The 225,094-nt window shown below is 72.9% G+C and carries 215 protein-coding genes, 3 tRNA genes and 1 pseudogene (1 of these 219 cut by a window edge); 94 read left to right on the top strand and 125 right to left on the bottom strand.

The features are described 5' to 3' along the window. A protein-coding gene (locus ACIBBA_RS08720) for a hypothetical protein (RefSeq protein WP_396695149.1) crosses the window boundary here: on the bottom strand, window positions 1-342 show its 5' portion. It extends 195 nt beyond the left edge of the window; only the first 342 of its 537 coding nucleotides appear in the window; its start codon is at window positions 340-342; its stop codon lies beyond the left edge, outside the window. Window positions 343-473: 131 nt separating this feature from the next. Between ACIBBA_RS08720 and ACIBBA_RS08715 the strand changes: the two genes are divergently transcribed. Continuing rightward, window positions 474-1,184, top strand: a complete 711-nt coding sequence (locus ACIBBA_RS08715) for a hypothetical protein (protein ID WP_396695147.1) — start codon at window positions 474-476, stop codon at window positions 1,182-1,184. Window positions 1,185-1,220: 36 nt separating this feature from the next. On the opposite strand, the gene ACIBBA_RS08710 is transcribed toward ACIBBA_RS08715, so the two are convergent. Further along, on the bottom strand, window positions 1,221-2,408 hold the full coding sequence (locus ACIBBA_RS08710) for an ROK family transcriptional regulator (RefSeq protein WP_396695145.1): 1,188 nt from the start codon (window positions 2,406-2,408) through the stop codon (window positions 1,221-1,223). A 192-nt stretch (window positions 2,409-2,600) separates the two neighbouring features. Here ACIBBA_RS08710 and ACIBBA_RS08705 point away from each other — a divergent pair, with 192 nt between their 5' ends. The 6 genes from ACIBBA_RS08705 to ACIBBA_RS08680 are packed head-to-tail and all read left to right on the top strand — an operon-like array spanning window position 2,601 to window position 7,592. Then, window positions 2,601-3,329 (top strand): amino acid ABC transporter ATP-binding protein, encoded by a 729-nt coding sequence (locus ACIBBA_RS08705; RefSeq protein WP_396695143.1) that lies wholly within the window; start codon window positions 2,601-2,603, stop codon window positions 3,327-3,329. Window positions 3,330-3,346: 17 nt separating this feature from the next. After that, window positions 3,347-4,300 carry a glutamate ABC transporter substrate-binding protein gene (locus tag ACIBBA_RS08700; protein WP_396695141.1) on the top strand — a complete coding sequence of 318 codons (954 nt, stop codon included), beginning with the start codon at window positions 3,347-3,349 and terminating at the stop codon, window positions 4,298-4,300. 16 nt (window positions 4,301-4,316) lie between these two features. Further along, a complete protein-coding gene (locus ACIBBA_RS08695; protein WP_396695139.1) occupies window positions 4,317-4,961 on the top strand; it encodes an amino acid ABC transporter permease in 645 nt (214 codons plus the stop codon). Then, complete coding sequence (locus tag ACIBBA_RS08690) at window positions 4,943-5,830, top strand: amino acid ABC transporter permease (protein WP_396695137.1); 888 nt, start codon at window positions 4,943-4,945, stop codon at window positions 5,828-5,830. Before ACIBBA_RS08695 ends, ACIBBA_RS08690 begins: the two co-directional genes overlap by 19 nt. Next, window positions 5,827-6,849 (top strand): asparaginase, encoded by a 1,023-nt coding sequence (locus ACIBBA_RS08685; protein WP_396695135.1) that lies wholly within the window; start codon window positions 5,827-5,829, stop codon window positions 6,847-6,849. The genes ACIBBA_RS08690 and ACIBBA_RS08685 overlap by 4 nt, the downstream gene beginning before the upstream one ends. Next, window positions 6,849-7,592, top strand: coding sequence for a copper homeostasis protein CutC (locus ACIBBA_RS08680; protein WP_396695133.1), 744 nt, complete (start codon window positions 6,849-6,851; stop codon window positions 7,590-7,592). The genes ACIBBA_RS08685 and ACIBBA_RS08680 overlap by 1 nt, the downstream gene beginning before the upstream one ends. A gap of 35 nt (window positions 7,593-7,627) precedes the next feature. Here ACIBBA_RS08680 and ACIBBA_RS08675 read toward each other — a convergent pair whose 3' ends face one another. Continuing rightward, window positions 7,628-10,000 carry an EAL domain-containing protein gene (locus ACIBBA_RS08675; protein WP_396695131.1) on the bottom strand — a complete coding sequence of 791 codons (2,373 nt, stop codon included), beginning with the start codon at window positions 9,998-10,000 and terminating at the stop codon, window positions 7,628-7,630. A gap of 229 nt (window positions 10,001-10,229) precedes the next feature. On the opposite strand from ACIBBA_RS08675, the gene ACIBBA_RS08670 reads away from it, so the two are divergent. Further along, complete coding sequence (locus ACIBBA_RS08670; RefSeq protein ID WP_396695129.1) at window positions 10,230-10,616, top strand: PH domain-containing protein; 387 nt, start codon at window positions 10,230-10,232, stop codon at window positions 10,614-10,616. On the opposite strand, the gene ACIBBA_RS08665 is transcribed toward ACIBBA_RS08670, so the two are convergent. Next, the gene (locus ACIBBA_RS08665) at window positions 10,610-11,536 is read right to left on the bottom strand and encodes a 2-hydroxyacid dehydrogenase (RefSeq protein WP_396695127.1); all 927 of its coding nucleotides are present in this window, start codon (window positions 11,534-11,536) and stop codon (window positions 10,610-10,612) included. The two genes, ACIBBA_RS08670 and ACIBBA_RS08665, sit on opposite strands and share 7 nt — an antisense overlap. A 169-nt stretch (window positions 11,537-11,705) precedes the next feature. Between ACIBBA_RS08665 and ACIBBA_RS08660 the strand changes: the two genes are divergently transcribed. The 3 genes from ACIBBA_RS08660 (at window position 11,706) to ACIBBA_RS08650 (ending at window position 16,424) form a co-directional block, all read left to right on the top strand. Next, complete coding sequence (locus ACIBBA_RS08660; protein ID WP_396695125.1) at window positions 11,706-13,526, top strand: SpoIIE family protein phosphatase; 1,821 nt, start codon at window positions 11,706-11,708, stop codon at window positions 13,524-13,526. Between the two features lie 69 nt (window positions 13,527-13,595). Continuing rightward, window positions 13,596-14,771 carry a PQQ-dependent sugar dehydrogenase gene (locus ACIBBA_RS08655; RefSeq protein WP_396695123.1) on the top strand — a complete coding sequence of 392 codons (1,176 nt, stop codon included), beginning with the start codon at window positions 13,596-13,598 and terminating at the stop codon, window positions 14,769-14,771. Window positions 14,772-14,846: 75 nt separating this feature from the next. Continuing rightward, window positions 14,847-16,424 carry a metallophosphoesterase gene (locus ACIBBA_RS08650; protein WP_396695121.1) on the top strand — a complete coding sequence of 526 codons (1,578 nt, stop codon included), beginning with the start codon at window positions 14,847-14,849 and terminating at the stop codon, window positions 16,422-16,424. 141 nt (window positions 16,425-16,565) lie between these two features. Here the strand turns inward: ACIBBA_RS08650 and ACIBBA_RS08645 are convergent, their stop codons facing one another. The 6 genes from ACIBBA_RS08645 to ligA all read right to left on the bottom strand — a co-directional run bounded on the left by ACIBBA_RS08645 (window position 16,566) and on the right by ligA (window position 27,674). Continuing rightward, on the bottom strand, window positions 16,566-18,923 hold the full coding sequence (locus ACIBBA_RS08645) for a transketolase-like TK C-terminal-containing protein (protein WP_396695119.1): 2,358 nt from the start codon (window positions 18,921-18,923) through the stop codon (window positions 16,566-16,568). Window positions 18,924-19,064: 141 nt separating this feature from the next. Then, complete coding sequence (gatB, locus tag ACIBBA_RS08640) at window positions 19,065-20,564, bottom strand: Asp-tRNA(Asn)/Glu-tRNA(Gln) amidotransferase subunit GatB (RefSeq protein WP_396695117.1); 1,500 nt, start codon at window positions 20,562-20,564, stop codon at window positions 19,065-19,067. Window positions 20,565-20,577: 13 nt separating this feature from the next. Continuing rightward, window positions 20,578-22,053 (bottom strand): Asp-tRNA(Asn)/Glu-tRNA(Gln) amidotransferase subunit GatA, encoded by a 1,476-nt coding sequence (gatA, locus tag ACIBBA_RS08635; RefSeq protein ID WP_396695115.1) that lies wholly within the window; start codon window positions 22,051-22,053, stop codon window positions 20,578-20,580. Then, on the bottom strand, window positions 22,050-22,355 hold the full coding sequence (gene gatC, locus ACIBBA_RS08630) for an Asp-tRNA(Asn)/Glu-tRNA(Gln) amidotransferase subunit GatC (protein ID WP_350869484.1): 306 nt from the start codon (window positions 22,353-22,355) through the stop codon (window positions 22,050-22,052). Before gatC ends, gatA begins: the two co-directional genes overlap by 4 nt. A 200-nt stretch (window positions 22,356-22,555) precedes the next feature. Further along, window positions 22,556-25,345, bottom strand: coding sequence for an EAL domain-containing protein (locus ACIBBA_RS08625; protein WP_396695113.1), 2,790 nt, complete (start codon window positions 25,343-25,345; stop codon window positions 22,556-22,558). Between the two features lie 193 nt (window positions 25,346-25,538). After that, entirely contained in the window at window positions 25,539-27,674 is a 2,136-nt protein-coding gene (gene ligA, locus ACIBBA_RS08620; RefSeq protein ID WP_396695111.1) for an NAD-dependent DNA ligase LigA, read from the bottom strand. A gap of 319 nt (window positions 27,675-27,993) precedes the next feature. Here ligA and ACIBBA_RS08615 point away from each other — a divergent pair, with 319 nt between their 5' ends. Then, window positions 27,994-28,509 carry a type II toxin-antitoxin system PemK/MazF family toxin gene (locus ACIBBA_RS08615; protein ID WP_396695109.1) on the top strand — a complete coding sequence of 172 codons (516 nt, stop codon included), beginning with the start codon at window positions 27,994-27,996 and terminating at the stop codon, window positions 28,507-28,509. Here the strand turns inward: ACIBBA_RS08615 and ACIBBA_RS08610 are convergent. Next, a complete protein-coding gene (locus tag ACIBBA_RS08610) occupies window positions 28,426-28,869 on the bottom strand; it encodes a helix-turn-helix domain-containing protein (protein ID WP_350869475.1) in 444 nt (147 codons plus the stop codon). The genes ACIBBA_RS08615 and ACIBBA_RS08610 overlap by 84 nt on opposite strands. Window positions 28,870-28,964: 95 nt before the next feature. On the opposite strand from ACIBBA_RS08610, the gene ACIBBA_RS08605 reads away from it, so the two are divergent. Further along, window positions 28,965-29,846, top strand: a complete 882-nt coding sequence (locus ACIBBA_RS08605) for an NAD(P)-dependent oxidoreductase (protein WP_396695106.1) — start codon at window positions 28,965-28,967, stop codon at window positions 29,844-29,846. 90 nt (window positions 29,847-29,936) lie between these two features. Here ACIBBA_RS08605 and ACIBBA_RS08600 read toward each other — a convergent pair whose 3' ends face one another. The 9 genes from ACIBBA_RS08600 to ACIBBA_RS08560 form a co-directional block, all read right to left on the bottom strand. Next, entirely contained in the window at window positions 29,937-30,962 is a 1,026-nt protein-coding gene (locus ACIBBA_RS08600) for an ADP-ribosylglycohydrolase family protein (RefSeq protein WP_396695104.1), read from the bottom strand. A 52-nt stretch (window positions 30,963-31,014) separates the two neighbouring features. Next, window positions 31,015-31,383, bottom strand: coding sequence for a VOC family protein (locus ACIBBA_RS08595; protein WP_396695102.1), 369 nt, complete (start codon window positions 31,381-31,383; stop codon window positions 31,015-31,017). A 36-nt stretch (window positions 31,384-31,419) separates the two neighbouring features. Next, the gene (locus ACIBBA_RS08590; RefSeq protein ID WP_396695100.1) at window positions 31,420-32,424 is read right to left on the bottom strand and encodes a methionine synthase; all 1,005 of its coding nucleotides are present in this window, start codon (window positions 32,422-32,424) and stop codon (window positions 31,420-31,422) included. 67 nt (window positions 32,425-32,491) lie between these two features. Next, window positions 32,492-33,565: a tRNA 2-thiouridine(34) synthase MnmA gene (gene mnmA / locus ACIBBA_RS08585; protein ID WP_396695098.1), complete on the bottom strand. Its 1,074-nt coding sequence runs from the start codon at window positions 33,563-33,565 to the stop codon at window positions 32,492-32,494. 192 nt (window positions 33,566-33,757) lie between these two features. After that, window positions 33,758-34,936 (bottom strand): cysteine desulfurase family protein, encoded by a 1,179-nt coding sequence (locus ACIBBA_RS08580; protein WP_396695096.1) that lies wholly within the window; start codon window positions 34,934-34,936, stop codon window positions 33,758-33,760. Window positions 34,937-35,372: 436 nt separating this feature from the next. Beyond that, the gene (locus ACIBBA_RS08575) at window positions 35,373-36,332 is read right to left on the bottom strand and encodes an electron transfer flavoprotein subunit alpha/FixB family protein (RefSeq protein ID WP_396695094.1); all 960 of its coding nucleotides are present in this window, start codon (window positions 36,330-36,332) and stop codon (window positions 35,373-35,375) included. 11 nt (window positions 36,333-36,343) lie between these two features. Further along, window positions 36,344-37,123 (bottom strand): electron transfer flavoprotein subunit beta/FixA family protein, encoded by a 780-nt coding sequence (locus ACIBBA_RS08570; protein WP_396695092.1) that lies wholly within the window; start codon window positions 37,121-37,123, stop codon window positions 36,344-36,346. Between the two features lie 405 nt (window positions 37,124-37,528). Further along, on the bottom strand, window positions 37,529-37,942 hold the full coding sequence (locus ACIBBA_RS08565) for a hypothetical protein (protein WP_396695090.1): 414 nt from the start codon (window positions 37,940-37,942) through the stop codon (window positions 37,529-37,531). Further along, window positions 37,939-38,736 carry a GNAT family N-acetyltransferase gene (locus ACIBBA_RS08560; protein ID WP_396695088.1) on the bottom strand — a complete coding sequence of 266 codons (798 nt, stop codon included), beginning with the start codon at window positions 38,734-38,736 and terminating at the stop codon, window positions 37,939-37,941. The genes ACIBBA_RS08565 and ACIBBA_RS08560 overlap by 4 nt, the downstream gene beginning before the upstream one ends. Window positions 38,737-38,777: 41 nt before the next feature. Between ACIBBA_RS08560 and ACIBBA_RS08555 the strand changes: the two genes are divergently transcribed. Genes ACIBBA_RS08555 through ACIBBA_RS08540 form a run of 4 tightly spaced genes read left to right on the top strand, consistent with a single transcriptional unit; the run spans window position 38,778 to window position 43,473 of the window. Beyond that, window positions 38,778-39,170: a YidH family protein gene (locus tag ACIBBA_RS08555; protein ID WP_396695086.1), complete on the top strand. Its 393-nt coding sequence runs from the start codon at window positions 38,778-38,780 to the stop codon at window positions 39,168-39,170. Beyond that, window positions 39,167-39,559 (top strand): DUF202 domain-containing protein, encoded by a 393-nt coding sequence (locus ACIBBA_RS08550; RefSeq protein ID WP_396695084.1) that lies wholly within the window; start codon window positions 39,167-39,169, stop codon window positions 39,557-39,559. Before ACIBBA_RS08555 ends, ACIBBA_RS08550 begins: the two co-directional genes overlap by 4 nt. A gap of 27 nt (window positions 39,560-39,586) precedes the next feature. After that, window positions 39,587-40,048 carry a PLDc N-terminal domain-containing protein gene (locus ACIBBA_RS08545; RefSeq protein WP_396695082.1) on the top strand — a complete coding sequence of 154 codons (462 nt, stop codon included), beginning with the start codon at window positions 39,587-39,589 and terminating at the stop codon, window positions 40,046-40,048. A gap of 32 nt (window positions 40,049-40,080) precedes the next feature. Beyond that, on the top strand, window positions 40,081-43,473 hold the full coding sequence (locus ACIBBA_RS08540; protein WP_396695080.1) for an AfsR/SARP family transcriptional regulator: 3,393 nt from the start codon (window positions 40,081-40,083) through the stop codon (window positions 43,471-43,473). On the opposite strand, the gene ACIBBA_RS08535 is transcribed toward ACIBBA_RS08540, so the two are convergent. The 4 genes from ACIBBA_RS08535 to ACIBBA_RS08520 all read right to left on the bottom strand — a co-directional run bounded on the left by ACIBBA_RS08535 (window position 43,457) and on the right by ACIBBA_RS08520 (window position 47,906). Then, on the bottom strand, window positions 43,457-44,266 hold the full coding sequence (locus ACIBBA_RS08535) for an ABC transporter permease (RefSeq protein WP_350869437.1): 810 nt from the start codon (window positions 44,264-44,266) through the stop codon (window positions 43,457-43,459). The two genes, ACIBBA_RS08540 and ACIBBA_RS08535, sit on opposite strands and share 17 nt — an antisense overlap. Further along, window positions 44,263-45,234, bottom strand: coding sequence for an ATP-binding cassette domain-containing protein (locus tag ACIBBA_RS08530; RefSeq protein WP_357052495.1), 972 nt, complete (start codon window positions 45,232-45,234; stop codon window positions 44,263-44,265). The genes ACIBBA_RS08535 and ACIBBA_RS08530 overlap by 4 nt, the downstream gene beginning before the upstream one ends. 170 nt (window positions 45,235-45,404) lie before the next feature. Next, window positions 45,405-47,027 carry an acetolactate synthase gene (locus ACIBBA_RS08525; RefSeq protein WP_396695077.1) on the bottom strand — a complete coding sequence of 541 codons (1,623 nt, stop codon included), beginning with the start codon at window positions 47,025-47,027 and terminating at the stop codon, window positions 45,405-45,407. 105 nt (window positions 47,028-47,132) lie between these two features. Beyond that, window positions 47,133-47,906, bottom strand: coding sequence for an enoyl-CoA hydratase/isomerase family protein (locus ACIBBA_RS08520; protein WP_396695075.1), 774 nt, complete (start codon window positions 47,904-47,906; stop codon window positions 47,133-47,135). A 98-nt stretch (window positions 47,907-48,004) separates the two neighbouring features. Between ACIBBA_RS08520 and ACIBBA_RS08515 the strand changes: the two genes are divergently transcribed. After that, on the top strand, window positions 48,005-48,532 hold the full coding sequence (locus tag ACIBBA_RS08515) for a DUF6232 family protein (RefSeq protein WP_396695074.1): 528 nt from the start codon (window positions 48,005-48,007) through the stop codon (window positions 48,530-48,532). Here ACIBBA_RS08515 and ACIBBA_RS08510 read toward each other — a convergent pair. Next, a complete protein-coding gene (locus ACIBBA_RS08510; protein WP_396695072.1) occupies window positions 48,529-48,930 on the bottom strand; it encodes a nuclear transport factor 2 family protein in 402 nt (133 codons plus the stop codon). The two genes, ACIBBA_RS08515 and ACIBBA_RS08510, sit on opposite strands and share 4 nt — an antisense overlap. Before the next feature lie 304 nt (window positions 48,931-49,234). Between ACIBBA_RS08510 and ACIBBA_RS08505 the strand changes: the two genes are divergently transcribed. Both ACIBBA_RS08505 and ACIBBA_RS08500 read left to right on the top strand, forming a co-directional pair. After that, on the top strand, window positions 49,235-49,717 hold the full coding sequence (locus ACIBBA_RS08505; RefSeq protein ID WP_396695070.1) for a DUF6232 family protein: 483 nt from the start codon (window positions 49,235-49,237) through the stop codon (window positions 49,715-49,717). A 94-nt stretch (window positions 49,718-49,811) separates the two neighbouring features. After that, window positions 49,812-50,567 (top strand): hypothetical protein, encoded by a 756-nt coding sequence (locus ACIBBA_RS08500; RefSeq protein ID WP_396695067.1) that lies wholly within the window; start codon window positions 49,812-49,814, stop codon window positions 50,565-50,567. Here ACIBBA_RS08500 and ACIBBA_RS08495 read toward each other — a convergent pair. Continuing rightward, entirely contained in the window at window positions 50,551-51,009 is a 459-nt protein-coding gene (locus tag ACIBBA_RS08495; RefSeq protein ID WP_396695065.1) for a rhodanese-like domain-containing protein, read from the bottom strand. The two genes, ACIBBA_RS08500 and ACIBBA_RS08495, sit on opposite strands and share 17 nt — an antisense overlap. Before the next feature lie 70 nt (window positions 51,010-51,079). Between ACIBBA_RS08495 and ftrA the strand changes: the two genes are divergently transcribed. After that, window positions 51,080-52,117, top strand: a complete 1,038-nt coding sequence (gene ftrA / locus ACIBBA_RS08490) for a transcriptional regulator FtrA (RefSeq protein WP_396695063.1) — start codon at window positions 51,080-51,082, stop codon at window positions 52,115-52,117. 50 nt (window positions 52,118-52,167) lie between these two features. Here the strand turns inward: ftrA and ACIBBA_RS08485 are convergent, their stop codons facing one another. After that, a complete protein-coding gene (locus ACIBBA_RS08485) occupies window positions 52,168-53,010 on the bottom strand; it encodes an ABC transporter ATP-binding protein (protein ID WP_396695061.1) in 843 nt (280 codons plus the stop codon). Between the two features lie 131 nt (window positions 53,011-53,141). Between ACIBBA_RS08485 and ACIBBA_RS08480 the strand changes: the two genes are divergently transcribed. Then, on the top strand, window positions 53,142-54,170 hold the full coding sequence (locus ACIBBA_RS08480; RefSeq protein WP_396695059.1) for an ABC transporter ATP-binding protein: 1,029 nt from the start codon (window positions 53,142-53,144) through the stop codon (window positions 54,168-54,170). Next, window positions 54,167-55,180 carry an ABC transporter permease subunit gene (locus ACIBBA_RS08475; RefSeq protein ID WP_396695057.1) on the top strand — a complete coding sequence of 338 codons (1,014 nt, stop codon included), beginning with the start codon at window positions 54,167-54,169 and terminating at the stop codon, window positions 55,178-55,180. Before ACIBBA_RS08480 ends, ACIBBA_RS08475 begins: the two co-directional genes overlap by 4 nt. 189 nt (window positions 55,181-55,369) lie before the next feature. On the opposite strand, the gene ACIBBA_RS08470 is transcribed toward ACIBBA_RS08475, so the two are convergent. Beyond that, a complete protein-coding gene (locus ACIBBA_RS08470; protein WP_396695055.1) occupies window positions 55,370-56,545 on the bottom strand; it encodes an ROK family protein in 1,176 nt (391 codons plus the stop codon). Window positions 56,546-56,726: 181 nt separating this feature from the next. Here ACIBBA_RS08470 and ACIBBA_RS08465 point away from each other — a divergent pair, with 181 nt between their 5' ends. Together ACIBBA_RS08465 and ACIBBA_RS08460 are read left to right on the top strand one after the other, a co-directional pair. After that, window positions 56,727-58,181, top strand: a complete 1,455-nt coding sequence (locus tag ACIBBA_RS08465) for a glycoside hydrolase family 3 N-terminal domain-containing protein (RefSeq protein ID WP_396695053.1) — start codon at window positions 56,727-56,729, stop codon at window positions 58,179-58,181. 74 nt (window positions 58,182-58,255) lie between these two features. Next, the gene (locus ACIBBA_RS08460; protein ID WP_396695051.1) at window positions 58,256-59,458 is read left to right on the top strand and encodes a PP2C family protein-serine/threonine phosphatase; all 1,203 of its coding nucleotides are present in this window, start codon (window positions 58,256-58,258) and stop codon (window positions 59,456-59,458) included. Between the two features lie 32 nt (window positions 59,459-59,490). Here ACIBBA_RS08460 and ACIBBA_RS08455 read toward each other — a convergent pair whose 3' ends face one another. From ACIBBA_RS08455 to ACIBBA_RS08445, 3 genes are all read right to left on the bottom strand, one after another. Then, a complete protein-coding gene (locus ACIBBA_RS08455) occupies window positions 59,491-59,850 on the bottom strand; it encodes an STAS domain-containing protein (protein WP_396695049.1) in 360 nt (119 codons plus the stop codon). Between the two features lie 520 nt (window positions 59,851-60,370). Beyond that, entirely contained in the window at window positions 60,371-61,033 is a 663-nt protein-coding gene (locus ACIBBA_RS08450; RefSeq protein ID WP_396695047.1) for a GNAT family N-acetyltransferase, read from the bottom strand. Window positions 61,034-61,208: 175 nt separating this feature from the next. Further along, entirely contained in the window at window positions 61,209-61,784 is a 576-nt protein-coding gene (locus ACIBBA_RS08445) for a DUF4396 domain-containing protein (protein ID WP_396695045.1), read from the bottom strand. A gap of 211 nt (window positions 61,785-61,995) precedes the next feature. On the opposite strand from ACIBBA_RS08445, the gene ACIBBA_RS08440 reads away from it, so the two are divergent. Together ACIBBA_RS08440 and ACIBBA_RS08435 are read left to right on the top strand one after the other, a co-directional pair. Beyond that, the gene (locus ACIBBA_RS08440; protein ID WP_396695043.1) at window positions 61,996-62,187 is read left to right on the top strand and encodes a DNA repair protein; all 192 of its coding nucleotides are present in this window, start codon (window positions 61,996-61,998) and stop codon (window positions 62,185-62,187) included. Window positions 62,188-62,288: 101 nt separating this feature from the next. Next, window positions 62,289-62,807 (top strand): hypothetical protein, encoded by a 519-nt coding sequence (locus ACIBBA_RS08435; protein WP_350869388.1) that lies wholly within the window; start codon window positions 62,289-62,291, stop codon window positions 62,805-62,807. 9 nt (window positions 62,808-62,816) lie between these two features. Here the strand turns inward: ACIBBA_RS08435 and ACIBBA_RS08430 are convergent, their stop codons facing one another. Further along, window positions 62,817-63,539 (bottom strand): Clp protease N-terminal domain-containing protein, encoded by a 723-nt coding sequence (locus ACIBBA_RS08430; RefSeq protein ID WP_396695041.1) that lies wholly within the window; start codon window positions 63,537-63,539, stop codon window positions 62,817-62,819. Between the two features lie 218 nt (window positions 63,540-63,757). Between ACIBBA_RS08430 and ACIBBA_RS08425 the strand changes: the two genes are divergently transcribed. Then, complete coding sequence (locus ACIBBA_RS08425; RefSeq protein ID WP_396695039.1) at window positions 63,758-64,258, top strand: hypothetical protein; 501 nt, start codon at window positions 63,758-63,760, stop codon at window positions 64,256-64,258. A gap of 48 nt (window positions 64,259-64,306) precedes the next feature. Here the strand turns inward: ACIBBA_RS08425 and ACIBBA_RS08420 are convergent, their stop codons facing one another. Next, window positions 64,307-64,696, bottom strand: a complete 390-nt coding sequence (locus ACIBBA_RS08420) for a DUF2267 domain-containing protein (RefSeq protein WP_396695037.1) — start codon at window positions 64,694-64,696, stop codon at window positions 64,307-64,309. A gap of 232 nt (window positions 64,697-64,928) precedes the next feature. On the opposite strand from ACIBBA_RS08420, the gene ACIBBA_RS08415 reads away from it, so the two are divergent. From ACIBBA_RS08415 to ACIBBA_RS08405, 3 genes are all read left to right on the top strand, one after another. Beyond that, window positions 64,929-66,119, top strand: a complete 1,191-nt coding sequence (locus ACIBBA_RS08415) for an MFS transporter (RefSeq protein WP_396695035.1) — start codon at window positions 64,929-64,931, stop codon at window positions 66,117-66,119. Window positions 66,120-66,247: 128 nt separating this feature from the next. Continuing rightward, window positions 66,248-67,654, top strand: a complete 1,407-nt coding sequence (locus ACIBBA_RS08410) for a carboxylesterase family protein (RefSeq protein WP_396695033.1) — start codon at window positions 66,248-66,250, stop codon at window positions 67,652-67,654. A gap of 490 nt (window positions 67,655-68,144) precedes the next feature. After that, window positions 68,145-69,242: an ice-binding family protein gene (locus ACIBBA_RS08405; RefSeq protein WP_396695031.1), complete on the top strand. Its 1,098-nt coding sequence runs from the start codon at window positions 68,145-68,147 to the stop codon at window positions 69,240-69,242. Window positions 69,243-70,115: 873 nt separating this feature from the next. Here the strand turns inward: ACIBBA_RS08405 and ACIBBA_RS08400 are convergent. Continuing rightward, a complete protein-coding gene (locus ACIBBA_RS08400) occupies window positions 70,116-71,522 on the bottom strand; it encodes a hypothetical protein (protein WP_396695029.1) in 1,407 nt (468 codons plus the stop codon). 449 nt (window positions 71,523-71,971) lie between these two features. Here ACIBBA_RS08400 and ACIBBA_RS08395 point away from each other — a divergent pair, with 449 nt between their 5' ends. Next, the gene (locus ACIBBA_RS08395) at window positions 71,972-72,274 is read left to right on the top strand and encodes a hypothetical protein (RefSeq protein WP_357071153.1); all 303 of its coding nucleotides are present in this window, start codon (window positions 71,972-71,974) and stop codon (window positions 72,272-72,274) included. A gap of 376 nt (window positions 72,275-72,650) precedes the next feature. Here ACIBBA_RS08395 and ACIBBA_RS08390 read toward each other — a convergent pair whose 3' ends face one another. Continuing rightward, the gene (locus ACIBBA_RS08390) at window positions 72,651-72,803 is read right to left on the bottom strand and encodes a hypothetical protein (RefSeq protein WP_396695027.1); all 153 of its coding nucleotides are present in this window, start codon (window positions 72,801-72,803) and stop codon (window positions 72,651-72,653) included. Window positions 72,804-72,824: 21 nt separating this feature from the next. Then, on the bottom strand, window positions 72,825-74,552 hold the full coding sequence (locus tag ACIBBA_RS08385) for a helicase-related protein (RefSeq protein WP_396695206.1): 1,728 nt from the start codon (window positions 74,550-74,552) through the stop codon (window positions 72,825-72,827). A 384-nt stretch (window positions 74,553-74,936) separates the two neighbouring features. On the opposite strand from ACIBBA_RS08385, the gene ACIBBA_RS08380 reads away from it, so the two are divergent. Together ACIBBA_RS08380 and ACIBBA_RS08375 are read left to right on the top strand one after the other, a co-directional pair. After that, window positions 74,937-75,059, top strand: a complete 123-nt coding sequence (locus ACIBBA_RS08380; RefSeq protein ID WP_396695025.1) for a hypothetical protein — start codon at window positions 74,937-74,939, stop codon at window positions 75,057-75,059. 93 nt (window positions 75,060-75,152) lie between these two features. After that, entirely contained in the window at window positions 75,153-75,665 is a 513-nt protein-coding gene (locus tag ACIBBA_RS08375) for an HAD domain-containing protein (protein WP_396695023.1), read from the top strand. Window positions 75,666-75,775: 110 nt separating this feature from the next. Here ACIBBA_RS08375 and ACIBBA_RS08370 read toward each other — a convergent pair. From ACIBBA_RS08370 to amcA (ACIBBA_RS08345), 6 genes and pseudogenes are all read right to left on the bottom strand, one after another. Continuing rightward, window positions 75,776-76,346: pseudogene (locus ACIBBA_RS08370) on the bottom strand (kinase). 15 nt (window positions 76,347-76,361) lie between these two features. Continuing rightward, on the bottom strand, window positions 76,362-77,024 hold the full coding sequence (locus tag ACIBBA_RS08365) for a pentapeptide repeat-containing protein (RefSeq protein WP_396695021.1): 663 nt from the start codon (window positions 77,022-77,024) through the stop codon (window positions 76,362-76,364). 60 nt (window positions 77,025-77,084) lie between these two features. Further along, window positions 77,085-77,267 carry a multiple cyclophane-containing RiPP AmcA gene (gene amcA / locus ACIBBA_RS08360; RefSeq protein WP_396695019.1) on the bottom strand — a complete coding sequence of 61 codons (183 nt, stop codon included), beginning with the start codon at window positions 77,265-77,267 and terminating at the stop codon, window positions 77,085-77,087. Then, window positions 77,264-78,400: a cyclophane-forming radical SAM peptide maturase AmcB gene (amcB, locus tag ACIBBA_RS08355; RefSeq protein WP_396695016.1), complete on the bottom strand. Its 1,137-nt coding sequence runs from the start codon at window positions 78,398-78,400 to the stop codon at window positions 77,264-77,266. Before amcB ends, amcA (ACIBBA_RS08360) begins: the two co-directional genes overlap by 4 nt. After that, window positions 78,397-78,744, bottom strand: a complete 348-nt coding sequence (locus tag ACIBBA_RS08350) for a hypothetical protein (protein ID WP_357127532.1) — start codon at window positions 78,742-78,744, stop codon at window positions 78,397-78,399. The genes amcB and ACIBBA_RS08350 overlap by 4 nt, the downstream gene beginning before the upstream one ends. Beyond that, entirely contained in the window at window positions 78,741-78,905 is a 165-nt protein-coding gene (gene amcA / locus ACIBBA_RS08345; protein ID WP_396695014.1) for a multiple cyclophane-containing RiPP AmcA, read from the bottom strand. Before amcA (ACIBBA_RS08345) ends, ACIBBA_RS08350 begins: the two co-directional genes overlap by 4 nt. Window positions 78,906-79,275: 370 nt before the next feature. On the opposite strand from amcA (ACIBBA_RS08345), the gene ACIBBA_RS08340 reads away from it, so the two are divergent. Further along, entirely contained in the window at window positions 79,276-80,502 is a 1,227-nt protein-coding gene (locus tag ACIBBA_RS08340) for a helix-turn-helix domain-containing protein (protein WP_396695012.1), read from the top strand. Window positions 80,503-80,508: 6 nt separating this feature from the next. Here the strand turns inward: ACIBBA_RS08340 and ACIBBA_RS08335 are convergent, their stop codons facing one another. Together ACIBBA_RS08335 and ACIBBA_RS08330 are read right to left on the bottom strand one after the other, a co-directional pair. Then, window positions 80,509-81,189, bottom strand: coding sequence for a YdcF family protein (locus tag ACIBBA_RS08335; protein WP_396695010.1), 681 nt, complete (start codon window positions 81,187-81,189; stop codon window positions 80,509-80,511). A 147-nt stretch (window positions 81,190-81,336) separates the two neighbouring features. Next, window positions 81,337-82,134 carry a DeoR family transcriptional regulator gene (locus ACIBBA_RS08330; protein ID WP_396695008.1) on the bottom strand — a complete coding sequence of 266 codons (798 nt, stop codon included), beginning with the start codon at window positions 82,132-82,134 and terminating at the stop codon, window positions 81,337-81,339. Between the two features lie 513 nt (window positions 82,135-82,647). Between ACIBBA_RS08330 and ACIBBA_RS08325 the strand changes: the two genes are divergently transcribed. Next, entirely contained in the window at window positions 82,648-83,538 is an 891-nt protein-coding gene (locus ACIBBA_RS08325; protein WP_396695204.1) for a hypothetical protein, read from the top strand. On the opposite strand, the gene ACIBBA_RS08320 is transcribed toward ACIBBA_RS08325, so the two are convergent. Both ACIBBA_RS08320 and ACIBBA_RS08315 read right to left on the bottom strand, forming a co-directional pair. Continuing rightward, window positions 83,528-83,800, bottom strand: a complete 273-nt coding sequence (locus tag ACIBBA_RS08320) for a DUF4326 domain-containing protein (protein WP_396695006.1) — start codon at window positions 83,798-83,800, stop codon at window positions 83,528-83,530. The genes ACIBBA_RS08325 and ACIBBA_RS08320 overlap by 11 nt on opposite strands. A 302-nt stretch (window positions 83,801-84,102) precedes the next feature. After that, window positions 84,103-84,178, bottom strand: a tRNA-Lys gene (locus tag ACIBBA_RS08315). A 186-nt stretch (window positions 84,179-84,364) separates the two neighbouring features. Here ACIBBA_RS08315 and ACIBBA_RS08310 point away from each other — a divergent pair. Beyond that, window positions 84,365-85,624 carry an Ig-like domain-containing protein gene (locus tag ACIBBA_RS08310; protein WP_396695202.1) on the top strand — a complete coding sequence of 420 codons (1,260 nt, stop codon included), beginning with the start codon at window positions 84,365-84,367 and terminating at the stop codon, window positions 85,622-85,624. A 263-nt stretch (window positions 85,625-85,887) separates the two neighbouring features. Continuing rightward, window positions 85,888-87,192: an Ig-like domain-containing protein gene (locus ACIBBA_RS08305; RefSeq protein WP_396695004.1), complete on the top strand. Its 1,305-nt coding sequence runs from the start codon at window positions 85,888-85,890 to the stop codon at window positions 87,190-87,192. Window positions 87,193-87,262: 70 nt separating this feature from the next. Here the strand turns inward: ACIBBA_RS08305 and ACIBBA_RS08300 are convergent. Both ACIBBA_RS08300 and orn read right to left on the bottom strand, forming a co-directional pair. Continuing rightward, window positions 87,263-87,335 (bottom strand) — tRNA-His (locus ACIBBA_RS08300). Window positions 87,336-87,440: 105 nt separating this feature from the next. Continuing rightward, window positions 87,441-88,037: an oligoribonuclease gene (gene orn, locus ACIBBA_RS08295; RefSeq protein WP_396695002.1), complete on the bottom strand. Its 597-nt coding sequence runs from the start codon at window positions 88,035-88,037 to the stop codon at window positions 87,441-87,443. Between the two features lie 66 nt (window positions 88,038-88,103). On the opposite strand from orn, the gene ACIBBA_RS08290 reads away from it, so the two are divergent. Beyond that, entirely contained in the window at window positions 88,104-89,408 is a 1,305-nt protein-coding gene (locus ACIBBA_RS08290; RefSeq protein WP_396695000.1) for a glycosyltransferase family 87 protein, read from the top strand. Between the two features lie 125 nt (window positions 89,409-89,533). Here the strand turns inward: ACIBBA_RS08290 and ACIBBA_RS08285 are convergent, their stop codons facing one another. From ACIBBA_RS08285 to ACIBBA_RS08270, 4 genes are all read right to left on the bottom strand, one after another. Further along, complete coding sequence (locus ACIBBA_RS08285) at window positions 89,534-90,667, bottom strand: hypothetical protein (protein WP_396694998.1); 1,134 nt, start codon at window positions 90,665-90,667, stop codon at window positions 89,534-89,536. A 144-nt stretch (window positions 90,668-90,811) separates the two neighbouring features. Continuing rightward, window positions 90,812-91,546 (bottom strand): YcnI family protein, encoded by a 735-nt coding sequence (locus tag ACIBBA_RS08280; RefSeq protein ID WP_396694996.1) that lies wholly within the window; start codon window positions 91,544-91,546, stop codon window positions 90,812-90,814. Window positions 91,547-91,563: 17 nt separating this feature from the next. Continuing rightward, window positions 91,564-93,225, bottom strand: a complete 1,662-nt coding sequence (locus ACIBBA_RS08275) for a copper resistance CopC/CopD family protein (protein ID WP_396694994.1) — start codon at window positions 93,223-93,225, stop codon at window positions 91,564-91,566. 35 nt (window positions 93,226-93,260) lie between these two features. After that, complete coding sequence (locus tag ACIBBA_RS08270) at window positions 93,261-93,890, bottom strand: zf-HC2 domain-containing protein (protein WP_396694992.1); 630 nt, start codon at window positions 93,888-93,890, stop codon at window positions 93,261-93,263. A gap of 122 nt (window positions 93,891-94,012) precedes the next feature. Here ACIBBA_RS08270 and ACIBBA_RS08265 point away from each other — a divergent pair, with 122 nt between their 5' ends. The 4 genes from ACIBBA_RS08265 to ACIBBA_RS08250 are packed head-to-tail and all read left to right on the top strand — an operon-like array spanning window position 94,013 to window position 96,938. Next, complete coding sequence (locus ACIBBA_RS08265; RefSeq protein ID WP_396694990.1) at window positions 94,013-94,600, top strand: sigma-70 family RNA polymerase sigma factor; 588 nt, start codon at window positions 94,013-94,015, stop codon at window positions 94,598-94,600. A 34-nt stretch (window positions 94,601-94,634) separates the two neighbouring features. Continuing rightward, complete coding sequence (locus ACIBBA_RS08260; RefSeq protein ID WP_350869321.1) at window positions 94,635-95,159, top strand: MauE/DoxX family redox-associated membrane protein; 525 nt, start codon at window positions 94,635-94,637, stop codon at window positions 95,157-95,159. Continuing rightward, a complete protein-coding gene (locus ACIBBA_RS08255) occupies window positions 95,152-95,868 on the top strand; it encodes a DsbA family protein (RefSeq protein ID WP_396694988.1) in 717 nt (238 codons plus the stop codon). The genes ACIBBA_RS08260 and ACIBBA_RS08255 overlap by 8 nt, the downstream gene beginning before the upstream one ends. Beyond that, the gene (locus ACIBBA_RS08250; protein WP_396694986.1) at window positions 95,865-96,938 is read left to right on the top strand and encodes a hypothetical protein; all 1,074 of its coding nucleotides are present in this window, start codon (window positions 95,865-95,867) and stop codon (window positions 96,936-96,938) included. The genes ACIBBA_RS08255 and ACIBBA_RS08250 overlap by 4 nt, the downstream gene beginning before the upstream one ends. A 9-nt stretch (window positions 96,939-96,947) precedes the next feature. Here the strand turns inward: ACIBBA_RS08250 and ACIBBA_RS08245 are convergent, their stop codons facing one another. From ACIBBA_RS08245 to ACIBBA_RS08230, 4 genes are read right to left on the bottom strand one after another with little or no spacing between them, the layout of a single operon-like run. After that, window positions 96,948-97,721, bottom strand: coding sequence for an energy-coupling factor ABC transporter ATP-binding protein (locus tag ACIBBA_RS08245; RefSeq protein WP_396694984.1), 774 nt, complete (start codon window positions 97,719-97,721; stop codon window positions 96,948-96,950). Next, complete coding sequence (gene cbiQ / locus ACIBBA_RS08240; RefSeq protein ID WP_396694982.1) at window positions 97,718-98,488, bottom strand: cobalt ECF transporter T component CbiQ; 771 nt, start codon at window positions 98,486-98,488, stop codon at window positions 97,718-97,720. The genes ACIBBA_RS08245 and cbiQ overlap by 4 nt, the downstream gene beginning before the upstream one ends. 5 nt (window positions 98,489-98,493) lie before the next feature. Then, window positions 98,494-98,946 (bottom strand): PDGLE domain-containing protein, encoded by a 453-nt coding sequence (locus tag ACIBBA_RS08235; protein WP_396694980.1) that lies wholly within the window; start codon window positions 98,944-98,946, stop codon window positions 98,494-98,496. After that, the gene (locus ACIBBA_RS08230; RefSeq protein WP_396694978.1) at window positions 98,943-99,659 is read right to left on the bottom strand and encodes an energy-coupling factor ABC transporter permease; all 717 of its coding nucleotides are present in this window, start codon (window positions 99,657-99,659) and stop codon (window positions 98,943-98,945) included. Before ACIBBA_RS08230 ends, ACIBBA_RS08235 begins: the two co-directional genes overlap by 4 nt. Window positions 99,660-99,821: 162 nt before the next feature. Here ACIBBA_RS08230 and bcp point away from each other — a divergent pair, with 162 nt between their 5' ends. From bcp to ACIBBA_RS08215, 3 genes are all read left to right on the top strand, one after another. Next, window positions 99,822-100,298 (top strand): thioredoxin-dependent thiol peroxidase, encoded by a 477-nt coding sequence (bcp, locus tag ACIBBA_RS08225; protein WP_396694976.1) that lies wholly within the window; start codon window positions 99,822-99,824, stop codon window positions 100,296-100,298. 114 nt (window positions 100,299-100,412) lie between these two features. Then, a tRNA-Leu gene (locus ACIBBA_RS08220) sits at window positions 100,413-100,498 on the top strand. A 66-nt stretch (window positions 100,499-100,564) separates the two neighbouring features. Beyond that, window positions 100,565-101,110: a GNAT family N-acetyltransferase gene (locus ACIBBA_RS08215; RefSeq protein ID WP_350869305.1), complete on the top strand. Its 546-nt coding sequence runs from the start codon at window positions 100,565-100,567 to the stop codon at window positions 101,108-101,110. Window positions 101,111-101,185: 75 nt separating this feature from the next. Here the strand turns inward: ACIBBA_RS08215 and ACIBBA_RS08210 are convergent, their stop codons facing one another. The 3 genes from ACIBBA_RS08210 to ACIBBA_RS08200 all read right to left on the bottom strand — a co-directional run bounded on the left by ACIBBA_RS08210 (window position 101,186) and on the right by ACIBBA_RS08200 (window position 103,238). Further along, entirely contained in the window at window positions 101,186-101,512 is a 327-nt protein-coding gene (locus tag ACIBBA_RS08210; protein WP_396694974.1) for a hypothetical protein, read from the bottom strand. A gap of 69 nt (window positions 101,513-101,581) precedes the next feature. After that, on the bottom strand, window positions 101,582-102,400 hold the full coding sequence (locus ACIBBA_RS08205) for an MOSC domain-containing protein (protein ID WP_396694972.1): 819 nt from the start codon (window positions 102,398-102,400) through the stop codon (window positions 101,582-101,584). 4 nt (window positions 102,401-102,404) lie between these two features. Further along, a complete protein-coding gene (locus ACIBBA_RS08200) occupies window positions 102,405-103,238 on the bottom strand; it encodes a class I SAM-dependent methyltransferase (protein ID WP_396694970.1) in 834 nt (277 codons plus the stop codon). A 141-nt stretch (window positions 103,239-103,379) separates the two neighbouring features. On the opposite strand from ACIBBA_RS08200, the gene ACIBBA_RS08195 reads away from it, so the two are divergent. Then, window positions 103,380-104,450, top strand: a complete 1,071-nt coding sequence (locus ACIBBA_RS08195; RefSeq protein ID WP_396694968.1) for an LCP family protein — start codon at window positions 103,380-103,382, stop codon at window positions 104,448-104,450. 99 nt (window positions 104,451-104,549) lie between these two features. Here ACIBBA_RS08195 and ACIBBA_RS08190 read toward each other — a convergent pair whose 3' ends face one another. From ACIBBA_RS08190 to ACIBBA_RS08175, 4 genes are all read right to left on the bottom strand, one after another. Continuing rightward, window positions 104,550-106,007, bottom strand: coding sequence for a sugar transferase (locus ACIBBA_RS08190; RefSeq protein ID WP_396695200.1), 1,458 nt, complete (start codon window positions 106,005-106,007; stop codon window positions 104,550-104,552). Window positions 106,008-106,210: 203 nt separating this feature from the next. After that, window positions 106,211-107,290: an endo-1,4-beta-xylanase gene (locus ACIBBA_RS08185; protein ID WP_396694966.1), complete on the bottom strand. Its 1,080-nt coding sequence runs from the start codon at window positions 107,288-107,290 to the stop codon at window positions 106,211-106,213. A 256-nt stretch (window positions 107,291-107,546) separates the two neighbouring features. Then, the gene (locus ACIBBA_RS08180; protein WP_396694964.1) at window positions 107,547-108,497 is read right to left on the bottom strand and encodes a glycosyltransferase family 2 protein; all 951 of its coding nucleotides are present in this window, start codon (window positions 108,495-108,497) and stop codon (window positions 107,547-107,549) included. A 539-nt stretch (window positions 108,498-109,036) separates the two neighbouring features. Further along, window positions 109,037-111,016 (bottom strand): hypothetical protein, encoded by a 1,980-nt coding sequence (locus tag ACIBBA_RS08175; RefSeq protein WP_396694962.1) that lies wholly within the window; start codon window positions 111,014-111,016, stop codon window positions 109,037-109,039. A gap of 148 nt (window positions 111,017-111,164) precedes the next feature. On the opposite strand from ACIBBA_RS08175, the gene ACIBBA_RS08170 reads away from it, so the two are divergent. From ACIBBA_RS08170 to hutH, 6 genes are all read left to right on the top strand, one after another. Further along, window positions 111,165-112,016, top strand: a complete 852-nt coding sequence (locus ACIBBA_RS08170) for a MurR/RpiR family transcriptional regulator (RefSeq protein WP_396694960.1) — start codon at window positions 111,165-111,167, stop codon at window positions 112,014-112,016. Between the two features lie 13 nt (window positions 112,017-112,029). After that, window positions 112,030-113,685, top strand: coding sequence for a urocanate hydratase (gene hutU, locus ACIBBA_RS08165; RefSeq protein WP_396694958.1), 1,656 nt, complete (start codon window positions 112,030-112,032; stop codon window positions 113,683-113,685). A gap of 55 nt (window positions 113,686-113,740) precedes the next feature. Continuing rightward, window positions 113,741-114,937 (top strand): allantoate amidohydrolase, encoded by a 1,197-nt coding sequence (locus ACIBBA_RS08160; RefSeq protein WP_396694955.1) that lies wholly within the window; start codon window positions 113,741-113,743, stop codon window positions 114,935-114,937. A gap of 82 nt (window positions 114,938-115,019) precedes the next feature. Further along, entirely contained in the window at window positions 115,020-116,378 is a 1,359-nt protein-coding gene (locus ACIBBA_RS08155; protein WP_396694953.1) for a formimidoylglutamate deiminase, read from the top strand. Between the two features lie 74 nt (window positions 116,379-116,452). Next, window positions 116,453-117,652 (top strand): imidazolonepropionase, encoded by a 1,200-nt coding sequence (gene hutI / locus ACIBBA_RS08150; protein ID WP_396695198.1) that lies wholly within the window; start codon window positions 116,453-116,455, stop codon window positions 117,650-117,652. Then, on the top strand, window positions 117,640-119,178 hold the full coding sequence (gene hutH, locus ACIBBA_RS08145; RefSeq protein WP_396694951.1) for a histidine ammonia-lyase: 1,539 nt from the start codon (window positions 117,640-117,642) through the stop codon (window positions 119,176-119,178). The genes hutI and hutH overlap by 13 nt, the downstream gene beginning before the upstream one ends. Window positions 119,179-119,235: 57 nt before the next feature. Here the strand turns inward: hutH and ACIBBA_RS08140 are convergent, their stop codons facing one another. The 15 genes from ACIBBA_RS08140 to ACIBBA_RS08070 form a co-directional block, all read right to left on the bottom strand. Next, entirely contained in the window at window positions 119,236-120,594 is a 1,359-nt protein-coding gene (locus ACIBBA_RS08140; RefSeq protein WP_396694949.1) for a polysaccharide biosynthesis C-terminal domain-containing protein, read from the bottom strand. Next, window positions 120,594-121,550 (bottom strand): glycosyltransferase, encoded by a 957-nt coding sequence (locus ACIBBA_RS08135; RefSeq protein WP_396694947.1) that lies wholly within the window; start codon window positions 121,548-121,550, stop codon window positions 120,594-120,596. Before ACIBBA_RS08135 ends, ACIBBA_RS08140 begins: the two co-directional genes overlap by 1 nt. Further along, window positions 121,547-123,019 carry a hypothetical protein gene (locus ACIBBA_RS08130; protein WP_396694945.1) on the bottom strand — a complete coding sequence of 491 codons (1,473 nt, stop codon included), beginning with the start codon at window positions 123,017-123,019 and terminating at the stop codon, window positions 121,547-121,549. The genes ACIBBA_RS08135 and ACIBBA_RS08130 overlap by 4 nt, the downstream gene beginning before the upstream one ends. Before the next feature lie 388 nt (window positions 123,020-123,407). Continuing rightward, complete coding sequence (locus ACIBBA_RS08125; protein ID WP_396694942.1) at window positions 123,408-125,468, bottom strand: acyltransferase family protein; 2,061 nt, start codon at window positions 125,466-125,468, stop codon at window positions 123,408-123,410. Window positions 125,469-125,675: 207 nt separating this feature from the next. Next, entirely contained in the window at window positions 125,676-126,296 is a 621-nt protein-coding gene (gene rdgB, locus ACIBBA_RS08120; RefSeq protein ID WP_396694940.1) for an RdgB/HAM1 family non-canonical purine NTP pyrophosphatase, read from the bottom strand. Beyond that, the gene (gene rph, locus ACIBBA_RS08115) at window positions 126,293-127,018 is read right to left on the bottom strand and encodes a ribonuclease PH (RefSeq protein ID WP_350869268.1); all 726 of its coding nucleotides are present in this window, start codon (window positions 127,016-127,018) and stop codon (window positions 126,293-126,295) included. The genes rdgB and rph overlap by 4 nt, the downstream gene beginning before the upstream one ends. Before the next feature lie 62 nt (window positions 127,019-127,080). After that, window positions 127,081-128,238: a glycosyltransferase gene (locus ACIBBA_RS08110; RefSeq protein ID WP_396694938.1), complete on the bottom strand. Its 1,158-nt coding sequence runs from the start codon at window positions 128,236-128,238 to the stop codon at window positions 127,081-127,083. Further along, window positions 128,235-129,380, bottom strand: coding sequence for a glycosyltransferase family 4 protein (locus tag ACIBBA_RS08105; RefSeq protein ID WP_396694936.1), 1,146 nt, complete (start codon window positions 129,378-129,380; stop codon window positions 128,235-128,237). The genes ACIBBA_RS08110 and ACIBBA_RS08105 overlap by 4 nt, the downstream gene beginning before the upstream one ends. Window positions 129,381-129,490: 110 nt before the next feature. Beyond that, on the bottom strand, window positions 129,491-130,234 hold the full coding sequence (locus ACIBBA_RS08100; RefSeq protein ID WP_396694934.1) for an MBL fold metallo-hydrolase: 744 nt from the start codon (window positions 130,232-130,234) through the stop codon (window positions 129,491-129,493). 365 nt (window positions 130,235-130,599) lie between these two features. Next, window positions 130,600-131,565 (bottom strand): PLP-dependent cysteine synthase family protein, encoded by a 966-nt coding sequence (locus ACIBBA_RS08095; RefSeq protein WP_396694932.1) that lies wholly within the window; start codon window positions 131,563-131,565, stop codon window positions 130,600-130,602. A gap of 10 nt (window positions 131,566-131,575) precedes the next feature. After that, the gene (locus ACIBBA_RS08090) at window positions 131,576-131,977 is read right to left on the bottom strand and encodes a MoaD family protein (RefSeq protein ID WP_396694930.1); all 402 of its coding nucleotides are present in this window, start codon (window positions 131,975-131,977) and stop codon (window positions 131,576-131,578) included. Between the two features lie 68 nt (window positions 131,978-132,045). After that, window positions 132,046-132,534: a M67 family metallopeptidase gene (locus ACIBBA_RS08085; RefSeq protein WP_350869255.1), complete on the bottom strand. Its 489-nt coding sequence runs from the start codon at window positions 132,532-132,534 to the stop codon at window positions 132,046-132,048. Window positions 132,535-132,581: 47 nt separating this feature from the next. After that, on the bottom strand, window positions 132,582-133,082 hold the full coding sequence (locus ACIBBA_RS08080) for a DUF2017 domain-containing protein (protein ID WP_396694927.1): 501 nt from the start codon (window positions 133,080-133,082) through the stop codon (window positions 132,582-132,584). A 2-nt stretch (window positions 133,083-133,084) separates the two neighbouring features. Next, complete coding sequence (gene clpS, locus ACIBBA_RS08075) at window positions 133,085-133,375, bottom strand: ATP-dependent Clp protease adapter ClpS (protein WP_350869249.1); 291 nt, start codon at window positions 133,373-133,375, stop codon at window positions 133,085-133,087. A 148-nt stretch (window positions 133,376-133,523) separates the two neighbouring features. Continuing rightward, entirely contained in the window at window positions 133,524-135,059 is a 1,536-nt protein-coding gene (locus tag ACIBBA_RS08070) for a hypothetical protein (RefSeq protein ID WP_396694925.1), read from the bottom strand. A 231-nt stretch (window positions 135,060-135,290) separates the two neighbouring features. Here ACIBBA_RS08070 and ACIBBA_RS08065 point away from each other — a divergent pair, with 231 nt between their 5' ends. The 4 genes from ACIBBA_RS08065 to ACIBBA_RS08050 are packed head-to-tail and all read left to right on the top strand — an operon-like array spanning window position 135,291 to window position 141,176. Then, window positions 135,291-137,969: a LuxR C-terminal-related transcriptional regulator gene (locus ACIBBA_RS08065; RefSeq protein WP_396694923.1), complete on the top strand. Its 2,679-nt coding sequence runs from the start codon at window positions 135,291-135,293 to the stop codon at window positions 137,967-137,969. A 16-nt stretch (window positions 137,970-137,985) separates the two neighbouring features. Then, window positions 137,986-139,272 (top strand): nicotinate phosphoribosyltransferase, encoded by a 1,287-nt coding sequence (locus ACIBBA_RS08060; protein ID WP_396694921.1) that lies wholly within the window; start codon window positions 137,986-137,988, stop codon window positions 139,270-139,272. A 43-nt stretch (window positions 139,273-139,315) separates the two neighbouring features. Then, window positions 139,316-139,897, top strand: a complete 582-nt coding sequence (locus tag ACIBBA_RS08055) for an isochorismatase family protein (RefSeq protein ID WP_396694919.1) — start codon at window positions 139,316-139,318, stop codon at window positions 139,895-139,897. A gap of 40 nt (window positions 139,898-139,937) precedes the next feature. Continuing rightward, the gene (locus ACIBBA_RS08050; protein ID WP_396694916.1) at window positions 139,938-141,176 is read left to right on the top strand and encodes an MFS transporter; all 1,239 of its coding nucleotides are present in this window, start codon (window positions 139,938-139,940) and stop codon (window positions 141,174-141,176) included. 649 nt (window positions 141,177-141,825) lie between these two features. Here ACIBBA_RS08050 and ctaD read toward each other — a convergent pair. Together ctaD and ACIBBA_RS08040 are read right to left on the bottom strand one after the other, a co-directional pair. Then, window positions 141,826-143,583, bottom strand: coding sequence for a cytochrome c oxidase subunit I (gene ctaD / locus ACIBBA_RS08045; RefSeq protein ID WP_350869236.1), 1,758 nt, complete (start codon window positions 143,581-143,583; stop codon window positions 141,826-141,828). Window positions 143,584-143,723: 140 nt separating this feature from the next. Continuing rightward, window positions 143,724-144,830, bottom strand: a complete 1,107-nt coding sequence (locus ACIBBA_RS08040) for an FAD-dependent monooxygenase (protein ID WP_396694914.1) — start codon at window positions 144,828-144,830, stop codon at window positions 143,724-143,726. Window positions 144,831-145,175: 345 nt separating this feature from the next. On the opposite strand from ACIBBA_RS08040, the gene ACIBBA_RS08035 reads away from it, so the two are divergent. Then, window positions 145,176-146,303, top strand: a complete 1,128-nt coding sequence (locus tag ACIBBA_RS08035; RefSeq protein ID WP_396694912.1) for a cellulose binding domain-containing protein — start codon at window positions 145,176-145,178, stop codon at window positions 146,301-146,303. 81 nt (window positions 146,304-146,384) lie between these two features. Here the strand turns inward: ACIBBA_RS08035 and ACIBBA_RS08030 are convergent, their stop codons facing one another. From ACIBBA_RS08030 to ACIBBA_RS08020, 3 genes are all read right to left on the bottom strand, one after another. Continuing rightward, complete coding sequence (locus tag ACIBBA_RS08030; RefSeq protein WP_350869227.1) at window positions 146,385-147,350, bottom strand: N-acetylmuramoyl-L-alanine amidase; 966 nt, start codon at window positions 147,348-147,350, stop codon at window positions 146,385-146,387. Next, entirely contained in the window at window positions 147,350-147,505 is a 156-nt protein-coding gene (locus ACIBBA_RS08025) for a hypothetical protein (protein WP_350869225.1), read from the bottom strand. The genes ACIBBA_RS08030 and ACIBBA_RS08025 overlap by 1 nt, the downstream gene beginning before the upstream one ends. Window positions 147,506-147,643: 138 nt before the next feature. After that, window positions 147,644-148,432 (bottom strand): aldo/keto reductase, encoded by a 789-nt coding sequence (locus ACIBBA_RS08020; RefSeq protein WP_396694909.1) that lies wholly within the window; start codon window positions 148,430-148,432, stop codon window positions 147,644-147,646. A gap of 135 nt (window positions 148,433-148,567) precedes the next feature. Between ACIBBA_RS08020 and ACIBBA_RS08015 the strand changes: the two genes are divergently transcribed. Both ACIBBA_RS08015 and ACIBBA_RS08010 read left to right on the top strand, forming a co-directional pair. Continuing rightward, a complete protein-coding gene (locus ACIBBA_RS08015) occupies window positions 148,568-149,626 on the top strand; it encodes a DNA polymerase ligase N-terminal domain-containing protein (protein ID WP_396694907.1) in 1,059 nt (352 codons plus the stop codon). A gap of 14 nt (window positions 149,627-149,640) precedes the next feature. Beyond that, window positions 149,641-150,831, top strand: a complete 1,191-nt coding sequence (locus tag ACIBBA_RS08010; protein WP_396694905.1) for a threonine synthase — start codon at window positions 149,641-149,643, stop codon at window positions 150,829-150,831. Between the two features lie 33 nt (window positions 150,832-150,864). On the opposite strand, the gene ACIBBA_RS08005 is transcribed toward ACIBBA_RS08010, so the two are convergent. The 4 genes from ACIBBA_RS08005 to ACIBBA_RS07990 form a co-directional block, all read right to left on the bottom strand. Continuing rightward, window positions 150,865-152,661, bottom strand: coding sequence for a glycoside hydrolase family 15 protein (locus tag ACIBBA_RS08005; RefSeq protein WP_396694903.1), 1,797 nt, complete (start codon window positions 152,659-152,661; stop codon window positions 150,865-150,867). A gap of 54 nt (window positions 152,662-152,715) precedes the next feature. Then, window positions 152,716-153,105 (bottom strand): cupin domain-containing protein, encoded by a 390-nt coding sequence (locus ACIBBA_RS08000; RefSeq protein WP_357059734.1) that lies wholly within the window; start codon window positions 153,103-153,105, stop codon window positions 152,716-152,718. A 242-nt stretch (window positions 153,106-153,347) separates the two neighbouring features. Further along, window positions 153,348-153,755 carry a hypothetical protein gene (locus tag ACIBBA_RS07995; protein ID WP_357059731.1) on the bottom strand — a complete coding sequence of 136 codons (408 nt, stop codon included), beginning with the start codon at window positions 153,753-153,755 and terminating at the stop codon, window positions 153,348-153,350. A 197-nt stretch (window positions 153,756-153,952) separates the two neighbouring features. Next, the gene (locus ACIBBA_RS07990) at window positions 153,953-154,429 is read right to left on the bottom strand and encodes a septum formation initiator (RefSeq protein WP_396694900.1); all 477 of its coding nucleotides are present in this window, start codon (window positions 154,427-154,429) and stop codon (window positions 153,953-153,955) included. A gap of 103 nt (window positions 154,430-154,532) precedes the next feature. On the opposite strand from ACIBBA_RS07990, the gene ACIBBA_RS07985 reads away from it, so the two are divergent. From ACIBBA_RS07985 to ACIBBA_RS07975, 3 genes are all read left to right on the top strand, one after another. Further along, the gene (locus tag ACIBBA_RS07985; protein ID WP_396694898.1) at window positions 154,533-155,228 is read left to right on the top strand and encodes a response regulator transcription factor; all 696 of its coding nucleotides are present in this window, start codon (window positions 154,533-154,535) and stop codon (window positions 155,226-155,228) included. Further along, window positions 155,225-156,502, top strand: coding sequence for an ATP-binding protein (locus ACIBBA_RS07980; protein WP_396694896.1), 1,278 nt, complete (start codon window positions 155,225-155,227; stop codon window positions 156,500-156,502). The genes ACIBBA_RS07985 and ACIBBA_RS07980 overlap by 4 nt, the downstream gene beginning before the upstream one ends. Before the next feature lie 80 nt (window positions 156,503-156,582). Then, the gene (locus ACIBBA_RS07975) at window positions 156,583-157,152 is read left to right on the top strand and encodes a PepSY domain-containing protein (protein ID WP_396694894.1); all 570 of its coding nucleotides are present in this window, start codon (window positions 156,583-156,585) and stop codon (window positions 157,150-157,152) included. Window positions 157,153-157,293: 141 nt separating this feature from the next. Here the strand turns inward: ACIBBA_RS07975 and ACIBBA_RS07970 are convergent, their stop codons facing one another. Beyond that, a complete protein-coding gene (locus ACIBBA_RS07970) occupies window positions 157,294-158,181 on the bottom strand; it encodes a sulfotransferase domain-containing protein (RefSeq protein ID WP_396694892.1) in 888 nt (295 codons plus the stop codon). A gap of 93 nt (window positions 158,182-158,274) precedes the next feature. On the opposite strand from ACIBBA_RS07970, the gene ACIBBA_RS07965 reads away from it, so the two are divergent. Continuing rightward, complete coding sequence (locus ACIBBA_RS07965) at window positions 158,275-159,378, top strand: hypothetical protein (protein WP_396694890.1); 1,104 nt, start codon at window positions 158,275-158,277, stop codon at window positions 159,376-159,378. 4 nt (window positions 159,379-159,382) lie between these two features. Here ACIBBA_RS07965 and ACIBBA_RS07960 read toward each other — a convergent pair whose 3' ends face one another. Beyond that, complete coding sequence (locus tag ACIBBA_RS07960) at window positions 159,383-159,664, bottom strand: adhesin (protein ID WP_357059712.1); 282 nt, start codon at window positions 159,662-159,664, stop codon at window positions 159,383-159,385. 189 nt (window positions 159,665-159,853) lie between these two features. Continuing rightward, the gene (locus ACIBBA_RS07955) at window positions 159,854-160,927 is read right to left on the bottom strand and encodes an NAD(P)-binding domain-containing protein (RefSeq protein WP_396694888.1); all 1,074 of its coding nucleotides are present in this window, start codon (window positions 160,925-160,927) and stop codon (window positions 159,854-159,856) included. Between the two features lie 118 nt (window positions 160,928-161,045). On the opposite strand from ACIBBA_RS07955, the gene ACIBBA_RS07950 reads away from it, so the two are divergent. The 3 genes from ACIBBA_RS07950 (at window position 161,046) to dacB (ending at window position 163,982) form a co-directional block, all read left to right on the top strand. Beyond that, entirely contained in the window at window positions 161,046-161,771 is a 726-nt protein-coding gene (locus ACIBBA_RS07950; protein ID WP_396694886.1) for an MIP/aquaporin family protein, read from the top strand. Between the two features lie 121 nt (window positions 161,772-161,892). Continuing rightward, window positions 161,893-162,330, top strand: coding sequence for a hypothetical protein (locus ACIBBA_RS07945; RefSeq protein WP_350869192.1), 438 nt, complete (start codon window positions 161,893-161,895; stop codon window positions 162,328-162,330). A gap of 68 nt (window positions 162,331-162,398) precedes the next feature. Further along, window positions 162,399-163,982 carry a D-alanyl-D-alanine carboxypeptidase/D-alanyl-D-alanine-endopeptidase gene (gene dacB / locus ACIBBA_RS07940; protein WP_396694884.1) on the top strand — a complete coding sequence of 528 codons (1,584 nt, stop codon included), beginning with the start codon at window positions 162,399-162,401 and terminating at the stop codon, window positions 163,980-163,982. A 53-nt stretch (window positions 163,983-164,035) separates the two neighbouring features. Here the strand turns inward: dacB and ACIBBA_RS07935 are convergent, their stop codons facing one another. From ACIBBA_RS07935 to ACIBBA_RS07910, 6 genes are all read right to left on the bottom strand, one after another. Continuing rightward, window positions 164,036-164,362: a hypothetical protein gene (locus tag ACIBBA_RS07935; RefSeq protein WP_396694882.1), complete on the bottom strand. Its 327-nt coding sequence runs from the start codon at window positions 164,360-164,362 to the stop codon at window positions 164,036-164,038. Between the two features lie 92 nt (window positions 164,363-164,454). Further along, window positions 164,455-164,799, bottom strand: a complete 345-nt coding sequence (locus tag ACIBBA_RS07930) for a DUF1330 domain-containing protein (RefSeq protein WP_396694880.1) — start codon at window positions 164,797-164,799, stop codon at window positions 164,455-164,457. A 117-nt stretch (window positions 164,800-164,916) separates the two neighbouring features. After that, window positions 164,917-165,354: a nitroreductase family deazaflavin-dependent oxidoreductase gene (locus tag ACIBBA_RS07925; protein WP_396694878.1), complete on the bottom strand. Its 438-nt coding sequence runs from the start codon at window positions 165,352-165,354 to the stop codon at window positions 164,917-164,919. A 119-nt stretch (window positions 165,355-165,473) separates the two neighbouring features. Next, the gene (locus tag ACIBBA_RS07920) at window positions 165,474-166,418 is read right to left on the bottom strand and encodes a hypothetical protein (protein ID WP_396694876.1); all 945 of its coding nucleotides are present in this window, start codon (window positions 166,416-166,418) and stop codon (window positions 165,474-165,476) included. A 223-nt stretch (window positions 166,419-166,641) separates the two neighbouring features. After that, window positions 166,642-167,091 carry a pyridoxamine 5'-phosphate oxidase family protein gene (locus ACIBBA_RS07915; protein WP_396694874.1) on the bottom strand — a complete coding sequence of 150 codons (450 nt, stop codon included), beginning with the start codon at window positions 167,089-167,091 and terminating at the stop codon, window positions 166,642-166,644. 45 nt (window positions 167,092-167,136) lie between these two features. After that, entirely contained in the window at window positions 167,137-167,730 is a 594-nt protein-coding gene (locus tag ACIBBA_RS07910) for a pentapeptide repeat-containing protein (RefSeq protein ID WP_396694872.1), read from the bottom strand. A gap of 74 nt (window positions 167,731-167,804) precedes the next feature. Here ACIBBA_RS07910 and ACIBBA_RS07905 point away from each other — a divergent pair, with 74 nt between their 5' ends. Together ACIBBA_RS07905 and ACIBBA_RS07900 are read left to right on the top strand one after the other, a co-directional pair. Next, window positions 167,805-169,037 (top strand): serine hydrolase domain-containing protein, encoded by a 1,233-nt coding sequence (locus ACIBBA_RS07905; RefSeq protein WP_396694870.1) that lies wholly within the window; start codon window positions 167,805-167,807, stop codon window positions 169,035-169,037. An 84-nt stretch (window positions 169,038-169,121) separates the two neighbouring features. Continuing rightward, entirely contained in the window at window positions 169,122-169,763 is a 642-nt protein-coding gene (locus ACIBBA_RS07900) for an NAD(P)-dependent oxidoreductase (RefSeq protein ID WP_396694868.1), read from the top strand. A 9-nt stretch (window positions 169,764-169,772) separates the two neighbouring features. On the opposite strand, the gene ACIBBA_RS07895 is transcribed toward ACIBBA_RS07900, so the two are convergent. Both ACIBBA_RS07895 and ACIBBA_RS07890 read right to left on the bottom strand, forming a co-directional pair. Then, window positions 169,773-170,237: a PPOX class F420-dependent oxidoreductase gene (locus ACIBBA_RS07895; RefSeq protein WP_396694866.1), complete on the bottom strand. Its 465-nt coding sequence runs from the start codon at window positions 170,235-170,237 to the stop codon at window positions 169,773-169,775. Between the two features lie 50 nt (window positions 170,238-170,287). After that, complete coding sequence (locus tag ACIBBA_RS07890) at window positions 170,288-170,929, bottom strand: DUF6642 family protein (protein WP_396694864.1); 642 nt, start codon at window positions 170,927-170,929, stop codon at window positions 170,288-170,290. A 306-nt stretch (window positions 170,930-171,235) separates the two neighbouring features. Here ACIBBA_RS07890 and ACIBBA_RS07885 point away from each other — a divergent pair, with 306 nt between their 5' ends. Further along, the gene (locus ACIBBA_RS07885; protein WP_396694862.1) at window positions 171,236-172,012 is read left to right on the top strand and encodes a D-Ala-D-Ala carboxypeptidase family metallohydrolase; all 777 of its coding nucleotides are present in this window, start codon (window positions 171,236-171,238) and stop codon (window positions 172,010-172,012) included. A gap of 97 nt (window positions 172,013-172,109) precedes the next feature. Here the strand turns inward: ACIBBA_RS07885 and ACIBBA_RS07880 are convergent, their stop codons facing one another. The 4 genes from ACIBBA_RS07880 to ACIBBA_RS07865 all read right to left on the bottom strand — a co-directional run bounded on the left by ACIBBA_RS07880 (window position 172,110) and on the right by ACIBBA_RS07865 (window position 176,126). Further along, the gene (locus ACIBBA_RS07880; protein WP_396694860.1) at window positions 172,110-172,520 is read right to left on the bottom strand and encodes a hypothetical protein; all 411 of its coding nucleotides are present in this window, start codon (window positions 172,518-172,520) and stop codon (window positions 172,110-172,112) included. A gap of 87 nt (window positions 172,521-172,607) precedes the next feature. Next, a complete protein-coding gene (locus ACIBBA_RS07875; RefSeq protein WP_396694858.1) occupies window positions 172,608-174,032 on the bottom strand; it encodes an ATP-binding protein in 1,425 nt (474 codons plus the stop codon). An 85-nt stretch (window positions 174,033-174,117) separates the two neighbouring features. After that, window positions 174,118-174,897 carry a response regulator gene (locus ACIBBA_RS07870; protein ID WP_396695196.1) on the bottom strand — a complete coding sequence of 260 codons (780 nt, stop codon included), beginning with the start codon at window positions 174,895-174,897 and terminating at the stop codon, window positions 174,118-174,120. Beyond that, window positions 174,876-176,126 carry a sensor histidine kinase gene (locus ACIBBA_RS07865; RefSeq protein ID WP_396694856.1) on the bottom strand — a complete coding sequence of 417 codons (1,251 nt, stop codon included), beginning with the start codon at window positions 176,124-176,126 and terminating at the stop codon, window positions 174,876-174,878. Before ACIBBA_RS07865 ends, ACIBBA_RS07870 begins: the two co-directional genes overlap by 22 nt. 133 nt (window positions 176,127-176,259) lie before the next feature. Between ACIBBA_RS07865 and ACIBBA_RS07860 the strand changes: the two genes are divergently transcribed. Genes ACIBBA_RS07860 through ACIBBA_RS07850 form a run of 3 tightly spaced genes read left to right on the top strand, consistent with a single transcriptional unit; the run spans window position 176,260 to window position 178,690 of the window. After that, window positions 176,260-177,153, top strand: a complete 894-nt coding sequence (locus tag ACIBBA_RS07860) for an ABC transporter ATP-binding protein (RefSeq protein ID WP_396694854.1) — start codon at window positions 176,260-176,262, stop codon at window positions 177,151-177,153. Continuing rightward, complete coding sequence (locus ACIBBA_RS07855) at window positions 177,150-177,944, top strand: ABC transporter permease (RefSeq protein WP_396694851.1); 795 nt, start codon at window positions 177,150-177,152, stop codon at window positions 177,942-177,944. Before ACIBBA_RS07860 ends, ACIBBA_RS07855 begins: the two co-directional genes overlap by 4 nt. A gap of 2 nt (window positions 177,945-177,946) precedes the next feature. Continuing rightward, window positions 177,947-178,690 carry a hypothetical protein gene (locus ACIBBA_RS07850; RefSeq protein WP_396694849.1) on the top strand — a complete coding sequence of 248 codons (744 nt, stop codon included), beginning with the start codon at window positions 177,947-177,949 and terminating at the stop codon, window positions 178,688-178,690. Between the two features lie 145 nt (window positions 178,691-178,835). On the opposite strand, the gene ACIBBA_RS07845 is transcribed toward ACIBBA_RS07850, so the two are convergent. The 4 genes from ACIBBA_RS07845 to ACIBBA_RS07830 all read right to left on the bottom strand — a co-directional run bounded on the left by ACIBBA_RS07845 (window position 178,836) and on the right by ACIBBA_RS07830 (window position 185,520). Next, the gene (locus ACIBBA_RS07845; RefSeq protein WP_396694847.1) at window positions 178,836-179,867 is read right to left on the bottom strand and encodes a hypothetical protein; all 1,032 of its coding nucleotides are present in this window, start codon (window positions 179,865-179,867) and stop codon (window positions 178,836-178,838) included. A 177-nt stretch (window positions 179,868-180,044) separates the two neighbouring features. Continuing rightward, window positions 180,045-182,165: a hypothetical protein gene (locus ACIBBA_RS07840; RefSeq protein ID WP_396695194.1), complete on the bottom strand. Its 2,121-nt coding sequence runs from the start codon at window positions 182,163-182,165 to the stop codon at window positions 180,045-180,047. 185 nt (window positions 182,166-182,350) lie between these two features. Next, window positions 182,351-184,783, bottom strand: coding sequence for an FtsX-like permease family protein (locus tag ACIBBA_RS07835; RefSeq protein WP_396694845.1), 2,433 nt, complete (start codon window positions 184,781-184,783; stop codon window positions 182,351-182,353). Next, a complete protein-coding gene (locus tag ACIBBA_RS07830) occupies window positions 184,777-185,520 on the bottom strand; it encodes an ABC transporter ATP-binding protein (protein ID WP_396694844.1) in 744 nt (247 codons plus the stop codon). The genes ACIBBA_RS07835 and ACIBBA_RS07830 overlap by 7 nt, the downstream gene beginning before the upstream one ends. 169 nt (window positions 185,521-185,689) lie before the next feature. Between ACIBBA_RS07830 and ACIBBA_RS07825 the strand changes: the two genes are divergently transcribed. The 4 genes from ACIBBA_RS07825 to ACIBBA_RS07810 all read left to right on the top strand — a co-directional run bounded on the left by ACIBBA_RS07825 (window position 185,690) and on the right by ACIBBA_RS07810 (window position 189,248). After that, window positions 185,690-186,850, top strand: coding sequence for a sensor histidine kinase (locus ACIBBA_RS07825; protein ID WP_396694842.1), 1,161 nt, complete (start codon window positions 185,690-185,692; stop codon window positions 186,848-186,850). Further along, window positions 186,847-187,575, top strand: a complete 729-nt coding sequence (locus tag ACIBBA_RS07820) for a response regulator (protein ID WP_396694840.1) — start codon at window positions 186,847-186,849, stop codon at window positions 187,573-187,575. The genes ACIBBA_RS07825 and ACIBBA_RS07820 overlap by 4 nt, the downstream gene beginning before the upstream one ends. A gap of 76 nt (window positions 187,576-187,651) precedes the next feature. Further along, window positions 187,652-188,191 carry a DUF1697 domain-containing protein gene (locus tag ACIBBA_RS07815; RefSeq protein WP_396694838.1) on the top strand — a complete coding sequence of 180 codons (540 nt, stop codon included), beginning with the start codon at window positions 187,652-187,654 and terminating at the stop codon, window positions 188,189-188,191. 106 nt (window positions 188,192-188,297) lie between these two features. Beyond that, window positions 188,298-189,248, top strand: coding sequence for an NADP-dependent oxidoreductase (locus ACIBBA_RS07810; RefSeq protein WP_396694836.1), 951 nt, complete (start codon window positions 188,298-188,300; stop codon window positions 189,246-189,248). A gap of 43 nt (window positions 189,249-189,291) precedes the next feature. Here ACIBBA_RS07810 and ACIBBA_RS07805 read toward each other — a convergent pair whose 3' ends face one another. Further along, window positions 189,292-190,272 (bottom strand): MBL fold metallo-hydrolase, encoded by a 981-nt coding sequence (locus ACIBBA_RS07805; RefSeq protein ID WP_396694834.1) that lies wholly within the window; start codon window positions 190,270-190,272, stop codon window positions 189,292-189,294. 156 nt (window positions 190,273-190,428) lie between these two features. After that, on the bottom strand, window positions 190,429-191,364 hold the full coding sequence (locus tag ACIBBA_RS07800) for a serine hydrolase (protein WP_396694832.1): 936 nt from the start codon (window positions 191,362-191,364) through the stop codon (window positions 190,429-190,431). A gap of 62 nt (window positions 191,365-191,426) precedes the next feature. Here ACIBBA_RS07800 and ACIBBA_RS07795 point away from each other — a divergent pair, with 62 nt between their 5' ends. The 3 genes from ACIBBA_RS07795 to ACIBBA_RS07785 all read left to right on the top strand — a co-directional run bounded on the left by ACIBBA_RS07795 (window position 191,427) and on the right by ACIBBA_RS07785 (window position 194,199). Then, window positions 191,427-192,386, top strand: a complete 960-nt coding sequence (locus ACIBBA_RS07795; RefSeq protein ID WP_396694830.1) for a LysR family transcriptional regulator — start codon at window positions 191,427-191,429, stop codon at window positions 192,384-192,386. Window positions 192,387-192,526: 140 nt separating this feature from the next. Then, window positions 192,527-193,378, top strand: coding sequence for an aldo/keto reductase (locus ACIBBA_RS07790; RefSeq protein ID WP_396694828.1), 852 nt, complete (start codon window positions 192,527-192,529; stop codon window positions 193,376-193,378). A 128-nt stretch (window positions 193,379-193,506) separates the two neighbouring features. Next, window positions 193,507-194,199 (top strand): hypothetical protein, encoded by a 693-nt coding sequence (locus ACIBBA_RS07785; protein WP_396694826.1) that lies wholly within the window; start codon window positions 193,507-193,509, stop codon window positions 194,197-194,199. Between the two features lie 68 nt (window positions 194,200-194,267). Here ACIBBA_RS07785 and ACIBBA_RS07780 read toward each other — a convergent pair whose 3' ends face one another. Next, on the bottom strand, window positions 194,268-194,807 hold the full coding sequence (locus ACIBBA_RS07780) for a nuclear transport factor 2 family protein (RefSeq protein ID WP_396694824.1): 540 nt from the start codon (window positions 194,805-194,807) through the stop codon (window positions 194,268-194,270). Between the two features lie 133 nt (window positions 194,808-194,940). On the opposite strand from ACIBBA_RS07780, the gene ACIBBA_RS07775 reads away from it, so the two are divergent. Continuing rightward, window positions 194,941-195,963: a winged helix-turn-helix domain-containing protein gene (locus ACIBBA_RS07775; RefSeq protein ID WP_396695192.1), complete on the top strand. Its 1,023-nt coding sequence runs from the start codon at window positions 194,941-194,943 to the stop codon at window positions 195,961-195,963. On the opposite strand, the gene ACIBBA_RS07770 is transcribed toward ACIBBA_RS07775, so the two are convergent. Then, window positions 195,894-196,841 carry a helix-turn-helix transcriptional regulator gene (locus ACIBBA_RS07770; protein ID WP_396694822.1) on the bottom strand — a complete coding sequence of 316 codons (948 nt, stop codon included), beginning with the start codon at window positions 196,839-196,841 and terminating at the stop codon, window positions 195,894-195,896. The genes ACIBBA_RS07775 and ACIBBA_RS07770 overlap by 70 nt on opposite strands. On the opposite strand from ACIBBA_RS07770, the gene ACIBBA_RS07765 reads away from it, so the two are divergent. From ACIBBA_RS07765 to ACIBBA_RS07755, 3 genes are all read left to right on the top strand, one after another. Then, complete coding sequence (locus tag ACIBBA_RS07765; protein WP_396694820.1) at window positions 196,840-197,592, top strand: SDR family oxidoreductase; 753 nt, start codon at window positions 196,840-196,842, stop codon at window positions 197,590-197,592. The genes ACIBBA_RS07770 and ACIBBA_RS07765 overlap by 2 nt on opposite strands. Window positions 197,593-197,696: 104 nt before the next feature. After that, the gene (locus ACIBBA_RS07760; protein WP_350869112.1) at window positions 197,697-198,164 is read left to right on the top strand and encodes a MarR family transcriptional regulator; all 468 of its coding nucleotides are present in this window, start codon (window positions 197,697-197,699) and stop codon (window positions 198,162-198,164) included. Continuing rightward, complete coding sequence (locus ACIBBA_RS07755) at window positions 198,161-198,793, top strand: PH domain-containing protein (RefSeq protein ID WP_396694818.1); 633 nt, start codon at window positions 198,161-198,163, stop codon at window positions 198,791-198,793. Before ACIBBA_RS07760 ends, ACIBBA_RS07755 begins: the two co-directional genes overlap by 4 nt. Window positions 198,794-198,827: 34 nt before the next feature. On the opposite strand, the gene ACIBBA_RS07750 is transcribed toward ACIBBA_RS07755, so the two are convergent. The 3 genes from ACIBBA_RS07750 to ACIBBA_RS07740 all read right to left on the bottom strand — a co-directional run bounded on the left by ACIBBA_RS07750 (window position 198,828) and on the right by ACIBBA_RS07740 (window position 201,818). Beyond that, the gene (locus tag ACIBBA_RS07750; RefSeq protein ID WP_396695190.1) at window positions 198,828-200,348 is read right to left on the bottom strand and encodes a DUF6297 family protein; all 1,521 of its coding nucleotides are present in this window, start codon (window positions 200,346-200,348) and stop codon (window positions 198,828-198,830) included. Between the two features lie 60 nt (window positions 200,349-200,408). After that, window positions 200,409-201,059 carry an ATP-binding cassette domain-containing protein gene (locus tag ACIBBA_RS07745; RefSeq protein ID WP_396694816.1) on the bottom strand — a complete coding sequence of 217 codons (651 nt, stop codon included), beginning with the start codon at window positions 201,057-201,059 and terminating at the stop codon, window positions 200,409-200,411. Window positions 201,060-201,293: 234 nt separating this feature from the next. Further along, the gene (locus ACIBBA_RS07740) at window positions 201,294-201,818 is read right to left on the bottom strand and encodes a GNAT family N-acetyltransferase (protein ID WP_396694814.1); all 525 of its coding nucleotides are present in this window, start codon (window positions 201,816-201,818) and stop codon (window positions 201,294-201,296) included. A 203-nt stretch (window positions 201,819-202,021) separates the two neighbouring features. On the opposite strand from ACIBBA_RS07740, the gene ACIBBA_RS07735 reads away from it, so the two are divergent. From ACIBBA_RS07735 to ACIBBA_RS07725, 3 genes are read left to right on the top strand one after another with little or no spacing between them, the layout of a single operon-like run. Beyond that, a complete protein-coding gene (locus ACIBBA_RS07735; protein WP_396694813.1) occupies window positions 202,022-202,576 on the top strand; it encodes an NADPH-dependent FMN reductase in 555 nt (184 codons plus the stop codon). Window positions 202,577-202,601: 25 nt separating this feature from the next. Further along, window positions 202,602-203,615, top strand: a complete 1,014-nt coding sequence (locus ACIBBA_RS07730; protein WP_396694811.1) for an ATP-binding cassette domain-containing protein — start codon at window positions 202,602-202,604, stop codon at window positions 203,613-203,615. Continuing rightward, window positions 203,612-204,466: an ABC transporter permease gene (locus ACIBBA_RS07725; protein WP_357059589.1), complete on the top strand. Its 855-nt coding sequence runs from the start codon at window positions 203,612-203,614 to the stop codon at window positions 204,464-204,466. Before ACIBBA_RS07730 ends, ACIBBA_RS07725 begins: the two co-directional genes overlap by 4 nt. Window positions 204,467-204,535: 69 nt before the next feature. Here the strand turns inward: ACIBBA_RS07725 and ACIBBA_RS07720 are convergent, their stop codons facing one another. Then, entirely contained in the window at window positions 204,536-205,171 is a 636-nt protein-coding gene (locus ACIBBA_RS07720; RefSeq protein WP_396694808.1) for an NAD(P)-dependent oxidoreductase, read from the bottom strand. A gap of 99 nt (window positions 205,172-205,270) precedes the next feature. On the opposite strand from ACIBBA_RS07720, the gene ACIBBA_RS07715 reads away from it, so the two are divergent. Next, window positions 205,271-205,648, top strand: coding sequence for a winged helix-turn-helix transcriptional regulator (locus ACIBBA_RS07715; protein WP_396694806.1), 378 nt, complete (start codon window positions 205,271-205,273; stop codon window positions 205,646-205,648). 49 nt (window positions 205,649-205,697) lie between these two features. Here ACIBBA_RS07715 and ACIBBA_RS07710 read toward each other — a convergent pair whose 3' ends face one another. The 7 genes from ACIBBA_RS07710 to ACIBBA_RS07680 form a co-directional block, all read right to left on the bottom strand. Continuing rightward, window positions 205,698-209,255: an AAA family ATPase gene (locus tag ACIBBA_RS07710; RefSeq protein WP_396694804.1), complete on the bottom strand. Its 3,558-nt coding sequence runs from the start codon at window positions 209,253-209,255 to the stop codon at window positions 205,698-205,700. A gap of 285 nt (window positions 209,256-209,540) precedes the next feature. Further along, window positions 209,541-209,996, bottom strand: coding sequence for a SitI3 family protein (locus ACIBBA_RS07705; protein WP_396694802.1), 456 nt, complete (start codon window positions 209,994-209,996; stop codon window positions 209,541-209,543). A gap of 14 nt (window positions 209,997-210,010) precedes the next feature. Continuing rightward, window positions 210,011-210,367 carry a hypothetical protein gene (locus ACIBBA_RS07700; protein ID WP_396695188.1) on the bottom strand — a complete coding sequence of 119 codons (357 nt, stop codon included), beginning with the start codon at window positions 210,365-210,367 and terminating at the stop codon, window positions 210,011-210,013. Between the two features lie 206 nt (window positions 210,368-210,573). Continuing rightward, window positions 210,574-211,101 (bottom strand): DUF6244 family protein, encoded by a 528-nt coding sequence (locus ACIBBA_RS07695; RefSeq protein ID WP_396694800.1) that lies wholly within the window; start codon window positions 211,099-211,101, stop codon window positions 210,574-210,576. 163 nt (window positions 211,102-211,264) lie between these two features. Then, window positions 211,265-212,587 (bottom strand): AAA domain-containing protein, encoded by a 1,323-nt coding sequence (locus ACIBBA_RS07690; protein WP_396695186.1) that lies wholly within the window; start codon window positions 212,585-212,587, stop codon window positions 211,265-211,267. A gap of 143 nt (window positions 212,588-212,730) precedes the next feature. Beyond that, window positions 212,731-215,244 carry a choice-of-anchor D domain-containing protein gene (locus ACIBBA_RS07685; RefSeq protein ID WP_396694798.1) on the bottom strand — a complete coding sequence of 838 codons (2,514 nt, stop codon included), beginning with the start codon at window positions 215,242-215,244 and terminating at the stop codon, window positions 212,731-212,733. Window positions 215,245-215,361: 117 nt separating this feature from the next. Further along, the gene (locus tag ACIBBA_RS07680; RefSeq protein ID WP_396694796.1) at window positions 215,362-216,087 is read right to left on the bottom strand and encodes a MerR family transcriptional regulator; all 726 of its coding nucleotides are present in this window, start codon (window positions 216,085-216,087) and stop codon (window positions 215,362-215,364) included. Window positions 216,088-216,140: 53 nt separating this feature from the next. Here ACIBBA_RS07680 and ACIBBA_RS07675 point away from each other — a divergent pair, with 53 nt between their 5' ends. From ACIBBA_RS07675 to ACIBBA_RS07660, 4 genes are all read left to right on the top strand, one after another. Further along, window positions 216,141-216,662, top strand: coding sequence for a DUF6194 family protein (locus ACIBBA_RS07675; protein WP_396694794.1), 522 nt, complete (start codon window positions 216,141-216,143; stop codon window positions 216,660-216,662). A 237-nt stretch (window positions 216,663-216,899) separates the two neighbouring features. Then, window positions 216,900-218,162 (top strand): phosphodiester glycosidase family protein, encoded by a 1,263-nt coding sequence (locus ACIBBA_RS07670; RefSeq protein WP_396694792.1) that lies wholly within the window; start codon window positions 216,900-216,902, stop codon window positions 218,160-218,162. A 109-nt stretch (window positions 218,163-218,271) separates the two neighbouring features. Beyond that, window positions 218,272-218,526, top strand: coding sequence for a hypothetical protein (locus ACIBBA_RS07665; protein WP_396694790.1), 255 nt, complete (start codon window positions 218,272-218,274; stop codon window positions 218,524-218,526). An 88-nt stretch (window positions 218,527-218,614) separates the two neighbouring features. Continuing rightward, on the top strand, window positions 218,615-218,935 hold the full coding sequence (locus ACIBBA_RS07660; protein ID WP_350869086.1) for a GYD domain-containing protein: 321 nt from the start codon (window positions 218,615-218,617) through the stop codon (window positions 218,933-218,935). Between the two features lie 39 nt (window positions 218,936-218,974). Here the strand turns inward: ACIBBA_RS07660 and ACIBBA_RS07655 are convergent, their stop codons facing one another. The 4 genes from ACIBBA_RS07655 to ACIBBA_RS07640 all read right to left on the bottom strand — a co-directional run bounded on the left by ACIBBA_RS07655 (window position 218,975) and on the right by ACIBBA_RS07640 (window position 223,039). Further along, entirely contained in the window at window positions 218,975-219,376 is a 402-nt protein-coding gene (locus ACIBBA_RS07655; RefSeq protein ID WP_396694788.1) for a hypothetical protein, read from the bottom strand. Next, window positions 219,373-219,633 (bottom strand): hypothetical protein, encoded by a 261-nt coding sequence (locus ACIBBA_RS07650; RefSeq protein WP_396694786.1) that lies wholly within the window; start codon window positions 219,631-219,633, stop codon window positions 219,373-219,375. Before ACIBBA_RS07650 ends, ACIBBA_RS07655 begins: the two co-directional genes overlap by 4 nt. A 19-nt stretch (window positions 219,634-219,652) precedes the next feature. Further along, window positions 219,653-220,303 carry a hypothetical protein gene (locus ACIBBA_RS07645; RefSeq protein ID WP_396694784.1) on the bottom strand — a complete coding sequence of 217 codons (651 nt, stop codon included), beginning with the start codon at window positions 220,301-220,303 and terminating at the stop codon, window positions 219,653-219,655. 1,440 nt (window positions 220,304-221,743) lie between these two features. Further along, window positions 221,744-223,039 (bottom strand): phosphodiester glycosidase family protein, encoded by a 1,296-nt coding sequence (locus tag ACIBBA_RS07640; protein ID WP_396694781.1) that lies wholly within the window; start codon window positions 223,037-223,039, stop codon window positions 221,744-221,746. 160 nt (window positions 223,040-223,199) lie between these two features. Here ACIBBA_RS07640 and ACIBBA_RS07635 point away from each other — a divergent pair, with 160 nt between their 5' ends. Next, window positions 223,200-223,739, top strand: a complete 540-nt coding sequence (locus ACIBBA_RS07635; protein ID WP_396694779.1) for a SigE family RNA polymerase sigma factor — start codon at window positions 223,200-223,202, stop codon at window positions 223,737-223,739. Continuing rightward, window positions 223,726-224,952: a hypothetical protein gene (locus tag ACIBBA_RS07630; RefSeq protein WP_396694777.1), complete on the top strand. Its 1,227-nt coding sequence runs from the start codon at window positions 223,726-223,728 to the stop codon at window positions 224,950-224,952. Before ACIBBA_RS07635 ends, ACIBBA_RS07630 begins: the two co-directional genes overlap by 14 nt. Window positions 224,953-225,094: the final 142 nt, after the last annotated feature.

Raw genomic sequence — 225,094 nt, 5'->3', positions numbered from 1 at the left:
CAGGTGCACCCCCACCACGAACGCGACCCAGACCGGGATCAGGTCCTTGCGGCGGCGCAGGGCGAGCAGGCCGGCCCCGAGCGCGGCGAGACCGAACTCGACGCCCACGACGAGGCCGAAGGTGCGACTGGTGTCGGCGTCGAAGGCGGTGCCGTCCGACCAGTGCCGCCCGGCGAGAACTCCACCGGCCGCCGCCGTGAGCAGCGAGAGAACCGATCCGACGGCGAGCAGCGTCCGCCATCTCCGCGGCGGTGCCTCCTGCGCCCAGCCGAACCAACTGGACGCGAAGAAGCCGAAGACGAAGGCCGTGGCCGACGCGTCACGAATGTGGTCCGCGATCATCGATTCTCCTCCGGTGCTGCGCCGTGCCGGTGTGGTCCGGGGTTTCGGCCGTCGGGGCCTCGGGCGTTGGTCCCGATCTTGGCAGGCCCTCGCTCGGGCACCGGTACCTTTGTCGGCCCAGGGAGGCGATCATGAGCTACGCGGGACTGATCCGGCCGGTCATCGACCGGGTGCAGGTTGGAGCGCGGGCGGCCGCGCGGCCGAGGGTGCAGGCGTACTACGCCGGGCGCGGCCTGCGACCCGGCTTCGAGAGCAGCTTCAACTTCGGGCTGCTCGCCCGACCCATGCCGGCCGACGCGCTCGCCGACGCGCTGGTCTACACCAGCGGCGACATGACCGACGAGCTCGAGCAGGGGGTCGCCGAGGTCGACGCCGACGGCGCGTGGCGGCTGACCGCACTCGGGCGCGAGCTGGCCCTGGCGGTGCAGCGGATGGTCGCCGAGGCGGCCGAGGAGCGGTGGGCCGCCGCGCCGGAGCTGCTGCCCGGCCTCACCGTGGTGCCGCGGCTCGCCGAGCTGGTCGGCCGGCTGCTGGCACCGGGGATCGCCAGCGCGGGGCCCGCGTTCCGGGCCATGGCCCCGGTGTACGAGCCGGCGGACGCCTCACCGGCGCTGCGGCTGACCTCGCGGCTCGGCGCGCTGCGCCATCATCGCGCCGACGCGCACCGGGCCGCGTGGCGGGCGGCCGGGTTGACGGCCGACGGCGTCCGCGCGCTGCCGGACGGGCCCCGGCGGCGCGCCATCGAGGACGAGACGAACCGCCGCGACGAGCCGGTCTACGCGGTGCTCTCGCCGCGGGAGCGGCTGGAGCTGCTGGCCGGGCTGGGCGCCCTGCCCGGCTGATCCGCGCCACCGTCCGGCTTGGACCGACGGTCCCGGTCAGCCGGGGTCGACGATCCGGTCGATGACCAGCTGCGCGGCGCCCATGATGCCGACGTCCGGGCCGGCGACGACCCGCTCGATGAGCAACGCCTGGGTGGCCAGCGGCAGGCAGCGCTCGTAGAGGGTGGCCCGCATGCTGGCCAGCAGGGGCTCACACTCGGCCAGCCGACCGCCGATCGCGACCACCTGCGGGTTGAAGAAGTTGACCACCACGGCGAGGATCTCGCCGATCGATCGGCCGGCCCGGCGGGCCAGCGCGGTGGCGTGCCGGTCGCCGTCGTCGATCAGCCGCATCACGCCACTCAGGTTCTCCACCGGTACGCCCTGCTCGCGCAGCGCCGCGACCAGGGCGGCCCCGCTGGCCACCGCCTCCAGGCAGCCGGTGTTGCCGCAGCTGCACAGCGGCCCCGGATCGGCGACCACCCGACAGTGGCTGATGTCCCCGGCGGAGCCCTGGGCGCCCCGGTGCAGTCGCCGACCCGAGATGACACCGGCGCCGATGCCGGTGCCGGCCTTGACGTAGACGGCGTGGTCGAGTTCGGGATGGGTGGACCGGTGCTCGCCGAGCGCCATCAGGTTGGCGTCGTTGTCGACGACGACCGGCACGTCGGTCCGCTCGGCGCAGAAGGCGCGCACGTCGAAGCCGTTCCAGCCGGGCATCCGGGAGGGGCTGACGATCCGGCCGGTGTCGAAGTGCACCGGGCCGGGGATGCCGATGCCGATGCCGCGCAGCCCGCCGGCGGTGGCGCCGCCCCGCTGGCCGGGTACCGGGGCGGCGGGCCGGGGCGCCAGCGCGGCGACCTCGTCGAGCAGCGCGCCGAGGACGGCCTCCGGCCCGTCTTCGATGCGGATCGGCCGGGACCGGACCTCGACGACCCGCCCGGTGAGGTCGAGGGTGCCGAGGCGGGCGTGGTGCGCGCCCAGGTCGATCGCGCCGACCAGTGCGTCGCCGGTGGGCACCGCGAGCTGGCGGGGACGGCGCCCGCCCCGGGACTTTCCGTCGCCGGTCTCCCGGAGCAGACCTTCGCTGATCAGCGCCTCGACCCGCAGGGAGACGGTGGACGGCGACAGCCCGGAGAGCCGGGCGAGATCCGCCCGGCTGACCGCCGCTCCGCTGGACACCAACCGGAGCAGCTCGCGAGGGCCGCCCCGCGGGCTGTCCCGCGCGGCGTCGTCGATCGTCACGCCAGGTTCTTAGCATCCGAGCTTTGTTCTAGCAAGCGGTTGACTTGGTTTTGACCCTCGCATTAGATGGCACCGTTGATTCGAAAAGAACAGATCTTTGTTCGACGGTTGCAGGAAGTGGGGCGAGCGATGGCACCGACGGCGGCACCCGGTCTCGCGGACCGGGCCGGGCCCACCCGGCCGGATCGGCCGATGGTGGCCGTCCACGGCCTGCAGAAGTGGTTCGGCCCGCTGCACGTGCTCAAGGAGATCGACCTCACGGTCGCCGCCGGCGAGGTGGTGGTCGTCGTCGGCCCGTCCGGATCCGGCAAGTCGACCCTCTGCCGCTGCCTCAACCGGTTGGCCGTCGCCGACGCCGGCAGCGTCGAGATCGACGGTGAGCCGCTGCCGGCCGAGGGGCGGAAGCTGGCCCGGCTCCGTGCCGACGTGGGCATGGTCTTCCAGTCCTTCAACCTGTTCGGCCACCGCACCGTGCTGGAGAACGTCACGCTCGGCCCGGTGCGGGTCCGCCGGACGCCGAAGGCCGCGGCGCGTGAGCGGGCCCTCGCCCTGCTCGACCGGGTCGGCATCGCCGACAAGGCCGACCACTACCCCGCGCAGCTCTCCGGCGGTCAGCAGCAGCGAGCGGCGATCGCCCGCGCCCTCGCCATGCGGCCCAAGGTGCTGCTCTTCGACGAGCCGACGTCGGCCCTCGACCCGGAGATGGTCAACGAGGTCCTCGACGTGATGGTCTCCCTGGCGGCTGAGGGGATGACCATGATCGTGGTGACCCACGAGATGGGCTTCGCCCGCCGCGCCGCGGACCGGGTCGTCTTCATGGACGACGGCCGGATCGTCGAGTCCGGCAGCCCCGACGCGTTCTTCGCCGCCCCACGCACCGAGCGGGCGCGCGACTTCCTTTCCAAGATCCTCCAGCACTGACCCCCGAGGAGGGTGCCATGTCGATTCGCTCCATGAACGTCACACGCCGCCGCGCGTTGACGATCGCCGCCACGGCCGTCACCGTCGCGCTCGCCGCCGCCGGCTGCGGCGACGGCGGATCCGCACCGGCGCTGCCGGGACAGGCCGACGGCCAGAAGGTGGCCCAGTCCGTCTTCGACGCCGCACCGGTGGCGTCGGACGCCGACATCCCGGCCGGCTCCACCATGGACATGATCCGCAAGCGCGGCTACCTGAACGTCGGCGGCTCCCTCGACGCCCCGCTGCTGTCCCAGCAGAACCCGGTCAGCGGCGACATCGAGGGCTTCGACGCCGACATGGCCAAGCTGCTGGCCAAGTACATCATCGGCAAGCCCGAGGTGAAGACGGTGACCATCGGCACCCAGACCCGGGAGGCGATGCTCCAGGCGAAGTCGGTGGACGCGGTCTTCCAGACCTACACGATCACCCCCCAGCGGGCCACCCAGGTCGCCTTCGCCGGGCCGTACCTGACCTCCGGGCTGGCGGTCGCCGTGCGCAAGGACGAGACGAGCATCAAGGGCGTCAAGGACCTGGCCGGCAAGACCGTCATCGTCGGCGCCAACACCCCGGCGGTCACCGCGCTGCCGAGCGCCGCCCCCGGCTCCAAGCAGGTCGCCTTCGCCACCGACCCCCAGGCGGTGCAGGCGCTGCTGCAGAAGCGCGGCGACGCGTACGTGCAGGACTTCACGCTGCTCGCGTCGAACGCCAAGACGAACCCGGGCATGAAGGTGGTCGGCGACCCCTTCACCACCGAGGCGTACGGGATCGGCCTCACCCGGGAGGACACCCAGTTCAAGGAGTTCGTCAACAACTGGCTGCGGAAGATCCAGGCCGACGGCACCTGGTCGAAGGTCTGGCAGAGCACCCTCGGCTCGGTGGTGGAGGGCGGCACGCCCACCCCGCCGGCGATCGGGTCCGTCGAGGGCTCCTGAGGATCACTCCCTCACCATGGAAGCCCTCACCGGTCACCTCGACGAACTCGGCCACGGGCTGGTCACGACGGTCCACCTGACCGTCGTGACCACCATCGGCGCGCTGCTGCTCGGCGTCGTCGTGGCGACCCTGCGGGTCTGCCCGGTGCCGCTGCTGCGCGGCGTCGGCATGGTCTACGTCGAGATCCTCCAGAACCTGCCGCTGCTGGCCCTGCTGGTGCTCTTCGTCTTCGCCCTGCCGACGATCGGCATCACCTTTCCCCTGTTCACCTCGGCGGCCATCGTGATCGCCGCCTACGAGGGGGCGTACCTGGCCGAGGCGATCCGAGCCGGGATCAACACGGTCGGGGTGGGGCAGGCCGAGGCGGCGCGCGCCATCGGGCTCACCTTCAGCCAGTCCCTGCGGCACGTGATCCTGCCGCAGGGACTGCGCGCGGTGATCCAGCCGATGGGCAACATTTACATCGCGCTGCTGATGAACACCTCGCTCGCCGCCGCGGTCGGGGTGGTCGAGCTGACCCAGGCCGCCAACAACGTCAACCTCGTCGAGGCCCAGCCGATCGCCGTCTTCACCGGCGCCGGTCTCGCCTACATGTTGCTGGCGCTGCTGATCGGTCGGGTCACCGCGACGCTGGAGCGAAGGTGGGCGATCGTGCGATGAACCCGAACCAGCAGATCCTCTTCGACGTGCCGGGCCCACGGGCTCAACGCCGCATCCGGATCGCCACCGTGCTGGGCGCGCTCGTCCTGCTCGGCGGGCTCGCCTGGGCGATCCACCGGTTCGCCAGCTACGGCGAACTCGCCGCGGAGCGGTGGCAGCCCTTCACCACCTGGCCGATCTGGCGATACCTGCTCAACGCGCTCTGGTCGACGCTGCTCGCCGCCGCGGCGACCGCCGTCCTCAGCGCTGCGCTGGGGCTGCTGCTCGCGCTCGGCCGGCTGTCGGCACGACGGCCGCTGCGGTGGCTGGCCGGCGCGTACGTGGAGGTCTTCCGGACCGTACCCGTGCTGCTCCTGGTCTACGTGACGCTCTTCGCGCTGCCCAAGTACGGCCTGAACTTCCCGCTGTTCTGGAAGCTCGTGGTGCCGCTCGTCGTCTCCAACTCGGCTGCCTTCGCCGAGATCTTCCGGGCCGGCATCAAGGCGCTGGACCGGGGCCAGACCGAGGCGGGCCTCGCGATCGGGTTGCGCCGGGGGCAGGTGATGCGGCTGGTCGTGCTGCCACAGGCCCTGCTCCGGCTGACCCCGTCCCTGGTCAGTCAGCTGGTCGGGCTGCTCAAGGACACCTCACTCGGCTTCGTGGTCGGCTACACCGAGTTGCTCTACAGCGGTCAGGTGCTCGCCTCCTACACCCACCTGCTGATCCAGACATTCCTGGTGGTGGCGCTGATCTACCTGGTGGTCAACGCCTCGCTGTCGAAGCTCGCCCGCGTACTGCAGGCCCGCAACGGGCGACTGACCACCCGCGGCCGGTCCGCGGCGCCCGGTCCGGCCACGCCACCGCTCACCCAAGGGGGAACCGCCCGATGACCACTGCCCGGTACGCGGAACTGGCGCGGGTGACCCGCAACGGCTTCGTGGAGAGCCGGCACTACGGCAGCGTGGTGGTGCTCGACCCGTCCGGTGCCGTCGCGCTGCGCGCCGGCGTACCCGACGAACCGGTGCTGCCGCGCTCCACCCTCAAGCCGGTGCAGGCGCTGGCCTGTCTGACGGCCGCGACGGCCGCCGACCCCGCGTCGCCGGCCGCAGCGTCGCTCGCCGGCCCCGCACTGGCCATCGCCGCCGGCAGCCACACCGGCGACGACCGGCACGTGGCGGTGGTACGGGAGCTGCTGACCGCCGCCGGGCTGACCGAGGCGGCGCTGGGCTGCCCGGTCGACTGGCCGGAGGACGAGGCGACGCGGGAGCGTCTGATCCGGGCCGGCGAGCAGCGCAGCCGGATCCGGATGAACTGCTCGGGCAAGCACGCCGCCATGCTGGTCGCCGCCGTCGCGCGGGGCTGGTCGACCCGGGACTACCTCGACCCGGCGCACCCGCTGCAACGGGAGATCGCCGCCAGCGTCGCCCGACTGGCCGGCACCCCGGTCACCGCCGTCGCGGTCGACGGCTGCGGCGCGCCGCTGTTCGGCCTGCCGCTCACCGGCCTGGCCCGTACCTTCCAGGCGCTGGCCACGGCGCGGCCCGGCAGCGACGAGGCGCGGGTGGCCGAGGCGATGCGCCAGCACCCGGAACACGTCGGCGGCTGGCACGGCCATCCGAACACCGACCTCATGCGGGCGCTACCCGGGCTGCTCGCCAAGGGCGGCGCCGAGGGCGTGCTGGGCGTCGCGACTCCCGACGGGTACGCGGTCGCGGTGAAGGTGATCGACGGCAGCCCTCGGGCCACCTCCTCGATCGCGCTCGCCGCGTTGACGGCCGCCGGTGCGGCCGTCGACGGCGCCCCGGAGCTGCGCCGGGTGCCGGTGCTCGGCGGCGGTGAGCCGGTGGGCGCGGTCGACGCCGCCATCGATTGGACCGCGGGAACTCCCCGCACGGAGAGGGAAGACTGATGACGAACTTCGAGATCTGCATCGACAGCGTCGAGGGGGCGATCGCCGCGGAGGCGGCCGGCGCCGATCGGGTGGAGCTCTGCTCCGCGCTCTTCGAGGGCGGGCTGACCCCGAGCCTCGGCACCATCGAGGTAGCCCTGCGCAGCGTGGACCGGATCCGGGTGCACGTCATCATCCGGCCGCGGGCCGGTGACTTCATCTTCTCCGAGTTCGAGGTCGAGGCGATGGTGCGCGATGTGCGGGCGGCGGTGGCGGCCGGCGCGCACGGCGTGGTGATCGGCGCACTGACCGCCGAGGGCGACGTCGACGTCGCCACCGCCCGCCGGCTGATCGAGGCCGCCGGCGATGCCAGCATCACCTTCCACCGGGCGTTCGACATGGTCCGTGACCCGTTCCAGGCCCTGGAACAGCTCATCGACCTGGGCGTCAGCCGGGTGCTGACCTCGGGCCAGGAGGTGAGCGTGTTGGAGGGAGCCCCGCTCATCGCCGAGCTGGTCCGCCGCGCCGGTGAGCGCATCATCGTCATGCCGGGTGGTGGCATCACCCCGCGCAACATCGCCCGCATCGTCGAGGCCACCGGCGCGCGGGAGTACCACTTCGCGGCGCTGGTCACCTCGGACAGCCCGGCCGTGCACCGGAACCCGGCGCCGTTGATGGGCGGCAGCCTGAACCGCTCGGAGTACGAGCGCTCCGGCACCTCCGGCGAGCTGATCGGGAAGGTGCTCGCCGCCGCCCGCGCCTGACCGCCCGACCGAACCGACCGTCACCAGCCGAGGGGTCAACGCGAGGCGGAGGGGAACTCCTCGAAGTACGCCTCGACCCGCTCGGCGGTGGCGGGCCGGGCCAGCGCGAAGCCCTGCCCGTACCGGCAGCCCGCCCGGTACGCGCCCTCGACCTGGGCGGGTGACTCCAGCGCCTCCGCCACCACCTCGACGCCGAGCCGGTCGCCCACGCTGACCACCACGTCGATCAGCGGGCGCTGGGCGCCCGGCGTCCCGTCGACCAGGCTGGCGCCGACCTTCAGCAGGTCGATCGGGAGCCGGCGCAGCTGCGCCAGTGAGGCGTGCTCGGCGCGGAAGTCGTCGAGCGCGGTGCGGACGCCGAGCGAACGCAGCCCGGCCAGCCGCGCGACCACGGTGGGCAACTCGTTGCCGACCCGCGGCTCGGCCACCTCCACCACCAGCCGATCGGCCGGCACCCCGTAGGCGGCGAGGATCGCGGCCGTGCGCTGCACGAAGTCGGGCGTGGTCAACTCGCCGGTGGTCACGTTGACCGCCATCCAGAGCTGCCGGCTCTCCGCCGACCACTCGGCCAGTTGGCGGCAGGCCCGGTCCAACACCCACCACTCCAGCTCACCGACGATGTCCAGGTCCTCGGCCACCGGCAGCAGCTCGGCGGGGAGCACCGTGCCGAGCACCGGGCTGCGCCAGCGCAGCAACGCCTCGGTGCCGACCGGCAGCCGGTCGGCCAGCCCGAGCACCGGCTGGTAGACCAGGTCCAGTTCGCCCCGGGCGACCGCTCCGGGCAGTTCCCGCTCCAGGTCGAGCCGGCGGACCAGCTGCTCCTCCAGGAACGCGTCGTACCACTCGACCCGGTCCCGGCCGAGCTGGACGGCCCGCCGCCGGGCCAGGTCGGCCTGGCGCAGCACGTCGTCCGGGCCGCCGCCGGTGATCTCGGCCAGCCCGATGCTCGCCTGCACGCGCAGCACCGCCCCGGCGACCTGGTAGGGCTGGGTCAACGCGGCCAGCAGGCGGGTGCCGAGCGCGTACGCCAGCACCGGCCCGACCGCGGTGACCACCGCGAACCCGGCGCCGCCCAGGGCGGCGAGCAGATCGCCGCGGCCGACCACCGCGCGGGCCCGGTGGACCACCTCGGCCAGCACGTCCTCGCGGAGCGCCGGCGCGACGCCGTCGATGCCGGGGACGTGCAGGTCCACCACCAGCAGCGCCCCGGCCGGCGGTGCGGCCTGGCTCAGCGGGGCGAGGGCGCGCAGCAGCGCCGACCGGCCGGCCAGCCCGGCCGCCGCGGGCGCCGCCGTCGGCTCGGACACGGTGACCGCGGGCGGGGCGGTTTCCCGGCCGGCTGCCGGAAGCCCGGCCGCTGGTCCGGACGCCTCCACCGGCGGTCGTCGGCGCGTGCGCCGACCGTCGGCCGAGTGGGCGCCCCCGCCGGACTCGGCCTCGCGCAGCAGTTCGCGGAGCACCAACGGCGGGACCACCGCCAGGGCGAGCAGGACGGTGACGCGGTCCGGCGGCAGGGCCGAGCCGAGGTGCCAGCCGGCAGCCAGCAGCAGCGCCACCGCCGGGACCACCGCCCGCGGCCAGCGCGGCGCCGGGCGGATCGCCGCCGGCTCGATCACGACGGCACGCCGCGCGCCGGCCGCGGCGAGCAGCATCCCGACCACCAGCGGCGGCAGGGCCAGCAGCGTCCACCGGCCCGCGGCCGGCCCGGCGGGGAGGGCCGCCAGCAGCACCAGTCCGAACAGGATCAGCGCCACGCCACCCCGGCAGGTGGCCGTACCGGGCCGGCGGTGCGGGCCGGTCAGCGCGGTGAGCGCGGCCATGCCGAGCACCCCGAGCAGCAGCACGGCCGCCAGCCGGGCCGGAAGCGGCCCGGCGGAGCTGGGCAGCAGCAGCCAGCCGGCGAGGGCCAGCCCGATGGCCGGACCGGCCGCGTCGGCGAGCCGGCGAACCCGGACCCGGCCGGGCGGTCGCGGTGGACCAGGCAGCCGGCGCAACCCGAGGACGGCGAATCCCGCCATCACGGCCGCTCCGGATCCGGCCGCGGCCGGCCGGCCCCGCTCGATCAGCGGCAACAGGGCGGCGGTGAGCCCGGCGGCGACCACGGCGACATCGAGCAGCAGGGCGGCCGAGCGGGCCGAGGACCACGCGCGCCGGGCGGCCCGGGTGGCAGCTGCCCGGGGCTCGGCCCCGGCGTCGCGGTGAGCGTCGACGGGTGGCCGGGCGGCGAGCCGGGAGAGCCGTACGCCGGCGAGGGTGGCGCCGGCGCCAACCGCGAGCGTGACCACGGCCACGGCCGGGAGCAGGCCGACCGCGGCGGTGAGGACGAGCAGCGTGACCGCCGCGAGCGCGGCGGTCTCCGGCACCATCCGGCGGGGCAGGCGGGCACGGAACGGGGCGGCGAGGGGCACGGCGGTCGCCTTCGTGAGGGGGCACTGGGGCGGTGCGGCGGTGCGCGGGCGTCGGACGGATCGGGTCGGGGGCGGGTCCGGTGCCCAACCATCGTGAACGATCGGCGAGGGGAATGGGTTACGGCGCCGCCTCGCGCCGAACAAGTGACCCTGGCCACTCCGCGGCGCGACCGGACGCCGGACGCCGCCCGACGCGCGGCCGTCCGGGCCGAGGTGGGATCATCGCAGGGTGAGTAAGCCCGACACCGTCCGCTTCCGGTACAACCAGGCGATCCTGGCCGCGGCGATCATCGCCTTCATCGGCGCCCTGCCGCTGGCCAACGCCCGGGCCTACCTGCTGCCGGTGCTGCTCGTCCCGCTCGCCGTCGGGGTCTGGGCCTGGCGGGCGGGCACCGACGCCGACGCCCGCGAACTACGCCTGCGGGCGCTCACCGGCCAGCGCCGGATCGCCTGGGACCGGGTCGTCGAGCTGACCACCGACCCGCGCGGGCGGGCCGTGGCCCGGCTCGACGACGGGCAACAGGTCATCCTGCCGGCGGTACGCGGGACCGACCTGCCCCGGCTCGTCTCGGCCACCGGCCAGACGCTGCCCGGCGCGGCCGAGGCGAGTCAGTAGCCGTCCACCACCGCGTTGATCAGCGGCTGCCCGGCCGCGAACCGCCGCACCTGCTCCCCGACCAGCCGGTAGGCCCGCGGCAGCAGACCGCGCACCGAGCCGGCGACGTGTGGGGTGAGCAGCACGTTGGGCATGTCCCACAACGGGTGGTCGGCGGGCAGCGGCTCCGGATCGGTGACGTCCAGCGCGGCGCAGATCCGCCCGGTGCCGAGTTCGGCGACCAGCGCCTCGGTCCGGGCCACCGGCCCCCGGGCGGCGTTGACCAGCAGCGCGCCGTCCGGCATCGCGGCGAGAAACGCCGCGTCGATCAGCCCACGGGTCTGCTCGGTGAGCGGCACCAGCACCACCACCACGTCCGCCTCCGGCAACAGCCGCGGCAGCTCCTCGACGCCGTGCACGCCCTGCTCCGGCCGGGCCGTCCGGGCGACCAGGGTGAAGCTCACGTCGAACGGCACGAGGCGGTCGCGTACGGCGCTGCCGATCGAGCCGGCGCCGACGATCAGCACCCGCTTGCCGGTCAGCTCGTCGGTCGGGGCCACCGCACCGAACGCCCACTCCCGGCGGGCCTGCGCCCGGGCGAAGGCGGGGAACGCCCGCAGCTGGGCGAGGATCGCCGTGACGACCCACTCCGCGGTGGACGGGTCGTGCACACCGCGGGCGTCGCAGAGCGTGACCCCGTCGGGCATCCGCCCGACCCAGGCGTCCGCGCCCGCGGAGAGCAGCTGCACCACCGCGAGGTCGGGAAGCTCCTTCAGCAGCGCGCCGGCGTCCGAACCGGCGAGGAACGGCGGTACCCAGAAGCGGACGCCGGCCACCTCCGACGGGAGCTTCTCGGGATGCTCGACGACCTCGACAGTGACCTCCGGGGGCAGCTCACCGAGGAGCGCCGACCCGGCCTCATGCGGAATCCATACCTTCACGCCCGACGACGATAGCCCCCGTCGACGGGGGCATGTCAGCGCACGTCCCCGCCGTCAGGTGCCGGGACGAGTGGGGGAGGAATTGGCAGGCATCGGCAGTCGGTCCGGCGGGGTATAACGAGAAGCCGGAGCGCCCACCGGCCTTCGTTGACCCGCAGACAGGTGCACCATGACCGACCGCTCCGCCGCGCACGCCACCCCGCGTGCCGCCGCCCCGCCCTCGGCGCTCGCCGACCCAGCTCGGCTGCGGGCGCTGGCGGACACCGGGCTGGACGCGGCGCCGGACGAGGCGTTCGACCGGTTCGCCCGGCTGGTGAGCGACCTGCTCGACGTGCCGGTGGCGCTGGTCTCACTGGTCTCCACCGACCGCCAGTTCTTTCCCGGGGCGGTCGGGTTGCCGGAGCCGTGGGCCGGCCGGCGGCAGACCCCGCTGAGTCACTCGTTCTGCCAGCACGTGGTCGACATCGAAGTGCCGATGGTGCTGCCGGACGCGCGGCTGCATCCCCGGGTCCGGGACAATCTGGCGATCATCGACCTCGGCGTGGTCGCGTACGCCGGGATGCCGCTGACCGACCTGTCCGGCAACGTCCTCGGCTCGCTCTGCGCGATCGACAGCAAGCCTCGGTCGTGGACGGCGGCGCAGCTGCGTACCCTCGCCGACCTGGCCGCGGCCTGCTCGTCGGAGCTGCGGCTGCGGATCGCGCTCGACGGCGCCGAGGAGGCGCGGCGGCGGGCGGAGGAGGCGCACGAGCGGCTGGAGCTGCTCGCCGGGCTGAGCGAGACGCTGGGCGGCACGCTCGACGTGGGCACGGCCCTGCACCGGCTCGCCGAGACGACGGTGCCGCTGCTGGCCGACTGGTGCCTGGTGTCGGTGGTCGGCCCGGGCGGGGTGCCGCGGGAGGTCGCCGCGGTGCACCGCGACCCGTCGCTGGCGGCGGACGTGAACCGCTTCGCCCAGTTGATGCGCACCGGGCTGGCCCCGGAGTCGATCACCCGGGCGGTGCTGCGCACCGGCCAGCCGGTGCTGGGCAGCGCGGCCACCCTGGCCGACGTGGAGCGGGGCACGACCGGCCCGGAGATGCCGGCGATCGCTTCCCGGCTCGGCTTCGCGTCCCACCTGAGCGTGCCGATCACCACGGCCGGCGGCACCGTGCTCGGCGCGATCACCCTGGTCAACGGCGCGCGCCGACGTCAGTTCGACGACCGGGACATGCTCACCGCGCTGGACGTCGGGCGCCGGGCCGGGCAGGCCATCGGCAACAGCTCGATGTACGGCGAGCAGCGGCACGTCGCCGAGGTGCTGCAGCACAGCATGCTGCCGCGGCTGCCGGAGATTCCGGGCCTCGAGCTGACGGCCCGCTACCAGCCGGCGGCCGACCGGGTCGAGGTGGGCGGCGACTGGTACGACGCGTTCGTCCAGCCCGACGGCGACCTGATCGCGGCGATCGGGGACGTGGCCGGGCACGACATCGAGGCGGCGGCCACCATGGGCCAGCTCCGCAACATGGTCCGGGGCAACGCCTTCGGCCGGCCGGACGAGGTCGGCGAGCTGATGACCCAGCTGGACGACGCGATGCGCGGCTTGCACCTCAACACCGCCGCCACCGCGACCCTGGTCCGGTTCCGCGTCGACCCCACCGGCGGTCGCCTGGTGACCTGGTGCAACGCGGGGCACCCGCCGGCGCTGGTGGTACGCGCCGGCGGGGCGGTGGAGGTGCTCGCCGGGTCGCCCGAACCGCTGCTCGGGCTGGTCCGGCCGGTCCGCCGGACGACGCGGCGGGCCGCTTTGGCCGTCGGTGACACCCTGCTGCTCTACACCGACGGGCTGATCGAGCGGCGGGACCGACCGATCGACGAGGGGTTGGCCGAGCTGACCGGCTGGCTCGCCGGGACGGACCGGCTGCCGCTCGACGAACTCTGCGACCGGCTGCTCGGCACGGCCCACCGCGGCGAGGACGACGTCGCGCTGTTGACCGTCCGGGCACGCTGAGGCGGCGCACCGGCCACTCCTGTCGTCGACCGCCCCGCGCGGGCCGTGCGGCGGGATACCCTGGGCCGGGTGAGCGCCCGTCCCCCGTACCCTCGCATCCGCCGCACCCGGGCGGCCCTGGCGGCGTCGTGCGCGGCGCTGCTGCTGGCCGTGACCGGTTGCAGCTTCGGCGAGCCGGAGCCCGATCCGGCGGGCGAGCCGCCGAACTTCCCCACCCCGTCCACCTCGCCGAGCCAGGGCGGCGCCGGCCAGCAGGTGGTGGCCACGGTGCTGGCCAAGGGGCTGCGGGTGCCGTGGGCGATCGGGTTCCTGCCCGACGGGGCCGCGCTGGTCACCGAACGCGACAGCGGCCGGATCCTGAAGGTGGGCCCGGAGTCGGGGCCGGACGGCCTGCGGGTCAGCGTGGCGCAGACCATCACCGACGTGGCGGCGGCCGGCGAGGGCGGCCTGCTCGGCATCGCCGTCTCCCCCGCCTACCAGCGGGACCGGACGCTCTTCGTCTACTACACCACCGAGCGGGACAACCGGATAGTCCGGCTCCAGCTCGGCGAGGAGCCGACCCCGATCGTCACCGGCATCCCGAAGGCGGGCGTGCATAACGGCGGCGGCCTGGGCTTCGGCCCGGACGGGCAGCTCTACGCGAGCACCGGCGACGCCGGTGACCGCCCGCGCGCCCAGGACGTCAAGAACCTGGGCGGCAAGATCCTGCGGATCACCCCGGACGGCAAGCCGGCAACCGGCAACCCGTTCCCCAACTCGCCGGTCTGGTCGCTGGGACACCGCAACGTGCAGGGCTTCGCCTGGGACGCCGCCAAGCGGATGTACGCGGTGGAGTTCGGCCAGAACACCTGGGACGAGATCAACGAGATCGTCAAGGGTAAGAACTACGGGTGGCCGCAGGTGGAGGGCCGCTCCGACGACAAGCGCTTCGTCAACCCGATCACCCAGTGGCGGACCTCCGACGCCTCCTGCTCCGGTCTGGCCGCGGTGGACCGGCTGCTGGTGACCGGGTGTCTGCGCGGCAAGCGGCTCTGGGCGGTCGAGCTGACCGACACGGGCACCGTGCTCGGCCAGCCGCGCGAGCTGCTGACCAATCGCTACGGGCGGCTGCGGGCGGTGGCCGCCGCGCCGGACGGCTCGCTCTGGGTGACCACCTCCAACCACGACGGACGGGGCGACCCGACGCCGGAGGACGACCGGATCCTCCGACTGGTCTTCGCCAACGGCGGTGCCGGACGGAGCTGACCCGGGGCCGGGACCTTCCGGCCGGCCGTCCTCAGGTTTGCCAAGATCCTTCTACGGGCAGGTCAGGATTTCACCATGGACGGGCAGCAGAACGAGGAGCACGCCACCGGGGACGGCCAGTCCCCGGCGGCCGGCCGTCGCCGCCGCTGGACGGCGCGTCGCGGCGAGCCCCGGTCCGGCTGGTTCCGCGCGCTGCGGCTGGCCGGGATCATGCTGGCGGTGGCAGCGGTCACCGTGACCGGCGTGGTGCTCGGCGTCCTCGGCGGGGGCCGGGTGGACACCGACATCGGACCGTTCCAGGCGACCCTCACCCTCACCCCGACCACCGACGGGGGCACCACCGTCGACGTCCCGCCGCTGGGCGCGCTGCTGCTGAACAGCCATGACGGGCCGACCCGGCTGACCGTCCGGCTCGGCGCGCTCGACCAGGGGCGTACCGAGGCGCTGATCGACGACCCGGCGAGCATCCAGCGGGCCAGCCAGTCCGCCGTGGAGGACGTCCGGTCCGGGGTGATGCGGCTGGGGCTGCGTACCGTCGGCGCCGCGGTGCTGGCCACCCTGCTGCTGGCCGCGTTGGTCTTCCGGGACGTGCGCCGCACCGCCTGGGCGGGCGGGTTGGCGCTGTTGGTCACCGTCGGCAGCCTGGGCGCGGCCGCGGCGAGCGTGCGCCCGCAGGCGATCGAGGAGCCACGGTACGAGGGGCTGCTGGTCAACGCGCCGGCGATCGTCGGCGACGCGCGGCGGATCGCCAACGACTACACCCGCTACGCCGAGCAGCTCCAACGGTTGGTCGGCAACGTCAGCCAGCTCTACACCACCGTGTCGGCGCTGCCGGTGCTCGAGCCCGCGCCGGACACCACCCGGGTGCTGCACGTCTCGGACATGCACCTCAACCCGACCGGTTGGCAGCTGATCCGGACGGTGGTCGAGCAGTTCGACATCGACGTGGTGATCGACACCGGGGACATCACCGACTGGGGCAGTGAGCCGGAGGCGTCGTTCGTCGGCTCGATCGGGCTGCTGCGCAAGCCGTACGTGTTCATCCGGGGTAATCACGACTCGAACCGGACCGCCGCGGCGGTGGCCCGGCAGCCGAACGCGATCGTGCTGGACAACACCACCACCACGGTCGCCGGGCTCACCATCGCCGGCATCGGCGACCCGCGGTTCACCCCGGACAAGAACACCTCCCCGGCCGGCAGCGGGCTCACCAAGCAGGTGGCCGAGCAGGTGATCGGCGTCGGCGAGCAGCTCGCCAGCACCGTACGCAGCTCGCCCCGGCCGGTGAACATCGCGCTGGTGCACGACCCGGCGTCGGCCGGCCCGCTCTCCGGCGCCTGCCCGCTGGTGCTGGCCGGGCACACCCACGCGCGGCAGGTCTCCAAGCTGCCGCAGCAGCCGGGGCAGATGCCGACCCAGCTCATGGTGGAGGGCTCCACCGGCGGCGCCGGGCTGCGCGGCCTGGAGGGCGAGAAGCCGACCCCGCTGTCGATGAGCGTGCTCTACTTCGACAACAAGGACAAACTGCTCCAGGCGTACGACGACATCACCGTGGGCGGCACCGGGCAGGCCCAGGTGAGCCTGGAGCGGCACGTGATCCAGGACCCGAAGGCCGGCGACCCGGTCCCCGTCACCCCAACCCCGACCCGCTGACCCCGCACCCCGCGGATCCGCACCCCCGCGCCCCGCCCCCGCCCCGCGCGATCATGCAGATGTGGTGGGGGACGAAGGGTGCAGATGGTCGCATAACGGGCACCACAACTGCATGATCGGCACCGAGGGGGGTGAGGGGTGTCAGCGTAGGGAGAGGGCGGCCAGGGCGGCGTTGACGATGCTGCCGGGCAACAGGTCGTGCAGCTCGTACAGCTCGGCGACGCTGCCGGACTGGCCGAACTCGTCCACCCCGAGCGGCACCGCGGGCACACCCAGCGCGGAGCCGAGCCAGGCCATCGCGTGCGAGGCCGCGTCGTGCACCGTGACCACCGGCGCCCGGTGGTCGAAGGCCGAGCGGAGCGCGCCCGGCACGCTCGGCACCGTCGCGGTGCGCACGCCCTGGCGCAGGGTGCGCTGCCAGGCCCGGTAGAGCCGGTCCAGCGAGGTGATGTCCACGACGTGCGCGGCAATGCCCTCCTCGGCCAGCTCCGCCGCCGCGGCCAGCACCTCGGGCAGCACGGCGCCCGACGCGGCCAGCTGCACCACCGGCGCGTCGACTAGGTGCGGATACGCCTGGTGGGCGTCGACCAGCCGGTACGCGCCGGCCACCACCTGCCGGCGCAGCACCGCGTCGCCCAGCCGGGCCCGGGCCGCCTCGAACGGGGCCTGGTCCAGCGGCCGGGTGCTGAGCCGGAAGTAGTACGCACCGTCCTCGGCCGGCGCGGCCGTCGCCGGCGGGGCCGCCCCGGCGGCGATCTGGCCGAGGGCGTCGCAGAGCAGCCAGTCCAGGGTGACCGCGTACGCCGGCTCGACGAAGGTCACTCCCGGCAGCTCCAGCCCGACCGAGGCGGTGATGGTCGACTGGTGCGCGCCGCCCTCGGGGGCCAGGGTGATCCCGGACGGGGTGCCGGCGACCACGAACCGCGAGCCGGAGTAGGTGCCGTAGAGGAAGGCGTCCAGCCCGCGCAGCACGAACGGGTCGTAGACCGTGCCGACCGGCAGCAGCGGCTGGCCGGAGAGATCCCAGGCGAGGCCGAGCTGACCCAGCAGCAGGAACAGGTTCATCTCCGAGATGCCCAGCTCGATGTGCTGCCCGGTCGGGCCCTCGGTCCAGCGCAGCATCCGGTCCTCGGTCCAGGAGCGCTGGGCGGTCGGGGCGAACACCCCGGTCTTGTTGATGAACCCTGCGAGGTTGGTGGAGGTGGCCACGTCGGGGGCGGTGGTCACCAGGTGCCGGCCCACCTCGGCGTCGCGGGCCAGCTCCACCAGCACCCGACCGAAGACCTCCTGGGTCGAGACCGGCTTGTTCGCGCGTACCCGGGTGCTCTCCGGGACGGTGACCCCCAGGGCCCGCTCGCGCGGCGCGCGGGCCAGCGCCTCCCGGCGCTCGCCGGCCCGGATGCCGGCCTCCGACGCCGGGTCGAGCCGGTCCCACTCGGTCTCCGGGGTCAACCCGTGCGCCGCCCGCAGCGCCTCGACCTGCTCGCTGGTGAGCAGCGCGGAGTGGTTGCGCGGATTGCCGGCGATCGGCAGTCCCCAGCCCTTCACCGTGTACGCGAACACCACGCTGGGCCGGTCGGTGACCGCGTCGCACTGGGTGTACGCGTCGAGCAGCGCCGCCAGGTCGTGCCCGCCCAGGTCGGTGACGAGCGGGCCCAGCTCGTCATCTGCGATGTCCGCCACGAACGCGCCAACCTCGGCCGGCGCGCCGTCGAGGAACTGCTTGCGCAGCGCGGGCCCGGCCAGCCCGAAGAGCGACTGGTACTGCTCGTTGGGCATCGCGTCGATCCAGTCGCGCAGCGCGGACCCGCCCGGCCGCTCGTACGCCGCGGCGAGCTTGCGGCCGTACTTGACCTCGACCACGTGCCAGCCGGCCGCCTCGAACTGACCCCGCCACTGGTTGATCCGCACCCCGGGGACCACCCGGTCCAGCGACTGGCGGTTGAAGTCGACCAGCCACATGACGTCGCCGAGACCGGTGGTGGCCGGGTCGGCGACGGCCTCCCAGATGTTGCCCTCGTCCAGCTCGGCGTCACCGATCAGCGCGATGAACCGGGACCGCGGCCGGGCGCCGAAATGCGCGTCGACGTAGCGCCGGGTGGCCGCGGCGAAGAGCGGCGCCGCCGCGCCGAGGCCCACCGAGCCGGTGGAGAAGTCGACCTCGTCGGGGTCCTTGGTGCGCGACGGGTAGGACTGCAGGCCGCCGCGGGCCCGTAGCCGGGTGAGGTAGGAGCGGTCCAGGTTGCCCAGCAGGTACTGGATGGCGTGGAACACCGGGGAGGCGTGCGGCTTGACCGCCACCCGGTCGGCGCCGTCCAGGTGCGCGAACCAGAGCGCGGTCATCGCGGTGACCAGCGAGGCGCTGGACGCCTGGTGCCCGCCGACCTTCACACCGTCGCCGGTGCTCCGGTCGTGGTTCGCCGCGTCCACGATCCGGGTGGCGAGCCAGAGCACCCGCCGCTGGATCTCGTCGAGGACGTCGAGGTCGTGCTGGTTCACGGTGGCTCCATCCGGGCGTCGCCGTTGACGCCTTCCGAGGGGGGTGCGGGGTCGCGCCGGCCGGGACGGCGAGCGGCGGAGGTGTCAGAAGGGCCCCCTCCGCCGCCCGGAGGCGTCGGAAAGGGGCCCTTGGCCGCAGGATCAGCTCTGGACGCCGAGGCGGGCCAGGATCAGTTCACGGACGGTCTTGGCGTCGGCCTGGCCACGGGTGGTCTTCATGACCGCCCCGACCAGGGCGCCGGCCGCGGCGACCTTGCCGCTGCGGACCTTCTCGGCGATGGCCGGGTTGGCGGCGATCGCCTCGTCCACCGCGGCGGTGAGCGCGCCGGTGTCCGAGACGACCTCCAGGTTCCGGTTGGTCATGATCTCGGTCGGCGAACCCTCGCCGGCGACCACGCCCTCCAGCACCGTCCGGGCCAGCTTGTCGTTGAGCTTGCCGGCGTCGACCAGGCCCTGCAGCTCGGCCACCTGGGCCGGGGTGGCCCCGATGTCGATCAGCTCCACGCCGGTCTCGTTGGCCCGCCGGGACAGCTCGCCCAGCCACCACTTGCGGGCCGCGGCCGGGCTGGCGCCGGCGGCCACAGTCTGCTCGATCAGCTCGACCGCGCCGGCGTTGAGCACCGACTGCATGTCCAGGTCGGAGAGGCCCCACTGCTCCTGAAGCCGGCGCCGGTGCACCCGGGGCAGCTCCGGCAGGGCCGCCTTCAGCTCGGCCACCCAGGCCGGGTCCGGCGCCAGCGGCACCAGGTCCGGCTCGGGGAAGTACCGGTAGTCGGTCGCGGTCTCCTTGGACCGGCCCGGGGTGGTGTCGCCGGTGTCCTCGTGGAAGTGCCGGGTCTCCTGGGTGATCCGACCGCCCGCGTCGAGCACCGACGCCTGGCGCAGCATCTCCGAACGCACCGCCCGCTCGACGGAGCGCAGCGAGTTGACGTTCTTCGTCTCCGTACGGGTGCCCCACTCCTGCCCGGGCAGGTTCAGCGACGTGTTCACGTCGCAGCGCAGCGAACCCTCCTCCATCCGGACGTCGGAGACGCCCAGCGAGCGGATCACGTCACGCAGCTCGGTGACGTAGGCGCGGGCCACCTCGGGCGCGAGCTCACCGGTGCCGGGGACCGGCTTGGTGACGATCTCGACGAGCGGGATGCCGGCCCGGTTGTAGTCGACCAGCGACTCGGTCGCGCCGTGGATCCGCCCGGTGGCGCCGCCGACGTGCAGCGTCTTGCCGGTGTCCTCCTCCAGGTGCACCCGCTCGATGCCGATCCGCACCAGCTCCCCGTTGACCTCGACGTCCAGGTAGCCGTCGAAGCAGAGCGGCTCGTCGTACTGGCTGATCTGGAAGTCCTTGGGCATGTCCGGGTAGAAGTAGTTCTTCCGGGCGAACCGGCACCACTCGGCGATGGAGCAGTTCAGCGCCAGACCGATCCGGATCGTCGCCTCGATGGCCGCCTTGTTCGCCACCGGCAGCGAGCCCGGCAGGCCCAGGCAGACCGGGCAGGTCCGGGTGTTCGGCTCGCCGCCGAAGTCGGTCGGGCAACCGCAGAACATCTTGGTGCGGGTGCCCAGCTCGACGTGGGTCTCCAGACCGATCACCGGTTCGTAGCGCGCCACGACCTCGTCGTACGCGGGCAGTGTCGTCGTCATCGGTGCTCCTGCCTCACAGTGCCGGTGGGGTGAACGTGCCGACGGCGCTCTCCAACGCGGCGGCGACCCGGTACATCCGGTCGTCGGCCATCGTCGGAGCCATCACCTGCAGACCAACCGGCAGACCGTCGGAGAGCCCGCACGGCACCGAGATGCCCGGACCGCCGTACAGGTTGGTCGGGATGGTGAACAGGTCGGCCAGGTACATCTGGTACGGGTCGGCGGTGCGCGCGCCGATCGGGAACGCCACGAACGGGGTGGTCGGCGAGATCAGCGCGTCCACCTGCTCGAACGCCGCGGTGAAGTCCCGGGTGATCAGGGTGCGGACCTTCTGCGCCTGACCGTAGTAGGCGTCGTAGTAGCCCGAGGAGAGCGCGTACGTGCCGAGCATGATGCGGCGCTTGACCTCGGGACCGAAGCCGGCCTCGCGGGTCAGCGACATGACCTCCTCCAGCGACCGGTTGCCGTCGTCGCCGACCCGCAGGCCGAACCGGACGCCGTCGAACCGGGCCAGGTTGGAGGAGCACTCGCTCGGCGCGATCAGGTAGTACGCCGGCAGCGCGTAGGTGAAGTTGGGGCAGGACACCTCGACGATCTCCGCACCCAGCTTGGTCAGCGCGTCGACCGCCTCGCGGAACGCCGCCATCACGCCCGGCTCGGCGCCCTCGCCGATGAACTCGGTCACGATGCCGAGCTTCACGCCGGTCAGGTCGCCGCTCGCGCCGAGCTTCGCCGCGGCCACCACGTCCGGCACCGGCTGCGGGATGGAGGTCGAGTCGCGCGGGTCGTGCCCGCCGATGACCTGGTGCAGCAGCGCGGCGTCCAGCACGTTGCGCGCGCACGGGCCGGGCGTGTCCAGCGACGAGGAGAACGCCACCAGGCCGTAGCGGGACGTGCCGCCGTAGGTGGGCTTCGCCCCCACGGTGCCGGTGACGGCGCCGGGCTGGCGGATCGAGCCGCCGGTGTCCGAACCGATCGCCAGCGGCGCCTCGTACGCGGCGAGGGCCGCCGCGCTGCCGCCGCCGGAGCCGCCCGGGATCCGGCTCAGGTCCCACGGGTTGTGGGTCACGCCGTACGCGGAGTATTCGGTGGAGGAGCCCATCGCGAACTCGTCCATGTTGGTCTTGCCGAGCATCACCGTGCCGGCCGCGCGCAGCCGCTCGACGATCGTCGCGTCGTACGGCGGGCGCCAGCCCTCGAGGATCTTCGAGCCGACGGTGGTCGGCACGCCCCGGGTGGCGAGCACGTCCTTGACGGCGACCGGCACGCCGGCCAGCGGGCCGAGCGGCTCGCCGGCCGCGCGGCGCTCGTCCACCGCGCGGGCCGAGGCCAGCGCGCCCTCGCCGTCGACGTGCAGGAACGCGTGCACCCGCTCGTCGACCGCGGCGATCCGGTCCAGGTGAGCCTGGGTGACCTCGACGGCGGAGGCTTCGCCGCCGGCCACCAGGCCGGCGAGCTCCGTCGCGGTCATTCTGGTCAGGTCGCTCATGAGGCCACATCCTCGGTCAGGATCCGCGGTACGCGGAACCGCTGCTCCGCCACGTCGGGTGCGCCCGACAGCGCCTCCTCGGGAGTCAGACAGGGCGTCTCGACGTCCTCGCGGAGCACGTTCGTCAGCGGCACCGAGTGCGAGGTCGGCGGGATGTCCGCCGCGGCGACCTTGCCGACCTGGGCGACCGCCTGGAGGATCACGTCGAGCTGGCCGGCGAAGGTGTCCAGCTCCTCCTCGGTGACGGCGAGCCGCGACAGGCGCGCGAGGTGCGCGACCTCCTCGCGGGAGATGGCGGCCATCGGTGCCCCCTTCATGACGGTCCTGGGTCCGGCTGTCTGCCGACCGCGCGGCGATGCGGAGTGACGCGCGGTGACCGGAGCGAGTCTATTGTTCCGCGCCGGGGCCGCGTCCCCGACTCCCCCTCCGCCCGGCAACCGGACGCATCCGGCGCTGCCGGCCGGGGCGCCCAGCGGCTTCGCCGACCACCCGGAGGGGTGGGCTAGCGGGCGTGTCGACGGCGGGCGCCCGGGTCGGGGCCGCCGGTGGGGCGCACCGGGCGGTACCGGGCCAGCCAGGTGACCAGCTCCTCGGCGGGCATCGGCCGGGCGTAGAACCAGCCCTGGGCGGCGTCGCAGCCGGCGGCGTGCAGCATCCGCCAGGTCCGCTCGTCCTCCACCCCCTCGGCGACCACCCGCAGGCCGAGCGCCCCGGCCAGCTCGATCATCGACCGGACGATCGCCGCGTCGTCGGCGTCGTCGGCCATCCCGAGCACGAAGCTGCGGTCCACCTTCACCTCGGAGAGCGGCAGTCGGCGCAGGTGTTGCAGGGACGAGTAGCCGGTGCCGAAGTCGTCCAGTGCGATCGCCACCCCGATGCGGTGCAGCCGGGAGATGGTGGCCAGCACCCGGCGGGGGTCGGCCATCAGCGCCCCCTCGGTGATCTCCAGTTGCAGCCGTCCCGGCGGTACGCCGTACCGGGCCAACCGGTCGGCGATCTGGTCGGCGATCTCGCCGGTGTGCAGGTCCCGGACGCTGACGTTGAGCGCGGCCCGCAGCCCGATGCCGGCAGCCGACCACTTGGCGAGCTGCTCCACCACGTCGTCCACCACCCGGCGGGTGAGCAGCCGCATCACCGCGCTCTGCTCGGCGACCTTGATCAGCTCTTCGGGGTCGACCATCCCGCGCCGCGGGTGCCGCCAGCGCAGCAGCGCCTCGACCCCCACCACCTCGCCGGTGGCGATGGCGATCTGCGGCTGGTAGTACATGGTGATCTCGCCCGCGTCGGCGCCCGGGTCGGTCTCCGCGTCCCGCCCGCCGGAGCGCCCCCGGTGCGGGCGGTCGCCGTTGACCCGGGCCGGCACGCCCGCTCCGGGTCGGTCCTGCCCGGGCCGCACGCCCGCTCGCCCGACCTCGGCGGCGGAGTCGAATCCGGCACCCGCCGGCCCGCCCGAGTCCGTCCCGGCATCCGACTCCGTCGACGGCGCGTCGCCGGTTCGGCGCTCGACGGTTCCGCCCCGGCCGACGGCCGTTCGCCGGTCGATGACCGATCCCCGATCGACCACCGCCGTGACCGGCCGGCCGGCGCGCCGACGGGTCGGGTCGGCCCCGGCCACGATCCGGCTGATCAGCTCGTCGTCGGGTACCACCTCGGGTCGCGGGCCGCGACGGCGCAGCCGCCACCGGGCGAACCGGCTGCCCTCCGGCGTGGCGGCGACGGCCGTCGTGCCGGCGCTGTCGCCGGCGAGCGCGGCGCCAGCGGCACCCGCATCGCCGCCGCCACCGCCGCTGTCCTCGGAAGCGGCGAGCAGAACGGCGGGGGTGTCGTCGTCGGGGGCGGCGAGCGCGGCACCGTCCCCGCCGCGTGCCCCACCCGGTGTCTCGGCGACCGGGCGCGCCGAGCCCGGCCCGGGTGTCTCCGCGACCGCCGACCGGGCCTGGCCCGGAGCATCGGCCTCCGCACCGACGGCGGGGTCGTCGAGGGACGGACCGGCATCGAGTACGCGGCGCAGGTCAGCGAGGAGACCGAGCCGCTCGGCGGAGTTGTGGTCGGACTCCGCGGCGTAGACGGCGACGGTGTCGTTGCGGTGCTTGGCGTCGTACATCGCCACATCGGCGTGGCGCATCAGGGTGGCGAAGTCCTCGCCGTGCTCGGGGAAGAGCGCGATGCCGATCGACCCGCCGACGTCCAGCGGCAACCCGTCCAGCGGCACCGGCTCGGCCAGCGCCCGCACCACCCGGTCGGCCAGGTCGCGGGCCTCGGCGACGTCCAGCAGGCCGGTCATCACGATGGCGAACTCGTCCCCGCCGAGCCGGGCGACCATGTCCCGACCGTCCACCACGGCGGTCAGCCGCTGGCTGACCTCGACCAGCAGCCGGTCGCCCACCGCGTGCCCGAGCGCGTCGTTGACGTTCTTGAACCGGTCCAGGTCGATCAGGAGCAGCGCCAGGTGCCCGTCGGGCTCGCCACGCCCCGATCGTTCGGCGTGCAGGTGCACCTGCTCGGCGACCTCGGCCAGCAGCGCCTTGCGGTTCGGCAGGCCGGTGAGCGGGTCGAGGGAGGCGAGCTGCTGCTGCTCGACGGTGAGCCGGGCCATCCGGTAGACGGCGAAGAGCGGCACCAGCACCAGCGGGATCAGCGCCGCGCTGGTGCGGGCCGCCGCGACCAGCACCGGCGCGAGCAGCAGCAGCGACCCGGTGGAGAGCAGCTCGAACGCCAGCCCCTGGCGGAAGCTCGGCCACCACCGGTCGCCGAAGCGGAGCCGGACGGCCGCGCTGACCAGCCCGTAGTTGACCACGAACCAGGCCACCGTCGCGCCGGCGACCGCCAGCACGTCGGAGGAGTGCAGCGCACCGCCGGCGAAGATGGTGCCCGGCCCGAGCCGGGTGATCGCGTACGCGGCGGCGAGGGCGCAGGCGTACTGGCCGACGTTGAACGCAGTGCGCCAGGCGGCGTGCCGCAGTCGCCAGCCGGAGACGATCACGGCCACCGCCTGCACCGCCACCGCCGGGCCCAGACCCCACCCGAGCAGGATGGCGAAGGTGAAGCAGGTGGACGGGAAGACCGCCGAGGACTGCCGCCGGCCCGGCGGGACGAAGGGCCGGGCGTCACAGACGACGGCCAGGGCCGCCATCGTCCAGAACGCCACCGGCAGGTCGGGCAGCTGATCCGGCAGCGTCGCGAGTGGACCGGCGGAGAAGAGCAGCGCCAGCGCCAGGACCGCGCCGATGAAGGCGGTGAACGGCCCCAGCCGCCCGGGCGGGATGAGGTTGCGCGGATCGGCGACCTCCATCACACCTCCCGGAAAGCGGTCGGCGCGCCCGTTCACGCGCCGTGCACCAATGAAACGCCCTCGGTGCCGGGTTTCCCGGTATGACAGTCACGAATCGGTCGTAGTCGTAATTAAGTTGGTATACGCGGTCAGCCGGCCTGCCGGAGGCCGACAGCCGCGCGGTCAGCCGGCGGCGCCACCCACCGGCCGGCCGTCAGTCCTCGACGCGGGCGACCTCGCGGGCGGCCTCCGGGCCGGCGTCGAGCAGCCTGCGGAAGCCGTCCTCGTCGAGCACCGGCACCTTGAGGCTGGTCGCCTTGTCCGCCTTGGACCCCGGGTTGTCGCCCACCACCACGAAGCCGGTCTTCTTGGAGACCGAACCGCTCACCTTGCCGCCTCGGCTCTGCACCGCCTCGGCTGCCTGGTCGCGGGAGAACCCGGCGAGTGTCCCGGTGACCACCACGGTGATCCCCTCCAGAGGTCGGGGGCCCTCGTCGACCGCCTCCTCCGCCATCCGTACGCCGGCCTCGCCCCACTTGCGGACGACCTCGCGGTGCCAGTCCACCGCGAACCACTCACGGATGCTCGCGGCGATGGTCGGGCCGACCCCGTCGACCGAGGCGAGCTCCTCCTCGCTGGCCTTGTCGATCGCGTCGATGGACCGGAAGTGCCGGGCGAGCGCCTGCGCCGCGGTCGGGCCCACGTGCCGGATGGAGAGCGCCACCAGCACCCGCCACAGGTCCCGCTCCCTGGCCACGGCGAGGTTGTCGAGCAGCTTGGCGGCGTTGCTGCCCAGGCTGCCGTCCTTGTTGACGAAGAACGGGGACCGGCGCAGCTGCTCGGCGTCGAGCAGGAAGAGGTCGCCCTCGTCCTGGATGATCTCGGCGTCGAGCAGCGCCGCGGCGCCCTTGTAGCCGAGCACCTCGATGTCGAATGCGCCACGGCCGGCGAGGTGGAAGACCCGCTCGCGCAGCTGGGCCGGGCAGCTGCGGGTGTTGGGGCAGCGGATGTCGACGTCGCCCTCCTTGGCGGGGGCGAGTGGCGTGCCGCAGGCCGGGCAGTTGGTCGGCATCACGAACGGCCGGGCGTCGGCCGGCCGCAGGTCGACCACCGGGCCGAGCACCTCGGGGATCACGTCGCCGGCCTTGCGCAGCACCACGGTGTCGCCGATCAGCACGCCCTTGCGCTCGACCTCGCGGGCGTTGTGCAGGGTGGCCAGCGCCACCGTGGAACCGGCCACCCGCACCGGTTCGAGCACCGCGAACGGAGTGACCCGCCCGGTACGCCCGACGTTGACGTCGATGTCGAGCAGCTTGGTGGTGACTTCCTCCGGCGGGTATTTGAAGGCGATCGCCCAGCGCGGGGCCCGGCTGGTCGAGCCGAGCCGGCCCTGGATGGAGACCGGGTCGACCTTGACCACCACGCCGTCGATCTCGTGCTCGACGTCGTGCCGGTGCTCGGCGTAGTGGGCGATGTAGTCGGCGACGCCGCCGAGGTCGGGCACCACCCGCCAACGGTCGCTGGTCGGCAGACCCCACGCCTTGAGCGCCGCGTAGGACTCGGACTGGGCCACCGGCTGGAAGCCGCGCCGGGCGCCGATGCCGTGCACCACCAGGCGCAGCGGTCGGGACGCGGTGACCCGCGGATCCTTCTGCCGCAGGCTGCCGGCGGCCGCGTTGCGCGGGTTGGCGAAGGGCGCCTTGCCCTGCTCGACCAGGCCGGCGTTGAGGTCGGCGAAGGCGGCCACCGGGAAGTAGATCTCGCCCCGGACCTCGAGCAGCTCGGGCACGTCGGGGAACTCGGCCGACGGGGCGAGCTGACCCGGCACGTCGCGGATGCTGCGCACGTTGGCGGTGACGTCCTCGCCGGTGCGGCCGTCGCCGCGGGTGGCGGCCCGAACCAGCCGACCCTTCTCGTAGGTGAGGTTGATGGCCAGGCCGTCCACCTTGAGCTCGCACAGGTAGGGCACCGGCCCGCCAGCGTCGCGCTCGACCCGCTCGGCCCAGGCCGCCAGTTCCTCGTCGGCGAATGCGTTGTCGAGGGAGAGCATCCGCTCGGCGTGGGTGACCGGGGTGAAGTCGGTGGAGAAGGTGCCACCGACCCGCTGGGTGGGCGAGTCGGGCGTGCGCAGTGCCGGGAACTCCGCCTCCAGCGCCTCCAGCTCACGCAGCTGGCGGTCGAACTCGGCGTCGGAGATCGTGGGCGCGTCGAGCACGTAGTAGCGGTATTGGTGCTCGGTCAGCTCGCGGCTGAGCGTGGTGTGCCGCTCACGCGCCTGCGGGGTCGGCTCGCCACCCGCCGCCGCCTCCTGCGCCGGGCTGACCTGCTGGCCGATCTGCTCCTCGGACACGCCGCCACCTTCGGACACGCTCTGACCTCCCCTGATCACGCTACTCCGGCACGGTATCGGGCCGGTGGGACAATCCGCCGCCCACCCACCGCACCCGTAGGCCGCATCCCGCCATCCACCGCACCGCTGCATCCGCCGCGCTCGCATCGACCGCACCCGTAGGCCGCATTCCGCCATCCACCGCACCGCTGCATCCGCTGCACCCGGGTATCCGCCGCGCCCCGGCACGCCGCCGCGTAGCGCCAGCCGGGCGGTGGGCCGGGCGGCGTGCGAGGATCGCCGCACCGCGCCGGGCGGCAGGCGAGAGGCAGGGGTACGGATGCCGGAATGGTTGCTCTGGGCGGCCGCGATCGTGCTGGCCGTGGCGGCCGGCTGGGCCTGGCAGGACCGGCGGCAGCGGACCGCCCGCCGGGACGCGACCCGGAACCGGCCGGCCGGGCGCTCCGCCCCGACCCGTGGACCCGGCCGGGCGGGCGCGCCACCCCGGCCTCGCGCCGCCGACCGGGCACCCGCCGGTGCGCCCCGCCCCGGCGAGATCTGGTGGGCCGACGTCCCGTACGCCAACGGCAGCGGCGCGAAGGTGCGCCCGTGCCTGGTGCTACGCGCCGACGCCCGCGGCGCCGACGTCTTCAAGATCACCAGTCAGGACAAGAGCGACCGCGACGACCACGTGCCGATCCCGACCCGCGACTGGAATCCGGACGCCGACCACGACAGCTACCTCGACCTGAGCGACCCGATCCGGGTGGCCCTACCGGCCTTCGAGGACCGCGCCGGTGACTGCGATCCGGCCCTCTGGCGCCGCCTCCGCGCCCTGCCCCACCTCTCCCCCTAGACCGCCCTCTGCTCCCAGCCGTCGAGCGGTCGGCCGCTCGCGTCCCCAGGCGGCCAGCGGCTCGAGTGCGTCGTTGAGGCGCTTGCCGTCCTCGGTCAGCGAGTACTCGACGCGGGGCGGCACCTCGTCGTAGGAGACGCGGTGCACGACGCGGTCCGATTCCAGCTCACGTAGGTGAGAGGCCAGCACCTTCTCGGTGATCCCCGGAAGCAGCCGACGCAGCTCGCCGAAGCGGCGGTAGGGGTGCTCGTGGAGCGCCCAGAGGATCAGCACCTTCCACTTGCCGCCGATCACCTCCATCGCGGCGTCGATCCCGCAGGCGTGTCCGTCTGGCGCGCCCGGCCGGTTCAGCGTCGTCATGCCCCACCTTCCGACGTGCTCGCTCACCCCGGGGTAACCACCCACTCCGAAGTGCGTACTTGATCACCTCCGGGCCGGTGACCAGCCTAATCGGCATGGCACAGAACACCGTTGAGAAGACCTCCGTCACGATGCTGGGCCTCGGCGCGATGGGCGCCGCGCTGGCCCGTACCTGGCTTGCCGCCGGCCACCCGCTCACCGTCTGGAACCGCACCCCGGCCCGCGCCGCGGCGCTCGCCGTCGAGGGAGCGAGGGTGGCGGACAGCGCCGCTGAGGCGGTCGCAGCGAACACCCTGGTCGTCGTATGTCTCTTGGACGACACCTCGGTCGACGAGGTGCTCGCTGACACCGACCTGGCCGGCAGGGACCTGGTCAACCTGACCACCAGCACCCCTGCCCAGGCCCGCGCCCGCGCCGAGTGGGCCGGCGAGCGCGGCGCCCGCTATCTGGACGGCGGGATCATGGCTGTCCCTCCGATGATCGGCGTGCCGGAAGCCGGCGGCTACGTCTTCTACAGCGGCTCGCGGGAGCTGTTCGAGCGGCACCAGGAGACATTGGGCGTCCCGGTCGGCACCACCTACGTCGGCGAGGACGCGGGCTTCGCAGCCCTGCACGACGTGGCCCTGCTCAGCGCCATGTACGGGATGTTCGCCGGAACCTCGCACGCCTTCGCCCTGATCCGCAAGGAGGACATCGACCCCGCGTCGCTCGCCCCGCTGCTCGCCGACTGGCTCGTCGCGATGGCCCCGGCAGTTCACCAGACCGCCGAGCAGTTGCGCAGCGGCGACTACACCAAGGGTGTCGTCTCCAATCTCGCCATGCAGGTGGCCGGCACGCCGACCTTCCTGAGCACCGCCGAGCAGCAAGGGGTCAGCCCGGAACTGCTCAGCCCTTACTTCGAGCTGATGCGCCGCCGCCTGGCCGAGGGCAGTGGCGAGGAGGATCTGACGGGCGTGATCGACCTGCTGGTGCACTGACCGGCCGCTCGCCGCTCGCCCCCCGCTCCGGCCCCGGTGATCAAGAGGTTCGCGTCACCGGGGCGGGCCGATCTGACTCAGATCTCTTGATCACCGCGACGGGTCGCGGGCGGGGGTGGTGAGGGTGGTCAGCTGGTCGGCGTACTCGATCTGGGTGGCCCAGTGGGCGGGCCAGGCGGGCATGCCGGCGGCGGCGCCGACGAACGCGCCGGCGAGGGCGGCGATGGAGTCGGAGTCGCCCCCGGTGGTGGCACCCCGGGCCAGCGCACCGACCGGGTCGTCGGCGTGCCGCAGCGCGCAGTACAGGGCGGTGGCCAGCGCCTCCTCGGCCACCCAGCCCTCGCCGGTCAGCCGGCACGGGTCGCCACCGTCGTCGGGGCGGGCCAGCGCCTCGGCCAGCCGGTCGAGCGCGACGAGGCACTCGTCCCAGCCCGCCGCGATGAACTCCGCCGGGCTCGTCGCCCCGGTGCGCTGCCACAGATCGCCGAGCCAGTCGGCGCGGTAGACGGTCCGCTGCTCCCGGGTCCGGTCGGCGAGCAGCGCCGGCAGCTCGGCGAGCGCGACGCCGTCGAGCAGCACCCGCACCGCGTACGCGGTGAGCTCGCTGGCCGCCAACCCGGTCGGGTGCCCGTGGGTCAGGCCGGCCTGGAGCTGGGCGAGCCCGGCGAGAGTGTCGACGTCGACGTCGAGCAGCCCGACCGGGGTGACCCGCATGTTCGCCCCGCAACCCTTCGAGCCGGCGACGGTGGCCTCCTGCCAGCGCAACCCGCGCCCCAGCTCGCCGCAGGCGCGCAGGCAGGTCACGCCGGGAGCTCGGTTGTTCTCCGGACTGGCCGCCCAGTCCAGGAAGCGTCGCCGCAGCAGCGGCTCGACCGCCTGCGGGGTCAGCGCCGGGGCCTCCCGCAACGCCCAACCGACCGCCAACGCCATCTGGGTGTCGTCGGTGACCAGCGCCGGATCTCCGACGAGCTCGCGCGGGCCGGCCGGGCCGTAGCGGTGGACGATCTCGGCGACGGGAAGGAACTCGGTCTCCTTGCCGAGCGCGTCACCGTAGGCAAGGCCGAAGAGCGAGCCGGCAGCCCGGCAGAGCGACGAGTCGATCACGCCTGTGATCATGCCCGCCGGCCGCCACCCCGGCCAGGCGCGCCGACCCGCCGGCGGCCCGGGCTCAGTCCCAGCAGAGGCAGAACGGGTGGCCGGCGGGGTCGGCGTAGACCCGGAAACCCTCGCCCTCACCGGGGAGCCGCCGGGCACCGAGCGCCAGCGCGGCCTTCTCGGCGGCCTCGATGTCGTCGACCGTGACGTCGAGGTGGAACTGCTGCGGACGCTCCGGATCGGGCCAGGCCGGCGCTCGCAGGTTGAGCGCCTTCTGGAACGCCAGCCGCGGCTGGTGCCCCGGCCGGCCGCCGAGCACCACCCAGTCGTCGCCGTCGGAGTTGTCCTCGATCAGGTCGAGGCCGAGCAGCTCCGCGTAGAACGCGGCGAGGGCCCGCGGATCCGGGCAGTCGATCACCGTTGAACGCAACTGTCCAATCATGGTGGTGACTCTGCCCCGAGGGTACGACGAGAAACCTCAGTCCTCGGCGAGCCGCCGCCCGGCGTCGCGGCACGCGGCGAGCACGGCCCGGGCGTACGCCGGGGTGGCGCCGGCCAGCCCGCACGCCGGGGTCACCACGACCTGCTCCGCGAGGCGCGAGCGCGGGAAGCCGAGCCGGTCCCAGAGCTGGCGTACCCGCTGCGCCACCTCGGCCGAGGTCGGCGCGCGACCGGTCGACGGCGGGCTGGTGGGCGCGGCGCCGGCCAGCAGCCCGAGCCCGGCGTCGATCGCCTCGCCGAGCGGGTCCAGGTCGGTGACGAGCGCCAGGTCGAGGGCGACCCCGACGGCGCCGGTGGAGCGGATCAGCTCGATCGGCACGTCCGACGCGCAGCAGTGCACCACGGTCGGTACCCCGACCCCCTCGACGACCGAGCGCAGCAGCGCCGCGGCGTCCTCCGACTGCACCGCCCGGTAGACGCCGAGGCCGCTCTCGGTGGGCACCCGCCCGGCCAGCACCGTCGGTAGCGACGGCTCGTCGAGCTGGAGCAGCACCGAGGCCCGCGGCAGCCGGCGGGCCACCGCCGCGAGGTGCCCGCGCAGCCCTTCGGTGAGCGACCCGGCGAGGTCACGGACCGCCCCCGGATCGCGCAGGAGCCGGCCGCCGATCGGCAGCTCCACGGCCGCGGCCAGGGTGTACGGCCCGGCGGCCTGCACCTTGATCGGGCCGGCGTACTCCTCGGCCTGCTCGGCGAGCTGGTCGAGGTCGCGCTCCATCAGGTCCCGGGCGCGGCGCAGGTCGCGGCCGGGGCGCGGGGCGATCCGCCAGCGGGCCGCGTACAACTCCACCGGCAGCTCGACCAGCAGGCCGGCACTGCGGCCGATCAGGTCGGCGCCCGGGCCGCGCGCCGGCAGCTCCGGCAGGTGGGGCAGGGCGGGGAGTTCACCGAGGACGATCCGCTGCGCCTCGGCGATGTCGGTGCCGGGAAGCGAGCCGATACCGGTCGCCGCGCCGGCCGGCCACGGCCATGCCTGATCTGTCACTGCCGCAGGGTATCGGGTGGGCGGCCGGCCGGGGCCGGGGCCGGGCCCGCGAGCGCGCCGCCGCGGTTCAGCCGGTGATGGTGGCGGAGCCGAGCACCACGTCACCGGCCGGGTCGGGCCGGTAGGCCACCACGGCCTGGCCGGCGGCGACGCCCCGGACCGGCCGGCGCAGCTCGGCGTGCAGGGTGTCGCCGCCGAGCGCCACGGTGGCGGGCACCACGTCGCCGTGGGCGCGCAGCTGCACCTCGCACTCGACCGGCGCGGCCGGGTGCGGGCCGCCGGTCCAGACCGGGCGCTCGGCGCGGACCTGGGACACCTCCAACGCCTCGGCCGGGCCGACGGTCACCGTGTTGGTCTTCGGCGTGATGGAGAGCACGTAGCGGGGTCGGCCGTCCGGGGCCGGCCGGTCCAGGTGCAGGCCGCGCCGCTGGCCGACGGTGTAGGCGTACGCGCCGGTGTGGCTGCCGACCACCGCGCCGGTGCTCGCGTCGACCACCTCGCCGGGCGCCTCACCCAGCCGCCCGGCGAGGAACGCCCGGGTGTCGCCGTCGGCGATGAAGCAGATGTCGTGCGAGTCCGGCTTGTCGGCGACGGCCAGCCCCCGGCGGGCGGCCTCGGCGCGGACCTCCGCCTTGGTCGAGTCGCCGAGCGGGAAGACCGACCGGTCCAGCTGCGCGCGGGTGAGCACGGCGAGCACGTACGACTGGTCCTTGGCGATGTCGACGCTGCGGCGCAGCAGGCCGTCCGGGCCGAGCCGGGCGTGGTGCCCGGTGACGACGGCGTCGAACCCGAGGGCCACCGCGCGGTCCAGCACCGCCGCGAACTTGATCTTCTCGTTGCACCGCAGGCAGGGATTCGGGGTACGGCCCGCCGCGTACTCGGCGACGAAGTCGTCCACCACGTCGGCGTGGAACCGCTCGGCCATGTCCCAGACGTAGAACGGGATGCCGATCACGTCGGCGGCCCGCCGGGCGTCCCGGGAGTCTTCCAGCGTGCAGCAGCCGCGCGCCCCGGTGCGGTAGGTCTGCGGGTTGCGCGCGAGCGCCAGGTGCACGCCGGTCACGTCGTGCCCGGCCTCGACGGCTCGCGCCGCCGCGACCGCCGAATCCACCCCGCCGGACATCGCCGCCAAGACCCTCACCAGCCACACTCCCTTCCGCCCCACAACCCTATCCGCCCCGCCCGCGACCCCTCATCCACGCGCCACCCGTCCCGCCACCCGGTCCGCCGATCATGCAGTTCTGGTGGCGGACAAGGTGTTCTTACCGGGGCGGAACGGGCACCACAACTGCATGATCGACGCAGTGGTGGGGTGATGCAGCGGTGGGCGGGTTCAGGGGCGGGGGGTGCGGTAGGAGGCGGCGCGGCGGGCCCGGTCGACGGCGGCGGGAAGTGCGGCGATGAGCGCGTCCACGTCCGCCGTGGTGGAGGTGTGGCCGAGGGTGAAGCGCAGGGACGAGCGGGCCCGGTCGTCGTCGGCGCCCATCGCCAGCAGCACGTGCGACGGCTGGGCGACGCCGGCCGAGCAGGCGGACCCGGTGGAGCAGGCGATGCCCTGGGCGTCGAGGAGCAGCAGCAGGGCGTCGCCCTCGCAGCCGGGGAAGGAGAAGTGCGCGTTGCCGGACAGCCGGTCGGCCGGATCGCCGTTGTAGATCACCTCGGGCACCGCCTGGCGGACCCGTTCGATCAGGTCGTCGCGGAGCGCGGCGACCCGGGCCGCGTACTCCTGCTGGCCCTTGACCGCCGTCTCGACGGCGACCGCGAAGGCCACGATGCCGGCCGTGTCGAGCGTGCCCGAGCGGACGTCGCGCTCCTGGCCGCCGCCGTGCAGCAGCGGGGTCGCCGCGACGTCCCGGCCGAGCAGCAGGGCGCCGACACCGATCGGGCCGCCGAGCTTGTGCCCGGTCACGGTCAGCGCGGCCGCGCCGCTGGCGGCGAAGTCCACCGGCACCTGGCCGACCGCCTGGATCGCGTCGGTGTGGAACGGCACGCCGTACTCGGCGGCGACCGCGGCCAGCTCGCTCACCGGCTGGACGGTGCCGACCTCGTTGTTGGCCCACATCGCGGTGACCAGAGCGACCTGGTCGGCGTGCGCCACCAACTCGGCGCGCAGCGCGTCCGGGTCCAGCCGGCCGGCACCGTCCACTGGCAGCCAGCCGACCTCGGCGCCCTCGTGCGCGGCGAGCCAGTCGACCGAATCCAGCACCGCGTGGTGCTCGACGGAGCTGGAGACCACCCGGCGGCGGGCGTCGTCGGCCGTCCGGCGGGCCCAGAAGATGCCCTTGACCGCGAGGTTGTCGCTCTCCGTCCCGCCGCCCGTGAAGATCACTTCGGACGGCCGGGCGCCGAGCGCGGCAGCCACCCGTTCCCGGGACTCCTCGACCCGGCGACGGGCGCGCCGGCCGGCCGCGTGCAGCGACGACGCGTTGCCGACCTCGCGGGCGGTGGCGACGTACGCCTCCAGTGCCTCGTCGAGCATGGGGGTGGTCGCCGCGTGATCCAGGTAAGCCATCACCGTTCAGCCTACGGCCGGGCGGTGGGCGCCCGACGGCCGAGGGCACCGTCGGAGAGCGGGATGGACCGGGCCGAGGATCTCGCCCACCTCGCACGGCCGGCGATGAATGCCCGGGACGTGCCGGGGTACTAGGGGGCGCGGGCGATTCATGTCGGATAGCACGGCCCGCGGTGCCACCGATCGCCGCGGCTAAGGCATACTCGGTTGTCGACGTCTTCCGCCGAGCGACACAGCCTGCCTCCTGCGGCGACCGCACGCCCAGGGGGCACCCTGACGGGCTGATCGGCGGGCCGGCTCAGCTCCCCGGCCCGCCGATCAGCTCCCTCACCGGCCGTTCCCGCAGCACACGCACGACGAGTGGCCACCCGGCATCGGATGGCCACTCGTGGTGTCTGCGGCCCGGGGGCGACGACCGCCGCCCCCGGAAACCGCGTCACTTGCGCTTGCGGATCTCCTCCGCGGCCTGCGGGACGACCTTGAACAGGTCGCCCACCACACCGAAGTCGGCCAGCTCGAAGATCGGCGCCTCGGCGTCCTTGTTCACCGCGACGATGGTCTTCGAGGTCTGCATGCCGGCCCGGTGCTGGATCGCCCCGGAGATGCCGAGCGCGACGTAGAGCTGCGGGGAGACGGTCTTGCCGGTCTGCCCGACCTGGAACTGGTGCGGGTAGAAGCCGGAGTCGACTGCCGCCCGGGACGCGCCGACCGCACCGCCGAGCAGGTCGGCGATCTCCTCGACCAGCTTGAAGTTGTCGGCGTTGCCGACGCCGCGACCGCCGGAGACGACCACCGACGCCTCGGTCAGCTCGGGCCGGGAGCCCTTCTGCTCGGCGACCCGCTCCACCACCTTGGCCAGCTTGTCGGTGTCGGCCACGGTGACGCTGAGCTGCTCGACCGCCGGGGTCGCGGCGGCCGGCACCGGGTTCACCGAGTTCGGCCGGAGGGTGACCAGGGGCAGGCCACGGGTGACCTTGCTCTTGACGATGGTGGAGCCGGCGAAGGCGACCTGGGTGGCGGTGCCGTCGGCGGCCAGGGCCACCACGTCGGTCAGGATGCCGTTGTCCAGCTTGACCGCCAGCCGGGCGGCGATCTCCTTGCCCTCCTGGGAGGAGGCGAGCAGCACGGCCGCGGGCTGGACCCGCTTGACCAGCTCGGCCAGCACGGTGGCCTTCGGCGCCACCAGGTAGCCGTCGATCTCCTCGCCCTCGGCGGCGTAGATCTTCTCCGCGCCGTACTCGCCGAGCTTGCCGCTCAGCGCCTCGGCCGCGCCGGACCCGCCGAGCACCACGGCGCTGGGCGTGCCCAGCTCGCGGGCGAGGGTGAGCATCTCCAGGGTGACCTTCTTGACGCCGAATTCCCGAGTGGCTTCGACGACGACGAGAACCTCAGACATGTCCAGACCTCTCACACGAACTTCTCGGTGGCGAGGAACTCGACCAGCTTGACGCCGCCCTCGCCCTCGTCGGTGACCTTCTCGCCGCCGGAGCGCGGCGGGCGCTTGGCGTGCTCCAGCACGGCGCTGGTCGCGCCGTCGAAGCCGACCTCGCTCGGGGCGACACCGAGGTCACCCAGGGAGAGGGTCTGCACCGGCTTCTTCTTGGCTGCCATGATGCCCTTGAAGGACGGGTAGCGCGGCTCGTTGATGGTGTCCCAGACGGAGACCACGGCGGGAGTCGCGGCGGTGACCACCTCGTAGCCCTCCTCGGTCTGCCGCTCGACGGTGAGCGTGCCGCCGTCGACGGTGAGCTTGCGGGCGCCGGTCAGCGCCGCCACGCCCAGCCGCTCGGCGATCATGTGCGGCAGGACCTGCACCCGACCGTCGGTGGACTCGGCGCCGCAGATGACCAGGTCCGCGTTGAGGGTGCCCAGCGCGGCGGCGAGCACCTTCGAGGTCGTCACGGCGCAGGAGCCGTGCAGGGCGTCGTCCACGACGTGCACGGCCTTGTCCGGGCCCATGGAGAGCGCCTTGCGGATCGACTCGGTCGCCCGGTCCGGACCCATGGTCAGGATGGTGACCTCACCGCCGTGCGCTTCCTTGATCTTCAACGCCTCTTCGATGGCGTACTCGTCCATCTCGTTGATGACGTTGTTCGCCGAACCGCGGTCGACGGTGTTGTCGTCACTGCGCAGGTTGCGGTCCGCGCCCGAATCAGGCACCTGCTTGACGAGTACGACGATGTTCATCGCGCTTCGACGACCCTCCTGTGTGGTGTTGCGATCGCTCGCCCGGTGGGCGCAGCCTCGCCTGTCAGTTGACGCCCGGTCAACCGCGAGCTGCTGTGCAGTTGCCCACGAAGGCCATGTTACCTGCCAGTAGGTTCGGCCTCCCGGGCACTCGGAGTGACACAGCTCACCGCGCCGCCTCCGTCTGGGTAAAGTTGCATATCGGGAGGTATGGGGACATGTTGGATAACGGGCACCGATCGGGGAGGGGCCCTGGCCGGCTGGCCGGTCGCTCCGACGTCTGCCGCCGACCGCCGTCCGACACCTACCGCTGTGCCTGCGGGCGGGTGCGGGACCGCTGCGTCCGGGCCACCGTCCGGGCGCTCTGGTCGCCGGCGCGCCGGGTGCCCGCGCCGGCCGCCGGACTCAGGCCGGCTCGGCCAACGCCGCCCTGATCCGCTCGATCACCGCCGCCTCGGCGGGGGCGACTCCGGCGTGCGCCCGGGCCACCCGGTCGGCCGCGGCCAGCACCACCGACCGGTACGCCGCCACCTCCGCCGGTGACTTCTCGTGCAGGATCCGCAGCGCCCGGGTGAGCGCCGGCAGCACCGTCGACTCGATCTCCAGGGCCGAGTCGCGGGGCAGCTTCGGCAGCGGGCCGGTGGTGAGCGCCTCCTTGACCATGCCGCTCGCGTCGGCGAACGCCCCGGACGCGGCCGCGCTCTCCCTGAGCACCGACAGCATCCCCGGGTCGGCGTTCGAGACCAGGAAGACCGCGCCGAACGCCCCCGTCTTCAGCGTCAGCCGCTCCTCGTCCGTCAACCGCTGCTCCACGATCACGGAGTGTAGACGTACGGGGTGGTCGTGGTGACCGGGACGAACCCAAGCCGCTGAAGGATCGGGCGGCTGTCGTCGGACGCGTCGACCTGCAACAGGGTGTGTCCCCGCTGGTCGGCGAGCCGGGCCCGGTAGGTCACCAGCGCCCGGTAGATCCCCCGGCGCCGCCACTGGGCCAGCGTCGATCCGCCCCAGAGCGAGGCGAAGCCGGTGGCCGGCAGGTAGCGGACCCAGCCGGCACTCACCACCGTCCCCTCCGCCTCGGCCACCACGACGGTGATCGAGTGCGGGTCGGTGGCAATCTCCCGGCCCAGCGCGTCCGCGAGATGGCTCCGGTCGGCCTGCCAGACCGCCTCCTCCATCGCCACGATCCGCTCCAGGTCCGCCCGGGCGGTCACCTCCCGCAGGCGTACCCCCTCCGGCACCACCGGGAGCATGGCGGCCAGCGGCGCGACCGGGCCGATCACCACGGTCTCCCGCTCCTCCGGCACGAACCCGGCGGCCCGCAACCGATCGGGCAGGTCGGCCGGCTCGTCGTGCCCGGCGAGCTTCCACTCCACCGCCTCGCCGCGCTGCCGGAACAGCTCCACCTGCCGCGCGATCAGCTCGTCCAGCGCGGCGCCGGTCAGCCCACCCAGGTCCTGGTAGGTGAGGAAACCACGGCGGTCGAGCCCGAGCACCCGGTGCAGCGGCCCGTCGCGCTCGACGGTCACCCCGGCCGGCAACGGGTCGGGCAGCTCCGGCCGCAGCTGGGTGTCGTACGCGGTGCGCAGGGTGGCCACATCAAGATCCGTCATCGCTTCAGGCTACGACCGGGCGCCAGCGGATAATGGGCGACGTGTGGGAGTCGATCAGGCGCTGGTTCGACCCGCGGGAGCTGCGCTCGGTCGGCAACACCCCGGACTACCGGTTCTCGCTGGCCAACGAGCGGACCTTCCTCGCCTGGCTGCGTACCGCTCTGGCGCTGGTCGCCGGCGGGCTGGCCGCGGCCCAGTTCCTGCCGCCGCTGCCTCTGCGGCACCTGCGTGAGGCGATGGCGATCGCGTTGCTGCTGCTCGGCGGCGCGGTCGCGATCCGCGCGGTCGACCACTGGGCGCGTACCGAACGGGCCATCCGGCTCGGTGAGGAGCTGCCCGCCTCCCGGTTCCCGGCGGTGCTCGCCCTCGCCGTGGGCCTCGGTGCCCTGCTGCTGGTGATCGCGGTGCTGCTGCGAGCCGTCGGCGGACGGTGAGCCGGGCACCCCGGCCGCCGGGCCCGGTGCCCGGCCCGGAGCCACCGTCCGGCCCGACAGGCAGGCCGGGCCGGGGCGCCGCAGGCCGGCCGCTGCCCGACCCCGGGCTGCAACCGGAGCGGACCCGGCTGGCCTGGCGGCGTACCGGGCTCTCGGTGACCGTGGTGACCGTGCTGGCCCTCCGGATAGCCCTCGCCAGCGATTTCGACGGCGCGCTGCTCGCCGCCCTCACCGTGCTGACCTCGGGCGGGCTCCTGCTGCTCTGCTGGCGGCGGGGCACCGGGACCGGACCGGCGCGCAGCGGTGGGCGGACCCTGCCGCTGGCCGGCGTGGGCACGGCGGTGCTGGCCCTGCTGGCCGTGCTGGTGATGCTGCGCGGGGTGTGGTGACCGGACCGGGTGCGCGATGATGGGCGCATGGCCCGGCTCTACGCCCTCCTCTTCCTGGTGCAGATCGTCCTCGCCGTCTGCGCCCTGATCAGCTGTCTCTCCGCCGAGGAGGGCGAGATCCGCGCCCTGCCCCGGATCGCCTGGGTGCTGATCATCCTGTTCTTCCCGCTGATCGGCTCGATCGCCTGGTTCGTCGCCGGTCGGGAACCCGCTCCCGGCCGACCGACCACCTCCGGGCCCAAGCGGTGGACGCCGGCGCGCGAGCGTCCTCGTCCCGTCGCCCCCGACGACGACCCCGAGTTCCTCGGTTCCCTCGCCGACCGGTCCCGCCCCGACGACCAGGAGCTCTTCCGCCGCTGGGAAGAGGACCTGCGCCGCCGCGAGGACGACCTGCGCAGCCGCGAGGGGACACCGCCGGACGGGCCGCAGCCGCCGCTGCGTCCCCGCGACAGCGAACCACCGCGCGAGGAGGACCGCCCGGAGGTGTAGCTGGGCGACGGCGGCACGGCAGAATCGACCACGTGCGGATCAGCCTGCTCGGGCCGCTGGAAGTCCACACCGACTCCGGGGCGCCGGTCGAGGTCGGCGGTGCGCGGCTGCGTCGACTGCTGATCGTGCTCGCCCTCGAGCCGGGCCGGCTGGTCAGCGCCGGGCGGCTGGTGGACGCAATCTGGGACGGCCAACCCCCCGCCGGCGCGGTGAACGCGCTCCAGGCACTGGTCTCCCGGCTACGCCGAGCCGCGCCGGGGCTTCCCGTCGAGGCCGGCCCGGGCGGCTACCGCCTCGCGGTCGAACCGACGGCGGTCGACGTGCACCGGTTCGAGGCGGCACTGACCGCCGGCCGGGCCCTGCTCGCCACCGATCCGTCCGACGCGGCGCGGCGGCTCGACGCGGGGCTCACCCTCTGGCGCGGACCGGCCCTCGCCGACGCCGCGGACGCCGACTTCGCCCGCGCGCCGGTGGCCCGCCTCGACGAGCTGCGGCTGGCCGGCACCGAGGACCTGATCGAGGCGCGCGCCGCGACTGAGGACCCGGCCGCCCTGCTGCCCCGACTCCGCGAGCTGGTCACCACCCATCCGCTGCGCGAACGACTCGCCCACCAGCTCATCCTGACGCTGCACCGCGCCGGCCGGCCAGCCGAGGCGCTGACCGAGTACGACCGGCTGCGGACCACGCTCGCCGAGACGCTGGGCGCGGACCCGGGGCCGGAACTCAACGCCCTGCACCTGGCCGTACTGCGCGGTGAGCCGGCCGCCGGCACCCAGCACCCGAGGTACGCCGAGGCGGCACCGGATCTCGGCGCCCCGACCATGCCGGGCGCCGGGCCGGTGAACGGCACACCCGGGCCCGCTCAGGCCGCTCCTACGGCGCCTGCTGACCGGCACCCCGGCGCCGCCGCGCCGCTGCGGGCCGAACGGGCCGCGCCCACCGACGAGCACCCCGCCGCCGCGCGGTTCCCGGTGCACCCGCCCGGCGGGCTGCCGGCGACGCTGACCAGCTTCGTCGGTCGGGAGGCCGCCGTCGACCGGGTCGGTGACCTGCTCGGCCGCTCCCGCCTGGTCACGTTGACCGGGCCGGGTGGGGCGGGCAAGACCCGGCTGGCCATCGAGTCCGGACGCGCGGTCGCGCACCGCTTCCCGGACGGCGTCTGGCTGGTGGAACTGGCCCCGGTCACCGATCCGGCCGAGGTGCCGCAGGCGGTGCTCGCCCTGCTCGGGCTGCGCGAGCAGGCACTGATCGCCGGTCGACCCCGGGTGCCGCCGGGTGAGGCGGTCGACCCGACGGCGCGGCTGATCGAGGCGCTCGCCCCCCGGTGCGCGCTGCTGGTGCTGGACAACTGCGAGCACCTGCTCGACGCCGCCGCCGAGCTGGCCGACCGGCTGCTCGGCGCCGCCCCCGACCTGCGGGTACTGGCCACAAGCCGGGAGCCGCTCGGCATCACCGGCGAGACGCTGCGCCCGGTGGAGCCGCTCGCCCTGCCACCGCCCGGCGCCGATCCGGCGGCCGCGGCGGCGTACCCCTCGGTGCGGCTCTTCATCGACCGGGCCGGCGCGGTGCGGCCGGACTTCGGGGTGGACACCGGGACGGTGGCCGCGGTGGTCGGCATCTGCCGAGCACTGGACGGCATCCCGCTCGCCATCGAGCTGGCCGCCGCCCGGCTACGGTCGATGACCGCCGACCAGGTGGCGGCCCGGCTGGACGACCGGTTCCGGCTGCTTACCGGGGGCAGCCGGACCGCGCTGCCCCGGCACCAGACGCTGCGCGCGGTGATCGACTGGAGCTGGGACCTGCTCGACCCGGCGGAGCGGGCGCTCTGGCGGCGGCTGGCCGTCTTCACCGGCGGGGCCACCGCGGCGACGGTCGAGCGGGTCTGCGCGGGCGGCGAGCTGCCCCCGGACGACGTGTTCGACCGGCTCAGCGCCCTGGTCGAGAAGTCGCTGGTGCTCGCCGTCGGCGACCGGGAACCGCGCTACCGGATGCTGGAAACGATCCGCGAGTACGGCCTGGCCCGGCTGGCCGAGGCAGGCGAGGGACAGCGGATGCGGCAGGCGCACGCCGCCGAGTTCCTCGCCCTGGCCGAGCGGGCCGATCCGGAGCTACGCGGGCCGGAGCAACTGCGGTGGATCGCACGGCTGCGCGCCGACCACGACAACCTGCACGCCGCGCTGCGCTGGGTGATCGGCGCCGGCGACGCCGGCACGGCGGTCCGTCTCGTCGGCGCGCTCGGCTGGTACTGGTGGCTGCGCGGGCAGCGCGCCGAGGGCGCCGACCTGACCCGCGAGGTCGTCGCACTCGCCGAGCGGACGGCGGCGCCACTGCCGCCCGAGGCGCTGGCCACGGCCTACGCGGTCGGCGGGATGAACCTGCTGGCCGGCCACGCCGACCTGGACGGAACCCGGGCCTGGATGCGGCGGGCCGCCGAGCTGGCCGACGACACGTCGGAGCACATCATGCTGCGCCTGGTCGGGCCCATGTCCGGGATGGTCGACCTGGCCGACCCGCGGGCCGCGCTGCCCGCGCTCCGGAAGCTCTTCACCGACCCGGAGCCCTGGGTGGCCGCGGTGGCCCGGCTGATGCACGGGCACATGGTGCTCAACGGCGGATCGCCGGCCGAGGAGGCCGCCGGGAACTTCCGGGCCGCGCTGGAGCTGTTCGAGACGGCCGGCGACCGGTGGGGGATCTCGACCAGCCGCTTCTCCCTCGCCGACCTGGCCACCCGGAGCGGGGACCACGCCACCGCCATCGCGCACCTGCGCGAGGCCCTGCGGGACGTGGAGTTGCTGGGGGCGGCCGAGGACGTGCCACAGATGCGGGCCCAGCTCGCGCACCTCTGGTGGCAGGCCGGCGACCGGGACCAGGCGCGCGCGCTGCTCGACGAGGCGTACCGGGAGGCCGAGCGGCTCGGCGCCGACGAGCCCCGGGCCGCAGTGGCATTCGCCTACAGCGATCTCCTCCGCGACGCCGGAGACTGGCCGGCGGCGGCGCGCTGGGCCGAGCGCGCCGCGGCGGTGGTCGGCCGGCGGAACGTGGCGCCACAGTGGCGGGCCATGGTGACCACCGCGCTCGGCCACGTGACGGCCGCCGTCGATGACCTGCCCGCCGCCCGGGCCCACCTCGACCGGGCATTGGCGTTGGCGATTGAGTCGACGGACGCCCCGGTGGTCTCGATCGTGCTGGTCGGCTACGCCGACCTGGCGCTGCGGGCGGGGCGCCCCGCTGAAGCGGCCACCCTGCTCGGCGGGGCCGACGGGGTCCGGGGCGGCAGCGACCGCGGTTCCCTGGACGCGGCCCGGGTGACCCGGGCCGCCCACGAGGCACTCGGTGAACCGGAGTTCGCCGAGGCGTACGCGGGCGGCCGGGGCACCCGGCCCGATCAGGCGTGCGAGCTGATCCGGGTCACACTCGACGCTTGAGCCCGCGCACCGCCAGCGGCGCGAAGATCACCGCGATGGCGGCCGCCCAGATCAGCGACTGCACCACCGGGCCGGCCACCGGCCCGTCGACCAGCAGGCCACGCAGCGCGTCGGCCAGCACGGTGACCGGGTTGACCTCGACCCAGCTCTGCAGCCAGCCCGGCATGGTCTCGGTCGGCACGAACGCGTTGCTGGTGAAGGTGAGCGGGAAGATCACCATGAAGCCGAAGATCTGCACCTTGTCGGGCTCGCTCACCAGCACCCCGACCAGCACCGAGATCCACGCCGCGGCGAGGGAGAAGGCGAGCAGCAGGGCGAACGCTCCGAGCAGCCCGAGCGGGCCGTTGCCGAGCCGGAAGCCGAGGATCATGCCGACCCCGATCAGCAGCGCCACCGACCAGGCCTGCTTGACGGTGTCGGCGAGGATCCGCCCGGCCAGAGGGGACCAGCGTGCGATCGGCAGCGCGCGCAGCCGGTCGAAGACGCCCTTGGTGAGGTCGTTGTTCAGCCCGAAGCCGGTGGTCATCGTGGCGAAGAAGGCGTTCTGCACGATGATCCCGGGAAGCGCGAACTTCAGATAGTCGCCCGGCGAGCCGGAGATCGCCCCGCCGAAGACGTACGTGAAGAGCAGCACGAACATCACCGGCTGGATGCTCAGGTCGAGCAGTTCCATCGGGTTGTGTTTGATCTGCACCAGGCTGCGCCAGGCGAGCGTGAGGGTGTGCCGCAGACCGGCGCCGATGCCGAGCCGGCGGGCCGGGACGAGCGGGGCGGTCAGGGTGGCGCTGGTCATGCCACGCTCCCTTCGAGGTTGGCGGCGGCCGGGTCGTCCTCGGCCCGGTGGCCGGTCAGCGACAGGAAGACCTCGTCCAGGCTGGACCCGCGCAACGCCAGCTCGGCCACAATGATCCCGGCCTCGTCGAGGCGACGAACCACGGCGGGCAACACACGCTGATCGTTCACCGGCACGGTGACGGTGTTCTGGGCGACCTCCGGAGCGACGCCGGCCACCGCACCGACGATGCTCACCACGGTGGGCAGGTCGGCGACGTCGGCCGGCCGCACCGCCAGGCTCTGCCCGCCGGTCTTGGCCTTCAGCTCCTCCGGGGTGCCCTGCGCGATCACCCGGCCGTGGTCGACCACCGCGATCTCGCCGGCCAACTGGTCGGCCTCCTCCAGGTACTGGGTGGTGAGCAGCACGGTCACCCCGTCGGCCACCAGCGACCGGACGATGTCCCACAACTCGTTGCGGCTGCGCGGGTCGAGGCCGGTGGTCGGCTCGTCGAGGAAGAGCACCTGGGGCCGGCCCACCAGGCTGGCGGCAAGGTCGAGCCGCCGGCGCATGCCGCCGGAGTAGGTCTTGGCCGCCCGGTCACCCGCGTCGGTGAGCTGGAAGTCGGCGAGCAGCTGACCGGCACGGGCCCGTGAATCGGCCCGGCTCAGGCCGAGCAGCCGGCCGATGAGCAGCAGGTTCTCGGTGCCGGTCAGGGTCTCGTCCACCGAGGCGTACTGACCGGTCAGGCCGATCAGCTGGCGTACCTGGTGGGCGTCGCGGACGACGTCGTAGCCGCCCACGGTGGCCCGCCCCTCGTCGGCGCGCAGCAGGGTGGCGAGCACCCGTACGGCGGTGGTCTTGCCGGCGCCGTTCGGCCCGAGCAGCCCGAAGACGGTCCCGGTCGGGACCGCCAGATCAACTCCGGCGAGGGCCGTGGTGGCGCCGAAGCGTCGCACAAGTCCCTCGGCGCGGATCGCGTAGTCCATCGCAACTCCTGTCGTCCTCGCTGGTGTCACCACCATGAACGACGGCGCTGACACTCCGTCGATCCGGCGCTGACGTTACGGCGACAGGCGCTGACACGCTGCTGATTTTGCTGGTGGCGGAACCGGGCGCCGCCGTCGCCGGGCTTCGGCGACGGCGGCGGCTGGGAGGTTCAGGCGAGGTTGGACGAGCGAGGGTACGCGTCGGCCGGGTCGGTGAGCACGTTCACCAGGTACGGCACCCCGGCGTCGAAGGCGCGCTGCAACGCCGGTCCGAGATCGGCGGCCTTCGCCACCGTCTCGCCGGCCCCACCGAGCGCGCTCACCACGTGGTCGTAGCGCAGCTCCGGCTGCAGGTCAGCGGCCACGTCGTAGCCGTACATGGAACGCATCGGATGCTTCTCCAACCCCCAGATGCCGTTGTTGCCCACCACGATCACCACCGGCAGCTTCTGGCGGGCCAGCGACTCCACGTCCATCAGCGAGAAGCCGGCCGCGCCGTCGCCCATCAGCACACAGATCTGCCGGTCCGGGTGGCTGACCCGGGCCCCCATCGCGTAACCCATGCCGGTGCCGAGGCAGCCGTACGGGCCGGGGTCGAGCCAGGTGCCGGGCTGCGCCGGCTCGAGGTAACGCCCGGCGTACGAGACGAAGTCACCGCCGTCGCCGATGGTGATCGCGTCGCGGGCCAGGACCTTGCGCAGCTCGCCGTAGATCCGAGCCGGCCGGATCGGGTCGGTCTCGGCGGCCATCTCCTCGGCGTCGCGGGCCTTGGCGGCGTCCTCGGCGGCGCGCAGGTCGGCGAGCCAACCGGTGTGGTCGGCCCGGTCGCCGCTGTGGTCGGCCAGCGCGGAGAGGATCAGCCGCAGGTCTCCGGCAGGGGCGGCGGCCGGCTGCACGTGCCCGGCGCGCTGGCTGGGCGCGTCGACGATGTGCACCACCTTGGCGTCGCCGAAGTCGCCGAAGCTGAGCCGGAAGTCCAGCGGGGTGCCGACCACCACGACCACGTCGGCGCCGGAGAGGGCGGCCCGCCGGGCCTTGGCGAAGGCGAGCGGGTGCTCCGGCGGGAGCGAGCCACGGCCCATGCCGTTGGTGAAGACCGGCACCTGCAGCGCCTCGGCCGCCTCGCGCAGCGCGGCCACCGCGTCGCCCGCGTACACGTCCGAGCCGGCGATGATCACCGGCCGCTCGGCGCCGGCGATCAGGCTCGCCGCCCGGGAGACCTCGTCCGGGTCGGGCTCGACCGGGGCGATCCCGGGCATCGTCGGCAGTGCCGCGTCGGAGACGGAGAATACGGTCTCCAGCGGGAAGTCGAGGAAGACCGGGCCACGGTGCGGAGTCAGCGCGGCGGTCAGCGCCGCGCTCACCGCGCGTGGAATGTCGTCAGTGCTGAACACGGTCTCGGCGTGCTTCGTGACCGGGGCGACCAGCGGCAGGTGGTCCATCTCCTGCAGGCTGCCCGAGCCCCACCGGAACGCGGGTGCCCGGCCCCCGAGCACCAGCACCGGGGAGGCGTTGAAGAAGGCGCTGGTCAGGCCGGAGATCCCGTTGGTGACACCCGGACCGGCGGTGAGCACGGCGAGCCCGGGGCGGCGCTGGAGCTTCGCCACCGCCTCGGCCGCGAACACCGCGGACTGCTCGTGCCGGACGTCGTAGATCGGGAAGTCGCTCTTGTGCGCGGCGTCGTAGAGCGGGAAGACGTGCCCGCCGGAGAGGGTGAACATCTCCCGTACGCCGTAGGCGCGTAGTGCCGCGAGGGCCAGCTCGCCGCCGTGACCCTCGATCCGCTCCGTCATCGCTGCTCCCCTTCGTCGCCCGACCGGAGTCACACGCTACTGGCCGGTAGGAAGAATGTGAACACTCTTCGGGTCGGTCGGGCGGGTCCTCGCCCGACCGTACGGTCAGCGGCCGGTGAAGTCCGGCTTGCGCTTCTCGACGAAGGCCGCCATGCCCTCGCGCCGGTCGTCGGTGGCGAAGAGCGCGGCGAAGAGCTGACTCTCCCAGGCCAGGCCGGAGTTCAGGTCCATGTCCAGGCCGCCGTCGACCGCGAGCTTCGCCGCGCGCAGCGCCTGAGCCGGCCCCGAGAGGTACGGGCGGAGCAGCTCGACCGCGGTCGAGTAGACCTCGGCGGCCGGGGCGACCCGGTCGGCCAGGCCGATCCGCAGCGCCTCCTGGGCGTCGACCATCCGGCCGGACATGATGAGATCCTTGGCGCGGGCCGGGCCGACCAGCCGGGCCAGCCGCTGGGTGCCGCCGGCGCCGGGGATGATGCCCAGCTTGATCTCCGGCTGGCCGAGCTTCGCGTCCTCGGCCACCACCCGCCAGTCACAGGCCAGCGCCAGCTCGCAGCCGCCACCGAGGGCGTACCCGGTGATCGCGGCGACCACCGGCTTGGGAATCCGGGCGATCGCGCCGAGCGCGCTGGACAGGTCGGCGGCCCGCTCCGCCATGTCCACGTAGGACATGTCGGCCATCTCCTTGATGTCCGCGCCCGCGGCGAAGACCTTCTCGCCGCCGTACACGATCACGGCGCGGACCTCGGGGTCGGCGGTGGCAGCCGTCGCGGCGGCCCGCAACTCCTCCTGGACCTGGGTGTTGAGCGCGTTCATCGGCGGGCGCTCCAGCCGGATGGTGCCGATACCGTCCTTGGTCTCCAGCCGCACGAACTCGCTCACGCTGCCCTCACTTCCTCGTCGAAGTCGCGTGCCAACCTTACGGCCCGGCTCGTTTGGGTACGTAGTCTGGTATCAGGCCCGGGCCCGGGAGGCCAACGATGATCACCTACTACGACGACAGATCGGTGCAGGTCACCTCCACCGCCGTCCGGGTGGACGGCCGGACGTTCCCGCTGCGCGAACTCAACATGGTCTGGCACCGCCGGGGCAGCCGCTCCTGGCGGGTGCTCGCCGGGCGGGGCGCGATCGGCGCTGCCCTGGCCGGCCCGCTGGTGGCCGCCGCGTTCGGAGTCGCGTTGGCGCTCTGGCTGGACAGCTCGGTCACCGTCACCACCGCGATCATCGGCGCCTCGGTGCTGGTCGGGCTCGCCGTCGGCCCACTCGCCGACTTCCTCTTCGAACACCTGGACCGGTCCTACACCCGGGGCAGCCGGCAGTTGGAGATCTGGGCGCGCTGGCGCGGCCAGCCGGTCCGCCTGCTCTGCACCAGCGACGCGCTGCGGTTCGGCCAGATCTACCGGGCGGTGCAGCGGGCGATGGAACACGGGCAACCCGTGCGGGCGGGCCGCGCCGCCCGTCCGTCGCCGGGCCCGACCGCGGCGCGCGCCCGCGACCGGCGCGGTTAGAACCTGATCGGCTCGTCGGGCAGCAGGCCGAGGCCGCGCAGCAGGCCGTAGAGATCCTGCTCGCCCCAGAACTGCACGATCAGCCCGCCGGCCAGCCGGTACATCTTGCAGGCGCTCTGCACCGCTGTCGCACCGGTGGCGTCCCGCCGGTAGGTCTGCGCCAGCACCACGGTGACCCGGTCGCCGGCCGGAAAGATCTCGAGGATCTGCTGGTCGAGCACGGTCAGCCCGGGCGACGAGACGGCCTGCTCCACGAAGTGCCGCCCGTGCACCGCGCTGCCGGAGCCGTAGATCAGCACATCCTCCGCGACCACCGCGCGCAGCTCGGCCAGGTCCTTGCTGACGAAGGTCCGCAGGTAGCGGCGGACCACCTCCACGTTGCGCTCCAGCTCCGTCACCCGGGCGACGCTACCGGCCGCACAGCGAAGGCTGCCGAACTGCGAAGGCTGCCGAACTGCGGAGCCGGCCGCACAGCGGAGTCTGCCGCACAACGAAGGCCGCGCCACAACGACGGCTGCCGCACAACGGAGGCTGTCGCACAACGGAGGCTGTCGCACAACGGAGGCTGTCGAACTGCTCCAGATATGAACATCGGAGCACAGCGCCCGCCCCGGCGGTTCAGATATGGAGCAGTTCGACAGCGTCGCGGACAAGGCGCCGGCACCGACGGCGCGGTTTGTCGGGGCGTGCTTAAGCTGAGTGATGACGGTCTATTACCGGGACGACGTGGTGCAGGTGACCTCCGAGTCGATCCGGGTGGGCGGGCATCTGGTGGCGCTCGCCGACGTGACGTACGTCTGGCACGCCCGGGGGCGGGCGACCCTCGGTGTGCGCGGCCGGGTGCTCGGCCGCGGCGTCCTGGTCCTGTTGCTGTCGCTGCCGCCGCTGGTGGCGCTGGTCTGCGTCGTCTCGCTGGCCTGGTCGGCGCAGGATCGCGGCGAGTGGCGACTCGCGCTGGTCATCCTGGTCGCCTGCGTGGTCGGCGCGCTCGCCCTGACCCCGTTCCTGGAGCTGCCGCTGGGTTGGCTGGACCGCTCCTACGAGCGCGGCAACCAGGTGCACGAGCTCTGGGTGCAGCACCACGGCCGGGAGGAACTGCTGCTGCGGATCCCGGACGCGTTGCGGTTCGGGCAGATCTACCGGGCGGTGCAGCGCGCTGTCGAGCAGCACACCGACCGGCGCTGAGCGGCGCGCGCCCGGGGCCCGTCACCTCGACGCCGCGGGGTGCGGCGACCCGGCCGACAGGCGGTGCGAGCGTCGGCGACGCACACTGGGTGCCATGGCGATTCCCCTCCCCCGGCCGGCCGCCGTCGTCGGTCTCACCCGTTCCGCCGTCGACCAGGCCCTCGGCACGGCCGCCTCGTTCGCGGCCGTGCCCGCCCGCGCGTTCGCGGTGCTGGACGACGTGGAGGCGTTGCTGGCGCGGATCAACGCGGTGGTGGACCGGATCGAGCAGACCCTGGACCGGACTGACCGGATGCTCACCGACGCCGAGAAGGCCGTGCGCGAGGTCGAGGTGATCAGCGCCGCCGCGACCACCGCGATCGAGACCGCCACCGAGGTCGCGACCGCCGCGGCGGTGGTGGTCGGCGAGGCGGAGCAGGTGTCCCGGCGGGCCGGCACGGTGGTCGCCGAGGCGGATTCGGTGGCCGGTCGGGCGGCGGTCACGGTCGGCACCGCGACGGAGGCCGCGGCCACCGCCGCCGAGCTGCTGACGGCGTACGAGCCGGCGCTTCGCCGGGCGGCGCCGATGGCGGCCCGCTTCGTCGAGCAGCTCAGTCACGAGGAGGTGACCGCGGCGATCCGGCTCATCGACGAGCTGCCGAAGCTGCGCGAGCACCTCACCGCCGACGTCCTGCCGATCCTGGCCACCCTGGACCGGGTCGGCCCCGATCTGCACGACCTGCTCGACGTCACCCGTGACCTGAAGCTCGCCGTCGCCGGCATTCCCGGGCTTGGCATGCTGCGCCGGCGGGGCGAGAAGCTCTCCGACGAGGACGCCGAGCAGAGGGGCTCTGTCAGCAGTCGCAGCTGATCGTCGACCGGGGCGCGGTCAGCTCGTCGACCGGGCGGCGGGTTAGCCCGCTCCCGGTCACCACCGGCAGCCCTTCGCGCACCCAGTACTCGTAGCCGCCGAGCATTTCCTTGACCCGGTGGCCGAGCTGGGCGAACTCCAGGGCCGCCCGGGTGGCGCCGTTGCAACCCGGACCCCAGCAGTAGGTGACCACGGCCGAACCCGGTGGCACCAGCTCGGCCGCCCGGGTGGCGATCTCGGCGGTCGGCAGGTGCACCGCGCCCGGCAGATGGCCTTGCGCCCAGGCGGCGGCGCCCCGGGAGTCGACCACCACCAGGCCGGGCACTGCGGCGTTCAGGTCGGCGTGCACGTCGCTGACGTCGGTCTCGAAGCTGAGCCGTGCGCGGAAGTGGGCGGCGGCGGACGCGGGGTCGGCGGCCGCGACGGCGAAGGTGTTCGTCATGAATCGATCCTGCGCGCCGCCGCCGGCCGGGAGGAGTGGCGGGAACGACGTCCTGCGCTAACATCCCGCCATGCTCCAGTCGATCGCCGCGCCTCGGCCGCGTTCGCGGCCCGGCGCCCGCGCGGCGGTCGAACGGACCGTCGCGGTGCTCGCGTACCCGGGGATGTCGGTCTTCGAGACCGGCATCGTCACCGAGGTCTTCGGGCTGCCCCGGCCCGAGTTCGACGTCGACTGGTACGACCTCACGGTCTGCGCGGAGCGGCCCGGCCCGGTGCCGGTGGTGGGCGGCGCGAGCCTGCACACCCCGTACGGCCTGGACGTGCTGGCCGCCGCGCGGACGGTGATCGTTCCGGGGGTGCCGGATGTGACCGCGGAACCGTCGCCGGAGCTGGTCACCGCGCTGCGGCGGGCGCACCGGCGCGGCGCCCGGATCATGTCCATCTGCTCGGGCGCGTTCGCTCTGGCCGGCGCCGGCCTGCTCGACGGCCGGCGGGCCACCACCCACTGGCAGTACGCGGAGCTGCTGGCCCGCCGGTATCCCCGCGTCGAGGTGGACCCGGACGTGCTCTATCTCGACGACGGTGACCTGCTCACCAGTGCCGGCAGCGCGGCAGGCCTGGACCTGTGCGTGCACCTGGTCCGGCGCGACCACGGCGCGGCCATCGCCAACGCGGTCGCCCGTCGGCTGGTGATCCCGCCGCACCGCGACGGCGGGCAGGCCCAGTTCGTCGAGGCGCCGGTGCCCGCCGACCCGGACGACGACCGGATCGCCGGCAGCATCGCCTGGGCGCTGGCCCGCCTCGCCGAGCCGCTGACCGTGGCCCGGCTGGCCGGGCAGGCACACATGTCGACCCGCACCTACCTGCGGCACTTCGCCCGGGCCACCGGGACCAGCCCGATCCGGTGGCTGATCGGCCAGCGGGTGCGGGCCAGCCTGACCCTGCTGGAGACGACCGACGTGCCGATCGAGGAGATCGCCGGCACGGTGGGCTTCGACTCTCCGGTCACCTACCGGCACCACTTCGGTCGGGCCATGCGCACCTCGCCGTCGGCGTACCGGCGGGCGTTCCGTACCGGCTCGGCGGCCGGGCGTCAGTTCGGGGCGTAGAGCCGGGCCGCCGCCTGTTGGGGTCGGCGGGATGCGGGGGCGGCGCGGCCTCAGGCGGCGCGGGCGGTGTACCGGTCGCCGGAGCGCTCGACCACCAGCGGCAGGCCGAAGGTCTTGGAGAGGTTGTCGCCGGTGAGGGTGTCCCGGAGCAGCCCCTGGGCCACCACGGCCCCCTCGCGCAGCAGCAGCGCGTGGGTGAAGCCGGGCGGGATCTCCTCGACGTGGTGGGTGACCAGCACCAGCGCCGGAGCGTCCGGGTCGTGGGCCAGCTCGGCCAGTCGGGCGACCAGGTCCTCGCGCCCGCCCAGGTCGAGCCCGGCCGCCGGCTCGTCGAGCAGCAGCAGCTCCGGGTCGGTCATCAGGGCCCGGGCGATCTGCACCCGCTTGCGCTCCCCCTCGGAGAGGGTGCCGTACCGGCGGTCGGCGAGCCCGCCGATGCCGAGCTGCCCGAGCAACGCGCGGGCGCGGGCCTCGTCCGAGCGGTCGTAGCTCTCCCGCCAACGGCCCACCACCGACCACGCGGCGGTGACCACCACGTCGGCGACCCGCTCCTCGGCCGGCACCCGCTCGGCCAGCGCGGCCGTGGAGAGCCCGATGCGGGTACGCAGCTCGTTGACGTCCGTCCGGCCGATCCGCTCACCGAGCACGTGCGCGGTGCCGGTGGTCGGGTGCAGCCGGCCGGCGGCGAGGTTGAGCAGGGTCGTCTTGCCGGCCCCGTTCGGCCCGAGCACCACCCAGCGCTCGTCCAGCTCGACCCGCCAGTGCATGTCGTGCAGCAGCGCGGTGCCGGAGCGGCGTACGCCGACACCGTCGAGGCTGACCACCAGATCCGCGTCCACGGGGGTGGCGGCGGGGGCGGCGCCGGCGGCGCCGGGGATCAGGTCACCAGTCACCCGCCCATCCAACCACGCAGCGCGTCGGTGCCCCCCACGGGCGGCACGCCCGCCTTAGGGTGGGGCGCCGTGTCGTTGGTCACCACACCCGGAGGACGGTCCATGCCCGGTCCGAGCAGGGAGCCGCGCGGATGAGCGCGGTCATCGAGATCGAGGGTCTGCGCAAGACCTTCCACAGTGTGCGGCACGGCCGCCGGGTCGCGGTCGACGGCTTCGACCTGCTGGTCGAGGCCGGCCAGGTGCACGGTTTCCTCGGCCCGAACGGGTCGGGCAAGACCACCACCCTGCGTGCGCTGCTCGGGCTGGTCCGTCCGGACAGCGGGCGGATGAGCGTGCTCGGCGCCCCGTCGCCCGCACAGCTGCCCCAGGTCGCCGGCCGGGTCGGGGCGATCGTGGAGAGCCCGCAGTTCTTCGGCAACTTCACCGGCCACCGCACCCTGCGTCTGCTCGCCCGGGCCGGCGGCGTGCCGGTGGGCCGGGTGGACGAGGTGCTGGAGCAGGTTGGCCTGCTCGAACGGGGCGGCGATCGGGTGAAGGGCTACTCGCTCGGCATGAAGCAGCGGCTGGCCGTCGCGTCGGCGCTGCTCAAGGATCCGGAGCTGCTCATCCTCGACGAGCCGGCGAATGGGTTGGACCCGGCCGGTATCCGGGAGATGCGGGACCTGATGCGGTCACTGGCCGCGGCCGGGGTGACCGTGCTGGTCTCCAGCCACATCCTCGGCGAGATCCAGCTGATCTGCGATCACGTCACGATCATCTCCCAGGGTCGTCGGGTGGCGGCGGGTCGGGTGGACGAGGTGCTCGCCGGCTTCGACCAGCACGAGTTCCTGGTCCGGGTGGCCGAGCCGGAGCGGGCGGCGGAGCTGCTGCGCGAGGCTGGGCTGCCGGTCGCCGCGCACCCCGAGCATCTGGTGGTCGGCCAGGTCACCGACCCGAGCGTGCTCAGCCGGGTGCTCGGCGAGCAGGGTCTCTGGGTGACCGAGCTGACTCCGCTGCGGCCCGACCTGGAGAGCGTCTTCCTGGAGTTGACCGGCGAGGGCTCGCATCTGGCGCTGCCCCGCCAGGTCGACGGTTCGGCGCTGCCCGACGCGGCGCCGCCGGCGGACGGGCTGATCGACCTGGACGCCGAGGCCGGCGCGGGCAGAGGAGGCAACGCGTGAACCTGGTCCGTGCCGAGCTGGAGCGGCTGGGCGCCCGCCGCTTCGTGCAGCTGATGATGGTCCTGCTGGTGCTGGCGTTCGGCGTCACCGCGGCGACCACCCTGGCCGGGTCGCACCGGCCCACCGCGAGCGAACTCTCCGAGGCCCGCAGCCAGGCCGCCCAGGCCCGGCAGCAACTGGAACTCAGCTACCAGCGCTGCGTGGACCAGGTGAACGGCACCCTGGCGCCCGGCGTGGAGCGCGAGTACTTCCCGGAGAACTGCAGCGAACTCGACCCGGGGCGGATGGAGCGGTTGCCGGTGGCGACCGACTTCCTCACCGGGGTCTTCACCTTCGACCAGCAGGCCCGGCCGCTGCTCTACTTCCTGATCGCCTTCCTGGTGCTGTTCGGGTTCCTGGTCGGCGCCTCCTACATCGGCGCGGACCTCAACTCGGGCGGGGTGGTCAACCTGCTGCTCTGGCGGCCTCGCCGGTTGACGGTGCTCGGCGCGAAGCTGGGCACGCTGCTCGGTGCGGTGCTGGTGCTGTCGCTGCTCGCCTCGGCGGCCTATCTCGCCACGTTCTGGGTCATCGGGCAGACGGCCGGGTTGCCGGGCCGGCTGGACGGCGAGTTCTGGCGGGGGCTCGGCGCGATCCACGGTCGCGGCATGGTGCTGGTGCTGCTCGCCAGCACGCTCGGCTTCGCGCTCGCCACGCTGGGCCGGCACACCTCCGCCGCGCTCGGCGCGGCCGCGGCGTACGCGGTGGTCTGGGAACTCGGCGCGCGGCTGGTGCTGGAGATCGTCGACGCGGCCCGCCCGGACCAGCTCATGCTCTCCAGCCACATCGGTGCCTGGCTCAGCGGCGAGGCCCGGTTCTGGGACGCCCGGGCCTGCCTCAACAGCGGCACCGGTTTCTGCGACGGTTCGTACACCTTGACCTGGGCCCCGGCCCTGGCCGTGCTGCTCGGGTTGACGGCGGTGCTGGCGGTGGCGGCGTTCACCACGTTCCGCCGCCGAGACCTGATCTGAGCTGCGGCGAAGCCCGGCCCGGGCGCGGCGGCGACACCTTGCAGCGCCCGGGCCGATGGTGAAGAATTCCTTCGCATGACGGATCGCGACGCGACGCCACCCGCAGGGGTGGGGTCGGCGCTCGGGTCCGGCTGGCGGGGGCGCGCCGGGTGGGCCGGGGCCGAGTTCTTCCGGTCCCCCCGGAGCGGGTCAGCCGACGGTGGAGCCGAAGACCTCGTCGCGGACGGCGTTCAGGGCCGTGCGCAGCGCACCCCGCAGGATCGGCTCCTCGGTCAACCCGGTCGGCACCACCCGGGGCCGGACCAGCGTGATCGCCGCGACCTCTCGCTGCACCCGCTCGGCCAGCGCCGCGCCGCCCGCCTGGCCCACCTCGCCGGCGAGCACCACCAGCGGCGGGTCGAGCACCACGCAGGTGCTCGCCACGCCGAGCGCCAACCGGCGGGCCACCTCGTCCAGCATCGGGCCGCCGGTGGCGCCGGCCTCGACCGCCGCCCGTACCGCGTCGGCGGTGTCCCGCTCGCGGAAGCCGTGCTCGCGGGCCACGGAGCGGACCGCGTCCGCACCGGCCAGCTGCTGGAACGCCGGCTTGGCCCGGCGGGAGACGTCGCGCGGGATGGGAGCGCCGGGCACCGGCAGGTAGCCGATCTCGCCTGCCGCGCCGCTGCTGCCGTGATGCAGCCGCCCGCCGAGCATGATCGCCAGACCGACGCCCGCGCCGACCCAGACCAGCACGAAGTCGGACACCCCCTGGGCCGCGCCGGACTGCGCCTCGGCGACCGCGGCGAGGTTCACGTCGTTCTCGAAGACCACCGGGGTGTGCAGGTCCTCGCGCAGCGCGGCGAGCAGGCCGCTGTGCCAGCGCGGCAGGTTGAAGGCGAAGGTGATGTCGCCGGTGCCCGGGTCGACCAGGCCCGGCGTGCCGAGCACGATCCGCCGCACGCTGGACAGCTGCGCCTGAGCGCTGCTCGCCGCCTGGACGACCGCGTTGTGCACGACGCCCACCGGGTCGTCGGTGTCCCGGGTCGACTGCTCCACCCGACCGATCACCGCGCCGGTGATGTCCGCGCAGGCGGCCACCACCCGGTCCGGGCCGACGTCCACCCCGACGACGTGCGCGCTGCCCGGTCGTACGGCGTAGAGCTGGGCGTTCGGCCCCCGACCGCCGGCCTGCTCACCGACCCGGGTGACCAGGCCGCGCTCCTCCAGCCGCTCGACGAGCTGCGAGGCGGTCACCTTGGAGAGCCCAGTCAGCTCGCCGAGCCGGGCCCGGGTCAGCGGCCCCCGCTCGAGCAGCAGTTCGAGCGCTGCTCGGTCGTTGAGCGCCCGCAACAGGCGGGGGGTGCCGGGCAGCCGGGTCGCACTCATGCCACGTCCTCTAGATTTAGTAAACTTTGCTAACTGTAAACCTACCTGCGAACGGGTAGCCGTAGCGTATCGGCCACCCGGACCGGCAGTACTCGGACGACCCGGCAGCGCTGCGCGACCGGGACGGCCGAGACCGGGTACGACATCCGTGCCGATTCGGCACACCGAAAGGGGAGATCACGTGGGGCTGGATCCAGGACTGCGCCGGCTCGCGCTGGGCACGCTGCTGGCCGCGTACCCGGGGCCGGTGCCGCCGGACTGGGCGGTCGACCTGGTCGCCGAGGGTCTCGCCGGGCACACCCTGTTCGGCACCAACGTGCACGATCCGGCGCAGGTGGCGGCGAGCACCGCCGCGCTGCGGGTCGGCCGGGCCGACGTGCTGATCGCCATCGACGAGGAGGGCGGCGACGTCACCCGGTTGGCGCACGCCACCGGCAGCCCCTACCCCGGCAACGCCGCGCTCGGCGCGATCGGCGACGTGGCGCTCACCCGCCGGGTCTACGAGGCGATCGGCACCGAGCTGGCCGGGCTCGGCATCACGGTGAACCTCGCCCCGACGGTCGACGTGAACACCGCCGACGAGAACCCGGTGATCGGCACCCGCTCCTTCGGCGCGGACCCGGTCCGGGTCGCCGCGCACTCCGCCGCCGCGGTCGCCGGGCTCCAGGCGAGCGGCGTCGCGGCCTGCGCCAAGCACTTCCCCGGGCACGGCGCCACGATCGCCGACTCACACCACGAACTGCCCACCGTGGACGTTCCGCTCGACGTGCTGCGCCGACGGGATCTGCCGCCGTTCGCCGCCGTGGTCGCGGCCGGCGCCCAGGCCGTGATGACCGCGCACATCCGGGTGCCGGCGCTGACCGGTACCGGCCCGGCCACCTTCAGCCGGGCGGTCCTGGTCGACCTGCTCCGCACCGAGTACGGCTTCACCGGCGCGGTGATCACCGACGCGCTGGAGATGAAGGGCGCCTCCGTCGCCGCCGGCGGCGTCGGGCCGGCCGCCGTCAGGGCCCTCGCCGCCGGCGCGGACCTGCTCTGCATCGGCGCCGCGGTCGACGCCGAGCTGGTGGAGCACGTCGCCGCCGAGATCGCGGGCGCGCTCGGCGACGGGCGGCTGGACTCCGCCCGCGTCGAGGAGGCGGCCGGGCGCGCCGCCACGCTCGCCGCCTGGACCCGGGCCGCCCGCCGCGAGCCGACCGGCGGCGGCACCGACCTCGGGTACGCGGCGGCGCGGCGCGCCGTGAAGATCGACGGCGTGCTCACCGAGCTGAACCGGCCGCTGGTGGTTCAGCTGCACGCCGCCTCGACCATGGCCGAGGGCCGGGTGCCCTGGGGGCTCGGCCCGCACCTGGCCGACGCGGAGGAGATCCGGGTGGTGGCCGCCGAGACCGACCCGGCGAGCCTGCGCCAGCGCGCCGGGGACCGGCCGATCGTGCTGGTCGGCCGGCACCTGCACCGGCTGCCCGGCGGCCCGGAGCTGGTCGCGGCGCTGGCCGCCGAGCACCCGGTGACGGTCGTGGAGATGGGCTGGCCGGCACGGTGGCGTCCGGCGGGCGTCCGCGCCTTCGTCACCACGTACGGGGCGAGCCACGCCAACGGCCGCGCCGCCGCCGAGGCGCTCGGCCTGGCCGGCTGAGCGCTCACCGACCACACCCCACGGGTCACCCGCTGCGTGGGGCGTGGTCGGCCGGGGCCGGGGTAATGGGCGGCATGACCGCGACCGAACCCTGGCTCCGGGCCCTGGCCGACCTGCAACTGCGGTCGCATCGGCTGCTGCCGGACGACCTGCCGATGGTGGTCGACACCGTGCTCCGGCCGCTGGGGGTCACGTCGACCATCTACCTGGTCGACGCCGAGCAGTGCGACCTGCGCCCGTTGCCGACACCGGGCCGGCCGACGCCGGCTCCGCTGCCGATCGACGTGAGTCTCGCCGGGCGTGCCTTCACCCAGGTCGAGGTGCACGCCGGCCAGGGGCCACCGCCCCGGCTCTGGGTGCCGGTGGTCGACGGCACCGACCGGCTGGGGCTGCTGGAGATCGTCCCGCCGCCGGGAGTGGATCTCGACGACGCGGCGCTGCGGGGTGGCTGCCGACTGGTCGCCGGGCTGATCGGGCATCTGATCACCAGCAAGTCCAGCTACGGCGACGGCCTGCAACGGGCCCGCCGCAGCCAACCGATGGAAGTCTCCGCCGAGCTGCTCTGGCAGCTACTGCCGCCGCTCACCTTCGCCACTGCCGACGCGACGATCAGCGCGCTACTCGAACCCTCCTACGAGGTCGGTGGGGACGCCTTCGACTACGCCCTGAACGCAAACACGGTCACGCTGGCCATCCTCGACGGGGTCGGGCACGGCCTGCCGGCGGTGCTGACCACCTCGGTCGCGCTGGCCGCGATGCGGGCCGCCCGGCGGGCCGGCAGCGACCTGGCCGGGCTGGCCCGGGCGGTGGACGCCGCGATCCTCAGCGAGTGGCGGGACGCCCGGTTCGTCACCGCGGTGCTCGCCGAGTTCGACACCGGCACCGGCCTGCTGCGCTACCTCAACGCCGGGCATCCGCCGCCGCTGGTGCTGCGCCACGGCCGCACGGTGCAGGCACTGACCGGCGGCCGACGGCTCCCGCTCGGCCTGCCGAACGACCGGATCGAGGTGGCCCGGACCCGGTTGGAGCCCGACGACCGGCTGCTGCTGTACACCGACGGGGTGACCGAGGCGCGAAACGACGCGGGCGAGCTGTTCGGCCTCGGCCGGCTCGCCGATCTCGCGGAGCGGCACATCAGCTCCGGTCTGCCCACCCCGGAGACGCTACGTCGGCTCAGCCACGCGGTGATCGAGCACCAGGACGGCCCGCTGCGCGACGACACCACCCTGCTGCTGGTCGAGTGGTCACCGGAAGCGGCGGCGAGAGTGGAGCCGTGACGCCGCGTCCGGCGGTCCGGGTGTCCGACCGGTCACCGGTCGAGGCCCCGGAAACCCTGTTCGGCGGGGCGGGGCGGGCCGTCCGCGCCCAGTCCGAGCAGCGCGCCGACCGAGGTGATGCGAAGCACCCGGGCCACGATGGGCTGCGGGTCGGTCACTCGGAACGCCACGCCGTCGCGGCGCGCGGTCGCGGCGGCGCCGACCAGGACGCGTACGCCGCTGGAGTCGAGGAAACGGACCTCGGTCAGGTCGACGACCAACTCCCGGGTGCCCGGCCGGCTCAGCGCGTCGGCCAGGGCGGCGTCGAGGGTGTCGGCGGTGGCCATGTCGACCTCGCCCACCGGGCGCAGGATCAGCTGCCCCGGGCCCGCGTCGCGCAGGCGCACGTCCATCGGTCGCCCCCGCCGGAAGTCGTCGGTCCGCACGGCCCGACGGCCGGCGCCGTTCGACCATACCGGCAGGTCGCAACCGACGCTCGGCGCGTCGGCCGATCTCTACGGGTCTCCGGCCCACCACGGAGGTCGACGCCGAGCTGCGCCCGCACCCGCCGCAGCTGCTCCGGCCGACGTACCTGAAGGTGGTCCTGCACCGGGTCCACGACCGGTCGCCGGAGCAAGGTCCGGGCCCGGTGGGCGCTCGGCCTCATCCGCACGCTGCGTCACTGGCCCCGCCGGTCACAACGGCAGCTTCCGTTCCAGGTCAAGTCCACTATTCGACACGCCGAACCGACGGGGCGCATCTTGCCCGGAGCCAGTTCGATACGTAGCGTGATCGGCGGGAGTAGCGACCGGGCGCACCCGCCGCCGGTCGCTCGCACGGGGACCTGGGGGGAGGCTGCGGACCGTGGATCCGGCCCGGGATCCACGGTCCGCGCTCTGCGGCACGGCCCGCCCCCGCGGCACCCGCCCGGCGTCAGGCGGGGTAGACCCCGAAGGAGCGCCAACCCCGATCCGGGAAGCCGGCAGCCTCCGCGACCCGGGCCGACGCCCGGTTGTCCCGCTCGTGCAGGTAGGTCGGCACCGCGCCCTCGTCGAGCACCCGACGGGCGGCCTGGGCGACCAGTCGCCGCGCCAGGCCCCGGCCCCGGGCGGCCGGCACGGTGCCGACGGCCAGTTCGTGACCGTGCGCGTCGTGCCGCTTGATGCCCGCTCCGGCCAGGTACTCACCGCCCGACCCGCGGACCACCAGCACGTCCCGGTCGAAGAGCCGCAGCCAGGCGGGCAGCCCGGGCGAGGTGGGCGGGATCCACTCCCCGACGTCCGGCAGCGGCGCCGGGGCCAGGCTCCAGCGGAAGGCGCCGTCGTGGGTGGGCCAGTCGGGCAGGCCGACGGCCGCGGGCAGCGCCGGGATCAGCCGCTCCACCGGGCGTCCGGCGAGCGCGCGGACCGCCACCACCCGGTCCGCCGGCACGGAGAGCACGGTGCTGGACGGATTGCCGACCGCGATCGCGGGCCGCAGCCGGCCGTCCCAGGCCGGTCGGGCACGCCGCTGCGAGCCGACCACGTGCAGTCCCGGGCCGGCCGGCCACTGCCCGAGCCAGGACGCCAGGTGCAGGTGGAGCCGCCGGTCGAGCACGCCGCCACCTCCCCTGATCCGCCTCGTCCGGGTCCACCGTCCCGGCGCGACGCCACTTCCCGATCCGCCGCGCCCGCCCGTCCCGGCGGCGTGGCGCCCGGGCCGGCTCGGCCACGTGGGGCGCCGTCGCCGATCACCGTACGCCGGGCACGGCGGCCGGGACGGGCGGATCCGGTCAGTGCCGGTGGTGAGCGGTGGGTGCCTCGTTCGCCGGCCGCGGCTCACCCAGCGTCGGGCTGCCGGCACCCGGGATCGGCATGCCGGGGTCCGGGACCGGGTGCTCGGCGTCGGCCGGGTGCTCGGCGCCGTGGTGGTAGGCGTGGGTCACCGCATGCCCACGTCCGCGGGCGATCAGGGCGCGGTTGACCGGCACGGTGACCAGGAAGGCCACCGCCAGCGCACCGGCGAGGCTGACCCAGAACAGCGGCTCGGCCAGCCCGGCGGCCATCGCTCCCGGCACGAGCAGCATGACGCCGTTGTCGACCACCTCCATCACCGCGATGCTCACCGTGTCGGCGACGAGCGCCACCCGGATCGCGGTGCGCAGCGGCAGACCCGAGCGGAGCACCGGGCGGACGGTGAGGGCGTAGCCGAAGACGAAGGCCAGCGCGACCGCCAGCGCGACGGTGCCGAGGTCGGGCCAGCCGAGCGCGGTGCCGATGACCATGCCGAGCACCTCGCCGATCGCGCAGCCGGTGAGGCAGTGCAAGGTCGCGGCGATGGCCATCCGGGTGAGGTTCGGGTTCTCCATGTCGCAGACCATATACCCCTGGGGGGTATGGTGCCAGCGACGGCGGTCGCTTTTCCCCGCCGACTCTGGATTGACGAAGACCCCGGACGGGTAGGTGGGCCCTACCGATCGGACCCGGCCGGATTCCTTTCCCCGCAACGGAACCCGACGTTCAGGTCCTGCGTCATATCTATTTCCATACATGTACAACTTTCTTTGGGACGGTATGGTCATGCCGATTCAGCCGAATGACCGGTTCCAGCAGGACACCGACCGACTCTGGAAGGCCTCGGAGAGTGCCGGCCGGTTCCCGGCCCAGCCGCCCTACCGGGGCGCCCGCCAGGCCGGCGAAGGGCAGGGCTGGGCCGAGCTCAACAAACTTCCGGCCGGCGTCTCCGCCCGGCACGGTCTCAACAGCTGCTGACGCCGGCGACACACCCGGGCGTCCACCAAGGGCTTTCGCACACCTGTCGGGTAACGTCTTCTGGTCCGGAATCCCGGCCGACGACAGGAGAAGCTCCGCGCATGGGCAAGAAGACGATCCACGTCTCCGACTTCAGCGGCACGGTCCTGCAGCCCGACGACGAGGTGGTCCGCGTCGTCGTGCTGGAGCACCCTGACCTGGTGGCCGGCCCCGTGCAACTGGACGCGACCCCGACAGAGGTGGAGAACATCGACGACGCCGCGCTCGACGTGGCGGTCGTGGAGATCCACGATCGGCACGGTGGCGGCGAGCCGCGCCGGGTGGTGCTCACCGCGAGCGAGTTCGACGCGATGGCCACCGATGTGCCGATGGCGCAGCTGCTGAAGACCGCCGAGCGGGTCCGCCCGCCGAAGGCCCGCAAGGGCCCCGAGCGGCTCGACTACGCCACCATCGAACACGCCGGGAAGCCGCACCGGGGCCGGGTCACCGAGGAGGAGGCCCGGCTGGTGCGGGAGCAGCTCGACGAGGTCAACAAGCGCCTCGCCGACGCCGGCATCCGTCAGATCGACCCGGACGACCCGGAGCACGCGACCCGCTACGGCTTCCCCACCGCGTCCTGAGCCGCCGGCTCAGTCCTGCTTCCGTACGGCGGCGTCGAGCGCCGCGATGAGCTCGGCCTCGGTGGCGGCCTTGTCGACGCCGAGGCCGGCGAGCACGCCCGTCCCGTCGCCCAACTCCAGCAGGGCGAGCAGGATGTGCTCGGTGCCGATGTAGTTGTGCCCCAGCCGCAGCGCCTCGCGGAACGTCAGCTCCAGCGCCTTCTTCGCCTGCGCGTCGAACGGGATCAGCTCCGGCATGTCACCCGACGTGGGCGGCGGCAGCACGGCCGTCGCGACCTCGCGGACCCGCTCCAGCGATACGCCCTGCGCGACGATCGCCTTGGCCGCGAGCGCCTCCGGCTCGGTGAGCAGCCCCAGCACCAGGTGCTCGGTGCGGATCTCGGTCTGCCCGGTGGCCCGCGCCTTGCTCTGCGCGGCGATCACCACGCTGCGGGCGCGGGGAGTGAAGCGGCTGAAGCCCTCCTGCGGATCCAACGGCGCGTCCGCGGGCCGGGGCACGAAACGCTTCTGCGCCGCCTGCTTGGTCACGCCCATGCTCCGGCCGATGTCGGTCCAGGAGGCGCCGGCCCGGCGCGCCTGGTCCACGAAGTGCCCGATCAGATGGTCGGCAACCTCGCCGAGATGGTCCGCGGCGAGGACCGCGTCGGTGAGCTGGTCGAGGGGCTGGTCATGCGCCTTCTTGATCGCCTGGATCAGGTCGTCGAGCCGAACGGAGTTCGCGGGATTCGTCATGCGTCAACCATAGGTTGACGAAGCTTCGACCGTCAACCCTGAGTTGACGCCGACTCGGCCACCCGTCCCCGCCAGCGATGAGCGGGATCAAAGGCTAGGGAAACACCCGATTCCCGCGTCGCGTCCCGCCCGTAGCGTCGATGGCACGACCCGCCGGGTCCGCCGCCCGGGTGTCAGCCGCCCGGCGGCCGTCCGAACGCAAGAACGGAGCTCGACCCGTGCGCCGACTGATCCTTCCCGCGCTCTGCCTGGCCACCCTCGCGCTGACCGGCTGCGACGGCACCGACGCGCCGGCGTCCGACGCCGGCGTGGAGCTGGACACCCCGGTCGACGTCGCCGACGCGCCCCCGCCCGCCTGCCCGTTCACCGCCGCCCAGGCCTCCGAACTGGTCGGTGAGCCGCTGGTCGACCAGGGCAACTGCCTCTTCGGCGACGGTAAGGGCGTGGCCAGCCTGACCGTGACGACGGCATCCCGGACGGCCGGCGAGATGACCTACGACTACCAGCGCGAGCAGGCCGACCAGATCTACCGGCAGGTGACCGACCTCGACCTGGACGGCAAGGGCTACCTCGCGGTCAAGGACATCGAGGCCCAGGCCGTCCGCATCGACGACGGGGGCACCTACACGATGACGCTGAGCAGCTTCGCCCGCCTCGGGAGCAGCCCCGACGGGTACGAGCAGGCGCTGCGCCGGCTGCTCGACGCCCTGCCCCGCTGACCGCGGGCCGCCACCGCACGCGGGGCGGCCCGTCCGAGGGCGGTCCGGTCAGGGCCCCTGCGGCACCGGCTGAGCCAGCGCCTGGATCTCGGTGGGCAGCTGAGCCAGCGCCCGCTCGAACTCCCGATGCCCGACCACCCGGTGCAGGGTCTGCAGGACGGCCCCCGCCCCCCGCTCGGCCAGCTGCGGCTCCACCCCCGCGCGCTCCGCCACCCGGCGGAGGAACTCGTCGTACGCGAAGACCTCCGGCTCCTCCTGGGCGGCCCGGGCCAGCAGCGGACGCAGCTCGTGCGCCACGTGGCCGGCCAGGTCGGCCGCCTCCCCGCCGCTGATCCGCTCCGCGAGGGTGCGCAGGGTGGCCTCGGTCAGAGCGCGCGCGGTGTCGTCCGGGACGCTCGCCCGGGCGGCCACCTTGTCGAAGAACTTCAGCTCGGCCATGCCCCGTCCTTCCCGATCGGAGAAGCGTGGCTACCCGCAGCCACCGGCGGCAAACGGGTGCCGGTGGCCCGTCAGTGCCTGCTGATCAGTGTCGGCCGTCCCGACGAGGTCGGGGTCGCCCGGGTCGCGTGCGTGCGAGCACATCGGGTACTTCGCTGCGGTTGCCCGTCACCAGAGGGCGCCCAGGTCGACCGCGGCAACCGCCCGCGGCCCAACTTCAGGAGCGGGTGACATGGGTATCGCGCAACGGGGCCGACTCTCACCGAACCTCACCCTGCTGCTGCTCGCCTCCCTCCTCGTGTCGTTCCTGGCCTCGTCGGCCGCGCCGACCCCGCTCTACGGGACCTACCAGACGAACTGGCACTTCTCCCCGATCACGACCACCGTGGTCTTCGCCATCTACGCCGTCGCGGTGCTGGCGACCCTGCTCACGTTCGGCAAGCTCTCCGACCATGTCGGACGGCGACCGATCCTGCTCGTCGCGATCGCGGTCCAGATGATCTCGCTGGTCATCTTCGTCTTCGCCAACGGGGTACCCACCCTGCTGGCCGCCCGCATCGTGCAGGGGCTGGCGGCCGGCGCCGCCACCGGCGCCATCGGCGCCGCCATGCTCGACATCAACCGCGCCCGCGGCACGCTCGCCAACTCCATCGCGCCGGGCATCGGGACCGGTGGCGGCGCGCTGCTCTCTGCGCTGCTCGTGCAGTTCCTGCCCGCGCCGACGCGACTGGTATACGTCGTCCTGCTGGTGATCCTGCTGATCCAGGGCGTCGGGGTCGCGCTGATGCCCGAGACGATCAGCCCGACGAAGGGAGCGCTGCAGAGCCTGCGACCGGACGTCAAACTGCCCCGCAACGTACGCGGACCGATTCTGGTGGTCGCACCGGTGCTCTTCGCCGCCTGGTCGCTGGCCGGCTTCTTCGGCTCGCTCGGTCCCGCGCTGGTCCGCGCCATCGGACCCACCTCGATCGTGTTCGGCGGGGTGGCCCTCTTCGTCCTCGCCGGCATCTCGTCCATCACCGTGCTCGTGATGCGCAACGCCCCCGCCCGAACCCTGATGCTCACCGGGATCGCCGCCCTGATCGTGGGCATGGTCGTCACCATGGTGTCGATCAACACCGACTCCGTCGGCGTCTTCTTCCTCGGCGTCGCGATCAGCGGCATCGGCTTCGGTGGCGGCTTCCAGGGCAGCCTCAAGACGGTCATGCCGCTGGTCGAGGCGCACGAACGCGCCAGCGTCTTCTCCCTGCTCTACATCGTCTGCTACGCCGGCCTCGGGCTGCCGGCCGTCGTCGCGGGCTTCCTGGTGGTCTACGGCGGCGGCCTGCCCCGCACCGCCGACGAGTACACGATCGGCGTCATCGTCCTGGCCGCCATCGCTCTGCTCGGGCTGCGCGGGGCCACCAGGAGGGCGCCCGGATGACCCGGCCGACACCCGATGACCTGCGTCTCCCGGCGCCGACGCCGCCAGTCGCCCAGCTCGCGGCGAGGCTAGGGTGGCGCGCGGTCTCGCCTCCCTAGCAGAGGCGGCGTTGAGGGGCAGGGTCAGCAGTGACGTTCGAGCCGATCACGAGCGACGGCACCACCGTCGTACACCACGTCCCGGCCGGGCACGGTGACGTCGAGGCGGAGGTGCTGGTCACCGTACGCGGTGGCACGCTGCGCGGCCGGCGCGCGGACGGGCTGACGATCCTGCGGGGCGTCCGGTACGCGACCTCGCAGCGGTTCGCTCCACCCGTGCCCGAACGACCGTGGTCCGGGATCCGCGACGCGCTGGAGCACGGTGGCGTCAGCCCGCAACCACCGACCCGATCCGTGGCGACCGCCGGCTGGTCGGAGGTGGGCCGCCAGTCCGAGGACTGCCTCAACCTGACGATCGTGACCCCGGCCGCCGACCGGGCCCGACGGCCGGTGCTGGTCTGGCTGCACGGTGGCTCGTACCGCTCCGGCGCCGGTTCCTGGGACCGGTACCGGACCGACCGGCTCGCCCGCGAGGGCGACGCGGTCGTGGTGAGCGTCAACTACCGGCTCGGGGCGCTCGGCTACCTGCGGGCGCCGGGCATCTCCCCCGGCAACCTGGGCCTGCTGGACCAGATCGAGGCGCTGCGCTGGGTCCGCGCCAACGCCGAGGCGCTGGGCGGCGACCCGGAGAACGTCACCGTGATCGGGCAGTCGTCGGGCGCCCACTCGGTCGCCTGCCTGCTCGGCGTGGCGCAGGCCCGGCCGCTGTTCCGCCGGGCGGTGTTGCAGAGCCCGCCGCTCGGGCTGGGGCTGGTCGGCGAAGCCAGGGCCGGACGGGTGGCGGAGCGCTTCCTCGCCCGGCTCGGACAGGATCCGCGGGACGCGTCGCCGGCGGAGATCGTCACGGCGCAGCAACTCGCCGAGCGGGACCTGGCCGGGCGCCTCGGGCTGGGGTTCGCCCCGGTGTACGGGCCGGTGGCCGGCGTGGATCCGCTACCGGACGAACGGGAGTGGCGGATCGCCTGCCGGACGGACGCTGCGGAACTCGAGGTCGTGCTCGGCACCACCCGCCGCGAGATCGCCTACTTCCTCGCCGGCGGTCCGGTCTCCCAGCGCGTACCGCTGGTCGGGCGCGCGGTCGAGAACGGGCTCATCGGGCTGGCGACCCGGTCGGTCTTCGCCCGGCCGACCCTGCGGTTCGCTCGGTTGCTGGCCCGCGGCGGCGCCCGGGTCTTCGCGTACCGCATCGACGCGACGTGCTCGACCTCGCCGTACCAGGCCTGCCACTGCAGCGACCTGCCCTGGCTCTTCGGTGACGAGGCCGCCTGGGCGCAGGCGCCGATGCTCGCCGGGCAGCTGTGGACGGACGTGGCCGACCGTGGCGGCTCGCTGCGCTCGGCCTGGCTGTCGTTCGCGGCCCGGGGCGCGGAGGCGTTGACCGAGCGCGGCTGGGCGCCGTACGGGAGTCGGGGCGGCCAGATCCACCGCTTCGGCTAGGCGGACCCGGTTCAGCCAGGCTTCCCGTCCGCGGTCAGGGGACGAGCAGAGCAGCAGGACGAGGTCTTCGGCCAGGCGGGGACATGAGGTCTCCTCCGGGTCGGGGTACGGATCGCGGGTCCCACTGCCGCCGGTGTTCGCCCTGTCGCTCCACATCGGCCCGGCCGCGTCCGTCGACCATCGGCGATGGCGGGTCGCCTGACGGCCGGCGACGTGCCCACACGACACAAGTGCCGCACAGTGGGGTGGCGTCCGACCCCGTTCCGTCCCAAAAAAGCGAAACCTTGCGGATTGTCCGGTTTTCGCCACTCGGATGAGCGGGGCGTGGTGTTGTGGTCACCGCACGTTATCTGCGCCGCTTCAGGCAGGACGCGACTTCGAGACGCCTCCTGCGAGTAGTACCCACGGAGGGTGTTCTGTGAAAGTTAGACCCATTCATCGCCTTCGGCGGGCAGTCCTGCCGGCGCTCGCGGCTTCCGCAGCCGCCGCCGTGGCCGCCACCTTGCTGATTCTCAATGCGACCGCTGCCAACGCGCAGGAGGCGCCGGTTGGCCTGGGGACGGCCGCCAACTTCTCCGTACTGGCCGGGGCCGAGCCCACCAACACCGGCGAAAGCTTCTTGGGCCAGAGCCTCGGGAGGTACCCGGGAAACACCGCGTCGGGCTTCGAGACAGCGACCATCGGCGGCGAGGTCCACCTCGGCGATGCGGTCGCGCTACAGGCCCAAGCCGATCTGACCACGGCCTTCAATGACGCCGCCGGCCGGGTCCCGTTCACCATCCTGCCCGCGGAACTTGGCGGCAACACCCTCAATCCGGGGGTCTACCGGATCGGGGCCGCGCAGCTGACCGGGACGTTGACGCTCAACGCCCAGGGTAACCCCCAGGCCGTGTTCATCTTCCAGGTCGACTCCGCGCTGACCACCGCGCCGAACAGCAGCGTCGTCCTCATCAACGGCGCTTCGCCCTGCAACGTGTTCTGGAAGATCGGCAGCTCGGCGACGATCGGCACGGGAACCACCTTCGTGGGCACCATCATGGCTCAGGCGTCGATCACGATGGCCACGGGCGCGACGCTCCAGGGCCGGGCGCTCGCTCGAACCGCCGCCGTCACCCTCGACACCAACACCATCACCGCCCCGCTCTGCGCCGGTCCGACCGGCCCGCCCGGACCGACCGGCCCGCCCGGACCGACCGGCGGGCCCGGACCGACCGGCGGGCCCGGACCAACTGGCGGGCCCGGACCAACTGGCGGGCCCGGACCAACTGGCGGGCCCGGACCAACTGGCCCGCCCGGACCGGGTGGCGCGCCCGGCAGTCCCGGCGCTCCCGGTGCTCCCGGCGCCCCAGGTAGTCCCGGCGCTCCCGGCGCTCCCGGCGCTCCCGGCGCTCCCGGCGCTCCCGGTGCTCCCGGTGCTCCCGGTGCCCCAGGCGCTCCCGGCGGCCCCGGCGGTCGCGGCGACGACTCCGGAGTCCTGCCGGTAACCGGTAGCGGCCTGGTCCCGGCAGTGACGGGCGTAGGAAGTGTCATGGTCGCCCTGGGCGCGCTCATGTTCTTCCTCTCCCGGCGCCGGACACGCAGGTCCTGATGGCCTGATGGGCGGTCCGGCCGGCGATCTGCCGGCCGGGCCGCCCATCCGCTGTCCCCACACGGCAACTGCTCGACCCTCGTCGGCGAGCTCCCCCTGGTGAAGACGCTCCGGCTACCGCCCGCCCACGAACGGGTAGGTGCCGCCGCGCGCCAGTCCATCAGCGCCCCACCAGACCGGCCGTCACCGCGTGCTCTCCCGCCCGCCCGCGCGCTGCGCAGCAGCTCGGGCGGGAAAGCCGACACCGAGATCATCGGGCGCGCCCAGGCGCTCAAGCGAGACGGCGGCGTCAGGAACATGAGCCAACCTCCCCAGTGGGCAGAGGCAGAAGACCGGCGCGGTGTCCATCGCCGCCGGCGGCCGCCGCGTCGAATCACGCAACCTGAGGACGTCACGCGCCGAAACGACATCTGGGCACCCACCCGTGAAGGGTGAATGCCCAGATGATTGCTGGTGCGCCGCCAGGGACTCGAACCCCGAACCCGCGGATTAAGAGTATGATCTTGGCCGAGTCATCTGGTCCAGTGGGGTCGCGTGAGTCCATCTGTTCGCGGTCAGACCCTAGCTCAGCGGGATAGCTTCCGGCTAAGTCCGTCGCCCGCCGGCCCCGTCCATCGCGCCGGAGCACCCGCGGAGCACCCTGTGAGTACTGTGGTCTGGCTGAAACTGGACCACCTCGATTTGGTGGATCTTTAGTCGCAGGTTTGGTGGCCGAGATCACGATCCTCGATTCGGTAGCCGTCGCCCTTTCATTGATGACCTCGGCGTGGTGGACGAGGCGGTCGATCATGGCTGCGGCGACCACGCCGTCGCCGGACTTCGCCTCCGGCGGTCGCGGTCCTGACTGACAGGCGAGCCCGAGGCATTGCATCGTCAGCGGCGACGCTCGTCGTAGGCGACGACCAAGTGCGCGGGTGGCATTGCTCGCAGACCCGGTAGAAACCGGTGAAGGGCATCGCTAGCCTTGCCCGAGGTGCCGATCCAGCAGTCGCGGACCAGCCGGGAGAACGTCTCAGGATCGATGCTGCGCTCCGGTGGGAAGCGCAGCATCTTGCCGCCGCCGCGCCCCTGATCCGGTTCCGCATACATCAGCTGGACCAGCTCTGCGGGAAGATAATGCCCGTCGATCAGCTGATGATCGGCATGCGGCTTGGTCATCGGATGAGCGAACTTGACGAACGCGCTTGTACCTCCCAGCCGGAAGTCACCGGCTTTCGCGGGCGGGACGCCGTCCGGCCGGGTACAGGCCAGCATCGCCTGTAGTTGGCCGAGCAGGCGATCGTTGCCATTGATCCGGTGGATCAGTCCTTGGCTGTCACGGTCCAGCACCTTGTACTGCACGATTACGAAGGCGTCCGGCTCGCTGCGCCAGTAGACCAGGTCCGCGCCGGTCTGCGTCTCAGCCCGCTTGAAGTTGATGTTCTTGACCAGCAGCCGGCGCCCCTCGGACTGAAACTCCACCCAGCCGCCCTGCGACCGATGCTGCTCCCAACCCTTGAAGGGAATGATGTCGTCCTGGATCAGGTCATTCTCGTCCGTCCCAAGCTGCGCGACAAAAGCTGCCACCTCGGCTGACGGCTCGTCGGATAGCGGGACCGGCTCGAGGTCGCGCCAGTCCGGAGAGAACAGACGAGCCGCAGTCATGTTGGCGTCCCGGGCCTCCTGCACGGCAGGCCGCCCTGCCACCTCGGCGCCACCGGCCGTTACGGGTGGGAGCAGCACGGACCGGACTGTCTCGTCGAAGTCGGCGATCCGTTTCCGCAGCTGGCGAAGAGTCGCCTCGTCGGTGCTGGGCGGGATCGGCCTGGCCGAAGCATGTAGATTCCGCCGCCACCAGTGGGCCTCGTTGACCGGCAGCCCGCTGATGATGGCGTCCACCGGGATTGGTGTGGGCAGCACGGTCCAATTCCGGATCTCCAGGTTGCGTACGCCGGTCGTCCCGCTGCCGAGCCTGCCGAGTGCGTGCGCTCGGGCCAGCGCTACTACCGCCCATTCGGCGCCAGGCGAGCCGGGCAGGTCGACGTTGCCGATCAGCAGTGCCAGCTCGATCGTTTGGTGCTTCCAGTACTCGGCGGCGACCTCGCGGTCTAGGGAGTCGATGCGCCGGCGAGGCTCAGCCGCTCTCCGAACCGGTGCACGGCGAGCGCGCCGTGTGCCTTCTCGTGCCGACTCGAACGACTTGACCGCCGCCATCGGCATCGGCCGGAAGGTGGCGTCGGACAGCACGCCGTAGCGGACGAGCTCGACTTGCTCGGCCGTCAGCTGAATCAAGGTCGACAACGGGTCAACCGCCCTTCGCGAGGGTACGCCGTCTTGGTAGGAACCATACGGCTGCCATCACACGGATCATGTTCGCCTTCCGGCTGCTGCGGCAGTCGCGTCCCTCGGCGCGGCATGCGCAGGTTCCGTCGAGATTGAACCGTCGAGCAAACTCGACGTGGTGGTGACCGCAGCCGCCGACACCCGTCGTACACCGCGGCCCTCATCTCGCCGGTACGACGTGTACGCCGGAGGCAATTTCCGCTCGACTCGTTGAGCTGCAACGCCGCTGGTGGCTGAGGGCGTGCGGCGAGCTGCTCCCGCCCAGGGCTGAGGACTCTACTGCCGCAGGAACGTCCGGTCTCGCTTGGGAGACGTAGCTGTCCGGGCCAAATACAACAGTCTCGCGGACTCTTTCCAATCTCGCGGAGATTGGATACCGTCGAGCCCGACAACGAGAGGAAGAGGCAGTGGCGAGTCCCCGAGTTCTAACGATCACGTTCCAGCTGCGGGTACCGGAGGGGCTGCGCGCCAACATTCGCGGCAAGCGCCTGGACACCGCGGTCTCCCGGATCGTCGGCGCAGTACAGGGCGTCGTGCCGGCGGTCTTCCCCTGGGCTGACCGGATCACCGTTCGGTCCAGCTGGGACTACCAGTGGTGGGAGGACCAGGAGGAGATCACGCTGCCGGCCACCGAGGACAACACCGTGACCATCCCGACCACTCCCGCAGAGGAAGCCGCGCTCACCGACGGCGTCGACGCTCAGGAATAGCGCCCGCTGCCGCGAGCCCGCGCCAATCCGGCTCGCGCAGCGCCTTGCGCATCGAACAACCTCGCCACGGCGGGTCGAAGGGACTGCAGCAGGGGCCCGCAAGCAGTCGCCGACCCGCGTGGCCACGCTCTCATAATCACCTGCGTCGCCAGCGGGGCGGTCACGCTGGAAGCGCCGCCGCTGGAAAGCTTGTTCGACGCCAGCGGGGGGGTGCCGTCAAGTGGGCGAGCGGCGAAAAGGTCGTTTCCGCCACTGCACGACCGACTGGGTAGGTCCGCGAAGGGGGCGAACTCTCGGCCATATCAGCGCCCTGTGTCCCCAGCATGAGGGCAGCGGAACTGGCGAGCACCGACAAGCGGGAGTCATGCCGTGACCGTTACGGCGCTTCGACGACCTGCTGCATTTCCGCGTTGAGTGTCCAGCCATGGGTGCCGAGCCGCCCGCGCAGCTCGGCCAGCGCGGTGCGCGCCGGCAAGCCGATCGTCAGGGGCGGGCAGTTACTGTAGCGCCGGACTGGTCGACCAGCCACGCCGACACCTGGTTGGCGACTTCAGACCTGCACAAAGCGGGTCCGTTCCCGGAGCAGGGTTGCGGCGCCGTTGATGTCGGCGAGCCGGGTGGCGAGGGTCGCCATCGCCAGCCGTAGCGGCAACGCGGCGCTGAACTTGAGCCCTTCGACCGCCCTCTCGTCGACCTCTGGCAAGCAGATGCGCTGCCCGGCGTCCGCAGTCAGCTCTCGCCAGGTGGCCGGAGTGAGGTCCTCCCGCAAGCGGATCTGGCAGTCGTCGAACCGTTGGATTGGGTCGACCACCTCGCTGAGGGTTGCCGCCAGGGTGGCGTTGGCGCGGAATCCGGCCCAGGTCCACCAGCGTATGTCACCATGTTCGTCCCGGCTGATGACGTTGCCACCTGGGTGGACCAGGGACGCTCGCTCGTCGCGCTCGGTGGCAAGCCGGTCGGTCGCGCGTTTGGTCAGCCGTACGGGCGGGTCGCTGCCCAGCAGCAGGTCCCGCATGGCTCGGGTCAGCTCGAAGCCGAGGCCGGCCCAACCGCGGTTCGTCCAGCGGGCCTTGCCGCCGCCGTTTGCGGGTTCCACGTAGCAGCGTCGGCGGCGCCAGTCGACGTACACCACGCGCCAGCTCCGCCCGCCGAGGAGCACCCGGCGGTCACCGTGCACCTCCTCGGTCAGTAGGCTTGGATCGATCCGACCAAGGTCCGCGCGGCCGTACAGCACGGTGAATTCCGGTGGACTGGTGAAGACGGTCGTCATCTCCATGAAGTGCCGGTGGCCGAACCGCTTCTCCGCCTCGGGGCCGATGAACAGCATGTCGCCGTCGACGTCCAGGAATCCATGCTCCACCAGGAATCGCACCGTTGGCTCGGCGCTGCGGTCGAACGGGGAGAGCCCGTTCCACCACTGCTTCCACAGGCGGTCGCCAACTCGGCCCTGTTGAAGGCAGAGCGCGAGGATCTGCTGGGCAACGATGTGGCGTGGCTCGGGGGGTGCTGTCACCGGTTCCACCCAGCCGCGCCCCCACAGCAGCAGCAGTGCAGCGGCGGCCACCAGTGAGTCGCCGTCGCGGGCGAGCACGAGACAGTTGCGGACGTTGCCGGTTCGACGCCCGGTGCGGCCGAGCCGCTGGAGGAATGATGCGACTGTCGACGGGGCGTCGATCTGGATGACGCGGTCCAGGTCGCCTACGTCGATGCCGAGTTCGAGGGTGCTGGTGGAGACGATGACGCAGTCACGCGCTTCGGCGAACGCTTGCTCGGATCGGCGTCGCTCGTCGGTGGATAAGGACGCGTGTGACAGGAAGGTGGTGACCCCCCTGGCCCGCAGAAGCTGCCCCAGTTCCTCGACCGTTTGCCGGGACTCGCAGAAAACCAAGCGCTTCTCCCCCGCGTGCAGGGACGCGATGACGGTGGCGGCGTTGGCGAGCGAGCCAACGTAGTCCAGCTCGATGTCTGCTGGCGGTGGCCCGGCCACAGCGTTCGCATCAGTGGCGGGCTCCTCCGGCGCGATGACCCGCCCGGGGCGGGTGCCTTTCCCGGAGCCCTGCAGCCAGCCGAGCAGCTCCTCCGGGTTGCCGACGGTGGCGGACAGTCCGATTCGCTGCACTGGTGTGCCGATGATGCGGGTCAGCCGCTCCAGGACGGCCAGCAGGTGCCAACCACGGTCGTCGCCGGCGAACGCGTGGACCTCGTCGACAACGACGGCGCGCAGGCCGGAGAAGAACGACCGGTGGTCCACATTGGGGCTGACCAGCATGGATTCCAGCGACTCGGGGGTGGTCAGGAGGATGTCGGGCCGGCTGGCCAGGATTGCTCGGCGTTGGGGGGGCGGACACGTCGCCGTGCCAGAGGGCGGTTCGCCGGCCCAGCCACTCGGCGTACCGCCTCTTTCCCGGGTACCGAATGCCAGCCCCAGGGGGAGAGACCCGAGACCAGCAGGGGTCTGTCGCAGGACAAGCCGACGGCGTTGACAGCCGGGCTGACCTGCGTTGTGAGAGGAAACAGGGGGTCGGTTCGGGGGTCCGGCTGAAGACTGACGTCAACGCTGACGCCAAGCCCGACCCCCGAACGGGGATCAAGCCGGAACTCATTACTGCCGATGCCTACGGCAGTTGTTGAAGGTGTCGGCGGAAGCACGAGAACTCCTTGGTTGAGGATGTGGAATGTGGTGCTGGTGGCCTGGTCCGGCACGACAGCCCCGCCGGAGCGGACAGTGCCCGGTGAGATGCTTCCCGGCGCCGCCCCTGTCGTGGTCGCCGCCAGCGGCGCGTGAGTGCCGACCGCCGGGAGCACCGGCGCGACGAATGGCTTTGGGGCAAGCAAACGTAGGTAGCCGTTGGCGGGGTGAGGGCTAGCCTCTTGGGTCATGTCCCACCCTGCGCCGCGTCCCTTGCTGTTCCTCGACGTGGACGGCACCCTCATCCCGCTTGGCACACCCACGGCGGCTCAGCCGGGCATTCCAGATGGCCACCGCGAGGCACCGGTTCTGACGGCCGATACCCATCCCCTGCTGCACAAGGTCGATCCGGGACACGGCCGCCGGCTGGAGGCTCTGCCGTGTGACCTGGTGTGGGCGACGACCTGGATGAGCGACGCGAACGACGTGCTCGCGCCGCTGCTCGGGCTACCGCCACTGCCCGTGGTGGACTGGCCCGACTCCGACGAGGTGGGCGTCCTGCACTGGAAGACCCGTGGGCTGGTCGAGTGGGCACAGGGACGCCCCTTCGTCTGGGTCGACGACGAGATCTCCCACGCCGATCAGCAGTGGGTGTCGACTCATCACCCAAGTCGAGCCCTGCTGCATCGGGTCCATCCCCGTCGCGGGTTGACCGAGCACGACTTCACTGTCATCGAGAGCTGGCTCAGGCGGGCGCGGTAGGGCGAGCTCCATGCCGTCGCAGTCGCCGTGCTTAGCGGGCTGTCTGGCCACTCGGGACCGACGGTGGCGAACGGTGCGCCGGAACGGCACCGGTAGCCGGCTGAGCTGCTCTACGGGGACGGAACGTTCGGCAGTCGGTCGTCGTCGCGTCCGGTCTGGGATAGCCCAGCCACAGCGGCGATGGCCTCGACGGCCTCGTCCAGTCCTGTCGTCTCGGGAAGGACGAGCTCGTCAGACCAGCCCAGGACGTCATGCGCGGCGTACCAGCCGCTCATGTCCTCGGCCGTGAACTCACTGACCTGCGGGCGCGTGAGGTGCCGGCGCAGGGTCTCGGCTAGGGACACGTCGAGGTAGCAGAACAGCGATCGCCCCCGGTGGCCATCCCGCAGAGCCGTCAGCATCGCCCGATAGCGGCTGCTGTGCAGGATGCCCTCCAGCACCACGTGGTACCCGTGGGTCCAGCGCGAACCGAACGGTCTGCCCGATCAACGCCGGTGCCGCGCCGCCGGGCTTGTCCCGCTCGCGCAGCAGGACGCGGCGCAGGTAGTCCTGCTCGACCAGGGCGCAACCCCGGCCGTGCCGGCGTCGTAGCTCGCGGGCGATGCTGCTCTTGCCGGAGCCGGAGTTGCCCCGGATGCAGACGAGGATCGAGTCCGGGCTGCCCGTGGGTCCAGCGAGCACAATCCCTCCTCTGATTCACTCGTTGTGAACGGTGAGGTCGAGAGCGGCGACGGTCAGCCGGGTGAGGTCAGGAAGCTGGTCCTCGCCGAGGATGACGCCGCGCAGGTTATCCAGCGGCGTCTTGAGGCCATGGAGCCGGCTGCCCCGCAGGTCGGCCCCGTCGAGGTGACAGGAGTCCAATTCCAGGCCGGCGAGGTCACAGGACCGCAGTGCAAGGCGAGGTAGTCGGCAGGAAGACCACGCGCCGTGGGTGAGAGTGCAGTCGGTGAACGCGACCGAGCCGGCAGCGGTGACCCGTTGGAGGGTGGCGTAGTCGAAGCGGCAGCCGTCGAACAGAACGTCCTTGAGGCGGACATCGGTGAGTCTGGTGCCGGTGAACCGGGAGCCGGTGATCGCACACCGCTCGATGGTGATGCCGGCCACGGCCGCGCCGGAGAAGTCGGTGCGGGTGATCTCACAGCCGTAGAGGCTGCCGGCCCCCCAGGTGCTCTCGCTCAGGTCCACGCCGGTGATCAAGCTGCTGCGGATGCTGACGTCCTCAAGGTGGGCACCGTGCCACGCTGCGCCCTCCACGAGGGCCTCGGTGAGGCCGTCGGCCAGGTCCGTCGTGGTGTCGAGGTCGTCCGGTTCGAGGTCCGGCAGCAGGACCTTCACGTCGCCGATCGTGGTGGTGCGCATGTGTCCTCAACCTGTGTGGGCGCGGGGTGGGCACGCCACCCCGCACGTCCCGTGGTGGGGCTACTTCTTCTTGTTCCAGTTGTCCCAGCCGGGTCGGCTGTCGAACTTACCCTTGTTATCCCAGGTGGGGCGGTTGTCGAACTTCGCCGCGTCGATCGACGCTACCGCCCGCGCGGGGTCGACGCCGAGGCGGGCGAGTTGCTCGGGTGCGGCGTTGACAAGAGTCGCGAGAGCGTTGGTCATGGTGCTCCTCCTTGAGGGGTGAGGTGGTCCGCGGCGGCGCGGACGAGGGCCTGTCGGGTGGTCCGGCAGTAGGTCGTCTCTCGGGCGGTGAGTGTCGCGTGCTCGAAGTAGCGGTTGCCGGCCTGGGCGCCGCGGCAGAAGTCGTAGAAGGCGCAGTGGTCGGCGCAGTCGTTGAGGGCCGTAACGAACTCGGCGACGTAGTCCAGGTCGCCGGCGCGGGCGAGCATGGCGGTAATCGGCTGATGGAGAACGTTGCCGGCGATGAAGTCGCCGTATCGCGGCTCGGTGATGCCGAGCAGCTCCGGTGACAGCAGCACCACCTGCCCATCCCAAGAGACGGTCGGGATCGGCTCGTACGGCGCGTGGTCGACGTGTCCGGCACGGGTGGCGGCAAGGTAGTCGGCCAACCGGTCCACGTCGCGGATCCGCAGCGGGCTGCCACCCACGCGACGTGCGATGAGATGCTGCCAAAACCGGTACGCGGCATCCTCCGACACCGGTGCCCGGTCGGCGCCCTCCTGCTCTTCGATGTTGAAGCCCACCGACTCGCAGCCGGGCAGGCCGGTGAAGAACTCGACGAGGGCTTCCGCGTGGTCGATGGTTTCCGGGGTGACCACACAGATCACCGTGTACCTCAGCCCCGCGTCGGCCAGGGTCTGCATGCCGCGCAGGGTCCGGGCATCCGTCGACGCGCCGGCCCGGTCGAGGCGGTTCCGGTTCAACGCACCCGGTCCATCGATGCTGACCCCGACCTCGAGCCCGTAAGCGGTGAACAGCTCACACCACTGTCGGTTGATCAGCGTGCCGTTCGTCTGGATCTCATGACGCACCAGCCCCGCGCGCCGCAGCTCCTCGAACGGGGCAAGCAGATCCTGGAACAGCCCGATGGGTGTGGCGGTGGGTTCGCCCCCGTGCCACACGACGCTTACCGGATGCCCGCTGTTCTGCTGGGCGATCGACTCGGCACAGGCTTGCGCGACCGCGCCGCTCATCAGGCGCAGAGATCTCCGGTCGGGCAGGTAGCAGTAGGTGCAGTCGAGGTTGCAGAAGCTCGTCGGCTGCACGACCAGGGTGTGGAAGCTGCCGGCGACCGCCGGCTGGCCGGTGGCGTTGATGCAGCCGATGCCGTTCACGAGGAGGCCTCTTCGATGCTGGCGGCCGTGGTGGTACTGACGCGGTAGGCGTGGGTGTGGCGGGCGGGCCAGCCGAGGAACCGGTCGAACATGTCGGCGGCGCTGCCCGTGACGCTCGGGTTGAGCCGATGCAGGTCGTCGATCGCGTCGTGCAGGCAGCCGGCCAGGTAGAGGAACAGGCTCACCGGCTCTTCCCGGTACTCGGCGAGGAGCGCGAGCTTCGCCGCGCCGCACGGCCACGGCTGCCCGCACCGGCGGCACAGCCACAGCGGGCGCATCGGCAGATGTTCCACCTCGGCTGGCGCGAGCCCGTTCGCCGCCAGACGGCGCTGCTGCCCAGTCACCGGCGACCGCCCTCGCGGGCCTGCTGCTCGAACAGCCGACGCCACACGAAGGTGAGCAGCGGCGGATCAGCGCGCCGCACCTGACCCTGCGAGGACGTCCACCTGGGCTCAGGGCGCCGGGACTGCCCGGCCATCGCGTTACGCGAGACGTACACCGTCATGCCTCCACCCCCACCAGGAACGATGAGCGGCGGGCTCGCCGGGGGAATGGCGAGCCCGCCGCCGCATCACGGCGGCTGGGAGCAGGCCGCCGATCACCCACCCACGCAGCCCTCATGGCGGTACGCAGGCGGGGAGAACACCGAGACAGTTCGTTCCAGGACGGGCCGAGCCAGCGGCCCAAGCCGTGGTGTGGTGCGCCGTCCATCGATCCCTCCATCTGCGTCTCCCTGTTAGTCATCCCCCACACCGGCATCGACACGCGCCGGTGATCTGGGGTGAACTGAACGTAGGGGCGACCCCTTCGGAGGACCGGGAAAATCCGTACCGGGTCCGGCGGCCTTCAGCGGGCAGGGTGATGGTGTGCGAGGGATGACGGAAGACATGACCATCGGCCAGCGCGTCGCCTTCTACCGGCGTCGACGAGGGCTCTCCCAGGAGGTACTGGCCGGTTTGGTCGGCAAGACCCAGGAGTGGTTACGCAAGGTCGAGACGAACCGGGCCGACCTCGACCGACTGTCGGTCATACGCGCGATCGCCAAAGCCCTCGACGTGTCCCTCGGCGACCTGATCGGCACACCGAGCCTGTTCGAGTGGTCGGACGACTCAGGGCGCGAGACCATCCCGGCCTTGCGGGCCGCGCTTCACGACTATCGTCACCTCGCGCCGACGCTGGCCAGCACGGGGGACGTCGAGGCCCCCGCCCTGCGCGAAATCGAGAATGACGTCGCCGAGATCTGGACCGCCTACCAGCACTCGCGTTACGGCACCCTCGCCCGCCGGCTGCCCTACCTCATCCACGACTGCCTCACCGCCACGGAGGCGTACGACGGAGACGACGGCCAGCGCGCGCACGCGATGACCGCCTACGCCCACCAGCTCGCTGCGTTGTTCCTCACCAAGCTCGGCGAAGGCGACCTCGCGTGGACCGCCGCCAGCCGAGGGCTGGCCGCCGCCAACGCCAGCCACGACCACGTCGTCATCGGCTCACTCAGCCGCTCCGCCGCACACTCCCTGGCGTCCATCGGTGAGTACGCCCAAGCCCGCGGCCTCGCCGCCACCGCGGCGCAGTTTCTTGAACCACGGCTCGCCAAACCCACTCCGCAGCTGCTGTCGGTCTACGGCAGCCTGCACCTCGTCTGCGCGCTGGCCGCCGCCCGAGACGACGACCGCGCTTCCGCCGACACCCACATCGCCGAGGCCGATGCCGCCGCACAGCGGCTCGGTGCCGATGGCAACCACGTCTGGACCGCGTTCGGGCCGACCAACGTGTCGATCCACAAGACGACCGTGGCGATGGAACTCGGCGACGTGCAACGCGCCATTGCCATCGGCGCCACACTCGACACCAGCACCGTGCCCGTCGAGCGGCAGGTTCGGCATGCCATCGAAACCGCCCGGGCCCTTGCCCGGTGGAACCGCATCGACGACGCGCTCGCGGCACTCCTGGAGGCCGAGGTCATCGGCCCTGACCAGGTGCGCTACCACCAGCTATCCCGCGACCTCGTCCGCGACATCCTCATCCGCCCCCGGCCACCCCGACTGGCCGTCGAACTCAGCGACCGGATGGGCGTCCGGTCGGGAGGACCGCGCTGGTAGCTGGGCTCAAATTAGCCGGCTCGTGTAGCCAGCCGCGACCAGGCGCCCGAAGGCCTCCCGCACTTCGTCCGGCATCTCCTGCGGGATCGCGAACCCACGCTCCGCGTACACCTCGATCCGCTGCGTGTCGCCTACCAACATGTCCACCACCCGCCGCGGATCGCCGATGCTGCTCACGTAGTCGTCGAGTTCGAGTGGGTTCGACGCGCACACCACATCAACCTCCGGCCACATGAACCTGCAGGTGGCGTAGGCCCGACGCTGTTGGTAGGGCCGCGACATGATCAGCACCGACTTCACCGGGATCCGGTGTTCGGTCAGGAGCTGACGCGAGTACTCCAGGTTCTGGGCGGTGTTCGTGGCACGCGGCTCCACGAGAATCGCTTCCGCGGGTACGCCCTGCTCGATGGCGTACTCGCGGTAGTGCACTGCTTCTCCACGCGGGAACCGCTCGACGGTCGTTGGGGCGTTCGCGCCGGTGAACACGATCCTTGGGAACAGGCCCTCGTCAAACAAGCGCGTCGCGATGACGGCCACGCCGAGGTCATGACTGCCCAACCCGATCCCCACGTCGCACGGGCGCAACTCGTGGCGCATGTCGTGGTAGCGCCACAGCGTCTCCACGTCCGACCGGATTGCGTCAGGGATCGCCTCGGCAGGTGCCGCTGCATGCCGGTTCATCAGCACCTACCAGGTCCGGTCCGCGCTGGTTCCCTCATGCGGCCAGCGTAGGGGTAGCAGGGCAGCAGGAAGCGGCTGACTCCAGCACAACGCCGCTGACCCCGTCAGGACCAGGAGGCTGGCGGCGGCCAAGGCATCGTGACGGGGGTGCGGTCAGGATGCGACCTCGACGAGGCAACGCCTGCCGCTCTTGCCCGGCACCTGCCACACCTGCTCGTCCGGCCAGTGGCGATACAACAGCTGCCGCGTGGTCGTGGCGACAACGTTCCGCAGCGGCCCACGGAGCAGATCGGCCCGCAACCGTTCCTCCCGCTCGGCATCCTGAGCGATCAGAAGAACCGCCCCGACCGGCACCAGCCGGTGAGCACGCCGGTAGCCAGCCAACAGTCCACCCCGACCTGACGCCGGCCGCTCGTACTCGGCGACAACATCGCCGGCCAGGCCCCGGTCGACGTGTACCAGGAACCGCAGACACCGCCCGTCCTGCAGCCATATGCCGTAGCCGTCGGCCCGCAACTGCGCGAGGTCGTGCTGGCGCAACCACGCCGAGGTCTCCATCGTCGCCACCCACTGGAACAGCTCGCACCGCCCCGGGTTGCGCCGCGACACCTCGATCAACGGCAGAAACAGCAGGGCATCCGCCATGCCGGAGGGCCGCTGACCCAACCTCAGCGGCACCGGCCGCCCCGACGCCGTCAGGGCGCGCCGGAGCACGTCGGTCCCCTCGGCCGTGACCCCGTACCACCAGGTGTGGGTCCGGTCCTCCGGCGAGCGCTCGCGGCGCACCAGTCCCGCCTCGTGCAGCCACACCAAGTCCCGGTGAGCGGTCAGCCGCGACACCGCACAAACAAGCGCCACGTCCAGCGTCGACGCAGAACCATGCTGTGCCAGGTACGACAGGATCCGCCACCGCCGCGGGGACAACCGCCGCGCGGCATTCTGGTCACCCATTCGCTGATGATCCCTCCGCGCCCCGGCGGTACGACATCCTGTTTCCCACGGCTGCAACAGAGAGTGGTCGATGCTCTGACCGGGAAATCGGAAGCCAGGGACCGCCGTGACCGGAGACAGCGCCGCCGTGGGCCGTTGGGCCAGGCCGTGCGAGCACCCACGTACCCAAACCGTGGTTTTGGGGCCGATTTTGGAGATCACTGTTCAGTGAATCAGCCGAAGAGCTGAGGACGAAGGAAGCGAAGCGGTCAAACCGGGCCACCAAAAGTTGATCTCCACCGAGCGCCCAGCACCGCGGTACCGATCACCAGAAACGCCTGACACGCGCCTTCCCGGCTCGGCGATGAAGCGCCACACACCGATAGCGGTCTACTGAACGTGACGAATCCAGGCGAACTCTCCGTGCCGGCGTTCGGCAGGGCGGCTGCCCCTCGCCCCTGCCGGCTAGCCCCAGATCCCCTTGACGTGAGATTGTCTATGTAACTGAGTGTGTCTTGGCAGCTGCATCTAGCGATGTGGGTGGTTCCGTTGGAACAGCTTCCGTTGTGGGGACCGAGCACCAACGAAGATCCGAGACCGAAGCCAGTCCTGGCACGACCAGCAAAACTCCGCCTCTTGATCACAGTGAAAGCGGCACCCAACCCCTCGGCGCGGTACGGGGAGACGGTCTGCGTCGGGGCACTGGGCATAGACCCGCCCTGGACGGGTTGGATTCGCCTCTACCCCGTCCACTATCGGGACCTCGACGACGACGGCAAGTTCCACAAGTACGACATCATCCACGTCGAGGCACTGCCAGCCAGGCAAGACCAGCGGCGCGAGAGCTGGAAGCCGATCGTGGACACCATCACCACCGAGCGGCACATTGCCAGCCCGCAGTCGCGTCGAAATCTCCTCGATCCACTCGTCGAAGACTCCATGTGCTGGCTCAACAAACAGGCCCGCGACGACCGGAGCGCACGATCGATCGCGCTGATTCGCGTGGCTGACATCTCGGCTCTTCAAGTGAAGCGACATCCCGGCTGGTCGGCGGAGGATCGCAGGAAGATTGCTGGCTACCTCAACCAGCTCGACCTACTGGAACCGGCCAAGCGCAGCCCGCTTCAAGCACCCCGTTTCACCGGCGCTTACCGCTACCGGTGCGCAGACCGTCATTGCCGCGGTCATCAGCAGACTCTCTGGGACTGGGAGTTCGTCGCCCTACAACGCCGTCTGGGCCAGCTCACCGACGCGGAGGCTGCGGAGCAGTTGAGACACAAGTTCCTCACCCAGCTCTGCGCCGCCGACCGCGACGTCGCCTTCTACGTAGGTAACCAAGCGGCAAGGCCGCAGTCCTTCAGCATCGGCGGGATCTACGCACCGAGACGGCCCACCGCTCGGTACCGGCTGCACGTCAACCGATGATGTCGGCCAGCACGTCGGCATGGCACGCATCCTCGGCGCGGCACCAGCACGCCAACTGCCTCCCCGTCAGTTCCCGACGCGCCCGGTCAACAAGGGCCGGCTGCCCCACAAGCCACTGCCGATAGAGACGTAACGCCTCCGCCCGATCATGCTTTCGCAGGCTGAACGGATTGGCCCAGGGAGAACGCCGCAACCCGAACCCCTGCCGCCCCACATACACGGCACCGGGCGGCACCACCGGGTGATAGAGATCCCCCTGCACACGAACCCGAGGCTGTCCCCCCACGCCGCCAGCGTAATCGCCAACGACCGGCTCCGCGTGGCTGCCCGAAGGAAGCCCGTCGCCCCTGTGCGAGCGGACGGGTCAATGACCCCAAGGGCCCGATGCAGGCCGGCCACCTCAGAAATGACGATAAGCGCAGCCGTCCACGGAACAACGACATGTCCCAGCAACGCCGCCCCGGTCCAACGGCTTCCGAGCACCCACCGAGCGACCATCCACCAGCGGCGTACACGAAAAAGGCTCCGGCCGGGTGGAAACCACCAGGCCAGAGCCCTTATTGCTGGTGCGCCGCCAGGGACTCGAACCCCGAACCCGCGGATTAAGAGTCCGCTGCTCTGCCAGTTGAGCTAGCGGCGCTCGTTGGCAACGGGGAAAACCTTAGCACGGCCCCTGAGTGGGGTTCCAATCCGATACCCGGCTCCACCCTTCGGGCGAGCTTAACGGGCAAATGGTCTAAAGCGCCCCGCTCCGAGAGCCGTGGGTCCTGAGGAACGGCAGGGATACGGCACGATGTCCGCCAGGTACGCGAGAACAGAGGTGGGGATGGGCAGGTTCACGCGAGCCGGGGCGGTGCTGGGCGTCCTGACCCTGGCGGCGTCGCTGGCTCTGACCGGCTGCGGCAACGAGCAGAAGAAGCCGTCCTTCGTCGGCGGGGCCTCGCCGAGCGCGAGCGTCGACGCGGCCAGCGGCACCGCCGATCCGGCGACGCCGAGCGGGCCGCCGCTGACCCTCGCCCCGGCGGACGGGGCGAAGAACAGGCCGGTCAGCACGGAGATCAGCGCCAAGCTGCCGGACGGCAGCAAGGTGTCCCAGGTCACCCTGACCACCGCCGAGGGCGCCAAGGTCGAGGGGAAGCTGCGCACCGACGGCTCGTCGTGGGTGCCGAACAGCCCGCTGAAGTACGGCGTGCGCTACACCGCGACCGTGACCTCGACCGGCACCGACGGGGCGACCAGCCAGGGCACCAGCACCTTCACCACGATGAAGAAGCCGAAGTCCACCATCGGCTCCGGGCTCTACCTCTTCGACGACAAGACCTACGGGGTGGCCATGCCGGTGGTCACCGAGTTCCACCCGGGCATCCCGAAGAAGGACCGGGCGGCGGTGCAGAAGCGGATGTTCGTCCGGACCGACCCGCCGCAGCCGGGGGCGTGGCACTGGGTGTCGAACGGCACCCAGGCCTACTACCGGGCGCCGGAGTACTGGAAGCCGGGCACCACCATCACCGTCCGGATCGCGCTGGCCGGCGTACCGCTGAGCAACGGCCGGTACGGCGACGTGGACCGCAAGGCGACCGGCAAGATCGGCCAGTCCTTCGTGATGAAGGTGGACAACTCCACCAAGCAGATGAGCGTGTACGAGGACGGCAAGCTGGTCCGGACCCTGCCGGTGAGCCTCGGCAAGAAGAGCACCCCTTCCTCCAGCGGCACCATGGTGGTGATGGAGAAGAAGGAGTCCACGGTCTTCGACACCCGCGACGATCCCAATCCCGCGAACCGCTACGTCACCGAGATCGACTTCGCCCAGCGGCTGACCTGGGGTGGCGAGTACATCCACGCCGCGCCCTGGTCCGAGCACGTCCAGGGCCGGCAGAACGTCTCGCACGGCTGCGTCAACGTGTCCATGGCCAACGCCCGGTGGCTCTTCGGGAAGACCAAGATCGGTGACCCGATCACCGTCAAGGGCACCGAACGCAAGCTGGCCGCCGGCAACGGTTGGACCGCGTGGAGCCTGAGCTGGTCGGAGTTCGTGAAGGGCAGCGCCCTGCCGGTGCCCGAGGGCGGCGCCGGCCCGGCCGTCTGACCCCACCGACGGCGCCGGCCCGGGTTCCGGGTCGGCGTTCCGGCCGGCCGACGCCGGGGAGTCGCCCCAGCGGACTGTCCCGGGCCTGGTCAGGCGCCGTACGGTCGCCTCGATCCGAGCCGGCCTCACAAATTGTCGGATTCTATCAATATTCCGGCATCATGCCGTGCAGTGTTTCGTTTCACCCTCTGCAACGGGTACCAGTACTGGTGCGTCTGTGAGAGAAGATGGGCGATGCGGGGGACCACGACTGTGAGGACATCATGCGAGCTGACCAGGACCAGCTGATCGGACGGCGCGGCAGCCGGCCCGGAGGGCGGCGCCGCCTCTTCGCGGCGGGGTTGCTCGCCGTCACGATGGCACTGACCTCCGCCTGCACCGACGGCGACGGCGGGAAGCCGTCCTCGTGGCAGGGCGGCGGGGAGAGTCCCGCACCGAAGGCCGCGGCGACCATCAGCGAGCCGCAGGCCGACGCGAAGGACGTGCCGGCCTCGACCGGCATCACCTTCACCACCAAGGACGCGGTGGAGACCGCCGTCGAGCTGAAGGACTCCGCCGGCACGGCGATCGAGGGCACCCTCGCCGCCGACGGCAAGAGCTGGCTCCCGACGGGTGCGCTGAAGTACGGCGAGGCGTACACCGCCACCGTGACCGCGACCGGTGACGACGGCCGCCCCGCGACGGCGACCAGCAACTTCACCACGATGGCCAAGCCCGGCAACCAGATCCGGGTGAGCAGCTTCCTCGGCGACGGCCAGGTGGTCGGCGTCGGCATGCCGCTGATCGTCAAGTTCAGCCGGGCGGTCCCCGAGGACTACCGCGACGACGTGCAGCGCCGGATGACGGTCACCTCGACCCCCGCCCAGGAGGGCATCTGGCACTGGGTGAGCCCCACCGAGATCCGCTACCGGCCCAAGGCGTTCTGGAAGGCCAACACCAAGGTCTCCTACCGGGTCCAGGCCGGCGGCCTGCCGATGGGCAACGGCTGGTACGGCCGCGCCGACCTCACCGTGGACATCACGATCGGCCCGTCCCTGATCATGACGGTCGACAACAAGACCAAGCGGATGACGGTCACCCGTAACGGCTCGGTGATCAAGACGATCCCGGTCAGCCTCGGCAAGAAGAGCACTCCGTCATCGAGCGGCACCATGGTGGTGATCGAGAAGCTGCGCAAGACGGTCTTCGACACCTTCGAGGAGCTCGGCCCGGAGGACGGCTACCGCACGAAGATCGACTATGCCCAGCGGCTCACCTGGGGCGGCGAGTTCATCCACGCCGCCCCGTGGTCCGAGGGGCAGCAGGGCAGCGTCAACGTCTCGCACGGCTGCGTGAACGTCTCGATGGCCAACGGCGCCTGGCTCTTCAGCAACACCCGGATCGGCGACCCGATCACCGTGAAGGGCACGGAGCGAAAGCTGCAGAACGGCAACGGCTGGACCGACTGGAACATGAGCTGGGACGACTACGTCAAGGGCAGCGCCGTGCCGTACGAGCCGCCGGCCGAGCCGGGTACCGACGCGACCCCGGACCCCGACACCACGCCGAGCACCGGCCCGACCGCCTGAGCGGTCGGGCCGCCCCGGCGGCCCACAACGACGGAAGCCCCCTCCGCGAGGAGGGGGCTTCCGTGTGCCGGGTGACTGATGGGAATTGAACCCACGACAACCGGGACCACAACCCGGTGCTCTGCCAACTGAGCTACAGCCACCATGCCGCCGCACCCGGTCGAACGCCCCGGGCGGGGTGCGGAGAAATAATACCCACATGCGGGGCGGCCACGTCCACCGGGTTGCCCGAGGCGGGCCCGCCCGGCTCAGAGCTGGGCGGCGATCGCCTTGGCGCTCTCCACGTCCGGGCCGGGCAGCGGTACGAAGACGGTCCGCCGGTAGTACTCCAGCTCCCGGATGCTCTCCCGGATGTCGGCCAGCGCCCGGTGCGCCAGCCCCTTGGCGGGCTGGCCGAAGTACACCCGGGGATACCAGCGGCGGCACAGCTCCTTGATCGACGAGACGTCGATCATGCGGTAGTGCAGGTGGTTGTCGAGCCGGGGCATGTCCCGGGCGATGAAGCCCCGATCGGTGGCGATCGAGTTGCCGCAGAGCGGGGCGGAACGCGGGTCCTTCACGAAGGTGCTGACGTAGTCGAGCACCAGGTCCTCGGCCTCGGCCAGGGTCACCGCCGAGCGGCGGACCTCCTCGGTCAGCCCGGACTTGGCGTGCATCGTCTGGACGATCTCCGGCATCGCCGCCAGCGCCGCCTCGTCCGCGTGGATCACCACGTCGACACCGTCACCGAGCACGTTGAGATCCGGGTCGGTGACCAGAGCCGCGACCTCGATCAGCTTGTCCCTGCCGAGGTCCAACCCGGTCATCTCACAGTCGATCCAGACGAGGAGATCAGCCACCGGCACAGACTACGCGCAGCCCACGGTGCGCGGCTGCGCGCTCCTGGCGGAGCAGCCCGCTAGGGTTTCGGAGTGCCAGCCGAACCCGTCCCACCGCCCGCCGTCACCGACGACGATCCCGGTGGCCGTACGGTCCGTCGCCTCGTCACGCTGGTGGCGCTCGCCGCGGTGCTGCCCGCGCTCTACCTGCCTGGCCTGGTGCACGACTTCTTCGACCTGAAGATCTACATGCGGGCGATGCGCTGGTGGGCCGACGGGAACCCGCTCTACGACTACGTCCAACCGGATCGGGTCCAGGGCGAGCTCTACTTCACCTACCCGCCGTTCAGCGCTCTGCTGCTGCGACCGTTCGCCCTGCTCCCGCTCGGCGCCACTGTGGTGATCTTCACGATCCTCACCGGCCTGGGCGTGGTGCTGACCACCCGCTGGCTGCTCGGCCCGGTGATCGCTCGGCACCAGCTGCCCCGGGTGTTCACCGTCACCGTGGCGGTGCTGCTGGTGCTGGCCGTGGAGAGCACCCGGGAGACCATCACCTTCGGCCAGATCAACATGTTCCTGGTCGTGCTGATCCTGGCCGATTTGCTCTTCGCCGTACCGCAGGGGCGGCGCTGGGCCGGGGTCGGCGTCGGCCTGGCGACCGCGCTCAAGCTCTTCCCCGGCATCTTCATCGTCTACCTGCTGGCCTGCCGGCGCTGGTGGGCGGCGGCGGTGGCCAGTGCCACGGCAGCCGCGGCGACGCTGCTGGCGGCGGCGGTCGCGCCCGACGACTCGTGGCGGTTCTGGACGCGCGAGCTCTGGGACAACGACCGGGTCGGGCGCACCGACTACACCGGCAACCAGTCGCTCTTCGGCCTGCTCAGCCGGTTCACCGCGCCCGACAAGCCGGACCGGTTGCCCTGGCTGCTGCTGGTCGCCGTGATCGCCGGGTACGGGCTGTGGCGGGCGGCCCGCGCCGCCCGGGCCGGCGACCACCTCGCCGGCCTGACCCTGACCGGGCTGGTCGGCGGGTTGGTCAGCCCGATCACCTGGACACACCACCTCTACTGGTTCATCCCGGCGGTGGTGGTGCTCGCCGACGCGGCGGCGCGCACCGACCGGTCCACCGCCGAGGGTGCCCGGCGGCGGTACTGGCGGGCGACACTGGCGATCGGCACCGGCGCGTTGATCATCTACGGCGTCGTCTCGTTCTACGACTGGGGCGTGGCGCCCGCCCGCACGGACGATCCCGGCGAGTTCCTGGTCCGCAACACGTATGTCCTGCTCAGCCTGCTGCTGCTGGTGACGTTGCCGACGCGGCGCAACGACGGTCCGGGGGTGCCGCGCCGACCGGCGGCCGAGCCCGAGAAGTTGCACCAAATGGACACACGTCCCGAGTAGCCACGATCAGCGCTAATCTGGCCTCAACTACCTCAAGCGCATCTCGGGTAGCAGCACCGATCCCCCGGTGAAGGGTGGCCCTCCGCGTCGGCAGCGCGGAGGGCCACTCGCCTGTTGCGGCCGGCTCAGCCCGGCTGCCCGCCGTCGACCGGCCGACGCTCGGCCGACCGGGCGTCGTCACCGACCGGGCCGGCGGCGGCCGCGTCGGCGTCGGCGGCCGGGGTGGCCGGCCGGAGCCGACCGGCCGGGACCGGCTGGGGGGTGCCCTCCGCCGCCACCGGCGGCCAGGCCAGCGTGAGGGACAGCTCCGGTGGCGGTGCGGGCAGCGTCGCCGCGCCGCACCCGGGGTCCTTCGCGGTCGGTTCGGCCGCGACGAGGTCGGCCAGGCTGGCCGGCCGGCGGTCGGGCGACGCCCCGAGCGCGGCCCGGGACCGCTCGGTCGGGCCGGAGCCGACCGCGGCGAGCTGCCGCTGGGCCAGCACCACCCGGTCGTCGGAGCCGGTCGGCTGGGCGCCCAACCCGCTGAGCGAGCTGACGCCGAGCCGCCCGGCGAGCACCGGCACCTGGTCCGGCTCGACCACGAAGACCACCTCCCGGGGGCGCGCCGGACGGAGCAGCAGCAGCACGGCCAAGGTCACCAGCAGTACGCCGCCGGCCAGCAGGCCCCAGGTGGCCGGGGCGGTCCACCCGGCCCGCAACTCGGCGCGCATCTCCAGGTCGAAGTCCGGGCGGCCGTCCGGGCGCGTCACCACCAGGCTGAGCGAACGTCCGGTCAGCTCGTCGGGGGTCCACTCCAGCGCGCCGATCCCCTCCCGTACCCAGAAGGGGCGGCCGATCGGCGCGGCCTCGGCGGCCGGAGTCCCGGCGGGCAGGGCGGTCCCGCCTCCGTCCAGACGGATCGGCAGTGGACCGCGGGCCAGCGCCACCCGGCGCACGGCGTCGTGCGGGACGTGCTCCAGCCAGCGCCGCACCTCGTCGGTCGGGGCCAGGCCGACGAACGCCGGGCCGTCGGGCGTGCGGGCCTCCAGCCGGATCCGCTGCTGCCCGAACCGGGCGAACGGCGCCTCCCGCCGCAGCAGCTCGCCGAGGTCGGTGACGACCACCGCGTGCCCGGCGGTGTGCACGGTCTCGAACCGGGCGGTGAACGCGCCGCTGGGGTCGGCGTGCCGGGTGACCACCCCGAGCGCCCCGCCGACGATCAGCGTCGGCAAACCGATGATCAGCAACAGCATTCCGGCGATCGCCCGCACGAACCGCATCCGTTCCGTCCCCCTCCGTGGCCAGGTACCCGGCCGACCTTACCGACGCAGGCCGGCCGATCAGGGGATATCCACGGCACGCGATCGGTGGAAAGCCGCGGGCCCGCCGGTACAGATCCGGCGGGCCCGCTTGGTCGGTTCGGCTCAGGCCTTCGCGGCCGGCTCCCGCCGGGTACGCGCGAACGCCAGCCCGCCGAGCGCCAGGCCGCCGACGCCGGCGACCAGACCGGCGATGCCGAGCCCGGTGGCGAGGCCGTTCCCCTCGGCGTCGTCATCGTCATCATCGTCGGCGACGGGTCCGGCCGCCGCGGCGGGTGCCGTCGTCGGCGCGGCGGCGGTCAGGGTGAGCACCGGCGCCGGGTTCTCCGGCTCCTCACCGCCCGGGGTCGGCTCCTCGATCCACCGCGACACGTTGCCGTCCGAGTAGGTCTGCAGCGTCTTGAAGACCATCCGGTCCACCTGCGGCAGCGGCCCGAGGGAGACCGGGAACTCCTGGAACTGGCCCGGCTTGACCGCCGCGTCACCGGTCGCCGTCCAGGTCAGCTTCGACACCGCCTCGGTGAGCTGGCTGCCGTGCACCTCGATCGGCGGGTCCACCTTCCGCTTCTCCACCGCCACCGTCCAACCCGGCACGGGCATGGTCGAGACCGAGCCCACCGGGGCGTTCTCCGGCAGCACCACCTCCAGCTTGGTGGTCGACGCGGTGTCGCTCTCGTTCGGCACCCGGAACGCGATCCGGCCGTAGCCGCCCTGGGTCGCCTCCTTCGGGTTCACGGTGACGTGGGCCGAGGCGGGCGCGGCGAAGCCGAACACCGCGGTGGCGACGACGCCGAGCGCCAGGCCGGCAGCTGCCGTGGCGGTACGCCGGGTACGGATCATGGAGTCGGGACCTCTCTCTAACGGATCGGCACGGTGGCGGTCACCGTGGCCTGGTCGATGTCGGACGTCCGGGCGGTCAGCCGCAACTGCCAGTCCCCGGACGCGGGCAGGTTGATCTCGCCGGTCACGTGGTTGTCGGTGAGCGGCAGGAGCGGGATGTCGATCGGCTCGATCCCGGCCGAGGGCAGCGCGGCGGTGGCCCGCCACTCGACCACCGGCTGCGGGCGGTTGTCCTTCGTGTACGCGTACAGGTGCATCGAGTTGTTGCCCCGCTCGGCCGGGTCCAACTCGACCTGAATGTTGAGCAGCGGGCTCTCCAGCGTGGTGGTGAAGTAGCCGGCCTCGGAACCGGCCACGTCGACGGCGGTGCGGGCCGGCGGGGTCTGCACCAGGGTGGCGGAGAGGCCGAGCACCACCGCGGTGACCGCCAGCTCGACCCAGACGGCCCGGCGCACCGGCACCGGCCGCTGCGCCGCGACCCGCCGGCGCACCAACTGCCGGGAGTACGCGGCCACCGCGATCACCAGCACGAACAGGCCGATCTTGGCCAGCAGCAGCCGGCCGTAGGTGGTGTTGACCAGGGCGTTCGGGGTGGCCACCTCGATCAACGCCTGGACAGTGCCGGCGAGCAGCAGCGCGGAGACGGCCACCGCGGCCCAGCGGGACCAGATCGGCAGGATCGCGGTCAGCTCCCGCTCGTCGGCCCGGCGCAGCAGGAAGGCGGCGAGCATCAACAGGCCACCGAGCCAGACCGCCATGCTGCCCAGGTGCACCGCGTCGACGACCACGGAGACCGCCGGCGCCGGGGACGCCGCCGGGTGCCCAGCCAGCGGCCAGGTCAGCAGGCCGGCCACGCCGAGCACGGTGAGGATGATGCCGTCGGCGCGGCCGACCGGCCCGGCGAGCAGCGGCCGGAGCAGGAAGGCGGCCGCGGCCAGCAGGCCGAGCCGCACCAGGTGCGCGGCCCCGAAGGTGCTGCCCAGCACGCTGCTCAGGCCGGCGCCGGTGACGTCGAAGAGCCCACCACCGGCGGTGTACGGCACCTGCAACCACAGGTCGGCGAGGGTGGAGAGGGCGACCAGGCCCAGGCCGGCCCAGGCCAGCCGGGCCGGAGCGCGCCGGCTGAGCCGCCGCGGCCAGAGCGCGCCGAGCACCAGCGCCGGCCCGACCAGCAGCACCAGCCCGGCATAGCCGAGGAACTTGGCGACCTTCACCGCGGCGCCGACCACCGGGTCGGCCCGGCTGTCGTCGCCGGTGTCCACCGGAGGCGGCGACGGCGCGCCGACCGAGTAGGTGAACGCGCCGGAGACCGGATGGCTGTCGGCCGAGATGACCCGGTAACTGACCAGGTAGGTGCCACGCTCGCCGGCCGGGTCGACCGGAATGGTCACGACGGCGCCCTCGAAGGACGGCTCACCGCGATCGGCGCGGGAGCCGTCCGGCGCGATGACCCGGACCTTGTCGGGCACCTTCCGGACCGATTCGCTGAAGGTCAGCACCACCTCGGCCGGCCCGCTGGGCAGCACCGCCGACGCGGCGGGGCTGCTGCTGACCAGCACCGCGTGCGCGCTCGCGGGGCCGGCCGGGGCGATCAGGAGGGCGACGACGGTGACCAGCAGGCCGGCGGTGGCGCAGAGCCGGGCGAGCCAGCGACGAGGGGCAGCAGTCATGCCGATCATGCTCGCCGACGGAGACGGTATCCGACCACCCCTGCTCACCCGCGCCCCACGGCAAGCACCGGCGCCAGCGGCCGATCGACGTCCCGGCTGGCCCGGCCGAGCGCCCAGAGCAGGCCGGCCTGGACCACCGCGGCCAGATGACCGACCTCGTGCACCAACGCCGTGGTCGAGTTGGCGATGTCCACCGCGCTGGTGCCGGCGAGGCAGACCGCCAGCACCAGAGCCACCGGCACGAACGCGCGGGCGCGGTCGGGCCGCCAGGCGGCCAGCGCGAAGCCGACCGCCAACGCCACGTCGAACGAGGCCATCTCCCGGCTGGTGTGCGGGTCGACGCTGACGCCGAGGCCGGCGAGCAAGATGGGCAGGGCGATGGCGAGCTGGGCGACGGCAGCCACTCCCACCGCGACCCGGAGCACCTGACGGCGGGCCCGCAGCGTCGCCGCCGGCGTACGACCGGCGGCTTGCGGGTCGGCAGCCACCGCCGCCAGCACCGACGCGGTCAGGTCGGGCACCTGCACCGACTGCACCCGGACCAGCCGGGTCACCTGCTCGGCGCGGGCCAGCCAGGCGCGGCAGCCGGGGCAGCCCGGCAGGTGCCCGTCCAGCACCGCCGGCGCGACCTGCGGATCCTCACCGTCCAGCCGTGCCGACAGCGCCGCACGCACGTCGTCACAGTTCATGAGGGGGTAGTCGGTCCGGGCGCGAGAAAAGTTCCCGGCGTGGCGCAGACCATGGAAGGGTCCAAGGACCCTCCCGGCCCCTTTCGCGCCGCGTAACCTGGACTGTCGTGATCCCCGCACCGCGCCACACCGCCGCCGGCTCGGCCGACCCGGCTGATGGCGCTGCCCGGGATCCGGCCACCGAGTGGGCGCTGACCGCCCGCGACGGCGATCCCGCGGCGCAGGCCGCGTTCGTCCGGCTGACCCAGGTGGAGGTCTGGCGGTTCGCCGCCGCGCTGGTGGATCCGGACAGCGCGGACGACCTGACCCAGGAGACCTACCTGCGGGCGTTCCGGGCGCTGCCGACGTTCGAGGGCCGCTCCAGCGCCCGTACCTGGCTGCTCGGCATCGCCCGGCGGACCTGCGCCGACCACCTGCGGACGGTGGTCCGCCGCCGACGGCTCGACGCGCGGCTCGCCGCGAACGCCCACACCGACCGGCCGCACCCGGACCCGGCCGGGCAGCTCGGCGCGGCCGACCTGGTGCGCCGGCTCTCCGCCGAGCGGCGCGGCGCGTTCGTGCTCACCCAACTGCTCGGTCTCTCCTACGCCGAGGCCGCCGCCGTCGAGGGGGTGCCGGTGGGCACCATCCGCTCCCGGGTCGCCCGGGCCCGCGACGACCTCATCGAAGCCGTCAACGACGCGCTCGCCGGCTGACCGGGCGGAACTTCCGGTGGCGACGGGACGACCAATGACCGTGACAACACCCCGCATCCGGGCCGCGGGCTGGCCCGCCGTCCGCCCCTGGCTCGGCGTCGCCGCCCGGCTGGGCCTGGCCGCCGTCTGGCTGCTCGCCGGGGCGTCGAAGGTCGACGACCTGGCCGCCTCCGGCCGCGCGGTGAACGCCTACCAGCTCCTGCCGTACGACGTGTCGACGGTGGTCGGCGCGGCGCTGCCCTTCGTCGAGCTGGCGCTGGGGGTGCTCCTGCTGCTCGGCCTGGCCACCCGGCTCAGCGCGGGCGTCTCGGCGGCGCTGCTGGTGGTCTTCATCGCCGGCATCGCCTCGGCCTGGGCCCGCGGCCTCGCCATCGACTGCGGCTGCTTCGGCAGCGGCGGGCAGCTCGCCGAGGGGCAGGCGCCGAGCTACCTCCCGGAGATCCTCCGGGACCTGGGATTCCTGGTGTTGGCGGCATTCCTTTTGATCTGGCCCCGCACGCCCGTCTCGGTGGACGGCTGGTTGACGGGCGAACCCGTCGTGGAGGACGAGGATGAGTAGTCGCAAGGGGCAGAAGGGTGCCGCCCAGGTGGTCCGGCAGCAGCTGGCCCGGGAGCGGCGGCGCCGGCGGACGATCTGGGTGTCGGCCGCGGCGGTGGTCGTGCTGGTGATCGCGGGCCTGATCGGCTGGAGCGTCTGGTCCAGCCAGCGGTCGGACGATTTCACCCCGCCCACCGGGTCCGCCGAGAACGGCACCGGGGTGGTGGCCGGCTCCGGGCCGGTGACCGTCGACATCTACGAGGACTTCCTCTGCCCGGTCTGCAAGCAGTTCGACCAGACCAGCGGGGCCACCATCGACCAGCTGATCAGCGAGGGGAAGATCCGGGTGGTCTACCACCCGGTGGCCTACCTCAACCGCTTTTCCAGCACCGAGTACTCCACCCGATCGTCGGCCGCCTCCGGCTGCGCCGCCGAGGGCGGCAAGTTCCGGGAGTACGCGAAGGCCCTCTTCGAGCAGCAACCACCGGAGGGCAGCGCCGGGCTCACCGACGACCAGCTGATCGACATCGGCGCCGGTGTCGGACTGGACCGCGACGGGTTCGGCAACTGCGTACGCGAGGGCACCTTCAAGCCGTGGACCGAGCACGTCACCGAGCAGGCGAGCCGGAACAACATCACCGGCACCCCCACGGTGATCATCGACGGTGAGCAGGTGAGCAACCCCAGCCCGGAGGCGATCAGGGCAGCGGTGGCGGCGGCCGGCAAGTGATCCGCACCCTGCTGACCCGCGCCGGTCTGGTGGCCGCGGGCGTGCTCACCGCCACCCTCGCGACCGCCACCCCGGCCGCCGCGCACGGCGCCGACGCGCCGGACGGCACCGACTACCGCACCACGGTGAGCGGGATCACCCCGGCCCGGGACGGGCTGAGCGTCCGGGTGGTCGAGGCGGGTGCACGGCTGGAGCTGACCAACCGCACCGGGCGGCCGGTCGAGGTGATCGGCTACTCCGGCGAGCCGTACCTGCGGATCGGCCCGGACGGGGTGTTCGAGAACGCGCACTCCCCCGCCACGTACCTCAACCGCACCATCGCCGGGGAGACCACGCTGCCACCGGAGGCCGACCCGGCCGCGGCGCCGTCCTGGCGGCGGGTGGCCGACGGACCGAGCGTGCGCTGGCACGACCAGCGCGCGCTGTACCGGGAGTCCGCCCCGCCCAGCGCGGTCCGGGCCGCCCCCGAGCGGGAGCACCGGATCCGGGACTGGGCGGTCCCGCTGCGCGACGGTGCCGACCCGGTGGAGATCCGCGGCGCCCTGGACTGGGTGCCGCCGCCGGACGCGTACACCTGGTGGGCGATCGCCACGGTCGGCCTGCTCGCCGTCGGCGCGGTCGGGTTGCTGGCCGCCGGGTCGGTGCCCGGCGCCCGGGCGCTCGCCGGACTCGGCGCGCTGCTCGTCGCCGGAGGCGCGGCAGCGGTGGTCTACACGGTGGGCCGGGAGCTGGACGCCGGCGCGCAGGGGGTGGGCGGGGTGCTGCTGGGGCTGCTCGGCGGGCAGATCTGGGCGCTGCTCACCGGCCTCGGCGCGATCGGGGCGGGTGGCTACGCGCTGGCCCGCCGGCCCGCCGCCGATTTCGCCGTGGCGCTGGCCGGCGCCTGCCTGGCGCTCTTCGCCGGGGTGGCGAACGCCGCCGTCTTCGCCCGCTCGGTCGCGCCGGTGCCGTGGCCCGCCACGTCGGCCCGGGTGCTGGTCGCGATCGTCCTCATCGCCGGTGCGGGCGCTACCGCCGCCGGCGTCCTGCGCCTGCACGCCGCCCGCACCCCCACGGCCACCCGGGTCTGAGCGGCGCGGTCAGCGCCCGGCCACCGCCCGGGGATCGAAGCCGTAGGGAAGTTCGAGGCGGTGCCGGGCCAGCAGGTCGGCGTCGGCGAGCAGGTCCACGGTGGGGGCGTCGGCGACGATCCGGCCGCCGTCGAGGATCACCGAGCGGTCGCAGAGCTCCGCCGCGTACGGCAGGTCGTGGGTCACCATCAGCAGGGTCACCGGCAGGTCGCGCAGGATCTCGGCCAGCTCGCGCCGGGCGGCCGGGTCGAGGTTCGACGACGGCTCGTCGAGCACCAGGATCTCCGGGTGCATGGCGAGCACGGTGGCCACCGCCACCCGGCGGCGCTGCCCGAACGAGAGGTGGTGCGGGGCCCGGTCCCGGTGCGCGGACATTCCGACCGCCGCGAGCGCCTCGTCGACCCGGGCGGCCAGCTCCGCGCCGCGCAGCCCGAGGTTCGCCGGGCCGAACGCCACGTCCTCGGCGACCGTGGGCAGGAAGAGCTGGTCGTCCGGGTCCTGGAAGACGATGCCCACCCGGCGCCGAACCTCGGCGAGCGTCGCCCGGTCCGGGGTGACGGTCAGCCCACCGACGCTCACGCTCCCCTCGGTCGGTGTGAGGATGCCGTTGAGGTGCAGCACCAGGGTGGTCTTGCCGGCGCCGTTCGGACCGAGCAGGGCCACCCGCCCGCCGCGCGGCACGGTGAGATCCACCCCGTGCAGGGCGTGGTGACCGTCCGGGTAGGCGTAGCGAACCCCGGTGACGTCCAGGCTGGGAGCTGTCGACTGCACGTCGCCGATCATCCCAGCACGACCGCGGTGGCGGCGATGGCGGTCGCCAGGGCCGGCACGGTGGCTGCGACCAGCCACTGCCCGGTGGTGGCCGCGCCGGCGCCCTGCCAGACCGCGGGCATCCGACCGGAGTAGCCACGGGAGAGCATCGCCAGGTAGACGCGCTCGCCGCGCTCGAAGGCCCGCAGGAAGAGCGCGCCGACGCCGGCCGCGAAGCCGCGCAGCTGCCAGAGGAAACGCGGGTCGTCGCCCCGGGAGATCCGGGCCACCCGCATCCGCCGCGCCTCGCCCACCAGTACGTCGAGGTAGCGCAGCATGAAGGTGGCGATCTGGGTGAGCACCTGGGGGCAGCGCAGCCGGTCCAGGCCGACGATCAGGTCCCGGGTGGTGGTGGTCGCGGCGAGCAGCAGCGAGACGAGCACCCCGAGGGTGCCCTTCGCCACGATGTTCCAGCTGCCGTAGAGGCCGTCCACCGAGAGGTGCAGGCCGGCCACCTCGACCCACTCCCCGGCGCCGAGGAACGGCAGCGCGACCGCGAAGAGCAGGAACGGCAGCTCGATCAGCGCCCGGCTGAGCAGCCAGCGCGGGCCCACCCGGGCCAGCGCCGCGACCGCCGCCACCAGCAGGGCGTACCCGCCGAAGGCCCAGAACACCTCACGCGGGGTGGCCACGACCGCGATGGTGAAGACCACCATCGCCACGATCTTGACCTCGGGTGGGAGCCGGTGCACGGGCGACCGGCTCTCCCGGTACAGCACGTGCCCGTGCCCGGCTCCCATCGCCGTCAGTTCCGGTCGGCGGAGCCGCCGGCCGCGCCGGCCGCCGCCCCGGTGCCCGCCGGCGCCGCCGTCGGGTCGTCGCCGGTGGTCGTCGCGCCGTTGCCGGCCGTCGCGCCGGTGCCCGGGGAACGGCGGCGGAGCAGCCAGAAGGCACCGGCCCCCACCGCGAAGGTGAGCAGCACGCCGAGGACCCCGGAGAGCCCGGTGGAGAGGAAGGCGTTGTCGATGCCGCGTACGCCGTAGTCGGCGAGCGGGCTGTCGGCCAGCTCGTGATCCTTGGCCTGCTGGGCCGGGCAGCTGCCGCCGGTGATGTTGTCGTCGGCGTCGACGGTGCAGCCCTTGAGCAGAGAGGAGTCGAGGCCGTCCGGGTGGGACGAGGCGTAGTTGCTGACCACGCCGGCGAGCAGCAGCGCGACCAGCAGGCCGCCGACGACGAACATCCAGGGACGCTTGCTCACCGGGCACCTCCGACGGCCGGGACGGCGGGCGCGGCGACCGGGCGCAGCCCGCGCAGCGCGTAGACGAGATCGGGGCGGACCTTGGCGACGGTGACCACCGTGGTCGCGGTGATCAGGCCCTCGCCGATGCCGATCAGCAGGTGCGCGCCGGCCATCGTGCCGGCCAGGCCGGCCAGGTTGCCGCCCAGGTCGGTGGTGCCGCCCAGCCAGTACTGCAGGACGAAGCCCTGCGACGCGACCAGCACGCTGAGCACGGCGGAGACGAAGCCGGTCACCGCGAGGCCGCCGGGCGTGCGGGGCAGCACCCGCAGCAGCAGCGCGATCAGCAGGTACGCCGCGGCGGTGCCGATCAGCGCCATGTTGGTGATGTTGAGGCCAACCATCGCCACGCCCCCGTCACCGAAGACCAGCGCCTGCACGACCAGCACCACCGCCACGCAGAGCGCGCCGACCCAGGGGCCGACCAGCATCGCGGCGAGCGCACCGCCGAGCAGGTGACCGCTCACCCCGGCGGTGAAGATCGGGAAGTTGAGCATCTGCACGGCGAAGATGAACGCGGCGACCAGGCCGGCCATCGGGGCGAGCCGATCGTCCAGGTCCCGCCGGCCGCGCAGCACGCAGATGGTCATGGCGGCCAGTGCGAGCGCCGCGAAGACCGCGGCCACGGGACCGTTGATGATCCCGTTCGAGATGTGCATCGCCAGGGTTTCCACGCGACCTCCCACGCGTCGGCGGGGCCCTCCGCGCCGGCGGACTCAGACTATTTCCCGAACCTTTCTCTTGCAAAGAGTTGGCATTAAGCGATGGCGTTGATCACGGGCCCACCGCGTGCCGGGGCCGGCCCGTCGACCCCCAGCGGCGGTAGGGTCGGGGCCATGACCGCTCCCGACCGCCTCTCCCCCGGTGACCCGGCACCCGAGTTCAGCCTCCCGACCGACACCGGCGCCACGCTCTCCCTGGCCGACCTGCGCGGCCGCACGGTCATCCTCTACGCCTACCCAGCGGCGATGACCCCCGGCTGCACCAAGCAGGCCTGCGACTTCCGCGACTCGCTCGCCTCACTCCAGGCCGCCGGCTACGAGGTGGTCGGCATCTCGCCGGACAAGCCCGAGAAGCTGGCCAAGTTCCGCGAGCGGGACGCCATCACCTTCCCGCTCGTCTCGGACCCGGACAAGGCCGTGCTCACCGCCTACGGCGCCTACGGCGAGAAGCAGCTTTACGGCAAGACGGTGACCGGGGTGATCCGCTCGACCTTCGTCATCGACCCGGACGGAAAGGTCGAACGGGCGCTCTACAACGTCAAGGCCACCGGGCACGTCGCCAAGCTCCGCCGCGACCTGGGCCTCGACTGACCCCACCGCACCGGGCGGGCACATCTCGGCGCCCGGCCCGACACCGGTACGCCCCTGACACGGGACGCCGGCCCCGCGACCGCCGCGGGCCGACGCTCTAGACTCAGCGGGTCGGCGGGAGTGGCGTAATGGCAGCCGCGGTAGGTTTAGGTCCTATTGTCCGAAAGGACGTGGGGGTTCGAATCCCCCCTCCCGCACCACAGCGCCCTGTCACGAGGGTCACTATCGCGGGTCAGCACGGCTACCGCCGTAACAGGATGGCGGGCGTGAGTTTGCGTTTCGTCCTCGACCCCGCCCTGACTCCCGAGCTGCGCGAACGGATCGTCGCGCTGTGGACGGACGTCTCCAACGCCGGCGGGGCGGTCGGCTTCGTGCCACCGGTCACCACCGACGACGTCCGTACCCTCGCGGGCCCGGCGTTCGCCGCGATCTCCGACGGGCCGGACCGGTTGCTGCTCGGCTACGCGGGCGATCAGCTCGTCGCCGCGCTGATCCTCACCGACAACCGGTTCAACCTCAAGGCGCACTGGTGCGTGCTCAAGCGGGTGATGGTCCACCCGGACACCCAGGGCAAGGGGTACGGGCTCGCGCTGATGCGCGAGGCCGAGCGCCTGGGCCGGGAGCTGGGTCTGACGGCGCTGCACGTCACCCTGCGGGGCGGGCTAGGGCTGGAGAACTTCTACCAGCGGCTCGGCTACCGGGAGGTCGGCCGGCTGCCCGGCGCGCTGCGGGTCGGCCCCGGCGACGACCGCGACGAGGTCCTCATGTGGCTCGACCTCGTGCCCGCCACGGCCGCCGCCGACCGGCCCTGACCGAAGCCGGGCAACCGGCCGTAGCCGCGGCCGGACCCGGGCCGGCGTCGCGGCCGTAAGCGCTGGGTGGTCAGCTCAAGAGAGCGTCGACCCGGTGGCGCGCTGCCGCAGCCGACCGGCGGCGACCGTGGTCAGCGAGCGCAGCGGCTCCGCCAGCTCGGGACGGCCGCGGAGCTTCTCCTCCAAACGGACCCGCCACAGCCCGGCCTCGACCAGGCCGGGCTGCTGGTCGGTCGCCCAGCGCAGCCGCTCGCGCGTCTGGCCGAGCAGCGCCTGCCAGGCCGGGCCGAACAGTTCGCCGATCTCCGAGCTGAGCACGTTGAACAGGTCATCGTCGTGGACCGAACCGACGAACACCCGGGCGGTGTCCCAGGCCACCCGAGGCTGATGCAGCACGGTCATGTCGCCACCTCCGGCTCGATGTTGAGACCATCATCGATCCGCAGGTCGCGGGACACAAGGCCGACCAGGTCAGCCGTCGACGGTCACCGGATCGCCCACCGCCAGCTGGCCGGTCCGCACCGGCACGAGGTGCAGTCCGAAGAGGAGCTTCTGCCGGACGTTGCGGTACCGGGCCAGCGTGCGCAGCGGCTCCCGGCTCCGTACCCCGGTCTCCTGGTCGGTGGTGGTCACCACGCAGCGGTCGCATGACCCGGCGGCCCGGAACTGGACGCCGCCGATCCGCAGCGACCCGCCCTCCCAACCGTCCTCGGCCCAGGCCGGCGCGCCCTCGACGACCAGGTTGGGGCGGAACCGGCTCATCGGCACCGGTTCCTCGCCGGCCTCGACGAGCCAGTCGTTGAGCGCGGTCAGCGACGCGGCGTTGGCCAGCAGCAGCGGGTAGGCGTCGGCGAAGCTGACCTGGTCGCCGGTGTCGTGCGCGCGCGCGTCGGCGGCGAGGTGCCGAGCGGGGTGCGCCAGCCAGACCAGCCGGACCGGCCGGCCGAGCAGCGCGCTCAACCAGTCGTCCGCCGCCGGACCGGCGGGCAGCGCCGGGACGGGACGCTTGCGGCTGCGGAACGTGCGCGTCAGGACCGGGTCGCCGTCGGCCGGCTCGGGCACGTCGAGGTCGGGTTGTCCGTCGGCGCGCAGCAGCAGACCGCCGTCGCGGGGCGTCGCGTGCAGCCCGACCAGCCGGGTGGTCTCCCGTTGGGTGACGCCGACGCCGTCGGCGTCAACCACCATCCAGCGCCGGTCGCCGGCGAGCCCCCACGGCTGCACGAGCGCGCCGTCGTGGTCGAGCCGGTGGCAACCCTTGACCGGGTACGTGGAAATCGCGTTCAGCCGCACGCGGCTACCATGCCACGCCGATGCCGTCCCCGGGATACCAGTGGTTGGCCGGGGTCTCACGGTAGGCGAGGAACCGCCGGCCGGTCCGCTCGGCGTGCTCGGCGAGGACGTTGGTGGCCGTGACGTTGTCGGTGAGCAGCATCGCGCCCGGGGCGAGCTTCGGCTCCACCGCCTCGAACTCGCGCTTCTCGTGTGCCCGGCTGTGGTCGCTGTCGTGCAGGAAGAGGTCGACCGGCCGGTCGAGCGCCGCGATCGAGGCGATGGAGTCGCCGATCACCAGGTCGACCACCGACGACCAGGGCGTGGCGCGGGCCAGGTAGCCGGCCTCGGGGTTGATGTCCAGCGAGGTGAGCCGCCCGGGATGCCCCTCCTCGGCGTTGCGCAGCAGGGCCGAGGCGAGCACGCAGCTGCCGAGTCCCTTGTCGACTCCGGTCTCCACCACATGCGACGGGCGGGTGGCCCGGACGATGGCGTACCAACCGATCCGGCGGGCGTAGCGGACCTGCCTGTCGGCGAGGCCACGGCGGGCGGCGCCGGCGGTGGCCTGTTCGATGTGCCGGCGCAGCACGTCGTCGGACTCGATCTCGGCGAGGTAGCCGCGGACCTGCTTCACCGGCAGGTCGCAGACGACGCTGACGAACCAGGCCAGGTGGTGGCGGCTGAGCTTGGTCAGCTCGTACGTGTAGTTGTGGTGCTCCCGGGAAGTGACCAGCCAGCGGGCCGAGGTGCGCAGCACCTTGGCGTCGTGGCGGGCGACCCGGGCCAGCCGCTTGGGGAAGGCGGCAACGGGGGCGAGGGGGGTACGGGCGATCGCCCGCCGGAGCTTCGTTGCATCCACGGGTTGGTTCATACCAGGTGAAGCTGGCCGATGGCTGAAAATGCTCATGTTCGATATGCGCGACGACGGCGGCCGACCGGTGCGCGGTCCTGGCCGGACGAGGGTACGCGAGCCGGAATCTGAATCAGTAGCATCGCGCCCATGCCACGTCGAGAGCAGACCGCGGACCCCGGCTCGGACGAGACGAACGGGTTGACCGGTGGACCGGAGCAGGAGCCGACCGGGGCGCAGCCACCCCGGCGTCGGCGGTGGCGGCGAATAGTCCTGATCAGCCTGCTGGTGGTGGTGCTGCTCGGCGCCGGTGGCGCGGTCGCCGGTGGGCTCTACCTGCGTTCGGTGGAGTCGGGCATCGAGCGGGTCGACGCCTTCGAGGACGTGCCCGAGGAGGCCCGCCCGCAGCCGGTCGTCAAGGGCGCGATGAACATCATGATCCTGGGCAGCGACACCCGCGATCCAGAGCGGACGGAGGGTTCCCGGACCGACACCATCATCCTGGCCCACCTGCCCAAGGACCGGTCGAGCGCGCAGCTGATCTCGATCCCCCGCGACACCTGGGTGCCGGTGCCGAAGTCCAAGGACGGCAACCACGGCGGCCGGGACGCGAAGGTCAACGCCGCCTACGCCTGGGGCGGCGTGCCGCTGATGGTGCAGACCGTGGAGAAGTTCACCGACGTCCGGATCGACCACGTCGCGATCATCGACTTCGCCGGCTTCAAGGAGATCATCGACGCCCTCGGCGGGATCGACGTCAACGTGGAGAAGAACTTCACCTCGATCCACCCGCCGTTCCGCGCCTTCAAGCAGGGGGTACAGCGGATGGACGGCGAGGCGGCGCTCGACTACTCGCGCCAGCGCAAGCAGTTCGCCGACGGCGACTTCGCCCGGATCCGGCACCAGCAGCAGGTCATCAAGGCGATCCTGGACAAGGCGTCCTCCGGTGGCCTGCTGACGAACCCCGGCAAGCTGAACTCGTTCCTGCAGGCCACCTCGAACTCGGTCTCGGTCGACAAGAGCATGTCCCTGCTCGACATGGCGAACCAGATGCGCGGGGTGCGCGGCAGCAACCTGACGTTCCTCACCAGCCCCACCAAGGGCACCGGCACGGTCGGTTCGGAGAGCGTGGTCTTCGCCGACACGAAGCGGGTTCCGTCGTTCTACGAGGCGGTGCGGCGGGACGCGGTGCCGGACATCATCGCGCAGGGGAAGAAGTAGCCAACCGGGTCGCCCGACGGGCGGCCCGGACACCGACACGCGAAACGGGCGGCGGCCGCGAGGCCACCGCCCGTTTCGCTTCGCTCGATCGGCGCTCGATCAGTACGCGCCGCGGCGCGCCAGCACCACGCTGGCCGTGCGCCAGAGGATGCCCAGGTCGTAGACAAGCGACCAGTTGTCCACGTAGTGCAGATCCAGGCGGACCGCGTCGTCCCAGGTCAGGTCGGAGCGGCCGGAGATCTGCCAGAGCCCGGTGATGCCGGGGCGCACCAGCAGCCGGCGCCGCACGTCGCCCCGGTAGTCGTCGTCCTCGGTGGGCAGCGGGCGCGGGCCGACCAGCGACATCTGCCCGAACACCACGTTGATCAGCTGGGGCAGCTCGTCCAGCGAGAGCGCCCGCAGGTGCCGGCCGATCGGGGTGACCCGCGGGTCGTCCTTGATCTTGAAGAGCAGGCCGTCGCTCTCGTTCTGCTCCCGCAACGCCTCCAGCCGCTGCTCGGCGTCGGTGTACATGGTCCGGAACTTCCACACCTTGAACGCGCGGCCCTGGTAACCGATCCGGGTCTGCCGGAACATCACCGGACCCGGGTCGCTGACCTTGATGGCGATCGCGATCGCGAGCAGCACCGGGCTGAGCAGCACCATTCCGAGCAGCGCGGCGGCCCGGTCGAGCACGCTCTTGGTCAGCAGCGAGAGGCCGGAGATGGTCGGCTCCTCGACGTTGAGCAGCGGCAGCCCCTCGATCGGGCGGACGTGGATGCGGGGGCCGGTGACGTCGGTGACCTGCGGCACCACCACCAGGTTCAGCCCCGTGCCCTCCATCTGCCAGGCCAGCTTGCGCAGCTCGTACGACTCTAGGCTGGCCGGACCGCAGACGGCGATGGTGTCCGCGCCGAGCTGCTGCACCAGCGGCACCAGGTCCCAGCCGACGTAGACCGGCACCGGGGCTGTCACCCGCTCCCCCGGCCGCGGATGGTTCGGTAGGTGGATGCCGATCGGGCGGAACCCGGCGCCCGGGTTGCGGGTCACCACCTCGTGCAGCGCGAGCGCGTCGGAGAGCCGGCCCACCAGCAGCACCTTCTGCGACGCCCGCCCACTACGCCGGATGCGGCGCAGCACCACCCGGGCCGCGAACCGGGCCACCAGGGCGTAGAGCAGCAAGCAGAGGATGATCGCGGCGACCGTCGCCCGGGACAGGTCCTTCTTGAAGCCGAGGGCCAGGAACGACACGGCGGCGGCCATCGCCACGTTGGCCCGGACCACCCGCTTGAGTTCCTCGGTGCCGCGCCCGAGCGCCTGCCGGTCGTACGCGCCGAGAGCGGCGAGCATCACCAGCCAGCCCAACGGCACACCGACGTTGGCCACCAGCGAGAACGAGCTGATGCCGCCGAGGACCTGCTGGTCCCAGAAGCCGGCGTCGGCCTCGTCGAGCGCGACCACGACCGTCCGGCTGGCCGCCAGCGCGGCGAGGGCGTCGAGCAGGACCAGCCAGGCCACGTAGCGTCGGCGCCAGACCGCTCGCGGGGCCACCGGACGGGCAAACGCCGATCGGGGCATGCCGTTGGATGGCGGTGTGATGACCCCGAAATCGGGGTCGAACCTCGGCGTCGCCTGCGGCGCGACAGCCTGGAGGAACTGAGTGTGCGCGGACACGACCTTCCTTTCCCACATCGCCCCCGACGGGAGATCGCGACGAGCACCCTATGCGCTGGCGCGGTGCCCTGCCTAGTGGCGGTTCGGCCGTACCTGGCCTGGTCTGATCAGTTCGTCGACTGTCGATGGCGTGACCGCAGCTCCTGCATCAGCGCGTCGTGGGCCGGTTTCGGCCTGAATTCCCGGTCGTAGACGCAGGCGGCTCCGTAGCCCGGGAAGTGTGCGCCGATCCAGCTGCTGCCGTCCGAGAACCCCCAGAGCGTGAACGACTCGCAGGTCGACACGGCCAGACAGGTCGTGAGCATGTGCTGGTAGAGCAGCGCCTGCGAAACCAGCTTCTCCGGCGTCGCCGGCAGCTTGACCCGGACGTCGAGTTCGGTGATGGCGACCGACACGCCCAAATCCGCGAAACGCTGAAGGTTCCCGGCAATGCCGGTAGGTGCCTGATCGGCACGCAGGTGGCTCTGGAAGCCGACACCGTGCACCGGCACGCCACGCGCCCGAAGCTCGCGGACCAGGCCCAGCAGGGCGTCCGCCTTCTTGGACCGGCCCTCCGCCCCGTAGTCGTTGATGAAGAGCCGCGCGTCCGGGTCGGCCTCGTACGCCCAGCGGAACGCGTCGGCGATGTAGCCGGGCCCGAGTTTGCGCAGGAAGATGTTGTCCCGCAGGGTCCCGTCCTCGTTCAGCGCCTCGTTCACCACGTCCCAGGCCCAGACCTTGCCCCGGTAGCGGGTGACGACGGTGACGATGTGCTCCCGCATCAGCGCCCGAAGACGCTCGGCTGACCAGTCGTCGGTCACCCAGGACGGAACGCTGGCGTGCCAGACCAGGGTGTGGCCGTAGACGGCCTGACCGTGCGCGTGGGCGAACTCCACGAGCCGGTCGGCCGCGGTCCAGTCGTACTCTCCCCGTCGGGGCTCGAGGCTCGCCCACTTCATCACGTTCTCGGCCGTCACCGCGTTGAAGTTGGCGGCGAGCGTCTCGCGATATTGCTGGTCGGCGGCGAGCCGTCGCCCGTCAACGGCGGAGCCGATCCGCATGTTCGGCGGCGCGAGGCCGCGCAGACCGGACCAGGACGGCGACGGCGAGGGGGAAGCGGACGGCAACGTCTGCGTCTCGCCCCGTTGTGACTGGGCGACGAGCACCCCGCCGACCGCGACGGTGGCCACCACGGTCAGCGCGGCCAACCGGATCAGGCCGCGCTGTCGCCGTCGACGCCGCCGAAGGGCGGCACCTGCGGGATCCGCCGCGTCGTCCGCCGTCCTTGCCGCCTGCCGACCGACGTCCCTGGCGGGATCGGCCGCACGGACGGCGGATCCGGCGGGGACAACTCCAGTCATCACGATCCCCAAGCAGCGAGGCCAGCACGAACGAGCCCGACGGTCGCGGTTGGACAGTCCTACCCGGTGAGTCGCTCCGCCGCCCGGCCCGCCAGCCGACGGATCACCGCCCGACGGCGGTGACCAACCACTTGCCGACCTCACTCGCCGCGCGCACCGCCACGATACACAGGGCGAGGCCCGGAATGCGCGGGCGACTGTATTTCTTGATCATCTTGCGCCAAGCAGCAACGCCGGCAAGGCGCCGTCGGCTGATGTTGCCGCTGTGCCGGTGGAACCGCACAACCGGCTGGTCGAGTCGTTGCAGGTGCACGCCGGTGCTCAGGGCACGCAACACCAGCTCGACATCCACTTTGATCGACATCTGCTCGTCGTATCCGCCGAGTTGAAGCAGCAACTGGCGGTCGATGGACATGCCGGAGTGCTTGAAGGGCAGCCGTGGCCGGGTCAGCACGGACCAGAGCATCCGACGCGAGTCGGGGTAGGACGGGAGCCTGATCACCCTTGCCGAATCGCCGACGAACTCCTCGTAGTCGGTGTAGACCCAGCGCGCGCCGGTGCGAGACAGGAAGTCGTGGATCCGGGCCAGACCGTCGGGGGCCAGTTCGTCGTCCGAGTCGAGCACGGTGACGGTCCTGCCCCGGGCCACCCGCAGGGCCGCGTTGCGCGCGGCGCTGATGCCCGTCGGCTCCTGCCGGACGACGAGAATCCGTCGGTCTGCCAGCAGGCCCGCCTCGGCCAGCCCGTCCCGAGCGGGTACGGCCGATCCGTCGTCCACCACGACGATCTCGAAGTCGCTGAAGCTGTTGGCCAGCACGCTCTGGATGGACTTCACCAGCAGCTGTGGCCGGTCCCGGACGGCGATGCAGACCGAGATCGCCGGGGTGACCCGTTCGGCCGCCCGCACCAGCGACACGGTCGACGCGTCGACGGCCGGCATCATCAGCACCGTGGGTTCGTCGAGCTTTGACAGCTGGGGCTCCTGATCGGACGGGAGCGTGCTGCCGGCGGAGTCACGCAGCGAAGGCGTCGAGTAGGCGGGGTGGCTCGTCACGGACGGAGGCCGTTTCGCAGCCCGGCTGGGCTACCTGCGCCGCCCGGCAGGACGGCTCCACCAATCGACACGGCTCCGCGATCCAACACGTCCATACCTTCGCCACCCCCATGAAAGCCACCATTTGCAGCGACATTTTCAGCGACGCGTTCGTAGGAACGTTCCCTTGATCGACGACAATGAAGATCCATCGCGCAACAACAGGGAGTATAGCCATCGCTACACCCCCGCACCATCACCCAACAGTCACCACGATGCGGGCCGGAAATCGTTGATACAGCCAGGGATTCGCTGGTCAGGGCCCTGTTGCGGCGCCGGTCGGGCATACCGCCGAAGCAGCCGGCCGAACTGGCACCGTCCGGTGGAATCCACATTGACCAAAAATACGATCTTGACGGCGGCACGGGTTGTTCGTGGTGTGCGAATGACGGGCGGAGGCGAACAACCGGGGCATGTCTACGCTTACATTCCCATGTGTCCGATCCGGTGTAATCGTCCGATCACGAGCCGGCGGCCGGCCACTGCGCCCCACCCGGCGATCAGCCGGTCGTCGACCGCCGACGGACGAGTAGCACGGCGAGGATGACGAGCCCGACGAGCAGCACGCCGGATCCGACCAGCAGGGGAACGACCAGGCCCGACCCGTCCCCCTGCGCGCTGTCCAACCGCTCGCGCTCGGCGGCGTTCTGCCGGTAGGCCTGCGCGAGCAGGTTGGCGGGTGCCGCGTTGGCGGCCTTCTCCAACTGCGTGACAGCGACCGACAGGTCGCCGCCGAAGTACGCGTCCAGCCCGCTGCGGTAGATCTTGTCGGTCTCGCCGAGCGTGTTGCCGACCCCGGCCTCGTCGAGAAGCGCGCCGATCGTCGACGCCGGCACGACCGCCCGGTTCGCCTTGTCCGGTAGCGCCTGGTCCTGATCGATCACGCCCGCTACCTGGCCGTTGGGATCAAGGGCGATACCACCGTGCGACACGGTTCCGAGGTCCCCGCTGATCCGGTACATCGAGACCGAGCCGAGCCGGCTCGTGCCGGTGACCGTCACCTTCTTCGACTGGGGACGGTAGACAGCGTTGCGGAAGACGGTGTCGGTGGTCCGGAAGCCGAGGATGAACAGCGAGGCGTCCTGGTCGAAGCTCGCCGACCGGTTGAGTTCCACCGCCGGCAGGTTGTCCTGGGCAAGCTTGATCAGTGCGGTGCTGCCACTCTCCGCGGGCAAGCTCCGGACGACCTCGGCCGCGATGGCCGGCTCCTTCGACACGTTGCCCTTGGCGTTGTTGAGCTGCCCGTACACCTCACTGACCGGCTTGGTGCCCGGTTCGGCGCCGGTGAACCGCACCTTGGGCAGGTTGGTCCGGATGTAGTTGGCGACCTCCCCGCTGGGAAGCTTCTTCTCCTGCACGAGCAACCGGGCGAGCGCGTCGACGGCGATCCACCGGGCGTGATCCTCGTCCGGCGCGACGCAGGAGCCGCTGGTGACGGCGTGGCCGCTCGAACTCACCAGGAAGCCACTGCATCGACGGATGAAGCTGACGGGGGTGGGGCGTACCAGGGCATTCGTGGCGGCGTCGCGGACGTAACCGGTGAAGACCGCCTCGACGAAGACCAGCGACGGCGCGGCCACCGCGAGGGCGTGCTCCTCCGGGCTGTAGAGGGCGGCCTGCGCCCACGGCTTCAGCCCCGGCTCGACCGGTTCGGCGGTGGAGGTCGCCGTGGCGGCGATCGTCGGCAGGGGGTCGGGGTCGGTCTGGTCGTTGCCGGCGATGGCCCAGACGCCGACGCCGCTGCCCACGGCCGCCACCAGCACGAGCGCGGCCACCCCCACCCAGAGCCCGGTACGCCGCCGGGGCGGCTCCGAAGGCTTGATCCGCCGGACGGGGGCGTTGAACGGGTCGTAGGACGGCGGATCCGAAGGAGCGGCGGACACCGGCGCGGGTGAGTGGGGCGCGTCGACAGCGGGCTGCGGGGTCGGCGCGGGCTGCACGGTGGGCAGCGGGCCGGCGTGCAGGGCCCAGGGTGCGAACGATCCACCGGACGTCGGCTGTGGGGCGCCGGAGACGGGCTGCGGTGGCGCGGAGACCTGATGTGGAGCGCCGGACACCGACTGCGGTGGTGCGGAGGCCTGCTGCGGCACCCCGGAAATCGACTGCGGCGGCCCGGAAACCTGCTGTGGCACCCCGGAGACCGGCTCCGTGCCTCCTTGATCGTCCGTCGGCACCAACTGGTACTCCTGCCCCAACGCGCGGAACAGCTTCTCGGCGCCCGGGCCGACCTCCGCCGGATAGGCCACCCACGGCTCCGCCGCGGAGAAGTCGGCGTACGCGAAGGCCTGCCCGCCCGGCGTCTGGGACATGGCGTCGGCGGTGCCGGCGAAGCTTTCCCGCCAGCCCGGTGTGTTCGCGGCCGCGGCGTCCAGCACCGCCACCGTCACGAACCGGCCCTGCCCGTCGATCGCAGCCCAGGCCTTGCCCACAGGGCAGGTGCCCAACAAGTGGGTGAACCGGTACGGGCCAACCGACTGCATGCGCACTCCTCTGCTCGACCGCCGTGCGGATCCTACAGAGGGGACGCTCACGAGTCCGTCCGCCGGTCGGCCGACCGACAGCCACCGAGAGGATGCGCCGGCATGGCGGGGGTTGCTCTCTGAAAGTTTTCATGCATAGAGTCACGGCGTGAATGAAGGAGCTGTCGCCGCGCCCACCGAGCGGGTGCTCGATCTGTTCCACGGGGTGCGGCTCACCCCCACCCAGCGGCGGATCGCGCACTGCCTGGTGCAGCACGCGCCGACCGCGGCGTACCTCTCCGCCGCCGAGGTGGCTGAGCTGGCCGGGGTCAGCCAGCCCTCGGTCACCCGATTCGCGGTCGCGCTCGGCCACGACGGCTACCCCGCGCTGCGCCGCCGGCTCCGCGAGCTGACCGCCGGCGCGCTCGGTGGTCCGACCGACGCCGGCAACGAACTCCAGCAGGCGGTCCGCGCCGAGATCGGCAACCTGGACCGGCTGACCGACCAGCTCGCCGACCGGGACCGGATCGCCGAGACGGGCCGGCAGCTCGCCGCCAGCCGCCCGCTGCCGGTGCTCGGCCTGCGCGCCGCCGCGCCGCTGGCCGCGTACTTCGCCTACTTCGCCGCCAAGGTGCACCCCGACGTCCGAGTACTCGACGACGGCGGCAGCCTGCTCACCGACCGCCTGGAGCAGGCGGCCGAGGCCGGCGCCTCGGCGGTACTGGCCTTCGTGCTGCCCCGCTATCCCCGGGAGACCCTGGACGCGCTGCGCGACGCGCGCGCCGCCGGGTTGACCGTGGTGGCGATCACCGACTCGCCGGTCAGCCCGGCCACCGAACACGCCGACGTGGTGCTGCCCGCCGCGGTCGGCGCCCAACTCGTCTTCGACCTGCACACCGCCCCGATGACCCTGGCCATGGTGCTGCTCCAGGCGATCTGCGACGCCGCCCCCGCCGACACCCAGCGCCGGCTGGAAGCGTTCGAGGCGTCCGCCGCCCGCCGACAGCTGTTCCTCGGCTGAGAGGAGAACTGACATGTCCCACCCGGTCCGCGCCGCCCGCGGCGTCGAGCGCACCGCCCGCGGCTGGCCGCAGGAGGCCGCGCTGCGGATGCTGATGAACAACCTGGACCCGGAGGTCGCCGAGCGCCCCGAGGACCTGGTGGTCTACGGCGGCACCGGCAAGGCGGCGCGGGACTGGCCGTCCTACCACGCGCTGGTACGCACCCTCACCGACCTGCGCGACGACGAGACGATGCTGGTGCAGTCCGGCCGGCCGGTCGGGGTCATGCGTACCCACGAGTGGGCGCCGCGGGTGCTGCTGGCCAACTCCAACCTGGTCGGCGACTGGGCCACCTGGCCGGAGTTCCGCCGGTTGGAGCAGCTCGGCCTGACCATGTACGGGCAGATGACCGCCGGCTCCTGGATCTACATCGGCACCCAGGGCATCCTCCAGGGCACCTACGAGACCTTCGCCGCGGTCGCGGCCAAGAGGTTCAGCGGCACCCTGGCCGGGACGCTGACGCTCACCGCCGGCTGCGGCGGGATGGGCGGGGCGCAGCCGCTCGCGGTCACCATGAACGGCGGCGCCTGCCTGATCGTGGACGTGGACCGCAGCCGGCTGGAACGGCGGGTGCACGACCGCTACCTCGACGAGATCGCGGACAGCCTGGACGACGCGGTGCGGCGCGTCCTCGCCGCGAAACGGGAACGCCGGGCACTGAGCGTCGGCGTGGTGGGCAACGCCGCCGTCGTCTTCCCCGAGCTGCTGGTCCAGGGCGTCGAGATCGACATCGTCACCGACCAGACCAGCGCGCACGACCCGCTGTCGTACCTGCCGGTGGGCGTGGAACTGGCCGACGCCCGGGACTACGCGGCGGCGAAGCCGGCCGAGTTCACCGACCGGGCCCGGGCATCGATGGCCCGGCACGTGGCGGCGATGGTCGGCTTCCTCGACGCCGGCGCGGAGGTCTTCGACTACGGCAACTCGATCCGGGGCGAGGCGCAGCTCGGCGGGTACGAGCGGGCCTTCGACTTCCCCGGCTTCGTGCCGGCCTACATCCGGCCGCTGTTCTGCGAGGGCAAGGGCCCGTTCCGGTGGGCGGCGCTCTCCGGCGACCCGGCCGACATCGCGGCCACCGACCGGGCGATCCTGGAGCTGTTCCCGGAGAACGAGTCCCTCGCCCGGTGGATCCGGCTGGCCGGTGAGCGGGTCGCGTTCCAGGGCCTGCCGGCCCGGATCTGCTGGCTCGGCTACGGCGAGCGGGACAAGGCCGGCGTGCGGTTCAACGAGATGGTCGCCTCTGGCGAGCTCTCCGCCCCGGTGGTGATCGGCCGGGACCACCTGGACACCGGCAGCGTGGCCAGCCCCTACCGGGAGACCGAGGCGATGGCCGACGGCTCCGACGCGATCGCCGACTGGCCGTTGCTCAACGCGCTGGTGAACACGGCCAGCGGGGCGTCCTGGGTCTCGATCCACCACGGTGGCGGGGTGGGCATGGGCCGGTCGATCCACGCCGGCCAGGTCTGCGTCGCCGACGGCAGCGCGCTCGCCGGTCAGAAGATCGAGCGGGTGCTGACCAACGACCCGGCGATGGGCGTGATCCGGCACGTGGACGCCGGCTACGACAGCGCCCGCGAGGTGGCCGAGCGGACCGGCGTACGGGTGCCGATGGCCGAGGGAAACGCGTGAGCGCGCGGAGTGCAGCGCAGCGGAGCCCCGCAGCCGCGAACAAGAGGAGCACCGCGTGAGCGACCTCGCCGCCCGGTTCCGGGCGCTCTGGGACGAGATCGCGCCGATCGGGCGGGACGCCGGCAGCGGCGGCTACCTGCGCTACGCGCTGACCGAGCCGGAGCTGCGACTGCGGGCCTGGTACCGGGAGCAGGCCGACCGGCGCGGACTGCCGGTCACCGAGGACGGCAACGGCAACCTCCTCGCCTGGTGGGGCGAGGCGGACGCCGGGAACGCGGTGCTGACCGGCAGCCACTTCGACTCGGTGCCGCACGGCGGCGCGTACGACGGTCCGCTCGGCATCGTCAGCGCGTTCCTCGCCCTGGACGAGCTGCGCGCCGCGGGCGTCACCCCGGCCCGGCCGGTGGTCGTCGGCGCGTTCGTCGAGGAGGAGGGGGCCCGGTTCGGCGTACCGTGCCTGGGTTCCCGGCTGCTCACCGGCGCGCTGCCGGCGCAGCGGGCGGCGGCGCTGCGGGACGCCGACGGGGTCAGCTTCGCCGACGCGTTGGGCCACCCGCCGGCGGGCGCCCGACCGGAGCTGCTCGGCCGGTTCTCCTCCTTCGTGGAGCTGCACGTCGAGCAGGGCCGCGCGCTGGCCGACACCACCGCGCCGGTGGCGGTGGCCAGCGCCATCTGGCCGCACGGGCGTTGGCGCTTCGACTTCACCGGCGAGGGCAACCACGCCGGCACCACCCGGATGGCCGACCGCCGCGACCCGATGCTGACGTACGCGTTCACCGTGCTGGCGGCGAACAAGGAGGCCCGGCTGCGCGGCGCGCACGCCACTGTGGGCCGGGTGTCGGTGGAGCCGAACGCCACCAACGCGATCCCGTCGAAGGTGACCGGCTGGCTGGACGCCCGCGCGGCCGAGCCGGAGACGCTGGCCGGCCTGGTCGAGGCGGTCCACGGCAAGGCGGTCGAGCGGGCCCGGCGCGACGGCACCGAGATGACGGTGACCGAGGAGTCCGCCACCCCGCTGGTGGCCTTCGACGGCGGGCTGGCCGACCGGCTGGCCCGGCTGCTCGACGCGCCGGTGCTGCCGACCGGAGCCGGACACGACGCCGGCGTCCTCGCCGCGTACCTGCCGACCGCCATGCTCTTCGTCCGCAATCCGACCGGTGTGTCGCACTCCCCGGCCGAGTCGGCGAGCGACGATGACTGCGCCGCCGGGGTGACCGCGCTGGCCCGGGTGCTGGCGGAGCTGGCATGTTGACGGCCGTCGCCGCGGCCCGCCGGGCACCGGCGGGCGACGGCGGATCGCCGCGTTCGCGCTGTTTCGAGAGGGGGCCCGCGGAATGACCGCGACCCGCTGGCTGGCCGAGTACGCCTGGCTGCCCGACCACGACGAGCCGACGGCCGACGTGCTGATCGAGGCGACGGACGGCCGGTTCACCGCGGTGACGCCGCTGACCGGCGGCGACTCACCGACCGCCGGGGTCGACGTGCTGACCGACGCGGTACGGCTGCCCGGGCTGACCCTGCCCGGGCTGGCCAACGCGCACTCGCACGCCTTCCACCGGGCGCTGCGCGGGCGTACCCACGGCGGCCGGGGTGACTTCTGGACCTGGCGTGACCAGATGTACGCGGTGGCCGACCGCCTCGACCCGGACTCCTACCTGGCCCTGGCCCGGGCCGCCTACGCCGAGATGGCGCTGGCCGGGGTGACCTGTGTGGGCGAGTTCCACTACCTGCACCACGGGCCCGGCGGGACGCGCTACGACGACCCGAACGCGATGAGCGCCGCGCTGGTCGAGGCGGCCGCCCAGGCCGGCATCCGGCTCACCCTGCTCGACGCCTGCTACCTAACCGCCTCGGTGGACGGGCAGCCGCTGGTCGGGCCGCAGCTGCGCTTCGGTGACTCCGACGCCGCGCGGTGGGCCGAACGGGTGGCCGCGTTCTCCCCGGCCGGTGGGCACGTCCGGGTCGGCGCGGCGGTGCACTCGGTGCGCGCCGTCCCCGCCGAGCAGCTGAGCACGGTGGCGCGCTGGGCCCGCGAGCGCGACACGCCGCTGCACGTGCACCTCTCCGAGCAGCCCGCGGAGAACGACGCCTGCCGGGCGGTGCACGGCTGCACGCCCACCCGGCTGCTGGCCGACCGCGAGGTGCTCGGCCCGGCCACCACCGCCGTGCACGCCACCCACCCGACCAGCGGCGACCTGACGCTGCTCGGCGAGAGCCGTACCGGTGTCTGCCTCTGCCCCACCACCGAGCGGGACCTGGCGGACGGGATCGGCCCGGCGCGGCGGATGGCCGACGTCGGCATCCCGCTCAGCCTGGGCAGCGACAGCCACGCGGTGATCGACCTCTTCGAGGAGGCCCGGGCGGTGGAGCTGGACGAGCGGCTGCGCACCCGCCGGCGCGGCCACTTCACCGGCTTCGACCTGCTGCGCGCGGCGTCCGCCGCCGGGCACGCCGCGCTCGGGTGGACCGACGCCGGCCGGCTCGCGGTCGGTGACCGGGCCGACCTGGTCACGGTACGGCCGGACAGTGCCCGGACCGCCGGGGTGCCGCCGGTCGGGGTGTTCTTCGCGGCCACCGCCGCCGATGTCACGCACGTCGTGGTCGACGGGCGGACGGTGGTGGCCGAGGCTCGACACGTGGCCGTCGACGTACCGACCGAACTGCGGGCGGCCATCGCGGCGGTGACGTCGTGACCACGGACCTCTTCCCGGAGCGGCCGGCGCGGCCGGGCGACCCGGTACGCCCGGCGGGCCGGAACACCGGCAGCCTGCTGGTCGACAACATCGGCGAGCTGGTCACCAACACCGACGGGGCGGGCGGCCCGTTGGGCATCCGCCGGGACGCCGCCCTGCTGGTCGAGGACGGGCAGGTGGCCTGGATCGGGCCGGCCCGGGACGCCCCGGCCGCCGACCGGCGGATCGACGCCGACGGCGCGGCGGTGCTGCCCGGGTTCGTGGACAGCCACGCCCACCTGGTCTTCGCCGGCGACCGGGCCGCCGAGTTCGCCGCCCGGATGGCCGGGCAGCCGTACACCGGCGGCGGCATCCGGACCACGGTCGGCGCCACCCGCGCGGCCGCCGACGACGAGCTGCGGGCCACCGTACGGCGGTTGCGCGAGGAGGCGCTGCGGCAGGGCACCACCACCATCGAGATCAAGAGCGGCTACGGCCTCACCGTCGCCGACGAGGCCCGCTCGCTGCGGATCGCCGCCGAGTTCAGCGAGGACACCACGTTCCTCGGCGCGCACGTCGTCCCGGCCGAGTACGCCGACCGCCCCGACGACTACGTCGGCATGGTGTGCGGGCCGATGCTGGCCGCCGCCGCCCCGCACGCGCGCTGGATCGACGTCTTCTGCGAGCGGGGCGCCTTCGACGTCGACCACGCCCGGGCCATCCTCGCCTGCGGGCAGGCCGTCGGGCTCGGCGTCCGGGTGCACGCCAACCAGCTCGGCCCCGGCCCGGGCGTTCAGCTCGGCGTGGAGCTCGGCGCGGCGAGCGTGGACCACTGCACCCACCTCAGCGACGCCGACGTCGACGCGCTCGCCTCGACGACGATCGGCTGCATGTGCGCCGACGGGCGGCACACGTCGACCGTGGCCACCCTGCTGCCGGGCGCCGAGTTCTCCACCCGCTCGCCCTACCCCGACGCGCGTCGCCTGCTCGACGCCGGCGTCACCGTGGCGCTGGCCACCGACTGCAACCCCGGCTCGTCGTACACCTCGTCGATGCCGTTCTGTATCGCCCTCGCCGTCCGCGAGATGCGGATGACCCCGGCGGAGGCCGTCTGGGCCGCCACCGCGGGCGGCGCCCGGGCGCTGCGCCGCGACGACGTCGGGGTGCTGCGCCCCGGCGCCCGGGCCGACCTGATCGTCCTCGACGCCCCGTCCCACCTGCACCTGGCCTACCGGCCCGGGGTTCCACTGATCCGCCAGGTCCTGCAAAACGGAGTACCGCAATGTCGATCGTGACCATTCAGCCCACCGGGGTCTCCCCCGCCGACGTGCTCGCCGTGGCCCGCGGCTCCGCCAAGGTCGTGATCGACCCGGCCGCGACGGACGCGATGGCGACCAGCCGGGCGATCGTGGACGGCATCGAAGCCGCCGGCCGCCCCGTCTACGGCGTCTCCACCGGTTTCGGGGCGCTGGCCAACACCTTCGTCGCGCCGGAGCGGCGGGCCGAACTCCAGCACGCGCTGATCCGCTCGCACGCCGCCGGGGTGGGCGCGCCGATGCCGCGCGAGGTGGTCCGGGCGATGATGCTGCTGCGGGTGCGCTCGCTCGCGCTCGGCCGGTCCGGCGTCCGACCGCTGGTCGCCGAGGCCCTGGTCGATTTGCTCAACCACGAGATCACCCCGTGGGTGCCGGAGCACGGCTCGCTCGGCGCCTCCGGCGACCTGGCGCCGCTGGCGCACTGCGCGCTGGTGCTGCTCGGCGAGGGCTGGGTGCTCGGCCCGGCGGGTGAGCGGATCGACGCGGCCGACGCGCTGCGCGGGGCCGGGTTGAAGCCGATCGAGCTGGCCGCCAAGGAGGGCCTGGCGCTGATCAACGGCACCGACGGCATGCTGGGCATGCTGCTGCTCGCCCTGAACGACGCCGCCCACCTGTTCGCCATGGCCGACGTGACCGCCGCGCTGGCGATCGAGGCGATGCTCGGCTCCGAGCGGCCGTTCCTGCCCGAGCTGCACGCCATCCGGCCGCACCCGGGCCAGGCGGCTTCGGCGGCGAACATCCACCGGCTGCTGCAGGACTCCCGGGTGATGGACTCGCACCGGGACGACCTGGCGCACGCGGTGCAGGACGCGTACTCGATGCGCTGCGCGCCGCAGGTGGCCGGTGCGGCCCGGGACACCCTGGAGTTCGCCCGTACGGTGGCGGCCCGCGAGCTGGTCTCGGTGGTGGACAACCCGGTGGTGCTGCCGGACGGCCGGGTCGAGTCGACCGGGAACTTCCACGGCGCGCCGCTCGGCTTCGCCGCCGACTTCCTGGCCATCGCCGCCGCCGAAGTGGGGGCGATCGCCGAACGGCGGGTCGACCGGCTGCTGGACGTCACCCGCAGCCGGGACCTACCGGCGTTCCTCTCCCCCGACGCCGGCGTCAACTCCGGGCTGATGATCGCCCAGTACACCGCGGCCGGGATCGTCGCGGAGAACCGCCGGCTGGCCGCGCCCGCCTCGGTGGACTCGCTGCCCACCAGCGGGATGCAGGAGGACCACGTCTCGATGGGCTGGGCGGCGACCAAGAAGCTGCGTACGGTGCTGGACAACCTGGCCAGCGTGCTCGCCGTCGAGCTGCTGGCCGGGGTGCGCGGCCTGCAGCTGCGCGCGCCACTGGTCCCGTCGCCGGCCGGACAGGCCGCGGTCGCCGCCCTCGGCGGCATCGCCGGTGAGCCGGGGCCGGACACCTTCCTCGCCCCGGTGATGGCCGCCGCCCGCGACGTGCTCGCCGGCCCCGACCTGCGCGCCGCCATCGAACGCGAGATCGGTCCGCTGGCCTGACCAGCGGCCGAACCGGCACAGGGGTGGGGCTCGCTCCACCCCTGTGCCCACGCGGGCTCAACCTCCGGTGACCGTCCGGCGGATCTCGGCCCAGGACGGCAGTTGGGCGCCCGCCACGACATTCCGCTTCACCCGGGACCAGAACAGGACCAGAAGTATCGCCTCGGACAGCACCGTCGCCCAGGCGGCCCCGGCCACGCCGAACATCGGGATCGCGGTGGCCAGCGCGGCCAGGTAGACGAGCGATCCCAGCCCCTGGAGGAGCACCTTCTGCCGCACCAGGCCGCCGCTCATCAGCAGCGATTCGACACTGGCGGAGCCGAAGCGCAGGGGGATCGCAAGCGCGAGAATCGCCATCACCGGGACGGACGGGCGGTACTCGGCGCCGAAGATCAAGGGAATGGCGTAGCGGCCTGCGACGGCGACGACGAGGCCGACCAGCAGCCCGAGACCGATCATCCCGACCGTGCCGGCACGGTAGGCGATGAGGACCGCGCTGCGGTTGGAGCGGGACCACCGGTGCAGCTTCGCCAGGAAGTACTGCTGATAGACGATGCGGGGCAGGAGGTAGATCGCGGTCAGCAGCGTCATCGGCACGGCGAGCACGGCAGCGGCCTCCGGGCTCAGAAACTCGGCGGAGGTGACGATGCCCAGTTGCATGCCCAGTTGATAGAAGAGGCTGCCCAGCAGGAACAGGCTGGTTCCGCTGACCAGGTGGCTCATCCGCGGCGCGCGCGCCGGGCGAGCGAGCACCTGCGTGTGGCCCTCCAACGTCGCCCGGGCGTACCAGAACGGTGCGATCACCAGGACGCTGATGACCACCGTGACGGCGGCCACGAAGGCGTAGCCCAGCGCCACCATGAGCGCCGACAGCCCGAAGAAGCCGGTCACGAGGGCCACCAGGAGCCGGCCGACCTGCGGCGCCAGTTGCAGCGCCGCGAGCTGCCCGTAGGCGCCCTGCAGTTGGAGGGCCGACCCGGACAGCGCCATGGCGACGAGCGACAGGATGATCGGGGCGAGCCCGATGCGTAGGCCGGCGGTGACGGAGTCGTCCCGGTCGAGCAGACCCCACCCGACGAGCGCCAGGACCAGCAGGCCGGACGTGACGACCACCAGCACGATCGACGGCCGCACCCAGCGGAACGCCCTCGGTCCCTCGCGTCCGAACCGCTGCAGCCAGAACTCGGCGACCCCGAAGATGGCCAACGGCCCGGCCAGCGTCACCAGCGAGATGACTGACATGAAGGCGCCGAAGTCCGCCTTGGGCAGGCTACGGGCGAGCAGCACCTGGGTGAGGAACGCGATCAGGGTGACGCCGGCTTGGCTGATCCCGAGCATTCCCAGCTGACGGAGCCGGCGTGCCATGCCGCCGCCGGACCGGCTGGACGTCGGCGTACCGGTCCGCAGCTCCACCATCATCTGGTCGCTTCGGCCGAGACGTGCGACCTCAACATCTCCAGCTCGGCCTCCGTGCGACTCATCCAGGCCTCGCGGGCCGCCGCGATCCGCCCGGCTGCAGCAGGGTCGTCTCCGATCGCCTTGCGGACGCCTGCGGCGAGGGCCTCGGGCTCGTTGGCGACGAGTGTAGCGAAGCTTCCGAACAGGGCCTCGGTGGTGCGGGTGTGCGACAGGACCAGCGGTCGGCCCGCGCTCAGCGCCTCGCACGCGCCGCTGGGCTGCGTGGCGTCCCGGTCGGTCAACACGACGACCGCACGCGCGGCGGCGAGCGCCGCCTCGTAGTCGGGGAGGTCGAGGAAGCCCAGGGTGGTGAAGTTGGGCAGCCGCTCGGCGCGCTCGCGAAGCGGCGGGGGCAGCCGGTGCAGTGGTGCGGTGGTCACGAAGTTGACCTCGGGCAGGGCCTCGATCGCGTCGATGAGGACGTCCATCGGCTCATCCGGGGCGACGGTGGCCACGACGAACACCCAGTCGCGCGGTGCCGCCGGCGGGATCTCCCGGAGCGGGTCGTGCACGACGAGTGTGCGCAGGCCCGGGAAGGCCGCGCGGGCGATGACGTCGGCCTCCTGGGTGTGCGTCAGGACCAGCTTCGCCCCGCGCAGCACCGTTTCGGTGCTCGGAACCCGGCGCCACCACGACTGGAACTGCCCGTTGTGCGCGTCGACCACGTAGGGAACCCGACCGAGGTAGGGCGCCAGGGCTGCCAGGTGGGGCTGCGCCTGCGCCACCACGAACGATGGTCGCCGGGACCGGAGCAGCTTGAGGTCGTTCCAGGTGTGGGCGAGGTAGTCGAAGGGGCGGAGCGCCTTCGGCGTCGCCTTGGCCGGGCGCCATGCCAATTCGGCGCCCAACGCCTGCGCGAGTACGTCCGACCGACGCTGATAACGCTTCCACGAAATGAAGAGGGGGGCGCTCATTCGCGATCACCACTAGTGTCCGTTGCCAGTGCGACCGGCGCGTTCACCCGGGGATAGAACGCGATGATCAGCATCAGGGAGAGGAAGAACATCCACATGAAGTACGAATAGGAGGTCGGCTTCTGCGTCAGCGCCGAGATGACTGTCACGGCGTAGAGGACCGAGAGCATCCAGCGCGCCTCGACCGCGATGGCACGCCTCGTCACCCGCCAGAGGTTGATGAAGATAATCGTCATCAGGATGACCCCGAGCAGCCCCCAGACCACGAAGATCCGCAACGGGTCGCTGTGCGTGTTCCACGGTTCGTAGGCCAGCCCGATGAGCCAGATATCCAGCGGGGCGTCCCCCCACACCTCCGCCAACTTGAACCAGATCTGCCCGCGGCCGTGCAGGAACTCGTCGTTCGTCGGATTCAGCGAGCCGATCTGGGTGGCGAGAAAGACCGCGCGGTCGAAAAGATAGGCGCCCCAACGGACCGCAGCGAGGACCACCAGCACGACGAGAGCGACAGCGCCCCATACGGCGGTGCGGAATCGCAGGTTGGAAACCTGACGGATCAGTTCGGGAAGCCGGCGCAGCTCGAACGCCACGATCACGAAAGCCACGCAGACGATGGTTATCCGGTGGGTGCTCACGACCGCGGTGGCGGTCAGGAACGCGACGGCGGCATAGCGGGCCAGCGGGCTGATCCGCAGCCGGTCACCGGCGGCATAGAGAATGAACACCGCGAAGATCAGGAGCCGCCCGAGTGACGCCGGGTGGAAATAGCCACCCGAGGCACGCCCGACCTTGCCGCTCATCAGGTTGAAGAAGTAGGTGTACGGCACGACGCCGACGACCTGCAGCCAGGCGATCACGGAGTGCACGACGGCGCCGGCGACCACGAGCAGCAGGACCCAGCGCAGCCGGTCGAGCGAGAACCAGCCCGGCCTGACGAACATGACCGCCAACAACACGATCGGCGCGAACCCGACCGCGAGCTGGGCGGCCTGCGTGATGATCCCGCTCTTCGGCGCGATGTACGGCCCGAAGATCTCCCGCACGTTGGCCGTGGTGAAGACCTGGAAGAACTCTTCCCGGGCCGGCAGGGCGATCAGGCCGATAACGGAGAACAGGCCGAGGAGAACCAGCGAGACGATCGCGGGCGTCAGATTGGTCAGGAACCTTCTCGACGCCACGGTCACGGCGACGAAGGCGCCCACCATGAGAACCGCGCCAATCACCGTCGCCACCATGCCGGAATCCACGGTGTCGGCCGCGACCTTCGCACCGAAGACGTCGAAGAATGGCTTCACGCCAACCATCACCAGCGCGAGCACGGTCATTATCCGGGCGGCTGCCCAGAGAAAGCGTGTGATCGGGGTGTCGGCTGGGGAATTGTGCGCGGTGTCGGCGGAGAGCGGCAGGCTCCTGCCCATCAGACGACGGCCACCGCCCACAGTCTGGGTCGCCGCCGGCTTCTGAGGCATTATGTCCATTTCATGATCCTCTCCGCCCTACCTCTCGGGGCACTATACGCGAGGACCATGACCACCAGAGGTCGCCTCTGTCGCCCCGAAACCCGGCGACGAGCACCGCCGTCTGGCGGCATTTTCGCCACTTTCGACCGCATCTCGGTGGGCACCGACAGGACGGGCGTCGGCGACCGCGAGGACCGATCGCCGCTATTAGGCGGAGAACTGCCATAACTGTCGACCACTCCGGCACGTTCAATGGCACCGGCGCCGAGGCTCAAGCGGTAATCTGCGCCGTCCCGCACGTGCCGGCGCCATCCTCGGGACGGAACGCGGCCGGAGCGCCGGGAAGCCTCGGCGCGCCGGTCACCGCGCCCGCTCCCCGTCCGCACCGGGCTTGCCGTCACCGCGCCGTGCTTGCCGCGATGCGGTCGACGAGGTGAGTGCCGAGCGTGCGGGCGTAGGTCGCGGTGATGTGGTGCGTGTCGCGATAGACGATGACGTTGCCGATCACCAGAGGACACTCGGTCGTGGTGCAGAACAGGTCGGTCAGGTCGACCACCTGCACCTTGTCGCCGGCCCGACGCGCGGCGTCCTCGAGGGCGTCCCCGGTGCCGAGCGCGGTCCGACGCTCGACGGAGCACCGGGTCGGATCCCCGCCGTTCGCCGCGTCGTCGACGAGACAGCCGAGATCCTCCTCGCCGAGCGTCGGGTTGTCCGCCACCACGACGATCCTGGTCCCCCGCGCGAGCACCGGCCGCCACGCCTCGACGTACCTGCGCGTCTGGCCGTCGGCCGTGCGGCGGTCGGCGCTCGCGCTACGCCGCCCGCTGATGATGACCAGGTCGTACTTCGGGCCGGCGCCAAGCCGCTGCATCATCGCCTGCCGTCGCGCGTAGCACGGGTCAGCCTGGTCGACGGTGTCCACCCTCGCCCAGATGCAGCCCCGGGCGACATAGGTGTCGAGCACCCAGTTCCGTGCCTCGAGGTGACCCTCGATGGCCGGGATGAGCATCGCCGCGTGCGAGTCCCCGACGATCGCGACCTTCGTCGCGTCGGGCCGCTGCGAGCCGATCCGGCACGAACTGAGCTCGGCACCCGGCTTCTGGTCGTAGCACCGGTACGCGGAGCCGGTGTCCTTGGTGAGCATCGAGACCTCGGGGAACACCTCCCGGCCCAGGGTGCCCCGCGTGCAGCCGTTCGCGGCGATCATCGCACCCGCCCCGAGGCACGGCGCTCCCTCGGCCAACAACTGTTCGAGGCGCGAATCGCTCGCCTGGCTGCTCTGCTCCAGCAGTCGGTTTCCGACCACGACGACGGACATCACCATCGCCATCGACATCGCCGCGGCCGCGTACTGCGGCCACAGCCGACGCCGACCGGCGAACACGCCGAACCGCACCGGATCCTCGACGAGGCGCTTGGTGAGCGCGGCCAGGACCACCACGCCGGCGATGACGACGAGCTTCACCGGCCAGGTCATCTTGTCGCCCGTCGCCAGCGCGAAGATCGCGATCGGCGGCCAGTGCCAGAGGTAGACGGAGTACGACCAGTCGCCGAACTTCTGCACCGGCGCCAGCTTCATCAGTCCGAGCGGAGACCACCGAGGGCCGGGGGCGCCGGCCCAGATGGCGCAGAGCGCACCGACGACCGGCAGCGCCGCCGCGTAGCCCGGGAAGGGGGTCCCGCCGTGCAGCACGAACGCGGCCACGCCGATCAGGAGCAGCCCCAGCCAGGAGACCACCGCCCGGGTGCGGTCGCCGGCGGACCGGCCGAGCCCGGGCAGCGTCGCGAGCAGTGCTCCGGCCCCGAACTCCCATGCCCGGGTGGGGGTGACGAAGTAGGCGGCGGCGCCGTTCGTGAGCGTCGCGTAGACGGAGTAGGCGAAGGACGCCGCGACGATGATGGCGAGCGTGGCCCGGATCGCGCCGGTCGGATCCGTCCGCCGGAGTCGGCCCGCGACCACGATCGCGACCACGATCAACAGCGGCCAGACCAGATAGAACTGCTCCTCCACCGAGAGCGACCAGTAGTGCTGCACCGGCGACTGGACGTTCTCCGCGGCGAGGTAGTCCACGGCGTCGTGCGCCAGCTGCCAGTTCTCGACGTAGATGGTCGCTGCCGCGATCTCACGCAAGATCTGCGGCCAGTAGAGCTGCGGCACCCAGATGAAGACGGCCGCCGCGGTGGCGACGAGCACGAGCAGCGAGGCGGGCAGCAGGCGCCGGATGCGGCGGGCCCAGAAGGAGCCGAGGCGGACCGACCCTGTCTTCTGCACCTCCCGTACCAGGTGCGCGGTGATGAGGAAGCCACTGATCACGAAGAAGAGGTCGACACCGACGTAACCGCCCGGGATCCGGTGTGGCCAGAAATGAAACAGCAACACCAGGAGCACGGCAAGCGCCCGCAGAGCCTGGATCTCCGGCCGCAGCACGCCGCGATCGGTCAGCTTCGAATCACGCACTGTGCCTCGCCACGGCGGTAGGGGTAAGGGTGGCGCTCAGCGGCCACGCCGCCACGGAATGGCGGCGTCGGCGAGGCTATACGGCCGGCGCCCCTTTTCTCTATCCGGTACGGCGCCGGCCACGACGAAGCGGAGTCGGACCAACCGATGCCGGGCCGGCCGCGATCGGCGGCCGGGCGGCATCAGGCGAGGTCAGAGCGGATGCCTTCAGCCGCCGTTCGGCGGGAGCACCTTGGCGACCAGCTTGGCCAGCTCGCGCAGTGCCTTGCCGCGGTGGCTGATCGCGTCCTTCTCCTGCGGGGTCAGCTCGGCGTTGGTCCGGGTCTGTCCGTCGCCCAGGAAGATCGGGTCGTAGCCGAAGCCGCCGTCGCCGCGCGGGGCACGCAGCAGCTGGCCGGACTGCCGGCCGTCCACCAGGTGCTCCTTGCCGCCGGGCAGCACCAGAGCGACCGTGCAGACGAACGAGGCGCCCCGGTTCTCGTCCGGCAGGTCGGCGATCTGGTCCAGCACCAGCTGGAGGTTGGCCTGGTCGTCGCCGTGCCGGCCGGCCCACCGGGCGCTGAACACACCGGGCATGCCGTTCAGCGCGTCGACGGCCAGCCCGGAGTCGTCGGCGATGGTGGGCAGGCCGGTCCGGCGGAACCCTTCCCGCGCCTTGATCAGCGCGTTCTCGCCGAAGGTCAGGCCGGTCTCCGGCAGCTCCGGGTACTCCTCGACGTCGTCGAGGCCGACCAGGGCGATCCGGTGCGCGCCGAGCGCGCCGTCGAGGATCCGCTGGAGTTCCACCAGCTTCTTTTGGTTACGGGTGGCGAGCAGCACCTTGTTCATGAGAGCGCCTTCCGCTGGGCTTCGGCCAGTTCCGCGCAGCCCGCCACGCCGAGGTCGAGCAGCGCGTCGAGCTGGTCGCGGGCGAACACGCCCGCCTCTCCGGTGCCCTGCACCTCGACGAACTCGCCGGTGCCGGTGCAGACCACGTTCATGTCGACCTCGGCGGCCACGTCCTCGTCGTAGCAGAGGTCCAGGCGCGCCTCGCCGGCGATGACGCCGACGCTCACCGCGGCCACCGACCGGTGCATCACCGACGCCGGCTTGCCGGCGAGCGCCTTGCGCTGCGCCAGCCAGGTCACCGCGTCGTGCAGCGCCACGTACGCCCCGGTGATCGCCGCGGTCCGGGTGCCACCGTCGGCCTGGAGCACGTCGCAGTCGAGCACGACCGAGTTCTCACCGAGCGCCTTCAGGTCGACGCAGGCGCGCAGGCTCCGGCCGATCAGCCGGGAGATCTCATGGGTACGCCCACCGACGCGCCCCTTGACGCTCTCCCGGTCGGAGCGGGTGTTGGTGGCCCGGGGCAGCATCGCGTACTCGGCGGTGACCCAGCCGAGGCCGGAGCCCTTGCGCCAGCGGGGCACCCCCTCGGTCACGCTCGCCGTGCAGAGCACCCGGGTCGCGCCGAACTCGACGAGCACGGAGCCCTCGGGATGGGTGCTCCAGCCTCTGGTCAACGTCACCGGTCGGAGTTGGTCGGGCCGTCGCCCGTCGGGTCGCGCCATGCCTGCACCCTATGCGGTGCGGTGATCCAACCACGCCGGGGTGTCCCGACCTGCCCGATCGGTCAGGCCGGAGCGGTGGGCCGGGCCGGCTGCGCGTCGTGCACCCGCAGGAATCCGGCCACTGCCGCCGGCCAGCCGAACTCCTCGGCGCGCGCCCGCGCCGCCCGGCGCCGCTGCGCCTCCGGGCGGGCAATCAACCGGGTCACCGCGGCGGCGATGGCGTCCGGCGAGCCGTACGCGGCCAGTCCGGCCGGGCCGACCACCTCGGGCAGGGCGCTGGCGGCGTTGACCACCACCGGGGTGCCGCTGGCCAATGCCTCCAGCCCGGCCAGGCCGAAGGTCTCCACCGGTCCGGGCGCGAGGACCACGTCCGCGCTGGCCAGCAGCCCGGCCACGGTGAGCCGATCGGGCAGGAAACCGGTGAAGCGCACCGGCAGCCCGGCGGCCCGGCGGATCAGCGCCGATCGCATCGGGCCGTCGCCGGCCATCACCAGCACCGCCGGCACGCCCGCGCGGCGCAGCGCGGCGAGCGCGTCGACGGCCAGTTCGGGGCGTTTCTCGGCCGACAACCGGGCGCAGTGCACGAGCAGCAGCTCGGCGGGGTCGGCGTACCGCGCACGCAGGCCAGGGTCGGCCCGGTCCGGTCCGAAGGTGTCCAGGTCGACGCCGAGCGGCACCTGCTCCACATTGCCCGCCCCGATCCGGGTGAACTCCTCCGCCGCCCACCCGGTGGTGCAGACGATCCGGTCGTACGACCGGGCGGTGCGCCGGTTGAGCCGGTCGGCGATCGGCCGGCGCAGCCCGTCCGGCACGCCCCACTGCCCGAGCAGTCCGGTCAGCGACTCGTGCGAGACCATCACCGCCGGCACCGCGTGCGCCCGGGCCCAGCTCCCGGTCCAGCGCAGGGTGAACCGGTCGGAGACCTCCAGCCGGTCGGGTGCCAGCTCGGCCAGCAGCCGGCTCAGCCGACGCCGGCCGATCAGCAGTCGGTAACCACCGCTGCCCGGCAGCTCCGGGCCGGCGAGGGTGACCACCCGCCCCCACGGGTGCCGCTCGTCGCCGTCGCGCCGGCCGGGGACGACCAGCACCGGCTCGTGCCCGGCGGCGAGGTAGCCCTCGCCGAGGTGGCGCAACGCCGTCCGCAGGCCGCCGGAGCGGGCGGTCACGAAGTTGGCCAGCCGGACGATCCGCAGCCCGCCGTTGGGGACGCGCCCGGTCATGAGGCGGCGGGCAGGTCGACGGCCGCCCGGCCGAAGCGGACCGCCTGGTAGTGCCCGATCAGCTCGTCACCCACCGCGGCCCAGCTGCGGCGGCGCACCGCGGCCCGGGCGGCCAGCCCGTACCCGCGACGGCGTGCCTCGTCCGCGCCGAGCTCACCGACCGCGGCGGCCAGCGCGTCGCCGTCCTCCGGCGGGACCAGCAGCCCGGTCACCCCGGACTCCACCAGATCCAGCGGTCCGCCGGCGGCCGGCGCGACCACCGGCACCCCGCTGGCCAGCGCCTCCTGCACGGTCTGGCCGAAGGTCTCGTGCGGGCCGGTGTGCACGAAGACGTCCAGGCTGGCGTAGAGCCGGGCCAGGTCCTCGCCGTGCTGCACGCCGAGGAAGGTGACCTCGGGCAGCGCCCGGGCCAGCTGCCGACGGGCCGGGCCGTCCCCGGCCACCACCACCCGTACGCCGGGCAGCCGGGAGGTCGCCGCCAGCAGGTCGACCCGCTTCTCCGGGGCGAGCCGGCCGACGTAGCCGACCAGCAGCTCGCCGTCGGGCGCGAGGCGGGCCCGCAGCTCGGCGGAGCGCTTCGCGGGCTGGAAGCGTTCCGCGTCCACTCCGCGCCCCCACAGCCAGATCCGCTGCACCCCGTTGGCGATCAGGTCGGCGGCGGCCCGGGTGGACGGGGCGAGGGTGCGCCCTGCCAAGTTGTGGATCTCGCGCAGCCGCCGCCAGGCGGCCGCCTCGCCCCAGCCGACCCGGTACGCGCGGGCGTACGACGCCACGTCGGTCTGGTAGACGGCCACCGTCGGCAGGCCGTGCCGTGCGGCGAGCGTGGCGGCCCGGCCGCCGAGGATGAACGGGCTGGCCAGGTGAACGACGTCCGGCGCGTGCGCCAGCAGCGCCCCGGCGAGCCGGGTGGTGGTCGGCACGCCCAGCCGGAAACCCTGGTAACGGGGCAGCGGCACACTCGGGATCCGCACCACCGGGTACGGGTACGCGCCGGCGTCGTGCCGGGCGGCGCCCGGCGGGGCCGGGGCGATGACCAACGGCTGGTGCCCGCACGCGACCAGGTGCTCGGCGGTCCGGACGACGGAGTGCGCAACGCCGTTCACGTCCGGCGGGAACGACTCGGTCACGATGGCGATCCGCATGCCCACACCGTGCGGGTGTCACAGGTGCGCCAGACGACCGGCCGCTGACCGGCCGGCGAACAATGCGGCAAGAGCGGTCGCGGCGCGGGGGCACGGGCCGCCGGGGTGGGTCAGACGTCGTAGCTGGCGCCGGGCCGCACGACCTCGAGCGGGCCGGCGTACGCGGCGGCGGCCGACTCGACGGTGTGCGCCTCGCTGCCCCAGGCGGCCACCAGGTGGGTGAGCAGCAGCCGGCGTGCGCCCGCCTTGGTCGCCGCCTCGCCGGCCTCCCGGCCGGTCAGGTGCAGATCCGGCGGGTTCTCCACGCCGTCGAGGTAGCTCGCCTCGCAGAGGAAGGCGTCGGCGTCCTGGGCGAGGCGCAGCAGCGCGTCGCAGGGCGCGGTGTCGGACGAGTAGCAGAGCACCCGTCCGTCGTGCTCCAGCCGCACCCCGTACGTCTCGATGGGGTGGTTGACCCGGTCGACGGTGACGCTGAACGGCCCGATCGGGAAGGTGCCGGGCTGCAAGCCGTAGAACTGGAAGACGTCGTCCATCGTGCCGTCGTCGCCGTAGGCGGCGCTGAGCCGGTCCGGCGCGCCGGACGGGGCGTACACCGGCAGGGCCGGGTAGGGGCCGTCCGGGGCGTACCGGCGGACCACCACGTACGACACGGCGTCGAGGATGTGGTCGCAGTGCAGGTGGCTGAGGAGGATCGCGTCCGGGGCGTGCAGCCCCGCGTAGCGCTGCAGGCTGGACAGCGAGCCGGGGCCGAAGTCGACCAACAGCCGGAAACCGTCGGCTTCGACCAGGTAGGCCGAGCAGGGGGACTCCGGTCCGGGAAAACTTCCCGCACAGCCGAGGACGGTCAGTCGCATCGAGTGGTCTCGCTGCCACGCTGCGTAGTCGCCACGCCGGCCGCTGCTCGGCTCATGATCTTTACCGACGCGTACGCCACGCTGCGCAGCCTACGCCGGAGCACGGGGGCGCAAGAATCATCCGCTGGAAGTTGTCACCAAGGTGACACCGGCTGGCGGGACCGCCGGACCTCCACCACCGGGCGGGCACCCGACACCGGCGCGACCGTTGCGGAGCGTGAGGAGCATCTGGATGCCGGCGCCCGCCCGTGGGGCAGCCGAGGCGCCCGGGACCTGCCGCAGACCGACCGGCGCCGAGGCGGCCGGAACGAGGCGGGGCCGCCGACGCGCGTCGGCGGCCCCGCTTCGTCGGACGGTGGTCGGGCTCAGGCCCAGAGCTGCCCGTCGAGGGCGTCCTCTGCATCGGCCAGTGTGCCGCCGTAGGCCCCGGTGGAGAGGTACTTCCAGCCGCCGTCGGCGACCACGAAGGCCACGTCGGCGCCGCGGCCCTCGCGCACCGCCTCGTGGGCCACCGCCAGCGCGGCGTGCAGGATCGCGCCGGTCGAGAAGCCGGCGAAGATCCCCTCCACCTCGACCAGCTGCCGGGTGCGCAGCACCGCGTCCCGGGTGCCGACGGAGAACCGCCGGGACAGCACGGTGGCGTCGTAGAGCTCCGGTACGTAGCCCTCGTCGATGTTGCGCAGGCCGTAGACCAGCTCGCCGTAGCGCGGCTCCGCCGCGACGATCTGGATGCCGTCGACCTTCTCCCGCAGGTAGCGCCCGGTGCCCATCAGCGTGCCGGTGGTGCCCAGACCGGCCACGAAGTGGGTGATGCTGGGCAGATCGTGCAGCAGCTCCGGGCCGGTGGTCTCGTAGTGCGCCCGGGCGTTGGCCTCGTTGCCGTACTGGAAGAGCATCACCCAGTCGGGGTGCTCGGCCGCGATCTGCTTGGCCGTGGCGACCGCCTGGTTCGAACCACCGGCCGCCGCCGAGAAGATGATCTCCGCGCCGTACATCCGGAGCAGCTGGACCCGCTCGGTCGAGACGTTCTCCGGCATCACACAGACCAGCCGGTAGCCGCGAAGCTTCGCCACCATGGCCAGCGAGATGCCGGTGTTGCCGCTGGTCGGCTCGAGGATCGTGTCGCCCGGCCGGAGCCGGCCGGCCTCCTCGGCCGCCCGGACCATGAACAGGGCCGCCCGGTCCTTGATGCTGCCGGTCGGATTCCGGTCCTCCAGCTTGGCCCAGAGCCGCACCGGCGGCGCCTGATCGGGCACCGTCGGCGAGAGCCGGGGCAGGCCGACCAGGGGTGTGCCGCCGGAGGCGTCGAGCAGACTGTCGTACCGCGCCATGGCGGCCGCCTCAGCGGCCGGCGACGGCCCGACGGCCCGGGGCCGCCGGCGCGGACTCGACCGCCGCGCTGTGCTGCGCGATCGCCGCGGCGGCGGCGCTGTGCTGCGCGATCGCCGCAGCGGCGGCGAAGCCGAACGCGCCGCCGGCTACCGCCGGCAGGATGGTGACGCTGTCACCGTCGTTGAGCTTGGCGTCCAGCGAACCCAGGAACCGGACGTCCTCGTCGTTGACGTAGACGTTGACGAACCGGTGCAGCGCTCCGGCCTCGGTGACCAGGCGGCCCTTCAGGCCGCCGTGCCGCGAGTCCAGGTCGGTGAGCAGGTCGCTCAGGGTGTCGCCGGCGCCCTCGACGAGCTTCGCGCCGCCGGTGTAGCTGCGCAGGATGGTGGGGATGCGAACCTCGATGGCCATGATGTCGTGCTCCTCTTCGAGTGTGCCTCGGTGACGGGACGTGGACGGGTGTTGTGCGCCGCGGGGGATCAGCGGTCGGAACACTCGTAGTCGACCGTCGCCGGGCTCTGCCCGAACATGTAGGACTGGACGGCGTGCGGGTCCACCCCGGCCTCCACGATCCGGACCGGCTCCTCGGTCACCACACCGTCGACGATCCGGAACGAGCGGATCTCCTCGGTGTCCGGCTCCCGGGTGGAGACCAGCACGTAGTGCGCACCCGGCTCACCGGCGAAGGAGACGTCTGTGCGGGACGGGTAGGCCTCGGTCGCGGTGTGCGAGTGGTAGATGACGACGGGCTCCTCGTCCCGGTCGTCCATCTCGCGCCACACCCGCAGCTGCTCCATCGAGTCGAACTCGTAGAAGGTCATCGAGCGGGCCGCGTTGTCCATCGGGATGTGCCGGGTCGGGCTGTCGCTGCCGGCGGCGCCGGCGACGACGCCGCACGCCTCGTCGGGGTGGTCCCGACGAGCGTGGGCCACGATCGCGTCGACGATCGACCGGTCGATGCTCAGCACGCTGCCCAGCCTAACGCCTGGCGGCCGGGGGCCCGAAGTGGTGGCGGTCACGCCCCGTCGATCAGGGCGTTGAGCAGGGACTCCTGCAGATAGCCGAGGTATGCGTATACCGACAGTTGGAACACCCGGCTGGAGGTCGGGTCCTCGGCGACCGCGTCGTCCAGCTCCTCGCCGAGGTCCGTTCCGTCCTTGATCTCCAACCGCACGCCCATCGCGAGCCGGGCGTCGTTCAACGCGCGCAGCCACGCCTCGGCCGCCTCGGCGTCCAGCCGCACCTCGCCGCCGGCCTCGTCGGGCAACGCGGCCAGGATGGCGCCGGCCTGGTCGATCTTCGCGGTCTTGAGGTCGCCCTCGGTGTAGCGGCGGAACTCCTCGGCACCGGCCGCGTCGTCCGGGTAGACCTCGGGAAAGAGCCGGCCGACCACCGGGTCGGAGTGGTCGAAGCCGTCGGTGAGCAGACCGACCACCTCACCGGCGACCTTGCGCAGCACCCGCACCTCGTCGACGGCGAAGCTGGCGACGTAGCGCCCACTCTGCCTGCGGAACATGCTCACGAGCGGTCCACCGTCGCCCACAGCCCGTACGCGTGCAGCTGCGACGCGTCGTGCTCCATCCGCTCCCGGGCGCCGGTGGAGACCACGGCGCGGCCCTTGTGGTGCACGTCCAGCATCAGCTCCTCGGCCTTCTCCCGGCTGTAGCCGAAGAGCTTCTGGAAGACCCAGGTCACGTACGTCATCAGGTTGACCGGGTCGTCCCACACGATCGTCACCCACGGCCGGTCCGAGGCCGGCACCTCTTCGGTGGCCGGCGTCTCGACCGGTGCAACCTGCGGAGCCGCCATGCCCCCCATCGTGCCACCGGTCTCCCGGAACCGAGGAACCGGAACGCCGGCCGGGCGCGGATCGCCGTCGGGGGGCGGCCCGGACCCGCCGGGACCGCGCCCGAGGGGTGGGCGGGCGGGCCCGGCGGGCCGGACGTCTCGGGCGCCCTCAGGCGAGCAGGATGCCGTGGTCAACCGCATCGGAGAGCACCGCGCCCAGGGAGAGACGGATCACCTCGAACCGCCGGGAGATCTCCCGGGCGAGTTCCAGCTCGACCTCCCGCAGCGCCCGCTGGGCCCAGGCCCGCGCGCCGTTCGGATCGTTGTTGCCCGGGCTGCGCCAGTGCTGCCAGCAGCCGCCGGAGAGGGCGACGGCGACCGGCGGAAGCACCTCGGCGCGGGCGGGGCTCGGATAGCCGGCCACCGCGTCGATCGCGCCGTCGCCGGAGAGCCCGGCCACCCCGGCGGTGCTGGTGACCAGTAGCACCCGGTCGAGATCTCGGCCGGCGCGGTCGCGCTCCTCGGTCAGCCCCCAGCTCATCGCGTGGGTGACCCGCTGGTGCACGCCCTCGGGCAGCGGGCCGCCGATAACCCGGGCGGTGATCTCCTCGATGATCCCCCGGACCGCGTGGTCGCACTGAGCGGTGGCCAGCAGCGACAGCGCCTCCATCTCGCGGTCGAGCAGCTCGGGCAGCCCGGCGCAGCCGACCCCGAAGACGATCTCCTGGACCACCCGCAGGTGCGTGTTGGCGAGTTCCAGCGCGAGGTGCTGGCGGATCCGCTGGGTGCAGGAGCGGGTCCGCCGGTCGAGCCGCTCGGACCAGTCACCCGGGTCGGCGGCGACGCTCACCCGGACGTGACCGCCCGTCGGCAGCGGCGGGTCGGAGCTGGCTCGGCGCAGGCCCTCGTCGGCGGCCCAGCCGACCAGCGCCCGGCGCAGGTCGGCCACGGCCGCGGGGTGGTGCGGCGCGAACCAGCGGGCATCGGCGAGGGCGGGGACCGCGGAGAGCAGCGCCGCCCGGTGCGCCTCGACGGTCACGGCGACCGGATCCACGGCGGGGCCGGGTGAGGGGGACCCGGCCCCGGACGGCGGGACGGACGCCCCCGCGTCCTCCGTCGTCGCCGTGCTGTCGGGCCCGGCCCAGCCGGTCGAGCCGGGGGTGACCGCGAAGAAGACCGTGACCGAGGTGCGGGCGACCTCGGCGAGCAGGTTGAGTTCCGCCGCGGTGAACGCCTGGTCGGCGGCGATCACGAAGAGCAGCGACCCGGCCCGACCGGCCGCCTCGATCAGCACCCGGGCGCCGGCGACGCCGAAGGTGCCGGTGTCCAGCGTGTCGACCAGGGTGAAGTGCCGCAGCAGCGGATCGGGCAGGCCGATCTCGACCCGGCGCGGCGGGCGGGCCAGCGCGGGACCGGCCGCCGTGCGGTCCGCGCCGTAGGCGTGCGGCTGGCGATAGCCCGGCACGTACGCCGCGCGGGAGGGCTTCGCAGCGTGCCGGGCCACCAACCAGCTGCCGTCCGGCACGGCGAGCAGGGCGGGGTCGAGATCGAGCAGGGTGGCGAGCACGGCGCGCCGGCCGGCGCCCGCGGGGCCGACGGCGAGCACGCCGAGCGGCTCCTCGGGGCCCGGTTCGGTCACCCCGAGCCGGGTGGGCAGGGGCGCGCAGCGCGGCGGGTCGGCGGAGCCCGGCACGTCGTCAGGCATGTCGACCGAGGGGAGAGGACCCGGCTTCATCAGGGCGACCTCCCGTGGCAGGCGGACCGGCAGCGGCCGGCCGCGTGGATTGTCCGGCGAGTCAACCCGGATGCCGGAAGACTACGAGCGACCCGGGGTCCGGGCGGAACACTTCGGGTACTCACGAGTAATCGCGAGATTACTCAACTTCGGTGCGTGACGGTATGCACGCGGACCGATTTCGATGGATATGCTGCCCGGATGAGTCGGTGGAAATTCGTCGGCCGAACGGATGAGCTCAACCGTCTCCTGTCGGCGGTGACCGGCACCGAGGGTCGAGGGCTCTTCTACAGCGGCAACGCGGGCATCGGCAAGAGCCGCCTGCTGCGCGAGGGCGTGGCTGCGCTGCCCACCGACCGCTACGCGATCTGGTCCATCGCCGCCAGCGCCACCACCGCGGCGCTGCCGTTCGGCGGGCTGGTCCAGGTGCTCCCCGCGGAGCAGCCGCAGGGCCTGTCGCCGGCCGGCATCCTGCGCTGGGCGCTGGACGTGCTCCAGCAGCAGGCGGCCGGGCGGCGCATCGTGCTCGCCATCGACGACGCGCACCTGCTCGACCCGCCGTCGGCCGCGCTCGTGCACCTGGTGGCCCGGGCCGAGAACGCCACCGTGATCGGCACGCTGCGCAACGGCGAGCAGATCCCGCTGCCGATCCGGGCACTCTGGACCGACGACCTGGTGGAGAACGCCGAGCTGAGCCCGATGGCGCCGGCGGAGACCGCCGGGCTGCTCGCCGCGATCCTCGGCGGCCCGGTCGACGCCGGCTCCGCCGACCGGCTGGGTCGGCTCTCCGCCGGCAACCCGCTGCTGCTGCGCGAGCTGGTGCACGCCGCCTCCGGCAGCGAGGAGCTGACCCGCACGTACGGGATCTGGAAGTGGACCGGGCGGCTGGAGCTGGCGCCGAACCTGACCGACCTGATCGACATCCGGATCGGCCAGCTCACCCCCGGCGTCCGGGCGGTCGTCGAGCTGGTCGCGTTCGGTGAACCGCTCGGCCTGCAACTGCTCAACCAGGCCGTCGACCCGACCGACGTGGAGGTCGCCGAGGAGCGGGGCCTGATCTCGGTGATCCAGCACGACCGGCGGACCAACGTCCGGCTCGCGCACCCGCTCTACGGCGAGGTGATGCGCCGCCGCTGCCCGGTCAGCCGGACCCGCCGGTTGCAGGCCCACCTCGCCGAGTTGCTGGAGCGGGTGGGCAAGCGACGCCGCGACGACCTGCTCCGGGTGGCGGTGTGGCGGCTCGACTCGGGCACCGCCCAGGACGCCGCGCTCCTGCTCGACGCGGCCGTGCAGGCGTTCAGCCGCTACGACGTACCGCTGGCGACCCGGCTGGCCCGCGCGGCGCTCGAAGCCGGCGGCGGGTTCGACGCGGCCGAGCTGCTGGCCACCATCCTGATGTTCGCCGACCGGCCGGAGGAGGCGATCGAGGTGCTCGACGCGGTCTCCCCCGGCTCGGCCGACAGTCGCCGGCTGAGCCGCTGGCTGACGGTGCGCGGAATGGTGACCTACTGGGGGTTGAGCCAGGAGTCCACGGTGGAGGAGATCGCGGCACGTGCCGGCGAGCTGACCGACTCGGCCGACCAGGCCCGGGTCCGCGCGTTCGAGGCGATCATGCGGCTGCACCGGCTGGACACCGCCACGGCGCTGCGGCTCAGCCAGGGCGTGCTGGATCGCCCGGCGGCCAGCATCGCCGCGCGCGAGCTGGCCCGGTGCACGATCGCCTACCTGCAGGCCGCGCAGGGGCAGCTGCGCCGCAGCGGCACCGCGGTCAACCAGGTGCACTCCGAGGCGGCCCGGTGGCGGGCCGACATGCCATACCTCCAGCTCGCCCTGGAGCTGGCCCGGGGCACCCGGCTCACCCTCGCCGGCGACCTGGCCGGCATCGACGCGATCGTGGCCGACGAGTTCGCCGACCTCGCCGGCGCCGGGGACTTCCGGCTCGGCACCGGCTACCTGGCCATCCTCCAGGCGTACGCGGCCCGGCTGCGCGGTCAGAGCGACGCCGCGCTGCGGACCAGCCTCGGCGCGTGCGCGGTGCTCGCCACCAGCCGGGTCTACGCGGGGCTGGCCCAGGCCGAGCGGGCCCAGGCCGCCGCCCTGCGGGGCGACGCGGCCCAGGCCGCCGAGGCGATGGCCGAGGCCGACCGCACCCAGGCCCCCGGCATGGCGGTGCTCTATCCGTGGCTGGAGCAGGCCCGCGGTGCGGCGCTCGCCGCGGCCGGCGACCTGCCGGGCGCGGTGAAGCAGCTGACCGAACTGGTCGACCGGCTGCGCGCCGACGACTTCGCCGGCCACGAGGTGCACGTCCTGCACGACCTGGTGCGACTCGACCAGGCAACCGCGCCGGTCGGGCCCACCTGCTCGGACGGCAGCCGGCGCAGCGTCGCCCAGCGCCTCTCCGAACTCTCCGAACGGGTCGACGGGGTGCTGCCGCCGCTGCTGGCCCGACACGCCCGGGCGGCGGTCGCCGGCTCGGCGGCCGACCTGCTCACCGTTGCCGACGACTTCGCCGCGCTCGATCTCAACCTCTACGCCGCCGAGGCGACCGCCACCGCGCTGCACCGGCTGCGCCGGGAGCGGCCCGCCGCCGCCAACGAGGCCCGGGAACGCCTCGCGGCGCTGTTGAACCGCTGCGACCTGATCCGCACGCCGGCGCTGCGGGCCGGGGCTCCGGTGCTGACCGAGCGGGAGTGGCAGGTGGCCCGGCTCGCCGCCGAGGGGGCGACCAGCAAGGCCATCGCCGACCGGCTCTACCTGTCGGCCCGCACCGTGGAGAACCACCTTCAGCGGATCTACGCCAAGCTCGGCGTCACCAGTCGCGCCGAGCTGCGGGCCGCGCTGCGGGCGATCCCGGGCCACGAGGGCGGCGACGCGAGCTGAACTTTAGGCTGGGACGGTGAGCACCCTTCGCCCCGCACTGCTGACCGACCACTACGAGCTGACCATGATCAGCGCGGCGCTGCGCGACGGCACCGCCGACCGCCGCTGCGTCTTCGAGGTCTTCAGCCGTCGGCTGCCGACCGGCCGCCGCTACGGCGTGGTCGCCGGCACCGGGCGCCTGATCGAGCTGATCCGGGACTTCCGGTTCGACGCCGACGACGTCGACCACCTGCTGCGCACCGGCGTGGTCGACGACCAGGCCGCGGCCTGGCTACGGGACTACCGCTTCACCGGCGACATCGACGGGTACGCCGAGGGCGAGCTCTTCTTCCCCAACTCGCCGATCCTCACCGTCTGCGGCGGCTTCGCCGAGTGCGTGGTTCTGGAGACGCTGGTGCTCTCCGTTCTCAACCATGACAGCGCCGTCGCGGCTGCCGCCGCCCGGATGGTGACCGCGGCCCGGGGGCGCACCCTGATCGAGATGGGCTCCCGCCGGGCGCACGAGGGGGCCGCGGTGGCCGCCGCCCGGGCCGCCTACCTGGCCGGCTTCCGGTTCACCTCCAACCTCGAGGCCGGCCGCCGCTACGGCATTCCCACCGCCGGCACCGCGGCGCACGCGTTCACCCTGCTGCACGACGACGAGCGGGCCGCGTTCGCCTCGCAGGTCGCCACCTTGGGCAAGGACACCACGCTGCTGGTCGACACGTACGACATCAGCCAGGGCATCCGCAACGCCATCGCGGTCGCCGGCACCGACCTGCGCGCGGTCCGGATCGACTCCGGCGACCTCGCGGTGATCGCCCAGCAGTCCCGGGAGTTGCTCGACTCGCTCGGCGCCACCGAGACGAAGATCATCGTTTCGGGTGACCTGGACGAGTACGCCATCGCCGCCCTGGCCGCCGAACCGGTGGACATGTACGGCGCGGGCACCGCGGTGGTCACCGGCTCCGGTGCGCCCACCGTCGGGCTGGTCTACAAGCTGGTCGAGGTCGACGGCCGAGCGGTGGTGAAGCGCTCGGAGCACAAGGCGACCATCGGCGGCCGCAAGGTCGCGGTCCGGCGGCACAAGCCGACCGGTACGGCCACCGAGGAGGTCATCGTCCCGCAGGGCGTACCGGACCGGCAGCCCAACGACCGGCTGCTCCAGCGCTCGTTCGTGGCCGGCGGTGAACCGGTCGACCTACCCACGCTGGACGAGTCGCGTGAGCACCTGCGGGAGTGCCTGATCTCCATCCCGTGGGAGGGGCTGAAGCTCTCCGCGGGCGACCCGGCCATCCCGGTCACCGTGGTGCCCGCACAGTGAAGGTTGCCCGGTCCCGGGCCGAGGCGTCAGGAAGGGAGCACCGGTGAGCAACGCGTTGATCATCGTGGACGTGCAGAACGACTTCTGTGAGGGTGGCTCGCTGGCCGTCGGCGGCGGGGCCGCCGTAGCGGCCGGCGTCACCCGGCTGCTCGCGGCCGAACCGGGCCGCTGGGAGCACGTGGTCGCGACCAAGGACTACCACGTCGATCCGGGGGCGCACTTCGCCGACCGGCCGGACTTCGTCGACTCCTGGCCGCGGCATTGCGTGGTCGGCACCCCCGGCTCGGAGTTCCACCCCGATCTGGACACCGGGCGGGTCGAGGAGATCTTCCACAAGGGCGAGCACGCGGCCGCGTACTCCGGTTTCGAGGGGCATGCCGCCGACGGTGAGTGCCTGGCCGACTGGCTGCGCCGGCACGGCGTCGACCGGGTCGAGCTGGTCGGCATCGCCACCGACCACTGCGTCCGGGCCACCGCCCTGGACGCCGCGCGGGAGGGCTTCGCCACCACCGTGCTGCTCGACCTGACCGCCGGCGTCGCCGCGGACACCACCGACGTGGCGCTACGGGCGTTGGAGGGTGCCGGGGTCTCCCTGCAGGGTGAGCCTGTGATCAAGAACGCATGACCCGGTAATTGGTTGGCGGCTGTCGTACCCAGCGTCGAGGATGGCGCCGGAGGTATGGACCGTCGTGAACCTTGAGCCTTACCGGCAGACGCTCGCCCTGCCCGGTCTCCGGTCGCTGCTGCTGGTGGCGGTGCTCGCCCGCATCCCGCTCACCGCGACCGGGGTGACGATGACCCTCCACGTGCTCGACCTCGGCCGCGGCTACGCCGCCGCCGGGCTGGTCGGCGCCGCGATCACCGTCGGCGCGGCGATCGGCGGCCCGCTGCTCGGTCGGCAGATCGACCGCCGAGGCCTGCGGCCGGTGCTGGTGCTCACCGCGATCGTCGAGGCGGTCTACTGGGCCACCGCGCCCTCGCTGCCCTACCTCCTGCTGCTGCCGGCCGCCTTCGTCGCCGGCTCGCTGGCCCTGCCGATCTTCTCGGTGGTCCGCCAGTCCATCGCCGCGCTGGTGCCCGAGGAGCAACGCCGACCGGCCTACGCGCTCGACTCGATGTCGGTGGAGCTGTCGTTCATGGTCGGCCCGGCGCTGGCCGTGGCGCTGGCCACCGCCATCTCGGCGCAGACCACCCTCTACCTGGTCGGCGCCGGCATCGTCGCCGCCGGGGTGGCGTTCTGGCTGCTCAACCCGCCCACCGGCAGCGAACAGCAGCCGGGGACGCCACACCGACGGATACCGCGGCGGGAGTGGGTGACGCCCCGGCTGCTGGCCGTGCTGGCGGTCAGCCTCGCCGCCACGCTGGTGCTCGGCGGCACCGACGTGGCGGTCGTCGCCGTGCTCCGGGAGGGCGGTGAGGTCGGCTGGACCGGCGCGGTCCTCGCCATGTGGGCGGTCGCCTCGCTGGTCGGCGGCTTCGCCTACGGAGCGGTGCACCGCTCCTTCTCCCCGCTGGCGCTGATGGCCGCGCTGAGCCTCTGCACCATCCCGGTCGGGCTGGGCGGCTCACACTGGTGGCTGCTCTGCCTCGCCCTGATCCCGGCCGGCGCGCTCTGCGCCCCGACCATCGCGGCGACCTCCGACGCGGTCAGCCGCCTCGCCCCGGCCGAGGTACGCGGCGAGGCGATGGGCCTGCACGGCTCGGCGGTCACCGTCGGCATCGCGGTCGGCGCCCCGCTCGCCGGCGCGGTGATCGACGCCTCCGCGCCGGCCTGGGGGTTCGCCGTGACCGGCATCATCGGCGCGCTGGTCGCCCTCGCGGTGCTCCCCATCGAACTGCGCCGCCGCCGCACCGCAGCCGCCCCCGTACCCGCCGAACCCGAACTCGCCCCCACCACCCACTGACCCGGCCCCATCCGCGGGCGCGGCACGGTCACCGGGCAGGTTCGACGGCGGGCGCGACCCACGGGCGGCGCCCCACGCCGGGCCTTGATCTCCACCCGGGTGACCTTGATGCCCCACGCGACCCGCGGGCAGGTGCCCGCGGCGGGCGCGACCCGCGGGCGGTGGCCCACAGCGGGCGGTGGCCACCACTTCGTGGAATCGGTCCCCATCCCGCTTCCGCGAGGCCACTGCTTCCCTGAAGCAGCACCGATGCGCGGAACACGGCCCGCCGGCTCCGACGGCCACACGATCAACTCGGGATCAAGGAAGTCGGGGTGTCCGCCCGACCGGACACCCCGACATCCCAGAAGCCGAGTCGATCAGCCCACCCGACCGACCTGATCGACACCGTGTCGCCGACATGGCGGCATCCTGCGCCCCGGGACACCGCCATCTCGGGGATACGGAGTCGATCAACCCTCGACACCCGACCTGATCGACACCAGTTCGGCGACATGGCGGCATCCTGCGCGCCCGGACACCGCCAGGTCGGGGACATGGAGTCGATCAGCCTCCGACAGCCGGGTCGGCGACCAGGTGAGGCTGGAAAGGGCGACGGGCGCCGCCTCCCGGGAAGGGAGGCGGCGCCCGTCGGACGTGGTGCTGGGTATCAGCGGTCGATGTTGCTGGCGGTGTCCTCGGCGTAGCGGGCCCCGCCGTCCGACTCGCTGGTCAGCGGCTTGGAGCCGCCCTCCGGCGGGCCGGCCAGGCTCTGGTGGCCGGCGGCCAGCTCCGGGAACTTCAGGTCGAACGCCGGCCGCTCGGAGCGGATCCGCGGCATCCGGTCGAAGTTGCGCAGCGGCGGCGGGCAGCTGGTCGCCCACTCCAGCGAGTTGCCGTGGCCCCACGGGTCGTCGACCTCGACCACCGGGCCGGTCTTGTACGACTTCCAGCAGTTGTAGATGAACGGCAGCGTCGAGATACCGGTGATGAACGCGCCGATCGTGGAGATCATGTTCAGCGTGGTGAAGCCGTCGCTGGGCAGGTAGTCGGCGTAGCGGCGGGGCATGCCCTCGTTGCCGAGCCAGTGCTGCACCAGGAAGGTGGTGTGGAAGCCGATCATGGTCAGCCAGAAGTGCACCTTGCCGAGCCGCTCGTCGAGCATCCGGCCGAACATCTTCGGGAACCAGAAGTAGATGCCGGCGAAGACGGCGAACACGATGGTGCCGAAGAGCACGTAGTGGAAGTGCGCCACCACGAAGTACGAGTCGGAGACGTGGAAGTCGATCGGCGGGCTGGCCAGCAGCACGCCGGTGAGACCACCGAAGAGGAAGGTCACCAGGAAGCCGACCGACCAGAGCATCGGAGTTTCGAAGCTGACCTGGCCGCGCCACATGGTGCCGATCCAGTTGAAGAACTTCATACCGGTGGGCACGGCGATCAGGAAGCTCAGGAAGCTGAAGAACGGCAGCAGCACCTGGCCGGTGGCGAACATGTGGTGCGCCCAGACGCTCATCGACAGCGCGGCGATGGCGAGGGTCGCGGCCACCAGACCCTTGTAGCCGAAGATCGGCTTGCGGGAGAAGACCGGGATGATCTCGCTGATGATGCCGAAGAACGGCAGCGCGACGATGTAGACCTCGGGGTGTCCGAAGAACCAGAACAGGTGCTGCCAGAGCATCGGCCCACCGGTCGCCGGATCGTACACGTGGGCGCCGAGGATGCGGTCGGCGGCGAGCGCGAAGAGCGCGGCGGCCAGCAGCGGGAAGACCAGGATCACCAGGAGGCTGGTGACCAGGATGTTCCAGGTGAAGATCGGCATCCGGAACATGGTCATGCCGGGGGCCCGCAGGGTGAGGACCGTGGTGATCATGTTGACCGCGCCGAGGATGGTGCCCAGACCGGAGATGGCCAGACCCATGATCCACATGTTGGCGCCGACGCCCGGGGAGTGCTCCACGCTGCTCAGCGGGGCGTACGCGAACCAGCCGAAGTCGGCCGCGCCGCCCGGGGTGAGGAAGCCGGCGGTCGCGATGGTGCCGCCGAACAGGTACAGCCAGTAGGCGAAGCTGTTCAGCCGCGGGAACGACACGTCGGGCGCGCCGATCTGGATCGGCACGATGTAGTTCGCGAAGGCGAACACGATCGGCGTCGCGAAGAACAGCAGCATGATCGTGCCGTGCATGGTGAAGAGCTGGTTGTACTGCTCGGGCGACAGGAACTGCAGCCCCGGCTGGGCCAGCTCGGCCCGCATGATCAGGGCCATCAGGCCGCCGATCATGAAGAACGCGAACGCGGTGACCATGTACATGATCCCGATCTGCTTCGCGTCCGTGGTCCGCAGCAGCCGCGCGATGGCCGACCCCTTGACCGGCTCTCGGACCGGCCAGGGCCGGGTCACGACCGGCTTGGGTGCGACGGTGGTCACGAGTGGCCTCCGGTTCTCGGTTGTCCCGCTCGGCACGCGCTGATTTCTGCGGGCCGTCATCCGCAAGGAGGATAGTCCCCGGCAGGTGGCCCCCCGGCGTGGGGTGGCCAGCTACGATCTTCGGCCCTCGACCCCGAGGGTCAGAGCGGGCCGAGCAGTAGCCGGTAGTGCTCGCCGAAGATCCGGCCGCCACGCCCGCGCAGCAACGGGTCGCGCAGCGCCGGCGGGACGTCCCGGGTCCGGTTGCGGTCGCGGGTCCGGTCGCGCACCCATCGGGTACGCGGACGACGGCGACTCTCGTACGCGACCAGGGCCGCCTCCACGCTGCCGGCCGCCCTCAGCGATTCGGCCAGCACCACGGCGTCCTCCAGTGCCATCGCCGCGCCCTGGGAGAGGGTCGGCGCGGTCGCGTGCGCGGCGTCGCCGACCAGCAGCACCCGTCCCCGGTACCAACGGCCCAGCTCCACCTCGTCGGTGACTCCGACGTGCACCCACTCCAGCGCGTCCAGCACCTCCGGCACCGGGCCGCCGTACGAGCCGAAGAGCTCGCGCAGCCGGCTGACCGGGTCGGCGGGCCGCTCGGTGCCGGCCTCGTCGGCGTAGCAGTGCAGCCGCCCGGCGCCGATCGGCACGATCAGGAAGCCGGCGCGTTGGCCGAGCAGCGCGGTCCACTCGGTGACCGTCGGGCCGTCGCGCAGCACGGTGCGGTAGACGACCTGCCCGGCGGGTCGGGGCGGGCCGCCGAGCGCGGCGAGCGCGCGTACCGAGGAGCGCGGCCCGTCGGCGCCGATGACCAGGTCGTACTCGGCGGTGGTGCCGTCGACGAAGGTCACCCCGACGCCGGCGGGCAGCAGGTCGAGGGTGCGTACCTCGGCGCCGTGGCGGACCGCTCCGCCGGCCCCGGTGAGCAGGACCCGGTGCAGTTCGGCCCGGGGCAGGGCCCGGCACTCGCCGACCCCGGCCCAGAGGACGTCCAGGTCGACCTCGCAGAGCGGGGCGCCGTCGGCGTCGAGGAAGCGCTGCCGGTGCACGACGTGGCCCAGCGGGCGGACCGGGCCGTCGAGGTCCAGCCGGCGCAGCGCCCGGGCGGCGTTGCCGGGCAGGTAGAGGCCGGTCTCGTGGGACTCGCCCGGCGGCAGCTTCTCGGTGACGTCCGGGCGGAAGCCCGCCATGCGCAGCGCCCGGGCCACGGCCAGACCGGCGATGCCCGCGCCGACGACGAGGATGCGCAGGGGAGAGCCACCCATGGTTGCGGTACGCCTCCGGAGGGGTTCGGCACGCGTCGGATGCAAGACATTACTCGGCGCAATCGGCGCACACCAGGGCTGATCGGCCCGCGCGGGCGCGCGCATCGGGGCCCGGCACCGGTCGGCCGGCGGGCGGAAGCTGTCACCTCGGCGGTTCAGCGCTGTCACTCAGGCGGGGCACCCCTCGCCGAAGGCACCGCGCGCGAAGCCGCACATCCCGGCCGGTTTCCTCCGACCGGTTGCGCGTTCGTTTCACACATGTAAATGTGTCACCGAGCGTGGGAGCGCTCCCGCATCCCGTTCACCCGTTCGGCGCCCGGGCAGCGCCACACCGCTAGGAGCAGCATGAAACGTCGACTTCGGGCCCTCGTGGCCGCCGGCCTGCTGGTCAGCGGCACCATCGTCGCCGTGGCCCTGGGCGGAAACGCATCCGCCGACACCCAGATCTGCGAACAGTACGGCTCGACCGTCATCGGCAACCGCTACGTCGTGCAGAACAACCGCTGGGGCACCACCGCCCAGCAGTGCATCAACGTCACCAGCACCGGCTTCGAGATCACCACCCAGAACGGCAGCAACCCGACCAACGGCGCCCCGACCGCGTACCCGTCGGTCTTCCTCGGCTGCCACTACACCAACTGCTCCCCCGGCACCAACCTGCCGATCCAGGTGAGCCAGATCAGCAGCGCGACCAGCAGCATCAGCTACCGGTACGTCAGCGGCGCCGTCTACAACGCCTCGTACGACATCTGGCTGGACCCCAGTCCGAAGACCGACGGGGTGAACCAGATGGAGATCATGATCTGGCTCAACCGGCAGGGCCCGATCCAGCCCATCGGCTCACCGGTCGGCACCGCCAACCTGGCCGGCCGGAGCTGGGAGGTCTGGCGGGGCAGCAACGGCTCCAACAACGTCATCTCCTACGTCGCGCCGTCCCCGATCACCAGCCTCGACTTCAGCGTGCTCGACTTCATCGCCGACGTCCGCAGCCGGGGCGCGATCACCAACTCCTGGTACCTGACCAGCATCCAGGCCGGCTTCGAGCCGTGGCAGGGCGGCGCCGGGCTCGCGGTGACCGCGTTCTCCGCCGCGGTGAACGGTGGCGGCACCCCGCCGCCCACGACGCCCCCGCCGACCACCCCGCCGCCGGGCGGCGCCGGCTGCGCGGTGACGTACACGCCCAACTCCTGGAACAACGGCTTCACCGCCGACGTACGGATCACCAACACCGGGTCCAGCGCGGTCAACGGCTGGACGCTCACCTATCAACTGCCCGCCGGGCAGCAGGTCACCAGCGCGTGGAACGCCACGGTGAGCCAGAGCGGCTCCACGGTGACCGCGCGGAACCTGAGCTGGAACGGCGCCATCGCCCCCGGCGGCAGCGCCAGCTTCGGCTACCAGGGGACGCTGAGCGGCACGTACTCCTCGCCGACCAGCTTCGCCCTCAACGGCGCCGCCTGCACCCGGGCCTGACCCCGACCGGCGGCGGGACGGCTGCGTGGCTGACCACGCAGCCGCCCCGCCGCCGCTTCGGGCGCCGCGGGGCCCGTCGGGTCAGACCCGGGTGAGGCGGACGGCGTCGGCGATGACCAGGCCGCCGGCCGAGCTCCACCGGCTGACCGCCACCCGGTTGGCGTCGCCGGCCGGGAGCGCGAACGTGCCGAGAATGCGCCACTGCCCGCCGGTCGCCCGCTGGTCGACGGTGATCGTCCGGTTGCCGGTGCTGGTGGCGACGATGTACGGCGTCGAGCTGTTGTAACCGGAGTTCGCCGGCCACCAGGCGTCGACCCGGTAGTTGCCGGCCGCCGGGACGTTGAACCTGTACCAGGCGGCGTCGCTGGCGGCGACGGGGTCGGCGTAGCGGTAGTCGGCGCCGTAGCGCTGCCCGGAGTACGACGAGACGCCCCAGCTCGCGCTGGCGGTGAAGCGGCCGGCGGTGGTGTTGTCCACGATGGACGACCAGGCGGTGCCGCCGCCGGACATCTTGGCGGCCACGTCTGCCCGCATCACGTCCAGGTCGATGAAGGACGGGTCGATCTTGCCGGTGGTGCTGGTCTCCCGGTGGCCCCGGGCATAGCTACTGTCCTTGCCGAGCCGGGTGAGCACGGCGGCGGTCGCCGCGATCGACGCGTTGTACTGCGCCGCGGTCATCTCCTGGTTGACCCCGTTGTAGTCGATCTCCCACCCGATCATGAGGGTGTTGCCGTCGCCGGCCGGGATCGGCCCGCTGCCGCGGCTGGCGCCGGCGTGGTTGCACCGGCCGGCGGAGATGACGTGGAAGACCCCGTGATAGTCGACCAGCGCCTGGCAGAGCGGGCCGGGCAGGTCGGAGCGGCCGTTGATGCAGATGTTCAGCGCCGGGTGCGGGTTGGTGGCGCTGGAGGTGGAGGCGGTGTGGTGCCAGAGCACCCCGATCGGGTTGAAGTCGCCGGGGCGCATCCGGTTGAGCCAGTCCCCCTCGACGACGACCTGGACGCCGGCCGCCCGGAGCACGTCCACCAGCCAGGGAACGGTGGCCATCACGAGCCCCCGAGCAGGTCGGCAAGGCACTCGGGCTTCGGCGCGGCGGCCGCCGGGGCGGGTCGGACGGCGACGGCGGTCAGCGCGGCGGCCACCAGGGCCGGGATGCCGAGCAGACCCCGGCGCCGCAGACGGACGGATCGGGACGTGGCCATGGCGCTCCTTCAGCGGGCGGAGGGATCACGACACATCGACGTACGTGATGGCGGGGACGCTACATCCTCACGTACGTCGATGTCGATACCCTTCACCGCCGGCCTCCCGGCTGAAGGAATTTGGCAGCGGGTCCGGCCTCAGGAGCCGCCGAGCGCATCGATGTCGCGCATCTCCTCGGCGGTCAGCGAGAAGCCGAAGACGTCGGCGTTGGCCCGGATCCGCTCCGGGGTGACGCTCTTGGGGATCACCACGATCTCGTGGTCGATGTGCCAGCGGAGCACCACCTGGGCCGGCGAGACGTTGTGCGCGGCGGCGATCCGGGCCAGCACCGGATCGGACAGCTCGCTGGTCTTGAACGGGCTGTACCCCTCCAGCACGATGCCGCGATCGCGGTGCTCGGCGTGCCGCTGCCGGTCGTACAGGAAGGGGCTCCACCGGATCTGGTTGACCGCCGGGTTCTCCTCGGTGGCCTGGATCAGCTCGTCCATCTGCGCGGTGCTGTAGTTGCTGACCCCGACCGCCCGGGTCAGATCCTCGTCCCGGGCGGCCAGCATCTCCCGCCACATGGGGATGCTGTCAGCGGGCGAGGACGGCGGCCAGTGGATCAGCCAGAGGTCCACATGGTCGGTGCCGAGGGCGCTCAGGCTCGCCTCCAGCGTCTCCCGCTCGCGGCCCGCGCGTTCCGGCGGCAGCTTCGTGGTGATGAAGATGTCCTCCCGGCGCAGGCCGCTCTCCTGCACCGCCCGGCCGACCTCCTTCTCGTTGCCGTACATCGTGGCGGTGTCGATGTGCCGGTAGCCGGCGTCGAGCGCCGCCAGCACGGAGTCGTATCCGGCCTTGCCGGTGGCCTGCCAGGTGCCGAATCCGAGCAGGGGCATCCGCACCTCACCGGAGAGCGGGACGGTGGGCTGGTCATCGTGGTCCATGACGACCGTTCTACTCCTCCTCACCCCCGCCGTGCGGCCGAAACCGGACCCCGCGCCGACCGCGACGACCTGACCAGGCAACCCGGACCCCGCGCTCCGCAGCGGCGCGGCCCGGGTTGCCGGAGAATGCGGGGTGTGGCGGACCGCCTGGAGGAGTACCGGCGCCGGCGCGACGCGGCCCGGACGCCGGAGCCGGTGCCGCGCGAGACGCCACGCCGCCGGCAGGCCGAGGGCGGCGGAGCCCGGTTCGTGATCCAGCAGCACCACGCCCGGAGCCTGCACTGGGACCTGCGGCTGGAGCGCGACGGGGTGCTGGCGTCCTGGGCGGTGCCGCGCGGACTGCCCCGGGATCAGGGCCGCAACCACCTCGCCGTGCACACCGAGGACCACCCGATGGAGTACCTCACCTTCCACGGCGAGATCCCGGCCGGCGAGTACGGCGGCGGCACGATGACCGTCCACGACCGGGGCACCTACCGCTGCGAGAAGTGGCGCGACGACGAGGTCATCGTGGTGCTCGACGGGGAGCGGACCGCCGGGCGCTACGTCCTCTTCGCGACCGGCGGCAAGAACGGCCGGGACTGGATGATCCGGCGTACCGACCCGCCACCCGAGGGCTGGACGGCCATGCCCGAACTGGTCCGCCCGATGCACCCCACGCCGGCCGCCCGGCTGCCCCGCGATGAGCAGGAGTGGGGGTACGAGCTGCGCTGGGACGGCGTCCGGGCGCTGGCGTACGTGTCGGGCGGGCGGTTGCGGCTGCTCTCCGAGACCGACGAGGACGTCACCGGGGCGTACGGCTGGCTGCGGGAGCTGGCCGAGGAGTTGGCCCCCACCGAGGTGGTGCTGGACGGCGTGCTCGTCCGGATCGACGACGCCGGCCGGATCCGCCCGGCCAGGCCGAACGCCCGCGGCCGGGTGCCCGCCGGCGCCCAGTACCTGCTCTTCGACCTGCTCTGGCTGGAGGGGGTGAGCTGCGTCGACCTGCCGTACACCCAGCGCCGGGAGCTGCTCGACGGCCTGGCGCTGACCGGCCCGCACTGGCAGACTCCGCCGTGGTTCCCCGGCACCGGCGCCGAGGCCCTGCGCACCGGCCGGGAGCAGGGGCTGCCCGGGGTGGTGGCGAAACGGCTCGACTCGGCCTACGAGCCGGGCCGGCGGAGCCGGCGCTGGTTGAGCATCGACGCGGCCTGACGGCGAGGAGCGACGTGTACCTGACCCACCTGGAGTGCCCGCGCTGCGGCAAGGAGCACCCGGCCGACCGGCCACAGAACCTCTGCGACTGCGGCTCCCCCGTGCTGGCCCGCTACGACCTGGCCGCGGTGGCCCAGGCGGTCACGCCGGAGCGGTTCACCCTGCGCCCGGCGGATCTGTGGCGCTACCGGGAACTGCTGCCGGTAGCCGACCCCCGGTACGTCACGAGCCTGGGCGAGGGCTGGACGCCACTGCTGCGCACCCCGAACTACGGCGCCGAGATCGGCATCGCGGAGCTGATCGTCAAGGACGAGGGGCTCATCCCGACCGGTTCGTTCAAGGCCCGGGGCGCCGCGGTGGGCATCAGCCGGGCCCGCGAGCTGGGCGTCGAGCACATCGCCATGCCGACCAACGGCAACGCCGGGGCGGCCTGGGCGACGTACGCCGCGCGGGCCGGCATGGGCGCCACCATCGTCATGCCGCTGGACGCGCCGAGCATCTGCCGGCGCGAGTGCGTGGCCGCCGGCGCCGACCTGCGTCTGGTCGACGGGCTGATCAGCGACGCCGGCCGGCGGGTGGCCGAGCTGATCGCCGGCTCCGGCGGCGCGATCTTCGACGCGGGCACGCTGCGCGAGCCGTACCGGCTCGAGGGCAAGAAGACCATGGGGTACGAGATCGTCGAGCAGCTCGGCTGGCAGGTCCCCGACGTAATCATCTATCCGACCGGTGGCGGCGTCGGCCTGATCGGCATCCACAAGGCGCTGCAGGAGCTGCGCGAACTCGGCTGGATCGAGGAGAAGCTGCCCCGGCTGGTGGCGGTGCAGTCCACCGGCTGCGCGCCGATCGTCCGGGCGTTCGCGGCCGGGAACGATCGGGCCGAGCCGTGGACGGACGCGCACACCGTCGCGTTCGGCATCACCGTGCCGGCCCCGCTCGGCGACGAGCTGATCCTGGCCGCGCTGCGCGCCAGCGCCGGCACCGCGGTGGCGGTGAGCGACGAGGAGATCCTCACCGACCTGCGCGACTTCGCCGCCCGGGAAGGGCTGCTGCTCTGCCCCGAGGGGGCGGCCTGCCTGACCGCGGCCCGGCAGCTGCGGGCCGGCGGCTGGATCCGGGCCGGGGAGCGCGTGGTGGTGCTCAACACCGGCGCCGGGCTGAAGTACCCGGAGACGGTCGACGTCTCCGGGGTCCCGGTGCTGGCCTGAGGTGGACCTCCGCCGGCGGTCCGTGCCTGGTGGTCAGAACTGCGTCGGGTCCGTGATTCGCCAGGCCGCGTTGATCAGGCCGATGTGCGACAGCGCCTGCGGAAAGTTCCCCAGGTGCAGGCGACCGGCCGGGTCGATCTGCTCGCTGAACAGCCCGAGGTCGTTGGCGTGCCCGACGACCTGCTCGAACAGCGCCTCGGCGCGCTGCTGTTCGCCGGTCAGCACCAGGCACTCCACCAGCCAGAACGAGCAGAGCACGAAGCCGGCGGGGTCGTGGCTGAACCGCCGGACCAGACCCTCGTCGGTGCCCAGTTCGCGCTCGACGACGGCGATGGTGGCGCGCATCCGTGGGTCGGTGGCCGGCAGGAAGTGCACCACCGGCAGGAAGAGCGCCGAGGCGTCCAGCTCGGTCGAACCGAAGGAGGCGGTGAACGCGCCGATCTCGTCGTTCCAGCCCTCGCGCAGCACGGTCGCGCGGATCTCGTCGCGGACCGCCGCCCAGCGTCGCGGGTCGGCCCGGTCACCGAGCCGGTCCGCCAGACCTACCGCCCGGTCCATGGCCACCCAGCAGAGCACCTTCGACGACACGAAGTGCCGCTCGACCGCCCGGGCCTCCCACATGCCCCGGTCGGGCAGCTGCCAGGTGCACGCCACCTGCTCGGTCAGCCCGAGCACCATCTCCCGCAACTCCTCGTCGAAGGTCTGCCCGAGGTAGTCGCGCAGCCGCCAGACCGATGAGATGATCTCGCCGGGCACGTCGAGCTGCCGCTGCTTCCAGGCCTCGTTGCCGATGCGGACGGGCTGACTACCGGCGTAGCCGTCGAGGTGCGGGCAGTAGTGCTCGCTGATGTCCCGCTCCCCCTGCAGCCCGAAGAGCACCGGCACCGGCTCGTCGCCGATCCGGCCGATAGAGCGGGTGACCCAGGCGAAGAGGCGGGACGCCTCGTGCGGGCAGGCCGCCACCCAGAGCGCGCGCATCGTCATGGAGAAGTCGCGCAGCCAGGAGTAGCGGTAGTCGTAGTTGAGCTGGCCGCCGAGCTGTTCGGGCAGCGAGGTGGTGAGCGCCGCGGCCACCGCGCCGCTGCGGCCGTACGTCAGGCCGGTCAGCGCCGTCGAGCTGGCCCGGACCAGCTCCGGGTACCGGCCCGAGTAGGGGTGCACCTCCCGGAACGCCTCCCAGGCCTGGATCGTCTCGTTGAGCCCGGCCACCGGGTCGAGCCGGGCCGGCGGGTCTCCGTAGGCCGGCGCGTACGCCAGGTCGAAGCCGACAGTCTGCCCGGCCGCGACTTCGAACTCCTGGTGGACCCGATCCCGGTCGGCCCGCAACCGCAGCCCGCCGGCGCGCAGCACCAGCACCGCCGGGCCCGCGGCGGCGAGCACCCCACCGTCCGGCTGCTCGTGCACGTACGGGGTGAGTAGGCCGTGCTCCGGGCGTGGTGCGAAATCCAGCGCCATCCGGACCCGCCCGGTCAGCCCCTCGACCACCCGCAGCAGCACCGCGGGCGACTCCATGCCGAGGTCGTGCCCGCGGGCGCCGGCCGCCGCGGCCAGCGCGTCGGTGACCGCCACGCTCCCTTCCGGGGTGTGGTGCACGGTGCGCAGCACCAGGGTGTCCGGGCTGTAGGCCCGCTCCACCCGGTGCCCGGCCCCGCCGACACCCACCGGCGCCAGCCGGTAGTGGCCGGCGCCGGGGTCGAGGAGCCGGGCGAAGACGGACGGGCTGTCGAACCGGTCCGGGCACCACCAGTCGACGGAGCCATCCAGCCCGACCAGCGCGCCGGAGCGGCAGTCGGAGAGGAATCCGTAGTCGGAGATGGCGGGCTGCTCCATCCGCGGCGGGTACCCCGATCGAATCGGATCAGACCAGCGCCGGCGGCGGCCCCGTCAGCTCGGCGGCTCGTCCTGGCCCGCGGCCTCCGCGGCGTCCGCCTCCTGCTTGGTCCGGTGCACCGCCTGGTCGGCGTGCTCCGGCGGACCGTAGACGGTGTAGAGCACCAGCGGGTTGGGGCCGGTGTTGACGAAGTTGTGCTTGGTACCGGCGGGCACCACCACCAGGTCGCCCTGGACGACCTCCCGCTTCTCCCCGGCGATCCGGGCCTCGCCGGTGCCGCTGACGAAGGTCAGGATCTGGTCGATCCCCTCGTGCACCTCCTCGCCGATCTCGCCGCCCGGCGGAATCGTCATGATCACCAGCTGGGTGTGTTCCCCGGTCCACAGCACCCGCCGGAAGTCCGGGCTCTTCTCGGCGACGGTCGCGATCGTGAAATGCTCCATGCCGCGCTCATACCCGTTCCGGCGGCGCGCCACGCCGGGACTCGCAGATGGTGGAATTCGCCACTCGGCGGAGGTTTGGATCCGTACCGACCGGGGATCGACAAGGCTGACGGGCACTTAGCCGGTCGAGCCAGGTCCCCGCTGGCGTACCGCCGAACGGCTGCGATGGTGGGAGACGGCCAGAGCGCGGCGACGTTCCGACCCAGGTCGGGCGGCGCCGTGCGCTCGTCTGCGCGCTCCTTTCAGGCCAGCACCGCGAGGTGGAACCCGCGGTCGGCGGCGGTGCCGTCGCTGGCGAAGGTCTCCACGAAGACGCCGTTCGGGATGCCCGTCCGGCCGGCCACCGAGATCTCCCCCGCCGGCGCGACGCCGGCGCTGCCGGGCAGGCCGAGCGTGCCGACGTACCCGGCGGCCGACACGTCCTGGTCGAAGATCACTTGATACATGCCGGCGGAGAGGCGGTTGGCGGTCGCGACGCCGAGCCCACGGATCAGGGCGCCGTTGGCGTTGACCACGGCGAAGAGCACCCGCGCGGTCGCCGGCAGGCCGACGGGGGTGCAGGTGGTGAGTTCGTCATCGGCACGAACGACATCGCCCTCCTCCGGTGTGGGTTGGGCCATCGACCCCCGCCGGGATCTCGAGCTGGGCATGCGCGGTCCTCCCTGCTGGCCGGCCGAGCCGGGCAGCGATGAGGCAGTTGTGGGGCAAAGCGGGATCAGCGACGATCGCACCCTTTGTCATCGAACGTAGAGCGGAAATCCGCGCGGCAACCAGTCGCAGCGCTGTCCGATCATGGACACTTGTCGATACCGCGAGGTGGCTTCATATCGCCTGACCTGCTGCGGAGTCAGTCGTCCGGCACCGACACCGGCTCACCACCGAGGCAGCGCACCTGTAGCTCGTGCTTGCCGGCGCCCCCCTCGAATCGCACCTCGACGTCGTCGTCCGGCCCCCGGTCGACGTCGCGCACCCGGAAGCCCTGCGCCGGCGCCCAGGAGACCAGACGTACGCCCTCGGGGGTGCACTCGGCGACGGCGGTGCCACCCGGGGTGGCGAAGCTGCGCCGGGCGCCCGTACCGGTCGACGGCGGGGTGGACGACGGCGGGGCGGTGGCCGGCGACACGCTCGCCGTCGGCCCGGCGGGCGACGCCGAGGGCAACGGATCGGCGGAGAGCGCGCGGGCCACCTCCTCCTCGCTGCGCACCCCACCCGGCGTCCCGGTGATGCTCTCCCCGACCAGCCGGATCGCCGCCAGCCCGATCAGGGTGGCGACGGCGGCGGTGGCCAGCCACCCGGCGGCGACGAGAAGCGAACGGCGGGACATCCTCCGAGTGTCCCCGACCGGAGGTTGGCGCCGGCACAGCACGACCCTAAAGGAGGGTTAACGCACCGCCGGATCGATGCCGACAGCGGTTAGCCTGCGAGCTGTGGCCCGCCTGCTGCTCATCGAGGACGACCTGACCATCCGCACGCCGCTGATCCGGGCGCTGCGCGAACGTGGGCACGCGGTGGCCGCCGCCTCGACCGCGATGGCCGGGCTGCGCGACGCGCTCGACGACCGCCCCGATCTGGTCGTACTCGACCTGGGGCTGCCCGACCTGGACGGTCGCGAGCTGCTGCGGATGCTGCGCGCGGTCAGCTCGGTGCCGGTCATCGTGGCCACCGCCCGGGACGACGAGACCGAGATCGTCCGGGTGCTCGACGCGGGCGCCGACGACTACGTGGTCAAGCCGTTCACCGCGGCCCAGCTCGACGCCCGGGCCCGGGCGGTGCTCCGACGTGGGCCGTCGGGTGCCGGGACGTCCGACCCGGCGCTCGTCGTCGGCGGGTTGCGCGTCGACCCCCGGTCCCGGCAGGTCACCCTCGACGGGGCGCCGATCGAGCTGACCCCGCGCGAGTTCGACCTGCTGCACTACCTCGCCGGCCGCCCCGGGCAGGTGATCACCAAACGGGAGCTGCTCACCGAGGTCTGGCAGATCCCCTACGGCGGCGCCGACAAGACCGTCGATGTGCACCTGTCCTGGTTGCGCCGCAAGCTGGGCGAGAGTGCGCAGGAGCCGCGCTACCTGCACACCGTGCGCGGTGTCGGGGTGCGGCTGGAACCGCCGGCGGCCGCCGGATGAGGGCCCGGCTGGCGCTGCTGGTCGCCGCGGTCAGCGTGCTGATCCTGATCGCGTTCCTGGTGCCGCTGGCGCTGCTGGTGCGGACCGTCGCCGAGGACCGGGCCACCGTGCGGGCCACCGCCGACGCGCAGAGCCTCGTCCCGGTGGTGGGCACCGCCGACCCGGCCACCATCCGGCTCACCGTCGAGCAGCTCGCCGCCGACTCCGGCCGGCCCGTGAGCGTCTACCTGCCCGACGGCGCCGTGCTCGGCGCGCCGGTGCCCCGTACCGCGGCGGTGGCGCTGGCCGCCCGTGGCCAGAGCCTGACCGGGGAGTCCGCGGCGGGCCGGGAGGTGGTCATCGCCGTACAGGGCCGGGCGGACGGCACCGGGGTGATCCGCGTCGAGGTGCCCCGGGCCGAGCTGACCGCGGGAGTGACCCGGGCCTGGCTGGTGCTCGCCCTGCTCGGGGTGCTGCTGGTGCTGATCGGGCTGCTGGTCGCGGACCGGCTGGCGCGCACCCTGGTCCGGCCGATCGGCGCGCTCTCCGCGGTGTCGCACCGGCTCGCCAACGCCGAACTGGACGCCCGGGTCACCCCGTCCGGGCCCGCCGAGCTGCGCGAGGTCGCCGGCGCGCTGAACCATCTGGCCAGCCGGATCCAGGTTCTGCTGGTGCAGGAGCGCGAGCAGGTCGCGGACCTGTCCCACCGGCTGCGTACCCCGTTGACCGCGCTTCGGCTGGAGGCGGAGTCGCTGCGCGACCCGGACGACGCCGCTCGGGTCACCGCCGCGGTGGACGGCGTGGAACGGGCGGTCACCGGCCTGATCCAGCAGGCCCGCTGGCGGCGGTCGCCGGGGGCCGGGCCGGCCGGTTCGGACGCGGCCGGCATCGTCGGCGAGCGGGTGGAGTTCTGGTCGGTGCTCGCCGAGGACACCGGCCGAGCGGTGACCCTCGACCTGTCACCCGGTCCACTCCCGGTCGGCGTGCCCGCCGACGAGCTGGCGGCGGCGGTGGACGCCCTGCTCGGCAACGTCTTCGCGCACACGCCGGACGGCACCCCGTTCACCGTCCGGCTGGTTGGCGACGGCGGGCAGGTGGTGCTGACCGTGGCCGACCGGGGGCCGGGCATGCCGGCCGACGCGGTCCGCCGGGGTGCCAGCGCGGCCGGTTCGACCGGCCTCGGGCTGGACATCGCCCGGCGGGCGGCGCAGGCTTCCGGCGGACTGCTGGAGCTGGCCACCGCCCCGGGCGGCGGGGCGGAGGTCCGCCTCCGGCTCGGCCCGCCGACGGCTTAACCGGGCCTTAGCATCCGCACAGCGCGGTGCTATCCGGGCGAAACCGATCCTCGTAACTACAACCGAGGAAAGGTGGAGACATGAAGCGCAGCGCGATGATCCTGACCACGGCCGGAGCGGCCGTGCTCGCGGTGGCGGGGGTGGCGCTCGGCGTCAGCGCCGCCGACGGGCAGCGCTCCCAGGGCACCACCCTGGCCGCCGCCACGACGGCGCCGGGCACGCCGGACGACAGCACCACCAGCGCCACGCCGGACGACAGCACCGCCAGCGCCACGCCGGACGACAGCGCCTCGGCCGGCGCACCGGGCAGCCCGAGCGGCGCCCCGACGACCAGTGCCGCCCCGGGTCAGAGCACCGGCCCGGCCACCGGCGACCGGGTGGACCAGCAGCGGGCCGGCGAGATCGCGCTGGCCCGGGCCGGTGGCGGACGGATCGTCGAGGTCGAGGCGGAGCAGGAGCACGGCCGTCCGGTGTGGAGCGTGGAGATCGTGGCGGGTGGCACCGAGCACGACATCGACGTGGACCGCGACAGCGGCGCGGTCCTCCGGGCCGAGCAGGAGCCGGCGGACGACGACGACGCTGACGACAACGACGACGACAAGCACGATGACGACGACAGCGACGACGACGATCACGGCGACGACGACTGAGCCTCCGCCGCCCCGGCCCACCGCCCTCAGCCGGCGGCGGGCCGGGGCCGCTCGGCGTCTCGGTCGGTCGGCGATGCGCCAGAGCCACCCGCCGCAGCCACCCGTCGGAGCCGCCCGCGGGTGACGCTGGGCCCGGGTCGGTCAGCGGTTCAGCCAGGCGAGCAGGTCCGGCGGGGCCAGCGCGGCGACCCGGTCCTGGTAGCGGGCCCGGCCCGCCGCGTCGAGCAGCTCCCGCCCCTGCCCGGACCGCCCGGCCCGGAAGAAGGCCTTACGGTCCTTGAGTACCCCGGCCGGGTCGGGGGCGAGCCGCTCGGCCCGCTCCCGCATCCGGGTGAAGGTGGCCGCCTCGACCAGCTCCGGCCAACGCTCGTCCGGCACGGTGAGACCGCACCGGTCCGCGAGCCGGCGCATCTGCGCGTCAAGGTCGCTCAAGAGGTCGGCGTAGTGCACCAGCACCACGTTCGGCTCGTGCCGCCGGGCCCAGGCGTCGCGCAGGTGCCACATCACCCCCGGCAGCGAGTCCAGCTCCGCGCGGGGATCGACCTCCTGGTCCACCCAACGGCTCAGCCACTGCTCGACGGGGGCCGGCGGCTTCGGCGGCTGGGTGGGCGCCGGCTGCCCGGTGAGTTCGCGCATCCGGGCCCGGTCCAGGTTGCGGGCCTGGTGGTAGAGGGAGACGGCCATGTCGAGCGGGTGCCGGGCCACCACCACGTAGGTCACCCGGGGATCGATCGGTACCCCGTCCAGCGGGGTGTGGGTCTTGATGAAGCGCCGGTGCGGCTGGGCGGCGAGCCGTCGGAAGACTTCCTCGCGCGGCTCGACCAGCCAGTCCAGCCACGGTGAGAGCACCGGCAGCGGCGCGGGCAGCTCCGGGGTGCCGAGCACCAGCAGCGCGCAGATCATCTGCATCCAGGTGGTGCCGCTCTTGGACCGGGTGCTGATCACGATGTCCCCGTCGCGGAACGGGAAGCCGAGCCACCGGGCGCTGTCCTCGTCGGACGACCGGTAGCGGTACGGGGTCTCGGGCATCCGGCGATCGTAGTAGCGGGGCCGCCGAGCGTCCGGTCAATTACCGGCCCGATCAGCCCTGGGACGCATGGGAATGCCTGGCTACATTGAACTATGGTGCCCGCCCACGGGGGCCGGGCGGCGGAACCGGTCTACCGCCCCATCCTCGCCACCCGGCGGGGCGAGCTGGAGGCGTTGAGTCACCTCGACGCCACCGCCGCCGCGCTGATCGCCCCGATCCTCGACGTCGACCTGGCCGATCGGTCCACATCGGAGGCGCTCACCCGGCTGCCGGCCGGTCTGCTACCCGCCGTCGACGTCACCGCGCTGCCCGACACGTCGCAGAACGAACTGGTCCGCTGGGGCGTACCGCTGGTGCCGGTGATCGGGCTGGCGGAGAGCGACCGCCGGCTGGCCGCGCACGGCGCCGCGGCCCGGGCGTACGCGCAACGATCGGTGATCCGGCTACGCGCGGGCCGTGACCGCACCGGCCCCGACGCGACGACCTCGGCGGTGGAGCGGATCTGGCGGTTCACCCGGCTCGTGCCGGAGCAGTGCGACCTGTTGGTGGACGCGGGCGACGTGTGCTGCCCAGCGGACGTCCGGCTCGCCGAGCCGCGGGTGCGTCGGCTGCTGGACTGGGCCCGGCGGCACTCCTGGCGCTCGGTGACGGTGGCGGCCGGCGGCCTGCCGCCGACCCTCTCCCGGCTGCCCACCGACGAGCCGGTCCGGCTGGACCGGTGGGACTGGCTGCTCTGGCAGCGCCTCGCCGATTCCGGCGTGGGCTACGGCGACTACGGGGTCGGCTCGGCGCTGCCCGGCGCCGGGCAGCCGGGCGACCGCCTGCCCACCATGTGCTACACCGCCGACGGCGCCTGGTGGATCTACCGCTGGTCGCGGCGGGGCGGGCGGGGTGACGACCGGTTCGCGGACCTGTGCCGCACGCTGGTCGGCGCGCCGCACTGGCCGGCCGCCGGAGCGTCGTTCTCCTGGGGCGACCACGAGATCCTCCGCCGCGCCCGTCGAGGGGCCGGCGCCGGCTCGACCAGCAGCTGGACGGCGTGGAGCACCTCGCACCATCTGGCCCAGGTGCTGGCCGGGCTACGACCACCGAGCCGAGACGGCGGGACTGCGCCCTGGCCGGCCGGGCCGGAGGCGGCGGGCCGTGGCCGACCGCCCCGGGCACAGCGCGGCGGCGAGCCCCGCCGGGCCGGCTGAGTGGCTACTGCCGCTCGGTGAAGCCGAACTGGATGATGCCCTCGTCGTCGACGGTCGCGTCGACGGAGGCGTCGCCGAGGATCTCGGCGGCGTCGGCGTCCAGGAAGATCCGGGCACCCTCGGTGTCCACCACGTGGTCGCCCTGGATCGGCTCGGCGACCAGTTCGACGGTGAGCGAGCCCGCCTCGGCGTCGGCGGCGATGCGCACCCCGCCGTCCTCGGCGACGTCCTGCTGATTGGCCAGGTCACGGATGACCAGGACGGCGTTGTCGGTCATGGTGAGCATGGTGGAACTCCTCGTGGATTCTCTCGGATCGCGGTCGGAACGGCGCAGACCGGGATGTCGGCCCGCGTCCGGGGCACACGTGGGAGGCGATCGCGGGGCGACCCAGTCGACCCACCGCATCGGGGCAGGTGAAGGGCCCCTCAGCACCTACGTTGCCCGCTGCCGGGCGATCCGTCAAATAGAGCGCGGTCAGTCGAGAGCGGTGGCCGGCGTGAGGAGCGCGCGGATCTCGCGGACCGCCGCGCGGCCGGCCCGGTTGGCGCCGATCGTGCTCGCGGAGGGGCCGTACCCGATCAGGTGAATCCGGTCGTCGGCCACCACCCGGGTCCCGTCCATGGTGATCCCGCCGCCCGGGGCGCGCAGTTTCAGCGGGGCGAGGTGGTCGAGCGCGGCGCGGAAGCCGGTGCACCAGAGGATCACGTCGGCGGCGACGAAACGGCCGTCGGCCCAGGCGACCCCGTCGGGCGTGATCCGGTCGAACATGGGTAACCGCGTCAACACACCCTGCTCGCGCAGGCGGCGGACCTCGGGGGTGACCGGCAGTCCGGTGACCCCGACCACGCTGGTCGGCGGGCGGCCGGTTCGGACCCGCGCGTCGACCAGTGCGACGGCAGCCCGACCGTGCTCCGGGGTGAACTCGATCTCCCGGAAGTCGGGCGGACGCCGGGTGACCCAGGTGGTGCCGGCGGCGACGGCGGAGACCTCGCCGAGCAGTTGGACGGCGGAGGTGCCGGCGCCGACCACCACGACCCGCCGGCCGGCGAACTCCGCCGGCCCGCGGTAGTCGGCGGTGTGCAACTGCCGACCCCGGAACGAGGAGCGGCCGGGATAGTGCGGCCAGAACGGCCGGCTCCAGGTGCCGGTGGCGTTGATCAGGGCCCGGGCGCTCCACCGCCCCCGGTCGGTGTGCAGGTCCAGCCGCCCGTCCGGCTGCGGGTGCACCACCTGGACGCGGACCGGGCGTCGCACCGGCAGCCCGAACTCCCGCTCGTACGCCTCGAAGTAGTCGCTCACCACCTGGGCCGCCTGCTGGTCCGGCGCGGCGGCGGGGAAGGGCATCGCGGGCAGGTCGTGGAAGCCGTGCACCCGCTCGACGGTGAGGGTGGGCCAGCGGTGCCGCCAGGCTCCGCCCGGGCCGTCGTCGGCGTCCAGGATCACGAAGCCGGCGCCGGGGGCGAAGCCGGCGCGGCGCAGGTGGTACCCGGCGGAGAGGCCGGCCTGACCGGCGCCGATCACCACCACGTCGACCGAGCGGGTTTCCACGCCGGGTACAACAGCGGTGGGTCCGTCGCTGTGCCCGCGCACACCGTCGCTCCGCTCACAGTTCGACGGACCTACCATTTCGCACTGGTAAGCCCCATTAGTCCATACGCTGAGCCTCATGAAGGACATGCACCGTTACTTCGCCGAGCTCATCGGCACTCTGCTGCTGGTCTTCTTCGGCGTCGGAAGCGCGGTCGCCGCCCGGATCGAGGGCGGGGTGGTGGTGGTCGCGCTCGCCTTCGGCTTCGTCATGCTGGCCCTGGTCTACACGATCGGGCCACTCTCGGGCAGCCACGTCAACCCGGCGGTCACCCTCGGCGTGCTGCTCTCCGGCCGGATCTCCCTGATCGGCGCGGTCGCCTACTGGATCGCCCAGTTCGTCGGGGCAACCATCGCCGCGTTCATCCTCTGGGCGCTGACCCGGTGGGGCGACGTGGCGGACCAGACCGGCGCGTTGGGCAGCAACGGGTACGGCGGGCACATCAACCGGGGTGGCGCGGCGGTGCTCGAGATCGTGCTGACCTTCCTGTTCGTGCTGGTCGTGCTGGTGGCGGGCACCCGCGCCGACCAGGCGGCCATCTCCGGCGTCGCGATCGGCCTGGCGCTCGCCGTGACCCAGCTGGTCGGCGTCACCCTCGACGGCGCCTCGGTCAACCCGGCCCGGTCCTTCGGCCCGGCCCTCTTCGAGGGCGGCGTCGCCCTGCGGCAGCTCTGGGTGTTCATCGTCTTCCCGCTGCTCGGTGGGGCGCTGGCCGCGCTGGCGGCACCGCTGATCCTCCGGCCGGACGGGCGCTACTGGGGCGGCTCCGACCAGAACGCGGACCGGGGACCCGGACCGGTCTGACACCCGCCCACCCTCGACGCTGCGCAGGGGCCGACCGACGCGGACCGGTCGACGGGAACCGGATGGCCGCGTGTCGGGTCTGACCCGTGGGACCTGGGACCACGGGCTGGGCGGAGGCGTGATGGTGGGACGACATGGCTGGTCGAGACTGTTGCCGGCAGCGGCGCTGGGGCTGCTGCTCACCGGCTGCACGGGTGTCTCGGTGGCCGACGCGCCGACCGAGGGAAAGGGGTCGTACCAGGTCTGGGGCCTGAACGAGGCGTCCAGCGACCTCGACGGCGACAACCCGACGGTAGTCCTCAACGGCGATCTCGAGCGGGACAGCAAGGCGTTCTTCACCGTGGACGGCCGGTGGGATGCCGACGGGTTCGTGCTCGACGACGCCGCCGCCGAGCAGGTGCGCGCACTCGCCGACCACCTGCCCGAGCGGACCGGCGATCCCGCCTGCGAACGGCTGGTGCTGGTCGACGACGGTCTGGTCGACCGGGCGGTGGCCGTGCTGACACCGGTCAGTGGCGAACTGGAGGGTCCGGTGGTCGCGACCCGGCTCGCCGACTGACACTCCGGCGGCAATAACTTTCGGCCTGGGCCCTTCTCTGGCGATTATCTCCATGACAGCATCGACGCATGCATCGACGTCTCTTCCCCCGGACGCTGGCGCTGGTGGCGCTGGTCGCCGCGGCGGCGACCGCCGGCGCGCCCGGCGCCACCGCCGAGGCCCCGGCACCCGCGGTGACCCGCCTCAACGCGACCATCGACGCGATCCTCGCCGACTCCCGGCTGGCCGGAGCGCAGGCCTCGGTGGTCGTGGTCGACACCAGCACCGGCGAGACCCTCTACGACCGCAACGGCGACCGCCGGCTGGTGCCCGCCTCCAACACGAAGCTGCTCACCTCGACCGCGGCCATGGCGCTGCTCGGATCGGGGCACCGCTTCACCACCGACGTGAGCACCAACGGCAAGCGCGCGGGCGGGCTGCTCTCCGGCAACCTCTACCTGCGTGGCGGCGGCGACCCGACGATGCTCGCCGCCGACTACGACGCGCTCGCCGCGCAGATCGCGGCCAAGGGCGTGCGGGTGGTCGCCGGCAACCTCGTCGCCGACGACACCCGCTACGACCGGACCCGGCTCGGGCCGGACTGGACCTGGGACGACGAGCCCTACTACTACGCCGCGCAGATCTCCGCGCTGACGGTCGCGCCGGACACCGACTACGACGCGGGCACCGTGATCGTCCACGCCGCGCCCGGCAAGGCCGCCGGCGCCCGGCCGGTGATCACCACCACCCCGCCGACCGGTTATCTGCGCATCGACAACCGGGCCGAGACGGTGACCGACGGGGAGACGTCGGTCTCCTTCGAGCGCGAGCACGACGGCAACACCATCGTGGTCACCGGCCAGATCGCGGTGGGCGACGAGCCGGCCAGCGACTGGGTCACGGTCTGGGAGCCGACCGGCTACGCCGCCGACGTCTTCCGAACGGCGCTGCACCGGCACGGCGTACGGGTGCTCGGTCGCACGGTGCTCGGCCAGCCCACCCCGGGCGGGGCGACCCCGGTGGCCCGGCACGACTCGATGCCGCTGGCCGAGCTGCTGGTGCCGTTCCTCAAGCTCTCCAACAACGGGCACGCCGAGGTGCTGACCAAGGAGATCGGCCGGGTGCTCGCCGGCTCGGGCACCTGGTCGGCCGGGCTCACCGAGATCAGCGAGTACGTCGCCGGCGCCGGCATGGACACCGGCACGCTGCGCCAGCGGGACGGCTCCGGACTGTCCCGTCGCAACCTCGTGCCGGCCGGCGAGTTCGTGGATCTGCTCGCCGCGGTCCGGGCCGAGCCCTGGTTCGACACCTGGTACGCGGCGCTGCCGATCGCCGGAGAGGCAGAGCGCTTCGTCGGTGGCACGCTGCGCAGCCGGATGCGGGGCACCGTGGCGGCCGGGAACGTGCACGCCAAGACGGGGAGCCTCACCGGCGTCTCCAGCCTCTCCGGCTACGCCACCGACGCCGACGGGCGGCTGCTGGCCTTCTCCGTCGTGTTGAACAACTACCTGGCCTCGACCGTGAAGCCGCTGGAGGACCAGATCGCCATCGCGCTCGCCGGCCACAGCGAGCAGGGCGCCAGCGCCGCGCGGGTGGCGCCACCGGCGGCGCCCGACATGCCGCGCGCGCCGGAAGGAGTGGAGTGCTCCTGGGTCAAGCCGATCGCCTGCTGACTGGCCGGTCCGGTCCCCGGCCCCTGCGTCTCGCGAGGGCCGGGGGCCGCCGGTCAGGCGCCCGGGCGGGTGGGCACCGGTGCCGTCGGGTCGCCGCGTTCGATGAGCGCGGCGATCTCCGCGTCCCGCAGGCCGCGCAGGGCCAGCACCCGGACTCCCCAGCGGTGCAGCCGGCACGGGTGCGGGCTGGCGTCGTTGCGGCAGACCGTCCCGCCGGACCAGCTGCGCGGGGCGTGCACCACCACCGCCCGCACCGCGAACTGGGCGTCCTCACCGGTCACGTAGGGCGGCAGCGGGATCTCCCGGAGCACGTCGCCGACGGGCTCCGCCGCACGGGTCGGGGTGAGGGTAGGGGCGCGGTGGGCGGTGCTGCTGCTCATCTGCGAGACCTCCACACAGGACGGTCAGACCGGGACAGCAGAAAGGTACGTCCGCGTCGACGCGCGGTGACGGACAAACTGTCCCGTCGATCTCAGCCGGCGACCTGCGCGCGCAGCCGGGCCGCGGTCCGCGTCGGGTCGTAGTCGGGCCCGACCCCGGACACGATGATCGCCGAGCCCTCGATGTGCCGGGTCCGCAGCGGCAGGATCTCCTGGTACGCCGGCGAGGCGTACCAGGCGCGGGCCGCCTCCACGTCGGGGAACTCGATGATCACGACGGTTCCGGGCCACTCACCCTCGAGAACCTCCACCTCGGCGCCGTGCACCCGGAACCGACCACCGAACGGATCCAGGGTGGCCTGGATCCGTTCGATGTAGGTGAGCACGTCCTCGTTGGTGTTCGGGGTACGCAGGTGGGCGAGCGCGAACGCGGGCATGAGGGTCCTCCCAGTCGATGCGGCCCGGCCGGCGAGGCCGGGTCGATGGGAGAAGTCTGCGCGGCCCGCGCCGCGCCGTCGATTACCTGCGGGGTAAGGGGACCGCGCGGGTGCGGGTCAGTCGCGTTCCAGCACCACCACCGGGATCTCCCGGTCGGTCTTGGTCTGGTAGTCGTCGTACGCCGGCCAGATCGCCGCCATCGTCTTCCACATCCGCGGCTTCTCCTCCGGCGTGGCGGTACGCGCCCGGGCGGTGAACGTCTCCGCGCCGACCTGCACCTCCACCACCGGATCCGCCAGCAGGTTGCGGTACCAGGCCGGGTGTTCCGGCGCACCGCCCTGCGAGGCGACCACCAGGTAGTTCTCGCCGTCCCGCCCGTAGATGAGGGCGGTGCGACGCGGCTTGCCGCTGCGCCGACCCCGGGTCGTCAGCAGCAGCGTGAACACCCCGGGCCGCCACTCGTGGCCGTCCGCCCCGCCGGTCTGCACGTAGCGGTGGATGTGGTCGGCAACCCAGCTCGTGGGGCTGTCCACGACCTGCTCGCTGGAGGTCATCGCCGAGGTCCCTTCTGATCGACCAGATTCATCGCGCCCACGCTACTCCCGCCCGCACTTGCCGGCCGGACGAACGACCGCCGCCGACCACCGCCGAGAACGGCCGGACGTGTCGCTGGTCAGCGCAGGGCGACCGCCTGGACCCCGACGTTGCCGCAGTCGCCGGTGAAGACCTTCTCGGTGCTCCAGTTGATCAGCAGCCGGGCTCCCCGTGGAGCCCGGAACCGCAGCGTGAACTCGGCGCTGCGGCTGGTGTGTGGATCCTCCATCCGCAGCGTGGTGGTCGGGCCCCCCGTCGAGAGCCGGGCCTCCAACCGGCCTCGGGCCATCCAGAGGCCGGCGTAGAGCCGCACCGTTCGCAGCTCGCCGCTGCCGGCGACGGCCAGCGCGAAACCGTTGCCCGCCCCGCAGGTGTAGACGCCGTTCGGGGTGCCGCTGGCCGCCCGCACCGCGGCGCCGTCCCGCCAGCTGAACACCTCCTGGTTGCCGTCCCAGCCGCCGCGGGCGCCGCGGCCACCCTCGTCCGCGATCTCCCCGGAGCCGTTCCGCTTGCGGACCGTCGAGTCACCGCCGCGCAGCCCCCAGTGCACCCAGTCCCGGGGCCCGGCGGCGGTCAGGTCGACCTCGGCCGGGATGTCGCCCTGGCTGACGGTGAGCACCGCCGGCGCGGGCGTGGGAGTGGTGACCGACGGGGTGGGCGCGACGCTCGGCGGTCGCTGACGGGGCCGCAGCCCGGGGCTGGCCGGCCCGGCGTCGCTCCCCTTCGCCTCGACCGCGGGGAAGCCGGTCGGCCTTCCCACCCCGGCCGGCACCCCGCCGTGCGGGCCCGGCTCGGGCTCCGGACCGGACCCGACGTACGCGATCAGGGCGGTCAGGCTGGCCAGCGCGGCGAGCCCGGCGACCGCCCATCGACGCTGGCGGACCGGGGCCAGCCACCACCGCAGCGCCGGGTGGGCCGCAAACGGGGCCCGCGACCGGTGCCGCGCCGGTGTGCCGGTCGCCCGATGGCCGGCTCCCCGACCGGACGCACCCGTGCCCGTCCGGGTGAAGTCCTCCTCCGCCACCGGTCCTCCGCTCCGCACCGGACGATTCGGCCCGGTGGCGCGCGGCCGTGCCGCGGCACAGTCGTGCCGCGCCCGGTTCGTCGGATCCACCAGAACCGGACGGTCGCGGCGCCCAGTCTGTTACGGCAAGGTAGCGGACATCGATCGGAAGCGGAATCTCGGTACACCTCTTACGGACGGCGGGCCGGGACGTGGCGGGCGACCGCGACGACCGCCCGGAGGATCAGCGCCGCTCGCGGCGTCGCAGCCCCCGACCCGGGTGCCAGCTCTCGATCACCAGGTGGTCGGGCGGGTCACCCACGCGGGTCAGCACCACCTCCGTCAGCTCGATCCGGAACCGGTGCGACCCGTCGTCCGCCGGGGTCTCCTCGTGGGCGATGCCGCTGATCTTCGCGTCGCCGCCCCACGAGGTCGGGTCGTCGGCCGGAGTGTCCTCGGTCGCGCAGTGCAGCGCCACCCGCGGGTCGCGGCGCAGGTCCATCGCCTTGCGGGCCCCGGTCATGCTGCCCAGGCGCAGGTGATCCGCGCCGAAGTCGAACTCGGTGCCGCTGATCCGCGGCGCGCCGTCGCGGCGCAGCGTCGCCATCGTGCCGTGCTTGCCGACCGCGAAGCGGGCCCGCACCCGCTCGGCGAACTCGGGTTGTTCCTCGACCAGATCCGACCACCACGCCATGTGGCCACCATGACAGTCAAACCTGACAGCCGCCGTTGACTTTTGTCAGCGGATCTCGAAGCCGAGCGCCCGGGCGATCATCATCGCCTGCTCCGGGTCGACGACCGCGCCGGCCCGCTCGACGACCAGCGGGTCGAGCGCGCTCAGGTCGCTGCCGCGCAGGTCGGCCCCGCTCAGCCGGGAGCTGTGCAGCTGCGCGCCGGAGAGGTCGACGCCGGTCACCGTGGCCCCGGTGAGGTTGGCCCCGGTCAGGTCGACCTCGCGCATCCGTACGTCGGTCAGCCGGACGCCGCGCAGGTCGGCGCCGGGCAGCGCGGCGAACGACCAGTCGCCACCGGCGACCGTCAGCGGACGCAGGTCGCACTGGCTGAACGTGCTGCCGACCAGCTTGCAGCCGGTGAACTCGGCCTCGAAGAAGTTGCACCGCTTGAAGACGCAGCGGGTGAAGGCGGAGTCGACGTGTCGAGAGGCGTTGAAGAGCACGTTGCCGAAGGTGCAGCCGGTGAAGACCGCGCCCCGGCTGACCGCCTCGGTCAGGTCCACGTGGAAGAACTCACAGCCCACGAAGTGCCGCTCGGTCAGCTCCTCGCCGTACCAGTCCTCGTGGCGGAAGGTGGTGTCCTCGGTCAGCTCCGGCATCCGGCCAGGCTAGTGGGCACCGCCGACGCGATGGCCCTTCCGGTACCGGCGAACCGGCGAGTAGGTTCGGCGACGTGAGTGTGGCGCGGAGCATCGACCCGGACCAGATCGGCTTCGACCCGGCGCGGCTGGCGCGGATCGACGAGCACTTCGGCAGGTACGTCGACGAGGGCCGGCTCGCCGGCTGGCAGGCGGTGGTCACCCGGCGGGGCGAGGTGGCGCACTCCACGACGTACGGGCTGCGGGACGTCGAGGCCGGCGTCGCGGTGGAGCCGGACACCCTCTGGCGGATCTACTCGATGACCAAGCCGATCACCTCGGTCGCGGCGATGATGCTGTGGGAGGAGGGCCGCTTCGAGCTGACCGACGAGATCAGCCGCTGGTTGCCCGAGTTCGCCGACCTGCGGGTCTACGCCAAGGGTTCGACGCTCAAGCCGTACACCGTGCCGGCGGTCGAGCCGATCCGGGTCTGGCACCTGCTCACCCACACCTCCGGCCTGACCTACGGCTTCATGCAGACCTCGGTGGTCGACGGCCTCTACCGGGCCGCCGGTTACGACCTCTACCCGCCGGCGGACGTCGACCTGGCCACCGCCTCCCGGGCGTTCGGCGAGCTGCCGCTGCTCTTCCAGCCCGGCACCGCCTGGGGCTACTCGGTCGCCACCGACGTGCTGGGCCGGCTGATCGAGGTCGTCTCCGGGCAGAGCCTGGACGCCTTCTTCGCCGACCGGATCTTCCGCCCGCTCGGTATGACCGACACCCACTGGTGGGTCGAGGGTGACGCCGCCGACCGGCTCGCGGCCCTCTACGCGCCCGATCCGCGCACCGGCCGCGCCTTCCGTTACGACAAGCTGGGCGCGCTGGCGTACGAGAAGCCGGTCCTGCACTCCGGCGGCGGTGGCCTGATCTCCAGCGCCGCCGACTACCACCGGTTCACGCAGCTGCTGCTGCGCGGCGGCGAGCTGGACGGGGTGCGGCTGCTCGGGCCGCGCACCGTGCGCTTCATGACCCGCAACCACCTGCCCGGCGGGCAGGACCTGGGCACCCTCTCCACCGGCGGTTTCGCCGAGACCACCCTCGACGGGATCGGCTTCGGGCTGGGCTTCGCGGTGGTCGACGACCCGATCCCCAGCCGGGTGCCGAGCAGCGTCGGCGAGTACTACTGGGGCGGGGTGGCCAGCACCGCGTTCTGGGTCGACCCGGCGGAGGAGATCACCGCGCTCTTCTTCACCCAGCTCATGCCGTCCAGCACCTACCCGATCCGACCGCAGCTGCGCCAGCTGGTCTACTCCGCGCTGGTCGACTGACCGCCCGGTTCTTCGGGTAACGGCACACGCCGGCCGGGCCGGTCAATAGCCTGAGGGCGGGGCTACGTCCGGCGGGAGGCGATCATGAGCAACATCGTCGTGTTCGGCGCGGGTGGCACCGCGGGATCCCGGGTCGCCGCCGAGGCGATCGACCGGGGGCATCGGGTGACCGGGGCGGTGCGCCGTCCGGAGGCCACCTCGTACCTGCCGACCGGTGTCCAGGTCGTCACGGGGGACGCCACCAGCGAGCGGAGCGTACGCGAGCTGGCCCCGGCGGCGGACGTCTTCGTGGTGGCGATCGGCGGGGGCGAGCGGGAGCTGTGGCGCGACGCGGCCGAGACGCTGGTCGGCACGCTGCGCCAGCTGCCCGATCCGCCGCGGATCATCCACCTCGGCGGTGGGTCGACCCTGCTCACCCCGAAGGGGACGCCCTACCTCGACGAGCCGGACTTCCCGGCCGAGTACCGCGCCTCGGCCCAGGGGCAGGCCGACGCCCTCGACTACTACCGCACCTGCGCGGACGGGGTCACCTGGACGTACGTCTCGCCGCCGCCGCTGGAGTTCCATCCGGGCGAGCGGACCGGGCAGTACCGCACCGGCACCGACCAGCCGGTCACCGACGACCAGGGCCGCTCGGTGCTCACCTACGAGGACCTCGCGGTGGCGATCGTCGACGAGATCGAGAACCCGCGGCACGAGAACACCCGTTTCACCGCCGCGTACTGACGGCGGAGGTTAGTCGGCGAGGCGGGCCGGGAAGCCGCCGGTGGCGATCGGCCCCCAGTTGTCGATGGTGACCCGGATCAGCGACTTGCCCTGCCGGCGCATCGCCGCGCGGTACTCGTCCCAGTCCGGGTGCTCGCCGGAGATGCAGCGGAAGTACTCGACCAGCGGTTCGAGCGCCTCCGGCAGGTCGAGCACCTCGGCGGTGCCGTCGATCTGTACCCAGGGCCCGTTCCAGTCGTCGGAGAGCACGCAGGCCGACACCCGCGGGTCGCGGCGGATGTTGGCCACCTTGGCCCGCTCGGGATAGGTGGAGACCACCAGCCGGCCGGCGGTGTCGACCCCGGCGGCTACCGGCGACGACTGCGGTCGCCCGTCCGCCCGGGTGGTCATCAGGAGCACCTTGTGCCGGGGCCGGAGGAACTCGACCAGGGCGTCCCGGTCGACCTTCGTGTTTGTCGCGATGCTGGGGGCCACGGATCGTTTCTACCAGGGCATCCGGCCGGGCCGTGGCGCGGTGCCCCGGGTCAGCGGGGATGGTGGGCGCGACGGTCGGCGGCGGACTGGGCGGGCACCCGGGGTCGGCCGGTCGGGCGCCAGGCACGGCCGTTGGCGTAGATCACCCGGAAGCCGAGGTACGACGCGAGCGGCGCCCAGTGCGCCGAGCCCATCCGCAGTTCGGCCGCGTTGTGCCGATGCCCGTTGGCGAGCACGTCGAGCAGCACGGTTTCGAACGCGGCCGATTCGACCCAGTCGACTTCGCGGGTGAAACCGCAGATCAGGGCCGCTCCGGTGATGTCCAGGAATTCGCGCAACGCGGCGTCGGAGGCGCGCAGCACCGAACAGCTGCCGAAGTAGAGCCGCCGCCCCTCGCAGCGGCCCGCCATCAGTTCGGCGACGTCGGCGAGTTCGACCGAGTGCCAGTCGGTGAGGCGGAGCCGGCTCGGTTCGCCGTGCATGGCGAAGAAGCCGACCCGGTGGTCGGCGTACTGCTTGAGCAGCCAGCGGTCCAGGAAGTAGAAGAGCTCGTCACGGGTGGCCGCGTCCTTGTGGATGAACCGGATCTTGCCGAGTCGTTCGAGCAGTTCGAGCGTGGGCAGCACGGAGCCGCGTTCGTTCAGGTCGCGGTGCCACTGCCCCTCGACGCAGAAGACGCCTCCCCGGGCCACGTCCACCTCCGCCAGTCCATCAACCGGCGCTGACGTTACCGGGTGGCCGAGGCGGGAGAACATCACCCTCGGTGGGGCACGGCGCGACGTTCGGTGCGGTTTTGCGCTTTTCTGCCGCCGTACGACGGGATTGGCTGTTTCGCAAATCAGCCGAATTCACAGTCACTACCCAGGAACCGCGAATCATGAGGACGATTCTCGTTAATCGCCACCAACCCGAACGATGAGTGTCAGGGTGGAAATCACGGGACGCGCGGTCGATGTCCCGAAGCCCACCCCAATCGCTCTCCTATCGGGAGGACTTCTGTGCGCGTAAACACCCTGAAGCGGGCTGCCGTCGCCTTCGCCCTGGCTCTGCCGGGCGCCGCGATCGCCACGGTGGTCGCCGCGCCAGCAGCCCACGCCGACGGCTGCTACACCTGGAATCGCAACCTCTACCAGGGGCGATCCGGCAGCGACGTTCGGCAATTGCAGATCCGGATCGCCGGTTGGGCCGGCTACCGCGACATCGTGGAGAACGACGGCATCTTCGGACCGAAGACCGCCGCCGCGGTCCGGCGCTTCCAGCAGGCCTACGGCCTGCGGGCGGACGGCGTCGCGGGCCCACAGACCTACGGCAAGCTCTACGAACTCCAGGACAACGACTGCACGCCACGGCACTTCAGCTTCACCGAACTCGACGACGGCTGCGGGCGCAGCGGGTGGAGCGGCGGCCCGCGCCCGGCCGCCGAGACTCGGGAGAACGCGCTGCGCAACATGTGGAAACTGGAGGCGCTGCGGCGCAGCCTCGGCGACAAGCCGCTCAACATCAGCAGCGGCTTCCGCAGCGAGACCTGCAACAACCGGGTTGGCGGCGCGTCGGACAGCCAGCACCTCTACGGCAACGCCGCCGACGTGACCTCACGTAACTCGTCGCTCTGCCAGGTGGCCCGGGCGGCGCGCAACCACGGCTTCAGCGGCATCTACGGGCCGGGCTACCCGGACCACGACGACCACGTGCACGTGGACTCGCGGCGGGAGAACAACAGGGACAACAGCTCCAACACGACGAGCTGGTCGGCACCGGACTGCGGGGTCCGCTGAGCGGTCACCGGTACCGACGCCGGCCCGGCGCGGGTGGGGAACCCCGCGTCGGGCCGGCGTCGTCCTGCCCCGGGAAGGCTGGCGGCCGTACCTCCGCTCAGCTCGCCCGGGGCCAGCGCGGCGCGGGGGCGGGGGGAACCACCGGCCGGCCGGTGCCCGCGGCGTGCACCACCGGGCGTACGCCGGGCGGCACCGCCCGGGCGGCCTGACCGGTGGCGGTGAACGGGAAGGGCACGTGCACGAACGGGTTGCCGTGCCGGATCAGCGCCTCGATCTGGCGGTCGTTGAGCCCGTGCGCGCTCAGCACCCGCCGGCCCCAGCGGTGCAGGCGGCACGGATATGTGGCCCCGTCGTTGCGGCACAGCGGCCCGGTCGGCCACTCCTCCGCGGTGTGCACGACCACCGCCCGGACCGCGAGCCGGACGTCCTCGGGGGTCAGCGGCGCCGGCACCGGCACCTCACCCAGTACCTGATCGATGGGATCCGTCGACTGCTCACCAACTCGCACGGCAGACCTCCCGCAACTCGGCAGCGGCGCGGCGGGCCCGCCGCACCACATCCTCGGGCAGTGGTACGGCCGCCGCCGACCAGAGGTTCAATCCGGGTACCCAGCGAGCAGGTCTTCCGGTGACAGCCCCTGGACACCGTCGGTGGCCAGGCCGGCGCGGGACACCGCGATCGGCACGACATCGTCGTCCCCACCTGGCAGGCGCGACCGGTGCTGCAGCAGACGTCCCAGGTCGTGTGCGTCGAAGGGCCGGTTCTCCAACCACTTGATCGAGCCGACAAAGGTGATCCGTTTAGCGACCGGCCCGCGATCCGCACCCACGAGATCGATCTCCGGATCGTTGGTCCGGGTCCAGTAGCCACCCACCTCTGCGGTGCCGTCAGGAAGTCGGCCCGGGGACAGTCGGCGCAGGGCCTCCCGCACCACCGGCTCGATGGCGCGCCCGCGCCAGCTCGTCCAGGCGGACGTGATCCGGGCCAGCGTCACATCGCCACGGCCCCGCTCGACCTCGGGGAGGTAGGGCCCAAGGAAGGAGAGCCAGAACCGCAGATAGGGGTCAGCGACGGAGTATCTGGTCTCCCGGGAGGGCTTGGTCGACAACGGCAGGCTGACCTCGACCATCCGCTTTGCCGCCAGGAGCCGCAGTGCCCGGGTGAGAGACACCGCAGGCAGGTCGCCGGCCGCCCGGGCGATCAGCGAGAAGGTCCGCTCACCGGACCCGATCGCTCTCAGCACCAGCCCCGCCTGGGACTGTGGCGGGAACTCCGCGGCCAACGCCCGCTCGCCGCTGACGATCAGGGCGGAGGTCGGGTCGGCGACGGCACCGCTGAGGTAGTCATGCAGGGTGGCGCCGGAAGGCCACTCGTCGAGGATCAGCGGCAGCCCACCGGAGACCAGGTATGCGTCGAACGCCTCTGCCGCAGAAAGGTCGAGCATGCTTCGGACGTCTGCCGGGCTCAGCGGCGGAACGACCATCTCTGTGGCGCGCTGGTGGAACGGCCGGCCGTAGTCGTTCAACGCCTCCATCATCGCCAGGTCCGACCCGACGCAGATGAGGAGGACCGGACGGCGGGACAACTCCCGGTCGAACACCTTCTGCAGGGTCCCCTCGAACCCCGGATCGGTGCCGATCAGGTACGGCATCTCGTCCAGGACGACGACGCTGGGTCGGTCGGTGGGCAGCGCTGCAGCGAGCAGGGTGAGCGCTGCGTCCCAGGTCTGCGGAGTCTGTCCATGGAAGAGGTGAGCCCCGGGAAGGCTCGACCCGACCGCCGCCTCGACGAACAGCGCGAGGTCGGCGGCAACCGTGGGTTGCGCCGAGGCGGTGAAGAACACGTGCGGAACAGCGGCCCGCTCGACGAACTCCTCGACCAGCCGCGACTTGCCCACCCGGCGTCGTCCACGCATCAGCAGGGCACGGCCCGGACGCCCAGCGCGGCCGCCACGCCGTACCCGCCCCAGCATGGCGTCGAGTTGGGTCAGTTCACGGCCGCGCCCCACGAAACCGTCCATACCGCCATCCTCGACACTACCAAAAATGGAACAACCAAGAATGAGTGTAACCCGTTCGAGGGGGTGACGGCTGAGATGGGACGGGTCAGGCCAGGCCGGCGTCGTGCACCAGCAGGGCCACCTGCACCCGGTTGTTGAGATCGAGCCGGGTCAGCAGCCGGGAGACGTACGCCTTGACGGTCGCCACGCTCATGTACAGCTCGGCGGCGATCTCCGCGTTGGTCCGGCCCTGGCCGAGCGCCACCGCGACCTCCCGCTCGCGCTCGCTCAGCCCGGCCAACCGGCGCAGCGCCCGGTCCCGGCGTGGGTCGGGCCCGGCGGCAGTGGGCGCGGCACCGGTGACGTGCGCGATCAGGGTACGGGTGACCACCGGCGAGAGGGTCGCCTCGCCCGCGGCCACCCGGCGCACCGCCTGCACGATCTCGGCCGGCGGGGTGTCCTTGAGCAGGAAGCCCGCCGCGCCGGCGCGCAACGCCCGCAGTACCTGCTCGTCGGCGTGGAAGGTGGTCAGCACCAGCACCTCGGGTGGCTGCGGCAGCGCGCGGAGCGTCTCGGTCGCGGCCAGACCGTCGAGCCTCGGCATCCGGATGTCCATCAGCACCACGTCCGGTCGGGTGGCGGCGACCGCGGCTGGTACCTCGCCGCCGTCGGCGGCCTCCCCCACCACCCGCAGGTCCGGCACCCCGCCGAGGATCATGGACAGCCCGGCCCGGACCAGCGGGTCGTCGTCGACGATCAGCACCCGTACCGGCTCGCCGCCCGGCGCGGGCTCGTTCGGCGCCCCGCCGCCGGAACCCGCCGGGCCGGCCGCGAACGACTCCGAGCCGGCCACCCCCGGCCCGGTCACGCCGGCCACGGCAGCCAGGCGGCGAGCCGGAAGTCGCCCCGGTCGTCGCGCCCGTGCTCGAGCCGGCCGCCGGCCAGGGTGACCCGCTCGGTGATGCCGACCAGCCCGGTGCCGGCGCCGGGCAGCTCGGGGGCGTTCACCCCGCCCACCGGCCACCGGTTGCGGATCTCCACGGTGAGCCCGTCACTCGGCCCACCGGCCAGGTTGACCGTCACCACCGCGCCGGGGGCGTGCTTGCGGGCGTTGGTCAGCCCCTCCTGCACGATCCGGTACGCGCTGCGCCCGACCGCGGCCGGCACCGACGCCCGCGCGGCCACCAGGTCGCTCGCATTGACCCGGACCCCGGCGGCCCGTGACTCCTCGATCAACGCCGGCAGGTCACCCAGGGTGGGCTGCGGGCGCTGCGGATCCTCCTCGTCGGCGGTCTCCGCGCGCAGCACCCCGATCACCTCGCGCAGGTCCTGCAACGCCGCGTGCGCGCTTCCCCTGATCACCCCGGCGGCCTTCGCCACCTCCTCGGCCGGCGCGTCCGGGCGGAACTCCAGTGCGCCGGCGTGCAGGCTGAGCAGGGAGATCCGGTGCGCCAGCACGTCGTGCATCTCCCGGGCGATCCGGGTGCGCTCCAACTGGCGGGCCTGCGCCACGCGCAACTGCTGCTCCGTTTCGGCCCGCTCGGCGCGCTCGCGCAGCGACACCACCAACTGCCGGCGGGCCCGGACGAACATCCCCCAGGCCAGCACCGTCCCGGCGATCACCACGCCCCAGACCGTGACCGCCCAGTACGACATGTCCGGATCCGGGCGGAGGTAGCCGAAGGCGAAGTTGGTGACGAGCCCGGCCGCGCTGATCGCCAACGCGACCGCCGTGCGCCGGTGCACCACCACCGTGAAGTAGAAGATCAGCAGCGGGATCGCGGCGGCGAGGGAGAACGCGGTCAGCGGCAGGCTGGCCACCGCCAGCCCGAGCGGCCAGCGCCGGCGGAACCAGAGCAGCCCGCAGCAGACCAGCCCGAGCAGCGCGTCCGCCACGATCATCCAGCCGTATGGCAGCCGGGTGGCGAGCGTCGGGTGCGGGGTGAGGGCGTCCGCCGTGCTGTACAGGACCCAGCTGAGGGAGAGCAAGAAGGCGAAGCTGTCCACGATCCAGTCGCGGGTGGTGCGCCGCGGGTGGGCCCGGGACCGGGCGGTCGGCACGACGAGCGCCCCGGGCAGCAGCCACGGGTGTTCCGGCACGACGGCGCTGGTCACCCGCCCATGCTAGGCACCGGCGCCGCCCGGCGACCAGCGACCAAAGTCGAGATCCGGGCGTCGACCAAGGTCGCTGCGGTCACCGACCGCCGGCCGCAGCGGACGGCCGGCCGGCGCGGGCAGGCTCGACGGCATGATCAGCGTGGAGCATCTGAGCAAACGGTACGGCCGGCACTCGGCCGTCGACGACGTGTCGTTCCGCTGTGAGCCGGGCACGGTCACCGGGTTCCTCGGGCCGAACGGCGCCGGCAAGTCCACCACCCTGCGGATGATCTGCGGGCTCACCCCACCCACCGCCGGCGGAGCCACCGTCGACGGGCGGCCCTACCGGCAGTTGGCCAACCCGGGGCGGGAGGTGGGCGTGCTGCTGGACGCCTCGGCCCAGCACGCCGGGCGCACCGGAGGGGAGGCGCTGGCCGTGGCGGCGTACACGATGGGGGTGGACCGGCGGGAGGTCGGCGCGAAGCTCGAGCAGGTCGGGCTGGACGCGGCCGCGGCGAAGCGGCGGGTCCGGGCGTACTCGCTGGGCATGCGGCAGCGCCTCGGTCTGGCGCTGGCGCTGCTGGGCGACCCGCGGGTGCTGATCCTCGACGAGCCGGCCAACGGGCTGGACCCGGAGGGGATCTTCTGGATGCGCGGTCTGCTGCGCGACTTCGCCGACCGGGGCGGCACGGTGCTGCTCTCCTCCCACCTGCTGCGCGAGGTGGAGGCGGTCGCGGACCGGCTGGTGGTCATCGGGGGCGGCCGGATCGTGGCCCAGGGCGACAAGACCGAGCTGCTCGCCGGCGGCGGCACGATGGTGCGCGCCCGGGACGTCGCGGCGCTGCGCCGGGCCCTGGACGCCGCCGGCCTCGCCGTCACCGACGCCGCCGACGGGCTGGTGGTCCGCGCGGACGGCGAGGCCGTCGGGCAGGCCGCCGTGGACGCCGGGGTGGCGTTGACCGAGTTGCGCCCGGCCGGCGGCGGGCTGGAGCAGCTCTTCCTCACCCTCACCGCCGCCGAGTCGACCAGGGAGGCCGACAAGTGACCACCACGACCGCACCCACCGCCAGCGCCGTCGCTCCGCAGCGCCGTCCCGGCCTACGACGACCGTCGCTGCTCCGGCTGACCGGGGTGGAGCTGCGCAAGCTCACCGACACCCGGGCCGGGCTCTGGCTGCTGATCACCATCGGGCTCACCACCGCCGCCATCGTCGTCCTGCAGCTCATCTACGCGAACGAGGCGGACCACACGTTCGTGAACTTCTTCGTGCCGTCGATGCTGCCGGTGGGGGTGCTGCTGCCCGTGCTGGGCATCCTCTCCATCACCAGCGAATGGTCGCAGCGCACCGCGCTCAGCACGTACGCGCTAGTGCCCCGCCGGGAGCGGGTGGTCGCGGCGAAGCTGGCCGCGGTCGTGGTGGCGGCGCTCGCCTCGGTGCTGGCCAGCCTGGCGGTGGCCGCCGCCGGCACGCTGGTCGCCGGCGCCATCGGCGACGGTGGCGGCTGGCGGTTCGACGAGTCGCTGCTGCTCAACGCCGTGGTCTTCCAGGTCGCGAACGTGCTGATGGGCGCCGGTTTCGGGCTGCTGCTGCTCAACACCCCGCTCGCCGTGGTGAGCTACCTGCTGCTGCCCACCGTGTGGTCGATCCTCGGCGAGCTGGTTCCGGGGCTGCGCGGGCCGGCCGGCTGGCTGGACACCGGCCGGACCATGGAGCCGCTCTTCACCGGGGAGCTGACCGCCGGGCAGTGGGGCCGACTGGGGGTGTCGTTGCTGGTCTGGCTGGCCGTGCCGGTGCTCGCCGGGCTGGTCCGGACGCTGCGCCGCGAGGTGGCCTGACCATGCTCGGCGCCCCTGGATCGCGCAGCACCGTCACCGGCGGGGCGGCCGAGCTGGCCGTCATGTGGGGTGGGTTCCCGCTGCTCGGCGCGGGAGCGGGCTGGTTGCTCGCCGCGGCGGCCGGCTGGATCGCCGCGCTGCCCTGGGCGCCGGTGCAGGGGCTGTTCGAGGCGCTGTCCCGGCTGCCGCAGCCGCAGGTGACGATCGGCGCCGCGGCGCTGGGCGCGCTCGCCGGCGGGTTGCTCGCCACGGCCGGCACCGCCGAACGGCTCACCGTCACCGTGCAGAACGAGCGGGTCGGGTTGCGCCGCGACGGCCGGCGGCAGGACGTGGCCCGGCGCGAGGTCCGCGTCGTCTTCGCCGACGACCGGGACCTGGTGCTGCTCGACGCGGACGGCGGCGAGCTGGTCCGGGAGCGTTCGGAGCTGGACCGGGACCGGCTGCGGTCGGCGTTTCGGGCGCACGGCTGGCCGTGGGCGGACGAGGACCCGCACCGGGCGGCGTACCGGCTGTGGGTGACCGGGCTGCCCGGGCTGCCGGTGGGGGCCGACGCGCTGCTGCGCGCCCGGCAGGACGCCCTGACCCGGGACCGCAAGGACGACGTGCGGGAGATTCGCCGGGAGCTGGGTCGGATCGGTGTGGTGGTGCGCGACGAGGGGCACCGGCAGTACTGGCGGCTGACCGGGCGGGCCGTCCTGCCCGGGGCGGAGCCGGCCTCGACCGAGCCGGAGGTCGACCGTCGGTAGCTCGCCGGCCGCGCATGCCTCAGGTCGGACGGACCGTTGGCCGGGGGCGACACTCGACGAGCCAGATACCGCAGAGTCATATCTATGCCGCTGAGGTATCTGGCTCGTGCCGGCCAGAACCGACGGCACCGCCCTGGCCTCGGTGTCAGCTGATGGGCCGGGCCGGTCGAGTCGCCTGGGCGGGAGCGGCAGCCAGCGCCGGCAGCCAGGCCAGCAGCAGCCCCATCCCTAGCCCCACGAGCAGCCCGGCCAGCGAGATCAGGATGTCGGAGTCGGCGGCGTGGATCGGGCTGTTGCCGGCGAGCGCGGTGAACGGCGCCCCGACCCGCAGGATGATCATGAAGATGCCGACGAGGAGCAGCATCGCCATAGGGCCGATCAGCGCCGCGACCGCGGCCAGCGCGTGCCGCCCCCAGGCCGGGCGACCGCCCGGCCAGCCCCAGGCCAGCAGGGTCACCCCGGTGAGCAGCACGGCGCCGAGGGTCACCTCGGGCAGCGACCGCGGACCGGGCGGGACGGCGCGGACCAGCCCGATGCCGAGCACCGTGACCGCGCCCAGCCCGACGGCGAGCCAGCCCCGGGCCCGGGTCACGCCCGGCGCCGCCGCCAGCGCACAGCCGATGGTCAGTGCGGCCAGCAGCGCCGCGGTGGCGAAGGCCGCCGGATGCAACTCCGGCTCCCGGTCGGTCGGCGACTCGATACCGGCGGCCACCATGGTCGACATCCCGGCCACGCAGGCCGCGACGATCAACGCCCGCTGCCACGCGGGATCGGCGGGCTGGCCGACGCCCCCGGGATTCCTGCGCTCCACGAGGGCCAGCAGGGTGGCCAGCGCGGCGAGCAGCCCGCAGCCGGCGGCGGCGAGCAGCACGGTCGATTCGGCGCCGGTCGGATCGCTCCGGTCGAGCGCCAGGTCGGCGGCGACCCACCCGCCGCCGAGCAGCACGGCCGGCGCGCTCCACCGGCGGTCGCCCCGCCCGGCGAGCACCAGACCGAGGACCACCCCGAGGATCGCGACGAAGCGCAGGTCGCGAGCCCAGTAGGTGTTGTTGCCCGGCAGCGTCTCCGACCAGGGTCCGATCGGCTCGGTGAGCGGTTGCAGCACGGTCAGGTTGACCGCCCAGAGCACGGCGGCGGCTGCGGCGAGGAACAGCCCGACCGGGCGCGCGGATCGCATCCGCGCACGGTAGCCGCAGCATGGCCCGGTGGCGACCCCGACGGTGTGAGCGGCCCGACGGGAACCGGCCGCAGCGCCGACGGCCAACCGTCGCGACCGGCCGGTGGCGGGAGCTGATACGGCGGGCGGGCCCGCACCGGTGATCCGGTACGGGCCCGCCGTCGGCCGCCGTGGCGGCTACTTGTTGCCGGTGTTGCTGACCCGGAACGTGTAGTCCGCGTCGAGGAAGGTCAGGTCGCCGGTCGGCAGGTTGGAGATCAGGACGGCGAAGTCGTCCTGGTTGCCGTTGGCGCACCTGGTCTTCAGGTTGCTGGCGGTGAACTGGTCCCCGGTGGACCGGTAGACCCAGTTGCCCGCGCCGTCGGTGGTCTCCCCCGCCGTGGTGGTGCCGGGCGTGAGGTCACAGTGGGCGACCACCTGGACGGTCCAGTTGTTGTCCTGGGTGCCGGTGGTGGTGAACCAGTCACCGGTCGCCGAGGAGAGGGCGGCATCGGCGCCGTTGACCCGCACGTCGTCGACGAACCAGCCGGTGTCCAGGTAGGCGGCGTCGGTGGAGTAGCGGAACCGGACGTCGGTGGCGCCCGCGGGCACGGCGGCGGTGAGGTGCACGTAGACCGGGTCGTCCACGAAGTACGTGCCGCCGGAGGTGCCGGTCAGACCGTTGCCCTCGGTGTTGTTGCCGTGCGGGTTGTCATCGGTGGTGACGGTCCGCCCGGCGTCGTCGCGCAGCGGCACGGTGACCCAGTCGCCGCCGACCAGCGCCTCGACGAAGCCGTAGTCCCAGCCCTCCTCGATGAAGTTCCAGCTCCAGAAGTCCAGCGAGGTGACCGGGCCGGTGGTGTCGGCGTCGAGGATGTTGTCGGACTGGCTCTCGTAGCCGGCGTACCAGTGGGTGGTGCCGGTGTGCGGGGCGATCGTCGTCTCGTCCTCGCCGTCGAAGGCGAGCGCGACGGTCGGGCCCGGGTTGCGGAACCGCTCGACCGACATGCCGAACGGGACAGCGGTGGTGTCCGGCCGGTTCTTCAGCCGGGCCCACTTCGCCTCCGGGGTGGCTCCCTGGTAGCTGCCCCGGCCCGCCCAGAAGGAACCGTCGGCGATGTCGATAGTCCAAGACGTGTCGGCCGGATCGCCGAAGTTGAACGCCTTGATGTCGTAGACCGGCGAGTCCTCGTCGTCCAGGTAGACCGCCACCGACCAGTCCCGGAACAGCGCCTCGGCGCTGCGCAGGTTGGCACCCGTCGCCGCGTTGAAGGTGTTGATGGCGTTCTGCACGCCGGTCATGCCGTCGGCCTGCTCTTCGAAGATGGTCTTGATGAGCAGGTCACCGCCGGCGGCGTCGTACTGCTTGTCCGGGGTGTAGGTGCCGTCGCCGTTGCCGCCGGCCTGCTCCCACAGGTACTGGAAGTAGGTGAACGCGGCGCCGTAGTTGGCCAGCGTGCCACCCCAGCGGGTCAGCGAGGTCTCCTCGTAGAAGACCTGGTGGTTGGTGAGGTGCGAGCCGCCGGCGTCCAGGCCGTTGAGGAAGATGGCGAAATCCGCGAGCCCCTCGTCGACCCAGGAGAGCTCGCCGGGGTCGCTGTAATTGTGCAGCAGGTGCTCCAGCTCGTGGGCAACCGTGCCCTCGTACAGCTCGGGGCGGTCGTTGGCCGGGTCGGCGTCACGCCACGGCGAGTCGTTCGGCCCGACCCGGTTGGCCCAGTCGAGGGCGTCGACCACGATGACGTTCATGCCGTTGCTGTCGATGAAGTCCGGGGCGAAGTAGCCGGCGGTGTACGAGGTCTGCGCGCAGTCGTAGTACGCCTCGTCCTGGATGTTGTAGAGGACCATCACCAGCGAGTCGCTGGCCGGCTCGTCCGGGTCGGCCGCGTCCATCAGGCCGAAGTGCTCCTCGTCCACGGCGACGATCTGCCCGGCGAGCTTGTCGCCGACGTAGTCGATCTGCGCCTGGGTGAGGGCGAACTGCGCGGCCGTGGCGGTGGCGCAGGGGGCGAACCCGTCGCCCGGGTTGTGGTCGAACTGCGGGTCCAGGCTGGCCACCCCGGCCGGCGCGGAGCCGTCCAGCGGGGTGCCCTCCGGCACGTAGATGTAGACCGGGGTGCCGTCGGGGGTGGTGTTGGCGTACACCCGGGTGAAGTCCTGGTTGTACGTCCCACCCGCCGCGCTGTCGTTGATCGGCAGCGTGATGGTCGGCTCTCCGGGAAGGTTCAAGTGGTCGTCCGCCTGTGCCGGGGCCGAGACCGTGAAGGCGAGCGCGGTCACGCCCACCACCGTGGCCGCGATCCGGCTAGCTCGTCTCATTCGCACGCGGCTGCCTCCTGCCTATGAGGCTGGACGGATCGGGCCGCCCAGTCGTCGATGTAACACTTTTGAGCCCTGCGACGCTGCGCCAAAATGGCGTTTGACCAGGGAAGATGCACTCAGCAGACCACTTCGGACGGTGGTCGCGAAGGCCCCTCAGGTCACAGCTGCGTCACGAAGACGGGTCATCCGGCGGGCTCGGTGACCGCCCGGCGGCGCAGCAGCCGCCAGGTCGGCGCCACGCTCGCCGCCAGCGCGAGCAGCAGGCACAGCCCGACGACGCCGCCGACCACCGGCCACGGCACGACGAGGTCTACCGGCGCCCCGACCTGCTCGGCCAGGCCGGCACGGATGCTCAGCAGACCGGCGAACGCCACCGCTCCGCCGAGCGCCGCGCCGATCAGCACCACCAACGCCGACTCCGCCGCGACCAGCCGCACGACCTGCCGCCGGGTCGCCCCGGCCAGCCGGACCAGCCGCAGGTCGGCGGCCCGCCCGGCCGCGGCCATCAGCAGCGTGTTGGCCACCGCGATGCCCCCGTAACCAGCCGACACCCCGATCAGCAGCAGAGTGGCGAGCCAGACCAGCCGATCCTCCGCCTGGTCCGCCTCGGCGGCCCAGGTGGCCACGTCGACCACCCGCGCCCCGGCCGGCGGGTCGACCGGTTCGGCCAGGTAGACCGCGGACGTCAGCGCCGAGGAGTCGTGCGCCCGTACGGCGGCCCGGGGCAGGAGCAGGTCACCGGGGAGCGAGTCGTCGGTCACCACCGCGACGACGCGCAGCGCCACCCGCTCGCCGTCGGCGAAGACCACCGGGTACGGCTCGGTGGGCAACCCGGATGACGGCGCCGCCGAGGCGGTGATCACCACCGTGTCGTCGCCGCGCAGCTCGGCCAGCGATCCGGCGAGGACGGTGAGCGCCCGGTTCGCCACGGTGAACGCCGCCGGGTCGACGCCGAGGGCGGTGAGCGGCCGGATCGGCGTCGGCGCGGTGTCATCGGTGACGAAGACCGTGGTCGGCAGCACGGCCGCTCCCGGGGTCGCCGCGACCGCCTGGTCGCTGAGGCCGGGCGCCCGGTCCGGGAGGGCCACCCAGCCGGCGTTGACGACGCTCAGCCGGCCCGCCGCGTAGACCGCGGTGGAGGTCTGGACCAGGCCCGACACCAGCACCGCGAAGGCGACGGTGAGCAGGACCGGCGCGGCGGTCGACGCGGTCCGCCGGGTCGCGGTCATCGCCCCCGCCCGCACCAGCAGCCCGATCGCGCCACCGCGCCGCCGCCGCACCGGTGGGGAGAGCAGCCGGACCACCGGGCCGACGATCATCGGGGCGAGCACGGTGGCGCCGGTGACCAGGGCCATCACCGCGTACAGGGCGAAGTTCGCGCCGTCCTGGGCGGAGTCTGCGGTGGCGGTGGCGAGGCCGAGCGCCACGCCGGCGGCGACCAGGAGCGCACCGGCGACGACGCGCGGCCGGCCGATGGGCCGCTGCTCCGCCGCCGCCTCGCGCAGCGCCTCCAGTGGCCGCACCCGCGCCGCCCGCCGGGCCGCCGTCCCGACGGCCAGCAGCGCGACCAGTGGCCCGGCCGCGAGCGAGGCCGCGACCGGCCAGAGGGTGTACCGGACGCGGAAGGTGGCCGGCTCGAAGCCGGCGTCGATCAGCAGCCGGCCCAGGACGGGCGCGAGCGCCGCCCCGAGCAGCAGGCCGGCGATCGCCCCGGCGGCGCCGACCGCGAGGGCGTGGCCATACACCATGCGGCGGACCTGGCGGGGGGTGGCGCCGACGGCGCGCAGCAGCGCCAACTCCCGGCGGCGCTGCCCCACCACGTACGCGAAGGTGGCGGCCACCACGAAGACGGTGACGAAGCCGGCGAGGGCGGCGGTGGCGGTGAGCACCTGCAGGCCGATCCAGCGGGTGCGGGCATCCTCGCGGGGTTCCAGCGCCCCACGGTCGGCGCCGGTCAGCACCCGAGCGTCGTCGCCGACGACACCGCGGGCGGCGTCGGCGACCCGGTCCGGGTCGGCGTCCGGCGCCAGCAGCAGACCGATGGCGTGCACCCCCGGCGCGAGAGCGGCGGCGACCTCGTCCGCGACGTGCACGCCGGGCGCGTCGACCAGGCCGGTGACCGCGTACGGCTGCGTTCCGGTCGCGGTCAGCAGGGTGACCGCCGCGCCGGGGCGCAGGCCGAGCGCGGCGTCCACGACCACCTCGCCGGCGCGTCGGGGCGGCTCGCCGGCAGTCAGCCGCAGACCGCCGAGGCGGGCGCTGGCCCAGCCGTGCCCCTGCTGAGCGTCCTGCCGCTGGCCGTCGGCGGCCGGCGGCCGGCCGTCGACGAGCGGCTGGGCGTAGAAGCTCCGGTCCGGCACGGCCGCCACCACGCCGGTCAGGCCGGCCAGCCGGCCGCCGAGTTCCGTCGCCACGGCCGAGGACCAGGGCCGGGTGGGCGGGAACGGATCCGCCGGGCTGTGCGCCGGAGGGCTCTGCACGAGCACGGCCGCGCGGGCCAGCCGGTCCGGCACCTGCGGCCGGCCGGACGCCAGCAGCAGGGTGCTCGCCGCGACGAGCGCCACCCCGACGGCGACGGCCACGAACGCGCCGGCAGAGCGCCGGGCGGTCAGCACGACAGCTCCGGCGTCGCGTCCGCGACCCGGGCGGCCACGCTGGCGGCGGTGAGCGGGCCGGTCAGCTCGTCGGCGAGGCGACCGTCGGCGAGCAGCAGGATCCGGTCGGCGTTCGCGGCGGCGGTGGGGTCGTGGGTCACCATCACGACGGTCTGCCCGTGCTCGTCGACCAGCCCGCGCAGCAGCCGCAGCACCTGCCGGGACGCGGCGCTGTCCAGCGCGCCGGTGGGCTCGTCGGCGAAGAGCACCGCCGGTCGGGTGATGAGTGCCCGGGCGATGGCCACCCGCTGCTGCTCGCCGCCGGAGAGTTCGCCGGGCCGGTGCCGGGCGCGGTCGGCGAGCCCGACGGCGGCGAGCGCGGCGGTGACGTCGCGGGGCTCCGGTCGCCGGCCGGCCAGGCGCAGCGGCAGCTCGACGTTCTGCGCCGCGGTCAGCGTGGAGATCAGGTTGAACGCCTGGAACACGAAGCCGATCCGGTCGCGGCGCAACCGGGTCAGCTCGTCCTCGCCCAGCTGGTCCAGCCGGACGCCGTCGACGGTGACGGTCCCCTCGGTCGGGCGGTCCAACCCGGCGGCGCAGTGCAGCAGGGTGGACTTTCCGGAGCCGGAGGGGCCCATCACCGCCGTGAACGTGCCGCCCGCGAAGCCGGTCGTCACGCCGTCGAGCGCGGTCACCCGGCGCAGGCCGGAGCCGTACGCGACCCGTAGGCCGGTCAGCGTCACCGTCTGTGTCGTCATGCCCGTCACGGTGCCGTGGCCGGTGGTTGAGGCGCGTCGTGCCGGGGCCGGCACTTTCCGCTCGGCTTCCTGAGGTAGCCGGACCCCCGGCGGCGGGGACGTGTCATCCCCGGGGATGACCTTCTTCCGGCCGACGCGGTCGGCCCGGTTCACGGCTACCGTCTGACGGGTGAGCGCTCACCTGCTGGCCCGGCGGCTACGGCCGGTGGATCTGTACCTGGTGGACGGTGTGCTGGCCGTGGTGCTCGGCGCGGCGCTCTGCGCGTACGCGGCGCTGGAGTCGCCACTGCACGGGGGTGTCCGGGAGCCGGTCTGGGTGTCGGTGCTCGTCGGGCTGGTCATCGGGCTGCCGGTGGCGGTCCGGCGGCGGTGGCCGGTCGCGGTGTCGGTGGCGGTGAGTCTGACCGCCGCCGCCGCGATCGCCACCGGCGTGATCCCGAACTTCGCGGCCGCCGCGCCGGCCGTCGCCATCGGGCTGGCGTTCTACACGTTGGCCGTCGCCACGCCCGCCTGGCGGTCGCTGCCCTGCGCGGCGGCGGGTCTGGTGGTGGTGAGCGTGGCGTTGGCGCTGACAGACGACGATCTGTGGACCCGCACCGGCGCGGTGCTCTACGGCACGGTGATGATCGCACCGGCCTGGTTGCTGGGTTGGTCGATCCGGGAGCGGCGGGCCCTCGCCGCCCGGCAGAGCGAGCATCTGGTGCGCCAGGCCGCCACCGAGGAGCGGCTGCGGGTCGCCCGGGAGCTGCACGACGTGGTGGCCCACACGATGAGCCTGATCGTGGTGAAGGCGGCGGTGGCCAACCACGTCGCCGAGTCGGATCCGGCGGAGGCGCGGGACGCGCTGCGGGTCATCGAGGCGACCGGCCGGACGGCGCTGACCGACGTCCGCCGGGTGCTCGGCGCGCTGCGCGAGGGCACCGCGTACGCTCCGGCGCCCGGCCTCGACGCGCTGCCGGGGCTGGCCGACCAGGCCGCGATCGGCGGGGTGGCGGTACGCGTCGACGTCCGGCACGACGCACCGGACGTGGCGGTGCCCGAGTCGGTGGGGCTGGCGGCGTACCGGATCGTGCAGGAGGCGCTGACCAACGTGGTGAAGCACGCCGCACCGGCCGCCTGCCAGGCCACGGTCACCGTGGCCTCCGACGAGGTACGCGTCGAGGTGACCGACGACGGCCGTCGCCCGGTCCGGATGGCCGGGGAGGGCCACGGGCTGACCGGGATGCGCGAGCGGGTGGCGCTGCACGGCGGCGAATTCTCGGCCGGCCCGCGTTCCGCCGGGGGTTTCGTGGTGACCGCCCGCCTTCCCTACCGGGCCGTCGCCGCATGATCCGGGTGCTCATCGCCGACGATCAGGCGCTGCTGCGCGGCAGCTTCCGGGTGCTGGTCGACCTGACCCCCGGTCTCAGCACGGTCGCCGAGGCCGGGACGGGCGCGGAGGCGGTCGCGCTGGCCGCCCGGCACCGCCCGGACGTGGTGCTGATGGACGTCCGGATGCCCGAGATGGACGGCATCGAGGCCACCCGGCGGATCTGCGCCGACCCGGCGACGGCGGGGGTGCGGGTGCTCATCCTGACCACGTTCGACCTCGACGAGTACGTCTACGGCGCGCTGCGCGCCGGGGCGAGCGGCTTCCTGCTCAAGGACACCCCGCCGGCGGAGCTGCTGACCGGCATCCGGGTCGTCGCGGCGGGCGAAGGACTGCTCGCGCCGACGGTGACCCGGCGGCTGATCGACGAGTTCGCCCGGCGGCCCGAGCCGGCCCGGCCGCTGCCGCGCCGGCTCGACGGGGTCACCGAGCGGGAGCGGGAGGTGCTCACGCTGATCGCCCGAGGGCTGTCCAACACGGAACTGGCCGCGCACCTGCACCTCAGTCTCGCCACCGTCAAGACGCACGTCGGGCGGCTGCTGACCAAGCTGGCGGCCCGCGACCGGGCGCAGCTGGTGATCGTGGCCTACGAGACCGGCCTGGTCGGCCCGGCCGTACCCGGGCCGCGCGGGGAGCCCCCGTCAGCCGGTCGGCCCGGGCCGGTCGGGGATCGCGGGTCGGGCTGAACGGCCGCTGGAGCGCGGCGGTCCACCGGTTCGACCGGGCGGCTCTAGGCTGGCCCCGACGGACGAGGAGGACGCCATGACCCGCTACGTCGCCCTGTTGCGCGGGGTCAACGTCGGCACCACCCGGATCGCGATGGCCGACCTGCGCCGGCTGGTGGAGGCGCTCGGGCACGCCGACGTCCGGACGTACCTGCAGAGCGGCAACGTGGTCTTCGGCAGCACGGGGCGCGACGCCGGGCGGCTGGCCGGCGGCATCGAGAAGGCGATCGCCGGCGAGTTGGGGTTGGCCGTGCCGGTTCTGGTGCGCAGCGCCGCGGAGCTGGCCGCGAGCGTCGACGGCAACCCGTACGCCGAGCGGGAGGACGACCCGACGAAGCTGTTGGTGGTCTTCCTCGGCACCGCCCCGAAACGCTCCACCGTGGACGCGCTCACCGTGCCCGGCGGCGAGAACGTCGACTTCACCGTGGCCGGGCGGGAGGTCTACCTGCACTTTCCCGAGGGCGGCTACGGCCGGTCCAGGTTCACCAACGCCTACCTGGAGAAGAAGCTCGGCGTGGTGGCCACCACCCGGAACTGGAAGTCGGTGCGGGCCCTGGCCGACCTGTCTGCCGGCTGATCATCCAGCGTCCCGCGACGCCGACGGTCGGCGCGGCGGCGGTCGGGCGGCGGGAGGTTGCGCGAAACCGCCGCGCCCGGCTCCGAGGCCAGGGACGCTCAAGAGCATGCGCGCCATCCAGCAGGAGAGCTACGGCGGACCCGAGGTGCTGCGACTGGCCGAGGTGGCCCGGCCCCAGCCCATCCCGACTGAGGTGCTGGTCCGGGTCGTCGCCGCCGGGGTCAACCCCATCGACGGCAAGACCCGCGCTGGCGGCGGTTTCGCTCCCGTGGTCGGACCGCCACCGTTCATACCCGGCTGGGACCTCTCCGGCGTGGTGGCCGAGACCGGCTACGGGGTGACCCGGTTCCGCCCCGGCGACGAGGTCTACGGCCTGCCTTCCTTCCCCCGCCGGGCCGGCACCTACGCCGAGTACATCGCGGTACCGGCCCGGCAGCTCGCCCATAAACCGGCCACCGTCGGGCACGTCGTGGCCGCCGCCCTGCCGCTGGTCGGGCTCACCGCCTGGCAGCTGGTCGAGGCCGCCGAGGTGCGGCCCGGCCAGCGGGTGCTCGTGCACGCGGCTGCCGGTGGGGTCGGGCACCTCGCGGTGCAGATCGCCAAGGCGCGCGGCGCGTACGTGATTGGCACCGCCCGGGCCGAGCGGCACATGTTCGTCCGGAGCCTGGGCGCCGACGAGGTGGTCGACTACACCACCACCCGATTCGAGGACGCGGTTCGCGACATCGACGTGGTGGTCGACCTGGTCGGCGGCGAGACCCGGCTGCGGTCGCTGGACGTGCTGCGCCCGGGTGGGCTGCTGATCCCGGTCCCCCGAGGCGGGCCGGACCCGACCGGACCGGCCACCGAGCGGGGATTGCGGGTCATGCCGATCATCGTCGAGCCGGACCACGTCGGGCTGACCGAGTTGGCCGCCCTGGTCGACGCCGGCGCGCTGCGGGTGACGGTCAGCTCGACTCGGCCGCTCGCCGAGGCCGCCGACGTGCACCGCGCGATGGAGGCCGGCGGTGCCACCGGGAAGACAGTGCTGGTCGTCGACGAGAAGCTGGCCGGCTGACTCCGGCGGGTGGCCGCGCGCCGCGACCACCCGCCGGCCCCCGTCAGAAGTGGTACGCGGTCCGGTACTCGGGCACCAGCACCCGGCTGCGCGGGGATGACGTGCGAACCGCGGCGATCAGCTGGTCGAGGCGGGTACGGTCGGCCGGCGCCACAGTCGGTGGGTTGCGCAGCTCGGTCTCGAAGTTGTCGAAGTGCACCGGCACCACGACCTTCGGGTGGTCCAGCGCCGCCATCAGCCGCGCCACGTAGTCGGCGGTAACCGTGGTGCTGTTCAGCGCCACCATGGCCACGTCCGGGGCGAGCCCGGCGAGGTTGCGGGCGACGAAGTCGCTGGCGCCCATGAAGAAGACCGACGGGCCGCCGGACACCCGGACGAGGTAGTTGAGCGTGTCGCCCTCGGGCAGCTGGGCGATGGTCTCCGGCTTGGCCGGCGGGCTCACCCGTACGCCGGGAAAGGCCACCGCGTACGAGGCGTTGCGGCTGTGCAGCGAAGCCACCACCTCGACGGTGTAGTCGCCGAAGTCCAGCACCTCGCCGCCCTTGACCGCGCTGAGCTGGCCGGACGGCACCCCGTACGCGAGCCCCAGGTGGTAGGCGGTGAGCGTGCCGAACACCCGGGCCCCGGTCCGGCCGGCGATGTACGGCACGTCCATGAAGTGGTCCCAATGCGTGTGCGTCACCAGCACCGTCTCGGCCCGGTCGAGGTGCGCGTCGACCACGTCGGTACGGACGGTCAGCTTGGTCTCGGTGTTGAAGGCGCCGGTGAAGAGCCCGGTGTCGATCCGGCTGAGGAACGGGTCGACCAGGACGGTCCGGTCGCCGATGTCGAGGCGCCAGCCGGCGGTGCCCCACCAGCGGAAGCTGACCCGTCCGGCGCGGCGGCCGGTGGGCGCCGCGGCGGCCGGTGCGGCGGCCTGCGCCGGGGCGGCGGTGAGCGCGGTCGAGGCGAGCCCGCCGGCGGAGACCAGGGCGGTGGAGGCGGCGGCGTCGCGGAGGAAGCGACGGCGGTCGAGAGTGGACATGCGGATCTGCTCCCCGTGTGCTGGGCGATCGGTCGGCACCGAGCCAACCAACGCCACCCCGGCCACGTCCAAGATTCATCAGCCGCACCGTCGATATGCCGAGGCATATCGGACCTGCTCAGCCCCGGCGCCCGCGCCGGGTCAGCCAGGGAAATTTCACTCGCCGCGCAGCGCCTCGACCGCGACGCGGGCGGCCTCCCCCATGGCCAGGTCCACCTCGATGCGGCGGGTGGCGAGCTCGTCGGTGCGGGCGAAGACCGCGATCGCGTACCGGCCACCGTCCGGGTACTCGGCCACTCCCGCCTCCAGGTGCAGCCCGGGCAGCGTGCCGGTCTTGCCGGCCACCCGCACCCCCGGCGGGAAGCCGGCGGCCAGCCGGGTCCAGAAGAGCTGGCGGGCCATCCAGCCGCGGACCATGGCGCAGGCCGGGGCGGTGCCGGCCTCGTCCCGCCAGATCAGGCCGAGCAGCCGGGTGATCTCCCGGGCGGTGCTGGAGGTGGTCCGCTGCGGGTCGAAGACCGGCATGGCGCGGATCCGCTCGGCGGGCAGGGTCGGAAAGATCCGCGCGAACTCCGCCTCGGTGCGCGCCCCCACGTCGGTGAGCATCATCTCGACCAGCTCCCGGGGCCCGCCGACGATCCGGGTACGGGCCAACCCCAGCTCGGCGGCGAGCATCGGCAGCAGGTCCGCGCCGACCCGGCGCAGCAACAGGTCGGCGGCCGTGTTGTCGCTGACCGACATGGCGAAGTAGGCCAGATCGCGCAGGGACACCTCAGCGTCGTCGGCGCAGCCGGCCAACCCCCAGCCGCCGAGCCGGTCCGCGGCGTTGACCAGCACCCGCTCCGTCGGGTCCAGCTGACCGGCGTCGACCTGCCGGGCGAACTCCAGCACCAGCAGGATCTTGAAGATCGAGGCGATCACCACCTGCTCGTCCGCCCGCAGCGCGACCTCCCGCCCCCCGCCGACCGGCCGCGCCGCGCCGGACGCCGGCACCTGATCGCCCGCGCCGGCCGCGTCGATGTCCACCACGTGCAGGCTCGCGGTCACTCCCGCCCGGCCGAAGATGTCCTCGATCAGCTCCCCCACTGCCACCCCGGCACGGTATCCACCCGCCGACCCACCGCCGGTGCCGGGCACGGCGTAGGGTCCGCCCAGTGGACCTGCTCCGACACCTGCGGCACTTCGTGGTGGTCGCCCACGAGCTGCACTTCGGGCGGGCCGCCGAGCTGCTCGGCATGGCCCAGCCGCCGCTGAGCCAGTCCGTCCAGCGGCTGGAACGGGAGCTGGCGGTGGAGCTCTTCGACCGCTCCCGCCGCCAGGTCCGGCTCACCACCGCCGGTGAGCTGCTGCTCGGCGAGGCCGAGGAGCTGCTCGCCGCCGAGGGACGGCTGCGCAACCTGATGCACCAGGTACGCGCCGGCGCGCTCGGCGTACTACGGGCCGGGGTGCCGCCGGAGACGCCGGCGGTGACACTGCGCGCGCTGCTGGACCGGCTCACCGACCGGGCGCCCGGGCTGGACATGGAACTGCACGAGCTGACCAGCGGCGAGCAGCTGCGGATGCTCGCCGAGCGGCGGCTCGACGTGGGACTGGTGCACCACCCGGCGGCGACGGACGGGCTGCGCTTCGGCGCGCCGGTCGACGTACCGCTGGGGGTGCTGGTGCCGCGGTCCTCGCCGCTGGCCCGGGCCCGGGAGGTGGAGCTGGCGGCGCTGGCCGGCCTCGACCTGGTCACCGCGCCCCGGGCCACCGCGCCCGGCTGGCACGACCACCTGCTCGCGGTCTGCGCCGAGCACGGCTTCCGGCCGGGGCGGGTCCGACCGGCGCGCAACCCGGAGTTCCTGTTCGGGCTGGTGCTGGCCGGCGGCGGGGTGGCGGTGGAACCGGCGACCACCGCCCGGCGGGAACCCCGCATCGCCTGGCGCCCGATCGCCGGCACGCCCCTGGTCAAGCGCACCTCGGCGGCCTGGCCGGAGCGCTCGGCGCATCCGGCGGCGGCGATGTTCGGCCAGCTCGCCGCCGAGGTGCTCGCCGAGACCGAGCCGGCGTCGTCCGGCCCGCCGGTGGCACCCGCGCGGCGGCCGTGGCCGGTGCTCTTCGACGAGGCGGGTTGACCCGGTGGTCCGGATCACCCGCGGCGAGTCCGTGAGGCGGCGGCCGGGCTGGGTATGGGTATCGGACGGCAGGTCCTCCCCGACTCGGCGTGCACGCGCCGTGCCGGACTGGACGCCCGAAGACGGACGAAGGAGCCGAAGTGGCGAACACCATTCCCCGCATCAGCCTGAACGACGGCAACACCATCCCGCAGCTGGGCTTCGGGGTCTTCCAGATCGAGCCGAGAGACACCGCGGCGGCGGTGGGCAGGGCACTGGAGATCGGCTACCGGCACATCGACACCGCGCAGATGTACGGCAACGAGGCCGAGGTCGGCCAGGCGATCCGCGGCTCGGGCCTGGACCGGGGCGAGGTCTTCGTGACCAGCAAGCTGAGCAACGCGTTCCACCGGCCGGACGACGCCCGCAAGGCGTTCGAGTCGACCCTGTCGACGCTGAAGATGGATTACATCGACCTGTTCCTGATCCACTGGCCGCTGCCCACCCTCTACGACGGCGACTTCGTCTCGACGTGGCAGACGCTGGAGGAGTTCCAGCGCGACGGGCGGGCCCGCTCGATCGGCGTGTCGAACTTCCAGGTGGCACACCTGGAGCGGCTGATCACCGAGGCCCGGGTGGTGCCGGCGGTGAACCAGGTGGAGGTGCACCCGTACTTCGGCAACGAAGAGGTGCGGGCCTACGGCCGGAAGCACAACGTCATCACCGAGGCCTGGTCGCCGATCGCGCAGGGCAACGTGCTCAGCGACCCGACGGTCGCCGACATCGCCGAGCTGGTCGGCCGGACCCCGGCCCAGGTGGTGCTCCGCTGGCACATCCAGCGCGGCGACGTCATCTTCCCGAAGTCGACCACCCCGGAGCGGATCGAGGAGAACTTCCGGATCTTCGACTTCGAGCTGGACGACGCCGCGATGGAGCGGATCACCTCGCTCGACCGGGGTGCGGCAGGGCGGCAGGGCGGCGACCCGGACACCTTCGACTACCTGCCGGCCTGAGATGTCACGGCCGGCGGCGGAGGGCGGCTGCCGCGTGACGTAACGCGGCGGGTGGTGATTGCGCAGACAGAAGGGGGCCCGACCCGAACGGGCCCCCTTCTCGCGTACGAAAGGAACATCCCGCCGCGATGCTGCTCCGCCGTGCTCCGCTGGTCCTGCTGTCGTTGCTCCTGCTCAGCCCTGCGGCGTGCGGCCCGAGCCAGGCCGGCGAGACGCCGCGCTGGTCCGCGCCGACCTCGGCGTCGCCGACCCCGCCGCCGCCCCGCCCGGCACCGACCTCCACCGCGGAGGCACGTACCCGGGTGACCGCGGCCATGCTCGACCTGGACGCGACGTTCCACCCCGAGACGGCCGCCTACACCGACGAGAACACCGACGCGTGGAAGCTGATCTCGCTGTGCCGGGACGGCCTGCCGTCGGATCGCAAGCGCACCGCCTACCGGGAGCGGGTCTGGGACGGCGACACGGTGTGGATCCGGCAGTACGTGGTCGGCTACCTGAAGGTGCCGGGCCGCAAGCTCGCCGACGAGCTGCGGTCGGTCCTGAAGACGTGCAAGCAGTACGAGGTGCCGAACGACGGCCGTACCTCAACGATCGTGCGGCCGTCCCCGCCGCCGGTGCCGAACGGGCCGGACGTGATCACGTTCTGCGAGCGGCTGAAGGGCGAGTCGACCCGACACCAGTGCACGCTCTTCATGACCCGCGGCAACTTCGTGCTGGAGGTGGACGCCTCGGCGGCGGACGGGGACCTCGCCGCCGGTGCCGCGCTGCTGACGAAGATCGCCCCGCTCGCCACGGCGGCCCTCGAGAAGATCGCCTGATCGCCGCCGTGGGGCGGGGACGTGCAACCGCCGCGTCCCCGCCCCTCCCCCCGGGACGGCGCCCCCGGTCAGATCCGGCCGACGGAGTCCTGGTTCTGCAGGACCAGCCACCGGCCGTGCTGGTAGGTGAAGCTCACTCCGATCAGCAAGGGCACCCGGGTGCCGCTCGCCGGCACCGCGTAGACGGAGTCGAAGAGCACGAACCCGGTGCGGCAGCCCACCACCGTCCGCTTGGCGACGCTGAACGACTGGGTCCAGGAGTCGTCGGCGAAGAACCCGCGCAGCCAGTCCACGGTGGCCCGCTTGCCGTCCAGGACCTCCCCGTCGGAGGCGAAGACGGAGGTGACGTCGGGGTGCAGCAGCGCGGCGAAGCCGTCCAGGTCGCGTCGGGCGGTGGTGTCCACGTACGCCCGGACCGCGCGGTCGAAGGCCCGTTCGCAGCCGCGGTACGCGTCGTCGCCGTGCCCGGCGGACGCGTCGTCCCCGGCGGCCGGGCCGGGGGCGGAGGCCGAGACGGCCGCGGGGGCAGCGGCCAGCAGGCCGGCCGCGAGCCCGAGCAGGGCGACGGTACGGCCGAGCCGGCCGGGCAGGAGGGCGGATGAACGCATCGGGTGCTCCTTGGCTACGAGTGGGGTCTGCGAGGAGCAGCCAACCCGGCCCACCATGCGTGCAGGTAGTGATTCGACCGGGTTCGAATGCCGACAGCCCATCGACTCCGCTGCTTGTACGATCCGCGCTGTGATGGTCGCGCATCTGGACGGCCCGAGCCTCGCCCGACTCCGGCTGGCGATCTCGCCGGCGGCGGAGGTGACGTCCTGGCTGCAGGCCGCGCTGTCGCGGTTCGGGCATCCGGTGCACGGCGATCCTGGACCGGCCGCCCGCGCCGCGCTGCGCCATCCCGACGTGGCCCTGGTCGCGGAGCTGGTGACGCCGCCCGGTCGGACCGGTTACACGCCGGACCTGCTCACCCCGAAGCCGCCGCTGGGCTCACCCGACGCCGTGTTCGACGAGCAGTTGTCGGCCGCCGCGGCGACTCCGCCCGGCGAGGTGGCCGTGCAGGTGGCGGCCCGGTTCCCCGACGGTGGGCTGCCGACGAGCGTGCGGGCGGCCCTGGACGAGGGCGTCCTCGCCCGACGGGTCGCCGACGGGCTGCGGTACTTCTGGCAGGCCGCACTGGCCGAGCAGTGGCCGGTGCTGCGGGCCACGCTGGAGGCGGAGCTGGCCCGGCAGGCCACGGCCATGGCGAGCACCGGGGTGGGCAGTGTGCTGAACAACCTGCATCCGAGGGTGGGTTGGACCGGCCGGTCGCTGACCATCGACAGCTCGTACCGGATCACCACGGCGCTGGCCGGCGCGGAGCTGGTGCTCGCGCCGTCGGTGTTGGCCTGGCCTCGGCTCTCGACGCAGCTCTGCGACGCCGGCAACGCGGTGCTGGTCTACCCGGTCGGCGCCGGGCCGGTCAACCAGTGCCGGCCGGGTCGGCTCGGTGACCTGGTCGGCGCGAGCCGGGCGGCGATCCTGGCCGACCTGGACGTGCCGAGGTCCACCCGGGAGCTGAGCGAGCGGCGCCGGCTGGCCCCGGCCACCGTCTCCTACCACCTGGGGGTGCTGCTCCGCTCCGGCCTGGTGCTGCGCAACCGGGACCGGCACACCGTGCTCTACCGGCGCTCCGCCCACGGTGAGGGCCTGGTGGGTCAGGAACCGACGCGCTCGGCGAGCCGGCGGAAGGCCGCCTGGGTGGGCGAGCCGGGCTCCGGGACGTAGACGATCAGCCGCTGGTCGGTCTCCGGGACGTGCAGCACCCGGCACTCGAACTCCAGCGGCCCGAGGTCGGGGTGCGGCACCCGCTTGACGACCGGCCGGCGCTCCTGCACGTCATGTTCGGCCCAGAGCTGGGCGAACCGCGGCGAGGTGCCGAGCAGCTCGGTGACCAGTTGCTGGATGGTCCGGTCGCCGGGGTAGCGCCCGTACGCGGCACGCAGGTCGGCGACCGAGGTGCGGACGAACCGCATGGTCTCCGGATCATCCCAGTGGCCGTCGTCGGCGGACCTGCGGAACGTCCAGCGGATCATGTTGCGGTCCGACTCGTGCACCGCCGAGAGATCCCCGACGAAGTACGAGGCCAGCCGGTTCCAGGCCAGCACCTCGTAGCTGGCGTCGACCAGGTATGCCGGCGTCTCGGTCATCGCGTCGATCAGGTGCCGAAGCCCCGGGGGCACCTCGCGGCTGGGCCCGGCGGTCGGTGGCGGGGTCTCCCCGGCCACCCGGAACAGGTACTCGCGCTCGTCCCGACTGAGCAGCAGGGCGCGGGCCAGCGCGGCGAGCACCTGCCGGGACGGGTGCGGGCCGCGGCCCTGCTCCAGCCGGATGTAGTAGTCGATCGACATGCCGGCGAGCTGGGCCACCTCCTGCCGGCGCAGGCCGGGCGTGCGGCGGCGTACCCCGTCGGGGAGGCCGACCTCGGCGGGGCGCAGCCGGGCGCGGCGGCTGCGCAGGAACGCCGCCAGTTCCTCGCGGCGCAGGCCGGTGCTGGTCATGCGCTCCAGCTTGCCCCAACCGGCGTCGCGCCGGGTGGTACCGCCGGTACCAGCCTCGGCCGGCCTCTCCCGCCGCCCGGGGCGGGCGGGCAGCGTCGAGCGCATGACGAAGATGATCGCCCTGATCACCGGGTCCAACAAGGGAATCGGACTCGCCACCGCCCGGCAGCTCGGGGGCCTCGGGATGACCGTGCTGGTAGGCGCCCGCAACGCCGAGCGGGGGCAGGCGGCGGAGCGGGAGCTGCGCGCCGGCGGGGCGGACGCCCGCTTCGTGCCGCTGGACGTCACCGACGCCGCCTCGGTGGCGGCCGCCGCGAAGCTCGTCGAGGAGGAGTACGGCCGCCTCGACGTGCTGGTCAACAATGCCGGGATCGTGCTCGGCGACGGCGCGCGGGCGCTGCCCAGCGAGACCACCCTCGCGACGCTGCGCCGGGTGTACGAGACGAACGTCTTCGGGGTGGTCGCGGTGACCAACGCGCTGCTGCCGCTGCTGCGCCGGGCGCCCGCGGCCCGGATCGTGAACGTCTCCAGCGAGGTCGGCTCGATCACCACCATGACCGACCCGGAGAGCTTCCTCGCCCCGCTGACCTCGGTGCCGTACCCGTCGTCGAAGACGGCGCTGAACATGGTCACCGCCATGTACGCCAAGGAGCTGCGCGACAGCCCGATCAAGGTGAACGCGGCGAACCCGGGCTACTGCGCCACCGACCTGAACGGCAACAGCGGCTTCCGGAGCCCGGATCAGGGCGCCGAGGTGAGTGTGCACCTGGCGACGCTGCCCGCGGACGGGCCGAGCGGGCAGCTCTGGGGCCACCTCGCCGACGGCGACGGCGGGTACGGCGTGCTGCCCTGGTGAGGGGTTGAGATCGAGCGCGCTGGACCCCCGCCCGGCGCCGGTGGCCGGGAGAGACCGTGCCGTGACATCATAGTGATGCAAGCTCACTATGAAGGCAGGTAACGGTGTCGGATCGGGAGCGCTGGACCGCCGCGCTGGACCGGGTGCTGGAACTGGTCGTGGTGCTCGGCGACGACATGAGCCGAGGGCTGGCCCGGGACGGGCTCACCGAGTCCCGGGCCACCCTGCTCTGGACGCTGCGCCGCACCGGCCCGGTGCCGCAGCGGGAGCTGGCCGAGGCGCTCGGCGTCAGCGCCCGGACCATCACCGGCCTGGTCGACGGCCTGGTCGCCTCGGGTTTCGTCACCCGCGAGCCGCACCCCACCGACCGGCGGGCCTTCCTGGTGACCTTCACCCCGCACGGCCTGAGCACCGTCGAGGGGCTGGAGCAGGGCCAACGGGAGTTCGCCGAGCTGCTCTTCGGGCAGATGCCCGCCGAGCGGCTGGACGCCTTCGTCGCCGGCCTGGACGAGATCCTCGGCCGGCTGCGCGAGCAGGGCCTCTCCCCCGAACTACGCGAGGAGGACCGATGAACACGGTGCTGCGGCTGCTCCGGATGAGCGTCCGATACGAGATCGCCCTGTGGCGCAGCCTCTACCGGTGGATCTTCCGCCGGCCGGAGCGGCTGGCGCCCGGCGACGAGACATTCGGCTACAGCGGCGCCGTGATGACCCTGTTGTGGATCTTCATCATCGTCTCGGCGATCGAGATCCCGATCCTGGAGCTGATCCTGCCCTGGGAGCTCGTCTCGAACATCGCCCTGGGCCTCGGCATCTACGGACTCATCTGGATGTTCGGCCTGATGGCCAGCCTCCGGGTGCTCCCGCACGTGGTCGGCGAGGCGGGCATCCGGATTCGAAACGGCATCAGCCTCGACTACACGATCCCGTGGTCCGCGGTGGAGACGCTTCGGGTGCACCGCCGGTCGATGCTCCCCGAGGGCCAGACCCAGGTGGAGCCGAACGCCACCGGAGTCACGCTGATGCTCGGCCTGGGCAGCCAGACCAGCATCGACGTGCTGCTGCGCGAGCCGATCGAGGTGCCGGTCCGCAAGGCCCGCGGCGCGGCCGTCACCGAGCTGCGCTTCCACGCCGACGACCCGGAGGCGCTGGTCGCGGCGGCCCGGGCGCGGCTGGCCGCGTACCGACCCGTCGGCGGGTGACCGGTGGGTGGGGCCGGCTCGGGCCGGCCCACCCTCACACTCCCACGGTGCCGGCGGCGGAGCGGCGCAGCAGCAGGAGGCAACCGGCGGCCGACGCCGCCGCCTGCGCCAGCACCCAGTTCCAGCCGAGCGCCTCCGGGGCGTGCACCGTGGCCAGCCCGATCGACACCGGCAGGGTCAGCACCGCCACGACGTCCACCCCGTTAGCCAGCCAGAGCAGCATCCCGCTGGGAAACCCGCCCAGCGGAGTGTCGACGAAGACGTTGCCGATGCTGGCGGCGCTCATCTTGGCGCGGTAGAGGGCGGCGACGGCAGCAGACGGGCCGGCCGCGACGCCGAGCGCCCACCAGGGGCCGGCGAGCCCTCCGGCGGCCTGCAACACGCCCAGGGCGAGCAGCAGCCAGAGCACGGCGATCCCGGTGGGGACCACCAGCCGCTGCGCGCGGACCTGCAGGGTGGTGAGCCCGAGCAGCCGCAGCACGGCCGGGTTCGACGCGTCGGCGTGCGTCGACTCGCCGGTGAGGCTGGCAGCGGCCAGCACGCCGATCAGCAGCACAGCGATCAGCAGCCACGTCGGCCCGTCGGCGACGACGGTCGGTGCCAGCGCGGTGCCGACCAGCCACGCCAGCCGCCCCGGCTTACGCCTGACGTGCAGCAGGTCCTGGGCCACCAACGGCGGCACCCGGCGGCCGCGCAGCAGCCGGGAGGCGCGGATGCCGGTCCGGCCCCGCCAGTACCGGCGGGCGCTCTGCTCGCCCAGAAACGACGGTTCGACCGCGTAGACCGCGTCGGCGTAGGAACCGGTCGTCGCCGAGGCCTCCACGACCCGGTGGGTCGGCCAGCCGTCCAGTCGCCACCACGCCCACCCGACGGCGGCGACGGCGAGCGCCAGCGCCACGCCCGCCAGCGGCAGCCCGGTCGACGCGGCCGGCAGGGCGACCGGCAGGGCGTACCCGCCGGCCAGTTGCGCTCCGGCCGCGGCCGCGACGAGCGCGGCGCCGGTGCCGGCGGCGACCACGTCGAGGATCCGGCCGGTGCGCGGGTGGCGCTGGCCGCGCAGGGCGAGCAGCGTCAGCAGGAGGGCGGCGGCGACGCCACCGGCGAGACCGGCGAGGATCGCGCTCGCCGTCGCCGGGCCTGCGGTGAGTCGGCCGGCGAGCGAGAGCCCGACCATGCCGCCAACGGCGGTCGCGGCAACGGTGGTCAGCAGCAGCGCCGGGGTCAGCAACGTCCGCCGGGGCACCGGCGCGGGCAGCAGCCAGGTGGCGTCCCCTCGGCTGACCACCACCGGGCCGAGCTGGCGCAGCACACCGAAGAACGCCAGCAGCACCAGGGCCGCGCCGACCGGCGCCAGGACCGAGGGCTGGCCGGTGCCGGTCGGCCAGACCACGCCGACCAACGGCTTCCAGACCAGGGCCACGGCCATGCCGATCGCGAGCAGCACGCAGTAGACGCTGGACGGGTCGACCCGGCCGACGGCGGCGATCCGCATGCGCCGGACCCGGCGACGGATGTCGGCGGGTGCGGCCGGCGCGGCGGCCGGCACCCGGGTCATGGTCACCGGATCAGCCCTCCCGCCAGCGCGGCGGCCGGCACCTGGGTCATCGTCACCGGATCAGCCCTCCGGCCGGCTCAGGAGGACCTCGGTCGCCTCGACGCTGCGCCAGAACTGCTCGTCGTGGCTGGCGATCAGCAGGGTCCCGCCGGCCGCCAGGTAGCCCCGCAGGTGCTCGGCGAGGGCCCGCTTGACGACGGTGTCCAGGCGTTGCTCCGGTTCGTCGAGCACCAGCAGCCGGCTGGGGCGAACGAAGGTCGCCGCCAGCAGGAAGCGCTGCCGCTGCCCTGAGGAGAGGGTGAGCGGAAGGCTGTCGGCCAGACCGGCGATGCCGAGCAGGGCGGAGATCTCGTCGATCAGCCCGTCGCCGGGGTCGCCGCCGTTGGCCACCCGCACCAGGTCCAGGTGCTCCCGCACGGTCAGGCCGTGATACCAGGACGGCGACTCGACGGTGGTCGCCACCTGGCGCCAGAACGCCACGCCCCGGCCGGGTGTCTCGCCGAAGACGACCACCGAGCCACCGGAAGGTTCCTGCAGGCCGGTGACACAGCGCAGCAGGGTGGACTTGCCCACCCCGTTCTCGCCGGTCAGGGCGAGCGCGGCGCCGGCGGGCACCCGCAGGTCCAGCGAGTCGAGGACGGTGGTCGACCCGTAGGTGACGGTCAGGCCGGTGACCTCGACTGCGGTGTCGGTCTCGATGTCGACGCTCATCGCACGGCCCCCCGGGCGCGGCGACGGCCGGTGGTGATCTCCAGGTGCCGCATTGCTCAGATGCTACTGCGCCGCGCACGCCGCCCCGGTTTCGTCGCGGGCCTGGCCGCCACCCCGGTTCGACTCAGCCGTCCGCCGTCAGGTTTCGTCGCGGGCCTGGTCACCGCCCCGGGTCCGCGCCGCCGCCCGCCGTGAGGTCTCGTCGCCGGGGTGGTCGCCGCCCCCGGGCGTGCCTCAGCCGCCGGCCGTCAGGTCGAGGCGCCAGTCGTTGGCGCGCATCAGCTGGCCCGGCGGGTACTCGAAGTCCGTCTCGCCGAGCAGCGTGAAGCCGGCCTTGCGGCAGACCGCGTTCGACGGCGGGTTGTCGACCGACGGGTAGGCGTGCGCCCAGCGGTGGGTCCGCCGGGCGCGGGCGACGTCCAGCGCCGCGCGCACCGCCGCGGTCGCCAGCCCCCGTCCCTGGTACGCGGGCAGCACCGCCCAGCCGAGCTCGTAGACCTGCTCGCCGCGCCACTCCCGCTCCCAGTAACCGACGCTGCCCACGCTCGCCCCGTCCGGCAGCACCAGCGTGTACATGCAGCCCTGCCCGGTGCCGCCGAAGCGCACGTAGCGCTCGTGCCGGGCGAGCACCTGCTCGTCGGTCTCCGGCCCGCCGGTGTGCGCTCGGATCTCCGGCGCATTGAGCTGCCGCAACAGCTCAAGATCGTCCTCACCCCACGGCACGATCCGCATCCCCACCATGCCCACCCCCTCATCCACCGACCCTCACCCAACCCCACTCCCCCGACAACACCGTCGAGCCTCCCCGTTGATCATGAAGTTGTTGCCTTCCGTCGCGGCGTGTCAGGGCAACAACTTCATGATCAACGGAGGTGTCGCCGGTCCGCTAGATCGGAACTAGCGGAGCGCTTGGCGGGTTCTCGCGCCTCAGAGGTGAGACCGAGACGCTGGGAGGGGGAACCGTGACGCCGCTGCGGCTCGCCGTGATCATCGGTAGCACCCGTGAGGGCCGGATTGGCGACAGGGTCGCCGGCTGGTTCGTCGACCAGGCCGCCGGCCGGGACGACATCGCGGTGACCGTCGTCGACCTGGCCGACTACGACTTCCCGGCCAGCTACCCGGCCGAGCCGACCGACGCCGTTCGGTCGTTCGTCCGGGAGGTACGCCGGGCGGACGCGTTCGCCGTGGTCACCCCCGAGTACAACCACAGCTTCCCGGCCTCGTTGAAACAAGCGATCGACTACGCGTACGACGAGTGGCAGGCCAAACCGGTCGGCTTCGTCGCGTACGGCTGCCGCTCCACCGGCCTGCACGCGGTGGATCAGCTCCGCACGGTCTTCACCGCGCTGCACGCGACGACGGTGCGCGACGTCGTCGGCGTCGACCTGCTCTGTGGCGAGCCGACGCCGCTGCACGCCGACCAGCACCGCCAGGACGCGCGCGTTCTGCTCGACCAACTCTGCTGGTGGGGCCTGGCGTTGCGCGAGGGCCGCGCGGCGCGGCCGTACGTCTCCTGAATCCCCTGGAAGGAAGGCAACGATCATGAGTAAGCGCACGACCGGCCTGGCCATCGAGGCCGAGGGCCTGACCCGGTCGTTCGGGGAGACCCGGGCGCTGGCCGGAATGGATCTACAGGTGCCCGCCGGCACCGTCTACGGCCTGCTCGGCCCGAACGGTGCCGGCAAGACCACCGCGGTACGGGTGCTGGCCACGCTGCTGCGCCCGGACGGCGGTCGGGCCCGCGTGTTCGGGCACGACGTGCTCACCCAGGCCGACGCGGTCCGGGCCCGGGTCAGCCTGACCGGCCAGTACGCCTCAGTGGACGAGGACCTGACCGGCGTCGAGAATCTGGTCCTGCTCGGCCGGCTGCTCGGACTGCGCAAGGCCGCCGCCCGGGAACGCGCCGACCAACTGCTCGCCGCGTTCGGCCTGACCGAGGCGGGCGACCGGCAGGTGAAGAAGTACTCGGGTGGCATGCGCCGGCGCATCGACATCGCCGCGAGCATCCTGAACACTCCCGACCTGCTCTTCCTCGACGAGCCGACGACCGGCCTCGACCCGCGCAGCCGCAACCAGGTGTGGGAGATCGTCCGGGCGGTGGTGGCGCACGGCACCACGGTGCTGCTGACCACGCAGTACCTGGACGAGGCCGACCAGCTCGCCGGCCGGATCGCGGTGGTCGACCACGGCCGGGTGATCGCGGAGGGCACCCCGGGCGAGCTGAAATCGTCGGTCGGCTCCGGCACCGTCCACCTGCGACTGCGCGACGCGGGGCAGCGGCCCGAGGCGGAGAAGGTGCTGCACGCGGCGCTCGGCGTACCCGTGCAGCTGGAACCGGATCCGGTCGCGCTGACCGCGCGGGTCGGCGGCGAGGGCAGCGGCCTGGCCGCCAGCGAGCAGGCAGCGCGCGCGCTGGCCGACCTGGCCCGCGCCGGCATCCTCGTCGACGACTTCTCCCTCGGCCAGCCCAGCCTGGACGAGGTCTTCCTGGCCCTGACCGACCATCCCGCCACGCCGACCGACGAGCGGGACGAGCAGCTGGAGGCAGCCCGATGAGCGACGTCACGACCACGACCGGGCGGGCGCCGTCCGTCTACGTACCCTCCAGCGAGGCGCTGTCGACGGTCCTCGCGCCCGGTGCCCGACCGCCGAGGCCGAGCGCCCTGGCCGCGTCGCTGACCTTCGGCTGGCGAGCCATGCTGAAGATCAAGCACGTGCCGGAGCAGCTCTTCGACGTGACCGCGTTCCCGATCATCATGGTGCTGATGTTCACCTACCTGTTCGGTGGTGCACTCGCCGACAGCCCGCGGGACTACCTGCAGTTCTTCCTGCCCGGCATCATGGTGACCAGCGTCGTGATGATCACCATGTACACCGGGGTCGGGCTGAACACCGACATCGAGAAGGGCATCTTCGACCGCTTCCGGACGTTGCCGGTCTGGCGGCCGGCCGCCCTGGTCGGCATGATCTTCGGCGACGTGCTGCGCTACATCCTGGCCGCGCTGGTCATCCTCGGCGTGGGTCTGGTGCTCGGCTTCCGGCCGGACGGCGGCGTGCTCGGCGTGACCGTCGGGATCGGCCTGCTGGTGATCTTCTCGTTCGCGTTCTCCTGGGTCTGGACGTTCTTCGGCCTGATCCTGCGCAGCGAGAAATCGGTGATGGGGGTGAGCATGATGGTGCTCTTCCCGCTGACCTTCCTCAGCAACGTGTTCGTCGAGCCGAGCACCATGCCCGGTTGGCTGCAGGCGTTCGTGAAGGCCAACCCGATCACCCACCTGGTGGCCTCGGTGCGCGCGGCGATGGCCGGGTCGTCGGACGCGACGAACATGATGTGGCTGCTGCTGTGGAGCGCCGGGTTCCTGGTCGTCTTCGGCACGCTCACGATGTACCGCTACAACCGCCGCTGACCCATCCCTGACCGACGGGCGCCGCCACCGACGTGGCGGCGCCCGTCCGCTCCCGACCGACTTAGGCCATCAGCCCTCCTCAACGCCCACATGCACCCGGTGCTGGCTTGGGGCTTCGATCTCGTCGAGTAGGGCGACAGCGAAGTCGGCGTAGGAGATGCGACTGGTCGCTTCGGCCACAGCCGTGCGGTACCGGCCGGTGCTGGCGCCGCCGTGGTCGAAGTCGCCGGCCGGGCTGATGACCAGCCAGTCCAGCCTGGTGGTGGCGCTGCGCAGTACCTGCACTCCGGCCGCGTGTCCCAGGTAGAAGAAGCGATACTCCTGCGGGTATCCGGGTGTGTCCATGAGCAGCGTTCCGGAGGCGGTCTCCAGCACCGAGGCCAGGCCGACTACCAGCAGCCGGTCCACGCCTGTCCCCGCCAGCCCGTCGAGCAGGGCGCGGGCGGCGCCGGCGAAGAAGACGTCGGGCTGCGCGCCGGCGTCGTAAACAGCGCTGATCGCGGCATCGTGGCCCCTGGCGAGTTGAGCGATGCTGTCCGGGTCCGTGACATCGCCGGCCCTGACCGTTACGTCATCTGTCGCCAGGTCGCCGTACCTGGCTGGGTGACGCACCACCGCGGTGACCTGATGGCCGCGGCGGCGGGCCTCGTGCACGGCCGCCCGACCGGCCCGGCCACCGGCACCGAAGACAATGATCCTGCTCATCCGCACACCTCGCGTCCGAGGCCGGTCCCGACTGCCGGCCGCCTTCCGGACGCTAACCAGGCAGGTGGTTACCACCTGGATACCGGCTAACGTGGATGCGTGCCTGAGCCGCTCGATCCGGACATGTTCGACCCGCTCTGTCCTTCGGACCTCTCGCCAATCCGGGTCGGCGACAAATGGGCGGCGATGATCATCCGCTGTCTCGAAACGGGGCCGCGGCGATTCTCGGAGCTTCGGGGCGCCCTTCGCGGCGTCACCGCGAAGGTGCTCACGCAGTCGCTGCGGGCGCTCGAGCGCGACGGCCTGATCACGCGCACCGCCCATGCCGGCAGCACTCAGCGGGTCGAGTACGAGCTGACTCCTCTGGGCCACAGCATCCTCGAACCAATGGCTGCCGCGTGCTCCTGGGCGCAGAAGCACTGGGATGAGCTCCTCGACGCACGAGAGGCATCGTCAGCCCTCGGCCGCACCGTTTAGCACTCTTCCCGACGCCGGCCCTGACATCCCGCTGGCACGCCGCCCGCCCTCAGAGCCGCCAGGGCATCGGCTCGGGCGGGAGGTAACGGCAGGTGCCTCCGGTCGAGACCGTCTCACGCAGGTGGGCGGCGAGCGCCGGGTGACGGTCGTCGAGCTTGCGCAGCGTGTCCCGGATCCGGGCGGTCACCGTCTTACGGGCGCGTTCGGCCTCATCCCCGAGCCGGCGGGTCCGACCGGCCAACCCGGCCGCGGCGCGCAACTCGGCGAGGAGCGCCTCCCGCTCGGCGTCCAGCGCGGCCATCCGGGCGTTGTCACCGCGCGCGGCGGCCCGGTCGATCTCGTCGTCCAGCCCGTCCAGGTGCCGCCGGTAGCGGGCCTTCGCCTCGTCGTCCAGCACGGGGTCGCCGCCCATCCGGCGGGCGGCCACCAGCTCCGGCCCGGCGGCCGGGTCGAGCAGCTCCACGGCCGGGACGTCGGTGCCCGGCTGGCCGAGCAGCAGGTGCAGGTCGTGCAGGCCCTTGGCGTCCGGCAGTTGGACGACCACGCCGGCGTAGCCGAGCTGCCAGACCGGTCCGTCCTGGCGGAACTCGTAGCGCGTGACCGGTGGCGCGACGGCCGCGCCGCCCGGTTTCGGGCCGGCGGTCGCCGTCAAAGCCGCTTCCGCCCGGTCCGTTGCGGCGTTCGCCCCGACCGGGTCCGTGCCGGTGGCGGCTCCGTCCGTCCGGGAGCGGCGGGGAGCCCCGGGGAGCACGCTGTCCTGGTGCCGGCTGACGGCCGTCGGTGGCAGCTCCTCGTACAGCGGTAACCCGCCGGTCATCGCAGCCGGCGCCGTGCCCGGCTGCGGCCCCGCTGTCGCTCCGACTGACTGCGGCCTGGCAGCCGCCTGCCCGGCCGGTCGGAGGGTCGCCGGGTCGGGCAGCCGGTCGAGCACGTGCCGCATGCCGAGCATGGCCGCCTGACGCCCAGTGGCGTCGCACAGCGCCCGCACCGTCTCCGCGTCACCCGGGTGGTTGCGGCGGGCCAGCGCATCGGCCAGGCCGGCGCGGGCGATCACCGACCAGGGCCGAGAGCCCATCCGGTCGGCGGCGTCCCGAGCCGCCTGGAAGCCGGCGACAGCGTCGTCCCAGCGCTCCTGCCCGGCGTCGAGCACCGCCAGCCAGTGGTCGACCGGGCCGCCGACATCGCAGCCGAAGAGCGCCACCATCCACTGCCCACGGTGCGGGTCCAGCGCCGCCCGCGCCTCGGTGCAGCGCCGCGGGTCACCCGACGCCGCGGCGGCCTGCGCCCGCAGTCGCAGCCACAATGGCGACACCGGGCGGGTGTACGTGATGCCGGCGGCCTCGATGCCGGCGGTGATGCGGACGGCCGTCGCGTGGTCGCCACGCTCCGCCGCGGTGATCGCGCGCGCCAGATCGAGGTGGGGGTAGGTGTTCTTGTCCAGCCCGTCGAGAAGGTCGTCGATCTCCTCGAACCGGCCCTCGAGCACCAGCCGGGCCCAGCGCAGGTGGTGGACCATGAAGGCGAAGTCGGTCGGTGGCGCCTCGCCGATCTCGTCGAGGGCGGTGAACTGCTCGTCGGCCCCGGCGAAGTCGCCCCGGAAACCGGCGATGATGCCGCCGTCGATGGCCGCCGCCATCCGGTTGCGGGCCACGTCGCCGGCTCGTCCTTGGCGGACGAAGGCGGTGAGCTCCTCGGCGTATCGCGGGTCGCCAAGTTCGAGCAGCGCGACCCAACGCAGCGAGGTCGCCCACAACACGGTCTCCTGATCACCGCTACGGCGGGCGACCTCCCGGATCTCGGCGGTCAGCGCGGCCCGGTCGGCGGCCGTGCCCAGCCCCCAGGTGGTGTCGTGTCGGGCCCAGAGGCTGAAGGTCAGCGCCTCGTCGTCCTGGCCGCGGCGGGCCAGCGTCTCGGTCGCGGTGATCAGATCGGTGACGAGCGTGCTGACCGGCAGCGCGGCGTCGGGCTCGCCGATCAGCCGCCGGTACGCCTCGCGCAGCAGCTCCTCCGCTTGCGAGATGCGCCCGCCGCCTACGTGTCGGTGCCGCTGCACGGTGAGCGCGACCCGGGCCAGCGCCACGGGATCCTCGACCGTGCGGGCGAGCGCCGCCGCCTCGCCGAGAAGCTTCCTGGCCTCGTCGGACGCGCCGCAGTGCACGAGCCACTGCGCCAGCTCCACCATGATCTTCACCTGGTGCGCCCGGTCCTGGACGACCTCCAGCGCCCGCCGGAAGTGCACCACCGACTCGTCGGCGGCCAGCCGCCCACCCGCGTAGCGCGCCGCGGCGACCAGCAGGTCGGTGGCCCGGGACGGGTCGAGGGCCGCGCCCGCGAGGTAGGCGTGCCGGGCCAGGTCGGCGGGGATCAGCCGCTCGCCCAGATCGGTGGAAGCGTCGACCGCCCGCACCACGGCGGCGTGCCGGGCCCGCCGCTCGTCGTCGGCGAGGCCGTCGTAGAGCGTCTCCCGTACCAGGTCATGGGCGAAGGCGAACCGGCCGCCACCGCGGGCCACCACGAGTCGGGCGGTGACCGCCCTGTCGAGGAACCGGTCGACCTGGGCCACCGGCGCCGAGGCGGACGCGGCGAGGACCTGACGGTGGAACTCGCGCCCCAGCACGGCGGCGACGGTCAGCGCCTCGACCACCGGCGCGGGAAGCTGGGCGAGACGGCGGCGCACCGCCTCGCGTACCCCCGGCGCGATCGTGCCGGCCGCGCCGTCGGCCCGCCACAGCCGGGCGGTCTGCTCGACGAAGAACGGGTTACCGCCCGTGCGGCGGTGTACCTCGTCGATCAGCCCGGCGTCCGGCTCCCGGCCGGCCGTACGCGTTATCAGCGCGCCGACCTCGTCGCGGGACAGCCCGGTCAGGGTGATCGTGGTCGCCTTGGCCAGCAACGGCATGAGCAGCGGGCGCAGCGGATGGTCGCCCGCTTCGACCTCGGCGTCGCGGTACGTGCCGATCAGCAGCAGCCGTTCGAACCAGGTGTGCTGGGCGGCGAACTCCAGCAGCCGCAACGAGGCCGGGTCGGCCCAGTGCAGGTCGTCGAGGACCACCACGACCGGACGGTGCTGGGAGACCGCGACCAGCGCGGTTGTTACCGCGTCGTAGAGGGCGAACGTCTCCTGATCGGCGTCGCCGGCCACGTCGCCACCGGCCGGGCCGGCCACCTCGGTCGGGCCGGTCAGCTGGGTCGGGCCGGCCACCCCGGCCCGGCCGGTCAGCTGGGTCGGGCCGGACACCCCGGTCGGGCTCGTCAGCTCGGTCGGGGCGCCGGTCGGCTCGCCGAGCAGCGCCGCGAGCGCGGGCTCGGCGGTCTGCCGCGCCACCGCCCAGTCGTCGGCGGAGCGCCGCAGGCCGCGCAGCACCTGCACCCACGGCCAGTAGCCGGGGGCGGACTCCGAATCCCAGCAGGCCGCCCCGAGCACCAGCGCGCCCCGCCTGCGGGCCTCCCGCGCAGCCGCCGTGACCAGCGTCGTCTTACCGATGCCCGGCTCGCCGGTGACCAGGACCAGACCGCCGTGGCTAGTGGTCGCCCGATCGAGATCGGCGCGCAGCAGCCCCGCGGGGTGATCCCGCCCGATGATCGCTTCGCCGGCCCGCGCCTCCATGACCTCCCGACGGTAACGGACGCCCCCGACAACGGGGTGACGCTCGGTGTCGGCAAGGTTGCGACGCCCCTGTGCCGTCAGGCCGGCTGATCCGAGTTGATTCACTCCAGATCGCCGACATCGCGGTATCCGCGCCGGCCGGATACCCCCATATCCCCGACCGGGAGTGGATATTGACCGTGGTCAGGGACGCTGGGCGGAGAACGCGCCGACCTTGGCGTCCTTGTTGGCTAGGGCCCAGATCGATCATTCAGCGCCCGACCAGGAGGCGCCGGCTCGCTCACCTCACGGTTGGATCGCCTTGCCAGCGAGGTCGTGATGACTCCACCAGTCCGGCCGGTGCTTTCGGGTCACCCCATCGGTACGGGTCAGCAGCAGATAGTTGCCGCCCTGGACCAACGCAGCATCCTCGGGCCGACCGGCAAGCACCCGCGCGACGGCGTCCACCATGTTGGGAATCGCCTTCTCCATTACCTCGTCGCCCCGCATGGAGAAGTCCACGTCGACAAACGTCGCCGGTTCCCATTCCCAGCGCGCCCCGCCGTCATCCTCGGCGTCGAAGTACCCGTGCTCACCTGCGTAGACGCTCAACGCGTAGCCGCGCTCCTCATAGAGGCGCGCGCTGAGCAGCCGCGGATCGCCGGTCGACGTCGGCTTCTCGGTGGGATTGGCGGCGGCAAGTTCGGCTACGTCCTCCAGAGGAATGTCGCCGGCCAGTGTCAGCCGAAACTCCAGGGCCATGTCGCAACCTCTCGTCAGTCTCGCCGTACGATCTGCACGATCGCGCCATTCGGCGTCAGCGCGACCAGTTCCTTCAGCCGGTCGATGGGCCAGTCGTCGAACTGCTGGCGTAAGGCTGTCAGGTCCCCGGTCCAGTCCGTGAGGTTCAGCACCACGCGCTGGGTCTGCGACTTCTCGATCTTCCCGCGGACTTCGCTCCAGACACCGCGAACCGCCTTGTCGGAAGTGGGAGAGTAGCAATCGAAGACCAGTCCTTCGAGCAGAAAATCCGGGTCCCTCCTCGATTCTCCGGAGTCTCCGACCTTGAGCCGAGCTTCGGCGATCTCTTTTGTCGTCGGATTCTGGTGGACTCGGTAGCCCCGGTCGGCCATCGTGTCGGCGCATTCGTTCTCCAACTCCAGAGAACGGCTTCGGACCGTGTCGAGTTTCGTGTGAATCCTCGTCGGGTGTCCAGTCGGCGACCCGCCTGGCGTGCCGGTCGGCTGTCGACTCCAAGGCGGGAAGGGACTGGCGTCGACACCCGCTGAGGCCGCCGGGCCGTGGGAAGGGCTGGTCGGTGGGGGGCCGCCAGCCCCGGTCAGTTTCCCGCCGACCCCAGCCGCCGCGCCTCGGCGATCGCCGCTTCGACAGTCTGTTCGGCGGTGCTGGCTCGCTGCGTCATCAGCGCCAGGACCTGTTTGATGCTCTCCAGCGACTGGAGTATCGGTCCGGGCTGCCCGCCCTGCAGGAGCGCGGCGGCGAGCTGCTTGGCCGCGTCGACCTGGGCGATGGTCGCGGCGGACGCCTCGCGGGCGCCGATGATGCCCTGCTGGACGGGGGCCAGTGCGCCGATGGTGTCCTGCGGGGTGGCTTCGCGCGGGACGCTCGCGGTGCCCTTGGTGGCCTCGTCGATGGCGACGGCGAGAGCGGTCAGGCCGCCCCGGATGTCGCCGATCGCGCTGCGTACCCGGGTCATGCCGGCCGCCACGGCGGCGAAGCCGGCGCCGACGGCCCGGAGCGCCACCTCCTGGGCCTGGTTGTCGGCGGCGGCGGTCAGCCCCTGCGCCCGCTCGACGCCGGCGGTCAGCGCGTGGAGTTCACCGGCGAGCTTCTCGACCTGCGACACGTGACCCGACCACCTCAATCGACGACGGTGGAGCTGCTGGGCCTTGAAACTACCGGGCCGCCCGCCCGGCGGCGACCCCACCGGCCCTGGCCCGGCGTCCGCCACGGCAGCGCCGGAAGGGCGGCCGCTGGGCGTCAGGGCTGAGCGACGAGCGGCCCGAGGATCAGGGCTGGACGAGGTGCCGCCGCAGGTGGTTGATCATCGACTGGTTCGCCTCCCAGCCGTCGGGGAACTTGACCGGCACGTCGAGGTGCATCGGCTCGGTCGACGGGTGGGCGTCGAGCAGCTCGCCGATGCCGTCGCGCGCCACCACGATGCAGGCGTGCCGGTGGCGGGACGTGAGCACGCAGAGCCGCCCGGACTCCAGGTGGAACGCGGTGGCGTCCCGCCGCCCCGAGAGTGGGTGCAGCACGATGGTGACGTCGTACTCGCGGCCCTGGAGCCGGTTGGCGGTGTCGACGGTGATGCCCGCGCCGGCCGGGCCGAGCTGCGCGCGGATGGCGGCGACCTGGTCGCGGTGCGCGGCACCGATCGCGATCCGGTCCGCGGTGACCGGCGCGCCCTGCGGCGTCTGCTCGGAGACGGCGACCGGGCCTCGCTCCACGAGCCGCACCGCGAGCGCCGCGCAGGCCGCGACGGCTTCCAGATCGGTACGCAGGGTCTGCCGCGCCGGCAACTCGTAGAGACCCCAGCCGGACGTCACGGCCAACTCGATCGCGTCGTCGACGCGGTCACCCGGTCCGGGCCTGGTCAACGACAGGGTCCGCTCGTCGGGGCCGGTGCCAGCGCGGAAGCCGGTGAACGGATAGAAGGCTGCCGCCACCAGGGGCGCGGCCGTGGCCGGCAGCCGCCAGGACACCGGCAGCCGGTGGACGGGCAGCTCCGGGTTGTGTCGCAGCAGGACCGCCACGGCGGACTGCGTCGGATCCCACGCCAGGCCCGTCCAACGCACGGTCTCGACGGTGGAGAAGGGGTCGAGCTGCCCGGGGTCGCCGACGAAGAGGGCCCGTTGGAACCTGCCGGCCACGCGCAGCAGGGCGTCCGAGCGCATCTGGTACGCCTCGTCGACGATCGCCCACGGCCAGGAGCCGTCGGTGACGGTGGCCCACTTGGCCGCCGTACCGATGATGACGGCCGGGCTGTCGAGGTCGGTGACCTTCGCGCCGACCCGGACCGTGTCGTGGCCCTTGACCCGCTCGGAGGGCTGGTAGTCAGTGGCGGAGAGCCGACCTATGCGCAGCTCGGGGGCCTTGCGCGCCAGCCGGTCGATGAGGTCGTCGACCTGCTCGTTGGTCTGTGCGATGACGATCAGCGGTTCGCCCGCGGCGGCCAGCTCGACGGCGGCGCGTACCACCAGGGTCGACTTGCCGGCCCCGGGCGGCGAGTCGACGACCACCCCGCGGTGCTCGCCGGTGCGCAGGTCGGCCAGCACGGCCGCGATGACCCGGTCCGCCTCGACCGCGGGCGGCAACTCCAGCCCAGCCAGCACAGCCCTCACCCCTGCACGCCGTTTCCGGAAGAGTATCGGCCGTGGCGGGGCCGGCCGTGCTCGGTCCTGCCGATGACAGAGGCGGTGGCCGTCGAATGCTCGACGACCACCGCCTCTACTGGTGGTGCGGGTTCAGCCGGTCATCGCGTGACCCGGTCCGGCGTCGGCCTGTCGCCCGGCGCGTACGGCGACCGCGGCGTTCCGCCGACGAAGCCCTGGACGGCGGCTCCGCTGGCGGTTCCCGGGTAGCGCCAGAAGGTGCCGACGACGTCGGCGACGACGGCGGTGGTGCCCAGGTGGTTGTAGACGTTGAACTGGTTGGTCGGGCCGAGCTGGGTGATGGCGGCGTTGGCGACGATCTGACCGGCCGTGGCGTTCACGTTGCTGACGTCCGGCTGGTTAATGCCGCTGATGCCGTTCGGCCACAGCTTCAGGAACGTGCTGGCGGTGGGCGTCACCGCGGTGACGTTGAGCGCCAGCGCCTGGGTGCCGCCGGTCAGCAGCGCGCCGGGCGTGGTGACGGTGCCGGTCCGGCCCGCGCCGAGGCTGCTGGGCAGCCCCTGTCCCTTGCGGCTGTCCACGATCCGGGTCGGCGTCTTCGGGTTGAAGCGCAGACCGTCGGCGAGGCTGCTGTCGTCGAGGAAGCCGACGATGTCGACGATCACGTGGGTGTCCTTCAGCGTGTAGACGCCGAAGGTCGGAAACTCGGATCCCCACGGGCAGTCGTAGCAGTGCCGGACGGGCACGATCGCCAGGTTGGGGGTGACCGACCCGCCGGTGTAGTTGACGGTGGAGGTTTTCGGTTCCGGCCACTCGCCGTTCCAGGCGGTGAGGAACCCGTTGGACGACGGCGACACCGCGGTGATGTTGAGGACGACGGCCTTCATGCGCCAGTTGGCGTCGGTGCCGTAGTTCACCGCGACCCGCACCTGGTTGTCGGCCGGCAGCTTCTTGCCCCAGTCGCTACGGCTGTCGAACACCCGCAGCGGCGGTACCGGCTGCAACTGCCCACCCAGTTGACCCGTGCTGATCAGCGGCGTGTTGTCGCTGGCGTAGTAGCCCAGCACGTCAACGATGACGTGGGTGTAGCCGGAGAGGTTGTTGATGGCGACCTTGCCACCCGCGCCGACGGCCACCGTCACCGAGTTCGATCGGATCCAGCCCCGCTGGAAGTTCAGCGACGACGCCGTGGGCTTGGCCTGCCCGGCCGGGTAGACCGTCAGGAAGCTCGACGCCGTCGGCTCGGTGACGGTCACGTTGAGCACGACCGCGCCCACGCCACTCGACGGCACCCCACCGCGCCCGGTCACCTGCAGGTTGACCGTGCCGTTGGTGCCCACCTTCGCCTTCGGGGCGCCGGTGCCGGTGCGGGTGTCCATGATCCGCGCGGGGGTCAGCGGGTAGTAGGTGCCCCTGGCGCCCACCACGCCGTTGAGCGTCAACGGCACGGTACGTGGGTTGGTGAGGCTGTTGTTCGGCAGTTGCAGGGTGGCGCTGCGGGCACCCTTGCCGCCGGCCTTCGCCGAGACGTCAACCCGGCAGGTCTGGTTCTTGGCCAGCGTGACGCCCTTGCAGGTGTCCGCCTTGACGGTGAACGACGAGGCGTCCGTGCCGCCGATCGTGGCGGCGCCGAAGGTGATCGCCGTGTCACCCGTGCCGGTCACCGTCACCGACTGCGTCGAGCCCGTCTCGGCGATGTACTGGTCGCCGAAGGCCAGGGACGCCGGGGTGACGTTGACCGTACGCGGGTCGAGCCCGTTGACGCCGAGCTGCACCAGCCGCTCGCCGAGCACGGTGTTGTCGGGCAGTCGGAGGAACGTCCAGTCACCGCCCAGCTTGGTCGGCTTCGCGCTCACCGTGACGGTGCACGTCTCACCGGCCGCGCGGGTCGTGCCCGAGCAGGTGTCGGCCGTGATCGAGTAGCCGCCCGGGGTGTCGAACGAGGCCGTGCCGTACTCCACCGGGTCGGAGCCCATCGACCGTACGGTGATCGTCTTGCTCGTCGCCGGGCCGCCGACGACCCGGTCGCCGAAGTTGTGCGACATCGTGTCGGTGCCGGCGGCGACGAACCCGACGCTCGAGTTCCACCGGATCTCGCCGAACAGGTCGTGGTGGCTGGATCCGCACGAGATCACGTAGAAGGCCGCGAACCCGGTGAGCGCACCGGTTCCGGCGTCCCGGGTGGCCTCCTGGACGGAGAGGTAGCCCGGTGCCTCGTCGCAGGTGGCGCCGTTGTGCGCGACGTCGACGAAGGCGAAGTCTTCGGCGTGCTCCACGCCCGTCAGCTCGTACGTGGTCCCGACGGTCCACGACTCGCCGCTCGGTGGGGCCAGCCGGAACGTCCAGGAGTCGCCGGCCTGGTCCGTTCGGAAGGCCAGGCCGTCACCGGCGCTCGGAGTGACCGTGAAGGTGGCGCCCCCGGCCTGGTCGTAGACCCGGGACCCCTGGTGCCACCAGGAGAGCGGGTTTCCGTCGACGGACAGCGCGGTGAAGGGAGCAGCCGGCGCGGGAGCGGCGCTGGCCGGGGTGGCCACCGCCGTCACCGCTGCCAGCAGGGTTATGGTGCCGATGGCGACACCACGAAGGTAACGCAACGAGACCCCCGTCTTGTTGGTTGAAGGCATGATCGCCAGCGGGGACAGTAGGTTCTTCATCTGTCGACCGGCAAGATCACTTCTGGGAAACTGTCCGAAGGGACGCCAGAGTCGGACGGTCGTCGCACGGACCGTCGGCACATCCGAGCTCATCGGTCCTGCGGTCACCGTGGTCCGTCAGAGTCCGGCGGTCTTCAGGTAGTCGGCGAGACGGCCGTCGGCGACCAGCATGGCGCAGCCCCGGGCGGCCAGCCGCTGCCGCCAGGTGGCCAGGGAGTCGGCCAGCGGACCGGGACCGTCGGCGGCGCGGACCTGCCGCATGACGGTGGCGATGTGGTCCAGCAGGTAGCCACCGCGGCGCAGCAAATGGGCCAGCTCGGCGTCGCGGACGTCGTCGGGGTCGTAGAGGCGTTGCCGGCTGGCCCGGTCGCGGGCCGGAGTGAGGATGCCGGCCCGTTCCCACTTGCGCAGCGTCGCCGGGGTGACGCCGAGCCGGTGGGCGAGGGCGCCCACGGGCAGCGGCCTGACGGTCCGCTCGCCGGCCAGTGCGGTGGTGAGCACGCCGACGGTGGCCTCGACGGCGTCGAGGGTCTCCCGATCCCGCAGCAGCTGCGCATGGCCGTGGTCGACGGCGCGCAGGGCCGCGTCGAGGTCACCCCGGGTCGCGGCGCGCATGATCTCGGCAGCGGTTGCGTAGCCGTACGCCGGCACGAGCGCGAGGTACGCCCGCAGCGCCACGGCGTGCAGGTCGGTGTAGGTGCGGTAGCCGCTCGGGGTGCGCTCGGCGGCCGGGATCACGCCGTCGCGCTCGTAGTTGCGCACGGCCTGCGTGGAGATCCCGTGCTCGCGCGCCAGGTCGACCGGACGGTGTCGCGGGTTTTGAGGGTTCAGCCGATCCTCCAAGCCTGGGACTGCGACAAAGCCTCAAAGGGTGGTTCAACGATACGGTGAAGGTCATGGCATCTTCTCCCGTACCCCCTGCTTCGCCCGCCGAGCCCGGCCCGAGTGCCGACGACATCGTCGAACGGATCGCCGCCCTGCCCGAGGTGGCCGTGGTGCTGGCCGACGAGGCGTCCGGCGCCCCGGAGCCGGCGTGGGGCTGGCGGTTCTTCTTCGTCGGGCCGGATCGTCGGCTGCCGTTCGCCACCCTCGGCGAGCACGACATGGCCGGCTTCGACGACGACTCGCGGCTCGACCGGCCGGGGGTCTTCCGGCTGAATTTGGACCTGGGGCGGCAGGAGTTCGAGCGGCTCTTCGGCTACCCGCCGGCCCGGTTCGCCGAGCACCGCTCGGCGATCGACTTCACCACTGTGGACGAGGTGCTGCCCCACCCGGTCTACGGCACGGCCGGCTGGGCGTGCGTGCTGAACCCAGGTCCGCGGAGCCTGGCCGAGGTGGATCGGCTGCTCGCGTACGCGCACCGCCGGGCGCTGAACCGGCACCGCCGTGCGGTCGAGCGCCGGGACCGCTCTTCCTGACCTGACCCGGCGCGCGGTTCCGGGCCGCGCTGTTCGTGGCGTCGTCGGTCATCGCGACGAGCGCGGCGAGCGCGGGGGCAGATGATCAAAAGGCACAGGCGGTTCACGTCGAGCATCTCCCCTGTTCACCCCCGCATGATCCGCTGGCCGGGAAGCTTTCCGCTGGTCCGGCCACCTGTCGGTCCGGCTCGACCCGCCGAGCATCGGCTCGGGTACCGCACCACGAAAGGAGCGACGATGAGGTCATCGAAGCTCGTACGCCCGAGTCTGGCGCTGCTGCTCGCCGCGGGGCTGAGCACGCTCGCGGCGCCGACCGGCATCGCCCAGGCCGCTCCCGTAGCGACGTCCGCGTCCACAGCGGACGCCCCGATCACCGTCACCTCGACCGAGCAGCTCGCCCCGGGCGTGACGTACGGCTCGTTCCAGGTGAACACCGCGCGCGGCGTCACCGTCGGCTACCTGCTCACCGCCGACCTGCGCAGGAACAAGGTCTCCCTGGACCTGCTGCACCCCGACGCCGTCGCGCAGCGGCAGGTCGTCTCGGCGATGACGAATGCCCAGGGCGCCGTCGCCGGCGTCAACGGGGACTTCTTCAACATCAGTGAGACCCACGCGGGGGTCGCGCCGACCAACTCGGCGTCGGGTCCGGAGATCGCCGACGGCGAGGCGCTGAAGTTCGCCGTGCCGAACTCGCAGCGCTTCGGCCCGGGGCTCGCCCCCGGCACCTCGACCCGGGACGTCTTCGGGGTGGGCGTGAACGGCAAGGCGCGCGTCGACACCCTGAGCCTGGCCGGCGAGGTACGCAGCGACAAGGGCACGATCGCCCTCGGCGGGCTCAACCAGTACGCGCTCCCCGTCGGCGGCGTCGGCGTGTTCACCGCCGACTGGGGCACCGCCTCCCGGGTCCGGTCGACCTGCGGCAGCGACACCAGCCGCAACGACCCGTGCAGCACCCACACCTACGAGGTGACCGTACGCGATGGCGTGGTGACCTCGGTGAGCCAGACGCCCGGCGCGGGCGCGATCCCCAGCGACACCCAGGTGCTGGTCGGCCGCGAGGCCGGTGCGGACGCGCTGGACGACCTCGTCGTCGGCGACCGGGTGAAGGTGGACGAGAAGCTCGTCTCCGTCGGCAAGCCGAAGCTGACCTTCGCGGTCGGCGGCGCCCCGATCCTGCGCGACGGCCAGCCGCTGGCCGGCCTGGACACCAAGACCGCCGCTGTGCGCAGCGCGGCCGGTGTCAGCGCCGACGGCCAGACGGTGTACCTCGTCGCGCTGGCCGGCCGCGCCCCCGCCAGCGCCGGCTTCACGATCGCCGAACTGGCCGAGCTGATGCGCTCGCTCGGCTCGGACGCCGCGGTGAACCTGGACGGTGGCGGCTCGACCACGGTCGCCGTCCGGGAGCCGGGCCAGGCGGCGGCCACCGCCCGCAACAACCCCTCCGACGGTACGGAGCGCGCGGTCGCCAACGGCATCGGCATCTTTGTCGGCCGCCGCTGAGCGACCGATCGGTGAAGGGAAGCGCCCCGCCTGGTGCGGGGCGCTTCTGCGTTACCTGCGCTGCCCAGCCGGATGCCCGGTTTCTGCGACCCGCCGGCCCGGCTGCTCGATGACTAGCCGTCGGCTGGCCGGGTACGCGCTGGCCATGGGTAGCCAGAAGCCGAACAAGCATGATCCCGGCGGCGAATCGGCGCGCGGACGGCGGCATCCCGGCAGCGGGGCTCGCGGCCGGCAGGGCTCGGAGGTCGAGCGCTCGCCGGAGCGCCGGCACCTGCGGGCCGCGACCGGCACGTCCGGCAGCGAACGTGACCAGGGTCGCGCCAAGGTCGAGGGCAGCGAGCGGGTGCAACGCCAAGGCAGCTGACCACGATCGTGGTACGCCGCGCAATGACTGTCAGCGGCACCCGCGCTCGCCGCGCGGGTGCCGCACCGTCCCGGGAGGTGACGTCGCGGTGGCGAAATTTCTGCTGAAGTCGACCTACACCGTCGATGGCGTGAAGGGCCTGGCCGTCGACGGCGGCTCGAAGCGCGTCGAGGTGGTCCGCGCGATCGTCGAGAACGCCGGCGGGCGGGTGGAGTCGATGTACTTCGGGTTCGGCGGCCACGACACGTACGTGGTCTGCGACCTGCCGGATCACAAGACGGCAGCCGGCTTGGCCATCGCCATCCGCGCGGCCGGCGGCGTCGACACGCGGGTCGAGCCGCTGCTGACAGCCGAGGAAGTCGACATGGCGACCGAGCAGCAGGCCGGCTACCAACCGCCGGGCAGGTGATCGCCTGACGCCGCCGGCGGCCTGTTCTGGGTTGCGGTGTCAGCGGGCGTCGGTGACCACGTGGGAGCAGGCGGCGCAGGCCGAACGGCCCTGCTCGGCGTACCAGCGGCAGCTGCGCCGGATGGCGCAGCGCGGCAGGTCGGCCTCGGCCTCGCCGGTGGTCTCCTGATAGGAGGCGGCGAGGCGTTCACCGAGGCCGCAGTGGGAGCCGGTCCAGAAGCCGCACGAGGTGGTGACGCAGGGGCCGGCGAGGCGGAACTGCGACTCGACTGGCAGGTCCGTGCCGGCCGTGGCGAGGGCGACGTCGGCCGGCATCTGCGGCGTGACGTAGGCGACCCGACCCGCCGGAGTGATCATGCCGAGGAAGACCGTGGCGTTGGCCGCGGGCGTGCTCGGGCACATCCGCTCCGGCGAGTCCGGCCGGTGGACCGTGTCGGTCACCGCTGCACCCAGAAGCCGAGGTCGTTGATCTTTTTGCCGAGGTCATCGGCGAACGGGCCGTCGATCACCCACAGCCCGTACCACTCGGGGCGCAGCTTCAGGTTGGCGTGCCCGACGGAGAGCGGGTTGGTCAGCCTCGTGCCGGCTACGGCGAGGGCGTTGAGCCCCGCCTTCTGAATCTCGCCCGCGATGAGGCTCTGCTGCTCGCTGGTCAGCTCGACGCCGTCGACCACGAACCGGAACTCGCTGCGTGCCATGTCCTACCTCCGATGATCATTACGCTTCGGTCTGCAGCCCGCGCCGCAGACTCGCCCTGGTGAAGGCCGCCCACGCGTCGGCCCGCCGCCCGCCGACCTGGTCGCGCCAGGCGCCGGCGTCGGCCGTACGCACACCCCACAGCTGGCGGCAGGCGGCGACCGCGAATGCCACCTGCTCGGCCCCGCCGGTGAACCCGGCGGGCCCGTCGGTCACCCGCAGTCCGCCGCCGCTCACCACGGTGACCAGCGGAAAGTGGTGGTAGAGGCTGGCGAGGGTGGCCAGGTGCGCGGTATCGACCCGACTCGCGGTGAACGCCTCGACCGGCTGGTCGTCGCGGACGACCCGGATGGCGCGCAGTGTGAACGCGGCCCGGGTGGAGCTGACCTCCCCGTCCACCTCCACCGGGCTGCTCCACCGCGGGGGTGAGTTGGCGGACCAGAACGCCAGCCAATCGTCGAGCCGGTCGGCGAAGTCCGCCTCCACGCGGACCGATCCTCCTGCGAGCCGCGCGCCCGCAAGCCGGTCCCGGGTGACCAGGGGCTGCGCGGAGCGTGCGGTGGGTGGTGCGGCGTGCGCGGCACTCGCCCCGGCGACCGTTGCCGCCGCCGAGGCCGTGGCGGCGCCCACGAGGACGCGCCGCCGGGATAGTGAAGGGATCGTGTCGTTCATCGTCCGCCTTTCCGTGACGGCCTTTGCGCGACACGCTATCGGCGGACATTGATCGAAAGAATCACGGTTCTATCGGCACCCCGACATGAATGTCAGCGATCAACGGCGGCGTGAATCCGCTCATTCTGCTGCCCGTCGCGTTTCCGCCTGAGGCTGGTCGCGTACCCGTCAGAGCCGCGCGCGCACCCCGGCCCGAGCGCCCTCTCCGCTCCTTCGGCTCGCCTGTCTGCCGCGCACCTGCATGCGGCCCGCCGCTGACAGGCGAGCCGCTTGCAGCCGGGGTGGGGCGAAGTCCAAGGGATGGAACGGTGCGGCGGCGGCCCGCAGGCGGGGACGCAATTGCGCGAGTGTCGGTAATCCTCATGGGCCCCTGGAGAGAGAATCCCGCAGGGAGTCTGGATAGGTTGATCATGCCGAGCTGGTGCTGTCCGGCTTGGTTTCGGCAGGTCAGGCACCTGACAGGGCACGTCGGGAGGACTCGTCTGGGGCCTCGGTTCGTGGACACCCCCAAACGAGCCCTCAGTGCCGTACCCAGTCGAGGCCCCGCGCGCAGACGAGAGGTTCGGCGCTTCCGTAGGGTCCCGCGCCGTGCCTGTGCCGTACGAGCCAGATGCCGCAGGGTGACTCATCCTGGCGCGGACCACGCGCGGCAACGCGCGGTTCGGCCCAGCCCTCGTGGTCACACATCCAGCCGAAGTGCCGGTCGTCGCAGGTGATGCTGGCCCCGGCGGTGGGCATACACCGCCGGTTTCCGCCTAGGGATGGCGGCGAATGTGCGGACGTTGCCAGGTCTGGTCAGGCTCTGTCAGACGAGGGTTTCTGACCGAAGCGCCCGCTGGGCTGACAGGAGCTGTCCCAACCTGACAGACATCGCACGCGTCGTGCCGGTCACGCCGCATCGCACTCGGGCCAAACCGGCGGGCACGCGGTGGCCTCGGCGCACAGGAGGCGAACCAGCGCCAGCGCGGTGACGTTGGACAGCGGGTGTCCGTCGGCGGGTAACCGCTGGGCGAAAGCCGTGTGGGACAGCCGTGGGCCGGCCAACGCTGGGGCGGCGGTCCGGGCGGCCGGGATCAGCACGACGACCGTCCGGAGCACTGTCCCGGACCGGACCGTCGTGCGAGCGCTGGTCCCGGACCGCCGGACGCCGGTCCGCCGAAACGGGAACTGCGGCGGTGCCGTCCGGGACCGCGGCCAGGACCCCGCGGACCGGCACAGGCCATCCGCGGACCGGCTATGGGTGTCCCGGACCACAGCATGGGTAGCGGGGCACTGGTCCAGACACGACCCGTACGGGCCAGCCCGTCCAGTCCGGTAGGGCGGGGTCAGCGCGACCCAGAGCGATCTCGAAGGTCACGTCGACTCGGGGCAGCGGGAGGATGCGGCCGGCACCTGCGCCCGGCCGCACCCCCACACCGACCCGCTGCCCGCGGGCGGTGGTCAGTTCCCGCTGCGGTACCGGCCGTCCACGTAGACGAGCGCGTCACCGACGGCCCGCTCGGCGCCGCTCGGGTGGCTGACCAGCGCGCCCTGGGCGGCCATCGCGGTGGAGCCGCCGCCGTCGAGGTTGATCGCGTCGGACAGGCCGAGCGCCTGGGCGACGGCGGCGGTCTCGTCCAGGGTGGTGCCGACGCTGGTGCTCTGGCGACCGTCGATGGTGGCGAGCACGATCTTTCCGTCCCGCGTGGTGCCGGCGATGGTGCGCGGGTTGCGGGCGAAGAAGCTGTCACCGGGGGCGCCATCCGGGACGACGATCTGCCCGTCCGCCGTCAGCGGGTACCGCCCGTTCACGCCGAACAGCCCCGGCCGCAGCGGAAGCTTGCGGCCCCGCTGGTCGGTGAGCGTCGAGTCCCGGTCCAGGCAGCCGCGTCCGGCCACGTTGAGCAGGGCGACGACGTCGCGCCCGGTCGCCTGCAACGAGGTCTGGCCGGCGGCCAGGGCGGTGCCCCGGGTGGTCGCGGTGCGCACCACGCAGCCGAGCCGGTCGAGTACGACCTCCGCGCCGGCGCCCGACGGGGTGGTCGAGGCGAACTCGGGGGTGAACTGCACGACGTCGCCCGGCTCGGTGCACTGGGTCTGGTCGGCGAGGGCGGCGCAGCCGGCGGGGACCACCGGCGGGTGGTTGATGAACTCCAGCGGCAGCGTGGCGTCGGTCAGCCGGTTCCGGACGCTGCCCGACCAGCTGAGCTTCCCGGTCAGCGCCCGGTTGGTGTTGGCGTCGACCACGAAGTTGACCTCGGCCGGGTCGGTGGTCGGCTCGCTGAGCAGCTTCCCGCCGAAAATCCCCAGCCCCACCGGATCGCCCGGGTACTGCTGGCTGGCGGTGAAGGTGAAGAACGAGGCGTTGACGCCGGCCAGCGCGCCGGAGGACCGTACGAGCTCGGTGGTCTTCTCCACCTGGCTGAGGTTCGGGCCGTACGTCGCCTTCAGGTGGCCCCGCGCGCGGCGCGGGTCGATGGTGAGCACGTTGACCACCCACGGGCCCCGGGTGGTCGTGTTGATCTGGTCGGCCGGCGCCGGCTCGGTGCCGCGCACAATGCGGGTCAGCGTGACGCCGGCGGCCAGGGTGCTGCTGGTGCGTACCTCGGTCAGGTCGGCGTCGCCGATCGGCAGGGTGCCGCCGGCCGCCTCGGCGCGGGCCCCGGGCACGACACCGAGCGCCACGGCGGCCAGCGCGGCGGCGGTGAGCGCCCCGGCACGGCGGAAGCCGGACAGGCCAGGAGTGGAAACAGTCATGCCCTGACCCTGGCGACCCTGGGGAACCGCATACCCGACTCCAGCTGACACTTCGGCGAATTGTGCTGCAAGAAGGGGATCCGGGGCGGGCTCGGAGAAGTCGAGGAAAAAGATTCCCGCGCGCGGCAACATTTGCCGACCCCCGCTCCGTTCTACCCGCGTGAAAGCCGAGGACGAGGAAGGCTTCCGGGAGTTCGTCGCCGCCCAGCTGCCGGTACTGCGGAACCTGGCGTACGTCACCTGCGGTGACTGGCACACAGCGGAGGACGCGGCGGCGACCGCTCTGGCCAAGCTGTACCCGCGGTGGCCGCGGCTGGAGCGACCCGACCTGTACGCGAAGACGATGGTGGTCCGCGCCGCCATCGACGAGAAACGCCGCCCGTGGCGACGGGAGCGCTCAGCCGGCGACGCGCTGCCCGAGGCGACGCAGCGCGACCCGACGACGGCGGTCGACGAACGGCTGCGGGTCCGGGCGGCCCTGCGGGAGATCCCGCCGCGGCAGCGCGCCGCCGTGGTCTGCCGGCACTACCTCGGCATGAGCCTCGAGGAGACGGCCAGCGTGCTCGGTTGGCACATCGGCACCGCCAAGAGCCAGACCTCCCGCGGCCTCGCCCGGCTGCGCGAGGTCCTGGCCCAGGACCAGATCGACCTTGACCACACCATCGATCCAGAAAGGGAGATAACCAGTGCGCGCAGATGAACTGGTGGAGAAGGTGACCTCCGACGCGCCGTCGCCGCGGTACACGGTCGACGACATCGTGACCGCCGGACGGAAGGTGCAGCGGCGTCGCCGGGCAGGGTGGACGGTGGCCTCCGCCGCGTTCGCCGTCACCGGCGTGGTCGCGGCGATCAGCATCGGCCTGCCCGACGCCACGGTGGGCCCGAGCGCCGGGGAGCAGGCCGCCGCCGGCACGTCCCTGGTGACGGCGTCGCCGCTCACCCCGGCCGCCGGCTGGGAGTTCCCGGACGACCCGTTCCAGTACGTCTTCCAGCGGTTCGACGCGGGCAAGCTGCACGTGAAGGACCCGATCGTCGTGTCGAGCGCCTACCAGATCGCTCCGCTGCACATGGACGGCCTGGTCACCAACGATCGCGCCGTCGACCCCGACGAGGTCGTCGAACCGCACGACGGCGCCGGCCCCAAGGGTGCCGTCGGCCCCAAGGGTGCCTCGAAGCCCGGGGACGACGCGCGGCAGCTCTACGCCTACCTGACCGTCTACCGCCCGGGCGCGTTCGACGCGGAGAAGTTCACCGGAAACCGGGTCACCGTGGACGGGCACCAGGCGATCGAGCAGGACGGACCGACCTACGGCGCGAACCTGCACCGGGCGCTCGCCTGGGAGTACACCGACAACGCCTGGGCGGTGGCGGAGAGCTTCGCGGAGCCGTCCGACGTCGCCGCCGCCGACCTGCGCGCCCTGGTGGCCGGGCTGCGGCCCAGCGTCCCCGCGCCGGCCCGGGTGCCGTTCACCGTCGGCTACCTGCCCGCCGGCTACCACGCCGCCGAACTCGGCCAGCACGCCTACGCCGGCCTGAACGGCATCGCCGCGGCCGGCGACGGCAACTACGGCGGCGCCATCTTCGCCGCTCCGGCCCTGCCCACCACCGGGCTCACCGAGCCGTACGGCGGCCCCGAGGGCGAGGACCCGCCCGGCAGCTTCCAGATCTTCGTCAGCCCCAACGCCAACTCGAACCAGGCGCTGAAGGACGGCGAGAAGCCGCCGGCCGAGCCGAAGTGCGGTAACGGCTTCTGCAACGCCTGGAGCCCGGACGGCAGGACCACCATCCAGGTGGCCAGCGGCGGCCGGCTCTCCGACGCGGAGATGACCAGGATCCTGAAGGGCATCAAGCTCGCCGACGTCACCGACGAGCGCACCTGGCCGACCGCCGCCACCGCGCTGCGGGCCGGCTGACCAGGCCGTACTGCTCCACTCCCCCTCCCCTGGGGGGGGGGGGGGGGGGGGGGCCGGGCGCCCCCCCCCCCCCCCCCCGGGGGGCCCCGGGGGGGGGGGGGGGGGGGGCGTGTTTTATAAACAAACAAACAAAATCTAGAAA

The sequence above is a fragment of the Micromonospora sp. NPDC051006 genome, from assembly GCF_044456245.1.
GTDB lineage: Bacteria > Actinomycetota > Actinomycetes > Mycobacteriales > Micromonosporaceae > Micromonospora.
This window is presented reverse-complemented; position numbering and strand designations above follow the sequence as displayed.

Coding starts and splice junctions, on each gene's coding strand:
- ACIBBA_RS08715 (WP_396695147.1), top strand. CDS start 474: ATGAGCTACGCGGGACTGATCCGGCCGGTCATCGACCGGGTGCAGGTT.
- ACIBBA_RS08705 (WP_396695143.1), top strand. CDS start 2,601: ATGGTGGCCGTCCACGGCCTGCAGAAGTGGTTCGGCCCGCTGCACGTG.
- ACIBBA_RS08700 (WP_396695141.1), top strand. CDS start 3,347: ATGTCGATTCGCTCCATGAACGTCACACGCCGCCGCGCGTTGACGATC.
- ACIBBA_RS08695 (WP_396695139.1), top strand. CDS start 4,317: ATGGAAGCCCTCACCGGTCACCTCGACGAACTCGGCCACGGGCTGGTC.
- ACIBBA_RS08685 (WP_396695135.1), top strand. CDS start 5,827: ATGACCACTGCCCGGTACGCGGAACTGGCGCGGGTGACCCGCAACGGC.
- ACIBBA_RS08680 (WP_396695133.1), top strand. CDS start 6,849: ATGACGAACTTCGAGATCTGCATCGACAGCGTCGAGGGGGCGATCGCC.
- ACIBBA_RS08660 (WP_396695125.1), top strand. CDS start 11,706: ATGACCGACCGCTCCGCCGCGCACGCCACCCCGCGTGCCGCCGCCCCG.
- ACIBBA_RS08650 (WP_396695121.1), top strand. CDS start 14,847: ATGGACGGGCAGCAGAACGAGGAGCACGCCACCGGGGACGGCCAGTCC.
- gatB (WP_396695117.1), bottom strand. CDS start 20,564: ATGACGACGACACTGCCCGCGTACGACGAGGTCGTGGCGCGCTACGAA.
- gatA (WP_396695115.1), bottom strand. CDS start 22,053: ATGAGCGACCTGACCAGAATGACCGCGACGGAGCTCGCCGGCCTGGTG.
- gatC (WP_350869484.1), bottom strand. CDS start 22,355: ATGGCCGCCATCTCCCGCGAGGAGGTCGCGCACCTCGCGCGCCTGTCG.
- ACIBBA_RS08625 (WP_396695113.1), bottom strand. CDS start 25,345: ATGGAGGTCGCCGATCCGCGCAACCTCATCCCGCCCGGGCGGCTGGGG.
- ACIBBA_RS08615 (WP_396695109.1), top strand. CDS start 27,994: ATGCCGGAATGGTTGCTCTGGGCGGCCGCGATCGTGCTGGCCGTGGCG.
- ACIBBA_RS08610 (WP_350869475.1), bottom strand. CDS start 28,869: ATGACGACGCTGAACCGGCCGGGCGCGCCAGACGGACACGCCTGCGGG.
- ACIBBA_RS08605 (WP_396695106.1), top strand. CDS start 28,965: ATGGCACAGAACACCGTTGAGAAGACCTCCGTCACGATGCTGGGCCTC.
- ACIBBA_RS08600 (WP_396695104.1), bottom strand. CDS start 30,962: ATGATCACAGGCGTGATCGACTCGTCGCTCTGCCGGGCTGCCGGCTCG.
- ACIBBA_RS08595 (WP_396695102.1), bottom strand. CDS start 31,383: ATGATTGGACAGTTGCGTTCAACGGTGATCGACTGCCCGGATCCGCGG.
- ACIBBA_RS08580 (WP_396695096.1), bottom strand. CDS start 34,936: ATGGCTTACCTGGATCACGCGGCGACCACCCCCATGCTCGACGAGGCA.
- ACIBBA_RS08575 (WP_396695094.1), bottom strand. CDS start 36,332: ATGTCTGAGGTTCTCGTCGTCGTCGAAGCCACTCGGGAATTCGGCGTC.
- ACIBBA_RS08570 (WP_396695092.1), bottom strand. CDS start 37,123: ATGAACATCGTCGTACTCGTCAAGCAGGTGCCTGATTCGGGCGCGGAC.
- ACIBBA_RS08560 (WP_396695088.1), bottom strand. CDS start 38,736: ATGACGGATCTTGATGTGGCCACCCTGCGCACCGCGTACGACACCCAG.
- ACIBBA_RS08545 (WP_396695082.1), top strand. CDS start 39,587: ATGGCCCGGCTCTACGCCCTCCTCTTCCTGGTGCAGATCGTCCTCGCC.
- ACIBBA_RS08535 (WP_350869437.1), bottom strand. CDS start 44,266: ATGACCAGCGCCACCCTGACCGCCCCGCTCGTCCCGGCCCGCCGGCTC.
- ACIBBA_RS08530 (WP_357052495.1), bottom strand. CDS start 45,234: ATGGACTACGCGATCCGCGCCGAGGGACTTGTGCGACGCTTCGGCGCC.
- ACIBBA_RS08525 (WP_396695077.1), bottom strand. CDS start 47,027: ATGACGGAGCGGATCGAGGGTCACGGCGGCGAGCTGGCCCTCGCGGCA.
- ACIBBA_RS08515 (WP_396695074.1), top strand. CDS start 48,005: ATGATCACCTACTACGACGACAGATCGGTGCAGGTCACCTCCACCGCC.
- ACIBBA_RS08505 (WP_396695070.1), top strand. CDS start 49,235: ATGACGGTCTATTACCGGGACGACGTGGTGCAGGTGACCTCCGAGTCG.
- ACIBBA_RS08500 (WP_396695067.1), top strand. CDS start 49,812: ATGGCGATTCCCCTCCCCCGGCCGGCCGCCGTCGTCGGTCTCACCCGT.
- ACIBBA_RS08495 (WP_396695065.1), bottom strand. CDS start 51,009: ATGACGAACACCTTCGCCGTCGCGGCCGCCGACCCCGCGTCCGCCGCC.
- ftrA (WP_396695063.1), top strand. CDS start 51,080: ATGCTCCAGTCGATCGCCGCGCCTCGGCCGCGTTCGCGGCCCGGCGCC.
- ACIBBA_RS08480 (WP_396695059.1), top strand. CDS start 53,142: ATGAGCGCGGTCATCGAGATCGAGGGTCTGCGCAAGACCTTCCACAGT.
- ACIBBA_RS08470 (WP_396695055.1), bottom strand. CDS start 56,545: ATGAGTGCGACCCGGCTGCCCGGCACCCCCCGCCTGTTGCGGGCGCTC.
- ACIBBA_RS08460 (WP_396695051.1), top strand. CDS start 58,256: ATGACCGCGACCGAACCCTGGCTCCGGGCCCTGGCCGACCTGCAACTG.
- ACIBBA_RS08455 (WP_396695049.1), bottom strand. CDS start 59,850: ATGGACGTGCGCCTGCGCGACGCGGGCCCGGGGCAGCTGATCCTGCGC.
- ACIBBA_RS08445 (WP_396695045.1), bottom strand. CDS start 61,784: ATGGAGAACCCGAACCTCACCCGGATGGCCATCGCCGCGACCTTGCAC.
- ACIBBA_RS08440 (WP_396695043.1), top strand. CDS start 61,996: ATGCCGATTCAGCCGAATGACCGGTTCCAGCAGGACACCGACCGACTC.
- ACIBBA_RS08435 (WP_350869388.1), top strand. CDS start 62,289: ATGGGCAAGAAGACGATCCACGTCTCCGACTTCAGCGGCACGGTCCTG.
- ACIBBA_RS08430 (WP_396695041.1), bottom strand. CDS start 63,539: ATGACGAATCCCGCGAACTCCGTTCGGCTCGACGACCTGATCCAGGCG.
- ACIBBA_RS08420 (WP_396695037.1), bottom strand. CDS start 64,696: ATGGCCGAGCTGAAGTTCTTCGACAAGGTGGCCGCCCGGGCGAGCGTC.
- ACIBBA_RS08415 (WP_396695035.1), top strand. CDS start 64,929: ATGGGTATCGCGCAACGGGGCCGACTCTCACCGAACCTCACCCTGCTG.
- ACIBBA_RS08375 (WP_396695023.1), top strand. CDS start 75,153: ATGTCCCACCCTGCGCCGCGTCCCTTGCTGTTCCTCGACGTGGACGGC.
- ACIBBA_RS08365 (WP_396695021.1), bottom strand. CDS start 77,024: ATGCGCACCACCACGATCGGCGACGTGAAGGTCCTGCTGCCGGACCTC.
- amcA (WP_396695019.1), bottom strand. CDS start 77,267: ATGACCAACGCTCTCGCGACTCTTGTCAACGCCGCACCCGAGCAACTC.
- amcA (WP_396695014.1), bottom strand. CDS start 78,905: ATGACGGTGTACGTCTCGCGTAACGCGATGGCCGGGCAGTCCCGGCGC.
- ACIBBA_RS08340 (WP_396695012.1), top strand. CDS start 79,276: ATGACGGAAGACATGACCATCGGCCAGCGCGTCGCCTTCTACCGGCGT.
- ACIBBA_RS08330 (WP_396695008.1), bottom strand. CDS start 82,134: ATGGGTGACCAGAATGCCGCGCGGCGGTTGTCCCCGCGGCGGTGGCGG.
- ACIBBA_RS08325 (WP_396695204.1), top strand. CDS start 82,648: ATGTGGGTGGTTCCGTTGGAACAGCTTCCGTTGTGGGGACCGAGCACC.
- ACIBBA_RS08310 (WP_396695202.1), top strand. CDS start 84,365: ATGGGCAGGTTCACGCGAGCCGGGGCGGTGCTGGGCGTCCTGACCCTG.
- ACIBBA_RS08305 (WP_396695004.1), top strand. CDS start 85,888: ATGCGAGCTGACCAGGACCAGCTGATCGGACGGCGCGGCAGCCGGCCC.
- ACIBBA_RS08285 (WP_396694998.1), bottom strand. CDS start 90,667: ATGCGGTTCGTGCGGGCGATCGCCGGAATGCTGTTGCTGATCATCGGT.
- ACIBBA_RS08280 (WP_396694996.1), bottom strand. CDS start 91,546: ATGATCCGTACCCGGCGTACCGCCACGGCAGCTGCCGGCCTGGCGCTC.
- ACIBBA_RS08275 (WP_396694994.1), bottom strand. CDS start 93,225: ATGATCGGCATGACTGCTGCCCCTCGTCGCTGGCTCGCCCGGCTCTGC.
- ACIBBA_RS08260 (WP_350869321.1), top strand. CDS start 94,635: ATGACCGTGACAACACCCCGCATCCGGGCCGCGGGCTGGCCCGCCGTC.
- ACIBBA_RS08255 (WP_396694988.1), top strand. CDS start 95,152: ATGAGTAGTCGCAAGGGGCAGAAGGGTGCCGCCCAGGTGGTCCGGCAG.
- ACIBBA_RS08245 (WP_396694984.1), bottom strand. CDS start 97,721: ATGATCGGCGACGTGCAGTCGACAGCTCCCAGCCTGGACGTCACCGGG.
- cbiQ (WP_396694982.1), bottom strand. CDS start 98,488: ATGGGAGCCGGGCACGGGCACGTGCTGTACCGGGAGAGCCGGTCGCCC.
- bcp (WP_396694976.1), top strand. CDS start 99,822: ATGACCGCTCCCGACCGCCTCTCCCCCGGTGACCCGGCACCCGAGTTC.
- ACIBBA_RS08210 (WP_396694974.1), bottom strand. CDS start 101,512: ATGACCGTGCTGCATCAGCCTCGGGTGGCCTGGGACACCGCCCGGGTG.
- ACIBBA_RS08195 (WP_396694968.1), top strand. CDS start 103,380: ATGCCACGTCGAGAGCAGACCGCGGACCCCGGCTCGGACGAGACGAAC.
- ACIBBA_RS08190 (WP_396695200.1), bottom strand. CDS start 106,007: ATGCCCCGATCGGCGTTTGCCCGTCCGGTGGCCCCGCGAGCGGTCTGG.
- ACIBBA_RS08175 (WP_396694962.1), bottom strand. CDS start 111,016: ATGCAGTCGGTTGGCCCGTACCGGTTCACCCACTTGTTGGGCACCTGC.
- hutU (WP_396694958.1), top strand. CDS start 112,030: ATGTCCCACCCGGTCCGCGCCGCCCGCGGCGTCGAGCGCACCGCCCGC.
- ACIBBA_RS08155 (WP_396694953.1), top strand. CDS start 115,020: ATGACCGCGACCCGCTGGCTGGCCGAGTACGCCTGGCTGCCCGACCAC.
- hutH (WP_396694951.1), top strand. CDS start 117,640: ATGTCGATCGTGACCATTCAGCCCACCGGGGTCTCCCCCGCCGACGTG.
- ACIBBA_RS08140 (WP_396694949.1), bottom strand. CDS start 120,594: ATGGTGGAGCTGCGGACCGGTACGCCGACGTCCAGCCGGTCCGGCGGC.
- ACIBBA_RS08135 (WP_396694947.1), bottom strand. CDS start 121,550: ATGAGCGCCCCCCTCTTCATTTCGTGGAAGCGTTATCAGCGTCGGTCG.
- ACIBBA_RS08130 (WP_396694945.1), bottom strand. CDS start 123,019: ATGCCTCAGAAGCCGGCGGCGACCCAGACTGTGGGCGGTGGCCGTCGT.
- rdgB (WP_396694940.1), bottom strand. CDS start 126,296: ATGAACAAGGTGCTGCTCGCCACCCGTAACCAAAAGAAGCTGGTGGAA.
- rph (WP_350869268.1), bottom strand. CDS start 127,018: ATGGCGCGACCCGACGGGCGACGGCCCGACCAACTCCGACCGGTGACG.
- ACIBBA_RS08110 (WP_396694938.1), bottom strand. CDS start 128,238: ATGACCGGGCGCGTCCCCAACGGCGGGCTGCGGATCGTCCGGCTGGCC.
- ACIBBA_RS08105 (WP_396694936.1), bottom strand. CDS start 129,380: ATGCGGATCGCCATCGTGACCGAGTCGTTCCCGCCGGACGTGAACGGC.
- ACIBBA_RS08100 (WP_396694934.1), bottom strand. CDS start 130,234: ATGCGACTGACCGTCCTCGGCTGTGCGGGAAGTTTTCCCGGACCGGAG.
- ACIBBA_RS08095 (WP_396694932.1), bottom strand. CDS start 131,565: ATGGCGCGGTACGACAGTCTGCTCGACGCCTCCGGCGGCACACCCCTG.
- ACIBBA_RS08090 (WP_396694930.1), bottom strand. CDS start 131,977: ATGGCCATCGAGGTTCGCATCCCCACCATCCTGCGCAGCTACACCGGC.
- ACIBBA_RS08080 (WP_396694927.1), bottom strand. CDS start 133,082: ATGTTCCGCAGGCAGAGTGGGCGCTACGTCGCCAGCTTCGCCGTCGAC.
- clpS (WP_350869249.1), bottom strand. CDS start 133,375: ATGGCGGCTCCGCAGGTTGCACCGGTCGAGACGCCGGCCACCGAAGAG.
- ACIBBA_RS08070 (WP_396694925.1), bottom strand. CDS start 135,059: ATGCCTGACGACGTGCCGGGCTCCGCCGACCCGCCGCGCTGCGCGCCC.
- ACIBBA_RS08065 (WP_396694923.1), top strand. CDS start 135,291: ATGAGTCGGTGGAAATTCGTCGGCCGAACGGATGAGCTCAACCGTCTC.
- ACIBBA_RS08050 (WP_396694916.1), top strand. CDS start 139,938: ATGGCGCCGGAGGTATGGACCGTCGTGAACCTTGAGCCTTACCGGCAG.
- ACIBBA_RS08040 (WP_396694914.1), bottom strand. CDS start 144,830: ATGGGTGGCTCTCCCCTGCGCATCCTCGTCGTCGGCGCGGGCATCGCC.
- ACIBBA_RS08035 (WP_396694912.1), top strand. CDS start 145,176: ATGAAACGTCGACTTCGGGCCCTCGTGGCCGCCGGCCTGCTGGTCAGC.
- ACIBBA_RS08030 (WP_350869227.1), bottom strand. CDS start 147,350: ATGGCCACCGTTCCCTGGCTGGTGGACGTGCTCCGGGCGGCCGGCGTC.
- ACIBBA_RS08025 (WP_350869225.1), bottom strand. CDS start 147,505: ATGGCCACGTCCCGATCCGTCCGTCTGCGGCGCCGGGGTCTGCTCGGC.
- ACIBBA_RS08020 (WP_396694909.1), bottom strand. CDS start 148,432: ATGGACCACGATGACCAGCCCACCGTCCCGCTCTCCGGTGAGGTGCGG.
- ACIBBA_RS08005 (WP_396694903.1), bottom strand. CDS start 152,661: ATGGAGCAGCCCGCCATCTCCGACTACGGATTCCTCTCCGACTGCCGC.
- ACIBBA_RS08000 (WP_357059734.1), bottom strand. CDS start 153,105: ATGGAGCATTTCACGATCGCGACCGTCGCCGAGAAGAGCCCGGACTTC.
- ACIBBA_RS07995 (WP_357059731.1), bottom strand. CDS start 153,755: ATGCCCAGCTCGAGATCCCGGCGGGGGTCGATGGCCCAACCCACACCG.
- ACIBBA_RS07990 (WP_396694900.1), bottom strand. CDS start 154,429: ATGTCCCGCCGTTCGCTTCTCGTCGCCGCCGGGTGGCTGGCCACCGCC.
- ACIBBA_RS07980 (WP_396694896.1), top strand. CDS start 155,225: ATGAGGGCCCGGCTGGCGCTGCTGGTCGCCGCGGTCAGCGTGCTGATC.
- ACIBBA_RS07975 (WP_396694894.1), top strand. CDS start 156,583: ATGAAGCGCAGCGCGATGATCCTGACCACGGCCGGAGCGGCCGTGCTC.
- ACIBBA_RS07970 (WP_396694892.1), bottom strand. CDS start 158,181: ATGCCCGAGACCCCGTACCGCTACCGGTCGTCCGACGAGGACAGCGCC.
- ACIBBA_RS07965 (WP_396694890.1), top strand. CDS start 158,275: ATGGTGCCCGCCCACGGGGGCCGGGCGGCGGAACCGGTCTACCGCCCC.
- ACIBBA_RS07960 (WP_357059712.1), bottom strand. CDS start 159,664: ATGCTCACCATGACCGACAACGCCGTCCTGGTCATCCGTGACCTGGCC.
- ACIBBA_RS07950 (WP_396694886.1), top strand. CDS start 161,046: ATGAAGGACATGCACCGTTACTTCGCCGAGCTCATCGGCACTCTGCTG.
- ACIBBA_RS07945 (WP_350869192.1), top strand. CDS start 161,893: ATGGTGGGACGACATGGCTGGTCGAGACTGTTGCCGGCAGCGGCGCTG.
- dacB (WP_396694884.1), top strand. CDS start 162,399: ATGCATCGACGTCTCTTCCCCCGGACGCTGGCGCTGGTGGCGCTGGTC.
- ACIBBA_RS07935 (WP_396694882.1), bottom strand. CDS start 164,362: ATGAGCAGCAGCACCGCCCACCGCGCCCCTACCCTCACCCCGACCCGT.
- ACIBBA_RS07930 (WP_396694880.1), bottom strand. CDS start 164,799: ATGCCCGCGTTCGCGCTCGCCCACCTGCGTACCCCGAACACCAACGAG.
- ACIBBA_RS07925 (WP_396694878.1), bottom strand. CDS start 165,354: ATGACCTCCAGCGAGCAGGTCGTGGACAGCCCCACGAGCTGGGTTGCC.
- ACIBBA_RS07915 (WP_396694874.1), bottom strand. CDS start 167,091: ATGGCGTGGTGGTCGGATCTGGTCGAGGAACAACCCGAGTTCGCCGAG.
- ACIBBA_RS07910 (WP_396694872.1), bottom strand. CDS start 167,730: ATGCCGGAGCTGACCGAGGACACCACCTTCCGCCACGAGGACTGGTAC.
- ACIBBA_RS07900 (WP_396694868.1), top strand. CDS start 169,122: ATGAGCAACATCGTCGTGTTCGGCGCGGGTGGCACCGCGGGATCCCGG.
- ACIBBA_RS07875 (WP_396694858.1), bottom strand. CDS start 174,032: ATGGACGGTTTCGTGGGGCGCGGCCGTGAACTGACCCAACTCGACGCC.
- ACIBBA_RS07860 (WP_396694854.1), top strand. CDS start 176,260: ATGATCAGCGTGGAGCATCTGAGCAAACGGTACGGCCGGCACTCGGCC.
- ACIBBA_RS07850 (WP_396694849.1), top strand. CDS start 177,947: ATGCTCGGCGCCCCTGGATCGCGCAGCACCGTCACCGGCGGGGCGGCC.
- ACIBBA_RS07845 (WP_396694847.1), bottom strand. CDS start 179,867: ATGCGATCCGCGCGCCCGGTCGGGCTGTTCCTCGCCGCAGCCGCCGCC.
- ACIBBA_RS07840 (WP_396695194.1), bottom strand. CDS start 182,165: ATGAGACGAGCTAGCCGGATCGCGGCCACGGTGGTGGGCGTGACCGCG.
- ACIBBA_RS07830 (WP_396694844.1), bottom strand. CDS start 185,520: ATGACGACACAGACGGTGACGCTGACCGGCCTACGGGTCGCGTACGGC.
- ACIBBA_RS07820 (WP_396694840.1), top strand. CDS start 186,847: ATGATCCGGGTGCTCATCGCCGACGATCAGGCGCTGCTGCGCGGCAGC.
- ACIBBA_RS07815 (WP_396694838.1), top strand. CDS start 187,652: ATGACCCGCTACGTCGCCCTGTTGCGCGGGGTCAACGTCGGCACCACC.
- ACIBBA_RS07810 (WP_396694836.1), top strand. CDS start 188,298: ATGCGCGCCATCCAGCAGGAGAGCTACGGCGGACCCGAGGTGCTGCGA.
- ACIBBA_RS07805 (WP_396694834.1), bottom strand. CDS start 190,272: ATGTCCACTCTCGACCGCCGTCGCTTCCTCCGCGACGCCGCCGCCTCC.
- ACIBBA_RS07785 (WP_396694826.1), top strand. CDS start 193,507: ATGCTGCTCCGCCGTGCTCCGCTGGTCCTGCTGTCGTTGCTCCTGCTC.
- ACIBBA_RS07780 (WP_396694824.1), bottom strand. CDS start 194,807: ATGCGTTCATCCGCCCTCCTGCCCGGCCGGCTCGGCCGTACCGTCGCC.
- ACIBBA_RS07775 (WP_396695192.1), top strand. CDS start 194,941: ATGGTCGCGCATCTGGACGGCCCGAGCCTCGCCCGACTCCGGCTGGCG.
- ACIBBA_RS07765 (WP_396694820.1), top strand. CDS start 196,840: ATGACGAAGATGATCGCCCTGATCACCGGGTCCAACAAGGGAATCGGA.
- ACIBBA_RS07770 (WP_396694822.1), bottom strand. CDS start 196,841: ATGCGCTCGACGCTGCCCGCCCGCCCCGGGCGGCGGGAGAGGCCGGCC.
- ACIBBA_RS07755 (WP_396694818.1), top strand. CDS start 198,161: ATGAACACGGTGCTGCGGCTGCTCCGGATGAGCGTCCGATACGAGATC.
- ACIBBA_RS07750 (WP_396695190.1), bottom strand. CDS start 200,348: ATGACCCGGGTGCCGGCCGCCGCGCCGGCCGCACCCGCCGACATCCGT.
- ACIBBA_RS07745 (WP_396694816.1), bottom strand. CDS start 201,059: ATGAGCGTCGACATCGAGACCGACACCGCAGTCGAGGTCACCGGCCTG.
- ACIBBA_RS07730 (WP_396694811.1), top strand. CDS start 202,602: ATGAGTAAGCGCACGACCGGCCTGGCCATCGAGGCCGAGGGCCTGACC.
- ACIBBA_RS07725 (WP_357059589.1), top strand. CDS start 203,612: ATGAGCGACGTCACGACCACGACCGGGCGGGCGCCGTCCGTCTACGTA.
- ACIBBA_RS07720 (WP_396694808.1), bottom strand. CDS start 205,171: ATGAGCAGGATCATTGTCTTCGGTGCCGGTGGCCGGGCCGGTCGGGCG.
- ACIBBA_RS07710 (WP_396694804.1), bottom strand. CDS start 209,255: ATGGAGGCGCGGGCCGGCGAAGCGATCATCGGGCGGGATCACCCCGCG.
- ACIBBA_RS07705 (WP_396694802.1), bottom strand. CDS start 209,996: ATGGCCCTGGAGTTTCGGCTGACACTGGCCGGCGACATTCCTCTGGAG.
- ACIBBA_RS07700 (WP_396695188.1), bottom strand. CDS start 210,367: ATGGCCGACCGGGGCTACCGAGTCCACCAGAATCCGACGACAAAAGAG.
- ACIBBA_RS07685 (WP_396694798.1), bottom strand. CDS start 215,244: ATGAAGAACCTACTGTCCCCGCTGGCGATCATGCCTTCAACCAACAAG.
- ACIBBA_RS07675 (WP_396694794.1), top strand. CDS start 216,141: ATGGCATCTTCTCCCGTACCCCCTGCTTCGCCCGCCGAGCCCGGCCCG.
- ACIBBA_RS07670 (WP_396694792.1), top strand. CDS start 216,900: ATGAGGTCATCGAAGCTCGTACGCCCGAGTCTGGCGCTGCTGCTCGCC.
- ACIBBA_RS07665 (WP_396694790.1), top strand. CDS start 218,272: ATGACTAGCCGTCGGCTGGCCGGGTACGCGCTGGCCATGGGTAGCCAG.
- ACIBBA_RS07650 (WP_396694786.1), bottom strand. CDS start 219,633: ATGGCACGCAGCGAGTTCCGGTTCGTGGTCGACGGCGTCGAGCTGACC.
- ACIBBA_RS07645 (WP_396694784.1), bottom strand. CDS start 220,303: ATGAACGACACGATCCCTTCACTATCCCGGCGGCGCGTCCTCGTGGGC.
- ACIBBA_RS07640 (WP_396694781.1), bottom strand. CDS start 223,039: ATGACTGTTTCCACTCCTGGCCTGTCCGGCTTCCGCCGTGCCGGGGCG.